General features: G+C 56.4%; 204 protein-coding genes, 5 tRNA genes, 1 other RNA gene, 2 pseudogenes and 1 riboswitch (2 of these 213 only partly in view). Of the genes and pseudogenes, 95 read left to right on the top strand and 117 right to left on the bottom strand.

Going from position 1 to position 230,686, the window contains the following annotated elements; genetic code table 11:
* The 4 genes in view from mukB to cmoM are tightly spaced (at most 3 nt apart) and all read right to left on the bottom strand, a layout consistent with a single transcriptional unit that may run on beyond the window.
* On the bottom strand, positions 1-1,424 hold the 5' end (the start) of the coding sequence (mukB, locus tag AC007G_RS00375; protein WP_142630864.1) for a chromosome partition protein MukB. It extends 3,025 nt beyond the left edge of the window; the window shows 1,424 of its 4,449 coding nt (coding positions 1-1,424); it begins with the start codon at positions 1,422-1,424; its stop codon lies beyond the left edge, outside the window.
* Positions 1,424-2,128, bottom strand: coding sequence for a chromosome partition protein MukE (mukE, locus tag AC007G_RS00380; protein ID WP_004860098.1), 705 nt, complete (start codon positions 2,126-2,128; stop codon positions 1,424-1,426). Before mukE ends, mukB begins: the two co-directional genes overlap by 1 nt.
* Positions 2,109-3,431, bottom strand: a complete 1,323-nt coding sequence (gene mukF / locus AC007G_RS00385; protein WP_032688584.1) for a chromosome partition protein MukF — start codon at positions 3,429-3,431, stop codon at positions 2,109-2,111. Before mukF ends, mukE begins: the two co-directional genes overlap by 20 nt.
* Before the next feature lie 3 nt (positions 3,432-3,434).
* Positions 3,435-4,214 (bottom strand): tRNA uridine 5-oxyacetic acid(34) methyltransferase CmoM, encoded by a 780-nt coding sequence (gene cmoM / locus AC007G_RS00390; RefSeq protein WP_032695666.1) that lies wholly within the window; start codon positions 4,212-4,214, stop codon positions 3,435-3,437.
* 121 nt (positions 4,215-4,335) lie between these two features.
* Here cmoM and elyC point away from each other — a divergent pair, with 121 nt between their 5' ends.
* Positions 4,336-5,115: an envelope biogenesis factor ElyC gene (gene elyC / locus AC007G_RS00395; protein WP_032688586.1), complete on the top strand. Its 780-nt coding sequence runs from the start codon at positions 4,336-4,338 to the stop codon at positions 5,113-5,115.
* On the opposite strand, the gene AC007G_RS00400 is transcribed toward elyC, so the two are convergent.
* The 13 genes from AC007G_RS00400 to AC007G_RS00460 all read right to left on the bottom strand — a co-directional run bounded on the left by AC007G_RS00400 (position 5,092) and on the right by AC007G_RS00460 (position 20,137).
* On the bottom strand, positions 5,092-5,985 hold the full coding sequence (locus AC007G_RS00400; RefSeq protein ID WP_142630865.1) for a YcbJ family phosphotransferase: 894 nt from the start codon (positions 5,983-5,985) through the stop codon (positions 5,092-5,094). The genes elyC and AC007G_RS00400 overlap by 24 nt on opposite strands.
* A 142-nt stretch (positions 5,986-6,127) precedes the next feature.
* Positions 6,128-6,874: a 3-deoxy-manno-octulosonate cytidylyltransferase gene (kdsB, locus tag AC007G_RS00405; RefSeq protein WP_032688588.1), complete on the bottom strand. Its 747-nt coding sequence runs from the start codon at positions 6,872-6,874 to the stop codon at positions 6,128-6,130.
* Positions 6,871-7,053 carry a Trm112 family protein gene (locus AC007G_RS00410; RefSeq protein ID WP_004860086.1) on the bottom strand — a complete coding sequence of 61 codons (183 nt, stop codon included), beginning with the start codon at positions 7,051-7,053 and terminating at the stop codon, positions 6,871-6,873. Before AC007G_RS00410 ends, kdsB begins: the two co-directional genes overlap by 4 nt.
* Before the next feature lie 101 nt (positions 7,054-7,154).
* Positions 7,155-8,384, bottom strand: coding sequence for a winged helix-turn-helix domain-containing protein (locus AC007G_RS00415; RefSeq protein WP_032695664.1), 1,230 nt, complete (start codon positions 8,382-8,384; stop codon positions 7,155-7,157).
* Between the two features lie 55 nt (positions 8,385-8,439).
* On the bottom strand, positions 8,440-9,420 hold the full coding sequence (gene lpxK, locus AC007G_RS00420) for a tetraacyldisaccharide 4'-kinase (RefSeq protein WP_142630866.1): 981 nt from the start codon (positions 9,418-9,420) through the stop codon (positions 8,440-8,442).
* Positions 9,417-11,165, bottom strand: a complete 1,749-nt coding sequence (gene msbA, locus AC007G_RS00425) for a lipid A ABC transporter ATP-binding protein/permease MsbA (RefSeq protein ID WP_032688592.1) — start codon at positions 11,163-11,165, stop codon at positions 9,417-9,419. The genes lpxK and msbA overlap by 4 nt, the downstream gene beginning before the upstream one ends.
* A 36-nt stretch (positions 11,166-11,201) precedes the next feature.
* Positions 11,202-13,466, bottom strand: coding sequence for a ComEC family protein (locus tag AC007G_RS00430; protein ID WP_142630867.1), 2,265 nt, complete (start codon positions 13,464-13,466; stop codon positions 11,202-11,204).
* Between the two features lie 209 nt (positions 13,467-13,675).
* Complete coding sequence (ihfB, locus tag AC007G_RS00435) at positions 13,676-13,963, bottom strand: integration host factor subunit beta (protein WP_004100704.1); 288 nt, start codon at positions 13,961-13,963, stop codon at positions 13,676-13,678.
* Between the two features lie 151 nt (positions 13,964-14,114).
* A complete protein-coding gene (rpsA, locus tag AC007G_RS00440; RefSeq protein WP_004860074.1) occupies positions 14,115-15,788 on the bottom strand; it encodes a 30S ribosomal protein S1 in 1,674 nt (557 codons plus the stop codon).
* A gap of 136 nt (positions 15,789-15,924) precedes the next feature.
* Positions 15,925-16,608: a (d)CMP kinase gene (gene cmk / locus AC007G_RS00445; protein ID WP_032688594.1), complete on the bottom strand. Its 684-nt coding sequence runs from the start codon at positions 16,606-16,608 to the stop codon at positions 15,925-15,927.
* Between the two features lie 204 nt (positions 16,609-16,812).
* Positions 16,813-18,096: a 3-phosphoshikimate 1-carboxyvinyltransferase gene (gene aroA, locus AC007G_RS00450; RefSeq protein WP_046852852.1), complete on the bottom strand. Its 1,284-nt coding sequence runs from the start codon at positions 18,094-18,096 to the stop codon at positions 16,813-16,815.
* Between the two features lie 72 nt (positions 18,097-18,168).
* Positions 18,169-19,257: a 3-phosphoserine/phosphohydroxythreonine transaminase gene (serC, locus tag AC007G_RS00455; protein WP_142630868.1), complete on the bottom strand. Its 1,089-nt coding sequence runs from the start codon at positions 19,255-19,257 to the stop codon at positions 18,169-18,171.
* 187 nt (positions 19,258-19,444) lie between these two features.
* Positions 19,445-20,137: a DUF421 domain-containing protein gene (locus tag AC007G_RS00460; RefSeq protein ID WP_032695659.1), complete on the bottom strand. Its 693-nt coding sequence runs from the start codon at positions 20,135-20,137 to the stop codon at positions 19,445-19,447.
* Between the two features lie 115 nt (positions 20,138-20,252).
* On the opposite strand from AC007G_RS00460, the gene ycaO reads away from it, so the two are divergent.
* The 4 genes from ycaO to pflA all read left to right on the top strand — a co-directional run bounded on the left by ycaO (position 20,253) and on the right by pflA (position 26,531).
* Positions 20,253-22,013: a 30S ribosomal protein S12 methylthiotransferase accessory factor YcaO gene (gene ycaO, locus AC007G_RS00465; RefSeq protein WP_142630869.1), complete on the top strand. Its 1,761-nt coding sequence runs from the start codon at positions 20,253-20,255 to the stop codon at positions 22,011-22,013.
* A 384-nt stretch (positions 22,014-22,397) separates the two neighbouring features.
* Positions 22,398-23,255, top strand: coding sequence for a formate transporter FocA (gene focA / locus AC007G_RS00470; RefSeq protein ID WP_032688598.1), 858 nt, complete (start codon positions 22,398-22,400; stop codon positions 23,253-23,255).
* A gap of 51 nt (positions 23,256-23,306) precedes the next feature.
* Entirely contained in the window at positions 23,307-25,589 is a 2,283-nt protein-coding gene (pflB, locus tag AC007G_RS00475; RefSeq protein ID WP_032688599.1) for a formate C-acetyltransferase, read from the top strand.
* Between the two features lie 201 nt (positions 25,590-25,790).
* Entirely contained in the window at positions 25,791-26,531 is a 741-nt protein-coding gene (pflA, locus tag AC007G_RS00480; RefSeq protein WP_032688600.1) for a pyruvate formate lyase 1-activating protein, read from the top strand.
* A 112-nt stretch (positions 26,532-26,643) separates the two neighbouring features.
* Here the strand turns inward: pflA and AC007G_RS00485 are convergent, their stop codons facing one another.
* The 9 genes and pseudogenes from AC007G_RS00485 to lrp form a co-directional block, all read right to left on the bottom strand.
* Positions 26,644-27,792, bottom strand: a complete 1,149-nt coding sequence (locus AC007G_RS00485; RefSeq protein WP_032688601.1) for an MFS transporter — start codon at positions 27,790-27,792, stop codon at positions 26,644-26,646.
* Between the two features lie 271 nt (positions 27,793-28,063).
* Positions 28,064-28,927 carry a dimethyl sulfoxide reductase anchor subunit family protein gene (locus AC007G_RS00490; protein ID WP_142630870.1) on the bottom strand — a complete coding sequence of 288 codons (864 nt, stop codon included), beginning with the start codon at positions 28,925-28,927 and terminating at the stop codon, positions 28,064-28,066.
* Position 28,928: 1 nt separating this feature from the next.
* Positions 28,929-29,546, bottom strand: a pseudogene (locus AC007G_RS00495) (DMSO/selenate family reductase complex B subunit).
* A 10-nt stretch (positions 29,547-29,556) separates the two neighbouring features.
* The gene (gene dmsA / locus AC007G_RS00500) at positions 29,557-31,995 is read right to left on the bottom strand and encodes a dimethylsulfoxide reductase subunit A (RefSeq protein ID WP_099972851.1); all 2,439 of its coding nucleotides are present in this window, start codon (positions 31,993-31,995) and stop codon (positions 29,557-29,559) included.
* A gap of 201 nt (positions 31,996-32,196) precedes the next feature.
* Positions 32,197-33,489, bottom strand: a complete 1,293-nt coding sequence (serS, locus tag AC007G_RS00505; protein WP_032688604.1) for a serine--tRNA ligase — start codon at positions 33,487-33,489, stop codon at positions 32,197-32,199.
* A gap of 91 nt (positions 33,490-33,580) precedes the next feature.
* Positions 33,581-34,924, bottom strand: a complete 1,344-nt coding sequence (rarA, locus tag AC007G_RS00510; RefSeq protein WP_015584803.1) for a replication-associated recombination protein RarA — start codon at positions 34,922-34,924, stop codon at positions 33,581-33,583.
* Between the two features lie 8 nt (positions 34,925-34,932).
* On the bottom strand, positions 34,933-35,544 hold the full coding sequence (gene lolA, locus AC007G_RS00515; protein ID WP_004860037.1) for an outer membrane lipoprotein periplasmic chaperone LolA: 612 nt from the start codon (positions 35,542-35,544) through the stop codon (positions 34,933-34,935).
* 123 nt (positions 35,545-35,667) lie between these two features.
* Complete coding sequence (gene ftsK, locus AC007G_RS00520; RefSeq protein WP_180888618.1) at positions 35,668-39,882, bottom strand: DNA translocase FtsK; 4,215 nt, start codon at positions 39,880-39,882, stop codon at positions 35,668-35,670.
* A 135-nt stretch (positions 39,883-40,017) separates the two neighbouring features.
* The gene (gene lrp / locus AC007G_RS00525) at positions 40,018-40,512 is read right to left on the bottom strand and encodes a leucine-responsive transcriptional regulator Lrp (RefSeq protein WP_000228469.1); all 495 of its coding nucleotides are present in this window, start codon (positions 40,510-40,512) and stop codon (positions 40,018-40,020) included.
* Between the two features lie 535 nt (positions 40,513-41,047).
* On the opposite strand from lrp, the gene trxB reads away from it, so the two are divergent.
* From trxB to infA, 5 genes are all read left to right on the top strand, one after another.
* On the top strand, positions 41,048-42,016 hold the full coding sequence (gene trxB, locus AC007G_RS00530) for a thioredoxin-disulfide reductase (protein ID WP_004860029.1): 969 nt from the start codon (positions 41,048-41,050) through the stop codon (positions 42,014-42,016).
* A 114-nt stretch (positions 42,017-42,130) separates the two neighbouring features.
* Complete coding sequence (cydD, locus tag AC007G_RS00535) at positions 42,131-43,897, top strand: heme ABC transporter permease/ATP-binding protein CydD (protein ID WP_032700450.1); 1,767 nt, start codon at positions 42,131-42,133, stop codon at positions 43,895-43,897.
* Positions 43,898-45,619 carry a heme ABC transporter ATP-binding protein/permease CydC gene (gene cydC, locus AC007G_RS00540; protein WP_064793838.1) on the top strand — a complete coding sequence of 574 codons (1,722 nt, stop codon included), beginning with the start codon at positions 43,898-43,900 and terminating at the stop codon, positions 45,617-45,619. It abuts the gene before it with no gap.
* A gap of 159 nt (positions 45,620-45,778) precedes the next feature.
* Complete coding sequence (gene aat, locus AC007G_RS00545) at positions 45,779-46,483, top strand: leucyl/phenylalanyl-tRNA--protein transferase (protein ID WP_032700452.1); 705 nt, start codon at positions 45,779-45,781, stop codon at positions 46,481-46,483.
* A 384-nt stretch (positions 46,484-46,867) separates the two neighbouring features.
* Positions 46,868-47,086, top strand: coding sequence for a translation initiation factor IF-1 (gene infA, locus AC007G_RS00550; RefSeq protein WP_002211347.1), 219 nt, complete (start codon positions 46,868-46,870; stop codon positions 47,084-47,086).
* 130 nt (positions 47,087-47,216) lie between these two features.
* On the opposite strand, the gene clpA is transcribed toward infA, so the two are convergent.
* Both clpA and clpS read right to left on the bottom strand, forming a co-directional pair.
* Complete coding sequence (gene clpA / locus AC007G_RS00555) at positions 47,217-49,496, bottom strand: ATP-dependent Clp protease ATP-binding subunit ClpA (protein WP_032688638.1); 2,280 nt, start codon at positions 49,494-49,496, stop codon at positions 47,217-47,219.
* Between the two features lie 30 nt (positions 49,497-49,526).
* Positions 49,527-49,844: an ATP-dependent Clp protease adapter ClpS gene (gene clpS / locus AC007G_RS00560; protein WP_004860017.1), complete on the bottom strand. Its 318-nt coding sequence runs from the start codon at positions 49,842-49,844 to the stop codon at positions 49,527-49,529.
* 325 nt (positions 49,845-50,169) lie between these two features.
* On the opposite strand from clpS, the gene cspD reads away from it, so the two are divergent.
* On the top strand, positions 50,170-50,391 hold the full coding sequence (gene cspD / locus AC007G_RS00565) for a cold shock-like protein CspD (protein WP_004860015.1): 222 nt from the start codon (positions 50,170-50,172) through the stop codon (positions 50,389-50,391).
* Positions 50,392-50,459: 68 nt separating this feature from the next.
* On the opposite strand, the gene macB is transcribed toward cspD, so the two are convergent.
* The 3 genes from macB to AC007G_RS00580 all read right to left on the bottom strand — a co-directional run bounded on the left by macB (position 50,460) and on the right by AC007G_RS00580 (position 55,278).
* Positions 50,460-52,406, bottom strand: a complete 1,947-nt coding sequence (gene macB / locus AC007G_RS00570) for a macrolide ABC transporter ATP-binding protein/permease MacB (protein WP_032700453.1) — start codon at positions 52,404-52,406, stop codon at positions 50,460-50,462.
* Positions 52,403-53,518 carry a macrolide transporter subunit MacA gene (gene macA / locus AC007G_RS00575; RefSeq protein WP_032688640.1) on the bottom strand — a complete coding sequence of 372 codons (1,116 nt, stop codon included), beginning with the start codon at positions 53,516-53,518 and terminating at the stop codon, positions 52,403-52,405. The genes macB and macA overlap by 4 nt, the downstream gene beginning before the upstream one ends.
* Positions 53,519-53,619: 101 nt before the next feature.
* Complete coding sequence (locus AC007G_RS00580; protein WP_032688641.1) at positions 53,620-55,278, bottom strand: ATP-dependent endonuclease; 1,659 nt, start codon at positions 55,276-55,278, stop codon at positions 53,620-53,622.
* 394 nt (positions 55,279-55,672) lie between these two features.
* Here AC007G_RS00580 and aqpZ point away from each other — a divergent pair, with 394 nt between their 5' ends.
* From aqpZ to hcr, 4 genes are all read left to right on the top strand, one after another.
* Positions 55,673-56,368 carry an aquaporin Z gene (aqpZ, locus tag AC007G_RS00585; protein ID WP_047664489.1) on the top strand — a complete coding sequence of 232 codons (696 nt, stop codon included), beginning with the start codon at positions 55,673-55,675 and terminating at the stop codon, positions 56,366-56,368.
* A 127-nt stretch (positions 56,369-56,495) separates the two neighbouring features.
* Positions 56,496-57,395, top strand: a complete 900-nt coding sequence (locus AC007G_RS00590) for a LysO family transporter (protein ID WP_032688644.1) — start codon at positions 56,496-56,498, stop codon at positions 57,393-57,395.
* 222 nt (positions 57,396-57,617) lie between these two features.
* The gene (gene hcp / locus AC007G_RS00595; protein WP_046852925.1) at positions 57,618-59,270 is read left to right on the top strand and encodes a hydroxylamine reductase; all 1,653 of its coding nucleotides are present in this window, start codon (positions 57,618-57,620) and stop codon (positions 59,268-59,270) included.
* Positions 59,271-59,281: 11 nt separating this feature from the next.
* Positions 59,282-60,250 (top strand): NADH oxidoreductase, encoded by a 969-nt coding sequence (gene hcr / locus AC007G_RS00600; protein ID WP_142630873.1) that lies wholly within the window; start codon positions 59,282-59,284, stop codon positions 60,248-60,250.
* 152 nt (positions 60,251-60,402) lie between these two features.
* On the opposite strand, the gene AC007G_RS00605 is transcribed toward hcr, so the two are convergent.
* Positions 60,403-60,837, bottom strand: a complete 435-nt coding sequence (locus tag AC007G_RS00605) for a DoxX family protein (protein ID WP_032695650.1) — start codon at positions 60,835-60,837, stop codon at positions 60,403-60,405.
* 152 nt (positions 60,838-60,989) lie between these two features.
* Here AC007G_RS00605 and poxB point away from each other — a divergent pair, with 152 nt between their 5' ends.
* The 4 genes from poxB (at position 60,990) to AC007G_RS00625 (ending at position 66,413) form a co-directional block, all read left to right on the top strand.
* Positions 60,990-62,708, top strand: a complete 1,719-nt coding sequence (poxB, locus tag AC007G_RS00610; protein WP_032688647.1) for a ubiquinone-dependent pyruvate dehydrogenase — start codon at positions 60,990-60,992, stop codon at positions 62,706-62,708.
* 149 nt (positions 62,709-62,857) lie between these two features.
* Complete coding sequence (gene ltaE, locus AC007G_RS00615) at positions 62,858-63,859, top strand: low-specificity L-threonine aldolase (RefSeq protein WP_032700455.1); 1,002 nt, start codon at positions 62,858-62,860, stop codon at positions 63,857-63,859.
* A gap of 10 nt (positions 63,860-63,869) precedes the next feature.
* Positions 63,870-65,303: an SDR family oxidoreductase gene (locus AC007G_RS00620; protein ID WP_032688649.1), complete on the top strand. Its 1,434-nt coding sequence runs from the start codon at positions 63,870-63,872 to the stop codon at positions 65,301-65,303.
* A gap of 96 nt (positions 65,304-65,399) precedes the next feature.
* On the top strand, positions 65,400-66,413 hold the full coding sequence (locus AC007G_RS00625) for an NAD-dependent epimerase/dehydratase family protein (RefSeq protein WP_032695647.1): 1,014 nt from the start codon (positions 65,400-65,402) through the stop codon (positions 66,411-66,413).
* Positions 66,414-66,420: 7 nt separating this feature from the next.
* On the opposite strand, the gene AC007G_RS00630 is transcribed toward AC007G_RS00625, so the two are convergent.
* A complete protein-coding gene (locus AC007G_RS00630) occupies positions 66,421-67,248 on the bottom strand; it encodes an N-acetylmuramoyl-L-alanine amidase (RefSeq protein ID WP_046852926.1) in 828 nt (275 codons plus the stop codon).
* 404 nt (positions 67,249-67,652) lie between these two features.
* Between AC007G_RS00630 and yahO the strand changes: the two genes are divergently transcribed.
* Complete coding sequence (gene yahO / locus AC007G_RS00635; protein WP_032688756.1) at positions 67,653-67,925, top strand: DUF1471 family periplasmic protein YahO; 273 nt, start codon at positions 67,653-67,655, stop codon at positions 67,923-67,925.
* A gap of 449 nt (positions 67,926-68,374) precedes the next feature.
* On the opposite strand, the gene AC007G_RS00640 is transcribed toward yahO, so the two are convergent.
* Entirely contained in the window at positions 68,375-68,827 is a 453-nt protein-coding gene (locus AC007G_RS00640) for a hypothetical protein (protein WP_185935641.1), read from the bottom strand.
* Positions 68,828-69,340: 513 nt separating this feature from the next.
* Between AC007G_RS00640 and AC007G_RS00645 the strand changes: the two genes are divergently transcribed.
* The 5 genes from AC007G_RS00645 to artM all read left to right on the top strand — a co-directional run bounded on the left by AC007G_RS00645 (position 69,341) and on the right by artM (position 72,953).
* A complete protein-coding gene (locus AC007G_RS00645) occupies positions 69,341-69,859 on the top strand; it encodes a lipoprotein (protein ID WP_064384489.1) in 519 nt (172 codons plus the stop codon).
* A 223-nt stretch (positions 69,860-70,082) separates the two neighbouring features.
* Positions 70,083-70,811, top strand: coding sequence for an arginine ABC transporter ATP-binding protein ArtP (gene artP, locus AC007G_RS00650; RefSeq protein WP_004859977.1), 729 nt, complete (start codon positions 70,083-70,085; stop codon positions 70,809-70,811).
* Between the two features lie 19 nt (positions 70,812-70,830).
* Positions 70,831-71,562, top strand: coding sequence for an arginine ABC transporter substrate-binding protein ArtI (gene artI / locus AC007G_RS00655; protein ID WP_032688653.1), 732 nt, complete (start codon positions 70,831-70,833; stop codon positions 71,560-71,562).
* A 6-nt stretch (positions 71,563-71,568) separates the two neighbouring features.
* Positions 71,569-72,285: an arginine ABC transporter permease ArtQ gene (artQ, locus tag AC007G_RS00660; RefSeq protein ID WP_032688654.1), complete on the top strand. Its 717-nt coding sequence runs from the start codon at positions 71,569-71,571 to the stop codon at positions 72,283-72,285.
* Positions 72,285-72,953: an arginine ABC transporter permease ArtM gene (gene artM / locus AC007G_RS00665; RefSeq protein ID WP_032688655.1), complete on the top strand. Its 669-nt coding sequence runs from the start codon at positions 72,285-72,287 to the stop codon at positions 72,951-72,953. The genes artQ and artM overlap by 1 nt, the downstream gene beginning before the upstream one ends.
* A gap of 39 nt (positions 72,954-72,992) precedes the next feature.
* Here artM and AC007G_RS00670 read toward each other — a convergent pair whose 3' ends face one another.
* Genes AC007G_RS00670 through AC007G_RS00685 form a run of 4 tightly spaced genes read right to left on the bottom strand, consistent with a single transcriptional unit; the run spans position 72,993 to position 77,605 of the window.
* The gene (locus AC007G_RS00670; RefSeq protein WP_077272470.1) at positions 72,993-74,489 is read right to left on the bottom strand and encodes a GntP family permease; all 1,497 of its coding nucleotides are present in this window, start codon (positions 74,487-74,489) and stop codon (positions 72,993-72,995) included.
* A gap of 48 nt (positions 74,490-74,537) precedes the next feature.
* A complete protein-coding gene (gene pdxA, locus AC007G_RS00675) occupies positions 74,538-75,533 on the bottom strand; it encodes a 4-hydroxythreonine-4-phosphate dehydrogenase PdxA (protein WP_046852859.1) in 996 nt (331 codons plus the stop codon).
* 18 nt (positions 75,534-75,551) lie between these two features.
* Positions 75,552-76,856, bottom strand: coding sequence for a four-carbon acid sugar kinase family protein (locus AC007G_RS00680; RefSeq protein ID WP_185935642.1), 1,305 nt, complete (start codon positions 76,854-76,856; stop codon positions 75,552-75,554).
* A 29-nt stretch (positions 76,857-76,885) separates the two neighbouring features.
* Positions 76,886-77,605 carry a DeoR/GlpR family DNA-binding transcription regulator gene (locus tag AC007G_RS00685; protein ID WP_142630875.1) on the bottom strand — a complete coding sequence of 240 codons (720 nt, stop codon included), beginning with the start codon at positions 77,603-77,605 and terminating at the stop codon, positions 76,886-76,888.
* 171 nt (positions 77,606-77,776) lie between these two features.
* Between AC007G_RS00685 and AC007G_RS00690 the strand changes: the two genes are divergently transcribed.
* A complete protein-coding gene (locus AC007G_RS00690; protein ID WP_032688660.1) occupies positions 77,777-78,778 on the top strand; it encodes a KpsF/GutQ family sugar-phosphate isomerase in 1,002 nt (333 codons plus the stop codon).
* A gap of 103 nt (positions 78,779-78,881) precedes the next feature.
* Entirely contained in the window at positions 78,882-79,613 is a 732-nt protein-coding gene (gene artJ / locus AC007G_RS00695; RefSeq protein WP_032688661.1) for an arginine ABC transporter substrate-binding protein ArtJ, read from the top strand.
* Between the two features lie 79 nt (positions 79,614-79,692).
* On the opposite strand, the gene AC007G_RS00700 is transcribed toward artJ, so the two are convergent.
* From AC007G_RS00700 to AC007G_RS00755, 12 genes are all read right to left on the bottom strand, one after another.
* Positions 79,693-81,171 (bottom strand): sensor histidine kinase, encoded by a 1,479-nt coding sequence (locus AC007G_RS00700; protein WP_032700461.1) that lies wholly within the window; start codon positions 81,169-81,171, stop codon positions 79,693-79,695.
* Positions 81,168-81,884, bottom strand: a complete 717-nt coding sequence (locus AC007G_RS00705; protein ID WP_032688664.1) for a response regulator transcription factor — start codon at positions 81,882-81,884, stop codon at positions 81,168-81,170. The genes AC007G_RS00700 and AC007G_RS00705 overlap by 4 nt, the downstream gene beginning before the upstream one ends.
* Positions 81,885-81,962: 78 nt before the next feature.
* The gene (gene rlmC / locus AC007G_RS00710; RefSeq protein WP_032700462.1) at positions 81,963-83,093 is read right to left on the bottom strand and encodes a 23S rRNA (uracil(747)-C(5))-methyltransferase RlmC; all 1,131 of its coding nucleotides are present in this window, start codon (positions 83,091-83,093) and stop codon (positions 81,963-81,965) included.
* A 42-nt stretch (positions 83,094-83,135) separates the two neighbouring features.
* Positions 83,136-83,609, bottom strand: a complete 474-nt coding sequence (locus tag AC007G_RS00715) for a YbjO family protein (RefSeq protein ID WP_032688666.1) — start codon at positions 83,607-83,609, stop codon at positions 83,136-83,138.
* Positions 83,610-83,684: 75 nt separating this feature from the next.
* The gene (gene potI, locus AC007G_RS00720; RefSeq protein WP_004859959.1) at positions 83,685-84,530 is read right to left on the bottom strand and encodes a putrescine ABC transporter permease PotI; all 846 of its coding nucleotides are present in this window, start codon (positions 84,528-84,530) and stop codon (positions 83,685-83,687) included.
* Complete coding sequence (gene potH / locus AC007G_RS00725; RefSeq protein ID WP_032688667.1) at positions 84,527-85,480, bottom strand: putrescine ABC transporter permease PotH; 954 nt, start codon at positions 85,478-85,480, stop codon at positions 84,527-84,529. The genes potI and potH overlap by 4 nt, the downstream gene beginning before the upstream one ends.
* A 10-nt stretch (positions 85,481-85,490) precedes the next feature.
* Complete coding sequence (gene potG / locus AC007G_RS00730; protein ID WP_032688668.1) at positions 85,491-86,624, bottom strand: putrescine ABC transporter ATP-binding subunit PotG; 1,134 nt, start codon at positions 86,622-86,624, stop codon at positions 85,491-85,493.
* Between the two features lie 186 nt (positions 86,625-86,810).
* Positions 86,811-87,923, bottom strand: coding sequence for a spermidine/putrescine ABC transporter substrate-binding protein PotF (potF, locus tag AC007G_RS00735; RefSeq protein ID WP_004859954.1), 1,113 nt, complete (start codon positions 87,921-87,923; stop codon positions 86,811-86,813).
* A gap of 348 nt (positions 87,924-88,271) precedes the next feature.
* Entirely contained in the window at positions 88,272-88,751 is a 480-nt protein-coding gene (locus AC007G_RS00740) for a type III secretion system chaperone family protein (protein WP_004859952.1), read from the bottom strand.
* Positions 88,752-88,839: 88 nt separating this feature from the next.
* Positions 88,840-89,742, bottom strand: coding sequence for a 30S ribosomal protein S6--L-glutamate ligase (gene rimK, locus AC007G_RS00745; RefSeq protein ID WP_004859950.1), 903 nt, complete (start codon positions 89,740-89,742; stop codon positions 88,840-88,842).
* 113 nt (positions 89,743-89,855) lie between these two features.
* Positions 89,856-90,578, bottom strand: coding sequence for an oxygen-insensitive NADPH nitroreductase (gene nfsA / locus AC007G_RS00750; RefSeq protein ID WP_046852864.1), 723 nt, complete (start codon positions 90,576-90,578; stop codon positions 89,856-89,858).
* Positions 90,562-90,849: a YbjC family protein gene (locus AC007G_RS00755; RefSeq protein ID WP_032688670.1), complete on the bottom strand. Its 288-nt coding sequence runs from the start codon at positions 90,847-90,849 to the stop codon at positions 90,562-90,564. Before AC007G_RS00755 ends, nfsA begins: the two co-directional genes overlap by 17 nt.
* Positions 90,850-91,058: 209 nt before the next feature.
* On the opposite strand from AC007G_RS00755, the gene AC007G_RS00760 reads away from it, so the two are divergent.
* Positions 91,059-91,322, top strand: coding sequence for a GrxA family glutaredoxin (locus tag AC007G_RS00760; RefSeq protein WP_004859945.1), 264 nt, complete (start codon positions 91,059-91,061; stop codon positions 91,320-91,322).
* Positions 91,323-91,328: 6 nt separating this feature from the next.
* On the opposite strand, the gene AC007G_RS00765 is transcribed toward AC007G_RS00760, so the two are convergent.
* Positions 91,329-91,712 (bottom strand): inner membrane protein YbjM, encoded by a 384-nt coding sequence (locus tag AC007G_RS00765; RefSeq protein ID WP_032688671.1) that lies wholly within the window; start codon positions 91,710-91,712, stop codon positions 91,329-91,331.
* 268 nt (positions 91,713-91,980) lie between these two features.
* Between AC007G_RS00765 and AC007G_RS00770 the strand changes: the two genes are divergently transcribed.
* The 3 genes from AC007G_RS00770 (at position 91,981) to AC007G_RS00780 (ending at position 95,823) form a co-directional block, all read left to right on the top strand.
* A complete protein-coding gene (locus AC007G_RS00770) occupies positions 91,981-93,666 on the top strand; it encodes an aspartate:alanine antiporter (protein ID WP_004859941.1) in 1,686 nt (561 codons plus the stop codon).
* A gap of 461 nt (positions 93,667-94,127) precedes the next feature.
* Positions 94,128-94,943: a DUF6216 family protein gene (locus tag AC007G_RS00775; protein WP_223849365.1), complete on the top strand. Its 816-nt coding sequence runs from the start codon at positions 94,128-94,130 to the stop codon at positions 94,941-94,943.
* Between the two features lie 79 nt (positions 94,944-95,022).
* The gene (locus AC007G_RS00780; RefSeq protein WP_133959419.1) at positions 95,023-95,823 is read left to right on the top strand and encodes an SDR family NAD(P)-dependent oxidoreductase; all 801 of its coding nucleotides are present in this window, start codon (positions 95,023-95,025) and stop codon (positions 95,821-95,823) included.
* A gap of 43 nt (positions 95,824-95,866) precedes the next feature.
* On the opposite strand, the gene AC007G_RS00785 is transcribed toward AC007G_RS00780, so the two are convergent.
* The gene (locus AC007G_RS00785; protein ID WP_032697664.1) at positions 95,867-96,415 is read right to left on the bottom strand and encodes a TetR/AcrR family transcriptional regulator; all 549 of its coding nucleotides are present in this window, start codon (positions 96,413-96,415) and stop codon (positions 95,867-95,869) included.
* Between the two features lie 158 nt (positions 96,416-96,573).
* On the opposite strand from AC007G_RS00785, the gene AC007G_RS00790 reads away from it, so the two are divergent.
* Positions 96,574-97,776, top strand: a complete 1,203-nt coding sequence (locus tag AC007G_RS00790) for an MFS transporter (protein WP_032688673.1) — start codon at positions 96,574-96,576, stop codon at positions 97,774-97,776.
* Positions 97,776-98,588, top strand: a complete 813-nt coding sequence (locus tag AC007G_RS00795; RefSeq protein WP_032697665.1) for a Cof-type HAD-IIB family hydrolase — start codon at positions 97,776-97,778, stop codon at positions 98,586-98,588. The genes AC007G_RS00790 and AC007G_RS00795 overlap by 1 nt, the downstream gene beginning before the upstream one ends.
* Positions 98,589-98,635: 47 nt before the next feature.
* Here the strand turns inward: AC007G_RS00795 and AC007G_RS00800 are convergent, their stop codons facing one another.
* The gene (locus tag AC007G_RS00800) at positions 98,636-99,874 is read right to left on the bottom strand and encodes an MFS transporter (RefSeq protein WP_032697667.1); all 1,239 of its coding nucleotides are present in this window, start codon (positions 99,872-99,874) and stop codon (positions 98,636-98,638) included.
* Between the two features lie 325 nt (positions 99,875-100,199).
* On the opposite strand from AC007G_RS00800, the gene ybjG reads away from it, so the two are divergent.
* Both ybjG and deoR read left to right on the top strand, forming a co-directional pair.
* Positions 100,200-100,793: an undecaprenyl-diphosphate phosphatase gene (gene ybjG, locus AC007G_RS00805; RefSeq protein ID WP_032688677.1), complete on the top strand. Its 594-nt coding sequence runs from the start codon at positions 100,200-100,202 to the stop codon at positions 100,791-100,793.
* Positions 100,794-100,863: 70 nt separating this feature from the next.
* The gene (gene deoR, locus AC007G_RS00810; RefSeq protein ID WP_032688678.1) at positions 100,864-101,622 is read left to right on the top strand and encodes a DNA-binding transcriptional repressor DeoR; all 759 of its coding nucleotides are present in this window, start codon (positions 100,864-100,866) and stop codon (positions 101,620-101,622) included.
* Positions 101,623-101,650: 28 nt separating this feature from the next.
* Here the strand turns inward: deoR and dacC are convergent, their stop codons facing one another.
* Positions 101,651-102,853, bottom strand: coding sequence for a serine-type D-Ala-D-Ala carboxypeptidase (gene dacC / locus AC007G_RS00815; protein WP_015584824.1), 1,203 nt, complete (start codon positions 102,851-102,853; stop codon positions 101,651-101,653).
* Between the two features lie 256 nt (positions 102,854-103,109).
* Between dacC and AC007G_RS00820 the strand changes: the two genes are divergently transcribed.
* Entirely contained in the window at positions 103,110-103,736 is a 627-nt protein-coding gene (locus AC007G_RS00820; protein WP_032697669.1) for a glutathione S-transferase family protein, read from the top strand.
* Positions 103,737-103,738: 2 nt separating this feature from the next.
* Here AC007G_RS00820 and AC007G_RS00825 read toward each other — a convergent pair whose 3' ends face one another.
* Together AC007G_RS00825 and bssR are read right to left on the bottom strand one after the other, a co-directional pair.
* Positions 103,739-104,827 (bottom strand): PQQ-dependent sugar dehydrogenase, encoded by a 1,089-nt coding sequence (locus AC007G_RS00825; protein WP_260612537.1) that lies wholly within the window; start codon positions 104,825-104,827, stop codon positions 103,739-103,741.
* A 140-nt stretch (positions 104,828-104,967) separates the two neighbouring features.
* Entirely contained in the window at positions 104,968-105,351 is a 384-nt protein-coding gene (gene bssR, locus AC007G_RS00830; RefSeq protein ID WP_032688759.1) for a biofilm formation regulator BssR, read from the bottom strand.
* A 399-nt stretch (positions 105,352-105,750) separates the two neighbouring features.
* On the opposite strand from bssR, the gene AC007G_RS00835 reads away from it, so the two are divergent.
* Together AC007G_RS00835 and rimO are read left to right on the top strand one after the other, a co-directional pair.
* On the top strand, positions 105,751-106,989 hold the full coding sequence (locus AC007G_RS00835) for an oligosaccharide MFS transporter (protein ID WP_162180119.1): 1,239 nt from the start codon (positions 105,751-105,753) through the stop codon (positions 106,987-106,989).
* Positions 106,990-107,117: 128 nt separating this feature from the next.
* Positions 107,118-108,443: a 30S ribosomal protein S12 methylthiotransferase RimO gene (rimO, locus tag AC007G_RS00840; RefSeq protein ID WP_032688683.1), complete on the top strand. Its 1,326-nt coding sequence runs from the start codon at positions 107,118-107,120 to the stop codon at positions 108,441-108,443.
* A gap of 231 nt (positions 108,444-108,674) precedes the next feature.
* Here the strand turns inward: rimO and gsiD are convergent, their stop codons facing one another.
* The 5 genes and pseudogenes from gsiD to iaaA all read right to left on the bottom strand — a co-directional run bounded on the left by gsiD (position 108,675) and on the right by iaaA (position 114,988).
* Positions 108,675-109,586 carry a glutathione ABC transporter permease GsiD gene (gene gsiD / locus AC007G_RS00845; protein WP_032688684.1) on the bottom strand — a complete coding sequence of 304 codons (912 nt, stop codon included), beginning with the start codon at positions 109,584-109,586 and terminating at the stop codon, positions 108,675-108,677.
* A 1-nt stretch (position 109,587) separates the two neighbouring features.
* A complete protein-coding gene (gene gsiC / locus AC007G_RS00850) occupies positions 109,588-110,508 on the bottom strand; it encodes a glutathione ABC transporter permease GsiC (RefSeq protein WP_015584828.1) in 921 nt (306 codons plus the stop codon).
* 91 nt (positions 110,509-110,599) lie between these two features.
* Entirely contained in the window at positions 110,600-112,141 is a 1,542-nt protein-coding gene (gsiB, locus tag AC007G_RS00855; protein ID WP_032688687.1) for a glutathione ABC transporter substrate-binding protein GsiB, read from the bottom strand.
* A 37-nt stretch (positions 112,142-112,178) separates the two neighbouring features.
* A complete protein-coding gene (gsiA, locus tag AC007G_RS00860) occupies positions 112,179-114,035 on the bottom strand; it encodes a glutathione ABC transporter ATP-binding protein GsiA (RefSeq protein ID WP_032688688.1) in 1,857 nt (618 codons plus the stop codon).
* Positions 114,004-114,988 (bottom strand): annotated as a pseudogene (gene iaaA, locus AC007G_RS00865) (beta-aspartyl-peptidase). The gene gsiA and the pseudogene iaaA overlap by 32 nt, the downstream one beginning before the upstream one ends.
* Before the next feature lie 279 nt (positions 114,989-115,267).
* On the opposite strand from iaaA, the gene moeA reads away from it, so the two are divergent.
* The 6 genes from moeA to AC007G_RS00895 all read left to right on the top strand — a co-directional run bounded on the left by moeA (position 115,268) and on the right by AC007G_RS00895 (position 123,584).
* Positions 115,268-116,503: a molybdopterin molybdotransferase MoeA gene (gene moeA / locus AC007G_RS00870; protein WP_032688690.1), complete on the top strand. Its 1,236-nt coding sequence runs from the start codon at positions 115,268-115,270 to the stop codon at positions 116,501-116,503.
* A complete protein-coding gene (moeB, locus tag AC007G_RS00875; RefSeq protein ID WP_032688691.1) occupies positions 116,503-117,258 on the top strand; it encodes a molybdopterin-synthase adenylyltransferase MoeB in 756 nt (251 codons plus the stop codon). Before moeA ends, moeB begins: the two co-directional genes overlap by 1 nt.
* Positions 117,259-117,410: 152 nt before the next feature.
* Positions 117,411-118,310, top strand: a complete 900-nt coding sequence (locus AC007G_RS00880; protein WP_479466526.1) for a glycyl-radical enzyme activating protein — start codon at positions 117,411-117,413, stop codon at positions 118,308-118,310.
* Between the two features lie 4 nt (positions 118,311-118,314).
* Positions 118,315-120,747, top strand: coding sequence for a formate C-acetyltransferase/glycerol dehydratase family glycyl radical enzyme (locus AC007G_RS00885; RefSeq protein ID WP_032688693.1), 2,433 nt, complete (start codon positions 118,315-118,317; stop codon positions 120,745-120,747).
* A 609-nt stretch (positions 120,748-121,356) separates the two neighbouring features.
* A complete protein-coding gene (locus tag AC007G_RS00890; RefSeq protein WP_032688694.1) occupies positions 121,357-122,172 on the top strand; it encodes a Cof-type HAD-IIB family hydrolase in 816 nt (271 codons plus the stop codon).
* 146 nt (positions 122,173-122,318) lie between these two features.
* Entirely contained in the window at positions 122,319-123,584 is a 1,266-nt protein-coding gene (locus tag AC007G_RS00895) for a DUF1479 domain-containing protein (RefSeq protein WP_032688695.1), read from the top strand.
* On the opposite strand, the gene AC007G_RS00900 is transcribed toward AC007G_RS00895, so the two are convergent.
* Positions 123,581-124,654, bottom strand: coding sequence for a LacI family DNA-binding transcriptional regulator (locus AC007G_RS00900; protein WP_046852873.1), 1,074 nt, complete (start codon positions 124,652-124,654; stop codon positions 123,581-123,583). The two genes, AC007G_RS00895 and AC007G_RS00900, sit on opposite strands and share 4 nt — an antisense overlap.
* A 300-nt stretch (positions 124,655-124,954) precedes the next feature.
* Between AC007G_RS00900 and AC007G_RS00905 the strand changes: the two genes are divergently transcribed.
* The 3 genes from AC007G_RS00905 to AC007G_RS00915 all read left to right on the top strand — a co-directional run bounded on the left by AC007G_RS00905 (position 124,955) and on the right by AC007G_RS00915 (position 129,030).
* Positions 124,955-126,256, top strand: coding sequence for an MFS transporter (locus AC007G_RS00905; protein ID WP_032697673.1), 1,302 nt, complete (start codon positions 124,955-124,957; stop codon positions 126,254-126,256).
* Positions 126,257-126,270: 14 nt separating this feature from the next.
* On the top strand, positions 126,271-128,637 hold the full coding sequence (locus tag AC007G_RS00910; protein ID WP_064794134.1) for a glycoside hydrolase family 31 protein: 2,367 nt from the start codon (positions 126,271-126,273) through the stop codon (positions 128,635-128,637).
* A gap of 144 nt (positions 128,638-128,781) precedes the next feature.
* Positions 128,782-129,030: a hypothetical protein gene (locus AC007G_RS00915; protein ID WP_032697677.1), complete on the top strand. Its 249-nt coding sequence runs from the start codon at positions 128,782-128,784 to the stop codon at positions 129,028-129,030.
* Positions 129,031-129,437: 407 nt separating this feature from the next.
* Here AC007G_RS00915 and AC007G_RS00920 read toward each other — a convergent pair whose 3' ends face one another.
* Positions 129,438-131,033, bottom strand: coding sequence for an ABC-F family ATPase (locus AC007G_RS00920; protein WP_479466527.1), 1,596 nt, complete (start codon positions 131,031-131,033; stop codon positions 129,438-129,440).
* A 178-nt stretch (positions 131,034-131,211) separates the two neighbouring features.
* Between AC007G_RS00920 and AC007G_RS00925 the strand changes: the two genes are divergently transcribed.
* Both AC007G_RS00925 and ldtB read left to right on the top strand, forming a co-directional pair.
* Positions 131,212-131,994: a tyrosine-protein phosphatase gene (locus AC007G_RS00925; RefSeq protein WP_142630111.1), complete on the top strand. Its 783-nt coding sequence runs from the start codon at positions 131,212-131,214 to the stop codon at positions 131,992-131,994.
* A 191-nt stretch (positions 131,995-132,185) separates the two neighbouring features.
* A complete protein-coding gene (gene ldtB / locus AC007G_RS00930) occupies positions 132,186-133,109 on the top strand; it encodes a L,D-transpeptidase (RefSeq protein ID WP_160873486.1) in 924 nt (307 codons plus the stop codon).
* A 49-nt stretch (positions 133,110-133,158) separates the two neighbouring features.
* Here ldtB and AC007G_RS00935 read toward each other — a convergent pair whose 3' ends face one another.
* From AC007G_RS00935 to mntR, 5 genes are all read right to left on the bottom strand, one after another.
* Positions 133,159-133,875: a GntR family transcriptional regulator gene (locus AC007G_RS00935; protein WP_032697679.1), complete on the bottom strand. Its 717-nt coding sequence runs from the start codon at positions 133,873-133,875 to the stop codon at positions 133,159-133,161.
* Between the two features lie 95 nt (positions 133,876-133,970).
* Positions 133,971-135,347 carry a glycoside hydrolase family 1 protein gene (locus AC007G_RS00940; protein ID WP_032688701.1) on the bottom strand — a complete coding sequence of 459 codons (1,377 nt, stop codon included), beginning with the start codon at positions 135,345-135,347 and terminating at the stop codon, positions 133,971-133,973.
* A 156-nt stretch (positions 135,348-135,503) separates the two neighbouring features.
* Positions 135,504-136,544 carry an aldo/keto reductase gene (locus tag AC007G_RS00945; RefSeq protein ID WP_032688703.1) on the bottom strand — a complete coding sequence of 347 codons (1,041 nt, stop codon included), beginning with the start codon at positions 136,542-136,544 and terminating at the stop codon, positions 135,504-135,506.
* Between the two features lie 107 nt (positions 136,545-136,651).
* Entirely contained in the window at positions 136,652-137,764 is a 1,113-nt protein-coding gene (locus AC007G_RS00950; protein ID WP_032688704.1) for an anion transporter, read from the bottom strand.
* The gene (mntR, locus tag AC007G_RS00955; protein ID WP_004859834.1) at positions 137,761-138,234 is read right to left on the bottom strand and encodes a manganese-binding transcriptional regulator MntR; all 474 of its coding nucleotides are present in this window, start codon (positions 138,232-138,234) and stop codon (positions 137,761-137,763) included. The genes AC007G_RS00950 and mntR overlap by 4 nt, the downstream gene beginning before the upstream one ends.
* A 181-nt stretch (positions 138,235-138,415) precedes the next feature.
* On the opposite strand from mntR, the gene mntS reads away from it, so the two are divergent.
* Complete coding sequence (gene mntS, locus AC007G_RS00960; RefSeq protein WP_015584839.1) at positions 138,416-138,541, top strand: manganase accumulation protein MntS; 126 nt, start codon at positions 138,416-138,418, stop codon at positions 138,539-138,541.
* A gap of 269 nt (positions 138,542-138,810) precedes the next feature.
* Entirely contained in the window at positions 138,811-140,388 is a 1,578-nt protein-coding gene (locus AC007G_RS00965; RefSeq protein ID WP_046852874.1) for a phosphoethanolamine transferase, read from the top strand.
* Between the two features lie 109 nt (positions 140,389-140,497).
* On the opposite strand, the gene ompX is transcribed toward AC007G_RS00965, so the two are convergent.
* Positions 140,498-141,007: an outer membrane protein OmpX gene (ompX, locus tag AC007G_RS00970; protein WP_032688706.1), complete on the bottom strand. Its 510-nt coding sequence runs from the start codon at positions 141,005-141,007 to the stop codon at positions 140,498-140,500.
* A 353-nt stretch (positions 141,008-141,360) separates the two neighbouring features.
* On the opposite strand from ompX, the gene rhtA reads away from it, so the two are divergent.
* From rhtA to ybiO, 6 genes are all read left to right on the top strand, one after another.
* Positions 141,361-142,248, top strand: coding sequence for a threonine/homoserine exporter RhtA (gene rhtA, locus AC007G_RS00975; protein WP_032697685.1), 888 nt, complete (start codon positions 141,361-141,363; stop codon positions 142,246-142,248).
* 249 nt (positions 142,249-142,497) lie between these two features.
* Entirely contained in the window at positions 142,498-143,001 is a 504-nt protein-coding gene (gene dps / locus AC007G_RS00980; protein WP_032688708.1) for a DNA starvation/stationary phase protection protein Dps, read from the top strand.
* 404 nt (positions 143,002-143,405) lie between these two features.
* Positions 143,406-144,152 (top strand): glutamine ABC transporter substrate-binding protein GlnH, encoded by a 747-nt coding sequence (gene glnH / locus AC007G_RS00985; RefSeq protein ID WP_032688710.1) that lies wholly within the window; start codon positions 143,406-143,408, stop codon positions 144,150-144,152.
* Positions 144,153-144,302: 150 nt separating this feature from the next.
* The gene (gene glnP / locus AC007G_RS00990) at positions 144,303-144,962 is read left to right on the top strand and encodes a glutamine ABC transporter permease GlnP (protein ID WP_004859816.1); all 660 of its coding nucleotides are present in this window, start codon (positions 144,303-144,305) and stop codon (positions 144,960-144,962) included.
* Positions 144,959-145,681, top strand: a complete 723-nt coding sequence (gene glnQ / locus AC007G_RS00995; protein ID WP_004859814.1) for a glutamine ABC transporter ATP-binding protein GlnQ — start codon at positions 144,959-144,961, stop codon at positions 145,679-145,681. Before glnP ends, glnQ begins: the two co-directional genes overlap by 4 nt.
* Positions 145,682-145,799: 118 nt before the next feature.
* Positions 145,800-148,016, top strand: coding sequence for a mechanosensitive channel protein (gene ybiO / locus AC007G_RS01000; protein ID WP_032697687.1), 2,217 nt, complete (start codon positions 145,800-145,802; stop codon positions 148,014-148,016).
* Positions 148,017-148,068: 52 nt separating this feature from the next.
* On the opposite strand, the gene rlmF is transcribed toward ybiO, so the two are convergent.
* On the bottom strand, positions 148,069-148,989 hold the full coding sequence (rlmF, locus tag AC007G_RS01005) for a 23S rRNA (adenine(1618)-N(6))-methyltransferase RlmF (RefSeq protein WP_032688713.1): 921 nt from the start codon (positions 148,987-148,989) through the stop codon (positions 148,069-148,071).
* 95 nt (positions 148,990-149,084) lie between these two features.
* Here rlmF and AC007G_RS01010 point away from each other — a divergent pair, with 95 nt between their 5' ends.
* The 6 genes from AC007G_RS01010 to ybiJ all read left to right on the top strand — a co-directional run bounded on the left by AC007G_RS01010 (position 149,085) and on the right by ybiJ (position 154,484).
* Positions 149,085-149,699, top strand: coding sequence for a flavin reductase family protein (locus AC007G_RS01010; protein WP_032688714.1), 615 nt, complete (start codon positions 149,085-149,087; stop codon positions 149,697-149,699).
* A gap of 155 nt (positions 149,700-149,854) precedes the next feature.
* Entirely contained in the window at positions 149,855-150,121 is a 267-nt protein-coding gene (locus AC007G_RS01015; RefSeq protein ID WP_032688715.1) for a YdgH/BhsA/McbA family protein, read from the top strand.
* Positions 150,122-150,392: 271 nt separating this feature from the next.
* Positions 150,393-152,681, top strand: coding sequence for a catecholate siderophore receptor Fiu (locus tag AC007G_RS01020; protein WP_142630113.1), 2,289 nt, complete (start codon positions 150,393-150,395; stop codon positions 152,679-152,681).
* Positions 152,682-152,726: 45 nt separating this feature from the next.
* Positions 152,727-153,404 (top strand): PKHD-type hydroxylase YbiX, encoded by a 678-nt coding sequence (gene ybiX, locus AC007G_RS01025; protein WP_032700534.1) that lies wholly within the window; start codon positions 152,727-152,729, stop codon positions 153,402-153,404.
* A gap of 267 nt (positions 153,405-153,671) precedes the next feature.
* Positions 153,672-153,938: a DksA/TraR family C4-type zinc finger protein gene (locus tag AC007G_RS01030; RefSeq protein ID WP_004859799.1), complete on the top strand. Its 267-nt coding sequence runs from the start codon at positions 153,672-153,674 to the stop codon at positions 153,936-153,938.
* A 285-nt stretch (positions 153,939-154,223) separates the two neighbouring features.
* Positions 154,224-154,484: a DUF1471 family protein YbiJ gene (gene ybiJ / locus AC007G_RS01035; RefSeq protein ID WP_032688720.1), complete on the top strand. Its 261-nt coding sequence runs from the start codon at positions 154,224-154,226 to the stop codon at positions 154,482-154,484.
* A gap of 128 nt (positions 154,485-154,612) precedes the next feature.
* Here the strand turns inward: ybiJ and ybiB are convergent, their stop codons facing one another.
* From ybiB to rhlE, 3 genes are all read right to left on the bottom strand, one after another.
* A complete protein-coding gene (ybiB, locus tag AC007G_RS01040) occupies positions 154,613-155,581 on the bottom strand; it encodes a DNA-binding protein YbiB (protein ID WP_142630115.1) in 969 nt (322 codons plus the stop codon).
* Positions 155,582-155,623: 42 nt separating this feature from the next.
* Positions 155,624-157,768: an ATP-dependent DNA helicase DinG gene (dinG, locus tag AC007G_RS01045; protein WP_032688723.1), complete on the bottom strand. Its 2,145-nt coding sequence runs from the start codon at positions 157,766-157,768 to the stop codon at positions 155,624-155,626.
* A 233-nt stretch (positions 157,769-158,001) separates the two neighbouring features.
* Positions 158,002-159,402 (bottom strand): ATP-dependent RNA helicase RhlE, encoded by a 1,401-nt coding sequence (gene rhlE / locus AC007G_RS01050; protein ID WP_032688724.1) that lies wholly within the window; start codon positions 159,400-159,402, stop codon positions 158,002-158,004.
* Positions 159,403-159,683: 281 nt separating this feature from the next.
* Between rhlE and cecR the strand changes: the two genes are divergently transcribed.
* The 5 genes from cecR to AC007G_RS01075 all read left to right on the top strand — a co-directional run bounded on the left by cecR (position 159,684) and on the right by AC007G_RS01075 (position 165,434).
* Positions 159,684-160,361 carry a transcriptional regulator CecR gene (cecR, locus tag AC007G_RS01055; protein ID WP_032688725.1) on the top strand — a complete coding sequence of 226 codons (678 nt, stop codon included), beginning with the start codon at positions 159,684-159,686 and terminating at the stop codon, positions 160,359-160,361.
* The gene (hlyD, locus tag AC007G_RS01060; RefSeq protein WP_032688726.1) at positions 160,358-161,353 is read left to right on the top strand and encodes a secretion protein HlyD; all 996 of its coding nucleotides are present in this window, start codon (positions 160,358-160,360) and stop codon (positions 161,351-161,353) included. Before cecR ends, hlyD begins: the two co-directional genes overlap by 4 nt.
* Entirely contained in the window at positions 161,346-163,085 is a 1,740-nt protein-coding gene (locus tag AC007G_RS01065) for an ATP-binding cassette domain-containing protein (protein ID WP_142630119.1), read from the top strand. The genes hlyD and AC007G_RS01065 overlap by 8 nt, the downstream gene beginning before the upstream one ends.
* Positions 163,075-164,208 carry an ABC transporter permease gene (locus AC007G_RS01070; protein WP_162180120.1) on the top strand — a complete coding sequence of 378 codons (1,134 nt, stop codon included), beginning with the start codon at positions 163,075-163,077 and terminating at the stop codon, positions 164,206-164,208. Before AC007G_RS01065 ends, AC007G_RS01070 begins: the two co-directional genes overlap by 11 nt.
* 119 nt (positions 164,209-164,327) lie before the next feature.
* Entirely contained in the window at positions 164,328-165,434 is a 1,107-nt protein-coding gene (locus tag AC007G_RS01075; protein WP_004859781.1) for an ABC transporter permease, read from the top strand.
* Positions 165,435-165,490: 56 nt separating this feature from the next.
* Here the strand turns inward: AC007G_RS01075 and AC007G_RS01080 are convergent, their stop codons facing one another.
* Positions 165,491-165,919 (bottom strand): YbhQ family protein, encoded by a 429-nt coding sequence (locus AC007G_RS01080; RefSeq protein WP_046852882.1) that lies wholly within the window; start codon positions 165,917-165,919, stop codon positions 165,491-165,493.
* A gap of 131 nt (positions 165,920-166,050) precedes the next feature.
* On the opposite strand from AC007G_RS01080, the gene AC007G_RS01085 reads away from it, so the two are divergent.
* Genes AC007G_RS01085 through AC007G_RS01095 form a run of 3 tightly spaced genes read left to right on the top strand, consistent with a single transcriptional unit; the run spans position 166,051 to position 169,015 of the window.
* The gene (locus AC007G_RS01085; protein ID WP_142630120.1) at positions 166,051-166,809 is read left to right on the top strand and encodes an endonuclease/exonuclease/phosphatase family protein; all 759 of its coding nucleotides are present in this window, start codon (positions 166,051-166,053) and stop codon (positions 166,807-166,809) included.
* Complete coding sequence (gene clsB, locus AC007G_RS01090) at positions 166,806-168,050, top strand: cardiolipin synthase ClsB (RefSeq protein ID WP_032688732.1); 1,245 nt, start codon at positions 166,806-166,808, stop codon at positions 168,048-168,050. The genes AC007G_RS01085 and clsB overlap by 4 nt, the downstream gene beginning before the upstream one ends.
* Entirely contained in the window at positions 168,050-169,015 is a 966-nt protein-coding gene (locus tag AC007G_RS01095) for a lysylphosphatidylglycerol synthase domain-containing protein (protein ID WP_032688733.1), read from the top strand. Before clsB ends, AC007G_RS01095 begins: the two co-directional genes overlap by 1 nt.
* Positions 169,016-169,076: 61 nt before the next feature.
* Here AC007G_RS01095 and AC007G_RS01100 read toward each other — a convergent pair whose 3' ends face one another.
* The 6 genes from AC007G_RS01100 to moaA form a co-directional block, all read right to left on the bottom strand.
* The gene (locus AC007G_RS01100) at positions 169,077-169,781 is read right to left on the bottom strand and encodes a Bax inhibitor-1/YccA family protein (protein WP_142630121.1); all 705 of its coding nucleotides are present in this window, start codon (positions 169,779-169,781) and stop codon (positions 169,077-169,079) included.
* Between the two features lie 45 nt (positions 169,782-169,826).
* On the bottom strand, positions 169,827-170,279 hold the full coding sequence (moaE, locus tag AC007G_RS01105) for a molybdopterin synthase catalytic subunit MoaE (RefSeq protein WP_004859775.1): 453 nt from the start codon (positions 170,277-170,279) through the stop codon (positions 169,827-169,829).
* Positions 170,280-170,528, bottom strand: a complete 249-nt coding sequence (gene moaD, locus AC007G_RS01110; protein ID WP_032688734.1) for a molybdopterin synthase sulfur carrier subunit — start codon at positions 170,526-170,528, stop codon at positions 170,280-170,282.
* On the bottom strand, positions 170,521-171,009 hold the full coding sequence (gene moaC, locus AC007G_RS01115; RefSeq protein WP_032688736.1) for a cyclic pyranopterin monophosphate synthase MoaC: 489 nt from the start codon (positions 171,007-171,009) through the stop codon (positions 170,521-170,523). The genes moaD and moaC overlap by 8 nt, the downstream gene beginning before the upstream one ends.
* Positions 171,010-171,012: 3 nt before the next feature.
* On the bottom strand, positions 171,013-171,525 hold the full coding sequence (gene moaB, locus AC007G_RS01120; protein WP_004859772.1) for a molybdenum cofactor biosynthesis protein B: 513 nt from the start codon (positions 171,523-171,525) through the stop codon (positions 171,013-171,015).
* A gap of 22 nt (positions 171,526-171,547) precedes the next feature.
* Positions 171,548-172,537: a GTP 3',8-cyclase MoaA gene (gene moaA / locus AC007G_RS01125; protein WP_049267844.1), complete on the bottom strand. Its 990-nt coding sequence runs from the start codon at positions 172,535-172,537 to the stop codon at positions 171,548-171,550.
* Positions 172,525-172,663: riboswitch (molybdenum cofactor riboswitch) on the bottom strand. Its footprint overlaps the gene before it by 13 nt.
* Before the next feature lie 209 nt (positions 172,664-172,872).
* Between moaA and yvcK the strand changes: the two genes are divergently transcribed.
* The 4 genes from yvcK to pmrB all read left to right on the top strand — a co-directional run bounded on the left by yvcK (position 172,873) and on the right by pmrB (position 177,307).
* On the top strand, positions 172,873-173,778 hold the full coding sequence (yvcK, locus tag AC007G_RS01130) for a uridine diphosphate-N-acetylglucosamine-binding protein YvcK (protein WP_032688739.1): 906 nt from the start codon (positions 172,873-172,875) through the stop codon (positions 173,776-173,778).
* Between the two features lie 118 nt (positions 173,779-173,896).
* Positions 173,897-175,543: a phosphoethanolamine transferase EptA gene (gene eptA / locus AC007G_RS01135; RefSeq protein WP_142630123.1), complete on the top strand. Its 1,647-nt coding sequence runs from the start codon at positions 173,897-173,899 to the stop codon at positions 175,541-175,543.
* Positions 175,540-176,211 (top strand): two-component system response regulator PmrA, encoded by a 672-nt coding sequence (gene pmrA / locus AC007G_RS01140; RefSeq protein ID WP_094898452.1) that lies wholly within the window; start codon positions 175,540-175,542, stop codon positions 176,209-176,211. The genes eptA and pmrA overlap by 4 nt, the downstream gene beginning before the upstream one ends.
* 4 nt (positions 176,212-176,215) lie before the next feature.
* Entirely contained in the window at positions 176,216-177,307 is a 1,092-nt protein-coding gene (pmrB, locus tag AC007G_RS01145; protein ID WP_032700539.1) for a two-component system sensor histidine kinase PmrB, read from the top strand.
* Positions 177,308-177,542: 235 nt separating this feature from the next.
* Here pmrB and uvrB read toward each other — a convergent pair whose 3' ends face one another.
* Positions 177,543-179,564, bottom strand: a complete 2,022-nt coding sequence (gene uvrB / locus AC007G_RS01150) for an excinuclease ABC subunit UvrB (protein WP_032688745.1) — start codon at positions 179,562-179,564, stop codon at positions 177,543-177,545.
* A gap of 737 nt (positions 179,565-180,301) precedes the next feature.
* On the opposite strand from uvrB, the gene AC007G_RS01155 reads away from it, so the two are divergent.
* Positions 180,302-181,024, top strand: coding sequence for an ABC transporter ATP-binding protein (locus AC007G_RS01155; protein ID WP_032688746.1), 723 nt, complete (start codon positions 180,302-180,304; stop codon positions 181,022-181,024).
* Here the strand turns inward: AC007G_RS01155 and bioD are convergent.
* Genes bioD through bioB form a run of 4 tightly spaced genes read right to left on the bottom strand, consistent with a single transcriptional unit; the run spans position 180,966 to position 184,614 of the window.
* The gene (bioD, locus tag AC007G_RS01160) at positions 180,966-181,688 is read right to left on the bottom strand and encodes a dethiobiotin synthase (protein ID WP_142630125.1); all 723 of its coding nucleotides are present in this window, start codon (positions 181,686-181,688) and stop codon (positions 180,966-180,968) included. The two genes, AC007G_RS01155 and bioD, sit on opposite strands and share 59 nt — an antisense overlap.
* A complete protein-coding gene (gene bioC / locus AC007G_RS01165) occupies positions 181,681-182,436 on the bottom strand; it encodes a malonyl-ACP O-methyltransferase BioC (protein WP_099001216.1) in 756 nt (251 codons plus the stop codon). The genes bioD and bioC overlap by 8 nt, the downstream gene beginning before the upstream one ends.
* Positions 182,420-183,577 carry an 8-amino-7-oxononanoate synthase gene (bioF, locus tag AC007G_RS01170; RefSeq protein ID WP_142630127.1) on the bottom strand — a complete coding sequence of 386 codons (1,158 nt, stop codon included), beginning with the start codon at positions 183,575-183,577 and terminating at the stop codon, positions 182,420-182,422. Before bioF ends, bioC begins: the two co-directional genes overlap by 17 nt.
* Complete coding sequence (gene bioB / locus AC007G_RS01175) at positions 183,574-184,614, bottom strand: biotin synthase BioB (protein ID WP_479466528.1); 1,041 nt, start codon at positions 184,612-184,614, stop codon at positions 183,574-183,576. The genes bioF and bioB overlap by 4 nt, the downstream gene beginning before the upstream one ends.
* A gap of 85 nt (positions 184,615-184,699) precedes the next feature.
* Between bioB and bioA the strand changes: the two genes are divergently transcribed.
* Complete coding sequence (bioA, locus tag AC007G_RS01180; protein WP_142630129.1) at positions 184,700-185,989, top strand: adenosylmethionine--8-amino-7-oxononanoate transaminase; 1,290 nt, start codon at positions 184,700-184,702, stop codon at positions 185,987-185,989.
* A 75-nt stretch (positions 185,990-186,064) separates the two neighbouring features.
* On the top strand, positions 186,065-186,541 hold the full coding sequence (locus tag AC007G_RS01185) for a kinase inhibitor (protein ID WP_032688753.1): 477 nt from the start codon (positions 186,065-186,067) through the stop codon (positions 186,539-186,541).
* 177 nt (positions 186,542-186,718) lie between these two features.
* Here the strand turns inward: AC007G_RS01185 and AC007G_RS01190 are convergent, their stop codons facing one another.
* The 6 genes from AC007G_RS01190 to hutI all read right to left on the bottom strand — a co-directional run bounded on the left by AC007G_RS01190 (position 186,719) and on the right by hutI (position 194,657).
* Positions 186,719-188,125, bottom strand: coding sequence for an amino acid permease (locus AC007G_RS01190; protein ID WP_032688760.1), 1,407 nt, complete (start codon positions 188,123-188,125; stop codon positions 186,719-186,721).
* Positions 188,126-188,224: 99 nt separating this feature from the next.
* Positions 188,225-189,757 (bottom strand): histidine ammonia-lyase, encoded by a 1,533-nt coding sequence (gene hutH, locus AC007G_RS01195; RefSeq protein ID WP_032688761.1) that lies wholly within the window; start codon positions 189,755-189,757, stop codon positions 188,225-188,227.
* A 1-nt stretch (position 189,758) separates the two neighbouring features.
* Positions 189,759-191,444 (bottom strand): urocanate hydratase, encoded by a 1,686-nt coding sequence (gene hutU / locus AC007G_RS01200; protein ID WP_142630131.1) that lies wholly within the window; start codon positions 191,442-191,444, stop codon positions 189,759-189,761.
* 143 nt (positions 191,445-191,587) lie between these two features.
* A complete protein-coding gene (locus tag AC007G_RS01205) occupies positions 191,588-192,313 on the bottom strand; it encodes a histidine utilization repressor (protein ID WP_032688992.1) in 726 nt (241 codons plus the stop codon).
* Positions 192,314-192,369: 56 nt separating this feature from the next.
* Complete coding sequence (gene hutG / locus AC007G_RS01210; protein WP_032688763.1) at positions 192,370-193,326, bottom strand: formimidoylglutamase; 957 nt, start codon at positions 193,324-193,326, stop codon at positions 192,370-192,372.
* Entirely contained in the window at positions 193,323-194,657 is a 1,335-nt protein-coding gene (gene hutI / locus AC007G_RS01215) for an imidazolonepropionase (protein ID WP_185935625.1), read from the bottom strand. Before hutI ends, hutG begins: the two co-directional genes overlap by 4 nt.
* Positions 194,658-194,907: 250 nt before the next feature.
* Between hutI and AC007G_RS01220 the strand changes: the two genes are divergently transcribed.
* The 8 genes from AC007G_RS01220 to AC007G_RS01255 all read left to right on the top strand — a co-directional run bounded on the left by AC007G_RS01220 (position 194,908) and on the right by AC007G_RS01255 (position 201,570).
* A complete protein-coding gene (locus AC007G_RS01220) occupies positions 194,908-196,191 on the top strand; it encodes a putative acyl-CoA thioester hydrolase (RefSeq protein WP_142630133.1) in 1,284 nt (427 codons plus the stop codon).
* Positions 196,192-196,482: 291 nt separating this feature from the next.
* Complete coding sequence (locus AC007G_RS01225; protein WP_032688765.1) at positions 196,483-197,034, top strand: tetratricopeptide repeat protein; 552 nt, start codon at positions 196,483-196,485, stop codon at positions 197,032-197,034.
* Complete coding sequence (locus AC007G_RS01230) at positions 197,021-197,572, top strand: sigma-70 family RNA polymerase sigma factor (protein ID WP_072000017.1); 552 nt, start codon at positions 197,021-197,023, stop codon at positions 197,570-197,572. The genes AC007G_RS01225 and AC007G_RS01230 overlap by 14 nt, the downstream gene beginning before the upstream one ends.
* Positions 197,569-198,372 (top strand): anti-sigma factor family protein, encoded by an 804-nt coding sequence (locus AC007G_RS01235; protein ID WP_032697711.1) that lies wholly within the window; start codon positions 197,569-197,571, stop codon positions 198,370-198,372. Before AC007G_RS01230 ends, AC007G_RS01235 begins: the two co-directional genes overlap by 4 nt.
* Positions 198,373-198,552: 180 nt before the next feature.
* On the top strand, positions 198,553-199,125 hold the full coding sequence (locus tag AC007G_RS01240) for a peroxiredoxin (protein ID WP_032688995.1): 573 nt from the start codon (positions 198,553-198,555) through the stop codon (positions 199,123-199,125).
* Positions 199,126-199,140: 15 nt separating this feature from the next.
* Positions 199,141-200,379 (top strand): protein-disulfide reductase DsbD family protein, encoded by a 1,239-nt coding sequence (locus tag AC007G_RS01245; RefSeq protein ID WP_142630135.1) that lies wholly within the window; start codon positions 199,141-199,143, stop codon positions 200,377-200,379.
* 17 nt (positions 200,380-200,396) lie between these two features.
* Complete coding sequence (locus AC007G_RS01250; protein WP_032688769.1) at positions 200,397-200,954, top strand: sigma-70 family RNA polymerase sigma factor; 558 nt, start codon at positions 200,397-200,399, stop codon at positions 200,952-200,954.
* Complete coding sequence (locus AC007G_RS01255) at positions 200,941-201,570, top strand: NrsF family protein (protein WP_032688770.1); 630 nt, start codon at positions 200,941-200,943, stop codon at positions 201,568-201,570. The genes AC007G_RS01250 and AC007G_RS01255 overlap by 14 nt, the downstream gene beginning before the upstream one ends.
* A 127-nt stretch (positions 201,571-201,697) precedes the next feature.
* Here AC007G_RS01255 and pgl read toward each other — a convergent pair whose 3' ends face one another.
* Positions 201,698-202,693 (bottom strand): 6-phosphogluconolactonase, encoded by a 996-nt coding sequence (gene pgl / locus AC007G_RS01260; RefSeq protein WP_032697714.1) that lies wholly within the window; start codon positions 202,691-202,693, stop codon positions 201,698-201,700.
* Positions 202,694-202,866: 173 nt separating this feature from the next.
* Between pgl and AC007G_RS01265 the strand changes: the two genes are divergently transcribed.
* A complete protein-coding gene (locus AC007G_RS01265; RefSeq protein ID WP_032688773.1) occupies positions 202,867-203,685 on the top strand; it encodes a pyridoxal phosphatase in 819 nt (272 codons plus the stop codon).
* Here the strand turns inward: AC007G_RS01265 and modC are convergent, their stop codons facing one another.
* The 4 genes from modC to AC007G_RS01285 form a co-directional block, all read right to left on the bottom strand.
* Positions 203,686-204,744 carry a molybdenum ABC transporter ATP-binding protein ModC gene (gene modC / locus AC007G_RS01270; protein WP_032688774.1) on the bottom strand — a complete coding sequence of 353 codons (1,059 nt, stop codon included), beginning with the start codon at positions 204,742-204,744 and terminating at the stop codon, positions 203,686-203,688. It abuts the gene before it with no gap.
* Positions 204,745-204,746: 2 nt separating this feature from the next.
* Positions 204,747-205,436, bottom strand: coding sequence for a molybdate ABC transporter permease subunit (modB, locus tag AC007G_RS01275; protein ID WP_032688775.1), 690 nt, complete (start codon positions 205,434-205,436; stop codon positions 204,747-204,749).
* A complete protein-coding gene (gene modA, locus AC007G_RS01280) occupies positions 205,436-206,209 on the bottom strand; it encodes a molybdate ABC transporter substrate-binding protein (RefSeq protein WP_032688777.1) in 774 nt (257 codons plus the stop codon). The genes modB and modA overlap by 1 nt, the downstream gene beginning before the upstream one ends.
* 171 nt (positions 206,210-206,380) lie before the next feature.
* Positions 206,381-206,530, bottom strand: a complete 150-nt coding sequence (locus AC007G_RS01285) for an AcrZ family multidrug efflux pump-associated protein (protein WP_032688779.1) — start codon at positions 206,528-206,530, stop codon at positions 206,381-206,383.
* A gap of 153 nt (positions 206,531-206,683) precedes the next feature.
* On the opposite strand from AC007G_RS01285, the gene modE reads away from it, so the two are divergent.
* The 7 genes from modE (at position 206,684) to gpmA (ending at position 214,442) form a co-directional block, all read left to right on the top strand.
* The gene (gene modE, locus AC007G_RS01290; protein WP_032697716.1) at positions 206,684-207,472 is read left to right on the top strand and encodes a molybdenum-dependent transcriptional regulator; all 789 of its coding nucleotides are present in this window, start codon (positions 206,684-206,686) and stop codon (positions 207,470-207,472) included.
* Positions 207,473-207,539: 67 nt separating this feature from the next.
* Entirely contained in the window at positions 207,540-209,015 is a 1,476-nt protein-coding gene (gene modF / locus AC007G_RS01295) for a molybdate ABC transporter ATP-binding protein ModF (protein ID WP_142630137.1), read from the top strand.
* A 206-nt stretch (positions 209,016-209,221) separates the two neighbouring features.
* Positions 209,222-210,238 (top strand): UDP-glucose 4-epimerase GalE, encoded by a 1,017-nt coding sequence (gene galE, locus AC007G_RS01300; protein ID WP_032688781.1) that lies wholly within the window; start codon positions 209,222-209,224, stop codon positions 210,236-210,238.
* A 9-nt stretch (positions 210,239-210,247) separates the two neighbouring features.
* Positions 210,248-211,294, top strand: a complete 1,047-nt coding sequence (gene galT, locus AC007G_RS01305) for a galactose-1-phosphate uridylyltransferase (RefSeq protein ID WP_032688782.1) — start codon at positions 210,248-210,250, stop codon at positions 211,292-211,294.
* A gap of 2 nt (positions 211,295-211,296) precedes the next feature.
* Entirely contained in the window at positions 211,297-212,445 is a 1,149-nt protein-coding gene (galK, locus tag AC007G_RS01310) for a galactokinase (protein WP_032697718.1), read from the top strand.
* Positions 212,439-213,482: a galactose-1-epimerase gene (galM, locus tag AC007G_RS01315; RefSeq protein ID WP_032700549.1), complete on the top strand. Its 1,044-nt coding sequence runs from the start codon at positions 212,439-212,441 to the stop codon at positions 213,480-213,482. Before galK ends, galM begins: the two co-directional genes overlap by 7 nt.
* A 207-nt stretch (positions 213,483-213,689) precedes the next feature.
* Complete coding sequence (gene gpmA, locus AC007G_RS01320; protein WP_004859709.1) at positions 213,690-214,442, top strand: 2,3-diphosphoglycerate-dependent phosphoglycerate mutase; 753 nt, start codon at positions 213,690-213,692, stop codon at positions 214,440-214,442.
* 95 nt (positions 214,443-214,537) lie between these two features.
* Here gpmA and aroG read toward each other — a convergent pair whose 3' ends face one another.
* On the bottom strand, positions 214,538-215,590 hold the full coding sequence (gene aroG, locus AC007G_RS01325; protein WP_004859708.1) for a 3-deoxy-7-phosphoheptulonate synthase AroG: 1,053 nt from the start codon (positions 215,588-215,590) through the stop codon (positions 214,538-214,540).
* Between the two features lie 409 nt (positions 215,591-215,999).
* On the opposite strand from aroG, the gene zitB reads away from it, so the two are divergent.
* Positions 216,000-216,938 carry a CDF family zinc transporter ZitB gene (gene zitB / locus AC007G_RS01330; protein WP_032688786.1) on the top strand — a complete coding sequence of 313 codons (939 nt, stop codon included), beginning with the start codon at positions 216,000-216,002 and terminating at the stop codon, positions 216,936-216,938.
* Here zitB and pnuC read toward each other — a convergent pair.
* From pnuC to sucD, 20 genes are all read right to left on the bottom strand, one after another.
* Positions 216,935-217,654, bottom strand: coding sequence for a nicotinamide riboside transporter PnuC (gene pnuC, locus AC007G_RS01335; protein WP_032688787.1), 720 nt, complete (start codon positions 217,652-217,654; stop codon positions 216,935-216,937). The genes zitB and pnuC overlap by 4 nt on opposite strands.
* Before the next feature lie 36 nt (positions 217,655-217,690).
* Positions 217,691-218,734 carry a quinolinate synthase NadA gene (gene nadA, locus AC007G_RS01340; protein WP_032688788.1) on the bottom strand — a complete coding sequence of 348 codons (1,044 nt, stop codon included), beginning with the start codon at positions 218,732-218,734 and terminating at the stop codon, positions 217,691-217,693.
* A 303-nt stretch (positions 218,735-219,037) separates the two neighbouring features.
* Positions 219,038-219,171, bottom strand: a non-coding RNA gene (locus AC007G_RS01345) — RtT sRNA.
* Between the two features lie 22 nt (positions 219,172-219,193).
* A tRNA-Lys gene (locus AC007G_RS01350) sits at positions 219,194-219,269 on the bottom strand.
* Between the two features lie 128 nt (positions 219,270-219,397).
* Positions 219,398-219,473, bottom strand: a tRNA-Lys gene (locus tag AC007G_RS01355).
* 142 nt (positions 219,474-219,615) lie between these two features.
* Positions 219,616-219,691 (bottom strand) — tRNA-Lys (locus AC007G_RS01360).
* A gap of 3 nt (positions 219,692-219,694) precedes the next feature.
* Positions 219,695-219,770 (bottom strand) — tRNA-Val (locus AC007G_RS01365).
* Positions 219,771-219,907: 137 nt separating this feature from the next.
* A tRNA-Lys gene (locus AC007G_RS01370) sits at positions 219,908-219,983 on the bottom strand.
* A 162-nt stretch (positions 219,984-220,145) separates the two neighbouring features.
* Entirely contained in the window at positions 220,146-220,934 is a 789-nt protein-coding gene (cpoB, locus tag AC007G_RS01375) for a cell division protein CpoB (RefSeq protein WP_046852910.1), read from the bottom strand.
* Positions 220,935-220,943: 9 nt separating this feature from the next.
* On the bottom strand, positions 220,944-221,468 hold the full coding sequence (gene pal / locus AC007G_RS01380) for a peptidoglycan-associated lipoprotein Pal (protein WP_004859700.1): 525 nt from the start codon (positions 221,466-221,468) through the stop codon (positions 220,944-220,946).
* Positions 221,469-221,502: 34 nt separating this feature from the next.
* Positions 221,503-222,795, bottom strand: a complete 1,293-nt coding sequence (gene tolB / locus AC007G_RS01385; RefSeq protein ID WP_004859698.1) for a Tol-Pal system beta propeller repeat protein TolB — start codon at positions 222,793-222,795, stop codon at positions 221,503-221,505.
* A gap of 130 nt (positions 222,796-222,925) precedes the next feature.
* Positions 222,926-224,263, bottom strand: a complete 1,338-nt coding sequence (tolA, locus tag AC007G_RS01390; RefSeq protein ID WP_049264487.1) for a cell envelope integrity protein TolA — start codon at positions 224,261-224,263, stop codon at positions 222,926-222,928.
* Positions 224,264-224,366: 103 nt separating this feature from the next.
* On the bottom strand, positions 224,367-224,795 hold the full coding sequence (tolR, locus tag AC007G_RS01395) for a colicin uptake protein TolR (RefSeq protein WP_032688791.1): 429 nt from the start codon (positions 224,793-224,795) through the stop codon (positions 224,367-224,369).
* A 3-nt stretch (positions 224,796-224,798) separates the two neighbouring features.
* The gene (tolQ, locus tag AC007G_RS01400; protein WP_004859692.1) at positions 224,799-225,491 is read right to left on the bottom strand and encodes a Tol-Pal system protein TolQ; all 693 of its coding nucleotides are present in this window, start codon (positions 225,489-225,491) and stop codon (positions 224,799-224,801) included.
* Positions 225,488-225,892, bottom strand: coding sequence for a tol-pal system-associated acyl-CoA thioesterase (ybgC, locus tag AC007G_RS01405; RefSeq protein ID WP_004859689.1), 405 nt, complete (start codon positions 225,890-225,892; stop codon positions 225,488-225,490). The genes tolQ and ybgC overlap by 4 nt, the downstream gene beginning before the upstream one ends.
* 160 nt (positions 225,893-226,052) lie before the next feature.
* On the bottom strand, positions 226,053-226,346 hold the full coding sequence (gene ybgE / locus AC007G_RS01410; RefSeq protein WP_032697724.1) for a cyd operon protein YbgE: 294 nt from the start codon (positions 226,344-226,346) through the stop codon (positions 226,053-226,055).
* Positions 226,346-226,459, bottom strand: coding sequence for a cytochrome bd-I oxidase subunit CydX (cydX, locus tag AC007G_RS01415; protein WP_004859685.1), 114 nt, complete (start codon positions 226,457-226,459; stop codon positions 226,346-226,348). The genes ybgE and cydX overlap by 1 nt, the downstream gene beginning before the upstream one ends.
* A 15-nt stretch (positions 226,460-226,474) precedes the next feature.
* Entirely contained in the window at positions 226,475-227,614 is a 1,140-nt protein-coding gene (cydB, locus tag AC007G_RS01420) for a cytochrome d ubiquinol oxidase subunit II (RefSeq protein ID WP_032688794.1), read from the bottom strand.
* 15 nt (positions 227,615-227,629) lie between these two features.
* Positions 227,630-229,198, bottom strand: coding sequence for a cytochrome ubiquinol oxidase subunit I (gene cydA / locus AC007G_RS01425; RefSeq protein WP_032688796.1), 1,569 nt, complete (start codon positions 229,196-229,198; stop codon positions 227,630-227,632).
* Positions 229,199-230,039: 841 nt separating this feature from the next.
* Positions 230,040-230,686, bottom strand: partial view of a succinate--CoA ligase subunit alpha gene (gene sucD / locus AC007G_RS01430; protein ID WP_032688797.1) — the 3' portion only. It continues 223 nt past the right edge of the window; the window shows 647 of its 870 coding nt (coding positions 224-870); the start codon falls outside the window, past its right edge; the stop codon is at positions 230,040-230,042.

Below are 230,686 nucleotides of genomic sequence, written 5' to 3' on the forward strand. Positions count from 1 at the left end.
AACTGACCGTGGGCGGTCTGCGCCACGCTCATTTTTTGTTCCAGCGACAGCATTTTTTCCGTCGCTTCTTGCTCTTTGGCCTGGAATGTTTCCAGCCATTCGTCGGCGCTTTCCGGCGTTAAATCCGGTAAATGACACAGCGCCTTCGCACGTTCCAGCGCCTGCAGCGCCTGGTTGTATTGAATGGCACGGGTCTGCTGCACATCCAGCGCCTGCTGGTAGTCGGCGAGCTGGCTTTTCAGCTCATCCACTTCCAGTTCAGCGGCCTCTGCGCGGGCTTCGTTCTCTTCCTGCAAATCGGTCGCTTCGGCGACGACTTCATTCTGCTCTTCAAGACGAATCTGCAGTTCATCGAGATCCGCTTCATAGCGCTCGATTTTTTCCTGCTGGCGCAGCGCGGTTTGAACCAGATTCAGATGGTCGCTGGCCGCCTGATAATCGGCTTCCAGATCGCCTTCAGCGCCGTTATGTTCCTGCAGTTCACGGGCCATATCGACGTGCTTATACTGCTCTGCCGCCAGCTGCGCCCGCGAGGTAAAGAGATCGCGACGATACTCCAGCGCTTTGTCCAGATGCACGCGACGTTCGTTGGCGTGACGCATATAGTCCGCCGCAACATAGTTCGTCGCTTCGCTGATCAGGTGTTTAAACAGGTCGCGATCGGACTGGGTGACGCGAATGGCTTCGAGCGTCATGCGGTTTTCGCGCAGCGCGGCTTCCATATCCTGGAACGCTTTACGCACGCCGCTGTTTTCCGGCAGCAGGTAGTCGCGCAGCGAGCGGGTAATGGTGTTGGAGATCCCGCCGTACAGCGAGGCTTCAATCAGGCGATAGTATTTGCTGCGGTCGGAGGCCGAACGCAGACGACGCGCGACAACGCCCAGATCGAACATCAGCGAGTGATAATCGGTTATCGAGTTGAACTGCTTGAACTGCACCCCTTCCATCTCTTCAAGCTTGTCTTTCAGCTCGTTGAGGCTCAGCACGCGCGCCTGGCGCTCGTTAAGGGTTTCCGTCAACAGCTGGGTCGGCTGAATGGACATCGGCAGTCCCTGGATAGCAAACGGCTTGATATCCACTTTACGATCGCGACCGGCGATCTGCTGCAGGCGCACGCCCACGACCACGCGCTGGTGGTGCGAGTTGACCACGTCCAGTACCGAATAACACACCCCGGCCCGCAGCTTCCCGTGCAGACCTTTATCACGCGAACCGCTGGTGGCGCCCGCTTCGGTGGTGTTACGGAAGTGCAACAGGGTCAGATCCGGAATCAGCGCCGTGACGAAAGCCGCCATGGTGGTCGATTTCCCGGCGCCGTTGCCGCCGGAGAGGGTGGTGACCAGCTCATCCAGATCAAAGGTGCGGGCAAAAAAACCGTTCCAGTTAACCAGCGTCAGCGAGCGAAATTTACCGCGTTCTATCATTACTCTTCCTCCCCGCTATCCGGCTGATTCTCTTCATTCTCGTCATGGAGCCGCAGATGGTTTTCCAGCGCCATCGCTTCGCCGTCGCGAATCATGCGCAGCTGCGCCTCACGCGGATCGTCGCCGACGCGAACGTCAGCACCGAAGCGGAAGACCGACTCGGTGATACGAAATTTGCTGCTGTCATGGCCCATAAACCAGACCATGCCCAGGCGGCGCAGACGGTTGAGCGACGCGCGCATTTTTTCCTGCAGCTTCTGGCGGTCGAGATCGGACCCGGTAGAACGGTTGTTCACCAGCTTCAGCAGTTTAGCCTCGTCCGCCAGGGTCAGAAGCTCGTCGTAAAGCTCCTGCTGGGTAAAGATCCCTTCGTTAGCCAGCCGTTCCGGGCTGAGATAGAGGTAGCAAAGAATTTTGCCGACCATCATATCCAGCTCGGAGAGCACCGAGCGCGGAATCAGCGTCGTGGAGCGCGGGCGCAGATAGAAAAACCCTTCCGGCGCGCGAATCAGCTCAACGTTATAACGCGCGTAAAACTCTTCCAGGTAATCCTGGAAATCCATCAAAAATGCGTGATTATCCAGTTCGTCCAGGCCGATATGACGGCCTGCTCGCAGGGCGCTATCCAGCGCCGGAAATAACGGATTGCCCAACGCCAGCGCCAGTTTAACTGGCATCACTTGTTCAATATTTGTCGATGACATGCGCCTGTACCTTGGCTCCGTAATCATTAATCGGCTGCCATTTTGCCGGCAGTCCGGTGAAATCTGCTTGTGCGACGCCCAGGCGTACCGCCTGATCGACGACGATTCGCGCCACATCAAAATGGCGAGCTCGCGGATACTGCGCCAGATATTCGCGCACCACCAGACCAAGGTCCAGCGGGACGCCTTTGTCTTTGTAAACCACCAGCTGCGCTTCAATCAGCGCGGCGAGCTGCTCGCGAATTTCGTTAAACTCTTCGTATTCCAGATCCGCCGGGAGCTCCCCGGTGACCTCTTCATCACGCAGCGCCATCTCTTCATCGCGCATATCCAACAGACGATCGGCGCTGGCGTGAGTCAACGCCCACGGGGCGTCAAAGTAGGTCTGGATCGACTGACGCAGACGCTGGGCGAAGACACGGTTTTTATCCATATCGATAGCGGTACGGATAAATTTGTGCACATGGCGATCGTAACCGATCCACAGGTCGATAGCCTGCTGCCCCCAGCTGACGATACGGTCCAGTTTACTTTGCAGATCGAAGACTAAGCGGTCGACAAAATGCAGGTCGTCGCGCGCAATTGTCGCATCCTGAATTCTCAGCAGGTTAGCCTGCAGCTTATCGCCTGCGGCATCCAGCGTATCCTGCAGCTCGCGCAGGGTGCCAGAGGTTTCTGACAGCAGCAGCTCACAGCTGGAGATCGCCGCGCGCCAGTCTTTGTTCAGCAGCTGAGCGATATCATCTTTGACCAGCTGCTGCTGCTCATCCATGATGCGCTGTGTCAGATCGATACTGTCGAAAATCTCCGCAACCGAATATTTCAGCGGCGCAAAGACGTTGCGATGCCAGTGAAACTCATCGCCGCCCTCTTCTGCCGAGTCGGCTGCGCGCTTGAGCTCGCCGGCGACGATCGACAGCTGCATCGACAGACGCAGAGTGGAAAATTCGCGTTGCCGAATATAGTAGTCGGTAATACCGATACCCAACGGCGTCAGGCGATAAATCGCGTTGCCTTCCGTGATTTCGCTGGTAAAGCGGTTCAGCAGACGTTGGCGCACCATATCGTTGATCGCATTATTGGCGCGCTGGCTGATGGTTTCGCTGGTCTGCTCAAACGCATCACTGACGTGGCGGAACGCATCCACCAGTTCTCCCTCGGTCATTTCCCCTTCGAGCCGCTCGCCGTTCAGCGTAGCAACCGCCAGCAGAAACGAGAGTCTGTCTACCGGCAGCGAAATAGAAAAATCATTTTTTCTGGCCCAGGCAACCAGTTCGGGGACTGTCTGGGAAAATTCACTCATAGTTTATCCTTGCATCTGCGGCTTAAGCGCTGTGACATGAATGTAGCGACCCAGGCTGATATACGGCTCCTGGCGACAGTAGCGCGTCTCCAGCTCCAGCAGCGCCGCAAAATTGTCGCGCTGTTTGCGTTTTTCACGCAGATAATCATGAAACACCCGCACGCCGGTCTTACCGGTAATGTGCCAGCCCTGCTCTTCCAGCCAGCCATAAACCTGCTGCGGGGAACGCGGATAGTCCGGCGACAGCGTACGTTTTTTCTTTTTCGGCATGCCGAGTTGTACGTAGTCGAAGTTCCCGACGACCATGTTATGCATCAACAGACCGTTAGCATTGTAGAACATTAACGATAACGCACCGCCGGGTCGTAAAACCGACCACAGCGTACGTAGCATCTCCTGCGGCTCGGCCACCCACTCCAGCACCGCATGAAACAGTATCAGATCGACCGGGCTTTCCAAATGCTGCGCAATATCCTGAGCGGCGCATTGTACAAAATGCATGTTGTCGATCACACCTTTATCGGCAGCAGCCTGCCGGGCACGCGCCACCATTTCAGCCGAAAGATCGCATAACGTCACATGGTGGCCCATTTCCGCGACTTTTACCGCCGTTTGCCCTTCGCCGCCGCCCGCGTCAAGAACCCGAAGCGGCCCTGGCCCCAGCTGGCTCAACAGCGGTTGCAGATCCTGCCACAGAATGGCCTGACGCAGTTCGCCCTTGGTGGTGCCGTAAATATTGCGCGAAAACTTTTCAGCCATGTCATCGAAATTACGATCTTTCACGGACGGATCCACCTGCCAACACAAAGCCGCTATTTTGTCATACCCACGCTGAGAATGAAGCGATCTGTTATAAGATCCGGACATAACTTTGGTTATATGGTTAAAAAAGGACCCATCTGGCATGCTTTTTACACTGAAAAAGTATTTAGGCGGCATGATGCTGCCGCTTCCCCTGCTGCTGTTGCTGATGGCGGTCGGCATCGCGTTACTGTGGTTTAGCCGTTTCCAGCGTACCGGCAAGCTCTGCGTCAGCCTCAGCTGGCTGCTGTTGCTGCTGTTGAGCCTGCAACCGGTAGCCGATAGTTTGCTCAAACCAATCGAAGATAAATACCCGACGTGGCGCAATGCAGAGCGCGTGCAGTACGTCGTCGTACTTGGCGGGGGCTACACCTGGAATCCGGAGTGGGCGCCCAGTTCAAATCTCATCAACAACAGCCTGCCGCGGCTGACGGAGGGAATCCGCCTGTGGTATGAGAATCCGGGCGCGAAACTCATCTTTACCGGCGCAGCGGCGAAGACGAATCCCGTCAGCACGGCAGAAGCCGGCGCCAGAGTTGCGGAGAGTCTGGGGATACCGCGCAGCGAAATTATCGTTCTGGATAAACCCAAAGATACCGAAGAGGAAGCCGAGGCGGTGAAACAGGCCATCGGCGATGCGCCGTTCCTGCTGGTAACTTCCGCATCGCATTTACCCCGGGCGATGATTTTCTTCCAACATGTCGGGCTAAACCCGCTGCCGGCGCCCGCCAATCAGCTGGCGATCGCGTCACCTCTCAATCCGTGGGAACAGGCGATCCCTTCTCCCGTCTGGCTGATGCACAGCGATCGCGTCGGCTACGAAACGCTGGGACGCCTCTGGCAATGGTTAAAAGGCAGCTCAGGCGAGCCAGGGGAGGATTGATTTAGCGGCCAGGTCAAACCGGGCGCGGTCAAAGCGCCCGGTATTGACGAGATTATCCACCTCATCCCACAGCAGATAGAGCCAGCGTCGCCACAGGAAAGATTCAGCCACCGGCGCACGGCGCAGATAGTGCCACAGCAGCTGCTCCGCCTGCCCACCGTCGGACAGGCGAAACAGTTCATATTCTCGCGGCGCCCACAACATCATGCCCGGCCCGACCATCGCCAGCAGCTGATCGCTACGCGCATCTTTCAGCATACTGCGCAGCGTGAAGCTGCCGTGGACCAGCACACAGTTATCATTAAAGTCTTTCAATAAATCCGGAAGGCACTGGCGGGCGCGGAACAGAATCCGTTTATCCTGCATCGTCAGGCCGGTATCCTGATACAAATTAAGGGTACTCCACAGCATCTCTACCCGCTGGCGGTACCAGTGCGGCCACAGGTTTTCCTGGGTGCTGTCCACCATACCGACGCAGCCGCCGCTATCGTGCCGGTGCCAGGCCAGAAGAGCTTCCACGATCTGCTCCTGCAGCTGTTCCCAACGCTCAGGCGTACGGGCCGGCGCTTCCGCAGAGACTCCGCGCAGCCGCTCAATCAGCAACACGTCCGGGCCTGGATGCTCTTCATGCGTCAACACCCCGTAGACCACCGGCATGCGCGCGGTACCGCTGCGCGCCAGCATGGAGATTTTCCACGCCAGCTGGCGGGCAACCCCGGGCGTGGTAAAGCTTCTCGCCAACAGCGGCAGCGGGTTTCCCTGCGCGTCATACAGCGACCACAGCGCCGAGCAGGGTTTCTCGCTGATACACTCCACGCGGCTCAGTTTTTCTCCCAGCAGGTGGCTAAGTTCGGTTCGCAGCTGTTCCATCTCTGATTACCCCTGTGAATACTACTGGTTTTATAATGAGCGCCAGCCGCAGGGATGTCATCAGGTGAGATCAAAAAATTTGGGGAAAAAGTATGGAAAAATAGCTTGAGGATATCCCCTCACGACGGAGGGGATGAACGGATTAACGCAGCTCTGCGCGCACGCGCTCCAGATCTTCTGGCGTATCGACACCGGTCCCCGGGACAACTTCGGCCACCGCGACATGGATTTTTTCGCCGTACCACAGCACCCGCAGCTGCTCCAGCATTTCGATCTGTTCCAGTGGACTCGGCGCCCAGCTGACGTAGCGACGGATAAAGCCGGCACGATAACCGTAAATACCGATATGACGCAGCAGAGAATCACCGATAGTCTCGCGTGATTGCGCAAAGCGATCGCGATCCCACGGAATGGTGGCGCGGGAGAAGTAGAGCGCATAGCCCTGCGCATCCATCACCACTTTCACAGCATTCGGATTAAATGCTTCCTCTGCGTCGTGAATCGGAACGGCGAGCGTTGCCATGCCGCAGGTATTGGCCGCCAGATTCTCAGCCACCTGGCGTACGATCGCCGGCGGGATCATCGGCTCATCGCCCTGGATATTAACGATGATCGTGTCATCACTGAAGCCGCACTTTTCAACAACTTCGGCCAGACGCTCGGTCCCGGATTGATGGTCCGCACGGGTCATGCACACTTCGCCGCCGGCAGCTTCGACCGCACGCGCAACATCGTCATGATCCGTCGCGACGATAATACGATCGGCCCCGGATTCGCGCGCGCGCTCCAGAACATGAACGATCATCGGCTTACCGTTGATATCCTGTAGAGGCTTGCCCGGCAGACGCGTGGAGGCAAAACGCGCAGGAATGATGACCACGAAACTCATGAATGGCTCTCTCCCACGGCTAGTGCGCGGGCTTCGGTTTCCAGCAAGACGGGAATGCCTTCACGGAAAGGAAAGGCCAGGCTGTCAATTTTGCAGATCAGCTCTTGCTTATCCTGGCTGTAGTAGAGTTTACCGTTGCAGACAGGACAGGCGATGATTTCTAGTAAACGGTGATCCATGATTCCTCCTGATGGACCGAATAGATTCCGCAGCAGCATATCACATGATGGCAAACTCAGGGATCCGTTTGCGGCAAAGGCTGAGCGGGGTGTGGCCTTGTTCAGGCCGGGGAAATCTCCCAGCCCTGCTGACGGTCAGAGAAAAGCCCCGGCGGCAGACGACCGAAGGTTATACGTTGAGCCGACTGCCAGAGAGCAAACTCTTCAATCGCCCGGTGCAACCCTTTCTCCAGCCCCGAGGTGACCCTGACCCCTTCTTCCAGCCACAGCGAAAAAACCTCCAGAACTCCGGTTTTCCGATGCACCTTGCTGTCCATTCTGCCAACCAGTTTTCCCTGGTGCAGCAGCGGCAGAACAAAGTAGCCATACTGACGCTTCGGCGCCGGCGTGTAGCACTCGAGGCGATAGCTAAAATTGAAGAGTTGCTCAGCGCGTTTACGGTCCCAGACTACCGGGTCAAATGGCGAGAGCACCGCGCTATGGCTGGCGGCAAGTTTGCCGCCGGGCGCCGATTCCAGCTGCCCGAGCGCTTCGTGGTGGAGCCACATGTCGCCCAGTTCCTCGACCTTTACCGGGACCACCATGCCTTCCTCCTGCCAGTTCGCCAGCAGCGTCGATAAAGCGGGCTGGCGGAGCCGATAGTAATCAGCCAGCCACTGGGGGCGAAAAATGCCGAGGCTCCGGGCACTGTTGCGCAGCATTAACGCCTCCGCCTGCGGCTGCGTCAGCGCATCGCGCTCATCGTCCCAGTGCGGCATCACGCGATGCGTCAGGTCATACACCCGCTGAAAGTTACGCCGCTCCACGACCATCACTTTACCTGCGGTAAACAGGCCTTCCAGATGGCGCTTATGCGGTTTCCATTCCCACCAGCCGCTGGCGCCTTTGCGCGGATGTTCAAAGTCAGCCGAACGAACCGGACCATTCTGCGCGATATGCTCCAGCAGCAGCTGAATATCGTCCGCATGTTCCGTCATCCACGCCTTGTGATACTTCCAGCCCATATTATCGGGCGTCAGCATGCGGTGGCGCACCAGGGCAAAGTCGCTACGGGGCAGGAAACAGGCTTCATGAGCCCAGTATTCCATCAGCTCCCCGCTGCGCAGGGCGTCCTCCAGCCAGCTTTGCGGATAGCGACCAAGACGGCTAAAAAGCACAAGATAGGGGCTGCGGGCAACGACGTTGATGGTATCGATTTGCAGCAAGGACATCTGCTGAACAGTTTGCAGAATATCGCTGGCGCGGGCACGTCGCCGGGGCTTCTTCAGCAATCCCTGCGCCGCAAGGTGGAGATGACGGGCTTCTTTAAGCGACAGTTGTAATACCGACATGCAGGTTCTCCGTAAAGGACTCCGGCACAGCGTTATTGAAGCGAGCGTGGCAGAACTAACGTTGCGCCAGCGTCACCAGTTCCGTCAGCAGCTGCTGTGCGCGTTCATCCGTCATTATGGCGTCGACAGGTAAATACCACCAGTTTGATTCGGCAAACCCGCGACATTTCACCGCATCTTTCTCGGTCATCAGCAGCGTTTGCTGTGGGTTCACAAGGGCGGAAACGCTCGCCTGAGTCAATGCCTGGTGATCGGCAAGCGCGACGGTTTTTACCGGCAGGACGCCGCAGCTTTCCAGCGTGGCGAAAAAGCGCGGGGGATGGCCGATCCCGGCCATGGCAACGACATTCTCGAAAGAAGCCACGTCACGCCGTTCGCCGCTGCGTAAATTCACCGCCAGTCCGGGTCGCAGCTGCATGGGGATCTCCCCCGCTTGCGCGACGCCGCCGTTAACAATGATGGCGTCGACGCTACGTAAACGTGACGCGCGTTCACGCATCGGCCCGGCCGGTAGCCACCAGCCATTGCCAAAACGGCGCTCGCCATCAATCACGACAATTTCTTTGTCCCGTGCCAGTTTGTAGTGCTGCAGGCCATCATCGGTGATGATGAGCTGCAAATCATGTGCATGAAGCAGCGCCTGTACCGCCTCACGACGCTCTGGTGAGACCGCAACCGGCGCGCCGGTGCGTTGAAAAATGAGTACCGGTTCATCGCCGGCCTCCCCGGTACTGGTGTCATTGCTGAGTAATAATGGATAGCTCGCTGCTTTCCCGCCATAGCCGCGGGAAACAACGCCAACGCGAATACCGCGCTGCTGGAGCTGTTCCACCAGCCAGATGACCACCGGCGTTTTGCCGTTGCCTCCGGCGGTGAGATTCCCCACCACCGCCACCGGAACCGGTGCTCGCCAGGCTTTCTTCAGCCCCAGCCGATAGCTGAGACGAATCAGCCCGCTCACCAGGCCATAGAGCCAGGAGAGCGGCAGCAAGAGTCGCCATACGGGCGACTCACCGGACCAGATACGCGCAATCATTGGCCAAACTGCATCTTATGTAGCTGAGCATACACGCCGCGATGTTCCAGCAGATCGGCATGGCTACCGCGCTCGACAATGCGGCCATCTTCCACAACCACAATTTCATCGGCTTGTTCAATGGTGGAAAGACGGTGGGCAATGACCAGCGAAGTGCGGTTTTTTTGCAGTTCATCGAGGGCAGCCTGAATCGCGCGTTCAGACTCGGTATCCAGCGCCGATGTCGCTTCGTCCAGAATCAGAATCGGGCTGTTACGCAGCAGCGCACGCGCGATGGCAATACGCTGGCGTTGACCGCCGGAGAGCAGTACGCCGTTCTCCCCGATAACGGTATCGAGGCCATTATCCATTTTGCTGATAAAGTCCATCGCGTAGGCCATACGCGCCGCTTCTTCGATCTGCTCGCGGCTGTACTCTTCCGTGCGCGCATAGGCAATGTTGTTGGCCACGGTATCGTTGAACAGATGCACGTTTTGCGACACCAGCGCCACCTGGTCGCGCAGGGATGCCAGAGTGTATTCACGCAGATCGTGGCCATCCAGCAGAATCTGACCGTTATCGATATCATAAAAACGCGTAATCAGGCTGGCGATGGTCGATTTACCCGACCCCGAACGCCCGACCAGGGCGACCGTTTTACCTTCCTGGATATTGAGGTCGATATTTCGCAGCGCCGGCGTTTCACGGCCCGGATAGGTAAAGGTGACGTCTTTGAATTCCAGGTTGCCCTTCGCACGCTCGATAACCAGCTTGCCTTCGTCTTTTTCCTGTTCGGAATCAAGAATCGCAAACAGCGTCTGGCAGGCGGCCATCCCGCGCTGGAACTGAGCATTGACGTTCGTCAGCGATTTCAGCGGGCGCATCAACGCAATCATTGAGGAGAAGACGACGGTGATGGTACCGGCAGTTAACGTTTCCATGACGCTCGGGAAGCTGGCGGCATAGAGGACAAATGCCAGCGCCAGTGACGCAATCAGCTGAATAACCGGGTCAGAAATAGACGACGCAGAGACCATTTTCATCCCCTGCAAGCGCATTTTGTTGCTGACCTTATCAAAACGTTTGGTTTCTACCGCCTGACCGCCAAACATCAGCACTTCTTTATGCCCTTTCAGCATCTGCTCTGCGCTGGTGGTGACCTGACCCATGGTGTTCTGCATATTCTTGCTGATATTACGAAAACGCTTCGATACCACGCGAATCGCCATGGAGACGATGGGGGCCAGGACGATCAGAATCAGCGACAGCTGCCAGCTGTAGTAGAACATCATCACAAACAGGCCGATGATCGAGGCGCCTTCACGCACGACGGTAATCAAGGCGCTGGAAGAGGATGACGCAACCTGTTCGGAGTCATAGGTGATACGAGACAGCAAGGTACCCGTGGACTGTTTATCAAAGAAGGAGACGGGCATCCCCATCATGTGGCTGAACAGACGGCGGCGCATCGTCATGACGACTTTGCCTGAAACCCACGAGATACAGTAGCTCGAAATATAGCTGGTGACGCCACGCAGTAACATCAGCCCAATCACGACCAGCGGCATCCATAGCAGCACTGAGCGATCCGTTTTACCAAAACCATCATCCAGTAACGGTTTAAGAAGCGATAGCATGAAGGTATCACTAGCGGCGTTAAAGACTAACGCAACTGCCGCGACGATCAGTCCGGTTTTAAATGGCGCAATAAGTGGCCAGAGGCGGCGGAAGGTCTGCCACGTGGAGAGATCTTTATCATTCTGCATTCAATAAACCAGCTTATGTTGAAATAGCCGCATATTCTACCCGTTATCCACGGTCTCGCCAAACCACTGATGATACCAACGCGGTAAAAGTTGATCTCGTAAGCTTTGGATTTGCCAACCTTCTGTAGAAAAAATAACCGTAATTTGTCCCTGATGCGGCGTATCGAGCCAGCGATAGCCCTGCTGACGGTAGCGCTGTACCACTTTGGCCGCAGGCATACGCCAGGTATTATATCGCGAGGCCGACGCCAGCGCCGCCGCACCTCCGGTTCGCTGCAATAGTGCCAGCGAAGAAGAGGTATTGCTGCCATGATGCGGAACCTGGATAAGTGTAGACGCAAGATGCTGCCAGTAGTGGCTCATCATCGCCCGTTCCGCCGGAATTTCAATATCCCCGGTCAGCAGAATGCTCTGCTTTCCGTCATCAATACGGACCACGCAGGAGCGGTTATTGCCCGTCATGTCGGAATCCGGCAGCGGCCACAGCACGCGAAAAGTTAATCCACGCCATCGCCAGCTTTCGCCTCGCCGACAGGGAAGATGTCCCTGCCAGCCCAGCGGACTGCGGATCCAGAGCTCGGGCCAGGCCTTCAGCAGCGAATTGAGACCACCGCGGTGGTCAAGGTGTTCATGGCTCAACAAAACGCCCTCCGGGCGCAGGTTATGCCAACGCAGCCAGGGAATAATAATCTGCTGACCGCTGTCGCCATCGGGCCAGGCCAGTCCGGTATCATACAGGATTGCCGCCCCCTCCCGCTCAATGACCATGGTCAGCCCCTGCCCGACGTCCAGCATCGTAACCCGCCATTCATCTTTCACTCCGTGACGCCAAAAAGGCCAGCTCAGCAGCAGCGTACTGCTAAGACAAAGCGCCGGTAGCGAACGCCAGGCATGAAAACGCCATACCAGCAGCATCAGCCAGGGCAATGCGCTGAGCCCCGCCCAGCGAAAATCCAGACTGAGCCAGCCCTGCGGCAACAGACGCAAAAACCAGAATAATGCTGCCAGCAGTCGGTCAGCCAACCACCACACCGTCATTTCAACCTCGACGGGCCCGCTGAGATGCAGCAGCATCGCCAGCAGAATAGCGGGAACAACCGCAAAGGTGACCAAGGGTACGGCTATCAGATTTGCGGCCCAGGAAGTCAGGCTGATGCCGTGGAAAAGGAGAATCTGAATCGGCAATAGCAGAAACATCAGCCCAAGCTGCAGATGGCCTAAAGCGAGCACTTCGCGCCATGGCCAGCGCCACGCGTGCAGCTGCAGCGGCACCAACTGATACCAGAAAATCAGCGTTGCGACGGCGAAGATGGACAGCCACAAACTATCAGACAACACCGCCAGCGGATCGGCAAATAAGATCGCGCCAATACAACAGAGCCAGATCTGCCAGGACGACCAGCGTTTAGCAGATAGCCGTAGGCCCACCACGCAGCTCAGGGCTACGCAGGTCCGCAGCGCAGGCGGCTGCATACCGGTCAGCCAGGCATAAAATAGCGCGCAGGCCAGACCGACAAGTAGCGGCATTCTCCAGCCAATCCATCGGCACGGGAAAAAGAATTGCAGGCCCCGAACCACCAGTCCGCCGAGTATGGCGCCTAGCGCAATATGCAAACCCGAGATCGCCATCAGGTGCGATGTACCGGTCTCCTGCATCAGACGTTTGATATCCCCCGGTACAACCAGTCTCTCCCCCATGCCGAGCCCGAGTATCACCGACTGCCAGGGAAAAGCGTCCAGAGTGCGTTCCAGCGATGCCAGATAGCGTGCGCGGTAGCTGCACGTCGGATCTGATGCTTCAGCCGACGTAAAGCGCCCGATTAGCGAACGATGTTGCGCCAGGGCAAAACGCTGGCCGTCAAAGCCCCCTTCGTTGAGCTGGCTATGGATGGGGCGAAGACGAACGGTCATCTTCCAGCGCTGCCCGGCACATGGCAGGCCAGGCAGCGCGTTACCATAAAGAGTCACCCCTGGCGCTGGCCATAGCCTCTGCCCGTTGAAACGGAGAATATTTCCCTGGTAGGTGGTCTCCCCTTCGACTGCCGTTAGCTTAATCTCAACCTGCCGGTTGCCACCAGGTAGCACCTGCATCGGCCACAGCACCTGACGTGCGCTCAGCACGCCCCAGGCAAAAAACAGCATGGTCAAAGCCAGGTAACGTGCTGGCCCCCAGCGGTAAAACGCTATCAGGATCGCGCCACCGATAATAACCTGAACGGTGAGCGGTGTGGGCAGTTCTGGCAAGAACAACAGTGGGCAGATCCCGACAACCACGCACCCTGCAAGCTGTGATAAACGCATGTCCCCTCCCTGTTGACGGAGAGTATCGCGTGAAAGCTAAAGGTCGTCAGCGGTCGGCGGGCGGGTATGGATTTCGGCTTCCGAAAAACCTACGGGGTTGCAGCAAAACGAAGATGCTGCCGTGAGGCGGGGCAAACCAGAGACATAAAAAAAGCACCGCAGAGGTGCTTTTTTTATCATCGGAGTACGTTGTCGCGGCTCTGCGAAACTTACTCTTCGTAAATATTGGCGCGGTCGCGTAATTCTTTCCCTGGCTTAAAGTGCGGAACGTACTTACCTTCCAGTTCAACTTTATCGCCGGTCTTCGGGTTACGCCCGGTGCGAGGTGCTCGATAATGCAAAGAGAAACTGCCGAAACCGCGGATTTCAATGCGCTCACCTTGAGCAAGCGTTGAGGCCATATGTTCCAGCATTTCTTTAACAGCATCTTCGACCGCTTTCGCAGGAATGTGAGATTGCTGGCTGGCAAGTCTTTCTATCAATTCTGACTTGGTCATTATTCCTCCGGTTTCCTTCAAGGCAAAATTAGCTAACTGCTTTAAACAAGGGCGGCCGTAGCCGCCCTTTGTGCTTGATTACAGGACGAATCCTGCAATCTGTCAAGTAAACTCGTCGTAATTCAGGTTGTTGTAACCTGAATGACTAAGATTACTCGCCTTTAGCTGCTTTGAAAGCTTCAGCCATTGCGTTGTTAGAGAAGTTTGCATCTTCCTGTTTGTTAACAGTTGCGATGGCATCTTTCTCATCAGCTTCGTCTTTAGCACGAACAGACAGGCTGATTGCACGGTTTTTACGATCAACGCCGGTGAATTTAGCTTCAACGTCGTCGCCAACGCTCAGAACCAGAGTTGCATCTTCAACGCGGTCACGGGAAGCTTCAGAAGCGCGCAGGTAGCCTTCAACGCCGTCAGCCAGTTCTACGGTTGCGCCTTTAGCGTCAACTGCAGTGACTTTACCGTTGACGATTGCGCCTTTCTTGTTCAGTGCAACCCAGTTGTTGAACGGATCTTCTGCGAGCTGTTTAACGCCCAGAGAGATACGCTCACGCTCTGCGTCAACCTGCAGAACAACTGCTGCGATTTCGTCGCCTTTTTTGTATTCACGAACTGCTTCTTCGCCTGCAACGTTCCAGGAGATGTCAGACAGGTGAACCAGGCCGTCGATGCCGCCGTCCAGGCCGATGAAGATACCGAAGTCAGTGATAGACTTGATTTTACCTTCAACACGGTCGCCCTTGTTGTGGGTTTCCGCAAACTGCTGCCACGGGTTGTTTTTGCACTGCTTCAGACCCAGGGAGATACGACGACGTTCTTCGTCGATATCCAGAACCATAACTTCCACTACGTCGCCAACGTTAACAACTTTGGACGGGTGGATGTTTTTGTTGGTCCAATCCATTTCGGAAACGTGAACCAGGCCTTCAACGCCTTCTTCGATTTCAACGAAGCAGCCGTAGTCGGTCAGGTTGGTCACGCGACCGGTCAGTTTGGTACCTTCCGGATAACGCTTAGCGATAGCTACCCACGGATCTTCGCCCAGCTGTTTCAGGCCCAGAGATACACGAGTACGCTCGCGGTCGAACTTCAGCACTTTAACAGTGATTTCGTCGCCAACGTTTACGATTTCGCTCGGGTGCTTAACGCGTTTCCACGCCATGTCGGTGATGTGCAGCAGGCCGTCAACGCCGCCCAGATCAACGAATGCGCCGTAGTCAGTGAGGTTCTTAACGATACCTTTGACTTCCATGCCTTCCTGCAGGTTTTCCAGCAGCTGATCGCGTTCTGCGCTGTTTTCGGATTCGATAACGGCACGACGGGAAACAACAACGTTGTTACGCTTCTGGTCAAGCTTGATGACTTTGAACTCAAGCTCTTTGCCTTCCAGGTGCAGGGTGTCGCGAACCGGACGAACGTCAACCAGGGAACCCGGCAGGAACGCGCGAATACCATTCAGCTCAACAGTGAAGCCACCTTTAACTTTGCCGTTGATAACACCGACTACAGTTTCAGCTTCTTCGTAAGCTTTTTCCAGCGTGATCCAAGCTTCGTGACGTTTAGCTTTCTCACGGGACAGCAGGGTTTCACCGAAGCCGTCTTCTACTGCATCCAGAGCAACGTCAACTTCGTCACCGACCTGGATTTCCAGCTCGCCCTGGGCGTTTTTGAACTGCTCTGCCGGAATGGCAGACTCAGATTTCAGACCGGCGTCAACCAGTACGATATCTTTGTCGATAGCAACAACAACACCACGAACGATGGAACCCGGACGGGTTTCGATTGTTTTTAAGGATTCTTCAAATAGTTGAGCAAAAGATTCAGTCATGTTTAATCTTCAGGTTTCATATTTAACGTCCACCTGGCTCCGTGCCGGATGGGGTTGTTTAACATACCCGCTAACACTCCATTGCCGCGGGGGTACTGCTATAATTCTGAGGCCGTTTCGCTTCACCGCTTAGCGGTCAGGCGACTGCCAGTTTTTCGCGCGCATAGTGTAGCGCTTTTTCAATAACTTGCTCAATGTTTAGTTCAGTAGAATCGAGAACTAAAGCATCAGCGGCCGGGACAAGCGGCGCTACGCTGCGATTACGATCGCGATCGTCGCGCTCTTTTATCTCGGACAAAAGACGTTCAAAGTTAACACTAAAGCCCTTTTCCTGCAACTGCAGCATACGCCGATGGGCGCGCTCTTGTGCGGATGCATCAAGGAAAATTTTCACTGGCGCATCGGGAAACACGACGGTTCCCATATCGCGTCCGTCGGCAATCAGGCCGGGCAGTTCACGAAATGCGCGCTGACGACGAAGCAACGCTTCGCGCACGCGGGGAAAAGCGGCAACTTTCGATGCGGTATTGGCCACTTCCTGAGTACGAATGGCGGCGCTGACGTCTTCGCCTTCAAGAATCACTTCCAGACTGCCGTCGGTGGAGATAAACCGCACATCCAGGTGCGCCGCTAACGGTACCAGCGCCTCTTCAGATTCGACATCAACATGGTGATGCAGCGCCGCGAGGGCCAGAACACGATAGATGGCCCCGGAATCCAGCAGATGCCAGCCCAGCGCTTCCGCCATTGCCTTGCACAATGTGCCTTTACCTGCACCGCCAGGCCCATCAATGGTGATTACCGGAATATTTGCCGTCATCTTTTTCTCCTTCAGCAAGGCGCATAGAATATAAACGCCGCGCATTATACGCATCTCTACGCCGGAAAGTGAGCATTGCTTGCAAATTACGGACTACCAGAAATGAAACGCAGAAGAATTGCGCAATTATAGCGGGCTGACGGAGCGCCAGCCCGGAAGATGACAATATTTTACTTTTTCGTTTTGCTTTTGCGAAGGCGAACGTTACGCCAGCGTGCTGATCCGCGCCAACTGCCCGAAGTAATCCGGGAAGGTTTTCGCCGTGCATTTCGGGTCAAGAATAGTCACCGGCGTATCAGACAACGCCACCAGCGAGAAACACATTGCCATACGGTGATCGTTATAGGTGCCAATCTCGGCAAACTGCAGCGTCAGCGGAGGCGTAATGCGAATGTAATCCTCTCCCTCTTCCACTTCGGCGCCCACTTTACGCAGTTCGGTGGCCATCGCAAACAGACGGTCGGTCTCTTTGACGCGCCAGTTATAGATGTTGCGTAGCGTGGTAGTGCCCCTGGCAAACAGCGCCGCGGTGGCGATAGTCATTGCCGCATCCGGAATATGGTTCATATCCATATCGATAGCATTCAGCTCGCCGCGGGTACAGGCAATATAATCCTCACCCCAGGTGACGGTCGCCCCCATTTTTTCCAGGACATCGGCAAAACGAATATCGCCCTGCACGCTGTTGCGGCCGATACCGGTAACTTTTACCGTTCCACCTTTGATGGCGCCGGCAGCAAGGAAATAAGATGCCGACGAGGCATCCCCTTCCACCAGGTAATCACCCGGCGACTGGTACTGCTGATTGCCGCGGACAATAAAGCGCTGATAGGCCTGATTTTCGACCTCAACGCCGAATGTTTTCATCAGATGCAGCGTGATGTCGATATACGGTCTGGAAACCAGCTCGCCTTTAATCGCGATGACGGTATCCTGCGGCGCCAGTGGCGCAGCCATCAGCAGCGCGGTCAGGAACTGGCTGGATACGCTGCCGTCCACTTCAACTTCGCCGCCGGTAAAGCCGCCGCGCAGGCGCAGAGGCGGATAGTTTTCCTGCTCCAGATAATCAATCTGCGCGCCGCCCTGGCGCAGAGCGTCAACCAGATGGCCAATCGGGCGCTCTTTCATGCGCGGCTCGCCGGTCAATACGATATCGTTGCTGCCCAGACACAGCGCGGCGGCCAGCGGACGCATGGCGGTACCTGCGTTACCGAGGAACAGCTCCAGCGCACTGCCGGCCTGCAGCGGCCCACCGTTGCCGGTCACTTCACAGCGGGTACGGTCAGAAGACAGAACGTAATGAACTCCCAGGGCGCTCAGGGCATTCAGCATATGGCGTACATCGTCGCTGTCCAGCAGGTTGGTCAGCACCGTGGTGCCACGGGCCAAAGCCGCCAGCAGCAAAGCACGGTTAGAGACACTTTTTGACCCGGGCAGGTTCACGGTCCCATCGACTCGCGCAATGGGTTGTAACGTCAGGGATTCCATCAAACTTAACTCTCAAACAAACAGAATAAAAACCCCGCAGACCAGCCGCGGGGATGAAAAACAGGAGGATGATTAGCCGTGGCGGCGTTCAAAATCCTGCATAAAGTCGGTCAGTGCCTTCACGCCCGCCAGCGGCATCGCGTTATAGATAGAGGCACGCATGCCGCCCACTACGCGGTGGCCTTTCAGTGCATGCAGACCTGCGGCAAAGGACTCTTCAAGGAACAGTTTATCCAGCGCACTGTCGGCCAGCTGGAACGGGACGTTCATACGGGAACGGTTAGCCGCTGCCACATCGTTACGATAGAAGCTGCTGCGGTCGATCGTACCATAGAGCAAATCGGCTTTTTGCTGGTTGATTTTGTCCATAGCCGCCACGCCGCCCTGCTCTTTCAGCCACTTGAACACCAGACCGGCCAGGTACCAGGCGAACGTCGGCGGGGTGTTAAACATGGAGTCGTTGGCATCCAGTACGGTGTAGTCGAGGATTGACGGACAGGCGATGCTGGCTTTACCCAGCAGGTCTTCACGTACAATCACCAGCGTCAGGCCCGCCGGGCCGATATTTTTCTGTGCGCCCGCATAGATAACGCCGTAACGGCTGACATCAATCGGGGCAGAGAGAATCGTGGAGGAGAAATCCGCCGCAACCACGACGTCGTCAGCAAAATTCGGCGTTTCATCAATCGCGATGCCGTCGATGGTTTCATTCGGACAGTAGTGCAGATAGGCCGCGCCTGGCGTCAGCTGCCATTCGCTCATCGGCTTAACTCCGCGCAGGCCGTCAACCGTGATTTTCGCGTCAATGGAATTCGGCGAACAATATTTTTTCGCTTCTTTAATCGCGCTTGCCGCCCAGTAACCGGCATCGACATAGTCAGCGGTGGTTTTATCACCCAGCAGGTTCAGCGGAACGCCCGCGAACTGACCGCGACCGCCGCCGTGGCAGAATAATACTTTGTAGTTGGAAGGGATATTGAGCAGATCGCGAAAATCCTGTTCTGCCGCCTCGGCCACCTGGATAAACTCTTTACCACGGTGACTGATTTCCATGACCGACGTACCCAGACCATGCCAGTCACACAGCTCCTGCTGTGCCAGTTTGAGAACTTCCGCCGGCAGCATTGCCGGGCCCGAACTAAAGTTATAGACCTGAGCCATTTCCCCTCACCACGTTGCTATGTTGTCTGTCCGCGAACCATCGCGGGCATAAGTTATTCCTGTGGCTATCGGTTTTATCATTCAGTGACACGCACCGCAACGAGTAAAACTAAGCAGCCACGAAATGTGGCTGCCGTCACACAAAAGAATCTGCCGGCTTGACGTCATAAAACCGACATAATTGCTGTCAGGTGACTCTTTTCGCCCTGCTGGCCCGCGACCATTCTGCATTTGCGCAGCGCGGACATAATTGTTTATCCCCGGCGCGGAGCTTAAGAACTGCGCTACAACGTACGCAGGCATATTCATCGTCGCGCGGAATGGTGGCGAAGCTTGCATTATGGGGCGGAGGTAAAATAGACAGACCGGCTTTGACGTCCCGATCCGCATAGTAGTAGAGACTAATTTGCCCGTTCGTTTCCAGAATAGCCAACCGGACCTGTCCCAGCTGTTCGACGCCGTTGATCCGCAGTTCCATAAAAAACTCGAATTCGGTCATGTTTTCCGCCTGTAAATTCTTCCAGGCCAGTTCCCCCTGTTCGATGACCGGGATCGGTTTACCCTCAAGCAGGTTCTCCAGCGTCTCGCTTTTGCCCATCAGCCACATAATCAGCCGGTAAAGCAGCGCCAGAGTGACAAAAACCACCAGCACCGGCAGCATCGGGACATCGTCATAGAAAGCGACATCCCCCGCCGCGGAACCGAGGGTCAGGATAATGAGGACTTCAAACAGCGACATCTGCCGCACGCCGCGTCGGCCGGTGATTTTGAGAAAGATAAATACCAGGACAAAGGTGTATACGCTCCTGAGCGCCACCTCAGCCAAAAAATCCACTGGCACTTTATCCAACGCCATACGATGCCAATCAAATGCCTTCATGGTTAACGCCTGTACAGTTATCGGGTGTCAGTAAGGATAGCCAGACGATGGAGATAGCGCCGGTCATCTAAAAGCCGTATCATTGCGCGCTTTACGTACGATAAAAGTGATCGCCATGACTCAAACGTTTATTCCCGGCAAAGATGCCGCCCTGGAAGATTCCATCGCTCGCTTCCAGCAGAAATTGCTCGACCTCGGATTTAATATTGAAGAGGCCTCATGGCTGAATCCCGTACCGCACGTGTGGTCAGTACATATCCGTGATAAAGAGTGCTCGCTGTGTTTCACCAACGGCAAAGGGGCGACCAAAAAAGCGGCGCTGGCCTCGGCTCTTGGCGAATATTTCGAGCGTCTGTCCACCAACTACTTTTTTGCTGACTTTTGGCTGGGCGAAACCATCGCTAACGGACCGTTCGTCCACTATCCCAATGAGAAATGGTTCCCGCTGACTGAAGACGATAAAGTGCCGGAAGGTCTGCTGGATCCTCGTCTGCGCGCATTCTACGATCCTGACGATCAGTTGACCGCCAGCATGCTGGTCGACCTGCAGTCGGGCAACGACGAACGCGGCGTTTGCGGCCTGCCGTTCACCCGCCAGTCCGATGGCGAAACCGTCTATATCCCGATGAATATCGTCGGCAACCTGTATGTCTCTAACGGTATGTCAGCGGGCAACACGGCGAACGAAGCGCGCGTTCAGGCGCTGTCGGAAGTCTTCGAGCGTCATATTAAAAACCGCATCATCGCGGAGAGCATCAGCCTGCCAGAAATTCCGGCAGAGGTCATGGCGCGTTATCCTGGTGTGGTGGAGTCCATCAATAAGCTGGAAGCCGAAGGTTTCCCGATTTTTGCTTACGATGGCTCGCTGGGCGGCAAATATCCGGTTATCTGCGTGGTGTTGTTTAACCCGACGAACGGAACCTGCTTCGCCTCTTTCGGCGCACATCCGGACTTCGGCGTCGCCCTGGAACGTACCGTCACCGAGCTGCTGCAAGGCCGTAGCCTGAAAGACCTCGATGTCTTTACCCCCCCTACCTTCGATGACGAAGAAGTGGCCGAACACGCCAATCTTGAAACCCACTTTATTGATTCCAGCGGTCTTATCTCCTGGGATATGTTCAAACAGGATGCCGACTACCCGTTCGTCGACTGGAGCTTCTCCGGCACGACGGAAGAAGAGTTCGCCACCCTGATGGCTATCTTTAAAGAAGAAGATAAAGAAGTTTACATCGCCGATTATGAGCACCTGAGCGTCTACGCCTGCCGCATCATCGTTCCGGGAATGTCAGACATTTATCCAGCGGAAGATCTGTGGCTGGCCAATAACAGCATGGGCAGCCATCTGCGCGAAACCCTGCTCTCCCTGCCGGGCAGTGAATGGGAAAAAGAAGATTATCTGGCGCTGATCGAGCAACTGGACGATGAAGGGAATGATGACTTCACCCGCGTACGCGAGCTGCTGGGCCTGGCGACGGGCAAAGACAACGGTTGGTATACGCTGCGTATTGGCGAACTGAAAGCCATGCTGGCGCTGGCCGGCGGCGATCTGGAGCAGGCGTTGATCTGGACGGAATGGACCATTGAATTCAATGCGTCTATCTTCAGTGCGGAACGCGCAAATTACTACCGCTGCCTGCAGACGCTGCTGCTGCTCAGTCAGGAAGAAGAGCGCCAGCCTCTGCAGTACCTGAATGCCTTTATCCGTATGTACGGCGCTGATGCGGTTGAAGCCGCCAGCGCGGCGATGAGCGGTGAAGCGCCGTTCTATGGCCTGCAGGCGGTAGATAGCGATCTCCAGGCTTTCCCGGCCCATCAGTCTTTACTGAAAGCCTATGAAAAACTGCAGCGGGCAAAAACGGCATTCTGGGCTAAATAAGGCTTCATTTTACTGCCAGCCACATTATTTACGGGGTCGATAAAGACCCCGTTTTTCATCGCTAAGTAGACCCGCGCTAATTTGTGGTTGCAACGTTAATTTACAGTAAACTTTTTTTACGCATCAGCTTGGGATTGTTAATTTTAATAAAAAATACCCCATTTTAATTAACCGTCCGGAGCGGCCCAAAATGAAAAAAATCAACATAAGTTGTAAATTTTAAAATTTATTTTTTTCATCTAAAACAATCATTTATTTCCATAATAAGTCAAAACCACACATATTCAGGGCTTATAGTTCCGGTGGGATATGATCTACATCAATTTCCCTTCTATAATGCTTTGTTAGTATCTCACCGCCAACTTTTATAAAGAGAGAGTTAGTGTGAAAGCTGACAACCCTTTTGATCTTTTACTCCCTGCAGCCATGGCGAAAGTCGCCGAAGAAGCAGGTGTCTACAAAGCGACAAAGCACCCGATGAAGACGTTTTATCTGGCGATTACCGCTGGTGTTTTCATTTCCATTGCTTTTGTCTTCTATATTACGGCGACAACCGGCACTGCCGCGATGCCTTTCGGGATTGCTAAACTGATTGGGGGGATCTGCTTTTCACTCGGCCTGATTCTTTGCGTCATTTGCGGTGCCGACCTGTTTACCTCCACCGTTCTTATCGTCGTGGCGAAAGCCAGCGGACGAATTACCTGGGGTCAACTGGCAAGAAACTGGCTCAACGTCTATGTTGGTAACCTGATAGGCGCACTGCTGTTTGTATTGCTGATGTGGTTATCTGGCGAGTATATGACCGCCAACGGTGCCTGGGGCCTTAACGTCCTGCAAACCGCCGACCACAAAATGCACCATACATTTATTGAAGCCGTGTGTCTGGGGATCCTGGCTAACCTGATGGTCTGTCTGGCGGTGTGGATGAGCTACTCCGGCCGCAGCCTGATGGATAAAGCCATGATAATGGTTTTACCCGTGGCTATGTTTGTTGCCAGCGGCTTTGAGCACAGTATCGCTAACATGTTTATGATCCCGCTGGGTATCGTAATCCGCGACTTTGCAAGCCCGGAATTCTGGACCGCTATTGGTTCTGCTCCGGAAAATTTCTCTCACCTGACCGTGATGAACTTCATTACTGATAACCTGATTCCGGTAACTATCGGGAACATTATCGGCGGTGGTCTGCTGGTTGGGTTGACATACTGGGTCATTTACCTGCGTGGCGACGACCATCACTAAGGGCCGTTTCAGGCAGTAAATAAAAAATCCACTTAAGAAGGTAGGTGTTACATGTCCGAGCTTAATGAAAAGTTAGCCACAGCCTGGGAAGGTTTCGCGAAAGGTGACTGGCAGAAAGAAGTCAACGTACGTGACTTTATCCAGAAAAACTATACCCCGTATGAAGGCGACGAGTCCTTCCTGGCTGGCGCAACTGAAGCGACAACCAAGCTGTGGGACAACGTTATGGAAGGTGTTAAACAGGAAAACCGCACTCACGCGCCTGTTGACTTCGACACTTCCCTCGCATCCACCATCACTTCTCATGACGCGGGCTACATCAACAAAGCTCTTGAGAAAATCGTTGGTCTGCAAACTGAAAAGCCTCTGAAACGTGCGATTATCCCGTTCGGCGGCATCAAAATGGTTGAAGGTTCCTGCAAAGCGTACGATCGCGAACTGGACCCGATGCTGAAAAAAATCTTCACCGAATACCGTAAAACCCATAACCAGGGTGTATTCGATGTCTACACCAAAGACATTCTGAACTGCCGTAAGTCTGGCGTTCTGACTGGTCTGCCGGATGCGTATGGCCGTGGCCGTATCATCGGTGACTACCGTCGCGTTGCGCTGTACGGTATCGACTTCCTGATGAAAGACAAATACGCACAGTTCCTGTCTCTGCAGTCTGACCTGGAAAACGGCGTAAACCTGGAAGCGACTATCCGTCTGCGTGAAGAGATCTCTGAACAGCACCGTGCTCTGGGTCAGATCAAAGAAATGGCAGCGAAATACGGCTGCGATATCTCTGGTCCGGCAACCAACGCACAGGAAGCTATCCAGTGGACCTACTTCGGCTACCTGGCCGCCGTTAAGTCTCAGAACGGTGCAGCAATGTCCTTCGGTCGCGTATCCACCTTCCTGGATGCCTACATCGAACGTGATATCAAAGCAGGCAAAATCACTGAACAAGACGCTCAGGAAATGATTGACCACCTGGTCATGAAACTGCGTATGGTTCGCTTCCTGCGTACTCCGGAATATGATGAACTGTTCTCCGGCGACCCGATTTGGGCAACGGAATCCATCGGTGGTATGGGCGTTGACGGCCGTACTCTGGTCACCAAAAACAGCTTCCGCTTCCTGAACACCCTGTACACCATGGGTCCTTCTCCGGAGCCGAACATCACCGTTCTGTGGTCTGAAAAACTGCCGCTGAACTTCAAGAAATTCGCCGCTAAAGTGTCTATCGATACCTCTTCTCTGCAGTACGAGAACGATGACCTGATGCGTCCGGACTTCAACAACGACGACTATGCTATCGCATGCTGCGTAAGCCCGATGGTTGTTGGTAAGCAAATGCAGTTCTTCGGTGCTCGCGCTAACCTCGCGAAAACCATGCTGTACGCTATCAACGGCGGCGTTGATGAAAAACTGAAAATGCAGGTTGGTCCGAAATCTGAACCAATCAAAGGCGACGTTCTGAACTTCGACGAAGTTATGGAGCGTATGGATCACTTCATGGACTGGCTGGCTAAGCAGTATGTCACCGCCCTGAACATTATCCATTACATGCACGACAAGTACAGCTACGAAGCCTCTCTGATGGCGCTGCACGACCGTGACGTCATTCGTACCATGGCATGCGGTATTGCTGGCCTGTCCGTTGCGGCTGACTCCCTGTCTGCTATCAAATATGCGAAAGTTAAACCGATTCGTGACGAAGACGGCCTGGCCGTTGACTTCGAAATCGAAGGTGAATACCCGCAGTTTGGTAACAACGACTCTCGCGTTGATGACATGGCGGTTGACCTGGTAGAACGTTTCATGAAGAAAATTCAGAAACTCACTACCTATCGTAACGCTATCCCGACTCAGTCCGTTCTGACCATCACCTCTAACGTGGTTTATGGTAAGAAAACCGGTAACACCCCTGACGGTCGTCGTGCTGGCGCGCCGTTCGGACCAGGTGCTAACCCAATGCACGGCCGTGACCAGAAAGGTGCTGTTGCCTCTCTGACCTCCGTTGCTAAACTGCCGTTTGCTTACGCTAAAGATGGTATTTCTTACACCTTCTCTATCGTGCCGAACGCACTGGGTAAAGACGACGAAGTGCGTAAAACCAACCTTGCTGGCCTGATGGATGGTTACTTCCACCACGAAGCGTCAATCGAAGGCGGTCAGCACCTGAACGTCAACGTGATGAACCGCGAAATGCTGCTCGACGCGATGGAAAACCCGGAAAAATATCCGCAGCTGACCATCCGTGTATCTGGCTATGCAGTACGTTTTAACTCCCTGACTAAAGAACAGCAGCAGGACGTTATCACTCGTACCTTCACTCAGACCATGTAATGGTTGTGACTGAAATCGCGATTTAAAAAGCGTACAATAAAGGCTCCACGCAAGTGGGGCCTTTTTAGCACCTCCCGTACTACAGTCTCTTTTGCCCGCTATCTATACTGCATGGATAACAGCCAAAACAGACTTAACACAGCCGGTTTGAGCTGTGCATACACAGGCCCCGGACGGGCCGAATCTGGAGATATCACCGCAATGTCAACTATTGGTCGTATTCACTCCTTTGAATCCTGCGGCACTGTCGATGGCCCAGGGATCCGCTTTATCACCTTTTTCCAGGGCTGCCTGATGCGCTGCCTGTATTGCCACAACCGTGACACCTGGGATACCCATGGCGGCACCGAAGTCACCGTCGAAAGCCTGATGAAAGAGGTTGTGACCTATCGCCACTTTATGAACGCTTCCGGCGGCGGCGTGACGGCATCGGGCGGTGAGGCAATTTTGCAGGCCGAGTTCGTGCGCGACTGGTTCCGCGCCTGCCGCAAAGAAGGCATTCATACTTGCCTTGATACCAACGGCTTTGTCCGGCGCTACGACCCGGTGATTGACGAGCTGCTTGAAGTGACCGATCTGGTCATGCTCGACCTCAAACAGATGAATGATGAGATCCATCAGAATCTGGTTGGCGTGTCTAACCACCGTACGCTGGAGTTTGCCCGCTACTTATCGAATAAAAACATCAAAGTCTGGATTCGTTACGTGGTGGTTCCCGGTTGGTCAGACGATGATGATTCCGCGCACCGCCTCGGCGAGTTTACCCGCGATATGGGCAATGTCGAAAAAATCGAGCTGCTGCCCTATCACGAGTTAGGCAAGCACAAATGGGTGGCGATGGGTGAAGAGTACAAGCTCGATGGCGTACACCCGCCGAAGAAAGAGACGATGGAGCGGGTCAAAGGCATTCTGGAGCAGTATGGCCATAAGGTGATGTACTAATCCACGCCCCTTCCCCTACATTACGGCTGCCGCTTCAGGCAGCCGTTTTGCTTTCTGTCGGAGAAAACAGCGGACGGGAAGCGGTAGACGCTCCCTTTTTATGATCACAATATCAGGCGTGCGCCACCGGCGTCGGATGGTGCCCCGCTTTACGCAGCAGCGTCAGCAGATAAATAAACGACACGCTGGCAATCATGATAAATAGCAGATTGTCGGAGAAATTCTGCATCAGCATGGCGGTGAAGGTTGGCCCGAGCAGACTGCCGACGGTATAGCTCATCAGTAACGCCTGGTTCATGGCGACCAGCTGATGGCGCTCGACTTTCTCACAGGCCCAGGCCATTGCCACCGGGTACAGCGTGAAGCCCGATGCGCCAAGGATAAACAGCGCCGGAGCCATTGCCGCGCCGCTAAGCATAGCCAGGCACCCTAAAATCACCACAAAAACCTGAACGCGCAACACCAGCAAGCGCCCATAGCGGTCGGCCATACGGCCGATCGGCCACTGGCCCAGAATACCTGCGCTGACCATAACCGCCATCCAGAAACCGATGCCGGAGTCACTTACGCCCTGATGGTTCAACCACAGCGGCATCAATCCATACAGCGACCCGAGAACAATTCCGGAGATAATGCAGCCGTTCACGCCATGGCGGGCCTGACGCAGCCTGAGCATTGGCCAGATCCGCGCCGGCTCATGCTGTTCATCACTTTGATTCACTACGCGGGTAAACAGCAGAGGCAGAATCGCTGCCAGCGCCAGCGCAGTCACCCACGGCAGCACGCTCATCAGGTCCGTCGGCAGTTTGCTGACCATCAGTTGACCCAGCACGGTTCCCACATAGTAAACCATCATATAGGCGGCCAGCAGACGACCGCGGCTACGCGACGTTCCGCTGCACACCAGGGCGCTTTCGACCACGACCCAAATCATCGCGCAGCCAACGCCAGCGAGAAAGCGCCAGCTGAACCAGGTCCAGAAACCGAGGGTAATACCCAGTCCGACGCAGCCCACCGCAAAGATCAGCGACGCAAGATAATAGCTGCGGTTAAATCCCAGACGCTTAATCACCCATCCGGCCAGCAGCGTCCCCACCAGGTTACCGGTGAAATAGGACGAGCCCACCATTCCGACCTGCCAGGTTGGCATATTTTCATGGGCGAGCCAAAGCGGGACGAGGGTATTTAAAACCGCAATCGCCAGCGTCAACAGAAGCAGGCCGCAGAGCAACATTTGCACCGGCCGGGTGTAGATGGACATGGATATAACCGTGAGGAAGTTTAGATTTCGTGCGCATCATGCCACCGCTAAAAACATTGTCAATCCACCAGAAATCAGGCGGGACGCGGTTTCACGGGCAACGATAGAAGTTTTTCATCCAGCGGAGCGACAACAGAATTATTCTTTATATTATTCCATTGTTTTTATTAATTTATTGAAAAAAAACGGCGGGAATATCAGTAGAAAAATTTCATGAATCAACAGCACTTTTTTGTTGCGCCAGAACCGGACGTTCTGGCGCAACGGACGATCAGCTGGCGATAGCCATACCGACCGTCATATGCAGACCGTAGAAGATGCCACGCCCTACCATCTCGCCCACCAGTACCAGCACGAATGCCAGACTTAACAGCGGCACGGCGGGCTGATAGCCTTTGAGCAGCGGAACAACCCAGCATGCCAGAGCCAGTACCAGCGCAACCACACGCCAGGCCATCAGTGAGCCATAATCCGGCACCAGCGCGGAAGCTTGCTGAATAGAGCTGTGAATCGTCGGCAGCTCGCTGCCTTGCATCAGGGCCACAATCACGCTGGCCACCAGCGCCAGCAGCGTGACCACCGGCAACAGACGCATCGCCCAACCGTCAACTCCCGCCACGCGCAGCAACAGATAGCCCAGCAGCGGGCCGCCGAGAAACAGGGTCAGGAAGAAGCTCAGCGGCGTCCAGACGGTATACCAGGTCGGTACGGTATCAATGGTGTTATACACCCGCACCATCATCCAGACGAAGATAATACCCAGCGCCATCGTCGCGACCAGCCAGAGGCTGCGCAGCCCGGCCGGCAGTCTCTTCATCACCGCCAGCAGCCAGCCAATTCCGCCGACGGCGAAAAAGAGGGCACCGCTGGCAATTTCGTTACTCAACGACGACGCACCAATCCGGTTAAGCGAGTTAAAAGCCCGCATCGGCGATCCCAGGTGCATCGTGGAGGCGATAAACCCAATCCCCATCAGCACCCACAAGCCAAACATGCTCAGCACCACGCGCTGCTGCTGCTCATTCGACAAACCGCCTTTCATCAGCGCCAGTGCCACGACGATAAAACCGCCCGCCACACATTGTCCAAAGACCGTGAAGATCATCAGCGGCCATTCATGCCATCCACTTCCCATCTCACACCTCCTTCGGGTTGGCCAGATAGCCGGTTGTATCACCGCACGGACGACTATTGGCGTTCGGTTTAATGACAATGCTGGGTTTTGTAAAGTGCGCGGATGGCAGCGGCGCAACCGCAGCCAGTTCGCCATGTTTCTTGCGCAGCTCTTCGATAGGGCCAAAGTCCAGCGCGCGCAGCGGGCAGGATTCGACGCAAATGGGTTTTTTACCCTCGGCAACGCGCTAGTAGCAGCCATCACACTTGGTCATATGCCCTTTCGCGGCATTGTACTGCGGCGCACCGTACGGGCAGGCCATATGACAATAGCGACAGCCGATGCACACATCTTCATCAACCACGACAAAACCGTCATCGCGTTTATGCATAGCGCCGCTCGGGCACACTTTGGTGCAGGCCGGGTCTTCGCAATGGTTACAGGCGATGGATAAGTAATAGGCAAAGACGTTCTGATGCCAGACGCCGTTGTCCTCCTGCCAGTCGCCGCCCGCATATTCATAAATGCGGCGGAAGCTGACGTCCGGCGTTAAGTTTTTGAAGTCTTTACAGGCCAGCTCGCAGGTTTTACAACCGGTGCAACGAGCAGAATCGATAAAAAATCCGTATTGAGTTGTCATCGGTTATTCCTTACAGCTTCTCAACCTGGACCAGGTTGGTGTGCGATGGGTTACCTTTCGCCAAAGGCGACGGGCGTTGGGTGGTGAGCACGTTGATGCTCCCCGCCTGATCCACGCGTCCTGCGTCCGGGTTATACCAGGCGCCCTCACCCAGCGCGACAACGCCAGGCATCATCCGCGGCGTCACTTTGGCTTCGATATGCACTTCGCCGCGATCGTTGTAAATACGGATGCGATCGCCGTTGGCAATGCCGCGTTGTTTCGCGTCGAGCGGGTTAATCCACATCTCCTGACGACAGGCGGCCTTCAGCACATCGACGTTGCCGTAGGTGGAGTGAACGCGCGACTTGTAGTGAAAACCGGTCAGCTGCAGCGGGAATTTCGCCGTCAGCGGATCGTTATAGTTTTCGAAACCTGGCGTATAAATCGGCAGCGGATCGATCACATCGCCATCGGGGAGTTCCCAGGTGGCGGCAATTTTCGCCAGCGCCTGGGAATAGATCTCAATTTTGCCCGACGGGGTCTCCAGCGGATTAGCCTGCGGATTGTCACGGAATGCCTTATAGGCGACATGATGCCCTTCCGGGTCGCGCTGCTTGTAAATCCCCTGCTGACGGAAGGTATCGAAGTCAGGCAAATCGGGAATAGCCTTGCGGGAAAGCTCGTGCAGATAGCGCATCCAGCCTTCCTGAGTGCGGCCTTCGGTAAACTTCTGCTCCACGCCCATGCGTTTTGCCAGTTCCGTGGTCATGTCATAAATCGTTTTGCACTCAAAACGCGGTTTAATCACCTGGTCGGTGAAGATGACGTAGGACATGTTGCCGCAGGAAGCATCCAGCGCGAAGTCCATCTGTTCGGAAGCGGTGCAGTCCGGCAGCAGGATATCGGCATATTTTGCCGACGATGTCATGTGGCAGTCGATCACCACGATCATTTCGCACTTCTTATCATCCTGCAGGATTTCATGGGTGCGGTTGATATCAGAGTGCTGGTTAATCAGACAGTTACCGGCATAGTTCCAGATCATTTTAATCGGGACGTCCAGTTTATCTTTACCGCGCACGCCGTCACGCAGCGCCGTCATCTGTGGACCACGTTCAATCGCGTCGGTCCACATAAACATCGAGATGCTGGTCTCAACGGGGTTCTCCAGCGTCGGCATACGCTCAAAAGGCAGGTCGTACGAACCTTCACGCGCGCCGGTATTACCTCCGTTGATGCCAACGTTACCGGTCAGAATCGACAGCATCGAGATAGCGCGGGTGGCGATTTCCCCATTCGCATGACGCTGCGGCCCCCAGCCCTGGCTGATAAAGGCAGGTTTGGCTGTCGCAATTTCGCGTGCCAGCTGCACAATACGCTCGACCGGAATCCCGGTAATCGTCGATGCCCACTGCGGCGTTTTGGCAGTACCGTCGCTACCCTGACCGAGGATGTAAGCCTTGTAGTGGCCGTTGGCCGGCGCATCGGCAGGCAACGTTTTCTCGTCATAGCCGACGCAGTATTTATCGAGGAACGGCTGATCGACCAGGTTTTCGGTGATCATCACCCAGGCGAGCGCGGAAACCAGCGCGGCGTCGGTGCCTGGTCGAATCGGTATCCACTCATCTTCACGACCGGCGCCGGTATCGGTATAGCGCGGATCGACGATGATCATCCGGGCATTGGATTTTTGTCGCGCTTGCTCCAGGTAGTACGTTACCCCGCCGCCGCTCATCCGCGTTTCGCCGGGGTTGTTGCCGAACAGCACCACCAGTTGGCTGTTTTCGATATCCGATGGGCTGTTACCGTCGGCCCAGCCGCCGTAGGTGTAATTCAGGCCCGCGGCAATTTGCGCCGATGAATAATCGCCATAGTGGTTAAGGTAACCGCCGCAGCAGTTCATCAGACGTGCGATGAGCGTTTTTCCCGGTGGCCAGGAGCGGGTCATGGTGCCGCCAAGAGTACCGGTACCGTAATTCAGATAGATAGATTCGTTACCGTAATCTTTAATCAGGCGCTGCATATTGCTGGCGATAGTATCGAATGCTTCTTCCCAGCTGATGCGCTCAAATTTTCCTTCCCCGCGTTTGCCAACGCGCTTCATGGGATACTTCAGACGATCGGGGTTGTAGACACGGCGACGCATGGAACGCCCGCGCAAACAGGCGCGTACCTGATGCAGGCCGTCATAGTTGTCGTCGCCGGTATTATCCGTTTCAACGTATTTAATTTCGCCATCAACCACATGCATACGCAGCGGACAACGGCTGCCGCAGTTCACGGTACAGGCACTCCAGGTGACCGTTTCCTTCACCGGCGCCAGAGCGTCTGCAGCATGGGCAATGCGTGTAAACGGTAGGGTAAATGCGCTGCTGGCCATCGCCAGACCGCCAATTGCCGTGGTTTTCATTAAACCACGCCGGCTTACTTCGGCAGCCAGTAAAGCATCGGGGGCTTTAATTTTCATGGATACTCGCTTTGGTTGCTCACAATTCACTGACAATCGTTATATAGATATATATATAACGAATTTAATCTTTTATAGTTTTTTATGCTGCGCTAACACCAAGGGAGTATGGGGGGAATCGCCAGAGGGATTATTGCCCGGCATCAATAAGGGGATAAAAAAAAAGCGCCCGAAGGCGCTTTTGAGAAACAGGTAAAAAAATCAGCCGATAAATTCGAGGCCGCGCATATAGGGGCGCAGAATTTCCGGGATTTCGATACGACCATCCGCCTGCTGATAGTTTTCCATTAGCGCGACCAGGGTACGACCTACCGCCAGCCCGGAACCGTTCAGCGTATGCACCAGACGGGTTTTCTTGTCGGACTTGCTGCGGCAGCGTGCCTGCATACGACGCGCCTGGAAGTCCCAGACGTTAGAGCAGGAGGAGATTTCACGATAGGTGTTCTGTGCCGGAACCCAGACTTCCAGATCATACGTTTTGCATGCGCTGAAGCCCATATCGCCGGTGCAGAGCGCCACTTTGCGGTATGGCAGACCCAGCAGCTGCAGAACTTTTTCCGCATGGCCGGTCATCTCTTCCAGCGCCGCCATCGAATCTTCCGGACGCACGATCTGCACCATTTCCACTTTGTCGAACTGATGCATACGGATCAGACCGCGGGTATCACGGCCGTAGGATCCCGCCTCAGAACGGAAACACGGCGTGTGAGCGGTCATTTTGATCGGCAGATCGTCTTCGTCGATGATCTCATCGCGAACGAGGTTGGTCAGCGGTACTTCCGCAGTGGGAATCAGCGCATAGTTGCTGCTATCCGCTTCTTCTTCCAGCGGGCGCGTATGGAACAGATCGCCGGCAAATTTCGGCAGCTGACCGGTACCGTACAGCGTCTCCTGGTTCACCAGGTACGGCACATAGTTTTCACTGTAGCCGTGCTGTTCGGTATGCAGATCCAGCATGAACTGCGCCAGCGCACGATGCAGACGGGCCAGTTGCCCTTTCATCACCACAAAACGGGAGCCGGTCAGCTTAACGGCTGCGGCAAAGTCCAGCCCGCCGTGCATTTCGCCCAGCGTCACGTGATCGCGGACGTCAAAATCGAACTCGCGCGGCGTACCCCAGCGGCTGACTTCAACGTTGTCGTTTTCGTCGCGACCGGCCGGAACGTCGTCGTGCGGAATGTTCGGGATAGTCAGCGCGATATCGCGGATCTCTGCCAGTAACACGTCCAGTTCGGCTTTCGCCGCATCCAGCTGTTCGCCAAGTTTGTTGACTTCCTGGCGTAATGGCTCGATATCTTCCCCGCGCGCTTTCGCCTGGCCAATGGATTTCGATCGGGAGTTACGCTCCGCCTGCAGGTTTTCCGTTTCAACCTGCAGAACTTTACGACGCTCTTCCAGAGCGCGCAGTTTATCTACATCCAGCTTAAAGCCCCGGCGTGCCAGTTTTTCAGCGACTGCGTCTGGCTCGGTACGCAGCAGATTGGGATCGAGCATGCTTATCCTGTGCTTATCGAATAAATAAAAGAAAAGTGGCCGCAGACTACGACCACCGGGATATCTTGATAACCTTACCGCAACGTCTCTGTTAGCGGTAGCGTTTTATGGGGCTATTTTGATCCTGTTCGGTAAGCCAGGCGAGCTTTTCGCCAATTTTCCCTTCGAGCCCCCGATTTGTTGGCCGATAATAACGAGTTTGAGCCATTTCCTGCGGGAAATAGGCTTCCCCGGCAGCATAGGCGTTTGGCTCATCATGGGCATAGCGATACTCCTGCCCATAGCCCATCTCTTTCATCAAGCGGGTTGGCGCGTTGCGCAGATGCACCGGCACATCATAATCCGGACGCTCGCGGGCATCGGCCATGGCGGCTTTAAATGCCGTGTAGACCGCGTTGCTCTTCGGCGCGCAGGCGAGATAAACGATGGCCTGCGCAATAGCGCGCTCGCCCTCCGCGGGCCCGACTCGGGTAAAACAGTCCCAGGCAGAGAGCGCGACCTGCATAGCTCGCGGGTCAGCATTTCCGACATCTTCTGAAGCGATCGCCAGGCAGCGTCGGGCCACATACAGCGGATCGCCGCCGGCGGTGATGATACGTGCGTACCAGTACAGCGCCGCATCCGGCGCGCTGCCGCGCACGGACTTGTGCAGCGCGGAAATCAAATCGTAGAAACGGTCGCCTTTATTATCAAACCGCGCGCTGCGTTCACCGGCAATTTCGGTCAGCAGTTCCGCTTTCAGCACCCGGTTGCCGGAGGCATCCGTCTCTGCCATATCGGCCATCATTTCCAGCGTATTCAGCGCCCGACGCGCATCGCCGTTAACCAGCCCGGCGATAGCCTGCCGAGTATCATCCGGCAGCACGATATTTTGCCCGCCATAGCCACGATCTTTATCGTTCATCGCCTGCGTGAGCACATGCTCAATATCCTCGCTGGACAACGATTTCAGCAGATACACGCGCGCCCGGGATAGCAGCGCGGAATTGAGTTCAAAAGAGGGGTTTTCCGTCGTCGCGCCAATGAAGGTGATGGTGCCGTCTTCAATATGCGGTAAAAACGCATCCTGCTGGCTTTTATTGAAACGATGGACTTCATCAACGAACAGAATGGTGCGGCGTCCGGCATTGCGGTTCTGTCTGGCGCGCTCGATCGCTTCGCGGATCTCTTTTACGCCGGAGGTCACCGCCGAGATCCGTTCAACATCGGCGCTGGCATAGCGAGCAATCACTTCAGCCAGCGTAGTTTTACCGGTGCCAGGCGGCCCCCATAAGATCATCGAATGCAGATGCCCGGCCTCAATCGCCCGCGGCAAAGGTTTCCCCGGCGCCAGCAGATGCTGCTGGCCGATGTACTGCGCTAAATTTTCTGGCCGCATGCGGGCGGCCAGAGGTTGAAACGCATTGTCGGAAAAATCGAGCGACAGATTGCTCACATTCGCCTCTACTTACGTTGATCGTCCACCGTCACCCCTTTCGGCGGTGTAAAGGTGAACTTCGATGCATCGACCGCACCGTTTTGCTGAGACTTCAGCTGGTAGCTGCTGCGCTGGTCATCCTGCTCTACCGCGCTGAACTGATGGATGGTCCCGTCGCGGCCCACGTTAATCGTAAACTGCTTCAGGTTGCCGCCGCCGCTTTTTGGCGTCAGGACAAAATCATCGCCGTTTTGCTTGATGTTGTACTGCTGCCAGTCGTTGGACTGGTTGCGGGCAATCAGCATAAACGGCGTGTTGCTGGTGGCGTCTTTCAGCCAGGTGACGGTTGCCTGCTCCACAAACGGGTTGTAGAACCACAGGGTCTTCCCGTCAGAAACCAGAATGCTTTCATCCGGCTGGGTCATATGCCAGTTAAACAGATTCGGACGTTTAACCCACAGGTCGCCCTGTCCGTCCTGTACGGCGTTACCGCTGCCATCGGTCACTTTTTGGGTGAAGCTGGCATGGAAGCTGCTCACTTTATCGAGGCGGCTTTTCAAATCACTGGCGGCATCCGCCCAAACCTGGCTCACGACAAATCCAGACAGTAATGCACAGGTGATTGCGAGTTTTTTCATTGTTATTCCTTAATGTGCGTCACTCCCGACGCGGGAGCCTCTTCTGCCTCCTAATTTAGGGCCGCCTGGCACGGCGGAACAGCAGAACAGGCTGATTTTGCGCTTATTTACCCAACTTTGCACTTACTCGAAGGGCGGCGGCGCCAGCACTTCACGGTTACCATTATGGCCTTGCTCGCTGACGATACCCTGCGCTTCCATCTGTTCGATAATACGTGCCGCACGGTTATATCCGATGCGGAACTGACGCTGAACGCCGGAAATCGAGGCTTTACGTTTTTCAGTGACGAAGTTCACGGCCTGATCGAACAACGGATCCAGCTCTTCACCACCGTCAAAGCCGCCGCTGCCGCCTTCGCTTTCACTATCTGACGTAATGCCGTCAACATACTGCGGACGCCCGCGCGCTTTCCAGTCCTGAACCACGGCGTGGACTTCCTGGTCGCGAACAAACGCGCCGTGGACACGAACCGGCATGGTCGAGTTCGGTCCGGAATAAAGCATATCCCCCATCCCCAGCAGTGATTCCGCACCGCCCTGATCGAGGATGGTACGCGAGTCAATTTTGCTCGAGACGGTGAAGGCGATACGCGTCGGAATGTTCGCTTTAATAAGACCGGTAATCACGTCAACCGACGGACGCTGGGTTGCCAGCACGAGGTGAATACCCGCCGCACGCGCTTTCTGCGCCAGACGAGCAATCAGCTCTTCGACCTTCTTGCCGACGGTCATCATCAGGTCGGCGAATTCATCCACCAGAACGACGATATACGGCAGTTTTTCCAGCACCGGATGGACGGCGTCCATACTGTCGCCCGGTTTCCAGTACGGATCCGGAATCGGACGGCCCATACGCGCCGCTTCGGCGATTTTCTCGTTGTAACCCGCCAGGTTACGCACACCCAGCGCCGACATCAGCTTGTAGCGACGCTCCATTTCGTTCACGCTCCAGCGCAGTGCGTTAGCGGCGTCTTTCATATCGGTGACGACTTCGGTCAGCAGATGCGGGATCCCTTCATAGACCGACAGTTCAAGCATTTTCGGGTCGATCATAATGAAGCGCACATCTTCCGGCTGCGCTTTATAAAGCATGCTGAGGATCATGGCATTCACCCCAACCGATTTACCGGAACCGGTGGTACCGGCAACCAGCAGGTGCGGCATTTTTGCCAGATCGGCAACGACCGGATCGCCGGCGATGTCTTTACCCAGCACCACGGTGAGCGGCGATGGGTTATCGCGGAATTTGGTGTTATCCAGCACTTCACGCAGATAAACGGTCTGACGTTTTTTATTCGGCAGTTCCAGACCCACGTACGGTTTACCCGGAATCACTTCCACGACGCGCACCGCAATGGTGGACAAGGAGCGGGCCAGGTCACGCGAAAGGTTTGAAATCCGCGCGGCCTTCACGCCCGGCGCCAGATTCAGTTCGAAGCGAGTGATAACCGGGCCTGGCGAGTAGTTCACCACATCGGCTTTAATACGGAAGTCAGCCAGACGGGCCTCAACCAGGCGCGCCATTTGCTCCAGCGCGAAGGTATCCACCGGCTCGACCTCGCTCGGCGGCGGGGTCAGCAGATCCAACGACGGCAGCGGCGTCGTCGGCCGTTGCATCGGCTGGCTGTTGCCGTTACGCATCAGCAGCGGGTGAATCAGGCTATCCTGCGGCGGCACTGCGGCTGCCTGCTGCGGCATGTGGCCCTGATGGGCTTGCTGCGGCTGATAGCTCTGTGCGGCAGGCTGAGGCTGCTGCGCCATCTGCGGAGGTTGAACCGGCTGCACAGGTTGTTGATACGGTTGTTGTACCGGCGACGATTGCGCCGGTTGTTGATACCGTTGGACGGGCTGCTGGTACTGCTGCACCGGCGGCTGAGTCTCCGGCATCGGCGTGAACAGCGGTTCGCTCGGACCGTCATCGACCAGCGCTTTCATCGGCGAGAAATCATAATCCGCAGGAGAGAACGGCGTTGCGCCCTGCGGCTGTTCGCTGCTGTAGCGCTGCTGCTGCGACGCCGCAAACTGACGGGCCAGTTCAGCTTCAGCTGCGGAGTCATCCTCTTCATCCTGCGCGTAGACTTCGCCGTAACGCTGCTGCTGGGTGGCGGCAAACTGGCGCGCCAGTTCGTCCTGTTCCAGCGCGTCCGCTTCTTCATCCGTTAACGGCTCGTCGTCATAGGCCTGATTCAGCTCCGCTTTACGCGCCCGCTCTTCAGCCATACGTTGCGACGGCAGTTTAATACCATACGATGCCAGCTCACGGCGCGTAGGGACGCGGACATGATTAGGACGCGGCAGTTTTGGACCAATCCCCTCTTTCACCTGCGCACGCGGCCCACCGGATGCCGGACTGAATAACGGCGCAGCAGATGATGCGGCGGAAGCAACCGTCGCCGCCGTTGCACCAGCGCTCGTCGCCTGGTGTACACCGGCGGCAAGGGTGGTCACCGCTGCGGCTTCGACCGGAGAGGCTGGCGGTGGTGTAACAGGCCGTGTGGCGACCGGGCTTGCCGGCTCAGGGATCGGCTGATACCAGGCGGCCAGCTGCTCACGTTCGCGCGCACGTTTTTCTTCGACTTCTTCAAAATAATACATCGGCGGACGCTGCGGCTTCACCTCTTCCTGCGGCGCTTCAGGCGCTACGGCAGGGGCCGCTGCCGGCGGCTCCGGCTGGTAAACCGGCTGCTGCACCGGCGCCTGCTCAGGCTGATACGCCTGATGCTGCGGGTAAGACGGCTCCGGTTGGTAAACCGGCTGCTGTACCGGCGCCTGCTCAGGCTGATACGCCTGATGCTGCGGGTAGGACGGCTCCGGTTGGTAAACCGGCTGCTGTACCGGCGCCTGCTCAGGCTGATACGCCTGATGCTGCGGGTAGGACGGCTCCGGCTGGTAAACCGGCTGCTGTACCGGGGCCTGCTCAGGCTGATACGCCTGATGCTGCGGGTAAGACGGCTCCGGCTGGTAAACCGGCTGCTGTACCGGGGCCTGCTCAGGCTGGTACGCCTGATGCTGCGGGTAGGACGGCTCCGGCTGGTAAACCGGCTGCTGTACCGGGGCCTGCTCAGTCTGGTACGCCTGATGCTGCGGGTAAGACGGCTCCGGCTGATAAACCGGCTGCTGTACCGGCGCCTGCTCAGGCTGATACGCCTGATGCTGCGGGTAAGACGGCTCCGGCTGGTAAACCGGCTGCTGTACCGGCGCCTGCTCAGGCTGATACGCCTGATGCTGCGGGTAGGACGGCTCCGGCTGGTAAACCGGCTGCGGCGCGTGCTCAGCTACCGGTTCAGCCCATGCCTGTGGCGCTGCGGTTGCAGCAGCTGCCGCTGCCAGCGGATCGGCAATGCTGTGACCATTTAATAGCGGATCGTAAGGGTCAAAATCCCCCGGCCGCGCGGCGCTGGCGCCAGAGAACAACACATCGTCAGCATCGCCAGGACGTGCGGCGCTGGAGCCCGAAAAGAGTACATCGTCCGCCGCTACGGGCGCGCCGTTGGCGCTGAACTGTACATCCTCTTCGGCATCATCCATACGCTTGCCAGAGAACAGCGCGGCATCGGTTTTACGCCCCATCGGATTGGAGAATTTCTCCGCCAGACGCTGACGGCGAGCGAGCGCGCTGCGTAAAATGCGCGCACGACGAGATTCCTGCGGTTTGACTGCGTCGTCGTAGTCGTCTTCATCGTCTTCGTATTCGTCCTCATCCACCCAGGTATCGTCCCGTCGGGTACGGTTGCTGGCGAAGGTCAGAACAGACAAAATCGCACCGCCGAGTTTTTCGGCAATGCTGACCCATGACCAACCGGTAAACAGCGTTAAACCGGCCGCCCAGATGCAGAGCAACGCAATAGTGCCGCCGCTGCTGTGCAGCAACGGTTGCAGAGTGGTACTCAGTAAACTGCCGATCACGCCGCCGGAGGCAAAATACCAGATATCATCAGCGTTAATCGCGGCCAGGCCGCAGGAGGTCAGAATCAGCGCCAGTGCGCCAATTAAGCGTAGCGAAACAGCGAAGTAGTCGATGTACTCGTCGCTGGCCTGATTACGCCAGGCGAACCAACAACCGCCGATAATAATCACGGGAATGGTGTAAGCCATTACGCCAAAAATGAAAAATAGCGTATCGGCAAGCCAGGCTCCCGGAATGCCACCTATGTTATGAATAGGTTCATGCCAGGCCGTTTGCGACCAGCTAGGATCCGAGGGATTAAAGCTCAGTAATGCCGCCATCAGCCAGATGGCAAACAGGGAGCAAAGGATGAGTAACGCCTCAAGGAGTCGGCGCCCGCTGCTTAACTTGGTCAGTTTGACTTCTTTGTCTTCGGTGTATTCCTGGCTCAAAAAAGGCTCTCCAGGTATCAGGCTGTTTCCTGCCTGCTGCTAAAACGGACAACAGTGCCGGGTCACCCCGGCACTGTTGCTGTATGGATTAACAGGAGTGTAATCAAACTACATCGATTTTGCACCTGTTCCGTGTTAGCGCGTCTTAATTACCAGACGATTACTTTGCTTGACTTCTTCCATTACCACGTAGGTACGGGTGTCGTTCACGCCCGGCAGACGTAGCAGGGTCTCGCCCAGTAATTTGCGATACGCTGACATATCCGGCACGCGGGTTTTCAACAGATAGTCGAAATCACCGGATACCAGATGACACTCTTGAATTTCTTCAAGTTTTTGCACAGCGGCGTTAAATTGCTCAAACACATCCGGCGCGCCACGATTCAGAGTAATCTCAACAAATACCAGAAGTGATGCATCCAGATAGTGCGGGTTGAGCAGCGCCGTATAGCCCTGAATAAAACCCTGTCTTTCCAGTCGACGCACGCGCTCAAGGCAAGGCGTCGGGGAAAGTCCCACCCGTTTAGAAAGTTCGACGTTTGAAATACGCCCGTCTTTTTGCAGCTCATTCAAAATATTACGATCGATGCGGTCGAGATCTTTGCCAGGGCGCTTCTTGCTATCTACCATTATTATTGTCTCTCTGTATTCCTTCCCTACTCCTGTTCCGACTCAGAGCCTTCACTGCCCGAGTCCATCCTGTTCTTACCCGTATACGACATTGAGTAACCCCAGGGGTACGTGAGAAGCCCGTTGCCTGACGGCAGCCACCGACATCACGCATGGCGTCTGTCCACACCATGCGTAGATTTCGCTAACCCGGATAAAAATGGCATTTGCGTGCATGAAAATTCGCCGCACGCGAAACACTGCTTTTTGTCTTCCATGAATGTTTTCGCAAAAGCACAGGGGATTGTCAAAGCAAAACATCGATTTTTAGTACAAGATGCCAGATATTCATTATCCGCCCCCGGTGATTCTCATGTTTTCCTCTTATAATTGTCCCGACGACAGTAGAATTAGTTATATTCTTCGCACGTAAAATCGCCAGTTCATTGGCGGCCTCTATTGCACATATCGTTAACAAAACTGCTGCGCTCTTTTTTTACGTCAACAAATTCCCTACAATCCAGCCCAATGTATGCCAATAAATTATGGGGATCTCATGGGCACGACCAAACACAGTAAACTGCTTATTCTTGGTTCTGGACCTGCGGGATATACCGCTGCAGTCTACGCCGCGCGCGCAAACCTGCAGCCGGTACTGATTACCGGCATGGAAAAAGGCGGTCAGTTGACCACCACCACGGAAGTGGAAAACTGGCCGGGCGATCCCAACGATCTGACCGGGCCGCTGCTGATGGAACGGATGCACGAACATGCGACGAAATTCGATACCGAAATTATTTTCGACCATATCAATAGCGTCGATCTGCAAAACCGTCCTTTCCGCCTGGTCGGCGACAGCGGCGAGTACACCTGTGACGCGCTGATTATCGCCACCGGCGCTTCGGCACGCTATCTGGGGCTCCCGTCAGAAGAAGCCTTCAAAGGACGCGGCGTTTCCGCCTGTGCGACCTGCGACGGATTCTTCTATCGCAACCAGAAAGTGGCCGTCATCGGCGGCGGCAATACCGCGGTGGAAGAAGCCCTGTACCTTTCTAACATCGCCTCCGAAGTCCACCTGATTCACCGCCGTGATACCTTCCGCGCCGAAAAAATCCTGATTAATCGTCTGATGGATAAAGTGGCCAACGGAAATATCGTGCTGCATACCCATCGCACGCTGGAAGAAGTGACGGGCGACCAGATGGGCGTCAGCGGTCTGCGTCTGCGTGATACGCAGAATGCCGACAATGTCGAGTCTCTGGAGGTCGCGGGTCTGTTTGTGGCGATTGGCCACAGCCCCAACACGGCCATTTTCGAAGGCCAGCTGGCGCTGGAAAACGGCTATATCAAAGTGCAGTCCGGGATCCACGGCAATGCCACCCAGACCAGCATTCCGGGCGTATTCGCCGCAGGTGATGTGATGGACCATATCTATCGCCAGGCCATCACCTCTGCCGGGACCGGCTGTATGGCGGCGCTGGATGCTGAACGTTATCTTGATGGTTTAGCTGACGCGTGCAAATAATCTTTACAAGTCAGTAACAAAGGTAAAGAAGGCGACGAAAAGTCGCCTTTATTTTTTCCTCGTTGTAACATTGCGTGGCCTAAAAACCTCATAACTACACCTGCTAAGTGCGCAATGAATAAAACCCGTCAACAAGAGTTAACACGCTGGTTAAAAGAGCAAAGCATTCTCTCCCGTCGCTGGTTGATGATTTCCCGCGCGCTGGGCGTCATTAGCGGCCTGCTGATCGTCGGTCAGGCCTGGCTGCTGGCGCGGATCCTTCATCGCATGATTATGGAGAATATTCCGGCGACGGCGCTGGTATTGCCGTTTATCGTCCTGGTGCTGATTTTTGTTCTGCGGGCCTGGGTGGTATGGCTGCGCGAGCGGGTAGGTTTCTATGCCGGGCAGCATATTCGCTATGAAATACGCCGCCAGGTGCTCGATCGCCTGCAGCAGGCCGGTCCCGCGTGGATTCAGGGGAAACCCGCCGGAAGCTGGGCGACGTTGGTGCTTGAGCAAATTGACGATATGCACGACTACTACGCGCGTTACCTCCCGCAGATGACCCTCGCCGCCAGCGTCCCGCTGCTGATTGTCATCACCATTTTCCCGATAAACTGGGCGGCGGCGCTGATTCTTCTCGGCACCGCCCCGCTGATCCCGCTGTTTATGGCGCTGGTCGGCATGGGCGCGGCGGAGGCTAATCGCCGCAACTTTCTGGCGCTCGCTCGCCTGAGCGGCCACTTTCTCGACCGTCTGCGCGGGATGGAAACGCTGCGTCTCTTTCACCGTGGCGAAGCGGAGACGGACAATATTCGCCATGCTTCCCAGGATTTCCGCCAGCGGACGATGGAAGTGTTACGCCTCGCCTTTCTCTCCTCCGGCGTACTGGAGTTTTTCACCTCGCTTTCCATTGCTCTGGTTGCGGTTTACTTCGGTTTCTCCTATCTCGGAGAGCTCAACTTTGGCCACTATGGCGTAGGCGTCACCCTGATGTCAGGTTTCCTGGCCCTGATCCTGGCGCCGGAGTTTTTCCAGCCGCTGCGTGATTTAGGCACCTTTTACCATGCCAAAGCACAGGCCATCGGTGCCGCGGATAGTCTGAAAACGTTTATGGAAAAGCCGCTGGCGCAGGAAACTCGCGGCGAGAAGCTCCTCAGCGACAACGAACCGATCGGTCTCGAAGCGCGCGATGCGATCGTCAAATCGCCGGAAGGCAAAATCCTGGCGGGGCCGCTGAACTTTACGCTCCCTGCCGGTAAACGCGTCGTGCTGGTCGGTCAGAGCGGCTCCGGCAAAAGTTCGCTTTTGAATGCATTGACCGGTTTTCTCCCTTACGACGGCTCGCTGTTGGTCAACGGCGTTGAACTGCGCGATCTTGACGCCAGCCGCTGGCATCGTCTGCTCAGTTGGGTGGGGCAGAACCCGCAGCTACCCGCCGCCACGCTTCGCGAAAACGTTCTGCTGGCCTGGCCGGAAGCCAGCGAAGCACAGCTTCAGCTTGCGCTGGATAAAGCCTGGGTGAGCGAATTCATCTCGCAACTGCCGCAAGGGATTAATACGCCGGTCGGCGATCAGGCGGGTCGTCTGTCCGTCGGGCAGGCGCAGCGTATCGCCGTGGCGCGGGCGCTGCTGGTACCGTGCCGACTGTTATTGCTGGATGAGCCGGCCGCCAGCCTTGATGCGCATAGCGAACAGCGGGTCATGCAGGCGCTCTTTAATGCCTCTTCGCAGCAAACAACGCTGATGGTGACCCACCAGCTGGAAGGTATCGCCGACTGGGATGCCATCTGGGTGATGCAGGATGGGCAGATAGTCGAACAAGGGACGTATAGCCAGTTGGCGATGGCAAACGGGCCTTTTGCCGCCCTGTTAGCCCACCGTCAGGAGGAGATTTAAATGCGCGCACTATTACCTTATCTGGCGTTGTATAAACGCCATATCTGGCTGCTGACTCTCGGCGTGGTACTGGCTATCGTCACCCTGCTGGCCAGTATCGGCCTGCTGACGCTATCAGGCTGGTTCTTATCCGCTTCTGCCGTCGTTGGCGTCGCCGGTATTTACAGTTTCAACTATATGCTGCCGGCAGCCGGCGTTCGCGGTGCGGCGATTATCCGTACCGCCGGTCGCTATTTCGAACGTCTGGTCAGCCACGATGCCACCTTCCGCGTGTTACAGCATCTGCGGGTGTTTACCTTTAGTAAACTGCTCCCCCTCTCCCCTGCCGGGCTGGCGCGTTTTCGTCAAGGTGAACTCCTCAACCGGGTGGTCGCCGACGTCGACACCCTTGACCATCTCTATCTGCGGGTCATCTCGCCGCTGATCGGCGCACTGGTTGTCATTGTGGTGGTCACCGCAGGCTTAAGCATTCTCGATGTCACGTTAGCGCTGACGCTAGGCGGTATTATGCTGGTGACTTTACTGGTCCTGCCGCCGCTGTTTTATCGCGCCGGGAAACCCGCCGGTGAGAGTATCACGCAAATGCGCGGGCAGTACCGTCAACAGCTAACCGCCTGGCTGCAAGGACAGGCTGAACTGATGCTGTTCAGCGCCAGCGACCGCTACCGCAAGCAGCTGGAGAAAACCGAGCAGCGCTGGCAGGATGCCCAGCGTCGTCAGGCGGAGCTGACGGCGCTGTCGCAGGCGCTGATGCTGCTGATCGGTGGCGTTGCCGTGGTTGCGATGCTGTGGCTCACCTCTGCTGGGGTAGGCGGCAACAGCCAACCCGGCGCGCTGATCGCCCTTTTTGTCTTCTGCGCGCTGGCGGCATTTGAAGCGCTGGCGCCGGTAACCGGCGCCTTTCAGCATCTCGGGCAGGTGATTGCTTCCGCCCGCCGAATTACGCAGATTACCGCGCAACAGCCGGAGGTCACTTTCACCGCCGGCAACGGGCAGGCGTTCGGGCAGGTCTCATTGACGTTGAACCTGGTTACCTTCAGCTATCCACAGCAGCCTTCTCCGGCGCTGGAAAATATCTCATTGCAGGTCGGCGCAGGGGAGCATATTGCCATTCTTGGCCGCACCGGCTGCGGTAAATCTACGCTGCTGCAGCTCCTGACCCGCGCCTGGGATCCGGCTGATGGCGAGATTTTACTCAACGACCAGCCGTTAACCCGGCTTAACGAGGCCACTTTGCGTCAGGCGATGAGCGTGGTTCCACAGCGCGTGCATCTGTTTAGCGCCACGCTGCGCGATAACCTGTTGCTGGCCGCTCCCGGCGCCAGCGATATCCAGCTGATGAAAGCCCTGGAACGTGTCGGACTGGAAAAACTACTGGAAGATAGCGGTCTCAACGCCTGGCTGGGCGAAGGCGGCCGCCAGCTTTCCGGCGGTGAACTGCGCAGACTGGCCATTGCCCGTGCGCTGCTGCACGATGCGCCGCTGATGTTACTCGATGAGCCGACCGAAGGCCTTGATGCGACGACGGAGAGCCAGATTCTGGATTTACTGGCTGAAGTGATGCGTGAAAAAACCGTGCTGATGGTAACTCACCGCCTGCGCGGACTGGCGCGGTTTAATCGGATAATTGTCATGGACAACGGCAAGATTATTGAGCAAGGTAGTCACGCGGAACTGCTGGCTGAACAAGGGCGTTACTACCAGTTTAAGCAGCGTCTGTAGTCCGGCTGTTTCACGCCGTTTTGCGTATATACTCTATGAGTTTCAGGCGTGCTGAAAGAGCGGTCCGCTGCGTCCTGGCGTTGCCGGTATGGCGACGGACCGTCCGCTTGAATCACAGCGAATATATTGAACAATTGCCTGGTGCGTATTGAGGTTAAAATGCGTCTGGTTCAGCTCTCCCGTCAGTCCATTGCCTTCCCTTCCCCGGAGGGAGCGTTACGCGAACCCAATGGCCTGCTGGCGCTCGGCGGCGATCTCAGTCCGTCGCGTCTGCTTATGGCCTATCAGCACGGGATTTTCCCCTGGTTTTCGCCGGGCGACCCGATTTTATGGTGGTCCCCCGATCCGCGGGCGGTGCTGTGGCCCGATCAGTTCCATCTCAGCCGCAGCATGAAGCGTTTTCACCAGCGATCGCCCTATCGCGTGACGCTGAACCACGCGTTTGGTCAGGTGATTGAAGGTTGTGCCGACAATCGCGATGAAGGGACATGGATCACCTCCAGCATCGTCAAAGCCTATCACCAGCTGCATGAGCTTGGCCATGCGCACTCGATTGAAGTGTGGCAAGGCGAGACGCTGGTGGGAGGAATGTACGGCGTAGCGCAAGGCGCGCTGTTTTGCGGCGAGTCAATGTTCAGCCGCGCGGAAAATGCGTCGAAAACGGCCTTGCTGATATTCTGCCAGGCGTTTATCCGCGACGGTGGGAAATTAATCGATTGCCAGGTCCTGAATAAGCACACGGCATCGCTGGGCGCCATCGAAATCCCCCGCCGCGATTATCTTGATGCGCTGTCGGTATTGCGCGCCCGTCGCCTGCCGGAAAGATTCTGGGTGCCCCGGGTGCTATTTACCGGCGATGTGTAAATGTTTTCAGCACATTTTTTACCGTGATGGTATAATTGCGCAGTAGAGTAGCTTCTGCCTGTTGCCCCGCCGCCGTTTGGGAATAATAAGAGTCAGATAACGCCCATCGTTCTGTCGCTCCCCTTTACGTTTGCGCCTGTCATGCGGCTTATCCGTGTGAATTCCGGGCAATGCGCCAAAACTACTTCAATGATTTTACCCTTAATAATTTTGGATGCGTCAGGTGGCACCGCAAAGCGCCTGGCTGCGTCAATAACTATGTAACCGAGTGAGCGAAGGCAGCCTGAAAGATAAAGTGCACAAACGTAAACCTTTACTTACTCGCTGAACTTCGGCATTATCTTGCCGGTTCAAAACTACGGTAGTGATACCCCAGAGGACTAGATGGCCAAAGAAGACAATATTGAAATGCAGGGCACCGTACTTGACACGTTGCCTAACACAATGTTCCGCGTAGAACTGGAAAACGGTCACGTGGTAACTGCGCATATTTCCGGTAAAATGCGTAAAAACTACATCCGCATTCTGACGGGCGACAAAGTGACTGTTGAGCTGACCCCGTACGACCTGAGCAAAGGCCGCATTGTCTTCCGTAGTCGCTGATAGTTTTCCGCCCTCGTGGCGTCAGATGCTGAAGGCCGGGATAATTCCCGGTCTTTTCATATCTGCAGCCGGCTAAAAGCGACATAAAAAAACCGGCCCGCAGGCCGGTTTTTGCTATCACGAAGCGGCATTAATGTGCCGTTTCTGGTTTGTGCTTCTGCGCGCTCTGGAAGTCATAAGTCAACGCGCCCTTCTCTTTATCCAACGCAACGGTGACCTGTCCGCCGTCCACCAGCGAGCCGAACAGCAGTTCGTTAGCCAGCGGTTTCTTCAGGTTATCCTGAATCACGCGCGCCATCGGACGTGCGCCCATTGCCCGGTCGTAGCCTTTTTCTGCCAGCCAGTCACGCGCTTCCTGGCTCACTTCCAGCGAAACGCCTTTCTGATCCAGCTGAACCTGCAGCTCGACGATAAACTTATCCACCACCTGATGGATCACCGTCGTGGACAGATGATCGAACCAGATAATGTTGTCGAGACGGTTGCGGAATTCCGGGGTAAAGATCTTCTTGATCTCATCCATCGCATCCGGACTGTTATCCTGCTGGATAAGACCAATCGATTTACGCTCGGTCTCACGTACGCCGGCGTTGGTCGTCATCACCAGCACCACGTTGCGGAAGTCCGCCTTGCGGCCGTTATTGTCGGTCAGCGTACCGTTATCCATCACCTGCAGCAGCAGGTTAAAGACATCCGGATGCGCTTTTTCGATCTCATCAAGCAGCAGTACCGCATGCGGATGTTTAATCACCGCATCGGTCAGCAGCCCGCCCTGATCGAAACCAACGTAGCCCGGAGGCGCGCCAATTAAGCGGCTGACGGTATGACGTTCCATATATTCAGACATATCAAAACGCAGCAGCTCAATGCCCAGCGCTTTCGCCAGCTGCACGGTAACCTCGGTTTTCCCGACTCCGGTCGGCCCGGCGAAGAGGAAAGAGCCGACGGGCTTGTGCTCGTGACCGAGGCCCGCGCGCGCCATCTTAATCGCTTCGGTTAACGCTTCGATCGCTTTGCCCTGGCCGAAGACCAGCATTTTCAGGCGGTCGCCGAGATTTTTCAGCGTATCGCGATCGCTCTGCGAGACGCTCTTCTCAGGAATACGGGCAATACGCGCCACCACGGACTCGATATCCGCAACGTTGACGGTTTTCTTCCGTTTGCTGGCCGGCATTAACCGCGCCCGCGCACCGGCTTCATCAATGACGTCAATAGCCTTATCCGGCAAATGGCGATCGTTAATGTATTTCACCGCCAGCTCCACCGCCGCACGCACCGCTTTCGCGGTATAGCGCACATCGTGGTGCGCTTCGTACTTCGGCTTCAGGCCGTTGATAATCTGCACCGTCTCTTCCACGGAAGGTTCGGTAATATCTATCTTCTGGAAGCGACGAGCCAGCGCCCGGTCTTTTTCGAAGATGTTGCTGAATTCCTGATAGGTTGTGGAACCCATCACCCGAATCTTGCCGCTGGAGAGCAGCGGTTTAATCAGATTAGCGGCATCGACCTGGCCGCCTGACGCCGCGCCCGCACCGATAATGGTGTGGATTTCATCAATAAACAGAATGCTGTTGGTATCCTGCTCAAGCTGTTTAAGCAGCGCTTTGAAACGTTTTTCAAAATCGCCGCGATATTTCGTGCCCGCCAGCAGGGAGCCTATATCCAGCGAGTAGATGGTGCAATCGGCCATGATTTCCGGCACGTCGCCCTGAACGATCCGCCAGGCCAGACCCTCGGCAATCGCGGTCTTACCCACGCCGGACTCACCCACCAGCAGCGGGTTATTTTTACGGCGGCGGCACAGCACCTGAATCGCGCGCTCCAGCTCTTTGTCGCGACCGATCAGCGGATCAATTCCGCCGACGCGAGCAAGCTGATTAAGATTGGTGGTGAAGTTTTCCATACGTTCCTCCCCGCCTGCTTGCTCTTCATTGCTGGGCTGGCTTCCGCTGTTATCGGAAGACTGGCTCGGCTCGTCTTTGCGTGTACCGTGAGAGATGAAGTTGACGACGTCAAGACGGCTCACTTCGTGTTTACGCAGCAGATAGGCCGCCTGTGATTCCTGCTCGCTGAAAATCGCGACCAGAACGTTAGCGCCGGTCACTTCGCTGCGGCCGGAGGATTGTACGTGGAAGACGGCACGCTGCAGCACGCGCTGAAAACTCAGCGTCGGCTGGGTGTCACGCTCTTCTTCCGTGGCGGGCAGAACGGGTGTGGTCTGTTCGATGAAGGCTTCAAGTTCCTGACGCAGCGCCACCAGGTCCACGGAACACGCTTCAAGCGCCTCGCGGGCCGAGGGGTTGCTGAGCAGCGCCAGCAGCAAGTGCTCGACGGTCATGAACTCATGACGGTGCTCGCGCGCTCTGGCGAAAGCCATGTTTAAACTGAGTTCCAGTTCTTGATTGAGCATAGGCACCTCCCCCAATTTTCACGCCTGTCTTCAGGCTTTCTCTAGCGTACACAGCAATGGATGCTCGTTCTCCTTCGCGTATTCATTCACCATCGCGACTTTGGTCTCCGCCACTTCTGCGGTAAATACACCACAAATCGCTTTACCTTGATAGTGAACCGTCAGCATCAGTTGCGTTGCACGTTCTACATCATAAGAAAAGAATTTTTGTAACACGTCAATAACAAACTCCATTGGAGTGTAGTCATCATTGAGCAATATCACTTTATACATAGATGGTGGTTTAAGCTCATTACGAACTTCGTCTTCTACCAGCTGATCGAAGTCCAGCCAATCTCTCTTACTCATCGTCAGTATTCATCATCGGTTGCTGTTGCCAACAGGCGGCGGCCTGTCGATGACCAGAGGCTATGCACAACGCAAATCTACAATAGATCATAGATAACTATCATCTATTACTTCCATCCGCGATGTCTGTCACATTCCCCGGCAATAGCGTTAACTGCTTCAAATTTTGACGCATTTTTCGCCTCCCACTACCGTCAATTGCTTGACGCATTTCCGTATTTCTCTAAATTGTACTAGCGAGAGTTGGCGAGCATTTGAACAACTCGTCACTCCACCACCGGTTCATTCCATCTTACTTATAAAGATTTACGAAGGATGTCGAAGTATGGAAATGGGTACTGTTAAGTGGTTCAACAATGCCAAAGGGTTCGGCTTTATTTGCCCTGAGGGCGGCGGCGAAGACATTTTCGCCCATTACTCCACCATCCAGATGGATGGTTACAGAACGCTTAAAGCCGGACAAGCCGTTCGGTTTGATGTTCACCAGGGGCCGAAAGGCAATCACGCCAGCGTGATTGTTCCTGTGGAAGCAGAAGCGGCTGCATAACTCTTTTGCTTCATTGTGTACATCCTGCCAGTAAAATGCCAGTCCTTCTGACTGGCATTTTTTTGTTTCTACTCGCGGGCCAGCGCATCTACCGGATCGAGGCGCGCGGCATTTCGCGCCGGCAGCCAACCAAACAGCACGCCGGTTAGCGTCGAGCACAAAAACGCCGTCAGCAGCGCCAGCGGAGAAAAACCGATCTCCCAGCCGGGTAAAAACAGCTGCAGAACCACCGCGATCATCAGCGATAAAGTCACGCCGAGCGCGCCGCCGACCAGACAGACTAAAACAGCCTCAATCAGAAACTGCTGCAGTACGTCGCTGGCCCGCGCCCCGACCGCCATCCGAATCCCAATTTCACGCGTTCGTTCGGTCACCGACACCAGCATGATATTCATAACGCCGATACCGCCCACCACCAGCGCAATCACCGCAACCAGCGTCAGAAACAGCTGTAATGTATGTGTGGTCCGTTCCGCCGTTTTCAAGATGCTGTCCATATTCCAGGTAAAAACATCTTTTTTGCCATGGCGCAACTCAAGCAAACGCAGCAGCTGCTGTTCGGCGGCGGCGCTGTCATACCCTTCCCTCACGCGAACGGTAATCGAATTGAGCCACGATTGCCCCATCACTCTCCCGGCCATGGTGGTGTACGGCAGCCAGACGCGGAGGATTTTACTGCTGCCGAACATCGACTGCTTCTCATCCGCTACCCCGACGATGGTCGCCGGCATATTGCCGACGAGGATTATCTCCCCGACAACTCGCGTTTTGTGCGGAAACAGCTGGCGACGCGTATTGCTATCCAACACCACCACCTGCGCCCGACTGTTGAGCTGCAGCTCGTTAAACGTATTGCCTTCGCTAAAGGTCATGCCGTAGACATTAAAATACTGTGGCCCGACCCCTTCCGCGCTGGCGGCAACATCGATGTTGTCGGCACGCAGACGCAGGCTTTTCGACACCGCGGGCGTCGCCGAACTCACCCACGGCTGCTTCTGAATGGCCAGCAGATCGTCATATTTCAGCGCCTGCTGATAGCGGGGGTCGTCATCGCCAAAATCTTTACCGGGATAAACATCGATCGTGTTGGTGCCAATCGCGCGAATATCCGCCAGCACCATCTGCTTCGCCGCATCGCCGACCACCACGATCGACACCACCGACGCGATGCCAATAATGATGCCGAGCATGGTCAACAGCGTGCGCATTTTATTCGCCGCCATCGCCCGCCAGGCCATCACCAGCGCTTCACGAAAACCGCTGGTAAACTGGCGCCATGCGGAAGGCTCTTCACCGCCCAACGGCCGGGCTACCCCGCCGCTGACCGGACCTTTCGCCGGCGGGTTACGCACAATTTCCCCATCGTGGATCTCAATGATCCGTTCGGCCTGCGCCGCCACCTGCGGATCATGGGTGACGATAATCACCGTATGCCCCTGCGATTTCAGCTGGTGCAGAATCGCCATGACCTCTTCACCCGAGCGGCTGTCCAATGCGCCGGTCGGCTCATCGGCCAGAATCACCTCCCCGCCATTCATCAGCGCGCGGGCGATACTGACCCGCTGCTGCTGGCCGCCGGAGAGCTGCGAAGGCTGATATTCCGCTCTCTCTCCCAGACCAAGCCGCACCAGCAAATCATGCGCCCGGGCCAGACGTTCTCGTCGCTCGGCCCCGGCATACACCGCCGGGACTTCAACATTCTGCGCTGCCGTCAGGTGCGAGAGCAGATGGTAACGCTGGAAAATAAAACCAAAATGTTCCCGTCGCAGGCGGGCCAGCGCATCACCGCTGAGCGAGGAGACATCGGTTCCGGCAACGCGGTAGCTGCCGCTGGTCGGCTTATCGAGACAGCCGAGAATATTCATCAGCGTCGATTTTCCTGAACCCGATGCCCCGACAATCGCCACCATTTCACCAGCGGCAATGCTCAGCGTCACGCCCTTGAGCACGTCAACACTGCCGTCGCCGGAGAGGTAGCTGCGGCGGATATCACGCAGTTCCAGCAACGCCGTCATTTTGCCGTCCCGCTACGACTTTCGCCGACGATCACCTCATCGCCTTCTTCCAGCCCTTTCACCACCGCCACATCGGTATCGTTGCGCGCGCCGATAGTCACTTCGCGCTCTTTCACCTCGCCGGTGCGCAGCAGCCGCACGTGGTAACGGTTATCGCCGATGGCATCGCCCAGCGCGCTGAGCGGGATGGTGATGACATTTTTGACTTCCGCCATCTGGATATGTACCTGGGCCGTCATCTCCAGGCGCAGGATCCCCTGCGGGTTCGGCACTTCAAAGCGAGCGTAATAGAAAATGGCGTCGTTGACTTTTTCCGGGGTAGGTAAAATATCCTTCAGGCTCCCCTCGTAGCGGGTCAGCGGGTCGCCGAGCACGGTAAACCAGGCTTTTTGCCCCGGGCGAAGGTGAATCACGTCCGCCTCAGATACCTGAGCTTTGACCAGCATCGTACTGAGATCGGCCAGGGTCAGAATATTGGGCGCCTGCTGGGCGGCAATCACCGTTTGCCCCTGCAGGGTGGTAATTTGCGTCACTTCACCGGACATCGGCGCCAGAATCCGCGTGTAGTCGAGGTTGGTTTTGGCGGTATCCAACGTCGCCTGATTACGCTTTATCTGCGCTTCAATGGTACCAATCTGCGCCTCTTTCACCGCCAAATCCGTCGCCGCCGTATCCAGCTCCTGGCGGGAAACCAGCTGGCGTTGGGCCAGCTGCTGCTGGCGAGCCAGGGTGACCGCGGCAAGCTTACGTTCGGCGCGCGCCTGATTCAGCTGGGCGCGCAGTTCCATCAACGTCGCGTCGACTTCTTTGATCTGGTTTTGCGCCTGCTCAGGGTCAATCACCCCCAGCAGCTGATCCTTCTGAACCTTGTCGCCGATATTCACGCGCAGCGTTTTTAACTGTCCGCTCACCTGCGCCCCGACATCGACTTTGCGCAGGGCGTCCAGTTTGCCGGTGGCCAGCACGCTCTGCTGTAAATCGCCTTTACGCACCACTAATGTCTGATACTGCGGCAGCGGCGCATTGAGTATCCGCCATCCCCAGAAGGCCAGCGCCAGCACGATAACGACCAGCAGCCACCAGACTTTCCTGCGTTTTCCATTGAGCTTCATAAAAATTCCTGATGTTTTCACTCGCAGAGCCAGGTGGTGATTCTATCCGCAGAGGGTAAAAACATAACGCTAAATTTGAATCATTCTTATTGTCACCACGCTTAGTCTGCCCGACCGCGCGCCAGCCACAGCACGCGGGAGAACATTTTTTTCAGCAGCGTCGGCACCGACTCCACGCCGCGGCGACCGGCCTCCATCGCCACCTCAATGGCCAGATCCGGTTTTGACGAGCGGTGAATCGCCTTGGTAATCACCCGTCGCATATTCATCGGCACATTCGCCGGTAGCTGCGCCACCCGATGATAAACATCGTTAAAGCCCTGGCGATACATAAAGTGCTCCATGTCCAGCGCCGGAAGCGTGGTCAGGTGCTCGCGTTCAAGATCGCGATCATCGTTGAGCAGGCCACGAACCGTCGCCGCATATTTTTTCCCCGCCTCATCGCCGTCGACCAGCACGTGCCATTGAATTCCCATCCGACGGGCAAACTTGATCAGCGGCTTCAGCCCCGACTGAGCAAATTCAATGACCTTGACCCCTTCAGCATCAAAATGATGCCCGCACTGCCGGGCTAGTTCGTTGATAACCCAGGTCTCGGTCTCCCCTTCAACCAGCAGCCAGCAGCGGGCAAACAGTGAGGAGGAGCGGTTAAAGCGAATGTGAAAAGCGATGCGCCGGCTGTCTTCCGCATTCATCCCCCCAGGCCCAAGCCGCCAGGCCGATACGCGCGAGGATTCGCGCACCAGTCGGCAGACGTGTTCCACCGGCGTCAACGACAGGAGTTCGCCGGAGTTGGTGGTCGTGACGCGCTGCAGCGGCAGCAAATTCAGTAAATGCCAGGCTACCGACAGCATAATGGGATGCAGACGCGTTTCCGGATCTTCAATCAACAGCAGAGGCCGCGCGTCGCGGTCGAGCCTTACCGTCCCTTTGGCCTGTAGCAGGGTTGAAAACAGACCAAGCAGGATCACCCGATGGCTACGGCCGCCGGGCTTATCAATCATCCGGTTAATAATATCCAGGTAACGCCAGCTACGCTGTTCGTCATGCGAGTGACGACGCATCAGGCGGTGACGAGATTGCGCGCTACTCTGCTCGGCAAAATAGTGCTCCAGCAGTTGCACCATAGCCGATAGCCCCTGGCGTATCTGACTATCGGTTAAATTTTGCGGGTGATTCACCAGCTCGCGGGAGAGAAAATCCAGCTGGCGAGCGGTTATCTCAATCTGCGGCGAGTGCGGAACGGCATCATTATGAATGCGCCGCATAAAGCGCGCATCGCGCAGACGCAGAACCGGCATCAGCCGCACCAGGTGGCGCACCATTTCGTCAATATCGTCCAGCGCCAGCGCCTCGCCTCTGCTGTTGATAAAGCTGCGCAGCGTCATGACGCTGTTGTCATCGGTCAGCTCGCCTTCCAGGCGATAAAAAATGCGCTGATAGCCATCCTCGCAGGGCACCCAGCAGTCGCTCAGCGGACGAAAACGGCGCACCCGATGGTGGCCTGGCTCATTCTCGCGGAAGGTCAAAATGATATGCAGATGATGTTCACGTCCCTGAACATCGCCCGGCGGAAACCAGAAATCATCGCGGACGAAGTGATAGAGCTCAAATTCCGGCGAAAGCAGTAGCGTCAGCGCATCCAGCAGGCTGGATTTACCCCATGCATTCTCGCCGATCAGAACGTTATTTTGCTCCAGCATCAGCGATAAACGATTGATGCCGCGAAAACCGACGATTTCTACCCGCTCAAGATGCATATCTCCTCCGCTCAGTCACCACTTTCTCCTTCAATAATCAGCAGTATAGCGAGACATGCGTAAACATGACACTACCGGCCCAAACGCGGCCCCGAGCCGACGAGTGACATTGCCCGGGTTATGATTATTAACCGTGCTATTTATTCTGAAAATAATTCATTCACCAAAGTGGTTATCTTTATTATTTTTGTTCTACACTTTTGTGCAATCACCAATGGTGCAAGGATTAAGATCACATTGCCCTAAATCAAATTAAATCTAGTTATTTAGCTAGCCGCAGGATGACGATCGTCCATAAAATAGCGTCGCTTTATTTTTATCGTTATCCTTTATGTCGTTAAATAAAGATCGGCACACAATCCGTGCCCGTTTACATTATTCTTTTGAGGTGGTTATGTTCAGAAAATTAGCAGCGGAATGCTTTGGTACATTCTGGCTTGTGTTTGGTGGGTGCGGTAGCGCCGTGCTCGCCGCAGCCTTCCCGGAGCTGGGAATTGGGTTTGCCGGGGTGGCTTTAGCCTTCGGTTTAACTGTATTAACCATGGCATTTGCCGTCGGTCATATTTCCGGTGGGCACTTCAACCCGGCGGTCACTTTAGGTCTGTGGGCCGGCGGTCGTTTCCCGGCGAAGGACGTGATTGGCTATATTATTGCCCAGGTGGTTGGCGGTATTATTGCCGCTGCCGTTCTGTATGTGGTGGCCAGCGGTAAAGCCGGTTTTGATGCCGCAGCCAGCGGCTTTGCTTCCAACGGCTTCGGAGAACATTCGCCTGGCGGCTACTCCATGCTGTCCGCCATTGTGATTGAAATTGTCCTGACCTGCGGCTTCCTGCTGGTCATTCATGGCGCAACGGATAAAAACGCACCGGCCGGCTTCGCGCCCATCGCGATTGGCCTGGCGCTAACCTTAATCCACCTGATCAGCATCCCGGTCACCAATACCTCGGTTAACCCGGCGCGCAGCACCGCCGTGGCGATTTTCCAGGGGGGTTGGGCGCTGCAGCAGCTGTGGTTATTCTGGGTGATGCCTGTTATCGGCGGTATCCTCGGCGGCGTGTTGTACCGTACTCTGCTGGAAAAACGCAATTAACCCTTTATCTGGTTTCACGCAAGGCCCGGCAATGCCGGGCCTTTCTTTTCAGGCACAGCTTTACTCGGTTCTCTGATTTGGGTAGTGTCAGTGGCGCTCACCTCATTCTGCAAGGACCAGATCGTTCATGTTTTCGGGATTATTAATCATTCTGCTGCCATTGGTTGCCGGCTACCTTATTCCTCTGCGTCACCCTTCAGTACTAAAACTTATTACGCGACTGTTGAGCTGGATTGTCTACGTGATCCTCTTTTTCATGGGGATTAGTCTCGCCTTCCTCGACAATCTCTCCAGCAACCTGCTGTCCATTCTTCATTATGCGGTGGTCAGCGTGGTGGTTATTCTGCTGTGTAATATTGCCGCATTAATGTGGCTCGAGCAGAAAATGCCGTGGCGTCACCAGCACCGGCAGGAGAAATTACCTTCGCGCGTCGCAATGGCCATGGAATCTCTGCAGCTGTGCGGCGTGGTGCTTATTGGTTTCCTGATTGGTCTGAGCGGTTTGTCATTTTTACAGCATGCCACCGAGGCGAGCGAATATACGCTGATCTTCCTGCTGTTCCTGATTGGTATTCAGCTGCGAAATAATGGAATGACTTTACGGCAAATAGTACTTAATCGTCGCGGCATGATTGTGGCGGTGGTCGTCACGGCGAGTTCATTAGCCGGCGGGGTGATTAACGCCTTTATTCTCGACCTGCCGCTGAAGACCGGTCTGGCCATGGCCTCCGGGTTCGGCTGGTATTCGCTCTCCGGGATCCTGATGACTGAATCCTTTGGACCGGTCATCGGCAGCGCCGCATTCTTCAACGACCTTTCCCGCGAGCTGCTGGCCATCATGCTGATCCCGGGCCTGGTTCGCCGCAGTCGCTCCACGGCATTAGGGCTATGCGGCGCCACCTCAATGGACTTTACCCTGCCGGTTTTACAGCGTTCCGGCGGCGTCGAGATTGTCCCTGCCGCCATCGTCCACGGTTTTGTTCTGAGCCTGCTGGTGCCGGTGCTGATCGCCCTCTTCTCGGCCTGAAGCATTCAGCGCCCTCACTCTGCCCCCGGCGATGGTATTCGCCGCGCCCGGGGGCACATCGCCCTGGTCTTGATCTGTACCTCCGTGGCGGTAGCCCACCGCGGCCAAATTTGCGCTAAATCAATCTCCCTTTAAATTGTATCAGAAATACCTTTTCTCCCTTCTTTTACCGGCATAACCTTAAACATGTATCTCAAATATAACTTTAAAAAAGGTGTGACCATGTTTTGTGTGCAATGTGAACAAACCATCCGTACCCCGGCAGGGAACGGCTGCTCTTACGCGCAGGGTATGTGCGGTAAAACGGCAGAAACGTCCGATCTCCAGGATCTGCTGATTGCTTCCCTACAAGGTCTGTCCGCATGGGCGGTAAAGGCCCGTGAATATGGCATCATCAATCATGATGTTGATAATTTTGCCCCGCGCGCATTTTTCTCCACGCTGACCAACGTTAACTTCGATTCCCCGCGTATTGTTGGCTACGCGCGTGAGGCGATTGCCATGCGCGACGCGCTGAAAGCACAATGCCTGAGCGTTGATGCGACCGCCAGCGTCGATAACCCGATGGCCGATCTGCAGCTGGCGAGCGACGATCTCGGCGACCTGCAGCGCCAGGCGGCGGAATTTACCCCCAACAAAGACAAAGCGGCTATTGGCGAGAACATTCTCGGCCTGCGTCTGCTGTGCCTGTACGGCCTGAAAGGCGCAGCGGCCTATATGGAGCACGCGCACGTTCTCGGTCAGTACGACAATGACATTTATGCGCAGTACCACAAAATCATGGCCTGGTTAGGCACCTGGCCCGCCGATCTGAACGCTCTGCTGGAGTGCTCAATGGAAATCGGCCAGATGAACTTCAAAGTAATGAGCATTCTGGATGCCGGTGAAACCACTCAATATGGCCATCCGACCCCGACTCAGGTCAACGTCAAAGCGACCGAAGGCAAGTGCATCCTGATCTCTGGCCACGACCTGAAAGATCTCTACAATCTGCTGCAACAAACCGAAGGCACCGGCGTCAATGTCTATACCCACGGTGAAATGCTGCCGGCGCACGGCTATCCGGAGCTGCGTAAATTCAAACATCTGATCGGTAACTACGGTAGCGGCTGGCAAAATCAGCAGGTAGAATTTGCCCGCTTCCCTGGCCCTATCGTGATGACCTCGAACTGCATTATCGACCCGACCGTTGGCGCCTATGATGACCGTATCTGGACCCGCAGCATTGTCGGCTGGCCGGGCGTCAATCACCTGGAGGGGGATGATTTTGCTCCGGTTATCGCTCAGGCACAGCAGATGGCGGGCTTCCCGTACAGCGAAATTCCACACCTGATCACCGTCGGCTTCGGTCGCCAGACGCTGCTCGGCGCCGCGGATACCCTTATCGACCTGGTGAGCCGTGAAAAACTGCGCCATATCTTCCTGGTCGGCGGCTGCGACGGCGCGCGCGGTGAACGTAACTACTTCACCGATTTCGCCACCAGCGTCCCGGATGACTGCCTGATCCTGACCCTGGCCTGCGGTAAATACCGCTTTAACAAACTGGACTTCGGCGATATCGAAGGTCTGCCGCGTCTGGTCGATGCCGGTCAGTGCAACGACGCCTACTCGGCGATTATTCTGGCGGTCACCCTCGCGGAGAAACTGGGCTGCGGCGTCAACGATCTCCCGCTCTCGCTGGTGCTCTCCTGGTTTGAGCAAAAAGCGATTGTTATTCTGCTGACCCTGCTTTCGCTGGGGGTGAAGAACATCGTGACCGGTCCAACCGCGCCGGGCTTCTTCACGCCGGACCTGCTGGCGATTCTCAATGAGAAGTTTGGCCTGCGTTCAGTGACCACCGTAGAAGAAGACATGCAGCAGCTGCTAAGCGCGTAAGGAGCGAGAGAATGACCATGCCAACCCATCAGTGCCCGTGGCGGATGCAGGTTCATCACATCCATCAGGAGACGCCGGATGTCTGGACGATTTCGTTGCTCTGCCACGACTATTATCCGTACCGTGCCGGGCAGTACGCGCTGGTGAGCGTGCGCAATTCGGCAGAGACGCTGCGCGCTTATACCCTTTCGTCGACGCCGGGGGTCAGCGAATACATTACGCTGACCGTTCGCTGGATTGACGAGGGAGCCGGCTCACAGTGGCTGACCCGTCAGCTCAAACGCGGTGATTATCTCTGGCTGTCCGACGCGATGGGTGAGTTCACCTGTGAAGATAAAGCGGAAGACAAGTTCCTGATGCTGGCCGCCGGCTGCGGCGTGACCCCGATTATGTCGATGCGCCGCTGGTTGGCAAAATATCGTCCACAGGCCGATGTGCAGGTGATTTACAATGTTCGCTCGCCTCAGGATGTGATTTTCGCCGATGAGTGGCGACAGTACCCGGTGACGCTGGTGGCGGAAAATAACGCTACCCACGGTTTTGTCGCCGGGCGTCTGACCACGGAGTTACTGAAAAGCGTGCCGGACCTCGCAACCCGTACGGTAATGACCTGCGGACCTGCGCCCTATATGGATTGGGTCGAGCAGGAAGTGACCGCCCTTGGCGTAACGCGCTTCTTTAAAGAGAAGTTCTTTACGCCGGTTGCACAAGCGGCCACCGCCGGACTGAAGTTCACCAAACTGCAGCCAGCGAAGGCGTTTTATGCACCGGTCGGCACCACGCTGCTGGAGGCGCTGGAAAGCAACCAGGTGCCGGTGACCGTCGCCTGCCGCGCGGGGGTGTGCGGCTGCTGCAAAACCAAAGTGGTTTCTGGTGAATATACCGTCAGCAGTACCATGACGTTAACCGATGCGGAAATCGCTGAGGGTTACGTGCTGGCCTGCTCCTGCCATCCGCAGGGGGATTTGGTTCTCGCCTGATCGTAGAGTTGTCCGACCTACGAGAGCCGTTGTCGTTTTGTCGGTCGGGTCAACACCGCGCCACCCGACACAAATGCCCGGTGGCGCTAACGCTTACCGGGCCTACGAGAGTCGCTGTAGGCCGGATAAGCGCAGCGCCATCCGGCAATTCCTCATCGCCAGACCGAATTTCCCACCACCGAGAAACGCCCCGCCCCAAGACAGGCAATCGCCAGCGCGCCAATAAAGAAATAGACCAGACTCTCAATTGCCCAGGCCCCGGTTTTATCCAGCGATCCGGTTTCGCCCATTCCCACCATCAGCCACGCCACGATCATCGTAAACGCCAGTACCAGCGCCGCCGGACGAGTAAGGATCCCCAGAATCAGCAGACAAGGCGCAACCACCTCCCCCACCAGTACGCCATAGGCGATAAAACCGGGCAATCCTTTGGCCACCAGCATACCGCTAATGCCGTCCACGCCAGCAACAAGCTTATGCAATCCGTGAAACAGCATCAGCCCACCCACTGCAAGTCGTAACAAGAGTTTGCCGACATCATCATGCGAAAACATTTTATTAACAGCATTTAACAGCGATTTAACCATTTGAAATGATTCCTGTTTACCGTCTGGTGTGTCGACACAATATGCGGGATTTGCGAACAATAAAACCAGCGGAAAATGAGGGGGACTGGCGGGCGGAACGGTCAGTTTCATCTAAGCTTGTAAGCGTTATCACAAAAAGGAGATGGAGAACCATGAAGCAAACTGTGGCGGCATACATAGCAAAAACACTTGAACAGGCCGGCGTAAAACGCATATGGGGCGTCACCGGCGACTCCCTCAATGGACTGAGCGATAGCCTGAACCGGATGGGCACCATTGCCTGGATGCCCACCCGACATGAAGAGGTCGCCGCCTTTGCGGCAGGCGCCGAAGCGCAGTTAACCGGTGAGCTGGCGGTTTGCGCAGGTTCGTGCGGCCCGGGTAACCTCCATCTGATTAACGGCCTTTTTGACTGCCATCGCAACCACGTTCCCGTGGTGGCCATCGCCGCCCATATTCCCTCCAGTGAAATCGGCAGCGGCTATTTTCAGGAAACCCATCCGCAGGAGCTGTTCCGCGAATGCAGCCACTATTGCGAGCTGGTCTCCACGCCAGAGCAAATCCCGCAGGTGCTGGCAATAGCGATGCGCAAAGCGGTGATTAACCGTGGCGTATCGGTGGTCGTGCTGCCCGGCGACGTGGCGCTGAAAGCCGCGCCGGAGAACGCCAGCACTCACTGGTACGCTGCGCCGCTGCCGACGGTCACGCCGCCGGAAGAGGAGATCAAAAAGCTGGCGCAGGTACTGCGCTATTCCAGCAATATCGCCCTGCTGTGCGGCAGCGGCTGCGCTGGCGCGCACGCCGAGCTGGTCCAATTTGCCGCGAAATTAAAAGCCCCTGTCGTTCATGCCCTGCGTGGCAAAGAGCACGTTGAGTATGACAACCCCTATGATGTCGGGATGACCGGACTGATTGGCTTCTCCTCAGGTTTCCATACCATGATGAATGCCGATACCCTGGTGCTGCTTGGAACCCAGTTCCCCTACCGGGCCTTCTACCCCACCGACGCCAAAATCATCCAGATTGATATCAACCCCGGCAGCATCGGCGCCCACAGCAAAGTCGATATGGCGCTGGTCGGCGATATTAAATCCACGCTCGGCGCGCTGCTGCCGCATCTGGAAGAGAAAACCGACCGCGCGTTTCTGGATAAAGCCCTTGAGCACTACCGCGAAGCGCGTAAAGGACTCGATGACCTGGCGAAACCAAGCGACAAAGCGATTCACCCGCAGTATCTGGCGCAGCAGATCGGCCATTTTGCCGCCGACGACGCAATTTTCACCTGCGACGTCGGGACGCCAACCGTCTGGGCCGCCCGCTATCTGAAAATGAACGGCAGACGCCGCCTGATCGGGTCGTTTAACCACGGTTCGATGGCTAACGCCATGCCGCAGGCGATTGGCGCCAAGGCGACAGCGCCGGATCGCCAGGTGGTGGCGATGTGCGGCGATGGCGGTTTCAGCATGTTAATGGGCGACTTCCTCTCGCTGGCGCAAATGAAGCTGCCGGTAAAAATTATCATTTTTAACAATAGCGTCCTCGGCTTCGTGGCAATGGAAATGAAAGCCGGAGGCTATCTGACCGACGGCACCGAATTGCACGACACGAATTTCGCCCGCATTGCTGAAGCCTGCGGGATCACAGGGATCCGCGTCGAAAAAGCCAGCGAGGTCGATAGCGCGTTACAGACCGCGTTTAGTACCGATGGTCCGGTACTGGTGGATGTTGTCGTCGCCAAAGAGGAGCTGGCCATTCCGCCACAGATCAAACTGGAGCAGGCCAAAGGGTTTAGTCTGTACATGCTGCGCGCCATTATCAGCGGACGCGGCGATGAGGTAATCGAACTGGCGAAAACCAACTGGCTCAGGTAAAACATTCTTTTAGTTAATACCTGAAATCATGCCCGATGCCGTGATGCGGCGCGCCCGAGAATCCCCGACGACAGCACCACGCCTGTCGCCGGGGTCAGAAAAGGCGCGCCACAGCCGCCTGCGGGATGAGCCACCCAGAAGGAAATGCCGTGATAGATTTACGCAGTGATACCGTAACCCGCCCATCACCCGCCATGCTGGAGGCGATGATGGCCGCCCCGGTCGGAGACGACGTGTATGGTGACGATCCAACGGTAAATGAACTTCAGCGCTACGCCGCCCAGCTGGCCGGTAAAGAAGCCGCGCTGTTCCTGCCCACCGGTACCCAGGCTAATCTGGTCGGCCTGCTGAGCCACTGCCAGCGCGGCGAAGAGTATATCGTCGGCCAGGGCGCACATAACTATCTGTATGAAGCGGGCGGTGCGGCGGTACTGGGTAGCATTCAGCCGCAGCCGATAGACGCCGCCGCAGACGGCACTCTGCCGCTGGATAAAGTCGCCGCGAAGATTAAACCTGACGATATCCACTTTGCCCCAACTCGCCTGCTGAGCCTCGAAAATACCCATAACGGTAAGGTTCTGCCGCGTGACTATCTCAAAGAAGCCTGGCAATTTACCCGCGAGCGCAATCTGGCGCTGCACGTTGACGGCGCGCGTATCTTCAATGCGGTCGTGGAATACGATTGTGAGCTGCGGGATATCGCCCAATATTGCGACTCTTTTACTATCTGTCTTTCTAAAGGATTGGGCACGCCGGTCGGCTCGCTGCTGATCGGTAGCCACGAGTACATTCGCCGCGCCACCCGCTGGCGGAAAATGGTCGGCGGCGGCATGCGCCAGGCCGGTATTCTGGCGGCGGCAGGCCTCTATGCCCTGCAAAACAACGTCCAACGGTTAAAAGAGGACCACGACAATGCGGCGTGGATGGCCGGGCAGCTCAGCGCAATGGGCGCCGACGTGACCCGGCATGATACCAACATGGTGTTTGTCCGCGTAGGAGAGGAACACGCCGAAGCGCTGGGCGCATTTATGCAGCAGCGCGGCGTGCTGATCAATGCCTCGCCGATCGTGCGCCTGGTCACCCATCTGGATGTCAGCCGCCAGCAGCTTGCGGACGTCGTCGGCCACTGGCAGGCATTTTTGCAGCGCTAAGGAGCCCGGCGTGTCGCAACGAATTCTGGTGCTCGGTGCCAGCGGCTATATCGGCCAGCATCTGGTGCAGGCATTAAGCGAGCAGGGTTACCCGGTGCTGGCGGCGGCACGCCATGTCGACAGGCTGCAGAAACTCAATCTTCCGGGCGTAAGCTGCCATCCGCTCGATCTTAACCAGCCGCAGGGGCTTTCCGCCCTGCTGGCGCAGGTGGATACCGTTTATTATCTGGTGCACGGGATGGGCGAAGGCGGCGATTTTATTGCGCACGAACGTCGGGTCGCGGTCAACGTTCGCGATGCCCTGCGCGTCACGCCGGTCCGGCAGCTGATTTTTCTCAGCTCCCTGCAGGCGCCGGAAGCCGAACAATCGGATCATCTGCGCGCCAGGCAAATCACCGCCGACATTCTGCGGGAATCCGCCGTACCGGTCACCGAACTGCGGGCGGGAATTATCATCGGCGCCGGCTCCGCCGCTTTCGAAGTGATGCGCGATATGGTCTACAACCTGCCGATCCTGACGCCACCGCGCTGGGTTCGCTCGCGAACGACGCCTGTCGCTCTGGAAAACCTGCTCTATTATCTGGTGCAGCTGCTACACCATCCGGCCAGCGCTCATCGCGTACTGGAGGCCGCCGGACCAGAAATATTAAGCTACCAACAGCAGTTCACTCGCTTTATGGCAGTGAGCGGCAAACATCGCCTGTTAATCCCGATCCCCTTCCCCACCCGCTGGATTTCGGTGTGGTTTCTCAACGTGATTACGTCGGTCCCTCCGACTATCGCCCGGGCATTGATTCAGGGGTTAAAGCACGATCTGATCGCCGACGATCGCGCCCTGCGCGCGTTGATCCCCCAGACGCTGCTCTCCTTTGATGAAGCGGTGCGCCGCACGCTAAAAGAGGAAGAGCAGCTCGCCAACTCCAGCGACTGGGGCTATGACGCCCAGGCGTTTGCCCGCTGGCGGCCGGAGTATGGCTACTATCCTAAACAGGCCGGTTGTACGGTGAGCACCCACGCCAGCGCGGCGGCGCTGTGGCAGGTGGTCAATCAAATCGGCGGCAAAGAGGGTTACTTCTTTGGCAATATTCTGTGGCGGATCCGCGGGGCGATGGACCTGTTGGTCGGCCACCGGTTGGCGAAAGGTCGTCCCGATCGTGCCAACCTACGGACTGGTGATACGGTGGACAGCTGGAAGGTCATTATCGTCGAACCGCAAAAGCAGCTAACCTTATTATTCGGCATGAAAGCGCCGGGTCTTGGGCGCCTGAGTTTTACGCTGAGCGATAAAGGCGATCGCCGCGAACTGGATGTCCGCGCCTGGTGGCATCCTCACGGCATGCCCGGGCTGTTCTATTGGCTGCTGATGATCCCGGCGCATCTGTTTATCTTTCGCGGTATGGCGCGACGCATTGCCCGGCTGGCCGAACAAATCACAGGCAAATAGGCAGTATGTGTGGCATTCTTTCATCATTCTCATTGCATCATGAGGAGAATCACGGAAAAATGCGCACGAAATTCTTTTCTGGGACAGTAGGTTGATATGAAGGTACTGGTTACCGGTGCGACCAGCGGATTAGGCCGCAACGCGGTGGAATATCTGCGTCATCAAGGCATCAGCGTCAGAGCCACCGGGCGTAATGAAGCGATGGGCAAGCTTCTGAGCAAAATGGGCGCCGAGTTTGTGCCTGCTGATTTAACCGAACTGGTTTCTTCGCAGGCCAAAGTGATGCTCGCCGGTATCGATACCCTGTGGCACTGTTCAAGCTTTACCTCTCCCTGGGGTACACAGCAGGCTTTTGATCTCGCTAACGTGCGGGCTACCCGCCGTCTCGGAGAGTGGGCCGTTGCCTGGGGCGTGCGTAATTTCGTTCATATCTCCTCCCCGTCGCTCTACTTTGATTATCACCATCATCGCGATGTGCAGGAAGATTTCCGTCCGCAGCGTTTCGCCAATGAATTTGCCCGCAGCAAGGCGGCCAGCGAAGAGGTCATTCATCTGCTGGCCCAGGCGAACCCCAACACCCGCTTTACCATTCTGCGTCCGCAAAGCCTGTTCGGCCCCCATGATAAAGTGTTTATTCCTCGCCTGGCGCAAATGATGCAGCACTACGGTAGCGTCCTGCTTCCGCGCGGCGGCAGCGCGCTGGTTGATATGACCTATTATGAAAATGCGGTACATGCGATGTGGCTCGCCAGCCAGCCACAGTGCGATCATTTGCCCTCTGGCCGCGCCTGGAATATCACCAACGGCGAACCGCGCACGCTGCACAGCATCGTGCAGAAGCTGATTGATGAACTGGGCATTAAATGCCGGATCCGCTCAGTGCCCTACCCGATGCTGGATATTATCGCCCGCAGTATGGAGCATTTTGGCAACAAGTCCGCCAGGGAACCCGCCTTTACCCACTACGGCGTCTCCAAGCTGAACTTTGATTTTACCCTCGATATCTCCCGCGCTCAGCAAGAGCTGGGCTATCAACCCGTGGTCACGCTGGATGACGGCATTATTCGCACCGCCGCCTGGCTGAAGGACCACGGGAAATTACACCGCTAGCCTCAGGTTATCCCTGGCCATACTTTTCCAGCAGCGCATCGGCGATGGCCTGGGTTTCAGCATCGGCGACGCCATCCCAGCGCGCCGGGCGGAAGTGCATCTGAAAGGCCATAATGACTCGTTTCTGTTGCGCCGGGGTCATCTCTGGCGTGACCTGATAGCCATAGCGGGAGAGCGTATCCAGCAGTTCAGCGCTATCAACCGGTTGATACGATGGCCGACCGTTGAGATAAAACGCCACCCGACTGGCATCCGGCCATGCGCCAATACCTTGCCCGGCCAGCTGCCGCCATGGGAATAACGGCCCGGGGTCGTCCTTACGCTGCGGGGCAATATCGGCGTGGGCAACCACGTTTTGCGGCGCAATGTGGTAGCGGGAAATAATATCTTTTGCCAACGGAATCAGTGCGTTAATCTGTGCCGGGTTGAACGGTGTAAAGCTTTTCCCCCCCACGCTCTTCTGCCAGCCGCGGTTCTCCAGTTCAATGCCAATAGACGTATCGTTAATGCGCGTACTGCCGCGCCAGAAGCTAATCCCGGCATGCCAGGCCAAATCTTGTTCCGGCACCAGTTGCCAGATCCGCGGTTTGCCCTGATACAGCGGCGGCTGCTCGGGGATCAGATAGTGGGAACTGACCTGATTGTCCGTCAGGGTCGCCAGGGAAACGTCAAAGTCATCGGCGGTATAGTGAATGACTAAGACTTTCACTCTCGGGTAGGCTGCCTGCGCCGGATGGCGGGTATCGAGCTGGTAACCGTCGCGGTCAATAATCCCTTTTTCTGCGCTACAACCGGCCAGCAGCAGTAAGAGCGCGATAAGTCCAGAACGTTTCATCGGGAGGTCATCCCGCAACATACGGTGAGTCGGGCCATCAGTCAGATCCTTATATAAATCACCTTCCGCCAATGTCGATAGCGGCTTGACTCATGATAAACCATGAACTCAACGCTGTCTGCCGGTGCCATTTTGCAAATTTCACAGCCGTAATACATAAGGTAAATTTATACTAACCACTGTTTAAAATGAGATTAAGTAGAGTCTTAACTACTCTTTTGAAAAAAGACGCCACAAATCATAAACCCGGAGTCATCTTTTCCTTATCAGTACACGAGTTAGCGATCATAGTTTTGTAGTATTTAGCTTGAAAAAAAAATTCACTTGATTCAATCTGGAACCGCTCATTGGTTAGTTAAAACAAGGGCATGATGATAGCAAGTTAAACAATGGAGATTAAAAATATGAAATATGCAGCTTTAGTGGCAGGTGCAGCATTGTTTTTAACCGCAAACGCATTCTCAGCGGAAATTTTGTCCAAAGAAGATTTCGCCAAAGTGCAGACCCAGTATCAAAAAGTGGGTACCATTTCCTCTACAGGCCAGACCGCTCCTGGCGATGCGCGTGCAGAGTTGCTGAAAAAAGCTGAAGAAAAAGGTGCTGATGTTGTCGTTCTGTCTTCCGGCAACACCGACAAGAAACTTCATGTTTCTGCCAATATTTATAAGAAAAAATAATTAACTTTTTTTCTGAAGGGGATTATCGCCAAATGGCGATAATCCCCCTTGTGTATTCCTGACAAGGTTTATTTTTAGATAGCATTTAATATTTACAGCCCCTGCATATCATTATCAGATAGCGCCCCGCGCAAGACCAGCATACTCAAATTCAGATCGACACATTTTAAATTCCGCCGAAATGATTGTGGTACCACGCCACGAAATGATGTTTAACAACCGAAGTTCATTCTGGCGCCGGCGAGTTGGCTATACTTTGCGGAGATAAAAGCGAGACTAAAATTTACAACCCTGCAGCTGGCAGGCGGCCAAGGAAAAAAGTCATATCGAGCTTCTCTGGGTTGGTCTGTAGCAGTGGTGCGCACACGAGTGCACTCGGTTTTATGAAATCGGTACGGAAGATGTCGATCTGGCGGGAGTCTGCCAGACGGCGCGGGCGCAAGATGCCTTTACTCTCGCCCCAACGCTGCGGGAATCGCCAGCCTGGCGTAGAGAAGTGCAAGCGCTTCATCCAGCGTGATGCCTGCCACAGGATTTGACGGGCGCCGCCTTACGAACTCATACACAATTAAACGCAATAAGAATACGCGCTCCTGACTGGTGAGTTCACGCGCCTGGAATGGGGAAATATGAGCGCAATTTCCCTTTAAGGGCAAAGTATTGCCATCAATAATATGCAGCGAATCGTTAATGGCGTTAAAGAAATCGATTCTGATATGATCTTGCCATATTTTTATAGTGCACAGTTTGGCTTTCCATCCCGAGCCGGCGGGAAACGAGGAATTTTCCCGTTTGCATATTATCAGACACCGATATGGCCAGACTCTCAACATGGACGTCATGCCCCTTAAATCCGTCGAGCCAATAGCGCTGCCTGCCGGCATCGGAAAAATATACCGCATAATCATCATCCCGGATCACCGTCCGGTCGTTTTTTTCACAAAGCGAGGTAATAATTTCGCCCGCACTGGAGTTTATTATTTGCTATTAAATAATAATACCATTGCAGCGGCGGGCTGTGCTTAGAGCTTATCCCGTCAGGTGTAATTGTTGCCGCCCGTCCGGACACCGACAGGGAGTACGTGAGGAGGGTGAGCACTGCCTGGTTCTGAAATGGCAAATACCATATCCTGAGGAGACAGGAGCTCTATTTTAAATATAAATCCTATCGCGCCTGATTATTGAATATTTAAGCAGATATATAGTTTTCATTTTACGGAAAACAGATTGTATTGGCGAAAATAAATAGCGTGTGATCGCTGATAAAAATAGCGCGATCGCTGACAACGCATGGGCAAAAATACACTTTGGGGAAAAATGTATTGCCTGAGCTCTAAGAGTCAAGCACATTCCGGAGCCAGTACGCTATGCTTGAACAGAAACTAATAACGTAGTGAGCTTATAAGGAAATCATCATGCGCTACAAACTCGTTGCTTTTATTATCCCGTGCGCGCTCGCGCTGAGTGCCTGTACCACCGTCACACCCGCCTATAAAGATAATGGCACCCGCAGCGGGGCCTGCATCGAAGGTGGGCCGGATGAGGTGGCGCAGAAATTCTACGATTATCAGATCCAGCATCGGAACAACGACCTGACGGCCCTGCGTCCTTATCTCAGCGACGATCTGGCCAAACTGTTAAACGATGCCCGCCAGGATCCGTCACGCAGCTCGCTGCTGCAATCGAACCTCTTCTCCAGCTCGACAACCCCGGCCGATAGCGCCAGCGTGGCCAGCGCCTCGACCATTCCAAACCGCGATGCCCGCAATATCCCTCTGCGCGTCGATTTAAAACAGGGCAGTCAAAGCTGGCAGGATGAAGTGCTGATGATTCAGGAAGGCCAGTGCTGGGCCGTCGACGACGTGCGTTATCTTGGCATTAACTCCCATGCCCCGGCCGGTTCCCTGCAACAGAGTCTTGAAAAACGCGGATAAGGGCGTGGAACCCACGCCGCTGAAACGATAACCCCGGTAAAATGTCGGTATTTCTCCAGGTTATGCCGACATTTGTGCCTCCCCACCCCACGAACCCATATTTTGTGCTAAGTTTAGAGGTAAATGTGGTTTACATTTAACTTTTAACGCATAAATATTGCATAACTATTCTGTCAAAGGTAGTATTTGCGGCCTCAATAGCTATTCGTATCAGACAGCCCAGATGAGTATTAAACTAAACGGCATTAACTGCTTCTACGGCGCGCATCAGGCGCTGTTCGACATCACGCTGGATTGCCCGCAGGGGGAAACGCTGGTGCTGCTCGGCCCCAGTGGCGCCGGGAAAAGCTCGCTGCTTCGCGTACTCAACCTGCTGGAAATGCCGCGTTCCGGGACATTACATATCGCCGGTAACCACTTCGACTTTACCAAAGCGCCTTCTGACAAAGCCATTCGTGAGCTGCGCCAGAACGTGGGTATGGTTTTCCAACAGTATAATCTGTGGCCGCACCTGACGGTGCAGCAAAACCTGATTGAAGCCCCCTGCCGCGTGCTGGGGTTAAGTAAAGACATGGCGCTCGCTCGCGCCGAAAAACTGCTGGAACGTCTTCGTCTCAAGCCCTACAGCGATCGCTATCCGCTGCATCTTTCCGGTGGCCAGCAGCAGCGCGTCGCCATTGCGCGGGCGCTGATGATGGAACCTCAGGTTCTGCTGTTTGATGAACCTACCGCCGCACTCGACCCGGAAATCACCGCTCAGATCGTCAGCATTATCCGCGAACTGGCCGGTACCGGCATTACGCAGGTTATCGTCACCCACGAAGTGGAAGTGGCGCGTAAAACGGCAAGCCGGGTGGTGTATATGGAAAATGGTCACATCATTGAACAAGGGGATGCCAGCTGCTTTACGCATCCTCAGACCGACGCGTTTAAAAACTATCTTTCACATTGATGTTTTCGGGGAAATGACGATGAAAAAAGTACTGATTGCCGCGATCCTGGCCAGCATGAGTCTGTCAGCTACTGCCGCCCAGACCATTCGTTTCGCCACTGAGGCCTCCTACCCTCCGTTTGAATCGATTGATGCCAACAATAAAATTGTCGGTTTTGATGTCGATCTGGCCAACGCGCTGTGTAAAGAAATTGATGCCACCTGCACCTTTACCAACCAGGCCTTCGACAGCCTGATCCCCAGCCTCAAATTCCGCCGCGTCGATGCGGTGATGGCCGGGATGGATATCACGCCTGAGCGTGAAAAACAGGTGCTGTTCACGACCCCTTACTACGAAAACTCGGCGCTGTTTGTCGGCCAGCAGGGTAAATACACCAGCCTCGAACAGCTGAAAGGCAAAAAAGTCGGCGTCCAGAACGGGACCACGCACCAGAAATTTATTAACGACAAACACCCTGAAATCACCACCGTGCCATACGACAGCTACCAGAATGCGAAGCTGGATCTGCAAAATGGCCGTATTGATGCCGTGTTTGGCGATAATGCCGTCGTCACCGAGTGGCTGAAAAGCAATCCGAAGCTGGCCGCGGTGGGCGATAAAGTCACCGATAAAGACTACTTCGGTACCGGTCTGGGCATTGCGCTTCGTCAGGGCAATACCGAACTGCAGCAGAAATTTAATGCTGCGCTGGAAAAAGTGAAAAAAGATGGGACTTACCAGACCATCTATAGCAAATGGTTTCAGAAGTAACGCTAAATGAATGAAATTTTTCCATTAGCAAGTGCCGCCGGGATGACCGTCGGCCTTGCCGTTTGCGCGCTCATCATCGGCCTTGTGCTGGCGATGCTGTTTGCCGTGCTGGAGTCAGTGAAATGGCGCCCGCTGGCATGGCTCGCAACCGGCGTGGTCACGGTTCTGCGTGGACTACCGGAGATTCTGGTGGTCCTGTTTATCTATTTCGGCTCCTCACAGCTGCTGCTTACGCTCTCCGACGGTTTTACGATCAATCTTGGCTTTGTGCAGATTCCGGTACAGATGCAGATTGAAAACTTCGACGTCAGTCCGTTCCTGTGCGGCGCCATCGCGTTGTCCCTGCTTTACGCCGCTTACGCCTCGCAAACTCTGCGCGGAGCGCTTAAGGCGGTACCTCAGGGACAGTGGGAGTCCGGCCAGGCGCTGGGGCTATCGAAAGGGGCGATCTTCTTCCGTCTGGTGATGCCGCAGATGTGGCGTCATGCGTTGCCGGGCCTCGGCAACCAGTGGCTGGTTCTGCTGAAAGATACCGCGCTGGTCAGTTTAATCAGCGTCAACGATCTGATGCTGCAAACCAAAAGCATCGCCACGCGCACCCAGGAGCCGTTTAACTGGTACATCATCGCGGCGGCGATCTATCTGGTCATCACCCTGCTCAGTCAGTACATCCTCAAACGTATTGACCAGCGTGCGACGCGCTTCGAACGGAGACCAGGCTGATGCTCGATTATTTACCCGAACTGCTGAAAGGGCTGCATACCAGCCTGACGCTGACGGCGGCTTCGATCGTCGTGGCGCTGATTCTGGCGCTGGTTTTCACCATCGTCCTGACGCTGAAAACGCCGGTACTGGTGTGGATTGTTCGCGCTTACATCACCTTATTTACCGGTACGCCGCTGCTGGTGCAGATCTTCCTGATTTACTATGGTCCAGGTCAGTTCCCCTCTTTGCAGAACTACCCGGTGCTGTGGCATCTGATTTCTGAACCCTGGCTGTGCGCCATGATAGCCCTGTCCCTCAACAGCGCAGCCTACACCACCCAGCTGTTTTATGGTGCGATCCGCGCCATCCCTGACGGCCAGTGGCAATCCTGCAGCGCGCTGGGCATGAGCAAGAAAGACACGCTGGCGATTCTGCTGCCGTACGCCTTTAAACGCGCCCTCTCTTCTTATTCCAACGAGGTGGTGCTGGTGTTCAAAAGTACCTCTCTGGCTTACACCATTACGCTGATGGAAGTCATGGGGCACGGCCAGCTGCTGTACGGACGTACCTACGACGTGATGGTGTTTGGCGCGGCCGGTATTGTCTATCTCATCGTCAACGGTCTTCTGACGCTGCTGATGCGGTTAGTGGAGCGTAAAGCGCTGGCGTTTGAACGACGGAACTAACCCCAAAAGGGATCCCGTTGGGATCCCTTTTTTTATTCCTTAAAAGAACAGCGCGTTAATCAGCAGTAAGGTGACCGACCCGGTCGCCCAGAGGATAGTTGAAGTGATACTCCACACCTTGATCTGTTCCTGAACTTCAGTCACGCCAAGCGAGCGGTTGACGACCCAAAAATAGGCGTCGTTAAAGTAGGAAAACATGAAGGAGCCAACCGTACAGCCCAGGCCAGCAATAACAGGATCCACGCCTAACGTCCCGATCATCGGGGCGGTAATACTTGCAGCGGTAATCATCGCCACCGTACCAGACCCCTGAATTAAGCGCACCAGCGTCGAAATGGTCAGCGGCAGCAAGACGCCCGGCACGCCTGTCTGGATAATGTAATCGGCGATCATATTACCGGCACCAGAATCACGCAGCACCATCCCCAGCGCCCCTCCCCCGCCGATAACCAGAAAAATGATCCCCGCCGAACGAATCGCATTTTCCATGTTTTGGGTCACTTCTTTACGCTCGTAACGGCTGCCCAGCCCAATAATGGCGATCAGTAGCCCGGTACCCACCGCCGTCACCGGATGACCGATTGCGATGACCATCTGCACTAACGACTGCTGCCACGCATGACTCTCGGGCTCAATATAGCCGAACTCCTTGAAGAAGGTGGCCAGCAGAATAAGCACAATCGGCACCATCAGCGGAGCAAACGAAATCACTTTGCCCGGCAGAGATTCCTCCTGCTGCACACTTTCCTTTGCGGAAACGGGGCGTTCACGGGTAAACCCACTGCCGTCTTCCGTCGGGATCAGGAAAATAGCGTTGCCAAGTCGTCGGGTATACAGGAATCCGGCTATCGCTACCGGTACCGCCACGACCATACTCCAGAGCATAAAGCGGCCAATAGGCATATTGAACTGTGATACCACGCCAAACGGACCAACGGCAGGCGGGATCATGCTATGACTGATCACCAGTCCGGCCGCAAGCGTTGCTCCTAACCCTACCACCGATTTCCCCGTTGAACGGGAGATCGCCTTAACCAACGGTACCAGAACGATAAATGCCGAATCACAGAATACGGCCATTGAGACGATTAGACCGATCATCACCAGCGCCAGCTCCTCGCGCCCCTTGCCCAGCAGGTTGATAAACGAAATCGCCATGCGCTTTGAGGCCCCGCTCATCTGCAACAGCGATCCCATCATCACGCCAAAGCCAATCACGATACCGATATTCCCTAGCGTCCCACCAAAGCCCCGGGTAACAGAAGCGATCATCATTTCGCTTTTCATCCCGCCTAACGAACCGGTAATCACCGCGGCAATGATCAAGGCGGGAAATGCCGGAATGCGCGTTTTAAGGATCATAAAGAGCAGTGCCGCTATTGCGACCAGCAGCCCACCAATCACGCGGAAACTGTCGAGCTCCTCCCCGCTGGTACTTCCAGGATTAAAAATGATTAACCCAATGCCAAGAACTAATACCCCCTTCAATGCCGGACTCATTCCCGCCGCGGCGGCTTCCACTGGTTTATCAGACATACTCACCTCGGATTATTGAGCGGCGGGCGTCACGCCCGCCGCAGGTTATTATTTTTTGTAATAGGGCGCGTAGAGTGCAGCCAGCCTGACCGCTTCAATCAGGCTAACCGGATCGGCAATCCCCTTACCCGCAATATCATTTGCCGTACCGTGATCAACGGAGGTTCGCAGGACAGGCATGCCGCTGGTGATAGAAATGGTGCGGTGGAAGTCCACCATTTTGGTGGCGATATGCCCCTGGTCATGGTACGGCGACAGTACGGCATCCCATGCCCCCAGCAGAGCAAAATGGAACACGCTGTCGGCCGGTTTTGGCCCCTCAATCGCGATACCTTGTTCGCGCGCAAGCTCAATACCCGGCAACAGGACTTCATCATCCTCATGGCCAAACAGACCGTGTTCGCCGCCGTGGGGATTAATCGCAGCCACCACTAGTTTGGGCTGCGGCACGCCAAGCTGCTGCAGCGCGCGGGTACAGCGCACCGCGTAATCGCACACTTTCTCCGGCGTCAGGCTGCGGATCGCCTCCACCAGAGAGAGATGACGCGTCAGGAAGAAAACCCGCAGCGTGCGCACCTGAAACAAAGTCAGCGGATCGCGGGTATCCGTGAGATGAGCAAATATCTCGGTGTGGCCAATAAAATCAACGCCTCCGGCCCGCAGTGACTCTTTATTAATCGGGGTCGTCGCCACCGCGTCAACGTCGCCGCGTAGCGTCATCTTTACCGCTTTCTCAATACAGTCATAGGCCGCCCTGCCGCACTGCCCCTGAATCTCACCCGGTTGGAACACATCAATATTAAGATCCCCGCACTCAATGAGATTCATTAATCCCGGCCGATCGAGATACTCATTCACACCAGTAATGACGTTAATAGCTAACGACACGCCGGAAAACTTCAGCGCCTGTTCAAGAATATGTTTATTTCCGACAACGACCATTCTGGCATATTGTTGCGCGTGCTCAGAGGCCAGGGTTTTTACGGTAATCTCCGGGCCGATGCCAGCAGCATCCCCCATTGGAATAACCACCAACGGTCTCATAATTAACTCCTTTTATATTTACACAGTTTCGGTAATGGCGGTATTGCCCGATACTTTAGTCACTAAATAATCAATACAGTGCACCAGGGTGTTATCATTACCGATAAATCCACCTTTGGTAATTAACGGCAGCCCATCAGCCAATCCCCCGACTAACTTTCCATAGACGGCCAGCGGTTCAACTTCGTCTTTTAATACTACGCCGCTACCTTTTAATCGTCTGGTAATACTGACCATCACATCGCCGCCGCTGCCGTAGAGTCCGCTGATCGGCGATTTTTCTTTCTTCAACACCTGAGCGACGACTTCGGCGATACCACTATTAATCATGCAACTGACCTGATGATTGTCGACTGCGAATTTTTTAGCAAGAGTATCCAGCCTGAAAATATGCTCAGGAGCCTCGACAGAATCAATGCCTATAACATCAAAGGTCCGGGTTTTATCAATTAACCGATCAACGACCTGGGCGGCACTTTCCGGGTTAAGGGAAAAATTGATTAACTCCTCTGCCGACAGCGTCTCAATATAGACTTCGCGCTCGTAGCGTAATTTCTTTATTTGCCGCTGGGTTAAATCAGAAACACTGCCAATGGCCAGAAAAACTTTATTGGTCCGTCTGCGCCCGGATGAAAATTTTAACCATGCCAGCTGCGCGGTGAACAGACCGGGGTCGACGCAAAAACAGGGAATTTTTGCTTTCTGTACCGCCTGCGCTATCTGCTGAATATCATCACCGGTTGTCGCATCAATGATGACAATCCGGACGTTGCCACAATACAACTCCTTCAGTTTTTTAGTCAGCGTGATTTCGCCACGCAGCACATCGCGCAGACAAATATAACTGACATTTTTATTGGTCTGCTGGCGGAACAACTCCACCACCGACGATTCCAGCATTGGGTTTTTAGGATCGTTGCGCATTGCGGTATTCTGTAGCGGAATGCCGTCCACCAGCAGCGATCCTCCCACGCAAATACGCCCGCTGGAGGGATAAACGGGGACGACGATAGCCATCAGATGGGGAAAGCTATCGATGACCGCATCAACTTCAGCGCCTAAATTACCGCGCAGCGTTGAATCAATGCGCTTACTGATCAGCGTCTGCTCCGGGTTAATCCGCGCGACGCATTCCGCTACCCGCCTGTAGGCTTCGGCAGAAGAAACAGAGCGGGAATCTGTAGAAAATGAAACCACGTCAAAGCGCTCCGCCTCTTTCGCGTCGTTATCCAGACAGGTCATGGTCGTAAACCCTTTGGTACTTAACAGCGCGGCGGTCGCATTTGCGCCGGTTAAATCGTCCGCAATTATTGCAATTTTCACAGTGCTTCCCTCTCCGTATCGGGTTGATGTCACCTCATCAGCGAATCGCTATTGACGATGACCTGACTGAATTCCGCCAAATCGGTTATTTTGTAATGGCAGAAGACATTGCGTTTACTCTTATCCACCAGCAGAACTGACTGTGCGGCACGGCTCATTGCCATCCACTTACAGTCCGCTTTACTTTGCGTGGTGGTCATTGCGCCATAATTCTCATCAAAACCATCCGCGCCGATAAAAGCGAGGTCGGTATAATGCTCGCTCAGGTAACGCAGCGTCTCAGTACAATAGGCTGAGCGACTTTCTCTGACTAACTCACCTGGGCAAATAAGCAATTTAATGTTGGGGCGGTCATTCAGAATATAGGCAGTAGAAATATCATTAGTGATCACCGTTAGTGGAATATCTATTAGCCAGGCCAGCTGTTTCACCGTGGTGCCACCGTCCATAAAGACGATCTCTCCAGGACGCAAGAGTTTATAGGCCTGGAGCGCTATCTCCTTTTTCCATGCAATATGGTGTTGCGCTTTATCTTTATATTCTGGACTTTCATTAATGAATCCCTTAATAACTTGACCACCGAATATAACCTTGACCTGCCCGTTCTTCTGGAGTTCCTCAATATCACGGCGAATGGTCATATGTGAAACTGTAAAGTATTCAGCTAACTGGTTAATAGTAGTGGAATGATTAACGTCAAGCATCTCAATAATACGACGCACCCTTTGCGTTTTTGAATAGCGTGTCATGACATTATCTCGCTGAGTGTTAGCTTCACTCGATTTTTAAGCTAACCGTTTTTTAAATATGGAGATGTGAATAAAATCACAAATTCACAGCTCATTCACTCAATCACAGAATAAAAAGAGTACTGTGATCGGACCTACCATAATAACGATAAACGCCTAAAGGAACTCGTTATGAATAATAAAACAAGAAATACATCGGAAATAATTAATCGAGGCCGTAACGTATTGCATGAAGAGGCCAAAGCAATTATTAGCGCAACCTCTAATATTAATGATAATTTTGCACAAGCGATAAATATTATATTAAATGCGCCAGGCAAGGTGGTGCTAAGCGCCATGGGCAAACCCGGCTATATCGCGCATAAAATTTCGGCCACCCTCGCCAGCACCGGCACGCCCTCATTTTATCTGCACCCGGCCGAAGCGTTGCATGGCGATCTGGGAAGAGTCAGCCGCGAAGATGTGGTGATCCTCATCTCCAACAGCGGCGAGACGACAGAAGTCATCAATATGCTCCCCGCGCTCAAGCGAACAGGCGTGCCCATTATTGCGATATGTGGCGCCCCTGATTCCCCGCTGGCAAAATACAGTGACGTTGTTATTTCTTCACAGGTTGAGCATGAATGCTGCCCTCTGGATCTTGCCCCGACAACCAGCACCACGCTGGCGTTGGCCATCGGAGACGCCCTTGCCGTAACCCTGATGCAAGAACGAAACTTCAGCAAAGAGGAGTTTGCCCTCTATCATCCCGGCGGTTCACTCGGCAGGAGGCGGCTATTAACGGTCGGGAAAGCGATGCGCAGCGGCGAAAAAGCCTGCCTGATCGGTCGGGAGTCGACGATTCTGGATGCGCTGTTCATCATGACCCGCTATCTTTCGGGGGCAGCGCTGATTGTTAATGGCCGCAATGAACTGGAAGGCATCATTACCGATGGCGATATCCGCCGCTATATCATGTACAACAACCTCTTCTTACAGACTCCGGTGAGGGAACTGATGAACCCTTTCGCGACCTGCATTGGTCAGCATCAGTTGATTGATGAGGCGATCAGAATCATGGAGCAGCACCAGCCGGCCCCCATTACCGTGCTACCGGTGATTAACGACGACAAACAGGTTGTCGGATTACTCCATTTAACCGATCTCCTGCGCATATTTCCGCCGGAAAAATAAATAAAAATACATTTATATTGAATATAAATTCATTTTTTGGCATGGTTATTCCACGTCAGGAAACGACGAACGACCACAATATTGACAGACGGGAGCAACACGCATGAAGAAGTTACTGTTAGCCGCAATGTTCGCCGCTACCGCATTTAACGCGGCCGCGGCAGAGAAAATCAGCTTCGGCGTTTCGGCAACCTACCCCCCTTTTGAATCCATGGATGCTAACAATCAGATCGTTGGTTTCGATCTGGATCTGGCGAAAGCGCTGTGCAAACAGATGCAGGCTGACTGTACCTTTACCAACCACGCTTTCGATAGCCTGATCCCGGCGCTGAAATTTAAAAAATATGACGCGGTGATTTCCGGGATGGACATTACTCCGGAGCGCAGCAAACAGGTCGCATTTACCGATCCGTACTACGCTAACTCGGCGCTGGTTATCGCTAAAAAAGACGCCTTCCACTCCTTTGCCGATCTGAAAGGCAAACGTATTGGTATGGAAAACGGCACCACCCACCAGAAATACCTGCAGGACAAACATCCGGAAGTTAAAACCGTCGCCTATGACAGCTATCAGAATGCGATTATCGACCTGAAAAATGGCCGTATTGACGGGGTGTTTGGCGATACTGCCGTGGTGAATGAGTGGCTGAAGACCAACCCGCAGCTGGGCGTCGCCACTCCGAAAGTGACCGATCCGCAATACTTCGGCACCGGCCTCGGCATCGCGGTACGTCCGGACAACAAGGCGCTGCTGGAAAAACTCAATACCGCGCTGAAGGCGATTAAAGCGGACGGCACGTATCAGAAAATCAGCCACCAGTGGTTCCCGGAATAATCCCCGGCTGACCCGGGTCGCGGCGAAATGCCTTGCCCGGGCGGTTCCCCGGCCAGCACCGCCTGGCCGGGAGCCATCGCTACGAACGCAACGGCAGGGTAAAGCGGAAGCTGGCTCCTGCCGGCACATCCACCAGCTGAATATCACCGCCGTGCAGCTGCAGCATTCGCCGCACAATCATCAGCCCCAACCCGCCTCGCGATTCCGGGCTCTGACCGGGTTCAAGCACCGAAGGCCGCTCAAACAGTGTCGCCCGCAGCTCACCGCTAACCCCAGGGCCGCTATCGGCTACCTCAACCACCATCTCCGTCCCCTGCTGACGGGCCGTCAGGCTGATACTGCCGCCATCCGGCGTATGGCGAATCGCGTTATCCAGTAAATTGGTCAACACCCGCTCCATCATCGATAAATCCGCCACCACCGGCGGCAATCCCCCGGCCAGGGAGAGCTGTAAGCGGATGTGGCGGGTGGCAATCGCCAGGTCGAACTTCTGCGCCACGTCCTGGACCAGCTCCGCCAGCACAAATTTCTCCGGCTGCAGCTTGATCCCGCCATGTTCCAGGCGCGCCAGCTCAAACAGCTGCTGGGAAAGAGAGCGGACCTTATTCCCCTGGCGCAGCGCAATATTGAGATAGCGCTTGCTCTCTTCCGCACTCAGCCGATCGGCTTTCAGCGTCAGCGTCTCCAGATAACCGAGCAGCGAAGTCAGCGGAGTCCGCAGATCGTGAGAAATATTGGCGATAAATTCACGCCGCTGGCGATCGCTATCGGCCAGTCGATCCCACTGCCCGGCGATCTGCCGGGCCAGGTCGATAAACCGGTTATGCAGGATCGCCACTTCATTGCCGGGATGCGGATCCGGCGCTTGCGCCGCCAGCAGTTTAATCGCTCCCATGCTGTCTTCTCCGGGCACCCCCACCTGTGCAGTCAGCTGGCGTACCGGGCGCGTCACCCAATACCAGGCAAGGCCGCCGGCCAGCAGACCAAACAGGGCCACCAGCAGCAGCGTCCAGATAAGCAAGCTTCCCAACGTCTTCTGCCAGGCGCTGGCCGCCAGCTCATTAAAGGTTTCCCCTTGCAGGATAATATAGAGATAGCCGCGCAGCTGGCCGTCGACATTCAACGGCGCCACGCTGAAGACCTTGCGCTGATCCTCGCTACGCGGATCGTCACCGTACACCGGCCAGGTGCCGCCGGAGAGAAACGTCTGTATCGGCACGATGTCAACGCGCTGGCGTTTGATATGGCCCGGCGGCGCAGCATCGGCCAGCAGCTCGCCGTCAGGTGAGATCAAGTAGAGCTCGACGCTGGGGTTGAAGACCATCAGGCGATCGAAAAGCGGTTTCAGCGCCTCGCGATTGACCTGGCCCCGCGCATCGAGCAGCGGTTCACGGGCAACAATCTGCTGTGCCAGCCCGACCGAAAGACGCTGGACCATAGCATTACCGTATTGCGCGCTGCTATACAGCTGAACCACACACACCGCCGCCGCACAAAGCAGTAGCAGCGAAGTGAAGACCAGCGCCAGGCGCTGGCTCAGGCTTAATCGCCGCATCATTGCTCCGCTCCTTTACGCACAGGCGCGAATTTATAGCCCTTGCCCCAGACCGTCAGAATGATTTCCGGCTCCGCCGGGTCGCGTTCAATTTTACTGCGCAGGCGGTTGATATGGGTATTGACCGTGTGCTCATAGCCCTCGTGCTGGTAGCCCCAGACGCGGTCAAGTAAGGCCAGGCGGGAGAAGACCTCGCCGGGATGGCGGGCAAAGTAGTACAGCAGGTCAAATTCGCGCGGCGTTAAATCCACCGGCTCACCGCGCAGTCTGATTTCACGCGCAAGCGGGTCGATGCTCAGGCCGTGGCAATCGATACGCCCGGAATCCATCAGCAAATTGAGCCCCATCGCCTCCTGGCGACGAAAGAGCGCTTTGACTCGCGCCACCAGTTCGATAACCGAAAACGGTTTGGCCAGGTAGTCGTCCGCCCCCATTTCCAGTCCCAGCACGCGGTGCGTCTCGCTGGAACGGGCGCTGATAATAATCACCGGCAGATAGCGGGTCATCTGGCGAATGCGCCGGCAAATCTCCAGCCCATCGACGTTGGGCAGCATCAGGTCGAGAATCGCCGCATCCCAGCCGCCCTTTTCCAGCTGCACCAGCGCCTGCGCGCCGTCCGCTTCATGCACAATCTGATATCCCTCATCCTGCAGATTTAAACGCAGCAATGCGGCAATATCGTCGTCATCTTCGACCAACAGGATTTTCTTTGCCATGGGTATTGCTCCGCTAATTTCACGCTGTTATTAGCCAAGCTTACCCGATTTACGTCGGCAGAAGAGTTCACATTTTGTTTAAACTTCGCGAACCAGCAGCGTCAGCACTTCGTAGTGGGCGGTGTGGGGGAACATATCAAACAGCTGCACCCGCTCAACCCGATAGCCCGGCAGCCGCGCAATATCTTTCGCCATCGTCTGCGCGTTACAGCTGGAGTAGATAATAAAGGGCGGCGCCATACGACTTAAATAGTCGCACAGCTCGCGGCCGATACCGCGGCGTGGCGGGTTGACCAGCACCAGGTCAGGAATCTCTCCCTCAGCGGTGGCAAACTGCGTCGAGTCCAGCGCCTGAAAATGGAGGTTGGTCAGGCCCAGTTCGGCGGCAGACTGCTTCGCGCTGGCGATCGCCTCCGGCGCAATCTCAATCCCGGTCAGGCGCATTTCCGGCGTGGCGCAGTGCAGGCCAAAGCCCCCCACTCCGCAGAACAGGTCCCACATATGATTGACCGGCAGCTGGCGTACCCAATCGCGGGCGGTCGCATACAGCTGGCTGGCAACGGCAGGATTCGTTTGAAAAAAGCTCTGCGGGCGGATCCACAGCGGTACGTCGTTAAAGTTTTCCGCCAGCGCCGCCTGCTCGCTGAGGAGAATCTCCTCTTCGCCTTCCATAATGGCCATATGCACCGGCTGAATATTGGCGGTAATCACCTTCAGCTGCGGCAGCTGCGCCTGCAGCCACGGCAGCGCGGCGCGCAGCTGCGCAAGTTTTGTCGGGGAACGCAGCACAAAACGCAGCATCATGCCGCCGTCGAGCTGGCTTTCCGTCAGCAGCAGATACTTCAGCTCGCCGCGCCTGCGGGCGACGTGATAGGGCGTTAATCCGGCGCGGGCGATAAACGGTTTCAGCACGGCAAAAACCGGCGCAAAACTGGCCGGATAGAGCGGACATTCGGTCAGGTCTTCCGGACTGCCATCGCGGTGCAACATCCCCAGCAGCGGGCGTTCAACGCTGCCGCTGACCACCATTTTAGCTTTGTTGCGAAAACCGGCTTGCGGGCCGGAAACCGGCGCTAACCATGTCGCCACCGGGCTGTCCGCCAACAGCGTTTCGAGATCGGCCATTTTACTGGCGAGCTGTTGTGTTAACGGCCGTTCCAGCCACTGACAAGAGCGACAGCGACCCGCGTCATAGAGTGGGCAGAGCATAAAAAGACCTTCCAGAAATCAGGGGCGGGGATTGTATCACCGTTATTGCAGTCGGAAAAACCGTCGACACGACGCCGGAACAAACAGCAGCGCCAGCACCAGAAAATCGGGCAGTTTTTGCATCACCAGAGAACGCAGAATTTCACGTTTTGACTCGCCGGCAATACTGAACAGCTCCGGATAGCCATACCCCAGCGAGGCCGCCCAGAGATAAGCGGTGACGATAATTTGCGTCAGGAGAAAGATCCAGCGCGCCAGATTACGCCCTTTCACCAGTGAAAATGCGCACCAGATCTCAATAAAGACCAGCAGCAGACTGGAGAGAAACACCAGCGTCAAGGTCCATGTCTGCACGCTACGCTGAATAAACGCCTCTATCCCACCGATACCCAGCTGATTGAGGATCATCAGCAGATCCACGGCACGAATCAAAATAATGGCGAACGCCGCCACCTGCACCAGTGCAGGGACGTTAAGACGCGCATGCGATGAACGAGTTTTTGTAAACAGTCCCAACGGAAACGTCTTCCATGAAAACGGCGTCGCACCATCGCGACGCCGATACCAGTTTTACCGTAGATTTTAGGGGCTTCAGCTCCGTCTTGCACGCTGGATATCGCGCACCCGCTGCTTTTCTGCGCGCGCCATCAAATACCAGGCGATAAAACCAACAATCCCCACGACGCCGAGGATTAAGGTTGCCAGGGCGTTGATTTCCGGGTTCACCCCCATACGCACGCTGGAGAAGACCAGCATCGGCAAGGTGGTGGCTCCCGGGCCGGAAACAAAGCTGGCGATGACCAGATCGTCCAGTGATAAGGTAAACGCCAGCAGCCAGCCGGAGATCACCGCCGGCATGATCATCGGCAGCGTAATGATGAAAAAGACCTTCAGCGGCGGCGCGCCTAAATCCATCGCCGCCTCCTCAATAGAGTGGTCCAGTTCACGCAGTCGCGACGAGATCACCACCGCCACGTAGGCGGTACAGAAAGTCACGTGCGCCAGCCAGATGGTCAACATGCCGCGATCCGACGGCCAGCCGATGGCGTGCCCGAGCGCGACAAACAGCAGCAGCAGCGATAGCCCGGTAATGACATCCGGCATTACCAGCGGCGCCGTAATCATAAAGGCAAAGCCGTTTGATCCCCGAAAGCGACCAAAGCGCACCATCACCACCGCGGCAATCGTCCCCAGAATCGCCGCCGCCGTCGCCGCACAGGTGGCGATGGTCAGACTCAGCCCGACGGCGCTCATCATCGCATCATCATGGAACAACTCGCTGTACCAGCGTGTCGACCATCCCGCCCATACCGTCACCAGCTTCGAGCTGTTGAATGAGTAAATCACCAGCATTAGCATCGGCGCATATAAAAAGGTAAAGCCGAGCACGAGGATTAAAATTCGCCACGGCGAACGGACTACCGGCAAATCGTTCATCCATGATCCCCCATCTGTTTTTGCTGATGTTTATGGAACCACATAATCGGCACGATCAGCAGGAGCAGCATCACGATGGCCACCGCTGAAGCGACCGGCCAGTCGCGGTTATTAAAGAACTCCTGCCACAGGACCCGCCCGATCATAATGCTGTCCGGACCGCCCAGCAGTTCCGGGATCACGAACTCCCCAACCGCCGGGATGAAAACCAGCATTGAACCGGCGATAATCCCGCCTTTGGTCAACGGGACGATCACCTGGAAGAAGGTTTTCAGCGGCCGGGCGCCCAGATCTAAAGAGGCCTCGACCAGCGAGTAGTCGATACGCGTCAGCGCGGTATAGATCGGCAGCACCATAAACGGCAGATAGGCGTACACAATACCGATATAGACCGCCAGATTGGTATGCAGGATCTCCAGCGGCTGATCGATAACCCCGAGCCAGATCAGGAAGTTATTCAGCACGCCATTGCTTTTCAACAGCCCCATCCACGCATAGACGCGGATCAGGAATGAGGTCCACGATGGCAGGATCACCAGCAGCAGCAGGATATTTCGCGTTGACGGTTTACTGTGCGCCACCGCCCATGCCAGCGGATAGCCCAGCAGCAGGCAGCAGAAGGTTGAGATCCCCGCCACCTGCAGCGACTGCAGATAGGCTTCAAAATAGAGCGGATCGTCGGTCAGCTGCAGGAAGTTGCCGAGATTCAAGGTGAGCGTGAGCTGGCCGTCCGCCCACTCCCACAGATCGGTGTAGGGCGGGATCGCCCGCGCCATCTCCGCGAGGCTGATTTTAAACACGATCAGGAACGGCAGCAGAAACAGCAGGATCAGCCACAGATACGGCAGCGCGATTACCAGCTTGCGGCCATGCGCCATCTGCAACCGGGTGAGCCATTGGGCAAAACCGCCGGTTTTTTTCACCCCGGCCGGTGGTTCTAATGCACTCATCGCCCTCTCCTTACACCGTCAGAACAACGCAGCTGTCGGCATCCCAGCACAAACGCACTTCATCACCCCAGGTTGGCGTGCCCTTACGGTGGCGGTGTTCGTTCTGTAGCTGGGCGCTGATCATCTGCCCGCTTTGCAGCCGCACGTGGTAGATAGACAGGTCGCCGAGGTAGGCGATATAGATCACCTCTCCTACCGCAAAGTTGTAGCCATCCGCCGGCGGCTCATCGCAGAGCATAATTTTTTCCGGGCGCAGAGCGACCCACACCGGCACATTGTCAATGACGGAGGCATCAGGATCGACCTTCAGCGGATGCGTCAGCCCCGGTGAACTCAGCACCAGACCATCTTCCAGACGATCTTTTACTACCCCTTCAAACACGTTGACCGAGCCGATAAATTCCGCACTGTAGCGGGTTGTCGGATGCTCGTAGATCTCCTCCGGCTCGCCGATTTGCACGAACTTCCCGCGGTTCATAATGGCGATACGTCCCGCCATGGTCATCGCCTCTTCCTGATCGTGGGTCACCATGACGCAGGTCGCCCCCACGCGCTCGAGGATATCCACCACTTCCAGCTGCATACGATCGCGGAGCTTTTTATCCAGCGCGCCCATCGGCTCATCAAGCAGCAGCAGCTTTGGTCGTTTCGCCAGGCTACGGGCCAGCGCCACGCGCTGCCGCTGACCGCCGGAAAGCTGATGCGGTTTGCGTTTAGCGAACTCCTGCATATGCACCAGCGCCAGCATCTCCTGCACCCGGCTGGCGATTTCGGCTTTCGGCAGCTTGTCCTGCTTCAGACCAAAGGCAATGTTCTGCTCCACCGTCATATGGGGGAACAGGGCGTAGGACTGAAACATCATATTGATCGGCCGCTGGTAGGGCGGCACGCGCGACAGGTCAACGCCATCGAGCATAATTTGCCCGGCCGTCGGCTCCTCAAAGCCGGCCAGCATACGCAGCAGCGTCGATTTTCCACAGCCGGATGCGCCCAGCAGGGCGAAGATTTCACCTTTATAAATCGTGAGGTTGACGTCATCGACGGCGTGCTGCCCGTCGAAAGACTTCGTCAGATTACGGATTTCCAGCAGCGGGGTCAGCGCTTTGGGGGTTTTCGCTTGTGGGCGGGGAATTGCGTCGTTCACTCAGGTGCTCTCCGGCAAAAAACTACCACCGTATGGCCCGGTTGCCATACATTGAACTTTACAGTGCAGGTGCACCATCCTGGTGCATGTATTCGCTGCACTTTAATCCGTTTGTTGCCCGACCACGCGGAGAAACCACCCGGCCGGGTCAGACCTTTCAGGCCCGGTGAACCGGGCCATCAGGTTTTATTTCCCGCTTTTGACTTTCGTCCACGCCCGCGTACGTACGCGGTCGATTTTCGGATCCTGCACCTTCAGGGTGAACAGTTTGGCGAACACATCGGCCGGCGGGTAGATAGCCGGGTTATTACGGATGGTTTCGCTCACCAGCGGCGTAGAGGCTTTGTTGCCGTTAGCGTAGTACACCTGATCGCTGATTTTGGCGATCACTTCCGGGCGCATCAGATAGTTAAGGAACTGATAAGCCTCATCTTTGTTTTTCGCATCCGCCGGCATCGCGAAGACATCAAAGAACGCCAGCGCCCCCTCTTTGGGAATGAAGTAGGAGACGTTTACGCCGTTCTTCGCTTCTTTTGCCCGGTTCGCCGCCTGCCAGACATCGCCAGCCCAGCCGATGGCGACGCAGATATCGCCGTTAGCAAGATCGTTAATATATTGCGAGGAGTGGAAGTAGCGGATATTCGGCCGCAGTTTCAGCAGCAGGTCGGTCGCCGGACCGGTATAATCATCGGCTTTTGTACTGTTCGGATCTTTGCCCAGATAGTTCAGGACGGTGGCAAAAATCTCTTCCGGCGCATCAAGGAAGGAGACGCCGCAGCTTTTCAGTTTTTCAAGGTTCTCCGGCTTAAGCACCAGATCCCAGCTATTCAGCGGCGCATCTTTACCGAGCACGGCTTTCACTTTATCGACGTTATAGCCAATGCCGGTGGTCGCCCACAGGTACGGCATCGCGTACTTGTTATCCGGGTCGTGTTTGGCGACCAGCTTGAGGACTTCCGGGTCAAGATTCTTCCAGTTTGGCAGCTTGCTTTTGTCCAGAGGCTGGAAGACGCCTGCCGCCAGCTGACGTTCGAGGAAGCTGGCGGACGGGACCACCAGGTCAAAGCCGGTGCTGCCCGCCATTAATTTGCCTTCCAGTACTTCGTTGGAGTCAAAAACGTCGTACACCACTTTAATACCGGTCTCTTTTTCAAAATTTGCCACCGTATCCGGCGCAATATAATCAGACCAGTTATAAACATGCAGGGTTTTTTGTTCAGCGGCGAGTGAACCGGCAGAGACGGCCATCAACGCACCCGTAACCAGACCTGTTAACCATTTTTTACCAAAGGCGGTCATATCTCTTTTTCCTTCTCAATGCCCGTTAACAAGCGGGCTTAATATACGCACTTGTCTGCATGCAATAATCATGCATATTTTCTCATTGCCTAAGAAAAGGAGAGAGGACCTCTCCCGGAATGGTTGCCCGCAACTGGAAGCATCGTCAGAATAACTGTAGCCAGAATAAGAGGCTATAGCCCAGGTAAAATAACGCCTTTTATCAATTTTTTATGCAATAACGGTCTACGTGATAAGCCAAAAGCGGCTGAATGGCGGTGAAAAATTCTTGAAGGAAAGGTTAAATGCAGAATAAAAGCACGTAATACGCAGCCGCTATGGCAGTGGCTGCGCTATTCATCGGCAGGTTTAGTGAAGAAAATGGTGCTGAATATCTTCAGCGACGTACTCTTCTTCTTCGGCTTTATAGAGCACCTGGTTGGCTGCAGCTTCGAGGATAACCATAGAAATCTGCTCTTCGCTCTGGCGGAAGAACCAGCCAAACTGTTCGACGGTAATGCCGACGCCGACGGAAAGCGCCTGACACACCACCAGTTTGGGCAGATTGTCATCCTGAATATCGAGGAAGGCTTTGACGGTCAACGAACTGGCGTTAATTGCCGAAAGATCCGCGGAAAGTCCGAGCAGCGCCGAAGGCTTCACTTCAGCCAGGGCGGAAAAGAGCACGACGTTATCCACCAGATCGAGCTTCGCATCAAAAATGCCGTCGAAATTCTGCATATGCGGCAGATGCAAGGCCTGGCAGGAATCACACTCAAAGAAGTTGATACCTAACTCATCGAGCCAGTGACGTAGCGTATCCAGACCCGGAACGACCAGTGAATCCATATGACCTGTGACCTCTTACTATAGAAAAACGACGCCATAGCTTACGCAAAAAACGCCGCGCATACCATGAAAGTGTCGCCCGCGCCGGTTATCCGCCCATTTTCAGACAAAATTCTGGCGTGGCCTGACGCTCAATCCAGGCGATCATGCGCCCGGCAATATCAATTCCGGTGGTCGTTTCAATGCCTTCCAGACCCGGAGAGGCGTTCACCTCCATGACCAGCGGCCCACGGGTCGCGCGAAGGATATCCACCCCGGCGACATCCAGCCCCAGGGTTTGCGCCGCCCTGATGGCCATCTCACGTTCCTGATCGCTGATCGTGGCCACCGTCGCCACACCGCCGCGGTGCAGGTTAGAGCGGAAATCGCCCTCTTTCGCCCGCCGCTCGATCGCCGCCACCACTTCATTACCCACGACCAGGCAGCGTACATCCCGCCCTTTCGCCTCGGCGATATACTCCTGAACCAGAATATGCGCGTTCAGGCCGCGGAAAGCGTCGATCACGCTCTCTGCCGCCTGGCGGGTCTCCGCCAGCACCACGCCGATGCCCTGCGTCCCTTCCACCAGTTTGACCACCAGCGGCGCGCCGCCGACCATGGCAATCAGGTCGCTGGTATCGTCCGGAGAGTGCGCAATACCGGTCAGCGGCAGATCGATCCCCTGCCGCGCCAGCAGCTGCAACGAGCGCAGCTTGTCACGGGCGCGGGTTATCGCCACCGATTCATTGAGCGGATAGCTGCCGAGCAGTTCAAACTGACGAAGGGCGGCGGTCCCGTAATAGGTAATTGCGGAACCAATACGCGGGATCACGGCATCGAAATGCGGGAGCTGGCGTCCCTTATAGTGAATCGATGAGGCCACCGGACTCACGTTCATATAGCAGGAAAGCGGATCGAGAATTTCCACCTGGTGGCCGCGTTTTTGCGCGGCTTCGCGCAGGCGACGACATGAATAAAGCGTTCCATCCCGGGATAATATAGCAATTTTCACCCTGCACCTCTGCAACAAGGCCCGCTCCGGCGGGCCTGCAATATGTTAATTGCGCCACGACCGCCCGGTGCACCAAATGGCGGGGCGGAAAGCAGGCAGCAGTGTACACGCAATCAGCGCGTTGCCCACCCCTGCTTATGCAGATAGTCGAGAATAAACGGGCGACTTTCTTTAATGATAGTGCGCCGAATATGGTCGCTCCAGGTATCACGGCGGGTGTTGCTGCCGCGCGACAGGTAGTACTGCGCCATCTGCTCATCATATTGTGCCAGCACCGCCTCATCCACCGGCTGGTACGCATTTTCATGCACCAGCAGCGCCGCAGGCATGCGCGGCTTCACCCCCGGGTTATCGGCGGGCCATCCCAGGCACAAGCCAAACAGCGGCAGGACGTGCTGCGGCAGCTTCAGCAGTTCGGTCACCCCTTCAATACTATTGCGGATCCCGCCGATATAGACGCCGCCGAGGCCCAGGGATTCGGCGGCAACCAGCGCATTTTGCGCCATCATTGCGGTATCCACCGCCCCCAGCAGCAGCTGTTCGGCCAGCCCCAGCCGGGCGTCCGGACAGATTTGCAGGAGGCGGTTAAAGTCGGCGCAAAATACCCAGAACTCCGCCGCGCGCGCAACGTGCTGCTGGCCGCCGCTCATCGTGACCAGCTGCTCACGAAGCTGAGGATCGGTGACGCGAATAATGGAGCTGCATTGTAAAAAGCTCGAGCTTGAGGCCCCCTGCGCACTGGCGATGATAGCTTCGCGCTGTTCGTCGCCGATCGGCGCATCGGTAAAGTGGCGGATGGAACGGTGGCTACGCAGCAGATCAATGGTCGGCGTCATCTTGTTTTTCTCTGTCTGGTGAAGAAGTTGGTTTTGGAGTGTGAGTCAGCTGTGGCGCGACGATCCTGGCCATTCGCCACATTAATGCTATCGCTGCCGGGAGCATCAGCAGGATCCCGGAAAAAATCATCAGCATCGCCGCCGTCGGGCTGGAAAACGGCGCCGGCAGCTGCAGGTACTGATTGAGCGAGAGCCAGGCGAGGGTCAACAGCACAATCCCGATGATCTCTACCAGCAGAACGCTTTTTGGCAAAACGGCAGGCGATCGCATAGCTCTGCTCTCCTCCAGTCAATATTATTCGCGCGCTCCGCAGGCTAATCGCGCGCGACCGACACAGTATAATGATTTAACCACGAAGACATTTATCAAACATAGCCTTAAACCATCGAAGAAAAAGGCAGAACCTTCTTTTCCTCGCCGGCATAACGCGTCATCATAGCTGCCATTCGCCATCCGGCTGAGATTTAAGGAGAGAAAGTATGTTTACCGTTATTTTTGGTCGCCCTGGTTGCCCGTATTGTGTTCGCGCTAAAGAACTGGCAGAGAAACTGACCAATGAACGCGATGACTTCAACTACCGCTACGTTGATATTCACGCCGAAGGCATCAGCAAGAGCGACCTGGAAAAGACCGTAGGCAAACCGGTTGAGACCGTTCCGCAGATTTTTGTCGATCAAAAACATATCGGCGGCTGCACCGATTTTGAAGCCTGGGCGAAAGAGAATCTCGGTCTGTTTGCCTGAGCCGACTCATTCCTCTGACGAATGATTGCGTCTGGTATCCAGCCAGGCGCAGATAAACAGAAAGCACAGCGCACCCAGCGCACACCAGAATACCGCGCTAAACAGCCACGCCAGCTGTTGCCAGAAGGTACGCTGAGCCGCAAAAAAAATCCGCATGATCAGCAGACAGACGGGAGTCGCCAGAATCGCCCCCACCAGCGGCTGGATGACGCGTCGCCCCGGAGAGAGGCAGCTGGCGGCCGCACCGGGCAGCAAAAAGTAGAGCAGTCCAACCTCAGGATTACCGGTAGCCCGAAAGACGCCTTTCATATGCAGTAACAACAATAAACACACTACGATAAACAGAAAGAACCCACAGGTAATACCCACCCAGGCACGCTCAGATTTCACAATATCCTCCTGATTCTGCTTCTAACCCACTTCACTTCGTCCAGTCAGATAAAGCATTCCGGCAATCCATGCCAATTTAGCTCCCCATCGGCGTAAAAACGATTGTGACTAGCCGCAGCATCCAGGAAGGATTAAACTACCGGCTCTGTTTTTACTGGTTATAACGGGATGCCAGAACAGGGTTCGGGACAACGCGAACACTGGACCAACCTTAGACCAAATAACCATTTCCTTCAACAACTTACTAGTAAATGAGAAGTTGGCTTTCGTGAATATAAACGTCGCAGATTTGTTAAACGGGAATTACATCCTGTTATTATTCGTTGTACTTGCCCTGGGGCTTTGTCTCGGGAAACTTCGTCTCGGGTCAGTACAACTTGGTAATTCTATTGGCGTTTTAGTGGTTTCATTATTATTAGGTCAGCAGCATTTCAGTATTAACACTGATGCGCTAAATCTGGGCTTTATGCTGTTTATTTTTTGCGTTGGCGTGGAAGCGGGTCCCAACTTTTTTTCTATTTTTTTCCGCGACGGAAAAAACTATCTGATGCTCGCCCTGGTGATGGTCGGCAGCGCGATGTTGCTGGCGATGGGACTGGGAAAACTGTTCGGCTGGGACATCGGTCTGACCGCCGGGATGCTCGCAGGTGCGATGACATCAACGCCGGTGCTGGTCGGTGCGGGGGATACGCTACGGCACTTTGGCCTGCCCAGCGATCGGCTGGCGCTCTCCCTCGACCACCTGAGTCTGGGCTACGCCCTGACCTATCTGATTGGTCTCGTCAGTCTGATCGTCGGCGCGCGCTATATGCCGAAGCTGCAGCATCAGGATCTGCAAACCAGCGCCCAGCAGATTGCGCGTGAACGCGGGCTCGATACCGACTCCAAACGTAAAGTCTACCTGCCGGTGATCCGGGCCTATCGCGTCGGCCCGGAGCTGGTCGCCTGGGCTGACGGTAAAAATCTGCGCGAGCTGGGGATTTACCGGCAAACCGGCTGCTACATTGAGCGTATTCGCCGTAACGGTATTCTGGCGAACCCGGATGGCGATGCCGTCCTGCAGATGGGCGATGATATCGCGCTGGTGGGTTACCCGGACGCCCATGCCCGCCTTGATCCCAGCTTCCGTAACGGCAAAGAGGTCTTCGACCGCGATCTGCTGGATATGCGCATCGTCACCGAAGAGATCGTGGTGAAAAACCACAACGCCGTAGGCCGCCGTCTGGCGCAGCTGAAGCTGACCGATCACGGCTGCTTCTTAAACCGCGTCATCCGCAGCCAGATTGAAATGCCGATCGACGATAACGTGGTGCTCAACAAAGGCGACGTGTTACAGGTCAGCGGCGATGCGCGACGCGTCAAAACCGTTGCCGACCGCATCGGCTTTATCTCCATTCACAGCCAGGTGACCGACCTGCTTGCCTTCTGCGCCTTCTTTATCGTCGGGCTGATGATCGGCATGATCACCTTCCAGTTCAGCTCTTTCAGCTTTGGCATCGGTAACGCGGCGGGGCTGCTGTTTGCCGGGATTATGCTCGGTTTCCTGCGCGCCAACCACCCGACCTTCGGCTATATTCCGCAGGGCGCGCTGAATATGGTGAAAGAGTTCGGCCTGATGGTCTTTATGGCCGGGGTCGGTCTGAGCGCCGGCGCCGGGATTGGTCACGGCCTGGGCGCCATCGGCGGCCAGATGCTGGCGGCGGGTCTTATCGTCAGCCTGGTGCCGGTGGTAATTTGCTTCTTGTTTGGCGCCTATGTACTGCGTATGAACCGCGCGATGTTGTTTGGCGCCATGATGGGGGCGCGCACCTGCGCTCCGGCGATGGAAATTATCAGCGACACCGCGCGCAGCAACATTCCGGCGCTGGGCTACGCGGGCACCTATGCGATTGCCAATGTGCTGCTGACCCTGGCGGGGACGCTGATTGTCATCATCTGGCCAGGGCTACAGTAAATATTTAAGAAAAAAATGGATAGAGGCAGAACTTTTCTCTTGGGCATCAGTCATAAGTAGTGCCACTGCTTTTCTTTGATGTCCCCATTTTGTGGAGCCCATCAACCCCGCCATTTTGGTTCAAGGTTGATGGGTTTTTTGTTGCCTGAATTTTATCATCTTTAAAATTATTCAGTGACAACCGCCGGGTGCTGCCATTGGCGATAGCACGGCGACCACCGCCACATCATCCGGGCATCCTCCCGGGACCGTGCTCCTCACCCCACCATTTCTGCTGTGCCAGGCCTCACGAATGCGTTGCCCTCCCCTTAACCGCCAGGTGATGTACACTGGTACGCCGGGTGAAGCGCCAGAGTTGCACGCGTCATCAGCCAGGAACAGGGCGATCCGTTCGCGACTCCTCCCGCTTGCCCCACAGGTCAAATCATACCAATAGGGAATGTTTACCACAGGAGATGTTGATGCCCGCTTTCCCCTCTGACTTTACGATGTTTGTTTCTGAGTTCTCCGGCGCACCGCTGAGCACGACTGTCGCTGCCCTGACCGTTCTCGCCTTTCTGTTCCAGCCATTGCGAAAAGCAGTCAATGGGATTTTCAAATATAAAAAAGGCCACAGCATCGTGTTAAAGAATGCAGGGGTGCCCCCCTTCATTTTGAACTTCTTTGCCATCTCCATCCCATTGAAAAAACTGCCCTCGACAGGCAGGCCCGAGAAATTAATCACCCTCTTGTTCTCAGCTATTTTTGGATGGTCTTTGTGGTATTTTGTCCCACCGCTTATACAAACGATTACCGCCCCGCCAGACACGGCACTGTTGATTTGGAAAAAGTCAGGCGATCGCTTTTATGTTTCTAAAACAACCGCAACGGAGGCCACGGTGCTGGCGGCACCTCGATGGACCATCTCAGCAAACGACTGTCAAGCCAATACAGCCCCGCCGAAAAATACCGCCAGCGTCCTGGACCGCGAATACCGTCATGATCTTTGCCGCTTGCTGACAACAGCCGAAGGCAAGGAGTATTTAGAAGAATCAATAAAAAACTTCAATAAAGAAATAATGATCACTTACTCATTCATTTTTATTATTGAATTTATGCTGCTATGGCTGATGTCGGGATTCTGGTTAATGATTCACTACACCAATAAAGTCAGGCGCTTTATTTTGCTTGAACAACAAAAAGCGATTCATTGCGTCCAGGGCAACTTCGCACCGACAGGTATTTACGCCATCTATCAGGAGCTGGCGGAGAGGGACGCTCGCAGGCCCCGGCGGTAACGGCATTCTCCGTCGCATTGGCATCCTCCCGGTTATTGCGCATACTTTGACGAGTTCAGTCCGGTGAGAGGGAAAGGCGATGCTGGTAAAAGATAAAGTTGCCGCCATCTTCGGCGGCAGCGGTGCGATAGGCTCCGCCGTGGCGCATGCTATGGCGCGCGAGGGGGCGCGAGTCTACCTCGGCGCGCGTGATCGGCAGAAGCTGGATCGGGTGGCAGGTGAAATTCGGGCGGCGGGCGGCAGGGCCGAGACCTTTATCGTTGATCTCCTCGACGAACGATCGACCGCCGAGCGGATAGCGCAGCTGACGCAGCAGAGCGGCGGGCTCGACATCGTCGTCAATGCCACCGGCTTCGTCCATAATCAGGGCAAGGAAATCACGACGCTATCCCTCGCCGAGTTTATGCAGGGCATCACCCCGTTCCTGGCGGCCCAGTTCAACCTGGCGAAAGCCGTTACCCCCTATATGGGCGGCGCTCGCCCGGGCGTCATTATCACCGTCGTAGCTCCGGCGGCAACAATGGCCATTCCGGGCCACCTGGGCCATATCGTCGGCTGTGCGGGTAGCGAAGCTTTTATCAAAGCGCTCGCCAGCGAACTGGGGCCGAAGAACATCCGCGTCCTCGGCGTACGCTCGCACGCCATTACCGGCGCGGTGGAGGCCGGCTCTTACACTGCGGAAGTCTTTGCTGCAAAAGCGCAGGCGATGGGATTAACGGTCGAACAGTGGGTTGGCGGCGCAGCACACAGCACTATGCTCAAACGCTTGCCGACGCTGACGCAGGTGGCCGATGTCATCACCTTTCTGGCATCCGATCGTGCCGACGCCATGACGGCAACGGTGGTTAATATGACGGCCGGCGCCACGACCGGCGGATAATCCTCGGGCAGGGCAATATCTCTGCGCGCAGCGCTTTAGCGGGCTACTCCCCCTCTCCGGCCAGGCGTCCGACCATCAGGCGGATAGCCTGCTTTGAGAGCGGCGCGCTATCGGTGACAAAATGCAGGGTCATTCCCTCGATAAACGCATCCAGCCCGCGAGCCGTAGCCGGCTCAAACCACTGCTCCAGCGTTTGCTGACTGCGCCGCATCCAGTGCTGCATCACCGCCTTCAGCGCCGGCTGGCTGCTGCAAAACGCATACAGCTGATACATCAACTCCATATTTCGCGCGGTCGTCACCTGGGCGCTGAAGATCAGCTCGGCAATCGCATCGCAGGCCTCTTCACGGCTGCTGACCGAGGTAAAAAACTGCTGGTACTGTACGGACATATCGCGGGTAAAAATGCGAAACGCCTCTTCTATCAACGCTTCAATACCGCTGAAATAGTAGGTCAGCGAGCCTAGCGGAACCTCCGCGCAGCTGGCAATTTTACGATGGGTGACCGCGTGAATCCCGTGGGTGGCAATGGTATCCAGCGTGGCCTGTAAAATGCGCTCCCGGCGCTGCGGATCGTTCGGTCGACGGGCCATATCTTTCCTCTTAGTCGCTGTCATGCGCATGCTATCGGCAGCATTGTCGCGCTCCCAGGCGCCCGGTTCTTGTCCGAATACGCATTCTGAAGAATATGTACAAATGTACACAGTCTTGCTACTGTTGTCTCCATCTTCTCATTCACAGGCGTTTACGGATGACAGCGCAAACCTCCCGCCGGGCCTTACAGCTCCGACTCTGGGCCCTCTTCATGTTCTTCTTTATCCCTGGATTGCTGATGGCCTCATGGGCTACCCGTACTCCGGCGATCCGTGACCTGCTGACGCTGTCAACGGCGGAAATGGGCATCGTTTTATTTGGCCTGTCGATTGGTTCGATGAGCGGGATTCTCTGCTCGGCGTGGCTGGTCAAACGGTTTGGCACCCGCAAGGTGATTCGCACCACCATGTCGTGCGCCGTGGTCGGCATGATAGTGCTCAGCGTGGCGCTGTGGCTCACCTCGGCGGTCCTGTTTGCCATCGGGCTGGCCATTTTCGGCGCCAGCTTCGGTTCGGCGGAGGTGGCTATTAACGTCGAAGGCGCCGCCGTCGAGCGCGAAATGAATAAAACCGTCCTGCCGATGATGCATGGATTTTACAGCTTCGGTACGCTGTTCGGCGCCGGCGTGGGGATGGCGGTGACCGGTTTTGGTCTGCCCGCCGCACCGCATATTCTGCTGGCTGCGCTGGTGGCGATTGCCCCGATTGCCATTGCGATTCGCGCCATCCCGGACGGGACCGGAAAAAATGCGGCAGAAAGCGCGCATCATGAAGAAAAAGGTCTGCCGGTATGGCGTGATGTTCAGCTGTTGCTGATTGGCGTCGTGGTGCTGGCGATGGCCTTTGCTGAAGGGTCTGCCAACGACTGGCTGCCGCTGCTGATGGTGGACGGTCACGGCTTCAGCCCCACCTCTGGCTCCTTGATTTACGCCGGCTTCACCCTCGGGATGACAATCGGTCGCTTTACCGGCGGCTGGTTTATCGATCGCTACAGCCGGGTCACGGTAGTACGCGCCAGCGCCCTTATGGGCGCGCTGGGCATCGGCCTGATCATCTTCGTCGACAACCCGTGGGTGGCCGGCGTCTCGGTACTGCTGTGGGGCCTTGGCGCCTCGCTCGGTTTCCCGCTGACCATTTCCGCCGCCAGCGACACCGGCCCCGATGCGCCGAAGCGCGTCAGCGTGGTGGCGATAACCGGCTATCTTGCCTTCCTGGTCGGGCCGCCGCTGCTGGGCTTCCTTGGCGAACACTTCGGCCTGCGCAGCGCCATGATGGTGGTGCTGGGTCTGGTCATGGTAGCGGCGTTGGTCGCCAGAGCGGTGGCAAAACCACACAATGAACCTGTCATGGAGAACAGTTAATGAGCATCAAACTGATTGCGGTAGACATGGATGGCACCTTTTTAAGCGATGCCAAAACCTACAATCGACCGCGTTTCCTGAACCAGTATCAGCGTATGCGCGAACAGAATATTCGCTTTGTCGTCGCCAGCGGCAACCAGTATTACCAGCTGATTTCATTTTTCCCGGACATCGCCCACGAGATAGCCTTTGTTGCTGAAAACGGCGGCTGGGTGGTCAGCGCTGGCGATGACGTTTTTAACTGTCAGTTGCCAAAAGATCATTTCCACACCGTCATCGACTATCTGCAGACGCTGTCCGATATTGAAATTATCGCCTGCGGTAAACGCAGCGCGTATACCCTGAATGGCTATAACGATGAGTTAAAGACGGTCGCCGCGAAATATTACCATCGCCTGCAGTTGGTGGATGACTTCAACCATATCGATGACGTGATCCTGAAATTCGGCCTCAACGTGCCTGACCAGCTGATTCCACAAATCCAGCCGCAGCTACACGCGGCGTTGGGCGATATGGTGACCGCCGTGGCAACCGGCTACGGCAGCATCGATCTGATTATTCCCGGCGTGCACAAAGCCAACGGTCTGCGTATTTTGCAACAGCGCTGGGGCATTGATAATCATGAAGTCGTCGCTTTTGGCGACAGCGGAAACGATATTGAAATGCTGCAACATGCCGGATTTGGCTTTGCGATGGCCAACGCGGCAGCACCGGTGAAAGCCGTCGCCGGCTTCGATGCGCCGCACAACAATGAAGAAGGTGTGCTGCACATCATCGACAAAGTGCTGAATCGCGAAGCGCCGTTCGCCTGATCGTTGTCCGGGTGCGGCAGCCGTGCCCCACCCGGAACGCTTCGCCGCTAAGCCTGCGGGTCGTTGGAATTGCCGACGCTCTTGTCTTTGAGGAAATAGACAATCATCGCCAGCCACATCACGCCGCTGAGCAAGTTAAACAGGCTGAATACCCCGCTACCGCCCAGCTCATAGGCATGCTTACTGACCTCTATGCCGACGGTAAATATCAGCATCTGCAGCATCCCCATCGCGGCCGAAACCGTGCCTTTACTCATGTCACTGGCAAACAGCGTCAGGCGGACTAACCCGGCGTTCGCCAGACCAATCCCGAAGGCGTAGACGCTCAGCCCGGCGGTCATCCACAAATAAGCATGGGTCGATACCACCGTCGCCACCGCAGAGAGCAGCAGCCCGAACATAATCGGCCAGCCGCCGAGAATAATCAGCGAGCGCACCGTCCGTCGCGAGGTCAGTCGCGCCAGCACCAGGTTACCGGCAATCAGCGCGCCGAAAATCGGCACCTGCAGCAGGCCATACTCATAGCTGGTGGCCTTTTCGCCACTGATGATAATCACCGGTGACTGGGCAATCCACGCCAGCAGCGGCAGGCTGACAAAACCGGTCGCCAGCGCGCCGGCGACAAAGCGCAGATTCTTCAGCACCAGGCCATAATCGCGGCCCAGCTCTTTCATCGACAGCTTCTCGCCCATCCGCGTCGCGGTTTCCGGCATCGCGCGCTGCAGGCCCACAAAGGCAATAGCGGCCAGCACGGCAAACAGCACGAACATCATTTCCCACGGCAGGATGTGGACCCAGGCCGCCCCCACCAGCGGCCCCAGCAGCGGAGCAATCAGCGCAACGTTCGCCATCAGGGCGGTGATTTTGATGCACATCGCCTCCTCAAACGACTCCTGAATGGCGGCATATCCCACCGCGCCGATAAAGCACAGACTAATCCCCTGCAAAAAGCGCAGCAGCGTGAACTGCTCAATCGTCTGCGCCAGCAGCGTGGCCAGACAGGTGACGATAAACCACACCACCCCGGTGAGCATCACCGGTCGACGGCCGATACGATCCGACAGCGGCCCCAGCAGCCACTGCAAAAACATACCGCCGGCGAGATAGGCGGTCATCGAGGTCGGTACCCATTCATTACCGACCTGAAACTCTTCCACCACCGAGAGCATTCCCGGCTGGATCATGTCGTTGCCGATATAAGTGGAGAATTCGTATAACACCAGGCAGAGCGGGAAAAGAAGCGCCTGCCGTCCGAGGCGTTTGCCTGAAAGCGAATAGTTCTGCATGCAATCTCTTAGTTAAACAAAAATCGCGCAAAGTTTAATGAAAGTCTTGCGGAGGAGATAGTGAATTGTGAGTGACAATTAAAAATAGCGCAATCCGCCCTCAGCCGGCGGATATCGCCGCCATTTTAATTAAATCTGTCTATATTTCGTTTATATTTCAATTAGGTTACAGGCGATATACTCATCCTCTGCGGCATATTCACCACCACATGCCGCGCTACGGCTTCTTAACAAGCTGATAATTAAGACAATACTGCTTTACCTTATCGCCACCGTTTTTTAAGGTGGGCGGCTGATTGCTATCGGATACCAAGAGCCTGAATCTATGCTGGAAAATATCAACGACGCGCTGTTTGCCTTCATCAACGCCACCCCCGCCTCGCCCTCATGGGTCATCGCACTGGCGACATTCATTGCCAAAGACGTGATTCTGATTGTGCCTCTGCTGGCCGCGGCGCTGTGGCTCTGGGGACCAAACCAGCGGCAGCTGGTGTTTAAAGTACTCCTGGCGCTGGCGATTAGCCTGAGTCTGTCATGGATTTTTGGCCTGCTCTTCCCCCATGAGCGGCCGTTTGCCGCAGGCATCGGCTATCAGTTCCTGCATCACGCGCCGAATAACTCCTTCCCCAGCAATCACGGCACCATCAGCTTTACCTTTGCGCTGGCTTTCTTGTTCTGGCATCGCCTGTGGTCCGGGATCGCGCTGCTGGCAACTGCCGTGGCGATCGCCTGGTCCCGGGTCTATCTTGGCGTTCACTGGCCGCTGGATATGCTGGGCGGCCTGCTTACCGGGATGTGCGGCTGCCTGGCCGCCGGATTACTGTGGCAGGCCGGCGGTCAACCGCTGTATCGATACCTGCAGCAGCTGTATCGGGTTTGCTTTTCCCTGCCGATTCGCAAAGGCTGGGTGCGTGACTAACCCTCTTCCGGCAGGTAAAATTGCCCACTGACGCCCTGCCAATGCAGGGCGATTTCAGCGTAGAGGGAATATGGAAACACGTCGTGATGAACGTATCAGCCAGCTCATTCAGGCGCTCAAGCGCAGCGATAAGCTTCATTTAAAAGAGGCCGCCGCGCTCCTTGGCGTATCAGAAATGACCATTCGTCGCGACCTGAACGGCCATAATGGCCCGGTGGTGTTGTTAGGCGGCTATATCGTTCTCGAACCGCGCAGCGCAACCCATTACCTGCTCAGCGACCAGAAAACCCGTCTGGTGGATGAAAAACGCCGTGCCGCTCGTCACGCTGCCGCGCTGCTTGAAGCCCATCAGATGGCTTTTTTCGACTGTGGGACAACCACGCCCTGGATCATTGACGCGATCGATAACGCCCTGCCCTTTACCGGCGTCTGCTATTCGCTGAACACCTTTCTGGCGCTGCAGGAAAAACCCCAGTGTCGGGCCATTCTCTGCGGCGGCGAGTTCCATGCCAGCAATGCCATTTTTAAACCGCTCAGTCTGCAGGATACGCTCAGCCATCTGTGCCCGGACATCGCCTTTTATTCAGCGGCCGGCATCGACTGTGCGCAGGGCGCCACCTGCTATAACCTCGAGGAGCTGCCGGTTAAACACTGGGCGATGAGCAGCGCGCGCTATCACGTGCTGGTTGTCGATCACAGTAAATTTGGCAAAGTCAGACCGGCGCGGATGGGCGATTTATCGCGTTTTGATGTGATTGCCAGCGATGTCTGTCCGGATGAGGATCTGCTTGCGCTGGCGAAAGAAAAGCAGATTTCACTGCTCTACTGACCGCGCCCCGCAGGGCGCGGCCTGTCGGTTACGAGAACCAGCTACCGAACCAGCCGTGCAGTTTCATCAGCACGAAGTCCATCATCCGGCTAAAGAAACCGCCTTCATTGACCGCTTCCATGACGATAAGCGGGCGCTGCTCGATGGTTTTATCATTGAGCTTAAAGTCGATGGTGCCGACCACCTGTCCTTTGCTAAGCGGCGCGGTCAGCTGCGTATCCGTCAGGGTATAGCTGGCTTTCAGGTTTTTCAGCTGCCCGCGCGGCAGGGTAATCGAACCGGCTTCGCCGGCCCCGAGTTTGGCTTCGTTGCTGTCGCCAAACCAGACGCGCTGGGTGATAAAGGTGGCATCCGGCTTAATCGGCGTCACGGTCTCATAGAAACGGAAGCCCCAGGTCAGCAGCTTTTCGGATTCATTAAAACGAATACGGTCGGTCTTGGTACCGAGCACCACGGCAATCAGACGCATGTCTCCCTGGGTAGCCGAGGAGACCAGGTTGTAGCCAGCGCCGGCGGTGGTCCCTGTTTTGACGCCATCCGCGTTCAGGTTTGAGCTCCACAGCAGGCGGTTACGGTTCGGCTGACGAATCTTATTGAAGGTGAACTCTTTCTCTTTATGAATGGCGTACTCTTCAGGGACGTCATGAATCATCGCTTTGGTCAGCAGCGCCATGTCACGCGCGGTACTAAACTGGCCTGGCGCATCCAGGCCGTGCACGGTCATAAAGGTGGTATTGGTCAGCCCCATTTTTTGCGCATAGCCGTTCATCAGGCTCACGAATGCATCCTGGCTCCCCGCCACGTAGTCGGCGATCGCGATACTGGCATCGTTGCCGGACTGGATAATCACGCCTTTATTCAGGTCTTCGACCGAAACCTGCATCCCCGGTTTAAGGAACATCACCGATGACCCGCGCAGCGCCGGGTTACCGGTAGCCCAGGCATCGCGACCGACGGTGACCATATCGGTGGACTTAATCTTGCCCGCCTTCAGCGCCTGCCCGACGACATAGCTGGTCATGATCTTGGTCAGACTTGCCGGGTCGAGTTTTTCATCGGCATTGCCCTCGCTCAGCACTTTACCGCTGGCGTAATCCATCAGGATCCAGGCTCGGGCATCGATCGATGGGGCATCGGGGAGTTGTTCCGCAGCCTGCACCGCAGGTGCCACAAGAACGAGAAGAGCGCAGCCTGCCACGAGGCCGCGAAGGGAAAAAGCGTCATGCGTCATAAGAGCCACCCAAGTATCCTTTCCAAACAAAATATGCCGCAGCACTCTATCGGCGCAACAGCAGCCGGTGAGTAAAGCGTACAAATGACCTTAAAGAAACAGCGAGTTGGTAAAGTTTTTAAAGTTTACGCAATAACCTCGCCCCCTGCTGAAAACAGAGCAATTTTTTTGATCATGATTGCCTAAATATTATCTTTATTCCAACATGATTGCTCACCATGCTGCAACGGCGGCTCAATAACAGGCAGGAACCAATATGATTACGCTATGGGGCAGAAATAACTCGACGAATGTGAAGAAAGTACGCTGGGTGCTGGCGGAGCTGGGTCTTCCCTATCAGCATATTATGGCAGGGCTGGAGTTTGGCTTAAATCATGACCCGGAGTATCTGGCGATGAACCCGAATGGTCTGGTGCCGCTGTTGAAAGATGATGCCAGTGATCTCGTCCTTTGGGAATCGAATGCCATTATTCGCTATCTGGCCGCCGAGTATGGCCAGGATCGTTTATGGGTCACTTCGCCGCGCAAGCGCGCGCAGAGCGATAAATGGATGGACTGGGCAAACGGTTCGCTGTCTCCCGCCCACCGTCCGGTATTAATGGGGCTGGTCAGAACGCCGGCGGATAAGCGTGACCCGGCGTCCATCGCCGCCGGTATTGCCGCCTGTGAAGCGCTTTTGGCGATTCTTGATGATGAGCTGGCAACCTCTCCCTGGCTATCCGGAGAGGCCTTTGGCCTTGGCGACATCGCCGTAGCACCGTTCGTTTATAACCTGATGACGATTGTTGACAACTGGCAGCCGCGCCCGCACCTGCAGCGTTGGTACCAGCAGCTTAACCAACGCCAGGCGTGGCGCGATGTGGTGATGATTCCGGTCACCTGATGCTAGTCGGCCGGACTGACCTTCAGCAGTTCGCCGTTGGACTCGTCGGTTAACACATACAGATAGCCGTCGGGTCCGACGCGCACATCGCGGATCCGCTTGCCGCGATCGCCCAGAATACGCGCCTCTTCGCTCACTTTATCGCCATCCACCTTCAGAACAATCAGCGACTGGTCCTTCAGCGCCCCGATAAACAGCTTGTGCTGCCACTGCGGGAAGGTCGACGCTGCGTAGAAAGCCATCCCGCTTACCGCCGGAGACCGCTTCCAGACGAAAAGCGGCGCTTCAGTTCCGGCGACCGCCGTGCCCTGCGCTTCGGGAATCGCCAGACCGCTGTAGTTGACGCCGTGCGTCGCCAGCGGCCAGCCGTAGTTCTTGCCCTTCTGCGGAATATTGATCTCGTCGCCGCCGCGCGGCCCGTGTTCGTTGAGCCACAGCGTATCGGTCCACGGATTCATCGCCATTCCCTGCGGATTGCGGATGCCATAAGACCAGATCTCCGGCCTCGCCCCCGCGCGATGAACAAAAGGATTATCGGCAGGCACTTTGCCGTCCTGGGTCAGACGCACCACTTTTCCCTGCAGTTTATCCAGATCCTGCGCCGTGGGACGTTGGTTATTTTCGCCCAGGCCGATGAATAAATATCCTTTGCCATCAAAAACCAGGCGCCCGCCGAAATGGTTGCCGGTGGAGAGCTTCGGCTGTTGGCGGAAGACTACCTGAAAATGTTCCAGCTGCTGAAGGTTGTCGCTCAGGCGGCCATAACCTACGGCGGTACCGGCTTTGCCGTCATCGCCGACTTCAGCAAAACTCAGCCAGACCCGGCGGGAGTGGGCGAAATCCGGCGCCAGCGCCACGTCAAGCAATCCTCCCTGGCCGCTGGCCCAGACCGGCGGGACGCCGGTTATCGCGGCCGAAAGACCTTCCCCCTGCCGCCAGCGCTTCAGTTCGCCCGAACGCAGGGTAATCAGGATTCCCTGGTCATCGGGCAGAAAGGCCAGCGCCCACGGATGGGCAAGCTGATTTTGTAATACCTCAACGCGCACCTTCCCGGCGAGGGTCACGGCGGGAAACAGCAGGGTGGCGAGCATCAGCGAAATGGCAACCTGGCGCATAGCATTCTCCTTTCATCGGCAATAGTTTCGGCAATGCGCTAAGGGTAGCCAGCGGGGAACATCAGGAGGGGATTTTTACATAACATTAAGCAGGGGGAGCTCGCCTCCCCCTGAATTCAGACGTGGGTCACTGACGCCTGTTTATTCAGTTTATGAATATTCATCGTCAGCTCTGCCAGACAGCGTTCTAGCGTCTCTACGTTAACCGCAATATACGACGGGCAATCATGATGCCCGCTCATCAGGCAAACCGCCGCAGACGCGATGGCTCCACCTGCAAGACGGAGAGCGTCCTTTTCTTCCGGTGCAAGAACGTGCTGCAACTGCAGCCCGTACTCACGCATTTCACCACACAGTTCGAACAAGTTATCACGCAGATGCTCATTTTCGCTGACTGACATATAGCCTTTCGCTTTGCGTAACTGCAAATAAGCGTCAAGATCAATATTGGCATTAATCAGCTTATTCAGAAGGTTACGATACAGTCTGTCAACGCTCATCATGGTTCCTCCTCTGTCATCCATTACCATTATTAGAATATGGTTATTTTTCGTACAAAAGGATGCGCGAGGTCAATAATTTCTGGTTAATTAACATCATTTACAATGTTACATTTATGTTCAAACTCGCGACCGCCCCTCTCTTTCATGCCCATGAACAAAACCAAAGAAAATGTTATACGCTCTCACAAAATAATCCGTCAACATGAACGTGTGAATGTCGATAAATAACTCTTTTTTGCCGCTAAGATCACAAATAACCATCATTTCAATTGATCAAAATTTCCAGCGGGTGTCATATCAGCGACATTAATGTAATACGTATAACATTTAATAAAAACACAATCTGCGGCCATTGCCCGCAGCACTAACTCCGATCCGCCTGAAGGAACTGAAATGATTACGCCCGGCAAAAGAAACTACATATTGTTGAGTCTTTTCGATTTCCTCTATCTATTCGCCTGGTCATCCACCATGGCGTTCTTTGTCATCTGGACGACTCAGCATCTCGGCATCAGCGCCACCAAAACCGGTCTGCTGTACTCCGTCAACGCCTTCATTGCGCTGTTGATGCAGCCCTTTTTTGGCTTCATTGCCGATAAATTTGGTCTGAAAAAACGGCTTATCTGGATCCTGCTGGCCATGCTGCTGCCGGTCGGTCCGTTCTTTATTTATCTCTATGCCCCGCTGCTGGTCCACAGCTTCTGGCTGGGGGCCTTGTTGGGCGGTATCTACCTGGGGATGATTTTTAACTCCGGCTGCGGAGTGATCGATTCGTATATCGACAAAATTTCGCGTCGCTATCACTTTGAGTATGGTCGGGTGCGGATGTGGGGCTCGTTAGGTTGGGCCGCCGCCGCGTGGATTGTGGGAAAATACATCGACAGCAACCCCAATCTTGCCTTCTGGCTGGCCAGTATTGCCATTGTGATTGCCGCCTTCTGCTTCATGCTGACTAAAATTGAACTCACCGAAGCCGAGATGGAAAAAACCAGCGCGCTGAAGGTTTCCCATGCGCTGGAGCTGGCAAAAAACGGGCAGTTCTGGATGCTGCTGATCTTTACCTTATTCGTTACGCAGATTTATGACACCTACGATCAGCAGTTTGCGCAGTACTTCTCATTGCAGTTCCCTACTCCGGAAGAAGGCAACCGCTGGTACGGAATTCTGGCCTCCATCCAGGTCTGCGGTGAAACGCTCTTTCTGTGCCTGATGCCGTGGTTTGTTAACCGTACCGGGGCCAAGTGGGCGCTGATTATTGCCGGATTGATTATGTCGGTACGCATCGTGGGTTCCGCCATCCCGCTTGGTCCGGTGTGGATTGGCGCGGTGAAAATGATGCACGCGCTGGAAAAACCACTCATCCTGGTTTCAGTATTTAAATTCATCGCCGCCAACTTCGACCATAAGTTGTCATCAACGGTCTATTTGCTGGTGCTGTTTGTAGCCTCCATCGCCACTGCGATTTACTCGCCGCTGGCCGGCTACCTGTATGACACCATCGGTTTCGCGCATACTTATTATATTCTCGGCGGCATCGCCGGACTCTTCACCCTGATATCGATTTTCACCCTCCGCGATAAGCGAGAACCCACCGCCCCTGGCGCGGCACCGGCAGGAGGCGTCGCGCAGCCATAACGAACCAGCCGCCCGGGAGGATCTCCCGGGCTTTTTCATCATCTGTCACACCGTGGCTATACTCTTTTTCATAAAGATCTGTAAAATTCCTGCCCTGACCATTCCAATAATCGAACACTTTTTAAACTATGAGCAATGTAACGCATCAGCCGAAGATCGGCTTTGTCTCTCTGGGCTGCCCGAAAAACCTCGTGGACTCAGAACGCATCCTGACCGAACTGCGTACCGAAGGTTATGACGTGGTCCCCACCTACGACAATGCCGATATGGTTATCGTCAACACCTGCGGCTTTATCGACAGCGCCGTTCAGGAGTCTCTGGAAGCCATTGGCGAAGCGTTAAAAGAAAATGGCAAAGTAATTGTGACCGGCTGCCTGGGCGCGAAAGAAGACCAGATTCGCGAAGTGCATCCGAAAGTACTGGAGATAACCGGGCCGCACAGCTATGAACAGGTTCTGCAACATGTCCACCACTATACGCCGAAGCCTAAACACAACCCGTTCCTGAGCCTGGTGCCGGAACAGGGCGTGAAGCTCACGCCGCGTCATTACGCCTACCTGAAAATTTCCGAAGGCTGTAACCATCGCTGCACCTTCTGCATTATCCCGTCGATGCGTGGCGATCTCGTCAGCCGTCCAATTGGTGAAGTGCTGTCCGAGGCCAAACGTCTGGCCGATGCCGGCGTCAAAGAGCTGCTGGTCATCTCTCAGGATACCTCCGCCTACGGTGTCGATGTGAAGCACCGTACCGGCTTCCACGACGGCGCGCCGGTTAAAACCAGCATGGTCAGCCTGTGCGAAGAGCTGGCTAAACTAGGTATCTGGGTCCGTCTGCACTACGTCTACCCGTACCCGCACGTCGATGACGTCATTCCACTGATGGCGGAAGGTAAAATTCTGCCGTATCTGGATATCCCGCTGCAGCATGCCAGCCCGCGCATTCTGAAACTGATGAAACGCCCGGGTTCTGCCGACCGTCAGCTGGCGCGCATTAAGCAGTGGCGTGAAATCTGCCCTGACCTGACCCTGCGTTCGACCTTCATCGTTGGCTTCCCGGGCGAAACGGAAGAAGATTTCCAGATGCTGCTCGACTTCCTGAAAGAGGCTCGCCTTGACCGCGTTGGCTGCTTTAAGTACAGCCCGGTCGAAGGGGCGACCGCTAACGAGCTGGCGGATCAGGTGCCTGAAGAGGTGAAAGAAGAGCGCTGGAACCGCTTTATGCAGCTGCAGCAGCAGATCTCCGCCGAACGCCTGCAGGAGAAGGTCGGCCGCGAGATCACGGTGCTGATCGATGAAGTGGACGAAGAAGGCGCCATTGGCCGCAGTATGGCCGATGCTCCGGAAATCGACGGTGCGGTCTACCTGAATGGCGAAACGAAGGTCAAACCTGGCGACGTAGTCCGTGTGAAAGTCGAACACGCCGACGAATACGACCTGTGGGGCAGCCGGGTTTAATTCCACCCTCTGATCGTATCCCGGATGGCGGCGCTAACGCGCCTTAATCCGGGCGACAAAACCGCACTAATCCGTAGCCCCGGTAAGCGACAGCGCTACCGGGAGAATAAGCCGCAGAGGATTAACGTGCGGAGCGGGTTCCCGGATGTGGTGCTAACGCACCAGCCCGGGCGACAAAACCGCACTAATCCGTAGCCCCGGTAAGCGACAGCGCCACCGGGGAATAGCACGTTATCCCTTTAGCTTCGGATCCAGCGCATCACGCAGACCGTCTCCCAACAGGTTAAACGCCAGCACCGTCAGGAAAATCGCAATCGCCGGGAACAGCGCCACGTGCGGCGCCATCACCATATCCGCCCGCGCTTCATTGAGCATTGCTCCCCATTCCGGAGTCGGCGGCTGCGCCCCGAGCCCCAGGAAAGAGAGACTGGCGGCGGAGATAATCGACACCCCGATACGCATGGTGAAATAGACCACGATCGACGATACCGTACCGGGCAAAATATGACTGAACAGGATCGTCATATCGCTGGCGCCGATGCTGCGCGCCGATTCAATAAAGGTCTGCTGCTTGAGTACCAGAGTGTTACCGCGCACCAGGCGGGCAAACGCCGGGATCGAAAAGATCGCCACCGCAATGATCACATTCGACATGCCGCTGCCCATCACCGCCACCACGGCAATCGCCAGCAGGATCCCCGGGAAGGCGAACAGCACATCGCAGATGCGCATAATGATGCGATCCCACCAGCCTTCATAATACCCGGCCAGCAGACCGAGCACGGTACCGATCGCCGCGCCGATCAGCACCGCCAGCACGCCGGCGGCCAGCGAAATCTGCGCTCCCACCAACACCCGGCTAAAAATATCGCGCCCGAGCGAATCCACCCCGAACCAGTGCATCATCGACGGGCCGTCGTTGAGCCGGTCATAATCAAAATAGTTTTCCGCATCGAACGGCGCTATCCACGGTGCCGCGAGAGCAACTGCAATCAGCAGCAGGACAAATACACCGGCGCCCATCGCCACCGGCTGACGACGAAATCGCCGCCAGAACTCACGCCACGGCGTGCGTATTTGTCCGGGCTTAACTCCCGGCATGGCGTTAATAACCGCCTCTCTTCTCCAGTTGAGCAATCGCACCTTACTTGTACCTGATAGCCGGGTTAATGGCGGCGTACAGAACATCCACCACTAAATTGATAAGAATAAATTCCAGCGAAAAGAGGAGGACTTCCGCCTGAATAACCGGATAGTCGCGCATCTCCACCGAATCCACCAGCAGCCGTCCAAGACCTGGCCAGTTAAAGACCTTCTCGACCACGATCGACCCACCGAGCAAAAAACCGAACTGCAGTCCCATCATGGTCACCACCGGGATCATGGCGTTGCGCAGACCGTGTTTCAGCACCACCCGGGTCTCACTGACCCCTTTGGCGCGCGCCGTGCGCATATAATCTTCGTGCAGAACATCAACAAATGAGGCGCGGGTAAAACGAGCCATCACCGCGGCAACGGCGGCCCCCAGCGTCAGGGAGGGCAAAATATAGTGCCGCCAGCTGTCGGCACCCACCGTCGGCAGCCAGCCCAGTTCCACCGAGAAGACCTGCATCAGCAGCATACCGAGCGCGAAAGCCGGAAACGAAATACCGGTCACCGCCAGCGCCATCCCCAGGCGGTCAGGCCAGCGATTGCGCCACACGGCCGCCACAATGCCCGCCGCCATGCCGAAGATCACCGCCCAGCTCATGCTGGCGAGGGTCAGCCACAACGTCGGCATAAAGCGGCTGGCTATTTCGCTGCTGACCGGACGGCGCGACGCCATCGAGGTGCCGAAATCGCCCTGCAATACGCTGGTGATATAGTGCCAGAACTGCACATGCAGCGGCTGGTCGAGCCCCAGCTGCTGGCGTACCATCGCCACCACCTGCGCATCGGCCTCTGGCCCGGCAATCAGCCGCGCCGGATCGCCAGGCAACATATGCACGAACAGGAACACCAGCACGGCCACAATCAGCAGCGTGGGAATCAGCCCCAGCAGACGCTTAATCACATAATTGAGCATCGTCCCCCCTCGCCCGGAGGCGCGAATGAAAAGCGGAGCCGCTCGCGCCATCTTCCTCTCCCGCTGCGGGAGAGGAGCAGAGTATCCTCCATCACTGGGTTAAATCCGCCTGCTCGAAGCTGAACCCGGTATCCGGCTGGATATAGAAACCGGTCAGATTTTTGCTGTGCGCCGAGACCAGTTTTTCCACTACCAGCGGTACCCACGGGGACTCTTTCCAGATAGTCTCCTGCGCCTCTTTATAGAGCCGCGTTTTTTCCTTCACGTCGGTGGTTTTCAGCGCATCCGTCAGATCTTTATCCACCTGCGGATTACCATAAAACGCGGTGTTGAACAGGGTCGGCGGCCAGTTTTGCGAAGCAAACAGCGGTGACAGCGCCCAGTCAGCTTCGCCGGTTGAAGCCGACCAGCCGGTGTAGAACATCCGCACCCCGCTCTCTTTCTGTCCTTTACCCTCGACTTCAGCCGCACGCTGCCCGGCATCCATGGCCGTCAGCTGGGCCTTAATCCCCACCTGCGCCAGCTGCTGCTGGGTGAACTGCAGCACTTTCTGCGCGGTACTGTGGTTATGCGACGACCACAGCGTGGTGCTGAAACCGTTAGGGAAACCGGCCTCTTTCAGCAGCTCGCGGGCTTTCGCCGGGTCATACGGCCACGGTTTAAAGCTTTCGGCATAGGCAATAGACGGCGGTACGACGCCGGTGGCCGGTGTCGCATAGCCGGCGAACGCCACTTTGACCAGCGCCTGGCGGTTGATCGCGTAGTTGATCGCTTCACGTACTTTCGGGTTATCGAACGGTTTTTGCGTCACGTTCATGCTGATGTAACGCTGCATGATAGACGGGCTGGCCACCAGCTCCAGCTTGCTGTTTTTCTCCAGCAGCGGCGCCTGCTCATACGGGATGGGGAAAGCGAACTGCGCTTCTCCGGTTTGCAGCATCGCCGCACGAGTGTTGTTATCCACCACCGGACGCCAGGTGATCGAGTCCAGCTTCGGTAGACCCGGCTGCCAGTAACCGGCAAACTTCGTCACCTTCACGAAATCGGTTTGATTCCAGGTGTCCAGCTTATACGGCCCGGTTCCCACCGGATGGAAGCCGATCTCTTTGCCGTACTTTTTCAGCGCCGCCGGAGAGATCATCGCCGTGGCCGGGTGGGCCAGGATATTGATGAACGCGGAGAACGGCTGCTTCAGAGTAATTTTGACCGTCGTCGGATCGAGCGCTTCGGTACTGGCGATATTTTTATACAGGTTGTAGCGCTTGAGATGATTATCAGGATTGCTGGCGCGGTCGAGGTTGACCTTCACCGCCTCGGCGTTAAAGTCGCTGCCGTCCTGGAACTTCACCCCGGAATGGAGTTTGATGGTGTAAACCAGTCCGTCCGGCGAGATGGTATAGCTCTCCGCCAGCACGTTTTGCAGCTTCATCTCTTTATCCAGGCCAAACAGCCCTTGATAGAACGATTTGGCGACGGCCTGGGACAGAGTGTCATTAGCATCATACGGGTCGAGGGTCGTAAAGTTAGAACCGACCGCCACGACCACATCTTTCGCGGCAAAAGCCGGGCTTGCCGCCAGCGCTGACGTGACGACCAGCGCCAGCAACCCTTTGCGTAATACACGTTGTGTCATGTTGTTCTCCTGAAAGGCTGTATTGTTGGTGTCGTTGTTATCTTCCCAGCACGTCGGCGACGGGTTCCCTGGCGACAAAATGGCCCGGCCCCACCTGTTGTAACGGCATGCTGCTAACCTCGGCGCCCCGCTTATAGATATTGCCCGGCAGTTCGTCAGAGAGCAGTACGCGCTGCGGATGACGATGCGTCGGGTCGGCAACCGGTACGGCGGCCATCAATTTGCGGGTGTAAGGGTGCTGCGGGTTTTCAAACACGGCGCGCCGCGGGCCTATCTCGACAATTCGCCCACGATACATCACCGCCACGCGATGGCTGATGCGTTCAACCACCGCCATATCGTGTGAAATAAACAGGAATGCGATGCCCATTTCGCGCTGTAAATCGAGCAGCAGATTAATAATCTGCGCGCGGATTGAAACATCCAGCGCTGACACGGCCTCGTCGGCAATCACCACTTTCGGATTGAGCGCCAGCGCGCGGGCGATACAAATACGCTGGCGCTGGCCGCCGGAAAACTCATGCGGATAGCGCCAGGCATGCTCCGGTTGCAAACCGACCCTCTCCAGCAGCCAGGCGACGCGCGCGCGGGCGGCATCGCCCTCCGGCATGCCGTGTACGCGCAGCGGCTCCATAATCGAATAGCCCACGGTTTGTCGCGGGTCGAGCGACGCAAACGGATCCTGGAAAATAAACTGAATATCGCGGCGCAGCGCCTGGAGTTTGCTGTTTGCCAGCGTATCAATCCGCTCGCCGTTAAAAACGATGGTTCCGCCCTGCGTCGCCACCAGCCGGAGCAAGGCCCGGCCGGTCGTTGACTTCCCGCAACCGGACTCGCCGACCAAAGAGAGCGTCTCCCCTGGCCACAAATCGAAGCTCACCTTCTCCACCGCATGGACTTCGCGGGTGACGCGATTCAGAATGCCGCTGCGCAGCGGGAAGCGCGCCACCAGGTCACGCACTTTAAGAATCGGCTCGCCGGCGATGACGGTCTTCTGTTCCTCCTCATCGGGGACAGCTTGCTCTGGTAACGGAAAATGGCGCGGCAGATCGCTGCCGCGCATCGACCCGAGCCGCGGAACCGCGGCCAGCAGCGCCCGGGTATAGGGATGCTGCGGCGCACGGAAGATCTCCTCCACCGTGCCGCTTTCCACCGCTTCTCCGCGGTACATCACCAGTACCCGATCGGCGATATCGGCGACCACCCCCATATCGTGAGTAATAAAAATCACCCCCATCGCCATCTCTTTTTGCAGCACGGCAATGAGCTGAAGAATCTGAGCCTGAATCGTCACATCCAGCGCCGTGGTGGGCTCATCGGCAATCAGCACCGCAGGACGGCAGGACAGCGCCATCGCGATCATTACCCGCTGACGCATCCCGCCGGAGAGCTGATGGGGATAGCGCGAAAGCATCGTTTCCGCCTCGGGGATCCTGACCTGATCGAGCATTTTCTTCGCTTCGCGCAGCGCCGCATCATGCCCCAGCCCCTGGTGCAAACGAATAGATTCGGCAATCTGCTCTCCGATGGTAAACACCGGGTTTAGCGAGGTCATCGGCTCCTGGAAAATCATCGCCATGTCCGCCCCGCGTACGCTGCGCATCCCCGCTGCTGACTGTTCGCTCAGGGAGACCACCTGACGGTTGCGGCGGCGCAGCCACAGCGCTTCGCTGCTGACCTCGCTTACCGCCCGATCGAGCAGGCGCATCAGCGCCAGTGCGGTCACGGATTTTCCCGAACCCGATTCACCGACGATGGCTAACGTTTCGCCCCGTCGCAGGGTAAACGACAGCTGCCGCACTGCGGAAAACGTCTCCTGCTCCTGGCGAAACGCCACGTTCAGATCGCGAACCACCAGAACATCATCGGCGTCGATTTCTTGACTCTGCGGCAACCTGCTTCCCCTTATTCCCGATAAATACCAATCGTCGGCGTATCCCCGGCGTAACACCAGGCCCGATACATGCCTTCGCTGTTAAACGGCAGAACCACGTTGCCTTCTCTGTCGATGGCGATCAGGCCGCCGCTGCCGCCGAGCGCCGGCAGTTTTTCCATCACCACCCGCTCACAGGCCTCATACAGGCTGAGATTGCCATACTCCATCAACGCCGCAATATCGTAGGCCGCGAGCGTGCGCATAAACACTTCGCCGGTTCCGGTGCAGGAGACCGCGACGCTGGCGTTATTGGCATAGCAGCCGGCCCCCGGTAACGGGCTGTCGCCGACGCGCCCGGGGAGCTTATTGGTCATGCCGCCGGTCGAGGTCGCCGCCGCCAGATTACCGGCCAAATCCAGCGCCACCGCCCCGACGGTCCCCATCTTATGGCGCTCATCGAGCGGCGCGGCGCGATGATCGAGCACAATCTCATTGTCGGCCTGGGCCTGTTGGAGCTGAAGTAAACGTTCAGTGGTCGAAAACAGATGGTTCTCGACCCGTTCCATGCCATGGGAGACGGCAAACGCTTCGGCCCCCTCGCCGATCAGCAGCACGTGTGGGCTTTGTTCCAGCACCAGGCGCGCGGCCAATACCGGATTACGAACATGTTTGACCCCGGCAACCGCCCCGGCCTGCAGCCGGTTGCCGTCCATGACGCAGGCATCCAGTTCATGGGTTGCATCGCGGGTAAAGACCGATCCGATCCCCGCGTTAAACAGCGGGCACTCCTCGAGCAGTCGCACCGCTTCCGTCACCGTATCCAGCGCGCTGGCGCCTGCCGCCAGCATTTTTTGCCCGCTATCGACGATCGCCGAAAGCGCCGCCACGTACTGTCGTTCACGTTCCGGCGTCAGGGCAGAGCGCGTAATCGCACCCGCCCCGCCATGAATTGCTATCACCGCCTTGCCCATTCAGCGATCCTTTACCGATAAAGTGTCTTGATACATCCTGCAAACCGCTCCTGACTGGCGACGGATAACCCGCTCTTTTCCAGGTGTATTGCCCTGCGGCTTCGATGTATTCAGGATGATTTTATGTATAAATATCATTATCGTGCTGACTGTCCTATACAATTTTTGAATATAGAAAGCGCGGAGTGCGGTGTAAACCCTGTACCGTGGAGGCATATAGCCGTCAGCGCTTTTCTGTCATAATAGGTGTTTTCGATGTTTTGCCCGCAGGAGAACCTCATGGATTTTACCGCCGGACTGATGCCGCTCGACACAGCCCTGACTCAGATGCTCAATCGAATTACACCGCTCAGCGCGGTGGAAACCGTCCCGCTGTTGCAGGCCTTTTCGCGCGTAACCGCCCATGATCTCATTTCACCGCTGGACGTCCCGGGTTTTGATAACTCGGCGATGGACGGTTATGCCGTACGTCTGGCCGACCTCGCCGACGGCGCGGCGCTGCCGGTTGCGGGTAAAGCGTTCGCCGGACAGCCGTTCCACGATGCCTGGCCTGCGGGAAGCTGTATTCGCATCATGACCGGAGCGCCAGTTCCGCCAGGCTGCGACGCGGTGGTGATGCAGGAAGAGACCGAGCAGACCGCAGAGGGCATCCGCTTCGTCGCGCCGGTCAACGCCGGGCAGAACATTCGCCGCCGTGGGGAAGATATCGCCGATGGCGCCGTCGTCTTTCCGGCAGGCACCCCGCTGACCGTCGCCGAACTACCGGTGCTCGCCTCGCTGGGGATTGCCCAGGTGGCAGTGGTGCGCAAAGTGCGCGTCGCGGTCTTCTCGACCGGGGATGAACTGCAGCTGCCGGGCCAGCCGCTGGGCGACGGGCAAATTTACGATACCAACCGCCTCGCCGTTCACCTGATGCTTGAGCAACTGGGCTGCGAGGTGATTAACCTTGGCATTATTCCTGACGATCCGGATCGACTGCGCGAGGCGTTTATCGAGGCCGACCGGCAGGCCGACGTGGTCATCAGCTCCGGCGGCGTCTCCGTCGGGGAAGCGGACTACACCAAAGAGATACTCGAAGAGCTGGGCGAAATCGGCTTCTGGAAGCTGGCCATCAAGCCGGGCAAACCTTTTGCCTTCGGAAAACTGACTAACAGCTGGTTCTGCGGCCTGCCGGGTAATCCGGTTTCCGCCACCCTCACCTTCTATCAGCTGGTGCAGCCGCTGCTGGCAAAACTGGGGGGCAACGGCGGCCAGGCGCAGCCGATGCGCCTGCGCGTTCGCGCCGCGACGCGGCTGAAGAAATCACCGGGCCGTCTCGACTTCCAGCGCGGCGTGCTGCGACGCAATCCGGACGGTGAGCTGGTGGTTGAATCGACCGGTCATCAGGGGTCGCACATCTTCAGTTCGTTCAGTCTCGGCAACTGTTTTATCGTCCTCGAACGTGAACGCGGCGCCGTTGAAGCGGGTGAATGGGTTGAAGTCGAGCCCTTTAACCATCTGTTCGGGGGGCTGTAATGGCGGTTGAACTCAGCGATGAGGAGATGCTGCGCTACAACCGGCAAATCATCCTGCGCGGTTTCGACTTTGATGGTCAGGAGCAGCTGAAAGCCTCGCGGGTGCTGGTGGTTGGCCTGGGTGGGCTCGGCTGCGCGGCTGCGCAGTATCTGGCGGCGGCGGGCGTCGGTCAGCTCACGCTGCTGGATTTTGACACCGTGTCGCTCTCCAATCTGCAGCGTCAGACGCTGCACAGCGATGCGACCCTCGGCCAACCGAAGGTCGACTCCGCGCGCGACGCGCTGGCGCGTATCAACCCGCACGTGCAGCTCGCGACGCTGAATGCTTTGCTGGAAGAGCAGGCCTTGTGGGCGCAGATCGCCGCCCACGATCTGGTGCTCGACTGCACCGATAACGTCGCAATCCGCAACCAGCTTAACGCGGGCTGTTTCCGGCATAAAACGCCACTGGTTTCCGGTGCGGCAATTCGCATGGAAGGCCAGATCAGCGTTTTTACCTGGCAGGAGGGTGAGCCATGCTATCGCTGTCTGAGCCGTCTGTTCGGCGACAACGCCCTCACCTGCGTGGAGGCGGGCGTGATGGCGCCGCTGGTGGGTGTCATCGGCGCGTTACAGGCGATGGAAGCGATTAAAGTGCTCAGCCGCTACGGCGCGCCGGCGGCAGGCAAAATCGTCATGTACGACGCGATGACCTGTCAATTTCGTGAAATGAAGCTGCCGCGTAATCCGCAGTGCGAGGTGTGCGCCAGCCGCTAACCCCCCACCGGCGGCGCCCGTCGCCGGCTAATCTGTGACCCGCTACACCTTTCCCTCCTCTCCCCGAGCGTATCCGTTCTGCTTGTTGATTTGCATCAAGGCAGCTTTCATTCGAAAGTAATTTAATCTTCATATGCAAAAGAGGGCTCAACATGATCTTCAACATTCAGCGCTATTCAACCCACGACGGCCCGGGGATTCGTACCGTCGTATTCCTTAAAGGCTGCTCACTGGGTTGCCGCTGGTGTCAGAATCCGGAAAGTCGCTCCCGCACGGCGGATCTGCTGTATGACGCCCGGCTGTGTCTCGACGGCTGCGATCTGTGTCAGCAGGCGGCGCCGGAGGTGATAACCCGCAAGCTGGATGGCCTGATTATCCATCGTGAAAAGCTCACCGATGACCACTATGCGCGGCTGCGCGAATGCTGCCCGACCACCGCACTCACCGTCTGCGGCGAAGAGCAGCCCGTGGAGGAGATTATGGCGACGGTACTGCGCGATAAACCGTTCTACGAGCGCAGCGGCGGCGGGGTTACCCTCTCAGGCGGTGAGCCGTTTATGAATCCTGAGCTGGCGCAGCAGCTGTTTCAGGCCTGTCATGAAGCCGGTATTCACACCGCCGTCGAAACCTGTCTGCACGTGCCGTGGAAATACGTGGCGCCATCGCTGCCGTGGGTAGATCTGTTTCTCGCCGATCTTAAGCATGTGAACGAAGCGATTTTCAACCAGTGGACGGATGGCAGCGCCCGCCGGGTGCTGGATAACCTGCAACGCGTTGCGCAGGCCGGCAAAAAAATCATCATCCGCGTCCCGCTGATTCAGGGATTTAATGCCGATGAAACCGCCATCACCGCCATCACCGATTTTGCCGCCGACCGTCTGAAGGTCGAGGAGATTCACTTCCTGCCGTACCACACGCTGGGAATGAACAAATATCAGTTACTCAGTCAGCCCTATACCGCTCCGGACAAACCGCTTGCTGCACCCGAGCTGCTCGCCTTCGCGCAGCACTATGCTCAGAGCAAAGGTTTAACGGCTACTTTACGAGGATAAACTCATGACTACCCTGAAACTGGATACGCTGAGCGCTCGCATTCAGGCGCATAAAATGGCGCTGGTACATATCGTTAAGCCGCCGGTATGCACCGAGCGCGCACAGCATTATACCGCAGCTTATCAGCAGCATCTGGATAAGCCGATCCCGGTACGTCGCGCGCTGGCGCTGGCCCATCACCTGGCGGAGCGGACTATCTGGATCAAACACGACGAGCTGATCGTCGGCAACCAGGCAAGCGAAGTCCGCGCCGCGCCGATCTTCCCGGAATATACCGTAAGCTGGATTGAAAAAGAGATCGATGATCTGGCCGATCGTCCGGGGGCCGGTTTCGCCGTCAGCGAAGAGAACAAGCGGGTGCTGCACGAGATCTGCCCGTGGTGGCGTGGACAGACCGTTCAGGATCGCTGCTACGGGATGTTTACCGATGAACAAAAAGCGCTGCTGGCCACCGGCATTATTAAAGCGGAAGGCAATATGACCTCCGGCGACGCCCACCTTGCGGTCAACTATCCGCTGCTGCTGGAAAAAGGGCTCGACGGCATGCGCGCCAAAGTGGCCGAGCGCCGTTCACGCATCAACCTTACGGTGCTGGAAGATTTGCACGGCGAGCAGTTCCTGAAAGCCATTGATATCGTGCTGGAAGCGGTGAGCGCACACTGCCAACGCTTTGCCGAACTGGCCCGTACCATGGCTGCCGCCGAGACACGCGAAACGCGCCGCGACGAGCTGCTGGCCATCGCCGAAAACTGCGACCTCATCGCCCATGAACCGCCAAAAACGTTCTGGCAGGCGCTGCAGCTGTGCTACTTCATCCAGTTGATTTTGCAAATTGAATCCAACGGCCACTCGGTTTCCTTCGGGCGTATGGATCAGTACCTCTATCCGTACTACCGTCGCGACGTCGAGCTGCAGCAATCGCTGGCGCGCGAACAAGCGATTGAGCTGCTGCACAGCTGCTGGCTGAAGCTGCTGGAAGTGAACAAAATCCGCTCCGGCTCGCACTCGAAAGCCTCCGCGGGCAGCCCGCTGTACCAGAACGTGACCATCGGCGGCCAGAACCTGGTCGACGGCCACGCGCAGGATGCGGTGAACCCGCTCTCCTATGCGATTCTCGAATCCTGCGGCCGTCTGCGCTCCACCCAGCCGAACCTCAGCGTGCGCTACCACGCCGGCATGAGTAATGACTTCCTTGACGCCTGCGTACAGGTCATTCGCTGCGGCTTCGGGATGCCGGCGTTCAATAACGACGAAATCGTTATTCCGGAATTCATCAAACTCGGCATCGAACCACAGGATGCCTACGACTACGCGGCCATCGGCTGCATCGAAACCGCCGTCGGCGGCAAGTGGGGCTATCGCTGCACCGGGATGAGCTTTATCAACTTCGCCCGCGTGATGCTCGCCGCCCTGGAAGGCGGTCGCGATGCTACCAGCGGTCAGGTGTTCCTGCCGCAAGAACATGCGCTGTCGAAAGGCAATTTCACCCGCTTCGAGCAGGTGCTGGAAGACTGGGATACCCAGATTCGCTACTACACGCGCAAATCGATAGAGATTGAGTACGTCGTCGATACCATGCTGGAAGAGAACGTCCACGACATTCTGTGCTCGGCGCTGGTGGATGATTGCATCGAGCGGGCGAAGAGCATCAAACAAGGCGGCGCCAAATACGATTGGGTTTCCGGACTGCAGGTCGGTATTGCCAACCTCGGCAACAGCCTGGTCGCCGTGAAAAAGCTGGTGTTTGAGCAAGGGGCAATCGGTCAGCAGCAGCTGGCAAAAGCGCTGGCGGAAGACTTTGCTGGCCTGACCCACGAGCAGCTGCGTCAGCGCTTAATCAACGGCGCACCGAAGTACGGTAATGATGATGACAGCGTGGATACCCTGCTGGCGCGCGCGTACCAGACCTATATCGATGAGCTGAAGCAGTACCACAACCCGCGCTATGGCCGCGGTCCAATCGGCGGCAACTACTACGCCGGCACGTCGTCCATCTCTGCTAACGTGCCGTTTGGCGCCCAGACGATGGCCACGCCGGACGGACGTAAGGCGCACTCGCCGCTGGCGGAAGGTGCCAGCCCGGCTTCCGGGACTGACCATCTGGGGCCGACGGCGGTCATCAGCTCCGTCGGCAAACTGCCGACCGGTTCGATTCTCGGGGGCGTGCTGCTTAACCAGAAGCTCAACCCGGCGACGCTGGAGAACGAGTCCGATAAGCAGAAACTGATGGTGCTACTGCGTACCTTCTTCGAAGTGCATAAAGGCTGGCATATCCAGTACAACATCGTGTCGCGGGAGACGCTGCTGGAAGCGAAAAAGCACCCTGACCAGTATCGTGATTTAGTGGTCCGCGTGGCGGGATACTCGGCGTTCTTTACCGCCCTGTCGCCGGATGCCCAGGACGATATCATCGCCCGTACCGAGCATACGCTGTAAGTAAAACCCCCGGCTGGCGCTGCGCTTAGCCGGGCTACGGGCTCACAGCTCGCTGTGTGACGCTAGCCCGGGTAAGGCGTTTACGCCGCCACCCGGGGACGAGAGCATCGCCCGTACCGGGCATACGCTGTAAGTAAAACCCCCCGGCTGGCGCTGCGCTTAGCCGGGCTACGGGTTCACAGCTCTCTGTGTGACGGTAGCCCGGGTAAGGCGTTTACGCCGCCACCCGGGGACGAGAGCATCGCCCGTACCGGGTATACGCTGTAAGTAAAACCCCCCGGCTGGCGCTGCGCTTAGCCGGGCTACGGATTCACAGCTCGCTGTGTGACGCTAGCCCGGGTAAGGCGTTTACGCCGCCACCCGGGGACGAGAGCATCGCCCGTACCGGGCATACGCTGTAAGTAAAACCCCCGGCTGGCGCTGCGCTTAGCCGGGCTACGGGTTCACAGCTCGCTGTGTGACGGTAGCCCGGGTAAGGCGTTTACGCCGCCACCCGGGGATTTTCTCCTGCACATAAGGGAACGCAAACTTTCATTCGAAATAAATTTGTGCTTCAGGTCACATTGTAATTAGAATGTTACTGGTCGAAGTTAGCCAGGAGCATTTGTTATGACCGTTAAAGTTATCGTCACCGATATGGACGGAACTTTTCTCAATGACGCCAAGCAGTACGATCGCCCGCGTTTTCTCGCGCAGTTCGCGCAACTTCAGCAGCAGGGTATTGAATTTGTTGTCGCCAGCGGCAACCAGTACTATCAGCTGATCTCTTTTTTCCCGGAAATTCGCGAGCAGATCTCTTTTGTCGCCGAGAACGGTGCGCTGGTGTACGAACACGGCCAACAGCTGTTCCACGGCGAGCTGACCCGTCATGAATCCCAGGTGGTGATTGGCGAGCTGCTGAAAGACAGCCAGCTGAACTTCGTCGCCTGTGGCCTGGAGAGCGCCTACGTCAGCGACAACGCGCCCGACGCTTTCGTCGCCCTGATGGCAAAACACTATCATCGCCTGCAGCGAATCAGCGATTATCAGAACATTAACGACACCCTGTTCAAATTCTCGCTAAATCTGCCGGATAGCGATATCCCGCAGCTTATCGATAAACTGCACGTTTCACTCGATGGCATCATGAAGCCGGTGACCAGCGGTTTCGGCTTCGTTGATTTAATCATTCCCGGCCTGCATAAAGCGAACGGCATCAGCCGCCTGCTCAAACGCTGGCAGCTCTCGCCGCAGGAGTGCGTCGCCATCGGCGACAGCGGCAACGATGCGGAAATGCTGAAGCTGGTGAAATACGCCTTCGCCATGGGTAACGCCGCCGAAAGCATCAAAGCTATCGCCGATTACACGACTGACGACAACAACCATCACGGCGCGCTGAAGGTCATTCAGGCCGTTCTCGATAAGACGCCGCCCTTCTCCTGCTGACCGCTGACCGGGGCGCCCTGCCCCGGTTTTTCCATTTTGTGCGCCTCCTCTAAGTTTTAAACTTGCATTAACGCAAATTTAACTTAAATTAACGTTTGTAAGAGTTAATACTTTCGAATGAAAGCTAAAAGCTGAATGAGGTCACCATGGCTGCTATCTACACCCACGAAACATTACCCGCCGACCACAAAGCGGCGATCCGCCAAATGAAACAGCATCTGCGCGCACAAATCGGCGATGTGCAGGCGGTATTCGATCGCCTCACCGCAAAGATTACCGCTCGCCTGGAAGAGATTGAGGCGCTGAAAGCCCGCGGCGAGGATGTCTGGCCGGTGATCCCGTTCAGCGATATCGCGCAAGGGAAAGTCAGCGAGGCCCAGCGCGAGGCCATTAAGCGCCGCGGCTGCGCGGTAATCAAAGGTCACTTCTCGCGCGAACGGGCGCTGGCCTGGGATAACGCGATGCTTGAATATCTCGACCGTAACCATTTCGACGATGTCTACAAAGGCCCTGGCGACACCTTCTTCGGCTCGCTTGACGCTTCGCGCCCGGAGATTTACCCGATTTACTGGTCACAGGCGCAGATGCAGGCGCGTCAGAGCGATGAGATGGCGGCCGTGCAGTCCTTCCTCAACCGCCTGTGGACCTTTAACCATGACGGCAAGCAGTGGTTCGACCCGGACGTGAGCGTTATCTATCCGGATCGCATCCGCCGTCGCCCGCCGGGAACCACCTCGAAAGGGTTGGGAGCGCACACCGATTCCGGCGCGCTGGAGCGCTGGCTGCTGCCGGCCTATCAGCGCGTCTTCGCCAACGTCTTCAACGGCAATATTGATGCCTATGACCCGTGGAATGCGGCGCACCGTACCGAAGTCGAAGAGTACACCGTCGACAACACGACCAAGTGCTCGGTCTTCCGTACTTTCCAGGGCTGGACCGCGCTCTCGGATATGATTCCCGATCAGGGGCTGCTGCACGTGGTGCCGATTCCGGAGGCGATGGCGTATATCCTGCTGCGCCCGCTGCTGGACGATGTGCCGGACGATGAGCTGTGCGGCGTGGCGCCGGGGAAAGTGCTGCCGGTTTCCGAGAAATGGCATCCGCTGCTGATCAAAGCGCTCAGTTCAATCCCGGCGCTCAATGCCGGCGATTCGGTGTGGTGGCACTGCGATGTGATTCATTCGGTGGCGCCGGTGGAAAACCAGCAGGGCTGGGGCAATGTGATGTACATTCCCGCTGCGCCAATGTGCGAGAAAAACCTCGCCTACGCGCAGAAGGTCAAGCTAGCGTTGGAAAACGGCGCTTCGCCGGGGGACTTCCCCCGTGAAGACTATGAGGCCGACTGGCAGGAGCGCTTTACCCTGGACGATCTCAATATTCATGGTAAACGGGCGCTGGGTATCGCCGTCTAGTCGTCGTAGAGCCCTGCCTGCACAACCGTGGTAAGGCGGTTACCGGAACGGATCCGCCTTACCGAATCCCGTACCACCAGCGTGCCGTGCAGCAGCAGCGAGCCGCGCGGCGCATCCGGGCGAATCAACCGCTGCTGAAGCAGATGTACCGCTTCCGTGCCCAGCTCGTCGCGCGGGACGTGAACAGCGGTCAGCGGCACATCCTGAATGGCGGCGAGGTTGAAACCGTCGATACTCATCACCGAAATATCCTGCGGCACCCGCAGCCCGCGCTTTTGCAGCGCGCTCACCGTCCCGGCAACCATAAAATCTCCGCCAACCAAAAATGCCGTTGGCAGCGATTTACCCGCCCGCGCGTCAAGCCATTCGCCCACCCGCTCCTCGCTGTCCCTGGCGCTAAAGCTGGCGACCGTAAGCAGATCACGCCCATCGGTAAAATGCAGGTTGCGCATCCGCCAGGCCTCTTTGATACCGGCCAGCCGCAGGTCCATCGTGTAACGCCGCAGGCACATCACATTCAGCACCGCCCGATGCCCCATATCAAACAGATACTGCGCGGCAAACTGGCCAATCAGCCGGTGATCCGGCGCAATGGAGGAGAGGCGCATCGCTTCGTCGCGGCAGTTGATCAGCACGCAGGGTTTCGCCAGATCTACCGCCAGATCGTGAATATGCGGATCGTCAATTCCCAGCAGGATCGCCGCTTCGGTTTCCGGTTCGTTCATGCGGGCCAGGAACTGATTGGCATCGCTGTCATTCTCTTCCAGCGCGCAGGTTCGCAGGCGTACCTCATGAGCGGCCAGCGCATGGTGGATACTTTGAATAACCCGGTAGTAATAGATATCAGAACGCTCATCAAACGCCCGCTGCGGCGCAAAGACGACCAGGCTGTTGAGCAGCATACGCCCGGCGGCGATGCCCTCCAGCACCCCCATGTCGCGCGCACACGCCAGCACGGCCCGCCGGGCCTTCTCACTGGTGTTCGCTTTTCCTGCCAGCACTCTGGAAACCGTGCTCGCCGACATCCCCGTCCGGCTGGCGATCTCGGCTATTTTGAGCTTTTTGTCCATTTTGTGATCCAGCTCCACCTTCAAAATGAAAGAATTTTCATCACCGACAAAGCCAGATTATCAAGTAAATGTTTGCCTCTTCAGTGAGCATTTCGTCATCTTATGAAAAAACTTTCATAAATAACGCTACTGCCCGCCTTTTTTCTCGCCTAACCTGAATTGGTCCGATAACTTCCATACTAGTTACCCGGATATAAGAACAAATAAAACAATATTATTCAAACCATTACAGGAACCGGTATGACAACTCGTGGTGCGAGCCGGTCATTACCCTACATTAAAAATCTTGTGGAGAGTTCTATGAGTCAAGGCCTCAACAACGATATCGCCGCCAGCAAATCCCGGCGGGTGATAAAGAATTTACGCTGGTGGATGCTGGTCCTTTTTTTACTCGGCGTCACCGTCAACTACATCACACGTAACTCTCTGGGGATTATCGCCCCGGAGCTGAAGGTCTCGCTCGGCATTACCACCGAACAGTATTCGTGGATTGTCGGCGCTTTTCAGTTGGCCTACACCCTTTTCCAGCCGCTGTGCGGCTGGCTTATCGACGTCATCGGCCTGAAGCTCGGCTTTATGATTTGCGCCACGCTGTGGGCCATTGCCTGTATCGCTCACGCCGGTGCCGGTAGCTGGCTGCACCTGGCCATCCTGCGCTTCTTCATGGGCGGTGCGGAAGCCGCCGCCACGCCGGCAAACGCCAAAACCATCGGTGAATGGTTCCCGAAATCGGAACGTCCAATCGCCGCCGGTTGGGCCGGCGTCGGCTTCTCGATTGGCGCGATGCTGGCGCCGCCGATTATCTACTTCGCCCACGCCTCTTTCGGCTGGCAGGGCGCGTTTATGTTCACCGGCGTGCTGGCGTTGCTGTGGGTCGTGCTGTGGTGGGCGCTTTATCACAACCCTGAAAAACACCCGAACCTCGACAAAAGCGAGCTGGCGTTCATTCGCCAGGACAACGAGCCGCCGGCCGTTAAGCTACCGTTCTTCACCGCCTTAAAAACCGTCTCGAAAAACAAGCGCTTTTACGGTATCGCGATTCCGGCGTTCATGGCTGAACCGGCCTGGGCGGTGCTGAGCTTTTGGGTCCCGCTGTACCTCGCTAAAGAGCACGGCATGGATCTGAAACAAATTGCCATGTTCGCCTGGCTGCCGTTTCTTGCCGCCGACCTCGGCAGCGTCGTCAGCGGCTATCTGACCAGACTGTATACCCGCTGGTTCGGCTATACCCGGGTTAACGCCGTCGTCGCCAGTTCGGTGACCGGCGCCTTTTTGATGATTTCGCTGGCCCTCGTTGCCATCACCCGCGACCCCTATATCACCATCGTGCTGATCTCCATCGGCGGCTTCGGCCACCAGATCATCTCCTGCATGCTGAGCGCGCTGGTGGTGGAGTCGTTTGATAAAGGCCAGATGGCAACGGTCAACGGGATGCGCGGTTCCGCAGCCTGGATTGCCAGCTTCCTGTTCTCGCTATTAATCGGGGTGACCGCCGACAAAATTGGCTTCAACCCGCTGTTTATCGCCATGGGGTTCTTTGACCTGATTGGCGCCATCTTCCTGGTGGCATTTATTGCTGAACGTCGCGCCAAACGCGCCTGAGAGTGGATACAAAGATGAAAACGCTGAAACACTGGACATTGCACCAACGCTTGGCTCATCACGTTGAGTTAACTATCGACGGGCAGCACACGCTGTGCCTGTATGTACTGGAAGAGAACCTGTTCCGCGTCCTGCTTAAGCGCAAAGGTCAGCTGGCGCTGGACCGTACCTGGAGCATTGCACCGCAGCAGGACGTGCCGTGGGAAGGCCGCCCTCGTGAGGATCTGAGCGGCTTTAGCCTGCCCGCGTGGACGCTTGAACAACACGCTGATAGCCTGACGGTCGCCACCGGGCAGCTGCGTGTCACCGTCCACCAACCGCTGTGGCTGGAGTGGAGCTATCGTCATGACGACGGCGAATGGCTCCCGCTGGTCAATGACCGCCCCACCAGCGCCTATCTGCTCAACGCCCACGGCGACGGCGCGGCGCACTATCTGAGCCGCCGCAAGGACGAACGATTTTATGGTCTTGGCGAGAAGGCCGGCGATCTTCAGCGCAACGGTAAACGCTATGAAATGCGTAATCTCGACGCGATGGGCTATAACGCCGTCAGTACCGACCCGTTGTACAAGCATATCCCCTTTACCCTCACCCAGCGTAGCGACATCAGCTATGGCCTGTTCTACGATAATCTGAGCAGTTGCTGGCTGGATCTGGGCAATGAAATTGATAACTACCACACCGCCTATCGCCGCTGGCAGGCGGAAGCGGGCGATATCGATTACTACCTGTTCACCGGCCGACGGGCGCTGGATGTCACCAAAGCATTTGTTCGCCTGACCGGTAAAACGCTGTTCGGGCCAAAATGGAGTCTCGGCTACAGCGGCTCCACCATGCATTACACCGACGCGCCGGATGCGCAAAATCAGCTGATGAACTTTATCCGTCTGTGTGAAGCGCATGCGATTCCCTGCGACTCTTTCCAGCTCTCTTCCGGCTATACCTCGATCAACGGTAAGCGCTACGTGTTTAACTGGAACTACGACAAGGTGCCGCAGCCAAAAGTGATGACTCAGCGCTTCCATGACGCCGGCATTAAGCTGGCGGCCAATATTAAACCCTGTCTGTTGCAGGACCATCCGCGCTATAGCGAAGTGGCGGAAAAAGGGTTATTCATTCGCGACTCGGAGACCGACGCGCCGGAACGCTCCAGCTTCTGGGATGACGAAGGGTCGCACCTTGACTTCACAAATCCCCACACCGTCGCCTGGTGGCAGGACGGCGTTACCCACCAACTGCTGGAGATGGGCATCGATTCCACCTGGAATGATAATAACGAATTTGAAGTCTGGGATGGCGAAGCCCGCTGTCACGGCTTTGGCCAGAGCATCGCCATCAAGCATATTCGCCCGGTGATGCCGCTGCTGATGATGCGCGCCTCAATGGAAGCCCAGCAACGTTTCGCGCCACAAAAGCGACCGTATCTGATCTCCCGTTCCGGCTGTGCCGGAATGCAGCGCTATGTCCAGACCTGGAGCGGCGACAACCGCACCAGCTGGGAGACCCTGCGCTATAACACCCGCATGGGGCTGGGGATGAGTTTATCCGGCTTATATAACGTGGGCCACGACGTCGGCGGTTTTTCCGGTGATAAACCGGATGCCGAGCTGTTCGTACGTTGGGTACAGAATGGCGTGATGCACCCGCGCTTTACCATCCATTCATGGAACGATGACCAGACGGTCAACGAGGCGTGGATGTATCCGGGCGTGACTCCGGCGATTCGCAGCGCGATTGAACTGCGCTATCGCCTGCTGCCCTATCTGTATACGCTCCTGTGGCAGGCCCACGCCGACGATGAGCCGATGCTGCGACCAACGTTCCTCGATCATGAACACGATCCGCAAACCTTTGAAGAGTGTGATGATTTCCTGCTGGGGCGCGATCTGCTGGTCGCCAGCGTCGTCGAACCGGACCAGCGTCAGCGCCGGGTGTGGTTGCCGGAAAACGGCTCCGGCTGGTACGATTTTTATAGCGGGGAGTGGTTCTCCGCTGGCCAGTGGATAACGCGAGATGCGCCGCTGGAACATCTGCCGCTGCTGGTCCGCGCCGGAGCCGGCCTGCCGCTCAGCGAACGCATCACCCACGTCAGCGCGACAAAAGACGATCGGCGCGAGCTGAAGCTGTTCCCGCTGAAAGGCGTGGGGTCGTCGCAGGGTCTGCTGTTTGAGGACGATGGCGAAAGCTGGGGCTATAAAGAGGATAATGCGCTGTGGCTGACGTGGGAGATGGTCTGCGACGCCAGCACCATCAGCCTGCAACTGACCCCTCGCGGCCGTTATTGCCCGGCCTGGGATACGCTGAAAGTGACTTTACCCGCCGGTGAAAAGCGCAAGCTGCTGATCAATGGTAAAGAAGCCGGTGAATGGCGTCTGAGGTAGTCCCGGCGCCCTTCCCTGGCGGGAGGGGCAGCGAATTGATGTCCAGCTGTAACTAACTACGCCACAACGGTAAGAACGCGTGGCGTTTTCGATGCGCCGGTTATACCGTAAGAGTGCCCCTTCCCCGGATCCGGACCTCTGACGATGAAAGTACTGAGCGCTCTTATTGTTTGGCTGACGTTATGTTCCACCAGCGCCCTGGCATTTCAGGAAAAACCCTCTCCTGAAATGCCGCTGCCCTCGGCCGCGGCCAAAACCACGGCCATCAGCCGCTTTGCCGCTGATGAAAACGATGCGGCAATCGCCCAGGCCTATAGCCCAGGGACATTTACCAGCGCCGCGCCAACCTACCGCGGTTTCCCGGCCCCTGCCGCCGCCGCGCATCACCACTAAGTTGCCCTGCCTCTTCGGTTCGTGCCGGGCGGCAGCTGTCGCATAGCTGCCCGGCTCATCAGGCCGTGCCGTCGGGCGGCCGCGCTCCCTCAAACCGCAGCGATCAGAAAACCAATCAGCACGCAGTACAGCACCAGGCTCAGTAAAGTCAGAACAATAATCATTGCACGCTACCCCGTTCAGATTCAGAGAAGACGGGGTTCAGCCACGCAATCACTCAGCGAAAACGCGCTCATGGCCCCCTCCTGCAACAGATAATTCAGCGGCTATTTATTCACAGTATTGTGCAGGAAAGATGAGTAAATTAAGGGGTCTGAATGCATGGCGGATGGTAGCAGAGAGCTTCAGAGCAGGGCTGCTCTGAACAAGGTTATCCCGGCACGCAGGCGCGCCGGGATCGCAGGCACTTAGTTATCGATACCTTTGCTACGCAGGTAATCTTCGTAGTTACCGCTGAAGTCGATCACGCGCTCCGGCGTAATTTCGATCACGCGGGTTGCCAGCGAGCTGACGAACTCGCGGTCGTGAGAAACGAAGATCAGGGTCCCCTGATACATCTCCAGCGCCATGTTCAGCGATTCGATCGATTCCATATCCAGGTGGTTAGTCGGTTCGTCCATGACCAGGATGTTCGGCTTTTGCATCATCAGCTTACCGAACAGCATGCGACCTTTTTCACCACCGGACAGCACTTTAGCCGGCTTTTTGATATCGTCCTGGCTGAACAGCAGACGACCGAGGATGCTGCGCACCGGCTGCTCGTCATCACCGTCCTGCTTCCACTGGCTCATCCAGTCGAAGACGGTCAGATCGTTTTCAAACTCGTATTCGTGATCCTGCGCGTAGTAGCCAATCTGCGCGTTTTCAGACCATTTCACGCTGCCGCTGGTCGGTTCCAGTTCACCAACCAGGGTTTTCAGCAACGTGGATTTACCCACGCCGTTGGTCCCGAGCACGGCGAGCTTCTCACCGACTTCCAGCAGAAGATTGACCCCTTTGAACAGCGGACCATTGTCAAAACCTTTCGCCAGCGCTTCCACTTCCAGCGCATTACGGAACAGCTTCTTATCCTGTTCAAAACGGATGAACGGGTTCTGACGGCTGGACGCTTTCACTTCATCCAGCTTAATTTTGTCAATCTGGCGGGCGCGGGAGGTCGCCTGGCGAGATTTTGAGGCGTTGGCGCTAAAGCGGCTGACGAAGGATTGCAGGTCGGCAATTTGCGCCTTTTTCTTGGCGTTGTCGGCCAGCAGGCGTTCGCGAGCCTGGGTCGCGGCGGTCATATACTCGTCGTAGTTGCCGGCATAAACGCGCAGTTCGCCGTAGTCGAGATCGGCCATATGGGTGCAGACCATGTTCAGGAAGTGACGGTCGTGCGAAATGATAATCATGGTGCTGTCACGTTCGTTCAGCACCTGCTCCAGCCAGCGAATGGTGTCGATGTCCAGGTTGTTCGTCGGTTCATCGAGCAGCAGGATATCCGGGTTCGAAAACAGCGCCTGCGCCAGCAGTACACGCAGCTTCCAGCCTGGCGCCACTTCGCTCATCGGGCCGTAATGCTGTTCAACCGGGATCCCGACGCCGAGCAGCAGTTCGCCGGCGCGCGCTTCGGCAGAATAGCCGTCCATTTCACCGTAAGTGACTTCCAGGTCGGCCACTTTGTAGCCGTCTTCTTCGCTCATTTCCGCCAGGGAATAGATGCGATCGCGCTCCTGTTTTACTTCCCACAGCTCGCCGTGGCCCATAATGACCGTATCCAGCACGGTGAATTCTTCAAAGGCGAACTGATCCTGACGCAGTTTACCGATACGTTCGTTCGGATCGAGAGAGACGTTACCCAACGTCGGCTCAAGATCGCCGCCGAGGATCTTCATAAAGGTGGATTTACCGCTACCGTTGGCGCCAATCAGGCCGTAACGGTTGCCGCCGCCAAATTTGACGGAGATGTTTTCGAACAGCGGCTTACTGCCAAACTGCATGGTGACGTTGCTGGATACTAGCACGGGGTTATCCTGAAAAAAGAGAATGAGAAGTGTGATACATCGGGCATTATGCCAGCAAAGCCATCACTTTTCACGGTTTGCAATAAAATCGCAGGCAGCGCCTGTGGTACGGTCTCTCTCATATTGCGCGATTCATTTAACCGATACATGATTTTTTCCCTTAATCTGGAAGGAACCTATGACCACCTACTCCCGCCATCCGGCATTCTTATCGCTTCAGGGCGGCATCAACTTTCGTGACCTCGGCGGCCTGCACACCGCCGACGGCCGCCGCGTGCGCCAGGGGAAACTCCTGCGCTCCGGCTCGTTACACCAGATAACCGACGAGGATCTGAGCCGCCTGGACAATCTGCCGGTGACCCGGGTCATTGATTACCGCGATCCGCATGAGGTCCAGCGCAGCCCCGACAGGTTGAATGGACGGATGCGTTATCTCAATGCGCCCGCCAATCCTCTGACGCCAGAGGTCGATGCCAAAGTCACGGAACTTAACGCCGCGACGCTCAATGCCATGAGCGGCGAGAAATTTATGCTGCAGCTTTATCGTCAGTTACCCTTTAACAACGCCGCCTATCGCCAGCTTGCCGGCTGGTTGATGCAGCCTGCTGACGGTGCGCTGTTGCAGCACTGTGCGGTGGGTAAAGATCGTACCGGCGTGGGCTGCGCGCTGACGCTGTTCGCCCTTGGCTGCGACACGCCGATGGTGATGGAGGAGTATCTCCTCACCCACGGTATGCTGAACCAGGTCGAAAGCGGGCTCCTTGGCCTGCTCGGCGATCAACTGACCCCCCGCGGACGGCAGAATCTGGCAGAAATCCTGACGGTACATGAGTCGTACCTCGCGGCGGCGCTATCGGCAATTCACGAGCGCTATACCAGCGTGGATGGATGGCTGGAACAGGAATATCAGCTGACGCCCGACGCGCGTGAAGCGCTGCGCTCACGCTTTCTCGAGGGGTAAATGCCGTTTTTTCCTGCCACGATTTACCGCAGAAATGAAAAACGGCGAACTACACTTGAAACAACTGGCAAAAAAGTGTGATTTCGTACACATCTGATTTCCCTGTTGGATGGAATGCACATATAATGCGCTCCCATCTATTAGCTGAATCATCTGACAAAGGCCTTTGTGGCTTTGCCACTGCACACGACATGAAGAATATGAAAATATCGACACTCTTAGCGGCAGCCTTCGCCCTCGTCGGCTTTTGCAACACTGCATCCGCTGTCACTTATCCGCTGCCGACCGACGGTAGCCGACTGATTGGTCAGAACCAGGTGATTACGGTTCCTGATAACAACAAGCAACCGCTGGAATATTTCGCAGCTAAATACCAGATGGGGTTGTCCAACATGCTGGAAGCCAACCCGGGCGTGGATACTTATCTGCCGAAGAGCGGCACCGTGCTGAATATCCCGCAGCAGCTGATTCTGCCGGACACCGTGCATGAAGGTATCGTTATCAATAGCGCGGAAATGCGTCTTTACTACTACCCGAAAGGCACCAACACCGTTATCGTGCTGCCAATTGGTATCGGCCAGCTGGGCAAAGATACGCCGATCAAATGGGTCACTAAGGTAGAACGTAAGAAAGCGGGTCCGACCTGGACGCCGACGGCGAAAATGCACGCGGAATATATCGCGGCGGGTAACCCGCTGCCGGCCGTCGTACCGGCGGGTCCTGACAACCCGATGGGTCTGTATGCGCTGTATATTGGTCGTCTGTACGCGATCCACGGCACCAACGCTAACTTCGGTATCGGACTGCGCGTCAGCCACGGCTGCGTCCGTCTGCGTAACGAAGACATCAAATTCCTGTTTGAGAATGTGCCGGTCGGCACCCGCGTCGAGTTTATCGATGAGCCGGTGAAAGCCACCACCGAGCCGGACGGTAGCCGTTATGTCGAAGTACATAACCCGCTGTCCACCACCGAAGCCCAGTTCCAGGGCGGTGAAATCGTGCCGATTACGCTGACCAAAGAAGTCCAGGCGGTCACCAGCCAGTCCGACGTCGATCAGACCGTGGTCGAGCAGGCTGTCCAGAACCGTTCCGGTATGCCGGTTCGTCTGAACTAATCTTCTGACGTAACAGTATGAAAAAGGCGGGCCCGGTGCCCGCCTTTTTTTATCCGTTATTGACCAGGATAATGCCGCCATGATCGTAGCGATAGTGGCAGCGGGCATACTCCAGCGGCGTCCCGTCTTCCAGATAGATAACCTGCTCGACTTCCAGCACCGGGTCACTCTCGCCGCAGTTGAGGTGCAGCTGGTCCAGCGCATCCGGCTTCATCGCCCGCACCACGCGATACGAGCCCATCAGCTTCAGCCCCAGCGTCTCCTGCACGTAGCGAAACACCGAACTTTCCAGATGCGTTTTATTCAGCCCCGGCACCAGCGCCACGGGCATCACCGTCATATCCAGCGAGATCGGTTCGCCATTGAGCACCCGCAGGCGGACAAAATCATAGACTGGGGCATCGGCGTCGATAAGCAGCGAGGTTTGCTCTTTTTCCGTGGCAAAGCGCAGTTCAAAGCGGATAACCTGACTGGTCACTTCTCCCAGATGCTCCCAGGTTTTGGTGGCGCCGAAGTAATCGCTACCCGGCAGTTCCCACTGCGAGAGCTGCAGAAAGTTCTTACGCACGAAGGTACCCTGCCCTTTGCGGGTATAAATAAGCCCCTCGACAATAAGCTGGCGCATCGCCTGCTGGATGGTCATCCTGCTGGTGTTAAATTCCGCCGCCAGCGCAAACTGGTCGGGTAACGGGGCGCTGGCGGGGTACTGCTGGCTGATAATGCGTTTTTTTATTTCCCGCGCGATCGAAAGATACTTCGCCGTCATTCCCCGTCCTTTTTATGATGGTTGTCTCTGGATGTACTCTGTTGCACCAGTGCTGGCGGGCCTAAGAATACACCAAACGCCCGCCGCTCGCTCCGCTACATCTGTGCACCATTGCTGCGAATAGCCTGCTTTAACCAGGCGTAGCTTTTCTTCGGCACGCGCTTAAGGTCTTTCAGATCGTGGTTTTCGCGATTCACATACACCACGCCGTAGCGCTTACGCATATCGCCCTGAGAACTGAGGATATCAATCAGTCCCCAGCCGAGGTAGCCCATCACCTGCGCACCATCTTCAAATATCGCCTCTTTCATGGCGTTGATATGATCGCGATGATAGGCAATACGGTAATCATCGGCCACCGGCGTCTCACCATCCCATGACTCAATGACGCCAATGCCGTTTTCAATCGGGAATACCGGCAAACGCCAGTCGTTGTAGTAGCGCGTGATGATCATGCGGAAACCGAGCGGGTCAATCTGCCAGTTCCATTCCGTCGCTTTCAGCCAGCTATTCGGTTTATCACCGAACAGCATATAGTTGTTCACCGGCGTACCGGGAGGAACGGGATCGCTGTCCAGAGTCCGGCTGGCATAGTAGCTGAAGGCCAGATAGTCGACTTTTACCGTCGCCATCAGCGCCAGATCCTCTTGCCGATAGATCTCGCTAAAACCTTCCCGCGCCACGAAGTGCATGACTTCCGGGCTGTAGCCTTCACCGGCAAAGGCGCGGAGCAGATTCTGGTTAAAGAACTCATCAAGCTGCTGGGCGCAGAGAATATCGCGCGGCTTACAGGTCGCCGGATAGACCAGCGCGTGCGCCAGCATGCCGCCCATCAGGCAGTGCGGTTTCTCCCGATGCAGATAGTCGGTCAGGTGAACATGGGCCATCATCACGTGGTGCTGGATCTGGTACAGCTCGCGCAGGGTTTTCTCACCGCGCAGATAGCCCGTAATGAGGAACGCCTCCGGCATATGGTAGAGATTCTGCTCGTTGAAGGTCAGCCAGTACTTCACCTTATCGCCGTAGCAGGCGATCATCTTCTGGCCGTAACGAATAAAGGCCTCCATCACACGACGGTCGGTGAAACCGTTATAGCGTTCCGCCAGTGAAAGCGGCATATCGAAATGATACAGGCAGATCATCGGCTCAATACCGCGGGCGATCAGTTCATCAATAAACTGGTGGTAGAAGGCGATCCCCTCTTCATTAAATTCGCCGTCGCCCAGCGGACACACCCGACTCCAGGCAATCTGGAAGCGATAGCAGTTCATCCCCAGATCCTGCATCAGATCGAAATCTTCCCGGTAACGATGGTAAGAGTCCGTGGCGACTTTCCAGTCGGAGGCGAATTCCGCAGGCTCGCGAATGTCGTACACCGACATCCCCTTTCCCCCTTCATTCCAGGCCCCTTCCGTTTGCATGCTGGAGACCGAATTACCCCACAAAAAGTCCGCCGGTAGTCTATTGTTCATCTCACGCCCCTATATGACTAGTCATTTAAATTTCATGACTAGTCATATAAACGATATTCATCGCCCAGGCAAAACAAAGGATCGTTTTTTGTGAGCGCTGCAAATAAAAAAAGCCGGATCGGGGGCACCGATCCGGCCAGACAGAGCGACCTGTATTTATTGCTGTGCGAGCTGATCGCGGCGATATTCGCCCTGACGCTCCAGCATCCAGCCGGGGTATTCGCGTGGCAGTGCGCTGACGGCATCCAGCTGGGCCAGCTCCACCTCGCTCAGTTGAATATCGACGGCGGCGAGGTTGTCCGCCAGCTGCTCGGGACGTTTGGCGCCGATAATCACGCTGCTGACCGCAGACTGATGCAGCAGCCAGGCAAGAGCAATCTGCGCGACCGAAACACCTTTGGCCTCCGCAATGACGCGCATGACATCGATGCAGTCGAAAGCGCGATCTTTATTTACCGGCGGGAAATCAAACGCCTGCCGGCGGCCGCCCTCGGCAGTCTGACCCTCACGATCGTATTTCCCGCTCAGCAGACCGCCGGCCAGCGGACTCCAGACCATCAAACCGACCCCTTCACTCTGCATCATCGGAATCAGCTCTCGCTCCAGATCGCGCCCGGCGATCGTGTAGTAAGCCTGTAGGGAAGCGAAGCGCGACAGCCCCAGACGCGCGGAAATCCCCAGCGCTTTCACGATTTGCCAGGCCGCCCAGTTTGACACACCGATGTAGCGAACATGTCCCTGCTGCACCAGATTATCCAGCGCGTAAAGCGTCTCCTCGATGGGCGTTGCCGGATCGAAACCGTGGAGCTGATAAAGATCGATGTGATCGAGCTGCAGCCGTCGCAGACTCTCTTTGACGCTCTCCATGATATGAAAACGCGAACTGCCGCGGGAATTGACGCCGGCCGTACCGGTTTCGCCAAAGACTTTGGTAGCCACCACCACGTTCTCGCGCGGAACCTTCAGGTTTTTTAGCGCCTGGCCGGTTAACATTTCCGAACGGCCTTCAGAATAGACATCTGCGGTGTCGATAAAGTTAATGCCCGCATCCAGCGCACTGCCCACCAGCTGTTCGGCCTCAGCCTGGCGCAACTGACCAATTTTGCCCCACATGCCGCCTTCGCCGCCAAAGGTCATGGTGCCCAGGCACAGTCGGGAGACAAACAGACCGGTGTTTCCGAGTTTTTGATAACGCATTGGACTCTCCTCATCAGGATATTAAACCTCAGCGTTAACGTTATACGCCCGCGACGGAACCGGCGAATGGGGTGATTCTGTCTGTTTCTTGCCCAATCCTCTGAAAATCAGGCGATGAATAGCAGCAAGGCGTAGCCGACCAGCGCCGCCCACAGCAGCAGCGGCAGAGAGTAAAGATGGAAGCGCCACCAGATGCGGCGATCTGATGCCATACGCAGGGCAATTAAATTAGCCAGCGAGCCGGGAAGCAGGCCAAAGCCGCCGACGTTGACCGCCCAGGCCAGCAGCGTCGAAGGAGGAACATAGTTGAGCAGTAGAATGGTGGCCGGTACGTTACTGATGAACTGCGACAGGCCAATCGTCGACAGCCACAAGCCGCCGGCAGAAAGCTGGCCCACCCCGCTTAAAACCTGATGCAGCGCGGGAAGTTGCGTCAACAGATGAACGTCAATAAACATCACCATAAACACCAGCAGCAGCGACCAGTCCACATGGATAATCACCGCCCGCGCCAGCAGCAGAAAGCCGAGAATAATCAGCCCCAGCCCCCACAGTTCAAGCTTCATTTCTAAAGCCGTCAGGAAGATCAGATAAAACGCCAGACAGCCCCACACCAGCTTCGGCTGCCACGATGGCGCCCGGTCCGCGCTTTGAAAGTGCAGGCGGGTGGCGGAGAAACAGCACCAGCACAGTACCAGCAGCGTCAACATCATCGCCGCCGCCAGCGGCAGCATTTGCCCGATAAACCCAAGGAAGCTGAGGCCGGATCGCCCCCACAGCAGGATATTTTGTGGATTACCGATAGGTGTTAACAAGGATCCGGCGTTGACCGCCAGCGCCTCGAAAATAATCAGCCGGTTAACCGGTATCGCGCACCATTTTTTCAACGTCAGCGTGAGCGGTACGACGATAAACAGCGCCACATCATTGGTCAGAAACGTCGAGAGCAGCGCCGCCGCAAGGACCATAAAAATGGCCAGCTGACGCTCGGTGGCAAACCGACGCGCCATTTTGCGGCCAAGCACATCAAAGTAGCCGCTCAGTTCAATCCCTTTCGTCAGCAGCATCAAGCCGCTCAGGGTGATGATCGTGTGCCAGTCGATAGCCTGGGGCCAGCTTTTGGGCGCAAACGGGACAAAGAAACTTAACCCGCAGGCGATGATCAACAGTAAATGCAGAAAACGATCGCGAGCCAGGGAGTGAACAAAGGGAAGATTCATTCTCCTTGCTGCCCGTATTTAAGGGTGAACTGATTAAATGCCGCCAGCGTCTCTTCACTGACGTGATGTTCCATCCCCTCCGCGTCACGACGGGCTATCTCCGGACTCACGCCCAGAACCAGTAAGAAATTCTCGACGATCTGGTGGCGTTCGCGGCTCTCATGCGCCAGCTTCTCGCCTTCCGGAGTTAAAAAGACCCCGCGCCATGGGATCTGCTCAATCAGTCCGACGCTGGCCAGGCGTTTTAACATTTTGGCCACCGTTGGCTGGGAGACCCCCAGACGCGCGGCCATATCAACCTGACGCGCCTCTCCCACTTCGCGAATCAGATCTGAAATCAATTCGACGTAGTCGTCAATCAGCTCCCGGCGGTGGGCTTCGCGTACCTGGCGAAACCCCTCAACGTGTTCTTCAACATTAACAAGCTGCGTCACTTTTTTTGTTATAGGTCTTCCGGCGCGACGGTTCATTGTGCTTCCTCATACGTGTGACGCATCAAGCATCATCTCAAAAGATCCCCATTGTAAATGATTGGGCCCGTAGCACAAAAAATTAACGTTTTAGCCATAGCTATAAAATATAGCCTGTGCTATATCTGTATGTAATACAGACATCCTTCAAGGAGCGAAGGGCGAAATTACAGGAGGTCCCATGAACGAATTCAAGAGGTGCTTACGCGTGTTTACTCATTCTCCTTTTAAAGTCCGCTTAATGCTGATTAACATGCTGTGCGACATGATGAACGGCAAGAATCGCCAGGAAAAACCCCATCACTAAATGCGGCGTCGCGGTACGCCGCTTCATTTTTCCGTCACAATACCCTGTCAAACTGACCCGTTTCGCCACGTTCTCGCCGCTTTTTTCAAGTTTTGTAAGCTTTCTCTCAAAACAATCCGTTATGTCCGGTTGACCTTATCATTTGCAAGCCCTATCTTTTGTCAGCCCTGCCACTACTGCGGCTCGCAGAGACCCTCTTCAGGCACTGTCCAGCAGGTTTTACCCCTTGATGCCAGGGGATGCACATGGCGTCTTTTTGATTAATTACTATGAATGTCACCCTGAAAGAAACGCTGGTCGCTCGCGGATTAGTCCCTAACCCGTGGACAGGATTTTATTTTCTCCAGTCTCTGCTGATTAACCTCGCACTCGGCTATGAATTTAGCCTGCTCTACACCGTCGCATTTACATGCGTGTTACATCTGCTGTGGCGTCATGCCCCGCGGATGCAAAAAGTCGTGGCGGGAGGCTACTCGCTGCTTGCCGCCTTCTATTACCCGTTTGGCCAGGCGTATGGCGCCCCCAACTTCAACACTCTGCTGGCGCTGCATGCCACTAACGTCGAAGAGTCCACGGAAATTCTGACCATCTTTCCCTGGTACAACTACCTGCTGGCGGTCTTTATTTTTGCGCTGGGCGTGATTGCCGTACGTCGTAAAAGGGAACAGCGTAAGCCGTGGAGCAAAATGGAGCTGCTGGGGCTGTTGTTCAGCATCGGCATCTTCTTCCTGCAGCCGGTGCAGAATCTGGCCTGGGGCGGCGTCTTCAAAGTGATTGATACCGGCTATCCCGCCTTCCGTTTCGTGAAAGACGTGGTGGTCAACAATAATGAAGTGCTCGACGAGCAGGCGCGGATGGCTCAGCTGGCCAATATGAAAGACAGCTGGCATGTGCTGGCGGTCAAACCCAAATATCAGCTTTACGTCGTGGTCATCGGAGAGAGCGCGCGCCGCGATGCGCTTGGAGCTTTTGGCGGCCACTGGGACAACACGCCGTTCGCCAGCTCAGTCAACGGCTATCTGTTTAATGACTACATTTCCGCCAGCGGTTCAACGCAAAAATCTCTCGGCTTAACGCTCAACCGGGTGGTGGACGGCAAGCCGCAATACCAGGATAACTTCGTCACGCTGGCGAACCGTGCCGGCTTCCAGACATGGTGGTTTTCCAATCAAGGGCAAATCGGCGAATACGATACGGCGATAGCCAGCATCGCAAAGCGTGCGGATGAGGTGCAGTTTCTCAAAAATGGCGACTTTGAGGCCAACAAAAATACTCAGGATGAGCAGCTGTTGAAGCTAACCGAGCAGGTGCTCTCCGTGCAGCGGACCCAGCCGCAGCTGATCGTCCTGCATCTGATGGGATCTCACCCGCAGGCCTGCGATCGTACCAAGGGAAAATATACTGTCTTTGTACAATCGAAAGAGACGTCCTGCTACCTCTACAGCATGACGCAAACCGATACGCTGCTCGGCAAGCTCTATCATCAGCTGCAGAATTCCGGCGAAAGCTTCTCGATGACCTATTTTTCCGATCACGGTCTGGCCTTTAAAGAGCGCGGTAAAGAGGTGCAGTACCTGGCGCACGACGATAAGTACCAGCAGAATTTCCAGGTGCCGTTTATGGTGCTGTCCAGTGATGATAAAGCGCATAAAGTGATTAAAGCACGGCGTTCTGCCAACGATTTCCTCGGGTTCTTCTCCCAGTGGACCGGGATCCGCGCCGCCGAGATTACGCCTCGCTACCGTTTCATCTCTGAACAAGCCGCCGGGCCGGCCTATATCACCAACTTCCAGCTACAGAAAGTGGACTATACCCATCTGGGTACCGATCTGTTCACCACCCACTAACAGGGCCCGCCGCCGGGAAACCGCGGCGGCTAACCCGGGCGAACGCCGCGCGTTACAGGCAAAAAAAAATCCGCCCCAGTGAGGCGGATTTTTTATATCACCGAAGCGATTAGAAGCTGTAACCAACGCCAGCGATCCAGGTGCCAACGTCAACGTTACGAATACGAGACTGCTCGTAGGAGAAGTCCAGAGCAACGTTTTCGATCGGGTTGAACTGCATACCTGCACCGTAAGAGAAACCGTAGTCGCTCATGTCGTGCTTGTTCGGGTAGCTGTTGTCCTGGAATTTGCCGTGACCGACACCCACTACGCCGTAGATGCTAGCCCAGTCGTTCAGACGGTAAGCCGGACCTGCGGTGATGCCGTAGTACTGGCCTTTCTGGTATACGCCAGATTCAGTACGGTCTTTTTCGGTGTAGGTGAAAGAACCGATAACACCCAGCGGGCTATTGTCTTGCTCGTAACGGTACTTCAGGTTGAAACCGCCAGCTTTGTTAGCTTCACCCTGCATGTCGCTCTGAGCATAACCACCGGTAACGGTAGAAGTTGCAGCGAAAGCGGTACCTACGGATGCAGCCAGAACAACGGCCAGTGCTGAAAAACGTGCAATTTTATTCATAACCACCTCAAATGTGTTTCTAATAAGTCCTAAGTCTTAAATATATCAAAAACTTTCAGGAAACTCTTTTGACTTTACACTGTCTAACATAGCTTTTCATGTAACCAAAAGTTTCCATAATTCTATAACAAACTGGAAAACAACCGTTTTTGGTGAATACCCTACTATTAAGGCCGATAAGGCCCCGCACGTGCATCCAGATTAATCCTAATCAACAGGTTAATTTCTCTTCGCGTCTCGCCCCATTGTACGCCTCCCGAACGCGTTTTTTTCAACAATAGATAAACCGTAGCCAGGTAATTCATTTACACTGGAACCTTTACCGCATTTGACAAACCCTGACAGGAGAAAGGATGCCCGGCTCGTCCCGCAAAATACCGGCATGGCTGCCGATACTGGTCATTTTAATCGCCATGGTCTCTATCCAGAGCGGCGCTTCGCTGGCGAAATCGCTGTTCCCGTTGGTCGGCGCCCCCGGGGTGACCGCGCTGCGCCTGGCGTTAGGCACCTTGATTCTGGTGATCATCTTCAAGCCCTGGCGCCTGCGCTTTACCGCTGAGCAGCGCCTGCCGCTCCTCTTGTATGGTCTGGCGTTGGGGGCAATGAACTATCTCTTTTACTTATCGATTCAGCGCATTCCGCTGGGGATTGCGGTGGCGCTGGAGTTCACCGGGCCGCTGGCGGTGGCGCTGTTTGGTTCGCGGCGTCCGCTCGATTTCGTCTGGGTGATCCTCGCCGTACTCGGGCTGTGGTTTCTGCTGCCGCTGGGGCAAGACGTCGCGCAGGTCGATCTGACCGGTGCGCTGCTGGCGCTGGGCGCCGGGGCCTGCTGGGCCGTCTATATTCTGACCGGCCAGCGTGCCGGAGAAGAACACGGTCCGGCAACGGTGGCAATGGGGTCGCTTATTGCCGCCGTGGTCTTTGTTCCGCTGGGCATGCTGCAGGCAACCGACACGCTGTTCCAGTGGTCGCTGCTGCCGCTGGGACTGGCCATCGCCGTCCTCTCTACGGCGCTACCTTACTCGCTGGAAATGATTGCCCTCACCCGTATGCCCACCCGCACATTCGGCACGCTGATGAGCATGGAGCCGGCGCTCGCCGCGCTATCGGGCATGATATTTCTGGGCGAGACGCTGACCTTTACGCAAACCCTGGCGCTCGGGGCGATTATCCTCGCCTCGATGGGCTCTACGCTGACAATGCGCCGGGAAAGTAAAATCGAAAAAGTGGATATCAGCTAGCCAACGTAACCCGTTCTGCACGAGGCAATCGCATCGTGCAGAACCGCGCTCTCACGCTGACTTTTTACGCAATTTCATGCCCTTTTCAAAATAGCCAACCCCCCCGCACTATCGAACCAATAGGGACAACCGCCCTGCCCATACTGCGATCCGTTGCTATACTTAGTCCCATTAGTTACCGGGGACAAGCGCTCCATTTGATTCAAATTTGATGTATGACGAGTATAAATATCAAGAGGATATGAAACTATGAGTACCGCAAAACTGGTTAAAACGAAAGCATCCGATCTGCTCTATACCCGCAACGATGTTGCAGACAATGAGAAGAAGGCAACCGTCGAGCTGCTGAATCGTCAGGTGATCCAGTTCATTGACCTGTCGCTGATTACCAAGCAGGCTCACTGGAATATGCGCGGTGCCAATTTTATTGCCGTTCATGAAATGCTGGATGGCTTCCGCACCGCCCTGACCGACCATCTCGACACGATGGCTGAACGCGCCGTACAGCTGGGCGGCGTCGCGCTGGGCACCACTCAGGTGATCAACAGCAAAACCCCGCTGAAAAGCTACCCGCTGGATATTCATAGCGTTCAGGATCACCTGAAAGAGCTGGCTGACCGCTACGCGATTGTGGCCAACGATGTGCGTAAAGCGATCGGCGAAGCAAAAGATGAAGACACGGCCGATATCTTTACCGCCGCCTCCCGCGACCTCGATAAATTCCTGTGGTTCATCGAAGCCAACATCGCATAATCCTGCACAATCACCGTCAGCCTGGCTGGCGGTTTTTTTTCAGATTATCCTGACCTCTGCCGCCTGATTTTTTCCCTGATCTTCATCCGCACCATTTCAGTGCGCGACAATGGGCAAAATACGTACAAAAGTAAAACAATTGTAATAATCACCTCACACAATCGTTACAGCAAGATTGTTTTACCATCAGTGTTTGCGTTAAAAATGCACTTGTTATTCGGCGTGTTTATGACGCACCAAAATGACGCCCCATTGCGGTGCATTTGCCGTGACCTATAACCGAAACCGTGCAACAGGATAGACTTCGTTTGTTATAAAACAACAAGTTGTAAAACTGGCACGATTTTTTCATATGGTTACACGTTCTCGCAGGGGATCGTCCCGTGGATAAAAAAGGAAATGCTATGAAGTCTGTATTTAAAGTTTCACTGGCTGCACTGACCCTGGCTTTTGCGGTTTCTTCTCAGGCCGCTGAAAAACAACTGATTGTTGCGACCGATACGGCGTTTGTTCCGTTTGAATTTAAGCAAGGTGATAAGTATGTCGGTTTTGATGTCGACCTGTGGGACGCCATCGCGAAAGAGCTGAAACTGAACTATACCCTGAAGCCGATGGATTTCAGCGGCATCATTCCTGCGCTGCAAACCAAAAACATCGACCTCGCGCTGGCGGGGATTACCATTACTGAAGAACGCAAGAAAGCGATCGAGTTCTCCGATGGCTACTATAAGAGCGGTCTGCTGGTGATGGTGAAAGCCAATAACAACGACATCAAAGATGTGAAGGACCTGAATGGTAAAGTCGTGGCGGTGAAAGGCGGTACCGGCTCAGTTGACTACGCGAAAGCCAATATCAAAACCAAAGACCTGCGTCAGTTCCCGAATATCGATAACGCCTATATGGAGCTGGGTACCGGCCGCGCCGATGCCGTTCTGCACGACACGCCAAACATCCTGTACTTCATCAAAACGGCCGGTCACGGTCAGTTCAAGGCGGTAGGGGAATCGCTGGAAGCGCAAAACTACGGTATCGCCTTCCCGAAAGGCAGCGACGAGCTGCGCGAGAAAGTGAACGGCGCGCTGAAAACGCTGCGTGAAAACGGCACCTACAACGAAATTTATAAAAAATGGTTCGGTACTGAGCCAAAATAATAATCAGCCTTGATCGCTTACAGGTCTGCTGAATGCCGATCGCCCGGACAGGGCCCCTGGCCACTATCCGGGTATCACTTTGCCGCAGACCTGAGTCATTTTTTCTCAGAGGCACGCCTCTGTTTTTCGACACGGTAACAGGAACGAACTATGCAGTTTGACTGGAGTGCCATCTGGCCTGCCATTCCAATTTTGCTGGAAGGCGCCAAAATGACGCTGTGGATTTCCGTCCTCGGCCTGGCTGGCGGCCTGATAATCGGCCTCGTCGCCGGTTTCGCCCGCTGCTTTGGCGGCTGGATTGCTAACCACATTGCGTTAGTCTTTATCGAGATCATTCGCGGAACCCCGATTGTGGTTCAGGTCATGTTTATCTACTTCGCCCTGCCGATGGCGTTCAATGATCTTCGCATTGATCCCTTCTCGGCGGCGGTCGTGACCATCATGATCAACTCCGGCGCCTATATCGCAGAAATTACCCGCGGGGCGGTACTCTCAATTCACAAGGGCTTCCGTGAAGCTGGCCTGGCGCTTGGCCTGTCCCGTCGTGAAACCATCCGCCACGTGATTCTGCCGCTGGCGCTGCGTCGCATGCTGCCGCCGCTGGGTAACCAGTGGATCATTAGCATCAAAGATACCTCACTCTTTATCGTCATCGGCGTCGCCGAGCTGACCCGTCAGGGTCAGGAGATTATTGCCGGTAACTTCCGCGCGCTGGAAATCTGGAGCGCCGTGGCCGTGATTTACCTGATCATCACCCTGGTGTTGAGCTTTGTTCTGCGTCGTCTTGAAAGAAGGATGAAAATCCTGTGATTGAATTTAAAAATGTTTCCAAGCACTTTGGCCCGACCAAGGTGCTGCACGATATCGATCTGAAGATCAATAAAGGCGAAGTGGTGGTGATTATCGGGCCGTCCGGCTCCGGGAAATCGACGCTGCTGCGCTGTATTAACAAACTGGAAGAGATAACCAGCGGCGAGCTGATCGTCGATGGTCTGAAGGTTAATGACCCGAAAGTCGACGAGCGCCTGATCCGTCAGGAAGCCGGGATGGTGTTCCAACAGTTCTATCTGTTCCCGCATCTGACGGCGCTGGAGAACGTCATGTTCGGGCCGCTACGCGTGCGCGGTGCTAAAAAAGAGGCCGCCGAAAAACTGGCGAAAGATCTGCTGGAAAAAGTGGGGCTCGCCGAACGCGCGCACCACTACCCTTCCGAGCTCTCCGGCGGCCAGCAGCAGCGCGTGGCAATCGCTCGCGCCCTGGCGGTAAAACCCAAAATGATGCTGTTTGACGAACCGACTTCAGCGCTGGATCCGGAACTGCGCCACGAAGTGCTGAAAGTGATGCAGGATCTGGCGGAAGAAGGGATGACGATGGTCATCGTTACCCATGAGATCGGCTTTGCTGAGAAAGTGGCATCGCGGCTGATCTTTATCGACAAAGGGCGTATCGCCGAAGATGGCGATCCGCAGGTACTGGTGAAAAATCCACCGAGCCCGCGTCTACGCGAATTCCTGCAGCACGTCGCCTGATATCCCTCCAGGCTCCCCGTATACGGGGAGCCGCTTTCGCTTTCCAGACACATCCCACGCCGCTTCTCTCGCTATCAGCCTCTATACTTAATGGTTTTGGAATGAGATGGAGGCGCCCGTGCCGTGGATCCTGTTACTGCTTGCTACGCTGTTTACCGCCCCGCTTTCGGCCGCCACACTGCCCGGTGTCCCGGCCGCGACCGCTGAACAACCCGCCAGCAGTGAACCAGACCTCGAGAAAAAAAAGGCCGCCTATGCGGCGCTGGCTGACGTGCTGGATAACGAGGCCGCCCGTAAGGAATTAATCGACCAGCTGCGTTCTGCCGCCGCCACGCCGCCGCCGGCCAGCGCGCCAAAGCTGACGCCGCCGGAAGAGAAAGATGAACGGACGGTACTGGAAAACGTCACCCAGGTGAGCCGCGAGTACGGTGAACGCTTTGCTGCGCGTTTTTCTCAGCTGTGGCGCAATATTACCGCCTCTGCGCATAAGCCGTTTCATGCCGAAACCTTTCGCAACGCCGCCGGCCATTTCCTGCTGCTGGCCGTGCTGGTATTCGCCTTCTGGTGGCTGGTCCGCCTCGCCGCGCTGCCGCTGTATCGCAAAATGGGTCAGTGGGGACGGCGCAAAAATCACGATCGCGGTAACTGGCTGCAGCTCCCGGCCACCATCGCCGGCGCGTTTATCTTCGATCTTCTCCTGCTGGCGTTGACGCTGTTTGTTGGCCAGATGCTCAGCGATCGGTTTAATGGCGGAAGCCGGACTATCGCCTTTCAGCAAAGCCTGTTTCTGAATGCCTTCGCCTTGATTGAGTTTTTTAAAGCGATTCTGCGGCTGATTTTCTGTCCGCGGGTAACGGAGCTGAGGCCGTTTAACCTCAGCGATGAGAGCGCGAAGTACTGGAACCTGCGCCTGAGCGCGCTGAGCAGCCTGATTGGCTACGGCCTGATCGTCGCAGTGCCGATTATCTCCAATCAGGTCAACGTTCAGGTCGGCGCACTGGCGAATGTGGTCATTATGCTGTGTATCACCCTCTGGGCGCTGTATCTGATCTTCCGTAATAAAACGCGGATTACTCAGGGACTGCTGCACCTGGCAGACCGTTCGCTGGCCTTCTTCAGTCTGTTTATCCGCGCCTTTGCGCTTATCTGGCACTGGCTGGCCTGCCTCTACTTTATCGTGCTGTTTTTCTTTTCCCTTTTCGACCCCGGCAACAGCCTGAAGTTTATGATGGGGGCCACGGTACGCAGTCTGGCGATTATCGGCGCCGCCGCGCTGCTCTCCGGCATCTTGTCACGCTGGATAGCGAAAACCATTACCCTGTCGCCGCAGACCCAGCGTAACTATCCCGAGCTGCAGAAGCGGCTAAACGGCTGGATCTCCGTCGCGCTCAAAGTGGCGCGAATTTTAGTGGTCTGCGTGGCGATTATGCTGCTGCTAAGCGCCTGGGGACTGTTTGATTTCTGGAACTGGATGCAACACGGCGCCGGGCAAAAAGCGGTGGATGTGCTGATTCGCATCGCGCTGATTCTGTTCTTCTCCGCCATCGGCTGGACGCTGCTCGCCAGCCTGATAGAAAACCGCCTGGCCTCAGACATTCACGGCCGCCCGCTACCGGGCGCTCGTGCCCGTACGCTGCTGACGTTATTCCGTAACGCGCTGGCGGTCATTATCAGCACCATCACGGCGATGATCCTGCTCTCCGAAGTGGGGGTGAACATTGCGCCGCTGCTGGCCGGCGCCGGTGCGCTGGGGCTGGCCATTTCGTTCGGCGCCCAGACGCTGGTAAAAGATATTATCACCGGTATTTTTATCCAGTTTGAGAACGGGATGAATACCGGTGATCTGGTGACCATCGGCCCGTTAACCGGCACGGTGGAACGGATGTCGATCCGTTCCGTGGGCGTGCGCCAGGACACCGGCGCTTACCATATTATCCCGTGGTCCTCGATTACCACCTTCGCCAACTTCGTGCGCGGCATCGGTTCAGTGGTTGCCAATTACGATGTCGACAGACAGGAGGATCTGGATAAAGCCGGTCAGGCGCTGAAAAACGCGGTTGCCGACGTGATGGATCAGGAGGAGATTCGCGGGCTGGTGATTGGCGAGCCGTCATTTGCCGGGCTGGTCGGCCTGAGCAATACGGCATTTACCCTGCGAGTCACCTTCACCACTCTGCCGCTGAAGCAGTGGACGGTACGCTTTGCGCTCGATACGCAGGTGAAGAAACATTTCGATCTCGCCGGAGTACGGGCGCCCGTGCAAACCTACCAGGTTCTGCCGGCTCCTGCGCCCATCGCCGCACCACCAGCGGCGCCCGCAGAACCGACGCTATAGCCACGGCGCAGAGCACATTCCGGGCGGGCCAGACCGCCCGGACGCATCATTCTTAGCGTGCCAGCGGACGGCGGCGTTTAGCCTCATCCATGAAGGTCCAGGCGATAAAGCGACTCTGCTTCTGTCCCTGGGCCATCTCTTTTTTCACCACCTTCACCGCGCCGGCTTCGGTCAGCGCACGATAAAGCGGCGGCAGATTATCGCCGCGCGACACCAGTGAGGTGAACCATTTCACCTGGCGACCAAACTGCTGGCTTTCGCGGATCATCTGCGTAATGAACGCCACTTCACCGCCTTCGCACCACAGCTCCTGCTGTTGGCCGCCGAAGTTCATCACGCTGTCCGCCCCCAGCCCCAGGTTCCGACGCTTACGCTCGCCGCCGGCCTGCGCGCTGGCAGCAGAGTCGTGGAATGGCGGGTTGCATAACGTCGCATCAAAACACTCATTTTTATGAATAATGCCGCTAAAGATAGCCCCACTCTCTTTCTGTCGACGCAGGCGAATCTGGCGGCTGAGTCCCGGGTTAGCGTTGATGATCGCCTGGGCGCTGGCGATCGCTTCCGGGCTAATTTCGCTGCCGGTAAAACGCCAGCCGTACTCATGCGCACCAATCAGCGGATAGATTAAGTTTGCGCCGGTGCCGACATCCAGAATGCTGGCATTTTCAGGAATGGTGCCGGTATCCAGCGCCAGCAGGTCGGCCAGGTGGTGAATATAATCCGCTCTTCCCGGTACCGGCGGGCATAAGAAGCCGTCCGGAATATCCCAGTGTTTCACCGCGTAAAAATGCGCCAGCAGCGCCTTATTCAGCGCCTTCACCGCCAGCGGGTTAGCAAAATCGATGGTCTGCTCGCCCACCGGATTAAGGGTGATAAAGCCTTGCAGCTCAGGGTGAGCCTGGCATAGCGCGGGCAAATCATAACGTTGATGATGACGGTTACGCGGGTGTAACCCCGGTTTCTGGGCTTTCATGGCAATCTCCTTTGAACAGCCGCGTAAGATACCCGTTGACGGCGGCGCGGTAAATAAGGGAGTCTGGATATCTCTCATTCGGTTACGGGTGCTCTATGTATTTCTATCAACCTTCACAGGGACATGGCCTGCCGCACGACCCGCTTAACGCGATTATCGGCCCACGCCCGATCGGCTGGATCGCCTCTCTGGACGCCGCAGGTCATCGCAATCTTGCCCCCTATAGCTTCTTTAACTGTTTTAACTATCGGCCGCCGATTATCGGTTTTGCCAGCAGCGGCTGGAAAGACAGTGTACAGAATATTATCGAAACCAAAGAGTTTGTCTGGAATCTGGCCACCCGCCCTTTGGCTGAAGCGATGAACGAAACCTCCGCCAGCATCCCTCGCGACGAAGATGAATTTGCCCGTGCCGGGCTGACTCCCGCCGCCAGCCGGATGGTCGCCGCCCCGCGGGTCGCGGAAAGCCCGGTGAACTTCGAATGTCGGCTCTCCCAATGTATTCGCCTGACCCGTGCCGATGGTGAGCCTGTCGATAGCTGGCTGGTGCTGGGTGAAGTGGTCGCAGTCCATATCGATGAGTCGTTACTGGAAAATGGCGTCTATCAGACCGCTAAGGCCAGGCCGATTCTCCGCGCCGGTGGGCCGAGCGCCTATTACACTATCGATGAAAATCTGCGTTTCGACCTGATCCGCCCGGACGCTCGCTAAGCCGTTTGTTCTTCTGCCCGGCCCACGGCGCGCGCCTGGTCGGGCCGCCGTTTATTCAAAAAAGATGTTGTTTGTCTTCAGTTTTTTACCCTGTCTATCCTGCCGTAAAGGCCTAAACTTAAAGTATGTCCCATGCAGTTAATGAGGATATGCTCATGAAAAGAACGCTGCTGTTACTCACCGCAATCACGATTGCCGCCACCTCTTTTATTGCCCAGGCCGGGATCTCACCTCCGCCGTCTATCGCCGAGAGCGGTCCGCTACGCCCGGCAGGCACCGTCTCCGCCTCCGGCGCCAGCAATCTGGATGATCTGCAGGCGAAACTGGCGGAAAAAGCCCACCAAAAAGGGGCGATAGCCTGGCGAATCAACTCCGCCAGCAGCGCGAATAAAATGTCCGGTACCGCCATTATCTATAAATAATCCACCGCTCTGCACGGGTCGGAACCCATCAGGGTCCCGCCCCTATGGCCCGACGGCTGCCGTTTATGTAGAAAAAATGCAGTTCACGTAAAGAAATGTATTTATTTTTTTATCAACGAGTGATAAAAATTTGCCGTCATTTGATAATAGTTATCAAAATCATTATCAAACGCATTGCTATTTTAACAAATCACCTGCAGCGGTCGGGGCCCGGCATCGCTGTGCCTGCGGTTGTGATGGCTTTAATTAAAACTATAAGTTGCTTATTGAAATGGACAAAAAACAAAATTTACCGTTCAGCAGTTTTAGCTCGCTGACGATCTTTACCGGCATGTGTCTGAGTCTGTCGCCGACAGGCCTGGCTCTGGCCGCAGACGGCACTGAACAAAATGGCGGTGAAACGCTGGTGGTGGAAGCGCAGGCTCCCTCTCTGTATGCCCCTACGCAATCTGCCGACCCCAAATTTTCCCGCCCGATTGCCGATACCACCCGCACGGTCACCGTGGTCTCCGAGCAGGTGATGGAAGATCAGGGCGTGACTAATTTGACCGATGCGTTGAAAAACGTTCCCGGCGTCGGAGCCTTCTATGCCGGGGAAAACGGCAGCTCGTCGACCGGCGACACCATTTATATGCGTGGAGCCGATACCTCTAACAGCATCTATGTCGATGGTGTCCGCGATATCGGCAGCGTGACCCGCGATACCTTTAACACCGAACAAGTGGAAGTGATTAAAGGCCCGTCGGGTTCTGACTACGGCCGTAGCGCTCCAACCGGCTCAATCAATATGATCAGCAAACAGCCGCGTCTGGACTCCGGTATCGATGCCTCCGTCAGCGCTGGCAGCGCCTGGTTCCGTCGCGGTACGCTCGATATCAATGAAGCCATCGGCGAAACCAGCGCCGTGCGTCTGAACCTGATGGGCGAAAAAACCCATGATGCCGGCCGCGATAACGTCAAAAATGAGCGTTACGGTATCGCGCCATCGGCCGCGTTTGGTCTCGGTACTGAGAACCGTCTGTACCTGAACTATCTGCATGTGACCCAGCACAACACGCCGGACGGAGGTATCCCGACCATTGGTCTGCCGGGGTACTCCGCGCCAACTCCTGGCACCGCGGCGCTCAATCACTCGGGTAAGGTCGCCACCAGCAACTTCTACGGGACGGATTCCGACTACGACGACTCCACCACCGATACGGTGACCATGCGCTTCGAGCACGACCTGAGCGATAACACCACCCTTCGCAACACCACCCGCTGGTCGCGCGTGAAACAGGATTATCTGCTAACCGCAGTGATGGGCGGCGCAACCAACATCACCCAGCCGGACCCGAACGATGTCGGCACCTGGACCTGGTCGCGTCTGGCGAACACCAAAGACGTCAGTAATAAAATTCTGACCAACCAGACCAACCTGACCTCAAAGTTCTATACCGGTTCGATCGGGCATGACATCAGCACCGGTTTCGAGCTGACCCGGGAAACGCAGACCAACTACGGCGTTTATCCCATTACGCCTCCGGCGGTCAATATTTACCATCCCAATAGCAACATCTCTATTGGCGGTCTGGACCGCAGCGGCGCCAACGCCAACGGGCAGACGGATACCTTCGGCGTTTATGCCTTCGATACTCTGCAGATTACCCATGATTTCGAGCTGAACGGCGGCATCCGTCTGGATAACTACCAGACAAAATATGACAGCGCCAGCCTGTGCGGCGGCACCGGCCGCGGTGCGGTTGCCTGCCCGGACGGCGTGGTGAAAAACAGCCCGGTCACCACGGTTGATACCTCCACCAGCGGCAATCTGGTGAACTGGAAAGCCGGGGCGCTGTACCACCTGACCGACAGCGGCAACGTTTACGTCAACTATGCGATCTCCCAGCAGCCTCCGGGCGGCAATAACTTTGCCCTGGCCCAAAGCGGTACCGGGAATAGCGCCAACCGTACCGATTTTAAACCGCAGAAAGCGAAGACCAGCGAAGTCGGTACCAAGTGGGAGCTGATGGATAAACGTCTGCTGCTGACGGCAGCGCTTTTCCGTACCGATATTGAGAACGAAGTCGAGCAAAACGACGACGGCACCTATTCGCAGTACGGTAAAAAACGCGTTGAAGGTTATGAGCTGTCTCTGGCCGGTAATATCACCCCGGACTGGCAGGTCATCGGCGGATATACCCAGCAGCACGCCAGCGTCCGTGAAGGCAGCAACATCGCCCAGGACGGCACCAGCGCGCTGCCGTACACGCCGGAACACGCCTTTACCCTCTGGAGCCAGTACCAGGCAACCGATGCTATCGCCCTTGGCGCAGGCGCTCGCTATATCGGCAGCATGCATCGCGGCAGCGACGGCGCCGTCGGTACGCCGTCCTCCACCGAAGGCTACTGGGTGGCTGATGCGAAAGTGGGCTATCGTATCAACCGTAACGTCGATCTGCAGCTGAACGTCTATAACCTGTTCGATACCCATTATGTCGCCTCAATCAACAAGAGCGGCTACCGTTATCATCCAGGCGAACCGCGTACTTTCCTGCTGACTGCCAACGTGCATTTCTAATCCACAGCGGGGCGGCAACGCCCCGTTTCTTGAGGAGAAACAACGATGATGTACCATATCCCCACCGTTCTCAGCCCGCAGGAAGTTGACGATTTTCGCGCGCAGCTGCAGCAGGCCGACTGGGTTGACGGGCGAGCCACCACCGGCGATCAGGGCGCGCTGGTGAAAAAAAATCAGCAGGTCGATACCCGCAGTCCGCTGTACGGCGAACTGCAGAACAGAGTCCTCGCGGCGCTCAACCGCAGTTCACTGTTCTTCGCCGCCGCACTGCCTAAAACCCTCTCCAGCCCGCTGTTTAACCGCTATCAGCAGAGTGAGACCTACGGTTTTCACGTTGACGGCGCGGTGCGCAGTCAGGCCCAGGGCGGCTGGATGCGTACCGACCTTTCTGCCACCCTGTTCCTCAGCGCGCCTGAGAGTTATGAAGGCGGTGAGCTGGTGGTAAACGACACCTATGGTCAGCATACGGTCAAGCTGCCGGCGGGCGACCTGGTACTCTACCCGTCAAGCAGCCTGCACTGCGTGACGCCGGTGACCCAGGGCGTGCGCGTGGCTTCTTTCCTGTGGGTCCAGTCGATGATCCGCGATGACAAACGCCGCAGCATGCTGTTCGAGCTGGATCGGAATATTCAGACTCTGAAGAGCCGCCACGGCGAGAGTGACGAGGTGCTATCGCTACTTAATCTGTACCATAACTTGCTGCGGGACTGGTCGGAAATCTGAGCCCTTGCCAGACTCATTTTTGCCCCCATCTTCACTCTACCCGTCATACTCAAGTTGCCTGCACGTTGGCTTCGTGACTCGACTCCCCAATAAGCCTCACCCATACGAGCCGCCGCAGAGCAGCGTTCAAATCTGTTCCGGACAGATTGGCCGCTCGCCCCAGCCATTTAGCAAAGTAAGCGCCCGGAGGGCTCGGCGGCGTCGCCTTTCTGCAACTCGCATAAGTCAGGGTATATAATGACAGTAACAACAGTGAGGAGGTGCATCATGGCATCAGGTTGGGCAAATGATGGCGCAGTTCAGGATCAGATCGACAGCACCGTTGACGATGCGGTCGCACGGGCGAGAAACGCCCTCCCCAGCGGAGAGAGCCACAAATTTTGTGATGAATGCGGAGAGCCGATTCCCGAAGCCCGAAGAAAGGCGATCCCGGGGGTCAGATACTGCGTGAAGTGCCAACAGGAGAAAGATTTACATAACAATACATTTTCAGGATATAATCGCCGTGGCTCCAAGGACAGCCAGCTACGCTGACCTTCCTTTACCGTTCATTACCACAGAAAGCATTATCTTTTCGCGCACGTTTTTCGGCCAAAAAAGTGGCAAAATGTGCCCTGAATACGTTCTGCACCCCGCTGGAGTCTCTTCGGCCATCCCACCACGAAATAATTTATTAATATTCAATAAATTAATAATCATTCAAAAAAATCGATGAAGACTGTTAATTTCCTTCGATTTTATCTCTCGCAAAAAAGCGTGATACTTATCACATCGACGGAACATCGTCCTCTTAACAAAATAACCTGCGAGAGATTAACTATGAAAACCATTAAATATGCTGCCGCTGCTATTGCCCTTACTACTCTGTCCTTTGGCGCTTTCGCCGCTCAGCCGGTTAGCCCGTCTCAGGCTGAAAGCATGAACAAAATTGGCGTGGTCTCTGCTGAAGGCGCAACGACTCTGGATGGTCTGGAAGCCAAACTGGCTGAAAAAGCGCAAGCCGCTGGTGCGACTGGTTACAGCATCACCTCCGCCAACACCAACAACAAAATTAGCGGTACCGCGGTTATCTATAAATAACCGCTGCACGACCTGTATTAACCCTGAACGACCCTTTAATACCCTTGTTTTGCCCGTCCGTGCCACCGGACGGGCTTTTTTTTATACGTCACTGTCTGACGTGAGCTTTTTTCAGGGGAAACGGGTGGCTACCAGTGTTCAGCAACCCGGCTTAGCCCCTGCTCCAGGGTCGCAACCTCACCGGTCGCCACCAGGCAGCAGGCCAGCTGAATTCTCAGCGAGGTCGGCAGCGGTTCACTCCCCGCTACGCAGCGCTCAATCCAGCGGGCGGTGACCTGAGGATCTTTTGACTCCGGCAGTACAGCCCCCTCCTCCGGCAACTCGCTCTGGCGTTCATGCACTACCCGCGTCCCTGAAGCGTCAATCAGGCTAATTTGCGGGCATCGCTGCGGATTGGCATACACTTCACCTTCCGTCCCGTGCATTAACAGCGCCCGTCCGCCGATCTCGACAAAGAATTTTGCAACCTTGCCCACATATTCCGGGTGAGAAACGCTCGATAAACGTAGCGCCGCATCTTCAGAAAATGGCGTCGCCAGCTTTGCCAGTGTATGTGCGCTGTTGCGTACGCCCATACGCCAGCGCAGGGCAAGCTGTTTTTCCAACGGCGGACAGAGTACGCCAACCGGAATATACACCGGCTCGTGGCCGTCGAGCCGCGCCTGAGCCTGGCCCGCATGTCGGGTGGCGGGGATCCCCATCAGCTCAAAAATCGTTTCCGTCAGCACCCGGGTCGGATCGTGACTGACACCATGCACCACCACCGGAAAACCGAGCTTATGCAGCAAAACGGCCAGCAGAGGGGTCAAATTAGCCTGCTTACGCGCGCCGTTATAGCTGGGGATCACAATCGGCATTGGTCTGGCGACAGGCGGCGTCAGACGCAGAGTCTTCTGCTGCATGGCTTCATAGAAACCTTTCATTTCCGCTTCGCCTTCGCCCTTAATACGCAGGGCAATTAAAATCCCGCCCAGCTCCAGCTCAGCCACCTCGCCGTCAAGCATCCGCGAGTAAAGCGCGCGGGCCGTATCCACATCCAGGTCACGCGCGTGATTTTTCCCGCGCCCGACTTCTTTAATGATCTTGCTGTAGTCCATCGAAGACTCCTGTTAGCTGCTCACATCGTCGACATTACACCGTTAACGCCGTTTACGACGCGCCTGTTTTGCTTTCGTTTTGACGATAACCTCAGGGACGGCAGGCTGTTCTATTGGAAAAACGGGCAATGCATTCAGTAGACGCTTACCATAATTTTTGGTCAACAAACGCTTATCATAAATCACCACTTCGCCCCAGCAGCTGTGGCTGCGAATCAGGCGTCCGACCTGCTGAATCAGGTTAAAGGAGGCGCTTGGCAGGCTCTGCACTTCAAACGGATAGCGATTCAGGCTCTTGAGCCATTCGCCTTCGGTAATCACCACCGGACTGTCGATTGGCGGGAAGGCGATTTTATGAATATGTACCTGGCTGAGCAGCTCACCTTTGAGATCCAGCCCTTCGGCAAAGGATTGTAGCCCCACCAGTACGCTACGCTCCCCTCCTTCGACGCGCTTGCGGTGCAGTTCCACCAGCCGGTAGCGCGGCTTATCGCCCTGTACCAGCAATAACAGTCGCAGATCGGGAACATGTTCCAGGAAACGCTGCATCGCCCGCCCGCTGGCGAACAGCACCAGCATCCCGAGGTGCTTTTTACTTTCAACCTGCTCGCGGAAATAAGCCGCCATTTCAGCAATATGCTGCTCTTCGTTATCGATTAGCGGTTCATAGTGCATCTGCGGAATAACGATTTTGCCCTGCTCAACATGGTTAAAGGGGGAATCCAGCGCCACGAAACGATCGCCGGCCTTTTCTTTCAACCCGCTCATCTCCTGCAGGCGTGAAAAGCTGTTCAATGATCGCAGGGTGGCGGAGGTGACGACAATATGCGGCACGCTGCGCCACAGCAGCCTTTCCAGCTGGTCGCTGACGCGAATGCCGACGCAGTGAAACCAGATATGCGTTTGACCGTCGCGCATATCGCGCGTCACCCATTTGGTGACCGGCGCGCCGGATGACTGCGCCAGTGATGCCAGCCGCCACAGCTTGCTCTGGCTTTCAAACATCCCCAGCGCACGGTTCATTTGCAGCAGAACCCGATGCAGACGTACCACGTCGTGGCTACCGGTTTTTTCCCCGAGGTCGTTAAGAAAGAGCTCCGCCAGCCCGCGCAGCATCTCGGTCAGTTTCGCCAGACGCTGGCAGATATCCATCACCTCCTGCGGCAACTCGCCCATCGGGAAACGATGCTCGGCTTCCTGGCCGGCCGGCATATAGAGATTAAGGATAGCGTTCAGCGAGGCGATCAGCTCATACAGCTCCTCACAGTGGCCACTCAGGCGCTCGGGATTGGCCAGCGGCGGCGTGGTTTTCGGCCGAAACTGCTCCATACAGGTCGCCACCAGCTTACTGAACAGATCCAGCTGTAGCCGGTACCATGGGGCGGTCATTTCCGCGCTCATTTCCAGCGCATCGCGGGCCACGTCCGGCAGATGATGGCCTTCATCGAGCACCAGCAGCAGGTTTTTCGGCTCGGGCAACACGGCTTCGCTCTCCATCGCCGCCATCACCAGCGCATGGTTCGCCACCACCACTTCCGCCTCCTGAATTTCTCGCCGGGCAACGAAGAACGGACATTCGCGATAGTAGTGGCAGTTGCGGTTGAGGCAGCTGGCTTTGTCGGTGCTCAGGCGGCTCCAGAGCGCATCATCGACAGGTTTATCGGTGTGATCGCGCAGACCGTCCCAGCGGTAGCTGTCGAGGTCGGTTTTCAGCGTCGCGCACAGCTTCTGTTCAGCCTGATTATTCGGCGTGAGATCGTCATCGAGAAACGCCAGCAGATCCTGCTGCGTCGGTTCGGTGCTGGCCAGCGCCGTAAGGTTGCGTGGGCAAACGTAGCGCCCGCGGCCAAACGCGGCGGTAAAACGCAGATCGGGAATAATTTTGCGCAGCAGCGGCAGATCCTTGCTGTAGATCTGATCCTGTAGCGCAACGTTGGCGGTGCTCACCACCAGGGTTTTCTGCTGCTCACGGGCGATGGCGATGCCGGGAATCAGGTATGACAGCGTCTTCCCGACGCCGGTGGGCGCCTCAATGGCCAGGTGTCGGCCTTCTTCCCCGGCAAGCGTTTTTGCCACATCGGCAATCATCTGCCGCTGTGGCGGACGGGGAATGAAATCCGGAATCTGTTCCTGAAGCGCCTTATACCAGGCGGCGATTTGCGCTTTTAGCGCAGCGGTCAAAGCCATGAGAAAACCTGAATACTGTATAAACAGCCACTATTGTGACACTTTTTGCCTGGCAGGAGGAATTACTTTCTGAGCAATGTGGAATGATGCTCGGGATTTATCAATGTACCGGCCGGGAATCACAGGGCACGCGAGGGAAGAAGCCGGAGACAGCATGCTTGCTGCTTCCGGGTATCATTGCGTCATCCGGGCAAAACGTCTTGCCCGGATGACGCATATATGGCGGGAGGCGGTTACTCAGCGGCCGCAGGTTTACGCGGACGACGGCGGCGCTGTTGCTCGCCGGCCGGTTTCGCCTCGCCGATACGGCGTGAAGGCTTTGCCCCGGCTTTCGGCGCTTCGCCGTCGTTACGCCGCGGCGCCGACTGCTGGCTGCGCCCCTGCCCCTGGGCGTTACGTCCTTGTCCCTGACCGCTGCGGCCCTGGCTTTGGCCGCGACCGCCGCCACCGCTACGCTGCTGACGACCGTTTTGAATCGGCTCCGCTCTGATAGACGGATCCGGCGCATAGCCATCGACGGCGATGCGTGGAATCTCTTTTTTCAGCAGACGTTCGATATCATGCAGCAGTTTATGCTCGTCCACGCAGACCAGCGACAGCGCTTCACCGGTGGCGGCTGCGCGACCGGTACGGCCGATCCGGTGAACGTAATCTTCCGGTACGTTAGGCAGCTCGTAGTTGACGACGTGCGGCAGTTCTTCGATATCCAGACCACGCGCGGCGATATCCGTCGCCACCAGCACGCGAATACCGCCGGATTTAAAGTCGGCTAATGCCCGGGTACGCGCCCCCTGGCTCTTGTTGCCATGGATAGCCGCGCTACGGATGCCGTCTTTATTCAGCTGCTCGGCCAGGTGGTTGGCGCCATGTTTGGTGCGGGTAAAGACCAGCACCTGCTGCCAGTTACCTTCACCGATCATCTGCGACAGCAGTTCCCGCTTACGTTTCTTATCAACGAAATGGACGTGTTGCGTCACCTGCTCGGAAGCGGTATTGCGGCGAGCCACTTCGATTTCCAGCGGGTTATGCAGCAGCTTTTCCGCCAGCGCTTTAATGTCGTCGGAGAAGGTCGCGGAGAACAGCAGGTTCTGGCGCTTCGCCGGAAGCTTCGCCAGCACGCGGCGAATATCATGAATAAAGCCCATATCCAGCATGCGGTCGGCTTCATCAAGCACCAGGATTTCAACCTTGTCCAGGCTGACGGCATTCTGATGTTCAAGATCCAGCAGGCGCCCAGGGGTGGCCACCAGAACATCGACGCCGCTGCGCAGCTTCATCATCTGCGGGTTAATGCTCACCCCGCCGAAGACCACCAGCGAGCGAATATTCAGGTATTTGCTGTAATCGCGAACGTTTTCGCCGATTTGTGCCGCCAGTTCACGCGTTGGCGTGAGTATCAGCGCGCGCACCGGACGACGGCCTTTAGCATGCGGCTCTTTCTGAATCAGATGCTGCAGGAGCGGCAGGGTAAAGCCTGCCGTTTTGCCGGTGCCGGTCTGGGCGCTGGCCATCAGATCGCGTCCCTGCAACACCGCAGGGATAGCCTGCTGCTGAATTGGGGTTGGCTCAAGGTAACCCTGCTCGGCGACAGCGCGCAGGATATCAGGGTTCAGGCCAAGGGAATCAAAAGACATAACAACTCCAAACCACCCCGGCCCGTGACAGGCGTAGTTTTCGGGGAGATTATTGCGAATAGAGATGGCAAAAACCACAATGCCATGAAGTGGCGCAGTCTAGCAGATTTTGTGACACAGCGCATAAATATCCCCTCAGGGCCGCTGCGCCGGCTAATCCTCGTCACGCGCCGCTTGCAAAGAGTGATGCGAAATACGCAAAAGAGAGTATCCACTATTCTGGACAGTGACGCGAATTGGTCATACTCTTAATCAATCGATTGATTAATTTTTATCGTGCGATGACGACAACTCCTGTGACAACCAAAGGCGAACAAGCCAAAAGCCAGCTCATTGCCGCAGCCATCGCCCAGTTCGGCGAATACGGCCTGCACGCCACCACCCGCGATATTGCCGCGCAGGCCGGGCAAAATATCGCGGCGATCCCCTACTATTTTGGTTCCAAGGACGATCTCTATCTCGCCTGCGCCCAGTGGATTGCCGATTTTATCAGCCATAATTTTCGTCCGCATGCCGAAGCGGCGGAAACACTGCTGGCGACAGCTTCTCCGGATAAGGCGGCGATTCGGGTTCTGATTCTGCGCGCCTGTCAGAATATGATTTTGCTGCTGACCCAGGATGACACGGTCAATTTGAGCAAATTCATCTCCCGCGAGCAGCTTTCTCCTACCCCGGCCTACCAGCTCATCCACGGGCAGGTGATTGCGCCGCTCCATCGCTACCTGACCCGTTTAATCGGCGCCTTTACCGGCCTCGATGCCGATGACACGGCAATGATTCTGCACACCCACGCGCTGCTGGGAGAGATTCTGGCCTTCCGCCTTGGGCGGGAAACCATTTTGCTGCGCACCGGATGGACGCAGTTCGACGAAGAAAAAACTGAGCAAATTTATCAGGTTATCGCCTGCCATATTGATTTCGTTCTGCAAGGGTTATTGCAAAGGAGCCAGGGATCATGAAAAAACCCGTCATCATCGTTTTGTTCATACTGCTGCTGATTGCCGCATTCGGCGGCGGCTGGTGGTGGTATCAAAGCAGCCAGCAAAGGGAGCTGACTCTGTATGGCAACGTCGATATTCGTACCGTGAACATGAGCTTCCGCGTCGGCGGACGACTGGCATCGCTGAACGTTGATGAGGGCGATAAGATTCAGGCCGGGCAAATACTCGGCCAGCTGGATCGCGCCCCGTATGAGAACGCCTTACAGCAGGCTCAGGCGAATGTCTCCACCGCTCAGGCGCAGTATGATCTGATGATGGCTGGCTACCGGGCAGAAGAGATAGCCCAGGCCGCCGCCGCCGTCAAACAGGCGCAGGCCGCGTACGATTACGCGCAGAACTTTTACCAGCGCCAGCTGGGGCTGCGTCAGAACAGCGCCATCTCGGTGAACGATTTGGAAAACGCGCGCTCCTCCCGCGACCAGGCTCAGGCGACGCTAAAGTCCGCGCAGGACAAGCTGCGCCAGTATCGCGCCGGCAACCGGCCGCAGGAAATCGCCCAGGCCAAAGCCAGCCTTGAACAGGCGCAGGCGGCCCTGGCGCAGGCTAAACTCGACCTGCACGATACCACGCTTATCGCCCCTTCCGACGGCACGCTGATGACCCGCGCCGTCGAACCGGGTAGCATGCTCAGCGCCGGCGGCACGGTCATGACGCTGTCGCTGACTCACCCGGTATGGGTCCGGGCCTACATTGATGAAAAAAATCTCGGCCAGGCGGTGCCCGGACGAGAAGTGCTGCTCTATACCGATAGTCGCCCGAATCAGCCCTGGCACGGCAAGATTGGCTTTGTGTCGCCAGTCGCCGAATTCACGCCGAAGACCGTTGAGACGCCAGATTTACGTACTGACCTCGTCTATCGCCTGCGTATTGTCGTCACCGATGCGGATGATTCGCTGCGCCAGGGGATGCCGGTGACCGTCACCTTCAGCAGCGGGAACGGACATGAGTGAGGACGTTATCACGCTCAGCGGGCTAACCCGCCGCTTCGCCGGCATGGATCGGCCCGCCGTTGCGCCGCTCAACTGCACTATCCGCGCCGGCTATGTTACTGGTCTGGTCGGCCCTGACGGCGCCGGGAAAACCACCTTGATGCGCATGCTCGCCGGGCTTCTGAAGGCCGATGACGGCACCGCCAGGGTGATCGGTTTCGACCCGATTGCCGACGATAGCGCGCTGCACGCGGTGCTCGGCTATATGCCGCAAAAATTCGGCCTGTACGAAGACCTGACGGTCATGGAAAACCTCTCGCTGTATGCCGACCTGCGCAGCGTTACCGGCGAAACGCGCAGGAACACCTTCGCTCGCCTGCTGGAATTTACCTCCCTCGGCCCCTTTACCGATCGCCTGGCGGGGAAACTTTCCGGCGGGATGAAGCAGAAACTGGGGCTCGCCTGCACCCTGGTGGGTGAGCCAAAAGTCCTGCTGCTTGATGAGCCAGGGGTCGGGGTTGATCCTATCTCCCGCCGTGAACTGTGGCAAATGGTGCACGAACTGGCCGGTGACGGGATGCTGATCCTCTGGAGCACCTCCTACCTTGATGAAGCAGAACAGTGCCGCGACGTCCTGCTGATGAATGAAGGCCAGCTGCTTTATCAGGGCGAGCCGAAAGCGTTGACCCAAACCATGGCCGGTCGCAGTTTCCTCGTCTCCAGCCGCCAGGAAAATAACCGTCGCCTCCTGCAACGAGCGCTGAAGCTGCCGCAGATCAGCGATGGCGTCATTCAGGGGAAATCGGTACGCCTGATCCTGAAAAAAGAGGCCACCGTTGAAGAGGTGCAGCGCAACGCTAGCATGCCGACGCTGGAGATTGCCGAAACCGCACCGCGCTTTGAAGATGCATTCATCGATCTGCTGGGCGGCGCCGCGACCGCGGAATCGCCGCTGGGCGAAATTATCCATCGCGTAGAGGGCACGGCCGATGAGACGGTGATTGAAGCGCAGAGCCTGACCAAAAAATTCGGCGACTTCGCCGCCACCGACCACGTAGATTTTCGCGTCAAACGTGGGGAAATTTTCGGCCTGCTTGGCCCCAACGGCGCCGGCAAATCCACGACCTTTAAAATGATGTGCGGCCTGCTGGTGCCGACCTCCGGCAAGGCGCTGGTTCTGGGAATGGATCTGAAAGTCAGTTCCGGGAAAGCGCGCCAGCATCTCGGCTATATGGCGCAGAAGTTTTCGCTGTACGGTAACCTGACCGTTGAGCAAAACCTGCGCTTCTTCTCGGGCGTTTATGGCCTGCGTGGTCGGGTCCAGAACGAGAAAATCTCCCGGATGAGCGACGCTTTTGGTCTGAAAAGCATCGCCAGCCATGCGGCCGATGAGCTGCCGCTGGGGTATAAGCAGCGTCTGGCGCTGGCCTGCTCGCTGATGCATGAACCCGATATTCTGTTTCTCGATGAGCCGACGTCAGGCGTCGACCCCATTACCCGCCGCGAGTTCTGGCTGCATATTAATAGCATGGTGGATAAAGGGGTGACGGTGATGGTGACGACCCACTTTATGGATGAAGCCGAATATTGCGATCGTATTGGTCTGGTGTATCACGGCAAGCTGATCGCCAGCGGCACGCCGGATGCGCTAAAAGCGCTGGCGGCAAATGATCAACAGCCCGATCCCACGATGGAGCAGGCCTTTATCACCCTGATCCACGACTGGGATAAGGAGAATGCCGGTGAGCGCTAAAATCCTCTCATGGCGACGCGTGCGCGCCCTGTGCGTCAAAGAGACGCGGCAGATCGTCCGTGACCCCAGCAGCTGGCTGATTGCGGTGGTCATTCCGCTGCTGCTGCTGTTTATCTTCGGCTACGGGATCAATCTCGACTCCAGCAAGCTCAAAGTCGGCGTACTGCTGGAGCAACAAAGCGAAGAGGCGCTGGATTTCGTCCACGCCATGACCGGCTCACCCTATATTGACGCCACGGTCAGCGACAATCGCCAGCAGCTGATTGAGATGATGCAGGCCGGGCGCATTCGTGGGCTGGTGGTCATCCCGGTAGACTTCGATCAGAAGATGGCGCGCCCCGGCGATAATGCTCCCATCCAGCTGATTACCGACGGCAGCGAACCCAATACCGCCAACTTTGCCCAGGGCTACGTGGAGGGCATCTGGCAAATCTGGCAGCAGCAGCGCGCGGAAGATCGCGGGGAAACCTTCGAACCGCTGATTGATGTACAGATGCGCTACTGGTTTAACCCCGCGGCCATCAGCCAGCACTTTATTATTCCCGGCGCCATTACCATCATTATGACGGTGGTCGGCGCGATTCTGACCTCGCTGGTGGTGGCCCGCGAATGGGAGCGCGGGACCATGGAGGCGCTGCTGTCGACGGAAATCACCCGCGCGGAGCTGCTGCTGTGTAAGCTGATTCCCTACTATTTCCTCGGCATGCTGGCGATGCTGCTGTGCATGCTGGTGGCGGTGTTCATCCTCGGCGTGCCGTTTCGCGGTTCGCTGGTGATTCTGTTCTTGATAACCAGCCTGTTTTTGCTCAGCACCCTCGGGATGGGGCTGCTCATTTCGACCATCACCCGCAATCAGTTTAACGCCGCGCAGGTCGCTCTGAACGCCGCCTTTCTGCCCTCAATTATGCTCTCCGGGTTTATTTTCCAGATTGACAGTATGCCGGCGGTGATCCGTGCGGTGACCTACATCATCCCGGCGCGCTATTTCGTCAGCACGCTGCAAAGCCTGTTTCTCGCCGGTAATATTCCGCTGGTGCTGCTGGTGAACACGCTGTTTTTAATCGCCTCGGCGGTGATGTTTATCGGCCTGACCTGGCTGAAAACCAAACGGCGTCTGGATTAATTCCCCTGCGCGCTTTCCCCGGGTTGCGGCGTGAACGTCTTGCCCGGGCTACCAGGGCGCAGTTTCGGTAATGATGTTGGTCGGGTAAGCGCTGCGCCACCCGACATGAGGAAAGTACTATGTTTCATCGCTTATGGACCTTGATTCGTAAAGAGCTGCAATCGCTGCTGCGCGAACCGCAAACGCGCGCCATTTTGATTATGCCGGTTCTGATTCAGGTGCTGCTGTTTCCCTTCGCCGCAACGCTGGAAGTGACCAACGCCACCATTGCCATCTACAACGAAGACAACGGCCGTCACGCGGTAGAACTGACCCAGCGTTTCGCCCGGGCTAAGGCCTTTACCCATGTGATGCTCCTCAAGAGCCCGCAGGAGATCCGCCCGACGATTGATGAGCAAAAAGCGCTGTTGCTCATCCGCTTCCCGGCGGACTTCTCGCGCAATCTCGACACCAACCAGCCCGCACCGCTCCAGCTCTTACTGGACGGACGCAACTCGAACAGCGCGCAAATCGCCGCCAACTATCTCCAGCAGATCGTCAAAAACTATCAGCAGGAGCTGCTGGAAGGGAAAGCGAAGCCGAACAACAGCGAGCTGATCGTGCGCAACTGGTATAACCCGAATCTCGATTACAAATGGTTTGTGGTCCCGTCGCTGATCGCGATGATCACCACCATCGGGGTGATGATCGTCACGTCTCTCTCGGTGGCCCGCGAGCGGGAGCAAGGCACGCTCGATCAGCTACTGGTTTCGCCGCTGGCCACCTGGCAAATTTTCGTTGGCAAAGCGGTCCCGGCGCTGATTGTCGCCACGCTGCAGGCGAGCATCGTGCTGGCTATCGGCATCTGGGCGTATCAAATCCCCTTCGCCGGTTCGCTGCTGCTGTTTTACTTTACGATGGTCATTTACGGTTTGTCGCTGGTGGGATTCGGTCTGCTGATTTCGTCTTTGTGCTCAACCCAGCAGCAGGCTTTCATCGGCGTTTTCGTCTTTATGATGCCGGCGATCCTGCTCTCCGGCTACGTCTCGCCGGTTGAGAATATGCCGCAGTGGCTGCAGGACGTGACATGGATAAACCCGATTCGTCACTTTACTGACATCACCAAGCAGATTTATTTGAAGGATGCGAGTCTGGAGATTGTTTGGGGAAGTTTGTGGCCGCTACTGGTCATAGCGGCCACGACGGGTTCAGCGGCGTATGCGATGTTCCGCAGAAAGATCGCCTAATCGCCGCTATCGTTCAAATCTGCTGCCGGCGGATTTGAACGGCCCCGTTCGCACAGCTACCTGTGCTTCTGGGGATTGGCAGCGTTACCGCCTTGCTGCAGCCCGAACGCTCGGTGCTTATCTTTCGCCAGCAAGGAGACCACGGCCGGGCCTGCCAGAATCGCCACCCCGGCGACAGCCAGCAGCAGATTATTGTGCAGCACGCGCGACAGCAGCCACAGCACGATAACCGCTACGCCAAAGTACCAGGTGGTGGTGAGTTCCTCAAGGAAGTCACCGACATCGCGCCAGCGTGCTTCGTGGTGACGCTGTAAAAACAGCATCGACAGTAACGTGACGCCGTACAGTACGCACAGCCCTAATCCGACGCGAACCAGCGCGCCACCCATCCAACCCATCACCAGTACTGCCACGACCAGTAGATGCAACATAATCTGCCAGCAACTGAGGCCAGTTGCGACGCGTACACGTTGTTGCCACTTCATGGCTTCTCTCCTGAAGGATCTTTATCTGTAACTCAGAGTACCGCACTTTACGGAAAATTCCGGAACACCGCATCTTTTTGTGACACCTACTACACTATTTCATTCAGGAAAGTGACATTGACCGGGGAAATATGGCTGAGCAAACGTGCAGATTTTCGTTAAACGTGCTGACAATTAACATCCATAAAGGCTTTACGACGTTTAATCGACGCTTCATGTTGCCGGCACTGCGCGACGCCATCCGCAGCGTCAGCGCCGACATCGTCTGTCTGCAGGAGGTTACCGGGGCGCATGAGATTCATTCGCTGCAGATCGAAAACTGGCCCGACAGCAGCCATTATGAGTTTCTTGCCGATACCCTATGGAGCGAATACGCCTACGGACGCAACGCGGTCTACCCCGAAGGCCATCACGGTAATGCCGTGCTCTCCCGCTTTCCTATTGAATATAATGAAAATATTGATATCTCCGTTGGCAACAGCGAAAAGCGCGGTCTGCTCTACTGCCGAATCGTTCCGCCGCAAAGCGCGGCGCTACACCTGATTTGTGTGCACCTCGGCCTGAGTGCGCGGCAACGATCGGCCCAGCTGGCAATGCTCGCCAGGCGGGTCAACGACCTGCCCGCCCGGCAGCCGGTGGTGGTGGCCGGCGATTTTAACGACTGGCGCCAGCAGGCCAACCGGGTGCTAAAGTCGCAGGCCGGGCTGGAGGAGATCTTTACCCGCGCCCATGGCCGCCCGGCGAGAACCTTCCCGGCGCGTCTTCCGCTCCTGCGCCTTGACCGGATCTACGTGAAAAATGCCCATGCCAGCCACCCGACGGCGTTGCCACTTCGGGCCTGGCGTCACCTCTCTGATCATGCCCCGCTGAGCGTGGAGATTCATCTATGAAATGCAGCTGGCAGGAAGGAAACCGCATCCAGCTCCTGGAGAACGGCGATAACTACTATCCGGCACTGTTTGCCGCCATCGCCCGCGCGCAGCGCAAAGTGATCCTCGAAACGTTTATCTGGTTTGAAGATGACGTGGGCTGGCAGCTGCACGCCGTGCTGTTAAAAGCCGCACGCCGCGGGATACGGGTCGAAGTACTGCTCGACGGCTACGGTTCTCCCGACCTGAGTGAGCGTTTCGTCAATGAGCTGAGTGCCGCCGGCGTGATTTTTCGCTACTACGATCCGCGCCCGCGCCTGTTCGGCATGCGCACCAATCTGTTCCGCCGCATGCACCGCAAAATCGTGGTGATCGATGAGACGACGGCCTTCGTCGGGGGCATCAATTACTCCGCCGAGCACATGACCGACTACGGCCCGGAGGCAAAGCAGGATTATGCTGTTCAGGTGGAGGGACCGGTGGTGCAGGATATCCTGCAATTTGAGCTGGAAAATCTCCCGGCCAGCGAAGAGACGCGCCGCTGGTGGCTCCGGCGTCGACACCAGCCGGCGATCAACCGCAGCCCCGGAGAAGCGCAGGCGCTGTTTGTCTGGCGGGATAATCAAGAACATCGCGATGATATTGAACGCCATTATCTCAAGATGCTGGCTAACGCCCGCCGGGAAGTGATCATTGCCAACGCCTACTTTTTCCCCGGCTACCGGCTGCTGCATGCGATGCGTAACGCCGCCCGCCGCGGCGTACGGGTTAAGCTGATCGTGCAGGGCGAGCCGGATATCCCAATCGTTAAAGTCGGCGCCCGCCTGCTGTATCGCTATCTGGTCAACGGGGGCGTACAGATATTTGAGTATCGCCGCCGGCCGCTGCACGGCAAAGTTGCCCTCGCCGACGACCATTGGGCCACCGTCGGCTCGAGCAATCTCGACCCGCTGAGCCTCTCATTAAATCTGGAAGCTAACCTGATTATCCACGATCGTCAGTTTAACCAGACCTTGCGCGATAACCTCAACGGACTGATCGCCGAGGACTGCATGCAAGTGGACAAGTCGATGTTGCCAAAGCGCAGCTGGTGGAATGTGGGTACCAGCGTACTGGCCTTCCACTTTCTGCGCCACTTCCCGGCGTGGATAGGCTGGTTGCCTGCCCACACGCCGCATCTGGCGCGGGTCCGACCGCCGGTGCAGCCAGAAATTGAAACCCAGGATCGGCTGGATGCGACCAATCAGGAGGTAAAACCCTGATGGCAAAATCACACCCTCGCAGGCGGATGGCGAAAAAGATCTTTACCGTCATTTTCTTCCTCGCCGTGACGGCCCTGCTGGTGGTTTATGCGCAAAAAGTAGACTGGCCGGCGGTCTGGAAGGTGATTCGTCACTACGATCGCACCGCTCTGCTCGGCGCGGTGGGGCTGACGATAGCGAGCTACCTGATTTATGGCTGCTACGATCTGCTGGGGCGCGCCTGGTGCGGACATAAACTGGCTAAACGGCAGGTGATGCTGGTGTCGTTTATCTGCTACGCCTTTAATCTGACCCTCAGTACCTGGGTCGGCGGTATCGGTATGCGCTACCGCCTCTATTCGCGTCTCGGTTTGAGCGGCGGGACCATTACGCGCATTTTCTCCTTGAGCATCACCACCAACTGGCTGGGCTTTATTCTGCTGGGCGGCGTGATTTTCAGTGCCAATCTGGTGGCGTTACCGGCGCACTGGTATATCAGCCAGGACACGCTGCGGCTCATCGGGGGCGGACTGCTGGCGATGTCCGCAGTTTATCTGTGGGCCTGCGCCTTCGCCCGTCGGCGCCATCTGACGATTAAAGGCCAACGGCTGGTGCTGCCGTCATGGCGGTTCGCTCTGCTGCAGATGGCGCTTTCGGTGGCAAACTGGATGGTGATGGGCGCGATTATCTGGCTGCTGATGGCGCAGCAGGTCGATTATTTCCTCGTACTGGGCGTGCTGCTGGTCAGCAGTATTGCCGGCGTCATTGTGCATATTCCTGCCGGGATCGGCGTGCTGGAAGCCGTTTTTATCGCCATGCTTTCCGCCGAGTCGATTAGCCGCGGGGCGATTATTGCCGCCCTGCTGGCCTGGCGCGCGCTGTATTACTTTTTGCCGCTGCTTATCGCTACCGTCGGCTATCTGCTGCTGGAGAGTCGGGCGAAAACATTACGCGAAAAGAATCAGCGTAAGCTGGCGGACGGATAAGAGAGAGGGCCGGGGATAATCCGCGCTCCCCGGGCCAGGCGCGGCCCGGGGATCAAAGGCGTTAACGGCGGTTGCCGAAAATACGCAGCAGCATCAGGAACAGGTTGATAAAGTCCAGATACAGCGTCAGCGCGCCGAGAATGGAGTACTTACGCAGCGTGGAGGTGTCTCGCGTATCGATCTGCTCGCCGATGTTTTTCAGTTTCTGCGTGTCATAAGCGGTCAGGCCGACAAACACGATCACCCCGATATAGGTAATCGCCCACATCAGCGCTTCACTCTTCAGCCAGAAGTTGACCAGCGAAGCCAGGACAATACCAATTAAGGCCATAAACAGCATGTTGCCGAAACCGCTGAGATCGCGCTTCGTGGTATAGCCATAGAGGCTCATTATCCCAAACATCCCGCCGCTGACCACAAAGGTGCTGGCAATCGACGAATAGGTATAGACAAGGAAGATACTGGATAGGGTCAGTCCGGTCAGCGCCGAATAGAACATAAACAGCGTGGTCGCCATCCCTGCGCTCAGGCGCTGCACCATCCCGGAAAGCACGAATACCAGCGCCAGCTGGGCGATAATCAAACCAAAAAAGGTTATTTTGCTGGAAAAGACAAACATCATGACCGCCGGCGTATTGGCGGCAAACCATGCAATGAATGCCGTCAACAGCAGCCCGACCGTCATCCAGCCGTAAACCTGGGCCATATAGGTTTGCAGGCCGCTGCGCGCCTGAATAATGGAATCTGAACGAGGGAATCTGTCCATGACTGTCTCCTGATTAACACGTTTTCTCTTAGTAAGCGTACCACACTACCAGCGCTCTGCCGCCTGGCGATCGCTATCGCGTGCATCCACCCAGCGTTCGCCTTCCGGTGTCGCTTCCCGCTTCCAGAACGGCGCGCGGGTTTTCAGGTAATCCATAATGAACTCTCCGGCGGCAAAAGCGCTGCTGCGGTGCGCGCTGGTCACGCCAACGAACACAATCTCTTCGCCTGGCCACATTTCGCCGATGCGGTGAATCACCGTCACCCGGCCGAGCGGCCAACGTTCGCGCGCCAGCTCAACGATTTCCGCCAGCGATTTTTCCGTCATTCCCGGGTAGTGTTCGAGGGTCAGCGCCTTAACGCTGTCCCCGAGATTGTGATTACGTACTTTTCCGGTAAAAGTGACCACCGCGCCGTCTTCATCGCGTTCGGCCAGCCACGGATATTCGTCGCCGACGCAAAAACGATCGTGGCTGACGATAATGCGAGTCTGCGTCATTTAACCTCCCGTAACCGGCGGAAAGAACGCCACTTCGTCGCCGGCCACCAGCGGATGGTCAAAGGGGGCCAGCGTCTGGTTTACCGCCGCCAGCAGTTTGCCCTCTTCCAGCGCCAGCGCCCAACGTTCGCTGCGGCCGGCAAGCTGACGCCGTACGGTTTCGACCGTCGACAGCGCATCGACCTCAAGGGTCAGGGATTCAGTGCCAACCAGTTCACGCACCTGGGCAAAAAACAGAACCTTAATCATGAGTCTCGTCCGCCTTGAAATCCCCGGATTTGCCGCCGCTTTTCGCCAGCAGACGCACCGGGCCAATCACCATATCTTTTTGCACCGCTTTGCACATATCGTAAATCGTCAGCGCCGCCACGGAAGCAGCGGTCAGCGCTTCCATCTCCACGCCGGTTTTGCCGGTCAGACGGCACAGCGATTCGATGCGTACCCGGTTGTGTTCCGGCTGGGCCTGCAAATTGACCTCGACTTTACTCAGCATCAGCGGGTGACACAGCGGGATCAGCTCCCAGGTGCGTTTTGCCGCCTGGATACCGGCAATGCGGGCGGTGGCGAAGACATCGCCTTTATGGTGGCTGCCGTCGATGATCATCGCCAGCGTCTCCGGCCGCATTTCAACATAGGCTTCAGCCCGGGCTTCGCGTACCGTCTCGGCCTTGGCAGAAACATCGACCATGTGCGCCTCGCCGGCGGCGTTAATATGGGTGAGTTGTGACATCGCTTATTTCTTAAGATGAGAGATAAAGTTACATGGGCGCGTACGGGCATCCAGCTGCGGAGCAATGATATTTTCCCACGCGGTGCGACAGGCTTTGGTTGAGCCCGGCATGGCAAAAATCAGCGTGCGATTCGCCATGCCGGCAATGGCCCGGGACTGCAGCGTCGAGGTGCCGATTTCTTCAAAGGAAAGCATGCGGAAAACTTCGCCAAACCCTTCGACTTCACGGTCAAACAGCGGCCGCAGCGCCTCCGGGGCCTGATCCCCGTCGGTAAACCCGGTTCCACCGGTGATCAGCACCACCTGCACATCATCGCTGGCTATCCACGCCGAGACCCGGGCGCGGATGTCATAGCGGTTCTCTTTAACAATCGCCTTATCAACAATACGGTGGCCCGCTTCCTGCGCCGCATCACGCAGCCAGTGGCCTGAGGTATCATCCTCTTCGCCACGCCGGCTGGAGACGGTGAGAATAGCAATACGGGTCGGGTTAAACTCAGCGCTGGCCTGACTCATCTGTTCGCTCCTTTAGAATCAATTATCCGCCAATATACGACAGGTTTTGCGTAATACCGGTGTTGCCCTGATGCAGGAAATGGGTTTGTTTTTTATGGGTTAATGCTTCGGAGATGCGCGCTTCCAGCGCCGCCTGCTGCTGGTCCTCGACAAGCAGGTCGCGCAGATCCACGCCGCCGTCGCCGAACAGACACAGATGCAGTTTGCCCACGGAGGAGACGCGGAGACGGTTGCAGCTGGCGCAGAAATCTTTCTCGTACGGCATGATTAAGCCAATTTCCCCGGCGTAATCCGGGTGACAAAAGACCTGGGCCGGGCCGTCGCTGCGCTGGCTGATCTGGTGGATCCAGCCGCGACGCAGTAGCTCGTCGCGCAGCACCATGCCGGAAATATGGTGACGCCGGAACAGGTCGCTGCCCTCGCCGGTTTCCATCAGCTCGATGAAACGCAGCTGAATGCGTCGGGGTTGGATCCACGCGAGGAAGGTGTCGAGCTGATGATGGTTCACATCGCGCATCAGCACGGTATTGACCTTCACCTTCTCAAAACCGGCGGCAAAGGCGGCATCAATGCCGTCCATGACCTGGTGAAATTTATCCTGCCCGGTAATGGCGTGAAACTGGCGCGCGTCGAGGCTGTCAACGCTGACGTTAATCGCCGTCAGTCCGGCATCACGCCACTGGCTGACGTCGCGGGCCAGACGATAGCCATTGGTGGTGACCGCTATCTGGCGAATCGCGCTGTTTTCACGTACGGCGGCGATGATATCGGCAAAGTCGCGGCGTAAAGAGGGTTCGCCGCCGGTCAGCCGCACCTTCTCGGTGCCGAGGGCAGAGAAAGCGCGCGTGACGCGGCGTACTTCATCAACGCTGAGAAAGCCTTTGTTGGTGACCGCGCCGGGTTTGTAACCATCCGGCAGGCAGTAGGTGCAACGAAAGTTACACACATCGGTAATTGACAGGCGCAAGTAATAAAACTTACGCGCAAATGCATCGGTAAGCTGTGAAGCCATATACACCTTTCCAAGTACGGGAGACGCGGTCATTTCTTCCCACGCCCTGGTGACAAGCGAGGCTGTCACGGCCAAAGCACCATATCTTGCGACACAGGCACAGAGGCTAGAGTGTTAACTGGTTTATGCCGATAGTAGCGCGGAAACGACAGTTTCGCCATTCTCACTTTCGTTATATAATCATGTATATATCGACACAATCGTGCATTTTCGGTACAGAATAGCCAAAAACCAGGCTTTTGCATTGATATCGGTCATTTTGTCAGGATCCGGGCATCGTCTTTTAGGGGTAGATCGGTTACTGTGAGCCCGTTTAATTGAGATAAGGAATGTGTATGCGCACTCGTACGTTCGCCGATCTGGATCGCGTAGTGGCACTTGGCGGAGGACACGGTCTGGGCCGGGTGATGTCGTCACTCTCATCGCTCGGCTCACGTCTTACCGGGATCGTCACGACTACCGATAACGGCGGCTCGACGGGGCGAATTCGCCGTTCCGAAGGCGGCATCGCCTGGGGCGATATGCGCAACTGCCTTAACCAGCTGATCGCCGAACCCAGCATTGCTTCGGCGATGTTTGAGTACCGTTTCTCCGGTAATGGCGAACTTTCCGGGCATAACCTCGGAAATCTGATGTTAAAGGCTCTGGATCACCTGAGCGTACGGCCTTTAGAGGCGATCAATTTAATCAGAAATCTGCTAAAAGTGGACGCATTCCTGATTCCGATGTCGGAACAACCTGTGGATCTGATGGCCATTGACCACGAAGGCCATGAAGTCTACGGCGAAGTCAATATCGACCAGTTGCCCTGCGTCCCGAAGGAGCTGATGCTCTCCCCACCGGTGCCGGCGACCCGCGAAGCGGTAGAGGCTATCGCAGAAGCCGATTTAATCCTGATTGGCCCCGGAAGTTTCTATACCAGCCTGCTGCCGATTCTGCTGCTCGATGAGATGGCGCAGGCGCTGCGCCGAACGCCGGCGACCATGGTCTTTATCGACAATCTCGGCAAAGAACACAGCCCGGCCGCGAATCTGACGCTGGCGGACAGGGTCGGGATTATGGAGCACTATGTTGGCAAGCGAGTGATCGATGCCATCGTTGTTGGGCCGAAAACCGATACTACCGGTCTGGAAAACCGGGCGATTGTGCAAACGCCGCTGGATGCCGCAGATGTTCCCTATCGCCACGACCGGGTGCTGTTACGTAACGCGCTGGAAAAAGCGATCCAGGCTTTAGGTTAGCTCGCGGGAGACGAGAAGGCGCGGGTAACGACGCGCCAGACCTTTATATTAAAATATTAAGGTTGTCTTAAAATAAAAGTGGCACCATGGCAACTATCTTAGTCCCAGGATTGTTGCTATGTCGTTATTCACTTTACGTCGGCCGGTCATGAGCCGTACGGTTTATCTGATAATTTTTGCCCTCTATGTCGGGCTGCTGCTCAATCTCGCGTTCTATCGTCAGGTGTTCACCCTGCTGCCGGTAAACAGCCTGCACAACTGGCTGGTGTTCCTCAGCATGCCGGTGGTTGCCTTCAGCGTAATGAATATTCTCACCACGCTCGCCTCGTTCCTCAAGCTCGACCGCCTCGTTATTAGCCTGTTTATTCTGCTGAGCGCCTCGGCCCAGTATTTTATCTGGAGCTTCGGCGTCGTCATCGACCGCGCCATGATTACCAACATTCTGGATACCACGCCGGCGGAAAGCTTCGCCCTGATGTCCGGTAAGATGGTGCTGACGCTGGGACTGTCCGGTGTTCTGATGGTCGCTTTCGCCTGGTGGATAAAAATCAGTAAAGCCAAAACGGTGTGGCGCAGCATCGCGGTACGTCTGCTGAATATCCTCGTATCGGCCCTGCTGATCGTTCTGGTCGCTGCGCTGTTTTATAAAGATTACGCCTCGGTCTTTCGCAACAATAAAGAGCTGGTGAAATCCCTGAGCCCCTCCAACAGCATCGTCGCCATCAACTCGTGGTATGCGCACAGCAAGATGGACAACCTGCCGCTGGTAAAAATTGGCGAAGATGCCGTGCAAAAACCCGAAATGCACAGCGGTCCGCGCAAAAACCTGACCATTCTGGTGCTGGGAGAGACATCGCGCGCGCAGAATTTCTCGCTGGGCGGCTACCAACGCGAGACCAATCCGCGACTCAAACAAGATGATGTCATCTACTTTGCGAACACCACCTCGTGCGGCACGGCCACTGCGGTGTCGGTACCCTGCATGTTCTCTAACATGCCGCGTGCGCACTATGATGAAGAACTGGCCCACCATCAGGAAGGCGTTCTCGATATCCTGCAACGCGCCGGCATTCGGGTGTTGTGGAACGACAACGACGGAGGGTGTAAGGGCGCTTGCGATCGCGTCCCGCATCAGAACGTGACCGACCTGAACCTGACCGGTCAGTGCATCGAGGGGGAATGTTACGATGAAGTGCTGTTCCATAATCTGGAGAGCTACATCGACAATCTGCAACAGGACGGAATTATCGTGCTGCACACCATCGGCAGCCACGGTCCGACGTATTACAATCGCTACCCTGCTGAATTCAGAAAATTCACCCCAACCTGCGATACCAACGAAATCCAGAGCTGCAGCCAGCAGCAGTTGACCAACACCTACGATAATACAATTCTGTATATCGACTATGTAGTTGATAAGGCGATAAAATTACTGCAGTCAAAGCAGGATAAATTCACCACCAGCCTGGTTTACCTCTCCGATCATGGCGAGTCGCTGGGCGAAGATGGCGTCTATTTACACGGGCTGCCGTGGTCAATCGCCCCGGAAACGCAAAAGCACGTACCGATGCTGCTGTGGTTGTCCCAGGATTACCAGCAGCGCTATGGCGTTTCCAGCCAGTGTCTGCAACAAAGAGCTAAAACAGACCCTTATTCTCAGGATAATCTGTTTTCTACCTTGCTCGGGCTTCTTGGGGTTGATACCCACGAATACCAGGCAACCGATGATATTTTAACGCCGTGCAGAAGCGAGACCGCCAGATGAAAATCTTAGTCATTGAAGACGACGCACTCCTGTTACAAGGCCTGATCCTGGCAATGCAAAGCGAGGGATATGTCTGTGATGGCGTCGCCACTGCTCACGAGGCCGCCCTGTCCCTCGCCAGCAACCATTACAGCCTGATCGTACTCGACCTCGGCCTGCCGGATGAAGATGGTCTGCACTTCCTGACGCGCATGCGCCGGGAAAAATTCAGCCAGCCGGTTCTGATCCTGACCGCCCGCGATACCGTTGAAGATCGCATCAGCGGTCTCGACACCGGCGCGGATGATTATCTGGTGAAACCTTTCGCGCTGGAAGAGCTGAACGCCCGCATCCGCGCGCTGCTCCGCCGTCATAATAACCAGGGCGACAACGAAATGGCCGTGGGCAACCTGCGGCTGAACATTACCCGTCGCCTGGTATGGCTGGGCGGCGAGGCGCTGGACCTGACGCCGAAAGAGTACGCCTTGCTCTCTCGCCTGATGATGAAAGCAGGCAGCCCGGTACACCGTGAAATTCTCTACAACGATATCTACAGCTGGGACAATGAACCCGCCACCAATACGCTGGAGGTTCATATCCATAACCTGCGCGAAAAAGTGGGCAAAGCCCGCATTCGTACCGTCAGGGGGTTTGGCTATATGCTGGTGAATAATTCAGGAACGGAATAACGCCATGGCACTGTTCGCAAGTGAAACCTGGACCATGCGTCACCGCCTGCTGCTGACGATCGGCTCCATTCTGGTGGTCTGTCAGCTGATCAGCGTTTTCTGGTTATGGCATGAAAGCAAAGAGCAGATTCAGCTGCTGGTGGCGAGCGCCATCGAAGGACATAACAACCAAAAGCACGTTGAACACGAAGTGCGCGAGGCGGTCGCCAGTCTGTTAATACCCAGCCTGCTGATCGTCGGCCTGGCGCTGTATATCAGTCTGGTGGCGGTGAGAAAAATCACCCGACCGCTGTCGAATCTGCAAACTGAGCTGGAGAGCCGCACGCCGGATAACCTGCAGCCGATTACGCTGACGGAGTCCGTTCCGGAAGTGACGGCGGTGACGACAGCGATTAATCAGCTGGTTTCTCGCCTTAACTTAACCCTCGATCGCGAACGTCTGTTCACCGCTGACGTCGCGCACGAGCTGCGTACCCCGCTGGCGGGACTGCGCCTGCATCTGGAGCTGATGGCGAAAGTGCACCATGTGGAGGTGGGTCCGCTGATCCAGCGTCTGGATCAGATGACCAACAGCATCTCACAGCTGCTGCAGCTGGCGCGCGTCGGGCAGTCATTTTCCGCCGGGAGCTACCAGCGCGTGCTGCTGCAAGAGGATGTGGTCGAACCGATTCGCGGTGAGCTGGAGAGCATGCTGGAACAGCGCCAGCAGACGCTGGAGCTCGCCCTCCCCGACGGAGATGATGCCAAAGATGTTGTCGTCTCCGGCGATGCCACGCTGCTGCGCGTTGTGCTGCGTAATCTGGTGGAGAATGCGCATCGCTATAGCCCGGCAGGGTCAAAGATAAAAATCGCCATACAGGCCGGTACAACGCCGGTTATGGCCGTGGAAGATGAAGGTCCGGGGATTGATGAAGCGAAAAGCGGCGAACTGAGCAAAGCGTTTGTCCGTATGGACAGCCGCTACGGAGGAATCGGTCTGGGATTAAGTATTGTGACGCGCATCGTTCAGCTGCACGATGCCCAGTTCTTCTTACATAACCGCCAGCCTGGCCCCGGCGTTCGCGGCTGGATTCTGTTTCCTAAGCCTTCGCGTTAGAAAGTCAGCACCCACTGATGGACAAAAGCGACAACCACAACAACAGCGCAGGTAACGGCCAGAGACTCACGGAAGGTTAATTTTTGCATGACACTATCCTCATCAGAATGAAGATAGTGTCGCCTGGCAAGATTAAGCAGACATTAAGCCAAGCGGAAAACGCCGCGGAATAACAAAAAATCGGCGTCCCGTCACACTGCCTGGCTCCACGCGCGGCGCATCGCCTCCTGCGGGATCAGGACGCCGCAATAAACAGCTCGCGCAGCTGATGCAGCTGGTCACGAATTTGCGCGGCTTCTTCAAACTCCAGATTCTGCGCATGCTGCATCATCTGCCCTTCCAGCTCGTGAATTCTCTGCTGCAGCGCTTTTGGCGTCAGCACTACCTCAGGCGTATCCGCCTCAACCGGCGAACGTGATTTTCCGCGGCCCTTGGTTTTCGTCTTCGCCAGATTGCTGCCCAGCTGCAGAATGTCGACCACTTTTTTATTCAGCCCCTGCGGGGTGATGCCGTGCTCTTCGTTATAGCGCTGCTGCTTCTCACGGCGACGCTCGGTCTCGCTGATGGCTTTCGCCATCGAAGCCGTAATTTTATCGCCATACAGAATCGCTTTACCGTTGATATTACGCGCGGCGCGGCCGATGGTCTGAATCAGCGAGCGTTCGGAACGCAGGAAGCCCTCTTTATCGGCATCCAGAATTGCCACCAGCGACACTTCCGGCATATCCAGCCCTTCACGCAGCAGGTTGATACCGACCAGAACATCGAACTCGCCCAGCCGCAGGTCGCGGATGATCTCCATGCGCTCCACGGTATCGATATCGGAGTGCAGGTAGCGCACGCGTTCGCCGTGCTCTTCCAGATACTCAGTTAAATCTTCCGCCATGCGTTTGGTCAGAGTGGTGACCAGCACCCGCTCGTTGATGGCGACGCGGATGCGAATTTCCGACAGCAGGTCATCGACCTGAGTCGCCACCGGACGCACTTCGATCAGCGGGTCAAGCAGCCCGGTCGGACGTACCACCTGATCGACCACCTCATCGCCGGATTTATCCAGCTCATAAGGACCCGGCGTCGCTGAGACGTAAATGGTCTGCGGCGCCAGCGCCTCAAACTCTTCGAACTTCAGCGGGCGGTTATCCAGCGCCGACGGCAGACGGAAGCCGTACTCCACCAGCGTCTCTTTACGCGCCCGGTCGCCGCGGTACATGCCGCCGATTTGCGGAATGGTGACGTGGGATTCGTCGATCACCAGCAGTCCATCCGCCGGCAGGTAGTCAAACAGCGTCGGCGGCGGCTCGCCCGGCCCGCGCCCGGAAAGATAGCGCGAGTAGTTTTCGATACCGGAGCAGTAGCCGAGCTCGTTCATCATTTCGAGGTCGAACTGAGTACGCTGGCTCAGACGCTGCTCTTCCAGCAGCTTGTTGTTCTCCAGCAGCACCTTCCGCCTGTCGGCGAGCTCGACTTTAATCTCTTCCATCGCCTGCACGATGCGCTCGCGTGGCGTCACGTAGTGCGTTTTCGGGTAGATGGTATAGCGCGGAATCGTCGATTCAACCTGACCGGTAAGCGGATCGAACAGCGACAGCCGCTCAACCTCTTCATCGAACAGCTCGATACGCAGCGCAATATCGTCGGATTCCGCCGGGAAGACGTCGATCACTTCACCGCGCACGCGGAAGGTGCCGCGCTGGAAGGCCTGATCGTTACGGGTATACTGCAGCTCCGCCAGGCGGCGCAAAATCGCCCGCTGGTCGATCAGCATGCCGGTGGTCAGATGCAGCATCATCTTCAGGTAGAGATCCGGGTCGCCCAGACCGTAGATAGCCGATACTGAAGCCACCACCACCACATCGCGCCGCTCAAGCAGCGCTTTGGTCGCCGACAGACGCATCTGCTCGATATGCTCGTTCACCGACGCATCCTTCTCGATGAAGGTGTCTGAGCTCGGCACGTAGGCTTCAGGCTGATAGTAATCGTAGTAGGAGACGAAATATTCCACCGCATTGTCCGGGAAGAACTCTTTCATTTCGCCGTACAGCTGCGCCGCCAGGGTCTTATTGGGCGCCAACACCATCGTCGGACGCTGGAGATCGGCGATAACGTTAGCAATGGTGAACGTCTTACCCGACCCGGTCACCCCCAGCAGCGTTTGGTGCGCCAGACCATCTTCCAGCCCCTCTTCCAGGCGTCGGATAGCTTCCGGCTGGTCGCCAGAAGGACGGAATGCGGAATGCAGCGTGAACGTTTTACTCATATGTCTGGCCCTGAAGAAGGATGAAGCGCCTGGTGATATGCGGCAGGTGTTTAATTCTACCCTTCACGCTCATTTTTGCCAATAAATAATACTGGATATAAAAACAGTATTCGATTATCGTTTGTTCCTGAAATCGTCGGCATGCGCGTCGTTTTGGGGTAAAAAAAGACCATCCTGCAGAATAATCCGCCAGACAGTAGGGTTATCCCCAAAAAAATTTATCATTTAACATTTGTCAAGCAAGGTGGTGAATCTTTTATGGCATCAGGTGACACTTTCCTTACAGCCATTGCTTTTATTCAACTAATTGATATTTAATGATATTAAACAAAAGATGGGTTTCGCGCCAATTCAGCCGCAGGCCGCGTAATCTCTAGCTTACCGCAAGTTCTCTAACTCTAATACACAAGGTTATCCACAGGAATAGTGGATAAGTGTCTGCAGGCCATGGCTTCTGCCACCCCGCAGAAATCGACCGGCGGTGAAAATCGACCGCCTAAAAAAAATTATCGAATTATTTTTGATATTTATCAGCTAAGGGTGCCTGCCTTTTTGTTGCTTTCTGCACCATTTTTCATACCCGTTAGCACCGGGAGAGTGCAACCGCCTCGCTGGCCCGCCTTCACCCCGCCCCGCCGCAGCTGCCCATACGGGAAAAAACCGAAACTTCTTTTTCCTGGCAAGAGATTTGCAGAATCTTCATGTCGCCCGCTATCCCCAAACAGGAGAAAACGTCTATGTTGAGTCTACGCGCAGTCAATCAGTACTACGGAAATCAGCACACGCTATGGAATGTCGACCTTGAACTTCAGCCGGGGGAGTGCACCTGTGTGATGGGACTCCAGGGGATGGGCAAAACCACGCTGGTGAACTGCATTACCGGGCATCTTCCGGTCGCCAGCGGCAGTATGACCTGGCATGACGTCGGTTCGCCGCCCTGCGATATCACGCCGCTCTCCGCCCATTCCCGTTCGATTATTGGCATCGGCTATGTCCCGCAGGACAGGCGGATCTTTTCTCAACTGAGCGTCGAGGAGAATCTGCATATTGCGCTGGCCGCCGGAGGAAACCCGGGCGTCGCCGTCAAGGGGGAGATTTACGATTTTTTTCCGGATCTCTACGGACGACGTCAGCATAAAGCCGCCATGTTGTCAGAAGATGACCAGTACCAGCTGGCGCTGGCGAGAGCGCTGGTTGTCCGGCCGCGTCTGCTGATTCTTGATGAGCCTTCGCGCGGCAGCGGACAGCACTTCGTGCATAAGCTGGGTGACCTGCTGGTGCGCCTGAACCGCGACATCGGCTTAACGGTGCTGCTTGCCGAACAGCACCTGCCGTTTATTCGCCGGGTAGCGGACCGTTTTTGCCTGCTGCATCGCGGGCGTAACGTGGCGCAAGGCCGCGTTATCCAGCTGGATGAACCGCTGCTGGCACAGTGGATGACGCCCGATCCAGCGCGCTGAGATCCAGGTACTGGCCGAGATCCTCACGCCGCGACGCGTCCGCCAGCCATGGGATCTCACCCAGCAACGGAGCCGCAAGTCGATCGTTGAGGGTCGCCAGATATTCTGCATGGCGTTTACCCGGCGGCTGGATGTCGTTTGCAATCCAGCCCACCAGCGGCAGCCCGGCCTGACGTACCGCCTGGGCCGTCAGCAGCGCGTGGTTGATGCAGCCGAGTTTAATGCCGACCACCAGAATGACCGGCAGCTGTTCGTCGCGAACCCAGTCGGCAAAACTCAGCGTCGCGGAAAGCGGCGTAAACCAGCCCCCCGCCCCCTCCACCAGCACCCATTCCGCCAGCGTCTCCAGTTCACGAAGCCCGGCAGAAAGCGCATCGCCCGTAATCGGCCGCCCCTCCTCCGCGCTCACGATATGCGGTGAGGTCGGTTCGGCGAAGGTAAAGGGGTTAACCTGCGCATAGCTCAGCGCCACCCCGCTATTACGCTGGAGTGCCAGCGCATCATCGTTACGCAGCCCGAGCGCCGTCAACTCACTTCCGGAAGCGACCGGTTTATAGCCCGCGCACTTCAGGCCTGACAGCCTTGCCGCCTGCAACAGGGCGCAGCTAGTGACCGTCTTACCGACTTCAGTGTCGGTTCCGGTGACGAAAAAACGTTTAGTCACGTGCAATGACTCCTGTAAAAAGATGGTACGTCAGCGGGCACTGGCCCTGCTGTTTTGGCCAGGCCAGCTGCAGCTGACGCAGTTTTCCCCGGCTCAACGGCGCCGCGCTGCGCCCCTGATGCAAGTGTGTTGCCCCAATCCCTTTGAGCGAACGCATCGCGCTCAGGGCATCGGCAAAGGGCAGGCTGACGGCGTGAACCTCGCCAACGGATCGCCGCCCGGCCAGCGCCTCGCGCACCGCCTGTTCGCTGAGAAAACGGTTGGCGTGGGGATGTCTGTCGATGGCGCACCAGGCCTGATTCAGCTCGGGAAGCGAATCGGCCAGCAAGGTGCTGAACGCCACCCGACCGCCGGGGCGCACCACCCGGCACAGCTCGTCGAGCGCGCCGGCCAGACTCTCGCACCACTGCACCGCCAGATTGCTCCACGCCAGATCGACGCAGGCATCGGCCAGCGGCAGCGACTCAATATCCCCTGCAAGATAACGATGCGCGCACTCGTCGCGCTGGGCCTGCGCCAGCATCTCAACCGAGAGATCGAGCGCCGTCACATGACTGCCGGCCTCACGCCAGTAGCGACTCATGCTGCCGGGTCCGCAGCCGGCGTCGAGCACCGCTGAAAAGGCGCGGCCATGGAGCTGACGCAGCAGCAGTTCGGCGCTGTAACGCTGCAGCGCATCGTGTTGCGAATAGTGGCTGGCCGCCCGGCCAAAGGCCGCAGCCACCGCCCGTTTATTCACCGCCGCCATGCAGCACCTCCAGCAGACGGGTAATATCAGTCGACTCATGGGCTGCGGTCAGCGTCAGGCGCAGCCGCGCGCTGCCTGCCGGCACCGTCGGCGGACGAATGGCCGTTGCCCAGCAGCCCTGCTCACGCAGGCGCGCCGCCAGCTGCAATGCCCGCGTATTGTCGCCAACGATCAGCGGCTGAATCGCGCTGGTCGAGGCGCTCAGTTCCCCCGGAAAACCGGCCATACCGGCGCGAAATTGCGCCACGCGGCTGGCCAGTTTTTCCCGCCGCTGCTGGCCGTCGTCGCTGCGGATCACCGCCAGTGCGGCGCTCAGCGCTACCGCCTGGGCCGGCGGCATGGCGGTGCTGTAAATCAGATGGCGGGCAAACTGCAGCAGATAGTCCGCCAGCGCCTCGTCGCACAGGACTGCCGCGCCGCTGACGCCAAAGGCTTTACCAAAGGTCACCACCAGCAGCTCAGGACGGACATGCTGCGCGTAGCAGCTGCCGCGCCCCTCTTCGCCCACCACGCCAATGCCGTGCGCATCATCCACCAGCAGCCAGCCGCCGGCAGCCCGGGTGGTTCGGGAGATGGCGCCGAGCGGGGCGCTGTCGCCATCCATGCTGAAGACCCCTTCCGTCACCACCAGTTGCTGACCCACCAGCGGTTTGCCCAGCAGGGCGTCCAACTGCTGCACATCATTGTGCGCAAAGCGTCTGAGCTGCGCCGGACTCAGGCTGGCCGCCTCGAGCAGCGAAGCGTGGCTCAGGCGATCCGCGACGATGCGATCGTCCCCGGCGAGCAGCGCGGCAATCAGCGCCTGGTTGGCAGCGAACCCGGAAATAAACAGCAGCGCGCTCGGATACCCCAACCAGTCCGCCAGGCTCTCTTCCAGTTCACGATGCGCCTCGCTGTAACCGCTGACGTGACCGGAGCCGCCGGAGCCCACGCCATAACGCGCCGCCCCCTGCTGCCAGGCGGCGATAATCCGCGGATGCTGGCTCAGCCCGAGATAATCATTGCTGGAGAAATTCAGCCAGCGCCGATCTTCACGGATAAGCCAACGCCCGGCCCCCTGCGCCACCGGCTGACGGCGGCGGAATGCATCCGCCTCCCGCCGCTCGTTCAGCGCCTGGTCGATGCGTTGCGACCAGCTCATAGCGCCGCCGCGTTGTAATATTCCTCGGTATCCGGGTTGAGCAGCGCCTGTTCCAGACGCTGCTGCTGTTCGTTATCCCCTTCCAGCACCGCCGTCTGCTGCGGGTTAAGGCCCAGCTTGCGGAACAGCTGCAGGTCTTTGTCCTCTTCCGGGTTCGGCGTGGTCAGCAGCTTGCAGCCGTAGAAAATCGAGTTCGCCCCGGCCATAAAGCACATCGCCTGGGTCTGTTCGTTCATCTGCTCGCGGCCGGCGGAAAGACGCACGTACGAGGTCGGCATCATGATGCGCGCCACGGCAATGGTGCGGATAAAATCGAAAGCATCGACATCGTCGTTATCGGCCAGCGGCGTGCCTTTCACTTTGACCAGCATGTTGATAGGCACGCTCTCCGGCGGCGTCGGCAGGTTAGCCAACTGTAGCAGCAGGCCGGCGCGATCTTTCTCGGTTTCGCCTAAGCCGACTATCCCGCCGGAACAGACCTTAATCCCGGCGTCACGCACTTTGTCGAGGGTATCCAGCCGCTCCTGGTAGGTGCGGGTGGTGATGATATTGCCGTAGAATTCCGGCGAGGTGTCCAGGTTATGGTTGTAGTAGTCCAGCCCGGCTCCCGCGAGACGCTGCGCCTGGCTGTCGGTCAAGGTACCGAGCGTCATGCAGGATTCGAGCCCCAACGCTTTGACGCCTTTGACCATTTGCTCCAGATACGGCATATCGCGATCGTTGGGGTTCTTCCAGGCGGCCCCCATGCAGAAGCGCGTTGATCCGGCATTTTTTGCCTGCCGCGCGGACTCCAGCACCTGTTCCACTTCCATCAGGCGCTCCGATTCCAGACCGGTTTTATAGCGCGCGCTTTGCGGGCAGTATTTACAGTCTTCCGGGCAGGCGCCGGTTTTAATCGACAGCAGCGTGCTGACCTGGACCTGGCGCGGATCAAAGTGCTGGCGGTGGGTCTGCTGCGCTTCAAACAGCAGATCTAACAATGGTTTATTAAACAACTCAGTAAATTGCGACATTGTCCAGCGTGCGTGGTGAGCCATTGGCCTCTCCAAAGGGTTTTGTTAATTGTCGGTTCGGTTTATACTCGTAAACCTAAATGTTTTCAAAATGGTTTACAAGTCACTTATGACAACGGACGATCTCGCCTTCGATCGGCGCCACATTTGGCACCCCTACACCTCCATGACCTCCCCTCTGCCGGTCTATCCGGTGGTTGCCGCCCACGGCTGCGAGCTGTCCCTCGCCAGCGGCGAGCAGTTGATTGACGGGATGTCTTCATGGTGGGCGGCAATCCACGGTTACAATCACCCTCGCCTGAACGCCGCGATGAAAGCGCAGATTGACCAGATGTCGCACGTGATGTTTGGCGGTATCACCCACCCTTCGGCGGTGGCGTTGTGCCGCCAGCTGGTGGCGATGACCCCGGCGTCGCTGGAGTGCGTATTCCTCGCCGACTCCGGTTCGGTCGCGGTGGAAGTGGCCATGAAGATGGCCCTGCAGTACTGGCAGGCAAAAAGCGAACCGCGGCGGCGTTTTCTCACCTTCCGCAATGGCTACCACGGAGATACCTTTGGCGCGATGTCGGTCTGCGATCCGGATAACTCCATGCACAGCCTGTGGCAAGGCTATTTGCCGGATAATCTGTTCGCCCCGGCGCCGCAAAGCCGCTTTGGCGGCGAGTGGGATGAACGGGATATGGTGCCGTTTGCCCGCCTGATGGCAGCCCATCGGGATGAGATCGCAGCGGTCATTCTCGAGCCCGTCGTGCAGGGCGCCGGCGGCATGAGGATGTATCATCCTGAATGGCTGAAGCGCATCCGCAAGATGTGCGACCGGGAAGGCATTCTGCTGATTGCCGATGAGATTGCCACCGGATTTGGCCGGACCGGCAAGCTGTTTGCCTGCGAACACGCGGATATCGCCCCGGATATTTTGTGTCTCGGTAAAGCGCTGACCGGCGGAACGATGACGCTGTCGGCCACCCTCACCACCCGGCCGGTGGCAGAGACCATCAGCAACGGCGAAGCCGGCTGCTTTATGCACGGTCCGACCTTTATGGGCAACCCGCTGGCCTGCGCGGTGGCGACAGAAAGCCTGCGGCTGCTGGAAAGCGGCGAATGGCAAGGCCAGGTCGCCGCGATTGAAGCGCAGCTTAATGTGGAGCTGGCTCCGGCACGGGAATCCCCGCTGGTCGCCGATGTCCGCGTGCTGGGCGCCATCGGCGTGGTGGAAACTTGCCGCCCGGTCAATATGGCCGCGCTGCAGCGCTTCTTCGTCGAACAAGGCGTATGGATTCGCCCGTTCGGCCGCCTGATTTACCTGATGCCACCGTATGTGATTACCCCGCAGCAGCTGACGCGCCTGACCCAGGCGGTTAACGCGGCGGTGCTGAACGAAACATTTTTTCGCCAATAAGCAGCGGAAACCGATCGTCAACAGGACTATACTTCTTTGTTAATCAGTCGATTATCCCAGAGGAGACGAGACGGCATGAACGTAATCAGTCACGATCTGCAGGATGGCGGGAAATTGCCCCACCGCCATGTATTTAACGGCATGGGCTACGATGGCGACAATATCTCGCCGCATCTGGCGTGGGACGAGGTGCCCGAGGGGACTAAAAGCTTTGTGGTGACCTGTTACGATCCCGACGCGCCCACGGGCTCCGGCTGGTGGCACTGGCTGGTCGCCAATCTGCCGGCGGAAACGCGCGAACTGCCGCAGGGAGCCGGGTCCGGTCTGGCCCCGCTGCCGGCCAGCGCAGTCCAGACCCGCACCGATTTCGGCCTGCCCGGCTACGGCGGCGCGGCGCCGCCAAAAGGGGAAAGCCATCGCTACATCTTTACGGTGCATGCGCTGGATGTCGAGAAGATCGAGGTCGATGAAGGGGCAAGCGGTGCGATGGTAGGCTTTAACGTCCATTTTCATTCGTTGGGCAGCGCATCCATCACCGCCCTGTTTATCTGACTTTCTCTCGTCAGTCCCTCTCCGGGTCGCGGCTTACCCAAGCGACCCGACAGCACCTTTGTAGCCCCGGTAAGCGCAGCGCCACCGGGGAACATCCCGGGTCGCGGCTTACGTCTTACCCAGGCGACCCGACAGCACCTCTGTAGCCCCGGTAAGCGCAGCGCCACCGGGGATTCATTAGCTCGAAGATGACTGCTCAGCCACCGGCATCCGCACGGTTTTTTTGACTTTCGCATACCAGATAATCGTCAGCAGCCCGAGCCAGACCAGACCGGCAATCAGCGCAATTCGCGTCTCTTCTACCATCCCGAGCACCGCAATCACCAGTCCCATAAACAGCAGGGTCAACAGCGGCGCAACCGGCCAGAACGGCACCGGGAACGCAATCTGGCGACGCTCTTCCGCCGACAAACCGCGACGCATGGCGAAATGGGCCAGCAGGATCATCAGCCACACCCACACCGTGGCAAATGCCGCCAGGGAGGCAATCAGCACAAAGACCTGTTCCGGCATCAGATAGTTCAGCACCACCGCCACCAGCAGCGCCACGCCCATCACCACGACCGTCATCCACGGCACGCCGTTGCTGGCAATGCGCTGGAAGCTTTTAGGCGCCATCCCCTCTTTTGCCATGCCGTACATCATGCGACCGGCGCCAAAAATATCGCTATTGATGGCCGAAATACTGGCGCTGATCACGATAATATTGAGGATTGTCGCCGCCGCCGGAATCCCCAGACCGCTAAAAATAAGGACGAACGGACTGCCCTGCTCGCCAAAACTGTTCCACGGGAAAATGGCCATCAGGATCGCCAGCGTGCAGACATAGAACAGCACGATGCGCAGCGGGATGGTATTAATCGCCTGCGGAATCACTTTCTTCGGATTCTGCGCTTCCGCTGCGGTAACGCCGATAATTTCGACCCCGCCAAAGGCAAACATCACAATACCCAGCGACGCAATAATTCCCTGCCAGCCGTTCGGCGCGAATCCGCCGTGGCTCCACAGGTTTTCCAGCCCCGTCGCCGGGAAGGCATGACCAAAGCCGAAGAAAATAATGCTGCCGCCGGCGACGATCATCGCAATAATCGCCACCACTTTAATCAGCGACAGCCAGAACTCCATTTCGCCGAAAATGCGCACGTGGCACAGGTTCATCGCGCCGATGAAGAAGATAATACTCAGTACCCAAATCCAGCGCGGTACATCGGGGTACCAGAGCCCCATATAGATACCAAACGCGGTGACATCCGCCAGGGCGACAATCACCATCTCAAAGGTGTAGGTCCAGCCGGTGATAAACCCGGCCAGCGGCCCGAGATACTGGCGGGCATAGCTGCCGAAGGAGCCGGAAACCGGGTTGCGTACCGCCATTTCGCCCAGCGCGCGCATGACGATAAATACCGCCGCGCCGCCGATCAGATAGGCCAGCAGAACCGCCGGTCCCGCGGCCTTAATGGCGGCGGCAGAACCATAAAACAGCCCGGTACCGATGGCGGAACCGAGCGCGATGAAGCGAATATGTCGGGCATTCAGCCCGCGCAGCAGGTGGGGCTTTTGTGGCGATTGTGGTTGTTGTTGCATATGCAAGTGTCCTGATAATTTTTGTATGACGACAAATATGCGTGTAGGACGGCCGGGGGGAGGTTATCCCCCCGACACGGGTACAGAAAACAACGAGGGTCAGATCTGACCAGGCAAGACGGCAGGGAGCAGTCGCGTCAGATGGCGCGCTGCCAGAAGCTCAATAGCGTTATCGATATCCGGGGCAAAGAAGCGATCCTGGGTGTAATGCGAAACCCGCTCGCGCAGCAGATGACGCGCCTCTTCCAGCAGCGGACTGCTGGCCAGCCCTTCGCGCATATCCAGCCCCTGGACGGCGGCCAGCCACTCCACGGCCAGTACGCCGCGGGTGTTTTCCGCCATCGCCCACAGACGACGACCGGCAGCCGGCGCCATTGAGACGTGATCCTCCTGGTTTGCCGACGTCGGCAGGCTGTCAACGCTGTGCGGGTGCGCCAGCGCTTTGTTCTCGCTGGCTAACGCCGCCGCGGTCACCTGCGCAATCATGAAGCCGGAGTTGACGCCGCCGTTTTTCACGAGGAAAGGCGGCAGCTGCGACATATGACTGTCCATCATCAGCGCAATACGACGCTCGGACAGCGAACCGATTTCGGCAATCGCCAGCGCAATATTATCCGCCGCCATCGCCACCGGTTCGGCGTGGAAGTTACCACCGGAAATCACCTCGTTCTCGGCGGCGAAGACCAGCGGGTTATCCGACACCGCATTGGCCTCAATCAGCAGGACCTCAGCGGCCTGGCGAATCTGGGTCAGACAGGCGCCCATCACCTGCGGCTGACAGCGCAGAGAGTACGGGTCCTGCACTTTGCTACAGTTGTGATGCGACTGCGAAATCTCGCTGCTGTCGGTCAGCACATGACGGTACAGCGCCGCAGCGTCAATCTGCCCGCGCTGGCCGCGCGCTTCGTGAATACGCGAATCAAACGGACGACGCGATCCCAGCGCGGCTTCAGTGGTAAGCGCGCCGCATACCACCGCGGAAGCAAACAGATCTTCCGCGTCAAACAGGCCGCGCAGCGCAAACGCCGTCGATGCCTGCGTGCCGTTCAGCAGCGCCAGCCCCTCTTTCGCCGCCAGGGTAATCGGCTCGAGGCCGACTTTTTTCAACGCCTGCAGCGCCGGCATCCATTCGCCGTCAACGCGGGCTTTGCCCTCACCCAGCAACGTCAGGGACATGTGCGCCAGCGGCGCCAGATCACCGGATGCGCCGACGGAACCTTTGGCCGGGATCCACGGCGTGACGCCTTTATTCACCAGTTGAATCAGCGCCTGAATGACGCTCAGACGAATCCCGGAGAAGCCGCGGGAAAGGCTGTTAATCTTCAGCACCATGATCAGACGCGCCATGGCATCATCCAGCGGCTCACCAATACCCGCCGCATGAGACAGCACCAGAGAACGCTGCAGGTTTTCCAGATCGTCCGTAGAGATGCGCGTTGACGCCAGCAGGCCAAAACCGGTGTTAATGCCGTAGGCGGTGCGTCCTTCGGCCAGAATGGCGTTAACGCAGGCGACGCTCTCGTTAATGGCGGCAAAAGCCTGCTCGTCGAGAGTGATGGTCAGCGGCTGTTGGAACACCTCGCGTAGCTGCGCCAGACTCAGCTGACCTGGAATCAGAGTTAAGTTTTTCATCTCAGCGTTGCCCCTGCGTTGCTGCCACCATAGGAAGATTCAGTCCTTGTTCCGCCGCGCACTCAATCGCGATGTCGTAACCCGCATCGGCGTGACGCATCACCCCGGTCGCCGGATCGTTATGCAGCACGCGGGCTATACGCGCGGCCGCTTCGTCGGTACCGTCACAGACGATAACCATCCCGGAGTGCTGCGAGAAGCCCATCCCGACGCCGCCGCCGTGATGCAGCGACACCCAGGTCGCGCCGCTGGCGGTATTCAGCAAGGCGTTCAGCAGCGGCCAGTCGGACACCGCATCGGAGCCGTCACGCATGGATTCCGTTTCGCGATTCGGGCTGGCGACCGAGCCAGAATCAAGGTGGTCACGACCAATGACGATCGGCGCAGACACTTCACCGCTGCGGACCATTTCGTTAAAGGCCAGCCCCAGCTTCTGGCGCCACTCCAGCCCTACCCAGCAAATACGCGCCGGCAGCCCCTGGAAGCTAATGCGCTCACGCGCCATATCCAGCCAGTGGTGCAGGTGCTTATCATCTTTGATGATCTCTTTCACTTTGGCGTCGGTTTTGTAGATATCCTGCGGATCGCCGGAGAGGGCCACCCAGCGGAACGGACCGATGCCGCGGCAGAACAGCGGACGAATATAGGCCGGGACAAAACCCGGGAAGTCGAATGCGTTGTCGACGCCCATCTCCTGCGCCATCTGGCGGATATTGTTGCCGTAGTCGAAGGTCGGTACGCCCATTTCGTTGAAGGCCAGCATCGCCTGAACATGGTCGGCCATCGAACGCTTGGCCGCCAGAATCGTCCCCTGCGGGTCAGATTCGGCTTTCGCCTGGTACTCTTCCCAGCTCCAGCCTTTCGGCAGATAGCCATGCAGCGGATCGTGGGCGCTGGTCTGGTCGGTGACCATATCCGGGCGCACGCCGCGTTTCACCATCTCCGGCACGATATCGGCGGCATTGCCGCACAGAGCGATAGAGATAGCCCGGCCTTCCGCAGTGTATTTCTTGATCCGCGCCAGCGCGTCGTCCAGCGAGGTGGCCTGCTCGTCAACGTAGCGGGTACGCAGACGAAAATCGATCCGGCTCTGCTGACATTCGATATTCAGCGAGCAGGCGCCTGCCAGCGTCGCCGCCAGCGGCTGTGCGCCGCCCATACCGCCCAGACCGGCGGTTAACACCCAGCGCCCCTTCAGGCTGCCCTGATAGTGCTGACGTCCGGCTTCGACGAACGTTTCGTAGGTACCCTGCACGATGCCCTGGCTACCGATATAGATCCAGCTGCCCGCGGTCATCTGGCCGTACATCGCCAGACCTTTTGCGTCCAGCTCGTTGAAATGTTCCCAGGTCGCCCAGTGCGGGACCAGGTTGGAGTTGGCAATCAGTACGCGCGGTGAATTTTCGTGGGTTTTAAATACGCCGACCGGTTTACCGGACTGCACCAGCAGCGTCTCGTCGCTTTCCAGGTTTTTCAGCGCCTTCACGATAGCGTCATAGCATTCCCAGGTACGCGCCGCGCGTCCAATCCCGCCGTAGACCACCAGCTCATGTGGGTTCTCGGCAACATCGGGATCGAGGTTGTTCATTAACATACGCAGCGGGGCTTCGGTCAACCAGCTCTTGGCATTCAACGTCGTGCCTCGCGGTGCACGTACGTCTTGCTGGCGATATTTGCTTTGCGACATCGGGGTTTCTCCTGACAATTAACGTTGTTTACGTAGATACATATACTTGTCTATACAACTCTACGCAAGCCAGGATTTAACAGAAATGATACAATTTTGTTATATTGCGTCAGCAATCACGCTTTTGCCGACGCAAGCGATCGTCAGGAAGTGAAGTGGCCCTGCAGCCGGTAGCGGCTACCCGGGAACAGAAGACGGGCGTGGGAAACAATATGCGTGGTAGACCAGGTACGGCGCCGGATTAGCAGGCAAGGATCGTGGGCATAGATATGCAGCAGTTCGCACTCTTTGGCGCTGGCCTGTACCGCTTCGACGATATGCTCGCCTTCGGTTAACGGCGCAATCAGCGACAGATAATCATGCGGCGTGGTGACGGTATAGTCCTGATGTAAATACGCCGGCACCACCGCCGCATTGACGCAGCGGTCTTCGATCTGTACCGGAATGTCGTTTTCAAAATGCACCATCAGAGAGTGAAAAATCCGCGTCCCTTCAGCGACATTCAGCGCCGCCGACTGAATAAGATCGGCTTCGGTCTCTTCCAGCAGCAGCACCTCGCAGCGGTGCTGATGGCGACGGGAGATAATCTCGTCGGCGATGCTACGCACTTCGAACAGCGCCGACTGCCCTTTCGGCTCCGCCACAAAGGTACCGACGCCCTGCAAACGTACCAGTAAACCTTCATCCGTGAGTTCACGCAGCGCCCGATTGATGGTCATGCGACTGAAACCAAACTGGGCTACTAGTTCCGCCTCGGAAGGAATGCGGTCGTGGGGACGCCAGACGCCGCGCTGAATCTTTTCGCTGATCGCCTGCTTCACCTTTTCATAAAACGGGGCAGGCGCGGTTCGAGGTTGCTGTGAAAACATAGCCTGTCTTTCCTTATACGCAATGGGCGGCGAAACGGTCAGAATATACTGAATCGTCAGCGCCACCAATGGGCGATTTGCCATGCCAGTCGGGCCGCCGCACGGGCCCCCTGACTGTCAATGTCAAACCGCGGATTAAACTCCACCAGATCCACCGCCTGCAGTTTTCCGCTGCGGCATAATGGTTCAACGATGCGCAACAGGGTCGCCAGCGTAATGCCCAGCGCGGCAGGCGCCGAGACCGCCGGCATTTCGCGCGCCGGCAGCACATCCAGGTCGATGGTCAAATAGAGCCTGTCGTAGAGGGCAATATGACGCGCGATTTCCGGCGCAACGCGTAATTCAAAGGCGTCCAGCACCTCCAGATCTTCGATAACCCGCACCTGACGACGCGCGGCCTCATCCCACAGCGCCAGGGTGTTCGCCGCACGGCTGGCGCCGATACAGGTATAGTGAAAGCCGCGCTGCTGCGCGTCGCACTCCAGCGCCAGCTGGCGGAACGGCGTACCGGAGCTGGCCTGGTCAGCTATCCGCAAATCCAGGTGCGCATCGAGGTTAATGATCCCGACCTTTTCACCGGGGAAAGCATCGAGCACACCCGCGCCATGACCGAATGCCGTCTCATGCCCGCCGCCGAGAACCAGCGTGCGTTTGCCTGCGCGCTGGCAGGCTGCCACCGCTTCGCGCAGCGCCTGCTGGGCTGCCTCCAGCCCTTCACCGGCGACGCTGATGGTGCCCATATCGACACAGCGCTCGTGACCGCTGTGGCTGGCCATGTTCGCCAGCGCCCGACGTAGGGTTTCCGGCCCCTTTTCGGCCCCGGTGCGTCCGCGGTTGCGGCGAACGCCTTCATCGCAGGCGAACCCCAGCAGGGCAATATCCCCAGGCAGCGCCTGTGGCGCAAAGCGTTCGGCCCGCACGATAGTCTGAAACAGGCGCAGCGCATTGGCGGCTTCCGCGCTGTCGTCACGCCCTTGCCAGATGTCGGCGGGGGTCGGTTGCCACAATGTCATTGCATTTCTCCTCGCACCACGCGATGCCAGAGCGGACTACGCCCCGGTTCATAGACCATTTCAACCGGATGTTCAGCATCCCAGATAGCAAAATCGGCAACAAACCCCGCCGCCAGCTGGCCGTGGCTATTCTGGCGTCCCAGCGCCTGCGCGGCATGACGCGTTACGCCCGCCCACGCCTCCTCCGGGGTCAAGCCAAACTTGACGCAGGCCATGTTCATCGCCAGATGCAGGCTGGCAAAGGGGCTGGTGCCCGGATTGTAATCCGTCGCCACCGCCATCGGCACCTGATACTGACGCAGCAGCCCGACCGGCGGTTTGCGGGTTTCATTGAGGAAATAGAACGCGCCGGGCAGCAGCACCGCCACCGTCGCGCTGCGGCTCATCGCCGCAACCCCCTCTTCCGTTAAATATTCGATATGATCGGCCGAGAGCCCCTGATAACGGCTCACCAGCTGCGCGCCTCCCAGCGAAGAGAGCTGTTCAACGTGCCCTCTGACCGGAATACCGCGGGCCTGCGCGGCCTGGAATACGCGTTCAGTCTGCTGCGGGCTGAAGCCGACGTTTTCGCAGAAAACATCGACGCTTTCAAACAGCCCCTCTTCCCACAGCGTCGGCAGCAGGGTTTCACACACCAGCGTAATATAGGCATCCGGGCGGTCTTTATATTCCGGCGGCGTGGCGTGAGCGGAGAGCAGCGTCGGCGACAGCTCGACCGCATTGTTCTGCGCAAGCTGGCGCGCCACGCGCAGCATTTTGCGTTCGTTTTCCAGATCCAGCCCGTAGCCGGATTTAATTTCCAGCGTAGTCACTCCCTCGCGAAGCAGACGGTCCAGTCGCTGCTGGGCCAGCGCTAACAACTGCGCTTCGCTGCTTTCACGGGTGGCGCGCACCGTGGAGTTGATGCCGCCGCCGTTGGCGCTGATCGTCTGGTAGGAGACGCCGTTCAGACGCTGCTCCCACTCCTGCGCCCGGCTGCCGCCGAAGACCAGATGGGTGTGGCAATCAATCAGTCCCGGCGTCAGCAGCCTGCCGCCAAGGTCAATGCTCCGCCCGGCAGGGGCATCGTTTTCAGGCACAATGGCTTCAATCCGGCCATTGCGCACCAGCAGCGCATGACCCTCCCGCAGGCCATAAGGTTGCGAATCATCAGGGTTCAGAGTGGCGAGGCGGGCATTTCGCCAGATAACGCGATCGGAGGTGGCTTCAGTCATACCAGTCAACTTGTCATGGGTTGTATAGACATTTATTTTCATTCCACGCGGAATGTCAATAAAAGCAGAGGTAATTGTTATTTTTTTGTGACCGGACGCGACCGACGCTACGGCCATCTGACCTGTTCAGGCGAACTTTTTCGCGCAGCGTCTTCCCGTTTCGCTCAACTTAGTATAAAAAGCAGGTTTTAAAGGACGTTATACGCGTAATTCATACCTTGCCGGCCTGACGCCGCTTGCATGTTTTTTGTATAATGCCCTGCCCAAATCATTCGGGTTGCTTTGCGGCGGAAATCAACAAATACGCCAACAGAGAGGCAGCCTGAAGAATGACAGGTCTTGTTAATTGATTCTTGCCCGGAGCAACATGAACACATTCTCAGTTTCCCGCCTGACGCTGGCACTGGCTTTTGGCGTGACGTTATCCGCCTGTAGCTCAACCCCTGCCGATCAACAGCCCTCGACGCAGATTGCGCCGGGCACCGCCTCTCGCCCTGTGTTAACCGCTGATGAAGCGAAAAACTTCACTCCGGCAAGCTATTTCCAGTCCCTGGATCCAAACGCCGCGGCGTGGACCCCGGCGGCCATCAGCATACCGTCTCAGCCTGACTTCGTCGTCGGCCCGGCGGGCGCTCAGGGCGTAACCCATACCACTATTCAGGCTGCGGTTGATGCGGCTATCGCCCGCCACTCCGATCGTCGTCAGTTTATTGCGATTATGCCGGGTGAATATACAGGTACCGTTTATGTCCCTGCGGCACCCGGTGCGCTGACGCTGTACGGTACCGGCGAGAAGCCGCTGGATGTGAAAATCAGCCAGGCCATTGACTCGGAGATGGACGTGAACACCTGGCGCCACCTGGTCAACCCGGCCGGCAAATATATGCCAGGTAAACCGGCGTGGTATATGTTTGACAGCTGCCAGAGCAAACGCGCCGCCACCGTCGGGGTGATGTGTTCAGCGGTATTCTGGTCGCAGAACAATGGCCTGCAGCTGCAAAACCTGACCATCGCCAACAACCTCGGCGACAGCGTGGATGCCGGGACTCACCAGGCCGTTGCGCTGCGCAGCGATGGCGACCAGGTCCAGATTAACAACGTCAACATTCTGGGTCGCCAGAACACCTTCTTCGTCACCAACAGCGGCGTGCAGAACCGTCTGCAAAACGATCGCCAGACCCGTACTCTGGTGAGCAACAGCTACATTGAAGGCGATGTTGATATCGTTTCCGGCCGCGGTGCCGTGGTGTTTGATAACACCGATTTCCGCGTCGTGAATTCACGCACTCAGAAAGAAGCCTACGTCTTTGCACCGGCAACGCTGAAAAGCGTCACCTACGGCTTCCTGGCCGTGAACAGCCGCTTTACCGCCTCCGGCGACGGCGTGGCGCAACTGGGACGCTCTCTTGATGTCGACAGCGCCACCAGTGGCCAGGTGGTGATCCGCGACAGCGCCATCAATGAAGGCTTCAACGTGGCGAAACCGTGGGCCGACGCGGCAATTTCCAACCGCGCGTTCAGCGGCAACACCGGCGCCGCGGATGCGAAAGGCGTGCCGCAGCGTAATCTCAACGACAGCAGCTTCAACCGCATGTGGGAATACAATAACCGCGGCGTGGGCAGCGTGGTTGTCGCAGAGCCGAAGCAGTAAATCTTCGCGAGGGGGAGCGCGTCTCCCCCTTTTTCCTCTCTTTTCCCCCTCTTTTTCTTAGCGCCGTGCTCTTTCGCGACTTTCTCTTCTGCTTTTTTCCTCCGCTGCGCCCCCTCAATTGATCGCTACCGCAGCCGCTTCTCTTGCGCGTGCAAAAAATAGCGTTTTCTGGCGAATAAATATCTGCGCTGATGCGTTTACTCTCTGTAACAACACAACGGCCTTCCGGCACGCTTCCCCGCGAAAGGGATACCGCCGGGTTACCCGCATCGTTGCCCCTGGAGACGAAAAATGAACACTCTTATCTCATCGATTGTGCCGGCTTCACGCCGCTTAATGGTTCCGGCACTGCTATGTTTGTTATATGCATCGCCGTCATTCGCCATGGGCGATAACAGCACCCAGAGCAAAACGCCGGACTGCCCCAGCGGACAGGTGTATGACAGCGTCAGCAAACGGTGCGTCCCGGATAAAACCAGCAGTCTTAGCGACCAGGATAAAACCAACTACGCCTATCATCTGGCGAAAAAAGGGGAATATCAGGCGGCACTGAACCTGCTGGATTCGCTGAAAAACGGTAATACCGCCGAAGCCTGGAACTATCGCGGCTATGCCACCCGTAAGCTCGGACGTACGGATGAAGGGATTGGCTATTATCAGCGCGCGCTGGCGCTTGAGCCCAACTACGCCAAAGCGCGTGAGTATCTTGGCGAAGCGTGGATGGTAAAAGGCCGCCGGGATTTGGCGCAGGAACAGCTCAAAGTGATTTCCGGGATTTGCGGTCAAAGCTGCGAGGAGTATCGCGATTTGCAGGCCGCCATTAACGGACATCCGGAATCCTGAAGCTCATCGCGAGGGTAAAAAAATTACTACCAGCGACGTTCGCTCACAGCTTGCCGCACATCTGGCCCGTCTTTGGCGCTACGGGCTAATTCTGTCGCACAATCGCGATATTGCCGAAGAGCTGGTTCAGTCAACCTGTGTTCGCGCGCTCGAACGGAGCGCGCAGTTTACGCCGGGCACCCGTATCGACCGGTGGCTGTTCACTATTCTCCACTCCATCTGGATTTCCGAGCTGCGGGCTCGTCACGTCCGAAGGGGGCAAGGCTTCGTCGAAAACGACCCGCAGCTCGCCACAGACGATCGCGAAATGAATGAAGATCATCGCCAGTATCAGCAACTTATGCGTCAGGTCAGCGCCCTGCCGGAAGCCCAGCGCAACGCGGTGTTTTTAGTGTATGTTGAAGGTTTTACCTATCAAGAGGCGGCAGACACGCTATCGGTCCCCATCGGTACGGTGATGAGCCGGCTGGCGGCAGCGCGATCGACGCTGGCAAAAGCCCCCGCTACCGCCGCTGCAGCCAGGGAGAAACGCTTGTGAAATCATCCTTTTTTACTCCCCCCTATGGCGATGAGGCCATTATTGCCTGGCTGGATGGCGAAATGAGCGCTCCCGACGCCCTCCGCTTTGAAGCCGCCTTCAGAGAGGATCGGCAGCTGGCCGCACGCACCGCCGAACTGAAGAGCATCGCGCAGAATTATCAGCAGGCGTTTGCCCCGCTGCTGGAGCAGGCTCCCGTCGCGCGCATGCGGAGCCGGCTTGATGCCCATCTGGCAGCAATGCCCGCGCCGAAGAGCTCTGCACCTCTCCCGGCCTTTAGTCGCCGCGCCATGATTGCCGCCTCGCTCACTTTTTTACTCATCGGCAGCGGCTTAGGCTATCTGGCCCGTCCCGATGCCGGTGAACCTGATGAGAGCGAAAACATTCGCGATCTTGAAGCCCGTTACATGTCGCTCTACAGCGCGGAAACCCTGCTCGATATGGACAGTTCACCGGCGATATTACAGCGCGGCCTGGCGCGTACCGCCGAGGATATCGGTTTAGCGCTCAAGCCGCAGCAGCTCGCGCTACCGGGCGCCGAGCTAAAAATGGTGCGTATTCTGCGCTATGAGCGCACCACCATTGCGCAGATCGCCTGGATTCACGCGGCGTATGGGCCGATGGCGCTGTGCATCTCTCCGGACAGCCCGCAAAACGATACCAGGATAGCCGCGGAACGGCGACACGGCATGAATCTCGCCTGGTGGCGCGCTAACGGGTATCAGTTTGTGCTGATTGGTCGCAATCCTGGCGCGCAATTGCACGATAACGCCCGCCAGTTGCAGGACTTACTGTCATAGCCAACGTCGCCGTTCGGGGCGATGACCAGCGATCGCCGGCGATGTTTCGCTGAGAATTGCCGCCGGCCATCGCATCCGGCCGCTAAATATTTTTCACCCGGCGAAACTTTCTTTCTCACTCCGGCGAACTGTATAGCAGAGTCACCTGACCAGAACGCCCTGACATCGCTGGAGCTAATAATGAAACTGATGAAAAACCTTGCTCGTTCTTTGACCCTGACCGTCGCGCTTGGCCTGTCCGCCACCGCGTTTAACGCCGGCGCGGCGCTGCCCGTCGGCGCGAAAGCCCCTGCTTTCGAACTGCAGGGCGCCTTAGCCGGTAAACCGATCGCCTTCTCCCTGCAGCAGGCTTTGCAAAAGGGGCCGGTGGTGCTCTATTTCTTCCCGGCGGCATTTACCGCTGGCTGCACCATTGAGGCCCACGACTTCGCCGAAGCCAGCGATGAATTTAACAAAATGGGTGCCACCGTCATCGGCGTCACCGCCGGTAACACCGATCAGGTTAGCGATTTCTCTAAACTGGAGTGCCGCGATAAGTTCGCCGTCGCCGCGGATCCGGGGGCCAAAGTGGCCGCGCAGTATCAAACGCTGATGGAGATGAAGGGCAAGACCGTTTCCGACCGGACTTCATTTGTCATTGCGCCGGACAACACGATTCTGCTCAGCTACACCGATCGAAATCCGGATGCCCATATTGAGAAAACCCTGGCCGCCGTCAAGCAGTACGACGCCGCCCACCCGCAAACCCACTAAACAAAGAGGCCAGCGATGCTCACCGCCATGCTGGCCGCCTTTATTGGCGGCATCATACTCAACTTTATGCCCTGCGTTTTTCCGGTTATCTCCCTGAAAGCGCTCGGGCTTCTGCGCCATGCGGATAACGCCGTGGGCGCTCGTCGCGAAGGGCTGGCTTTTTTACTTGGTGTGATGGTCACCATGATGCTGCTGGCCGCCGTTCTGCTGGCCGCCCGCGCCGGCGGCGTCGCTGTCGGCTGGGGGTTCCAGCTGCAATCGCCGCTGGTGATTGCCCTGCTTTCGCTGGTGATGCTCGCCGCCGCGCTGAACCTGCTGGGGGTGTTTGAGGTCGGGCTATCGGCGCAGCGCGTCGGCGCTCTGGATATTGGTCGCGGCGCCTTTGTACGCTCGGCGATGACCGGGGCGCTGGCGATCGTCGTTGCAACCCCGTGCGCGGCGCCGTTTATGGCCAGTGCGATTGGCTATGCGCTGGTGCAGCCGCCGGCCAGCGCGCTGGCCGTGTTTTTTGCCCTCGCGCTCGGTTTTTCCGCGCCATTCACCCTCGTTTCGCTGTTTCCGGCGCTGGCTTCTCTCCTCCCCCGGCCTGGCAGGTGGATGGATATGCTTAAACGTGCGCTGGCCTTTCCGATGTTCGGCGCTTACGCCTGGCTGGTATGGGTACTGGCGCAGCAGGCCGGTAGCAGCGCGCTGGCGACGCTACTGGCGGTCTCGGTGGTGCTGGGCTTTGCTGCCTGGCTCTATGGTATAGCCCAGCAGCGCCGCTTTCAGGGCAAAGGGCACAGGAGCCTGTTCGCCGTCACCGGGGTGCTCGCCGTCGCGGTTATTGCTCCGCTGGCCGGTCTGATTCAGGCCGATTCCGTGCCGCCCGGCGCACAGACTGTCGCGACCGCCGGGAGCGCTGCGGAAAAATGGACACCGCAGGCCGTCGAGGCGCAGCGCGGCCACGGCAAAGCGATCTTTGTTAACTTCACCGCCTCCTGGTGTATCACTTGCCAGGTTAACGAAAAGACATCGCTTTCAACCCAGGCCGTAAAAGACGCGCTGGCAAAAACCGGGACGCTGTATATGGTGGCAGACTCGACTAAATTTAATCCGGATGTCGATGATGCGCTGAATCAGTTTGGCCAGGGCGGTCTGCCGCTGTACGTGGTCTATCCTGCCGATGGCGGGCCGCCAAAAGTACTGCCGCAGCTCCTGACGCCGGGCATCGTCGTGAACGCGCTGAACCAGGCCACCGGCAAAAAAGCATAAACGCAACAAGGCGGATTATGGAAATAAACGATAGCGCGCGCGAAAGCTGGCCCGCGCTAATGGCGCAGGCGCAGGCGGGCGATCGGCTCGCCTACACCCGGCTGTTAAAAGCGCTGGTCCCGGTCATTCGTTCGCAGATACGTAAGCGAATCGCCGACGACGCGTTAGTCGAAGATGTCATTCAGGATGTGCTGCTGACGGTGCATCGGGTACGCCATACCTACGATCCGACCTACCCTTTTTTGCCCTGGCTGATGGCGATTATCTCGGCGCGGGCCGTTGATGCGTTGCGCCGTCGCGGTCGCTATCAGCAGTGGGAGATCCCCGAAGAGACGTTGCCGGAAGCGGCAACGTTAGCGGATCCGCAAAAACGGGATAGCCGGGAGGAGCTGGCAGGCTATTTGCGCCAGCTCCCCTCCCGCCAACGAGCCATTGTGGAGCATGTCCATCTACGCGAAATGAGCCTGACGGAAGCCGCTGCACATAATAATCTGAGTGTCGCCGCAGTGAAATCGCTGCTGCATCGGGCGCTGAAAAACCTGCGCCGTTTTGGAGCTCATCATGACGAATCATGACCTGTTAATAGACAAGCTGGGGCGCGACATGCGGCCGGTGAAACGCCTGCCATCGACCGGCAGGCGGGTTCTGAGCTGGCTGGCAGCGGCTCTGCCGTGCGCGGCGGCCGCCAGTTTCCTTGTGCAACGCAGCCCGACCGACTGGTCACAGCCTGGCGCCTCTCTGGCGGTGGTGCAGCTGCTGCTGGCTTTTGTGCTCGGCGCGCTGGCGATTCGTAGCGCCTTCACGATGAGTATTGCCGGTCGGCGTTCTCTCAGCTGGAAAGCCCTGCTGCCGATTGGCCTGATGTGGCTGGGGCTGAGTATCAGCAGCATTCCCTATCCGGCGCTGCGGGTGCCGGAGAGCGACAGCACGCCCTGCTTTACCTTTTTGCTGGTGGTCAGCACGCCAATGATGGTACTGATGATTGCCAGCCTGCGCCGCACCCGAACGCTGCATCCGGTGCGCAGCCTGGGGATGGCAGGACTGGGCATTGCCAGCATGGCGGTCAGTCTGCTGGCGTTTTGCCATCCGGTACATCTGCACGCGATAGATTTTGTCATGCATCTGGCGGCGATAGTCACGATCGTGGCGCTGACGGTGTTGGTTGGCAGACGCTGGGTGGCGCTGGATTAACGGGCGTTCTCCGCTACCGATCGGGACGGGGCATCCGTCAGGTTGATGGCTCTTTGTTTGCCAGCGCCTCAGGCTGCGCTAACCGATAAAAAAAACCTCGCCGCAGCGAGGTTTTTTTCTCAGCAACTTAGTAAGCGTTAACCACCACCCACATTGGCCCCTGACCGACGGCGTAGCGCCCTTTCTCGGTCAGCAGCCCCTGCTCACCGGCGATCTCATAGACCGCAATATGGTGTGATTTCTGCCCCGCAGCGATCAGATATTTACCGCTGTGATCGAGATTGAAACCGCGCGGCTGCGCCTCCGTCGGCTGATACCCTTCAATCGACAGCACGCTGCCATCTTCGGATACGCTGAAAATGGTGATAAGGCTGGCGGTGCGGTCACAGGCGTACAGATGACGGCCATCCGGCGTCAGATGAATATCCGCCGCCCAACGTACGCCGGTAAAATCGGCAGGCATCATATCCAGCGTCTGGACGCACTCAATTTTGCCATGCGGATCTTTCAGCGCCCAGACGTCAACGGAGCTGTTCAGTTCATTCACGCAGTAGCCGTATTGTTGATTCGGATGGAACACCATGTGACGCGGACCGGCCCCTTCAACGGTGGTCACTTCCGCCGGTTCTTGCGCGGCGAGGAATCCATCATCGCTGAGGGTAAACAGGCAAATACGATCCTGTTTCAGCGCCGGGACCCACAGGGTGCGGTTGTCGGGAGAAATATTGGCCGAGTGGCACCCTTCCAGTCCTTCCACAACGGCCACCGTTTCACCCGGCAGGCCATCGATCAACGGAGTCACGCTCACGCAGCCGGCGTTATAGGACGCGCTGAAGACAAAACGGCCCTGATGGTCGGTCGAAATATGCGTCGGGCTGCCCGGCAGCGCCGCTTCGCCGGCGAAAGTCAGCGCGCCGTTATCGGGCGCAATGCGGTAAGCCAGGACGCGAAACTCCGGACGTACGCCAACGTAGAGATACTCTTTATTCGGGCTCACCACCATCGGCTGAACCTGACCCGGGGCATCCACAACCTGAACAAGCTTCAGGTTACCCTCAAGATCGAGACTCCAGACATGAATCTGCTGGCTTTCCGGGCTGGCGGTATAAACGGTTTGTTTCATGACTGCTCCTTTCCTCACTGCACAGGGAAAACGTATACATTTCATTCATCAAGCTGCTGAGCTGATGCAATGTATAGACTCTTTTAACGGTAGATGCTGAAAAATTTGCCCCGCTGGCATAGCGGTGTACCATCATGTCAGGCAATTTTTTCATCATTAACCGGAAACAACACATGACATCACGCGTGATTGCACTGGATTTAGACGGCACCCTGCTCACCTCCAACAAAACTATCCTGCCCGCCTCGCTGGAAGCCCTGGCCCGCGCCAGAGCGGCTGGGTTCCAGGTGATCGTCGTCACTGGCCGACATCACGTCGCTATCCATCCTTTTTATCAGGCACTGGCTCTGGATACACCTGCAATTTGTTGTAATGGCACTTATTTGTATGATTATCAGGCAAAAAAGGTTCTGCAGTCCGATCCGATGCCGGTTGATAAAGCGTTGAGCCTGACCGATATGCTCGCCGCGCACGATATTCACGGTCTGATGTATGTTGACGACGCCATGCTCTATGAACGCCCGACCGGGCACGTTATCCGTACTAGCCGCTGGGCACAGTCGCTGCCCGTCGAGCAGCGTCCGGTGTTCACCCAGGTCGATTCGCTGGCGCAGGCCGCCCGCGACGTCCAGTCGGTGTGGAAGTTTGCCCTCACCGATGAAGATATTCCTAAGCTGCAGCAGTTTGCCCTTGATGTGGGCCAGACGCTGGGACTGGAGTGCGAATGGTCGTGGCACGATCAGGTCGATATTGCCCGCGCGGGCAACAGCAAAGGCAAGCGCCTGACGCAGTGGGTGGAAGCACAGGGCCTGTCCATGCAGGACGTGGTGGCCTTTGGCGATAACTATAATGACCTCAGCATGCTGGAAGCCGCCGGAACCGGCGTGGCGATGGGCAATGCGGTTGAGGAAGTCAAAGCGCGCGCCAACGTGGTCATTGGCGAAAACGAAAGCAACAGTATTGCCGACTTCATCAACCGCAACCTGCTGTAATCAGGCGGCAATCGATACGCTTTTAATCTGCGCATACAGCCATTGACCTGGCGTGATCCCCAGGTCATCTCTGGCCCACGGGCTGATGCGCGCCCACAGCGTGCGGCCGCTGACGTTCAGCTGCACTTCAATCTGTCCGTGTGTTTCAAGACACTGCACCACCTGGGCCGGCAAAACATTGCGAATACTGGTCTGCTGCGGCGGCTCAAGCACCAGCGATACGTCGGAGGCCTGGATGCGAATTCGCGTCGCCTCGCCGACTGGCCGGTCGAGATAGTTCACCCAGATCTGCTGCTCGCCCAGCGCCAGCGCGGTCATGGCATAACGGGGATGCTGTGCGGCGACCGACACGTTGAGTATTGTGCTCTGCTGATCCGGCGGCAGCCACGGATGCATCACGCTGCTGCTCCATACCTCCTCCAGGCAGCCAAAGGCTTTGACGCTCCCCTCCTCCAGCACCAGCACCTTATCCGCCAGATGTTGAATCTCATCAAGCGAGTGGCTGACGTAGAGCATCGGAATATGTATTTCGCGCGCCAGCCGCTGCAGGTACGGCAGAAGCTCACGTTTACGAGGAATATCCAGCGAGGCCAGCGGTTCATCAAGCAGCAAAAGTTCAGGCGCGGTGAGCAGCGCTCTGCCAATCGCCACACGCTGCTTTTCTCCACCGGACAGGCCGCCCGGCAGGCGATCCAGCAGCGGTTCAATACCGAGCAACGCCACCAGCTTATCAAACTGCCCCGCCATACTTTTCGCCATGCCGTACTTCAGATTGCCGCGTACCTTATAGTGCGGAAACAGGCGCGCGTCCTGAAATACATAGCCCACCCGCCGCTTTTCCGGGGCCAGGCAGATGCGTTTTTCCGTGTCATTTAAGACCCTGCCGTTGAGCACAATGCGCCCTTTCTGCGGCCGGGTCAGGCCGCTGATCGCATTAATCAGGGAGGTTTTTCCCGCGCCGGAGACGCCAAAAACGGCGGTGATGCCGCTGGCAGGCAGCGTTTCATTGATACTCAGGCAGTGGTTGCCCAGCGTCTGGGTAAAATGGAGTTCAAGCATTGTTATTTCCCTGTCCGCACGCGGCTAAGGCGCGCCAGCCATTCAGAAATCAGCAGCGAAACCAGCGCCAGCACGATGGAAATCAAACATAAGCGCGCGGCAGCCCCTTCGCCGCCAGGGGTTTGAATCAGGGTATACATCGCCGAAGGAATAGTGCGCGTCTCCCCCGGGATATTGGAGACAAAGGTAATGGTGGCGCCAAACTCCCCTAGTGAACGGGCGAAGGCCAGAACGGTACCGACGATAATGCCCGGCAGCGTCAGCGGCAGCGTTATCGTAAAAAACACCCGCCAACGGCCAGCCCCCAGGGTTCGCGCCGCCTGTTCCAGCTTCACGTCCACCCCTTCCAGCGCCAGACGAATGGCCCGCACCATCAGCGGAAAGGACATGACCGCCGCCGCCAGCACCGCCCCGCGCCAACTGAAGGCAAAGGTCAAACCGAACCAGTCATATAGCCAGCTGCCGATAAAACCACGCCGCCCCATGGCAATCAACAGCAGGTACCCCACCACCACCGGCGGCAGTACCAGCGGCAGGTGAATAATACTGTCGAGCAGCGCCTTTCCGGGGAAATTGCGCCGCACCAGCAGCCATGAGATAAAAATCCCAAAAGGTAAGCTTAACACCACCGCCAGGGATGAGACTTTCAGGCTCAGCAGTACCGCCTGCCATTCGGGATCGCTTAAAATCATTAGCGGGTGGTAAATCCGTATTGTTTGAAGATGGCGGCCGCCTGCGGTCCTTTCAGGTAGTCGTAAAATCCGGTGACGGTGGCATTTTTATGCCCGTCGACGATAGCCAGCGGGTATTCAACTTTCTTGTGCGAATCTTCCGGGAACGTCCCGACCACCTTCACACCTTTGCTCGCCACCGCGTCGGAACCGTAGACGATACCCAGCGGGGCTTCGTTACGTTCGACCAGCGCCAGCGCTCCGCGCACGTCTTCAGCCGGCGCCAGTTTCGGCGCCAGCGTCTCCCAGGCCCCCAGTTTTTGCAGCGCTTCTTTCGCGTAGATCCCTGCCGGTACGTGCTCCGGGTCGCCAACGGCCAGGCGGCCGCCTTTCAGCAGGCTGGTCCAGTCGGTTTTGTTGTTAATCGCAATGTCGCCCTGCGCGCTGGCTTTAGGCGCGACAACGACCAGGCTGTTGCCAAGCAGCGTTGCGCGCGAGGCGGTATCAATCGCTTTTTTCTCGACCGCGTAATCCATCCATTTCTGGTCGGCAGAGATAAACAGGTCCGCAGGCGCGCCCGCTTCGATTTGCCGTGCCAGCGTTGATGAAGAGGCAAACGAGGAGACCACATCGACGTTTTTCTCTTTCTTATAGGCCTTCGCAATATCCTGCATCGCATTCGTTAACGACGCCGCGGCAAACACCGTAATCTTCCCTTCTTCTGCCAGCGCGTGACCCGCGACGGAAAGTGTTAGCGTCGCTCCGGCAAACAAGCGTAACCATTGACGTGCCATCTGAAACTCCTGTAGTTGCGTTATGTAGATGACAATATAACGATAAGGTCAGGGTTTTCCCAGCGCGAATTGGTGGTAGGTAGAGGAGGATCAAAAGAGAGAGGAAAAGAGGATGGAAAAGTGAAAAAGAAAGAGGAAATGAAAACGCCCGGAAAGCCGGGCGTTGAGAAATCAGTTGTTCTGCTGGCCGCGATCTTTGTGACCTACGCCGGAGAAGATGTTAAACACTTCGCCCAGACCGTAAATCAGACCGAGGATGATGGCCATCACCACCGGGACCATGACAACGGCAAAAACCAGACTTTTCAATAGCTCTAACATGGTTGGCTCCAGAAAGTACGAATGCTTTATTGTAACCGCTTCAGCTGGAAAAACACGCCCCATTTGTGCGGTGGCTGGCCGATAACGGCGACAGATGCATCTTGCAAGATGACCGCTATCGGTCACAATACTCTTTTTTGCCAGGATATCATTATGCAGGCTGAAATTCTTCTGACCCTCAAGCTACAGCAGCGCCTGTTCGCCGATCCTCGTCGTATTGCCCTGTTAAAACAGATCGATTCCACCGGTTCGATTAGCCAGGGGGCAAAAAACGCGGGTATTAGCTATAAAAGCGCATGGGACGCCATCAATGAGATGAACCAGCTCAGCGAACAGACGCTGGTGGACAGGGCTACCGGCGGTAAAGGCGGCGGCGGCGCCGTACTGACCCGCTACGGTCAGCGGCTGATCCAGCTGTACGATCTGCTGGCGCAAATTCAGCAAAAAGCCTTCGATGTGCTGAGCGACGACGATGCCCTGCCTCTCGACAGCCTGCTGGCCGCTATTTCGCGTTTCTCGCTGCAGACCAGCGCACGTAACCAGTGGTTTGGCACCATCACCGGTCGCGACCACCAGCAGGTACAGCAGCATGTCGAGGTGTTGCTTGCCGATCGCCAGACCCGCTTAAAAGTCGCTATCACCGCGCAGAGCGCAGAGCGCCTTGGCCTGGATGAGGGCCAGGAAGTGCTGGTACTACTGAAGGCCCCCTGGGTGGGGATGACTCAGGATCCGGCGGTTGCCAAAGAGGCCGATAACCAACTCGCCGGGCGAATCAGCCATATCGAATACGGCCCGGAGCAGTGTGAAGTGCTGATGGCGCTGCCTGACGGCCAGAGTTTGTGCGCGACCCTCCCGCTGGAACAGACCCGAAAACTGGCAGAAGGTGCTGAGGCGATAGCATATTTTAATGCTGATCGAATCATTCTCGCCACGTTATGCTGACGGCATTGACATTGCGCGCGTGACGTCGTATCCCTGTGGCAAATCGCTGCAAAAAGTGGGATACACAATGTCATCATTGCAAATTTCGCAAGGCATGTTTCGCCTGAGCGACACAAAAACGTTAAAAATCGAGCACCTCACCGTTGGCGCTGGCGAAAGCTGGGCCTTCGTCGGCAGCAACGGCAGCGGGAAGTCGGCGCTGGCTCGCGCGCTGTCCGGTGAGCTTACCCTGCTGTCCGGCCAGTATGAAAATCGCTTTTCCCGGGTAACCCGCCTCTCCTTCGAACAGCTGCAGAAGCTGGTCAGCGATGAATGGCAACGAAACAATACGGACCTACTTAGCCCAGGCGAAGAGGACACCGGCCGCACGACGGAAGAGATTATCCAGGAAGAGTCCAAAGATGCCGCTCGCTGTGCGCGCCTGGCAGAATTGTTCGGTATTACTTCTCTGCTCCAGCGCCGCTTTAAATATCTCTCTACCGGAGAAACGCGTAAAACGCTGCTCTGTCAGGCGCTGATGACGCAGCCGGATCTGTTGATTCTTGACGAGCCTTTTGATGGCCTGGACGTCGCTTCCCGTCAGCAGCTTGCCGGGCTGCTGGAGAGACTGCACCTCGAAGGGCTCACGCTGGTACTGGTACTCAACCGCTTCGACGAAATCCCGTCGTTTGTCCAGTTTGCCGGCGTGCTGGCCGACTGTACTCTGAGCGAAACCGGAGAAAAGCAGGCGCTGCTGCAACAGGCGCTGATTGCTCAACTGGCGCACAGCGAAAAACTGGCTGGCATGAGCTTACCGGAACCGGATGCCCCCGCCGCCCGCCATGCTCTCGACGCCGGGGCCCCGCGCATCATCCTGCGTGAGGGCGTGGTGTCATACAACGACCGGCCGATCATCGAGCACCTGAGCTGGACCGTTAACCCCGGTGAACACTGGCAGATAGTCGGTCCCAACGGCGCCGGAAAATCGACCCTGCTTAGCCTGGTCACCGGCGATCATCCGCAGGGTTATAGTAACGATCTTACCCTGTTTGGCCGCCGTCGCGGCAGCGGTGAAACCATCTGGGATATCAAAAAGCATATTGGCTACGTCAGCAGTAGCCTGCACCTTGAATACCGCGTCAGCACCACGGTACGCAACGTGATTCTGTCGGGCTATTTCGACTCTATCGGCATTTATCAGGCCGTTTCTGATAAGCAACGCCATCTGGTGCAGAACTGGCTGGATATTCTGGGAATCGACAAGCGTACCGCCGATGCGCCGTTCCACAGTCTCTCCTGGGGACAACAACGGCTGGCGCTGATCGTTCGGGCGCTGGTGAAGCATCCGACGCTGCTGATTCTTGACGAGCCCCTGCAGGGACTGGATCCGCTTAACCGTCAGCTGGTGCGGCGCTTCGTGGATGTTTTGATTAGCGAAGGCGCCACTCAGCTGCTGTTTGTCTCCCATCACGCCGAAGATGCGCCGGACTGCATTACCCATCGTCTGGAGTTTGTGCGCAGTGGAGACGGTTACACTTATCAGGTCGGTCCACTCACGGACTGAGCCAAAACAGGGGGCCACGCCCCCCTGTTTTTTTTCAGAGAAATAACCAGAAAGACCATCAACAATCTGTTTTTAAACATAAAAATGGAAAAATATCGCATTATGTCTTTTAGTGTAAGCGATTCCACCAATTTGGCCTGTGTCACACTTTACACTTCTTTGATATGCTATCTTCATCACACACGATAAGCCTATTGGAGCGAATCATGAAAGTACTGGTTACAGGTGGTAGCGGTTACATTGGAAGTCATACCTGCGTTCAACTGCTGCTGCAGGGACATGAAGTGATTATTCTCGACAATCTCTGCAACAGTAAGCGCAGCGTATTGCCGGTCATTGAACGTCTCGGCGGGAAAACGGCCACCTTTGTTGAAGGCGATATTCGTAATGAAGCGCTGATGACGGAAATTCTGCACGATCACGCTATTGAGGCGGTGATCCACTTTGCCGGCCTGAAAGCCGTCGGCGAATCCGTCGCCAGGCCGCTGGAATACTACGACAATAACGTCACCGGTACACTTAAATTAGTTTCCGCCATGCGCGCCGCTGGCGTGAAGAACTTTATTTTTAGCTCCTCCGCGACCGTCTACGGCGATCAGCCGAAGATCCCTTATGTCGAAAGCTTCCCGACCGGCACGCCGCAGAGCCCGTATGGCAAAAGCAAGCTGATGGTCGAGCAAATCCTGACTGACCTGCAAAAAGCCCAGCCGGACTGGAGCATTGCGCTGCTGCGTTACTTCAACCCGGTCGGCGCGCATCCATCAGGCGACATGGGCGAAGATCCGCAGGGTATCCCGAACAACCTGATGCCTTATATCGCGCAGGTGGCCGTGGGTCGTCGCGAATCGCTGGCCGTTTTCGGCAATGATTATCCGACCCCTGACGGTACCGGCGTACGCGACTATATCCACGTCATGGACCTCGCCGATGGCCACGTTGCGGCGATGGAAAAACTGGCGGGCCGCGAAGGCGTACACATTTATAACCTCGGCGCAGGCGTCGGCAGCAGCGTCCTCGACGTGATCAATGCCTTCAGTAAAGCCTGCGGCAAACCTGTTAATTACCACTTCGCGCCGCGCCGCGATGGCGACCTCCCGGCCTACTGGGCGGATGCCGAAAAGGCCGACCGCGAGCTGAACTGGCGCGTTACGCGCGACCTTGACGAGATGGCGCAGGACACCTGGCACTGGCAGTCCCGTCATCCGCAGGGTTACCCAGACTAAGGAACCGTCATGACCGTATTTAACCCCGTCGACCATCCGCATCGTCGTTATAACCCGTTAACCGGGCAGTGGATTCTGGTATCACCGCATCGCGCCAAGCGCCCCTGGCAGGGGGCGCAGGAAACGCCGGCAAAATCAACCTTGCCGGCGCACGATGCGGATTGTTTTCTGTGTCCGGGTAACACCCGCGTCACCGGCGACACGAACCCGAATTACACCGGTACCTACGTGTTTACCAATGACTTTGCGGCATTGATGACCGACACCCCCGATGCCCCGAATAGCGACGATCCGCTGATGCGCTGTCAAAGCGCGCGCGGCACCAGCCGGGTCATCTGCTTCTCGCCGGATCACAGCAAAACGCTGCCTGAGCTGAGCGTTGAAGCGCTGGAAGGCGTGGTTAATACGTGGCAGGAACAGACGGCGGAGCTGGGCCAAACGTATCCGTGGGTGCAGGTGTTTGAGAATAAAGGCGCGGCGATGGGCTGCTCCAACCCGCACCCGCACGGCCAGGTCTGGGCCAACAGCTTCCTGCCGAATGAGGCGGAACGCGAAGATCGTTTGCAAAAAGAGTATTTCGCCGCTGAGGGTTCGCCGATGCTGGTGGATTACGTTCAGCGCGAATTAGCCGACGGTAGCCGGACGGTCGTCGAGACTGAACATTGGCTGGCCGTCGTACCTTACTGGGCGGCCTGGCCTTTTGAGACGCTGCTGCTGCCGAAAGCACACATTCAGCGCCTTACCGATTTAACCGCAGCCCAGCGTAGCGACCTTGCGCTGGCGCTGAAAAAGCTGACCAGCCGTTACGACAACCTGTTCCAGTGCTCATTCCCTTATTCCATGGGCTGGCACGGGGCACCGTTTAATAACCACGAGAATAATCACTGGCAGCTACACGCTCACTTTTATCCGCCGCTGCTGCGCTCGGCGACGGTGCGTAAATTTATGGTCGGCTACGAAATGCTGGCTGAAACTCAGCGCGATTTGACGGCCGAACAAGCCGCCGAACGCCTGCGGGCAGTGAGCGACGTCCATTTTCGCGAATCCGGAGAATAACAATGAGTCTGAAAGAGAAAACCCAAACCCTGTTTGCTGAAAAGTTCGGCTACCCTGCCACCCACGTTATTCAGGCACCGGGCCGCGTCAATCTGATCGGCGAACACACCGACTATAACGACGGCTTCGTGCTGCCCTGCGCAATTGATTATCAAACGGTGATCAGCTGCGCGCCGCGCACGGACCGTATTGTCCGGGTGATTGCCGCCGATTATGACAATCAGAGCGACGAGTTCTCCCTTGATAAGCCGATTGTCAGCCACGAGACCCAGCAGTGGTCAAACTACGTTCGCGGCGTGGTGAAACACCTGCAGAAGCGCAATAACCATTTTGGCGGCGCCGATCTGGTGATCAGCGGTAACGTACCGCAGGGGGCGGGTTTAAGCTCTTCCGCTTCGCTGGAAGTGGCCGTCGGAACCGTGTTCCAGCAGCTGTACCATCTGCCGCTGGACGGGGCGCAAATTGCCCTTAATGGCCAGGAAGCGGAGAACCAGTTCGTCGGCTGTAACTGCGGAATCATGGACCAGCTTATCTCAGCGCTGGGTAAGAAAGATCACGCGCTGCTGCTTGACTGCCGCACATTAGGAACCAAGGCCGTCTCCATGCCAAAAGGCGTCGCGGTGGTGATCATCAACAGTAATTTTAAACGTACTCTGGTCGGCAGCGAATACAACACCCGTCGCGAACAGTGCGAGACCGGCGCACGTTTCTTCCAGCAGCCTGCGCTGCGCGATGTCAAAATCGCCGAGTTCAATGCCGTTGCCCATGAGCTGGATCCGGTGGTTGCGAAACGCGTCCGCCATGTCCTGACCGAAAATGCGCGTACCCTCGAAGCCGCCACCGCGCTGGAAAAAGGCGACCTGAAGCGTATGGGTGAACTGATGGCGGAATCCCATGCCTCGATGCGCGATGATTTTGAAATTACCGTTCCGCAAATTGACACGCTGGTGGAGATCGTCAAAGCCACCATCGGCGATAAAGGCGGCGTACGCATGACCGGCGGCGGATTTGGCGGCTGCGTCGTGGCGCTGGTGCCGGAAGAGTGCGTAGATCCCGTTAAGCAAGCCGTCGCGCAGCAGTATGAAGCGAAAACCGGCATTAAAGAGACCTTCTACGTTTGCAAACCGTCACAGGGGGCCGGCCAGTGCTAAACCAAACGACAGACCTGGCGCCGGACGGCCAGCCGTGGAACCTGATCACCCTGCGGAATAATGCCGGGATGGTGGTTACACTGATGGACTGGGGCGCGACGTTATTATCTGCTCAGGTCCCGCTGGCTAACGGCGAAGTACGCGAAGCGCTGCTCGGTTGCGCGGCGCCGGAAAACTATACCCGTCAGGCGGCCTATCTCGGCGCCTCCGTAGGCCGCTATGCCAACCGTATCGCCAACAGCCGGTTTACTCTGGATGGCCAGACGGTCCAACTGACCCCTTCTAACGAAGCCGGTCATCAGCTGCACGGCGGGCCAGACGGTTTCGACAAACGTCGCTGGCAGATAGTTAGCGCCGACGAACATCAGGCGCTGTTTGCCCTCGCTTCCGATGACGGCGACCAGGGGTTTCCCGGCAACCTGAAAGCCACGGCGCACTACCGTCTTACTGAAGATAACCGCATCGCTATCGAGTATCGTGCGACGGTTGACAGGCCCTGTCCGGTCAACCTGACCAACCACGTCTACTTCAACCTGGACGGTGGGCAGACGGACGTCCGCAACCACCAGCTGCAAATTTTCGCCGACAGCTACCTGCCGGTGGAGAGCGACGGTATTCCGGGCGGCGAATTACAGGACGTCACCCGGACCAGCTTCGATTTCCGCACGCCGAAAACCGTAGCGGTCGATTTTCTTCGCGATGCCGATCAGCAGAAAGTAAAAGGGTATGATCATGCTTTCCTGCTACAGGCAAAAGGCGATGCCCGCAAGGCGGCGGCCCATGTCTGGTCTCAGGATGGTCAACTGCAGATGGCGGTGTATACCTCCGCCCCTGCCCTGCAGTTTTATTCTGGTAACTACCTGGGCGGTACACCGTCGCGTACGGAACAGCCGTACGCCGACTGGCAGGGTCTGGCGCTGGAGAGTGAATTTCTGCCGGACTCACCAAATCACCCGGAATGGCCCCAGCCCGACTGCATATTGCGCCCGGGCGAGGAGTACGTCAGTCTGACGGAATATCAGTTTATTGCCCGATAAGCCCCCGGCCCTCCTGACGGAGGGCTTTTTTTCGTCATTTTGCTGCAAATTACGCCACTTACAGACAAAAATATAACCGCCGATTTACAAGCATCTTACACTGAGCCACTATTTTCGCTATGGTTAGGGATAAGCGTTGCCGTGACTCAAATTGCGGCAATATAATGAGAATTGTTATCATTCAAACAAAGCTTGAGGAGTAAGTGTATGGCTGTAACTAAGCTGGTACTGGTCCGTCATGGCGAAAGCCAATGGAACAATGAAAACCGTTTCACCGGTTGGTACGACGTCGATCTGTCCGAGAAAGGCGTAGGTGAAGCAAAAGCGGCAGGCAAACTGCTGAAAGACGAAGGCTTCAGCTTCGATTTTGCTTATACCTCTGTGCTGAAACGTGCCATCCATACTCTGTGGAACGTCCTGGATGAACTGGACCAGGCCTGGCTGCCGGTTGAGAAATCCTGGAAACTGAACGAGCGTCACTACGGGGCATTGCAGGGTCTGAACAAAGCTGAAACCGCTGAGAAGTACGGCGATGAGCAGGTTAAACAGTGGCGCCGTGGCTTTGCCATTACTCCGCCGGAGCTGACCAAAGACGACGAGCGCTACCCGGGCCACGATCCGCGTTATGCAAAACTGACCGATAAAGAGCTGCCGGTTACCGAAAGCCTGGCGCTGACCATCGAGCGCGTTGTGCCTTACTGGAACGAAACCATTCTGCCGCGTCTGAAAAGCGGTGAGCGCGTGATTATTGCCGCTCACGGTAACTCCCTGCGTGCACTGGTGAAGTACCTGGACAATATGGGCGAAGACGAAATCCTTGAACTGAACATCCCGACCGGCGTACCGCTGGTTTATGAGTTCGACGAAAACTTCAAACCGATCAAACACTACTATCTGGGCAATGCGGATGAAATCGCCGCAAAAGCCGCCGCGGTAGCAAACCAGGGTAAAGCGAAATAATTTTCGCCAGCCATAAAAAAAGCGTGGATTCGTCCACGCTTTTTTATTGGCTCTGAATCCCGGCGTCGCGACGCTCTGCCGGGCCAGGCTGCGGATTAACCGCGACGGGCTTTTACCGCATCCGCCAGCTGGCGCAGGATGGTATCGGTATCTTCCCAGCCGATACAGGCATCGGTGATGCTTTTGCCATAGGCCAGCGGCACGCCGCTCTCCAGACTCTGGCTACCCTCCACCAGATGGCTTTCAATCATCACGCCCATAATCGCCTGCTCGCCGCTGGCAATCTGCCGGCAAACATCGGCACCCACTTCCATCTGTTTTTTAAACTGCTTGCTGGAATTTGCGTGGCTGAAATCAATCATGATCTGCGCCGGCAGGCCCGCTTTCGCCAGCCCAACCTTCACTTCAGCAACGTGCTTCGCACTGTAGTTCGGCTCTTTGCCACCGCGCAAAATGATATGACAGTCGCTGTTGCCGCTGGTATTCACAATCGCCGAATGGCCCCATTTGGTCACTGACAGGAAGCAGTGCGGTGCGCCAGCGGCGTTGATCGCGTCAATAGCCACTTTTATTGTCCCGTCGGTCCCGTTTTTAAAACCTACCGGACAAGAAAGGCCAGATGAAAGCTCGCGATGCACCTGGGATTCGGTGGTGCGCGCGCCGATGGCGCCCCAGCTCATCAGGTCAGCAACGTACTGCGGGGTGATCATATCAAGGAATTCACCCGCCGCAGGCAGCCCGCTGTCGTTAATCTCCAGCAGCAGCTTACGCGCAATGCGCAGGCCGTCGTTGATGCGGAAGCTGTTATCCATATGCGGGTCATTGATTAACCCCTTCCAGCCAACGGTGGTACGCGGTTTTTCAAAGTAAACGCGCATCACCACTTCCAGCTCGCCCTTCAGCTCTTCACGAAGCGTCAGCAGGCGCTCAGCATACTCTTTCGCTGCGGCAGGATCGTGGATAGAACATGGGCCAATCACCACCAGCAGACGATCGTCGTTGCCTTTAAGGATCTGATGGATCGCTTTACGAGCGTGCGCCACGGTGTTAGCAGCATTTTCGGTCGCGGGGAACTTTTCCAGGAGTGCAACGGGAGGTAATAATTCGTTGATCTCTTTAATACGTAAATCGTCGTTCTGATAATTCATTTTCTTTCCAGCGTTGCCATACTTAATCAATTGTGTGCAATGCTTTCAATCTAACTCGCCGCCAGAAAAGTGTAAACAGACTTTTACAGTCGCAAGGGTAATTCACTGATTAAATAGATAAAAACAATACAAACCATAAGAACAGTAAAAAATAAAGCCCCAATAATAGTCATAAAACCTACAAATCAATCATATATAAATATTATGTATCACCATAAAAGGGAAATAGCTCGACATTACTCCACCTCCCCCGCGTTTTCACCCTATTGTTGCCTCATTTGCGGCTTGTTGAAGATAAATGCCGCGGCACCTTGCCCTATCGACATTGGCTAATGGAACAGACGCCCGATTGTGGTTAATCTGTAATAAGGTCAGAGACTAATTGATAAAATAATGACAGGATTCTGTAATGGCCCATGCTCACACTCCGTCAGAAACCACCGATCGCGGTAACGAAAAGCGCCTGTTGCAGGCTTTTATCGTCACCGCCGGCTTTATGCTTGTTGAAGCCATCGGCGGCGTCGTTTCAGGCTCGCTGGCCCTGCTGGCTGATGCCGGTCACATGCTCACCGATTCAGCCGCTCTGTTATTCGCTCTACTCGCGGTCCGCTTCGCCAGCCGTCCTCCCAACACCCGCCACACGTTCGGCTGGCTGCGCCTGACCACCCTGGCGGCCTTCGTCAACGCCATTGCGCTGGTTGTCATCACGATTCTGATTGTCTGGGAAGCGATTCAACGCTTTAACCATCCTCAGCCCGTTGCCGGTACCACAATGATGGTGATTGCCGTTGCCGGGCTACTGGCGAACATACTGGCATTCTGGATCCTGCACCGCGGCAGTGAAGCAAGCAATCTTAACGTCCGCGCGGCCGCCTTACACGTTCTGGGCGACCTGCTGGGTTCGGTCGGGGCGATCATTGCCGCTATCGTGATTCTCACCACCGGCTGGACGCCAATTGACCCGATTTTGTCGGTGCTGGTTTCATGTCTGGTACTGCGTAGCGCCTGGCGGCTGTTGCAGGAAAGTTTGAACGAACTGTTGGAAGGAGCGCCGCGGTCGTTAGATGTCGAGGGGCTAAAGCGCGATTTACGCCGTTCGGTGGCGGAAGTCCGCGACGTGCATCACGTCCACGTCTGGCTGGTTGGCGAAAAAACGGTCATGACGCTGCATGTTCAGGTTGTCCCGCCGCACGATCACGATGCCTTGCTGAATCGCATCCAGGCCTTTTTACAGCATAAATATAATATCGGGCATGTGACCGTGCAGATGGAGTACCAGCCCTGTAACGGCCCGGAATGCCGTCTCAACATGACGCACGCCGGGCACGACCATCATCACCACCATTAGCGAGAAAACGCGTGAGAACCTCGCTCACGCGCGCTGTTGATCCACATCCGACTGCCGTTAAGAGCAATAAAGGTCAAAAGCAGATATTCCAGCGACATCGCATAGACTCCCTGAAGGGCAAAAATCACCACGCTGATGACGTTGATGATCACCCAAAGCAGCCAGTTTTCGACATATTTGCGGGTCATCAGAATCATGGCGGCGATCGACAGCACCATCATGCAGGAGTCCCAGAACGGGAAGGCATCCGGCTGCAGTTCCGGCATCGTCACCCGCAGTCCCAGGCTCTGCATCAGCGTGACCGCGATCCGCGTCAGGAAGGCGAAGACCGGATTAATGAAGACCGTCATCAGCGCAATTGCCACAATACAAGCCGTCAGCCAGCCCAGCGCCTTCGGCAATGGCAACCACCGAATACGCAGTTCGGCTTCATGGCTGCTGGTTTGCCGGGACCAGGCGTACCAGCCATAAACGTTGGCGGCAAAGAAAAAGACCTGCAGCAGCAGGCTGGCATAGAGCTGAATCTGAAAGAAAATAATGGCAAACAAGGTGACGTTGACCAGCCCAAACGCATAGTTGCTGATCTTTTCCAGACTCGCCAGCCAGATACACAGCAGCCCGGCAAGCGTGCCGACCGCCTCGATCCATGATAAGTCGTATCCGCCGGCACCGATGGGTATATGCACCAGGATATTCTGCGTACTAAAAAAATCCATATTTTCCCCGCACTGTATTGATTGCGTAATTAACCACTATCCCCGAAGTGTAGCCGCAAAATCCAGCATTCTGTTCAGCGGGACTAATGCGCCGGTACGCAGCTGCGCATCGACCTTAATTTCGTGTTCGGGTCCACCGTTTTCCAGTCCCTCTGCAATCGCTTGCAGGCCGTTCATCGCCATCCACGGGCAGTGGGCACAGCTACGACAGGTTGCCCCCTCTCCCGCCGTCGGTGCTTCCAGCAGCTCTTTTTCCGGTACCGCCTGCTGCATTTTGTAGAAGATCCCGCGATCGGTGGCGACAATGAGCTGACGCGCCGGGAGCGTTTTAGCCGCAGCAATCAGCTGGCTGGTAGACCCTACCGCATCCGCCATATCTACAATGGACTGCGGTGATTCAGGATGCACCAGAATGGCGGCATCGGGATAGAGGGCTTTCATCCGCGTTAACGCCTGGGTTTTAAACTCATCGTGGACAATACAGGCGCCCTGCCAGCACAAAACATCTGCGCCGGTTTGCCGCTGTACGTACCGGCCTAAGTGACGGTCGGGTGCCCAGAGAATTTTTTCCCCGAGGCTGTCGAGATGCTCAATAAGCTCAACGGCAATACTGGAGGTCACAACCCAATCGGCGCGCGCTTTGACCGCCGCTGAGGTGTTGGCATAAACGACGACGGTACGATCCGGGTGGGCATCGCAAAACGCATTAAACTCCTCAATCGGGCAGCCCAGATCCAGAGAGCACTCGGCATTCAGCGTTGGCATCAGGATGGTCTTCTCCGGACTGAGAATTTTTGCCGTTTCACCCATGAAGCGTACTCCGGCCACCAGTAACGTCGAAGCGGAATGGCGGGCGCCGAAACGAGCCATTTCCAGAGAATCAGCGATACAGCCGCCGGTCTCTTCGGCCAGTTGCTGAATTTCAGGGTCGGTATAGTAATGAGCCACCATCACCGCATCGCGCTCGCGCAGCAGACGTTTAATCTTTTCACGGTAAAAGTGCTTTTCATCGCGACTTAATGGCAATGGTTTCGGCGGGAAAGGATAAATCGCCGTTTCAGGGTCAAACATTACGCTCATCTTGCAATCTCGTTTTACTGGCTTAACTCAAATACCGTTAATATGCCTTCAGATGGCATAGCGGCGGTCATGATGTTTTATATGCTAAACAAGATAGCGGATTGTACAGAAAATGTCGTGTGGAATTTATTGTCGTCTGAAGGCAAAAAAAGGGGATTAATATTTATGGAGGAAAAACAACAGATAGCAAAAAGGCGCCCTTTTACATTGGTGGGTCGTGCAGGATGACTCGCCTTCGCTCGCCCTGTGGGGCATTGCTACGCAACGTTATCCTCACGTTTAACATTAACTTCAATGGTAAAGTGGTGGGTCGTGCAGGATAACTCGCTTTGCTCGCTCTTCGGGCCGTCGCCGCGAGCGGCTCCGTTGTCTCGCTTTGCTCGACTCGAACCTGCCGCAGGTTTGAATCGTTACATTCTGCGCATAGCAAAAAGGCGCCTTTAGGGCGCCTTTTTACATTGGTGGGTCGTGCAGGATTCGAACCTGCGACCAATTGATTAAAAGTCAACTGCTCTACCAACTGAGCTAACGACCCCTTGCGGGACTTCATACTTTCAATATTCAGAATACCGGATTGTGCAGGATCACTCGCTTTCGCTTGCCCTGTGGGCCGTTGCTACGCAACGTTATCCTTCACGTTTAACATTAACTTTAATGTTAAAGTGGTGGGTCGTGCAGGATTCGAACCTGCGACCAATTGATTAAAAGTCAACTGCTCTACCAACTGAGCTAACGACCCGCTCGGGTACTACCTGAATTTTTTCACTCTTCACCAACGTTAAGCCGGTGGGTCGTGCAGGATGACTCGCTTTCGCTCGCCCTGTGGGCCGTTGCTACGCAACGTTATCCTTCACGTTCAACATCTGAGTTCGATGTTAAATTGGTGGGTCGTGCAGGATTCGAACCTGCGACCAATTGATTAAAAGTCAACTGCTCTACCAACTGAGCTAACGACCCGAGTGGTGGGTGATGACGGGATCGAACCGCCGACCCCCTCCTTGTAAGGGAGGTGCTCTCCCAGCTGAGCTAATCACCCGATACTACGCTGGATACTACATCTGACTAAAGTCAGTGGTGGGTCGTGGAGGATGACTCGCTTTCGCTTGCCCTATGGGCCGTTGCTGACGCAACGCTATCCTTCACGTTTTACTACCGTTCCACCCTGGTAGTTAGTGGTGGGTCGTGCAGGATTCGAACCTGCGACCAATTGATTAAAAGTCAACTGCTCTACCAACTGAGCTAACGACCCACTTTTTTCGTCGCTTCAGGCTTGTTCGATATCCCGTGGCAACGGCGGCATATATTACTGATTTAAGAATTCAGCGCAACAAGTATTTCGATAAAAAACATCTGACTGCTTAGGATTCACGCGACAAGACCAGAAATAATGCGATTTCTGGTCATGCCATAATCACCCAAGGGCATTAAGACGTTTCTGAGCCTGTTTCGCGCCATCGGTGCCAGGAAATTTACTGACCACCTGTTGGTAAACAGCCTTCGCCTTCGCGGTATCACCTTTATCCTGCATAATCACGCCGACCTTAAACATGGCATCTGGCGCTTTCGGGGATTTCGGGTAATTCTTCACCACGGAAGCAAAATAGTAAGCGGCATCATCTTTTTTCCCCTTATTGTAATTCAACTGACCGAGCCAGTAGTTCGCGTTCGGCTGATAGGTTGAATCCGGGTACTTTTTGACGAAATTCTGAAATGCTGCCAGCGCGTCATCCTGGCGGGAGGGATCCTTCACCAGCGCAATAGCCGCATTGTAGTCAGTATTGGCATCTCCGGTCGAGGCAGGAGCGCCAGAAGAGGCCGCTGGCGCCGCGGTAGCCGCCGCACCCTGATCGCCTGCCGAAGGCGATGGCTGTGCACCTGCCGCCGCCCCACCGCTGCTCAGACCGTCGATCTGTAACAGAATTTGCTTCTGGCGTTCAACAACCTGATTGAGCTGATACTGGCTTTCCTGAATCTGGCCGCGCAGGGAATCAATATCATTCTGGTTATCGGAGAGCTGTTGCTGAAGTTGGGTTAAAAGCTGACTGTGAGCGTTAGAAATACGCTCGAGTTGAGTGACGCGGTCTTCGACCGAGCCTGAGCCGACACTACTGATTGGCGCCTGAGCAAAAGCGGCCCAGGGGGCCGCTATGCCAACCAGTAACGACAGACTCAACAGATGATGTCTGAAGTTACTGCTCATGCAATTCTCTTAGTAAACCAGTACGGCGCGACGGTTTTTAGCGTAAGCCGCTTCGTCGTGACCCAGTACTGCAGGTTTTTCTTTACCGTAAGAAACGATGGAGATCTGGTCAGCAGAAACACCTTTGCCCTGCAGATACATCTTAACGGCGTTAGCACGACGCTCACCCAGAGCGATGTTGTATTCCGGAGTACCGCGCTCATCCGCGTGACCTTCAACAGTCACTTTATAGGATGGGTTGCTACGCAGGAAGTTAGCGTGCGCATCCAGCATTGCAGCGAAGTCAGAACGGATATCGTACTTGTCGAGATCGAAGTACACGATGTTGTTCTGCTGCAGCTGCTGCATTTGCAGACGAGCTTGCTCTTCGGAAGACATGTTGCCGCCGTTAGCGTTAGCATCCATACCAGTGCCGGCACCCAGCATGCCTTCACCGCTCTGGTCGTTGCTGGCGTTCTTGTTAGAAGAACACGCCGCGATTGCCATAACCGGCAGAGCGATCATCAGCCCTTTCAGCACTTTGTTCAGTTGCATTTCTTTGATTCCTTTAATAATCAATTATTTATTATCACAGATACGGAGACCAGGCAGGGAATTTTACCTGTCCATCAGTCGCCGGAAGACGCGCTTTGAAACGCCCATCTGTAGAAACCAGATTCAGCACGGATCCCATCCCCTGAGAAGAGCTGTAGATTACCATAGTGCCGTTAGGTGCCAGACTTGGCGTTTCATCCAGGAACGTTGACGACAGAACTTGTACGCCACCCGCTACCAGATCTTGTTTGGCAATGTGCTGCTGACCGTTGGCCGAGCTGACCATTACCATAAATTTACCGTCACTGCTGACATCCGCATCCTGGTTCTGAGAACCTTCCCAGGAGATACGCTGCGGAGTACCGCCGCCGACGCTGACTTTATACACCTGCGGACGACCGGCCTGGTCAGAAGTAAAGGCCAGATTCTGACTATCCGGGAACCAGCTTGGTTCGGTGTTGTTGCTGCGACCATTGGTCACCTGACGAATCTGACCCGAGCCCAGATCCATCACATACAGGTTCAGGCTACCGGTTTTCGACAATGCGAACGCCAGTTTACTGCCATCCGGCGAGAAGGCCGGAGCCCCGTTATGCTGCGGGAAGGAAGCAATCTGACGCACCGCGCCATTTGCCAGAGTCTGAACCACCAGCGCAGAACGGCCGCTTTCGAAGGTCACGTAAGCCAGTTTAGAACCATCCGGAGACCATGCCGGAGACATCAGCGGCTGTGGTGAACGGTGGACCACAAACTGGTTATAACCATCGTAGTCGGAGACGCGCAGTTCATACGGGAACTGGCCGCCGTTAGTCTGCACAACGTAGGCAATACGGGTACGGAAGGCGCCCTTAATAGAGGTCAGCTTCTCGAATACCGCATCGCTGGCGGTGTGAGCCGCATAGCGCAGATACTGTTTAGTCACCTTATAAGAGTTCTGCGCCAGAATCGTCCCCGGAGCACCGCCGGTATCAACCAGCTGGTAAGCCACGTTGTACGATCCGTCAGGGTTCCCGGTCACCTGACCGACAACCACCGCATCAATACCCAGCGCAGACCATGCCGCAGGTTGAACCTCTTGTGCCGTCCCCGGTTGCTGAGGCAGACGCGAGCGATCCAGTGGGTTGAACTTACCGCTGTTACGCAAGTCAGCCGCTACGACACCGCCAATATCTTCAGGCGCAGCACCCGGCCCTGCCCACTGGAACGGTACAACACCGATCGGGCGCGCCGAGTCCACCCCCTGGGTGATCTCGATACGTACTTCTGCGTGCAGCACCGCCGCCCACAGCATTAAAAAACCAAACGCTACTCGTAATGCCTGCTTCATCATATCTCCCTTATCCGGACGGAAAGCCCACGATAATTTAGCAGAATGTTAACAAACTCAAATACACAAAACTACCAAAACCCGGCCTCAGCCCTGGATTGTGTTTCCCCCGCTCGCGCGGGGAAACACATCACTGCGGTTTGAAGTCCAGTGGCGCATTTTTGAACGTCTCATACACAGCCTGAGAAGGCGGTTTCGGGAACTTGCTCATCCGGCTGGTTGCCGCCAGCATCTGCTGACAGAAAGCAGGATCGCCCCCCTCCGACTTCACGCTCAATAACGTCCCGTCCTGAGCCAGGTTCACGCGTAACGTACATGTTTTACCTTTGTACGTGTCCCAGTCATAGAGATGCCCTTTAATCGCCGCCTGAACCTGCGAAATATAACTGGCAATCTCAGCCTGAGACGCGCCCCCCTGCCCCGGTTTACTTCCTTTAGCAGGAGATGAGCCTCCATTGCTACCGCTGGTGTTACCTTTAGGCGCATTCTTACCTGAACTCAGATCGCCGAGCAGGTCGTCAACGCCATCCGCATCTTTCGCTGCCGCGGCTTTTTTCGCGGCGGCGGCTTTGGCTGCGGCGGCCTTAGCGGCAGCAGCCTTGGCGGCTTTATCGGCTGCGGCTTTTTCCGCTGCAGCGGCTTTCGCTGCGGCAGCTTTTTCCGCTTTCTCCGCGGCGGCTTTCTCTGCTGCGGCGGCCTTTTCTGCTGCCGCTTTTTCAGAGGCTGCTTTTTGCGCCGCTGCTTTTTCTGCTGCTTTCTCAGCGGCTTTTTCCGCAGCAGCTTTCTCAGCCGCTGCCTGCTTCGCGGCTTCCTGCTGGGCTTTCTTCTCAGCCTGCTGCTGCGCTTTCTTCGCTGCCTCGGCTTCGGCTTTCTTCTGGGCATCCGCTGCGGCTTTCGCCGCTTCGGCTTCCGCCTGTTTCTTCGCATCGGCTGCGGCTTTCGCTGCCGCAGCTTCCGCCGCTTTAGCCTGCGCATCTGCCTTCGCTTTCGCGTCAGCAGCGGCTTTTGCTGCCGCTTCCTGTGCTTCTTTCGCCTGAGAATCCGCTTTGGCTTTCGCCGCTGCCGCCGCTTTCGCCGCCGCTTCTTCAGCCTGCTTCTGCTCTTCCTTCGCTTGCTTAGCCGCTTCCTGCGCCTGCAGACGATCCTGCTCAAGCTGCTTCAGACGCTCCTGCTCGGCGGCCTGCTTTTCACGCAGTTCTTCAGCCTGCTGCTGAGCCTGCTTTTCGCGCTGCTCGGCGGCGCGGCGCGAGCTGGCCTGCTGCTGCTGTTGGCGGTTGTAATTATTCACCACCGCCCCAGGATCAACCATCACCGCATCAATGGAAGAACCTCCGCCGCCACCGGCTGAGGCATCCAGATGCTCATCGAACGAACTCCAGATCAGCAGCGCGATCAGAATGATGTGCAGCGCGACTGAAACTATGATCGCTCGTTTAAGCTTGTCGTTTTGTTCGGTTGCCTTTGACACTATCGGTTCCCAAAAACTGTTCGCCTGTCCCCGCTACTCTCGCCGGCCACGAGTCTGTTATTCTCGCAGCCAGCGGTCCGGCGGGCGCACATATCCGAAGCGATTAAATAGGCTTGGTCATTAAGCCAACCGATTTAACCCCTGCGCTATGCAACAGGTTAAGCGCTTTAATAATTTCATCGTAAGGTACGTCTTTCGCACCGCCGATCAGGAACACCGTTTTCTCGTTCGCTTCGAGGCGGCGTTTCGCTTCGGCAACAACCTGCTCTGGCGGCAGCTGCGACAGCGTCTCCGGACCCACTTTTACGCTGTACTGCCCGACTCCGGAAACTTCAACAATCACCGGCGGCTCATCATTACTTTTGACCGCTTGTGATTCCGTCGCATCCGGCAGGTCGACCTCTACGCTCTGCGTAATGATCGGCGCGGTCGCCATAAAGATCAGCAACAGCACCAACAAGACATCCAGCAGCGGAACGATGTTGATCTCGGACTTCAGTTCGCGACGTCCGCGTCCACGTGCTCTGGCCATGGCTTACCCCTTATTGCTTTCGCTGCTGGTAAACGCCTGACGGTGCAGAATCGCGGTGAACTCTTCCATAAAGTTGTCATAGTTCAGTTCAAGTTTGTTCACACGCTGGTTCAAACGGTTGTAGGCCATAACCGCCGGAATTGCCGCAAACAGACCGATTGCCGTGGCGATCAGCGCTTCTGCGATACCCGGAGCAACCATCTGCAGAGTAGCCTGTTTCACCGCACCGAGTGCGATAAAAGCGTGCATGATCCCCCAGACGGTACCGAACAGACCGATATACGGGCTGATGGAACCCACGGTTCCAAGGAACGGAATGTGCGTTTCCAGCGTCTCGATCTCACGGTTCATCGAGATGCGCATGGCGCGCGACGCCCCTTCAACCACCGCTTCTGGCGCATGGCTGTTTGCGCGATGCAGACGAGCAAACTCTTTGAAACCGCTGTAGAAAATTTGTTCCGACCCCACCAGGTTATCGCGACGCCCCTGGCTCTCCTGATACAGGCGAGAAAGCTCAATGCCCGACCAGAACTTGTCTTCAAAGGCTTCCGCCTCGCGGCTTGCCGTGTTGAGGATGCGCGTTCTCTGAATAATAATGGCCCAGGAAGCGATAGAAAAACCAATCAAAATCAACATGATAAGTTTAACCAGAAGGCTCGCCTTCAGGAACAAATCAAGGATATTCATGTCAGTCACTGCTTAAACTCCGCGACAATAGACTTGGGAAGCGCACGAGGCTTCATTAAGAGTGGATCAACGCACACAATGAGAACCTCAGCTTCGTTCAAAACTGTATTCTCTGCGTTGACGATTCGCTGCGTGAAAACCAAAGAGGTACCTCTCATCGAGGTGATTTCCGTCTGGATTTCGAGCATGTCGTCGAGTCTGGCGGGCGCAAAATATTCCAGCGTCATTTTGCGAACCACGAAGGCAACTCGCTCAGCCAGCAAAACCTGCTGACTGAAGTGGTGGTGGCGCAGCATCTCTGTGCGTGCTCTTTCATAAAAAGCGACGTAACTGGCGTGGTAAACCACACCACCGGCATCGGTATCTTCATAGTAGACACGAACCGGCCATCGAAACAGCGTTGTATTCACTTTACATCCCGGTAATGCAAAAAAAGATTAGTGCTTTCAAACTTCGCTACTATACGCGCGGGGAACGTGGTTTGGAATGGGGGAAAGTAAACAGCGAGTAAATTTTTATGGGCTTATGCAAGCCCATGAGGTTAACAGAGTTCTCTTATTCTCTTCTCTTTCAAAAGAAGAAAAAAAACAGCCCCGTGATGAGTACAATATCAGCGATAAGTGGACAAAAAATCCCTTGCCAGTGAATGGCCTGCGGGCGAAAGCCCACGCCGTGGATAACCCCGGCGCACACGGCCCACATCAGCAGGAAGCCGTGCCAGATCTCCAGCTCGCTGGTCTTTGCCGCAAAGCGCGACGGATCCCAGAAAATGCAGCCGGCCAGCAGCAGTGCCATCAATAAGGAAAGCGCCCTTAACGGGCGCTTATCCATTATCGCATACAGCGTTGCGATAATTTTACTCATCAGTGTTCTTCTTTACCTGCTTTGGTGCTTTCCACGTGCTCAAGCGCTAACGCGGTGATAACCCCAAAGGCACAGGCAAGAAGCGTTCCCAAAATCCATGCGAAATACCACATATCTAGCTCCTTACCTTAATACAACGAGTGGGTGTTCTTTTCGATGTCTTCGCGGGTAATGCGACCGAACATCTTCCAGTAACACCAGGTGGTGTAGCCCAGAATAATCGGCACGAAGACAATCGCCACGTAGGTCATCAGGTTCAGCGTTCTTTGGCTGGAGGTTGAATCCCACATGGTCAGGCTAACGTTCATCATCGTGCTGGACGGCATGATGAACGGGAACATCGCAATCCCGGCGGTCAGAATGATGCAGGCCAGCGTCAGAGAAGAGAAGATAAACGCCAGAGCGCCCTTCTCCATCCGCGAAGTCAGGATAGTCAGCAGCGGCAATACTACGCCCAGTGCCGGGATAGCCCACAGCGAAGGCATATTATTGAAGTTCACCAACCATGCACCAGCCTGACGAGTCACTTCTTTAGTCAGCGGGTTAGATGGCGCAGAGTGGTCGATAGCCGAGGTGACCACATAACCGTCGATCCCGTATACCACCCAGACACCGGCCAGCAGGAAGCAAACCAGCGTCACCAGTGCCGCAACCTGAGAGGTCGCGCGAGCACGCAGGTGCAGCTCACCCACGGTACGCATCTGCAGGTAGGTAGCCCCCTGCGTCAGAATCATCGCCACGCTAACAATACCGGCCAGCAGACCAAACGGGTTCAGCAGCTGGAAGAAATTGCCGGTGTAGTACAGACGCATATATTCATCCATATGGAACGGTACGCCCTGCAGCAGGTTACCGAACGCGACGCCAATCACCAGCGGCGGTACGAAGCTACCGATGAAGATGCCCCAGTCCCACATGTTGCGCCAGCGGGTGTCTTCAATCTTCGAGCGGTAGTCAAAACCAACCGGACGGAAGAACAAAGAGGCCAGCACCAGAATCATCGCCACATAGAAGCCGGAGAACGCGGCGGCATAGACCGTCGGCCAGGCAGCAAACAGCGCGCCGCCGGCGGTGATCAGCCACACCTGGTTTCCGTCCCAGTGCGGAGCGATGGAGTTAATCATGATTCGACGCTCGGTGTCATTACGACCGAGGAAACGGGTGAGCATGCCCACCCCCATGTCGAAGCCATCGGTGACGGCGAAACCAATCAGCAGAACACCGATCAGTAGCCACCAGATAAAACGCAATACTTCATAATCGATCATTTGACGACTCCTGTCTTAGCGTGCCGGCTGAGTAGTCGTGGAAGACTGCTCGTAGTGGTAGCGACCGGTTTTCAGGCTGCTTGGGCCACGGCGTGCGAATTTGAACATCAGATACAGCTCCGCGACCAGGAACAGGGTGTACAGACCGCAAATCAGCAGCATCGAGAAGATCAGGTCGCCCGCGGTCAGGGACGAGTTCGCTACCGCAGTAGGCAGTACCTCACCTATCGCCCACGGCTGACGACCATATTCCGCTACGAACCAACCGGACTCGATAGCGATCCACGGCAGAGGAATCGCGTACAGCGCAATGCGCAGCAGCCATTTCTTCTCGCCAATCTGGTTACGAATAACGGTCCAGAACGATGCCGCGATGATACCGAGCATCAGGATGCCGCAGGCCACCATGATACGGAACGCGAAGTACAGCGGCGCAACGCGAGGAATAGAGTCTTTCGTCGCCATAGCAATCTGCGCTTCCGTCGCGTCAGAGACGTTCGGGGTATAGCGTTTCAGCAGCAGGCCGTAGCCCAGATCTTTCTTCACGTTGTTGAATTCATCACGTACAGCCTGATCGGTTGAGCCTGCGCGCAGCTCTTCCAGCAGGGTGTAAGCTTTCATCCCGTTACGAATACGCGCTTCGTGCTGTGCCAGCAGGTCTTTCAGACCAATAACCGGCGTGTCCACGGAACGAGTGGCAATAATACCCAACGCATAAGGAATCTGGATGGCGAAGTGGTTGGTTTGCGCATCCTGGTCCGGAATACCAAACAGGGTAAAGGCAGCCGGTGCTGGCTGTGTTTCCCATTCGGCTTCGATGGCCGCAAGTTTAGTTTTCTGCACGTCACCCATTTCGTAACCGGATTCATCACCGAGTACGATAACGGAGAGAATCGCCGCCATACCGAAGCTGGCAGCAATGGCAAAGGAGCGTTTAGCGAAAGCGAAGTCGCGACCGCGCAGCATATAGTAGGAGCTGATACCCAGGACGAACATCGCGCCGCAGACGTAGCCGGATGCGACGGTATGGACAAATTTCACCTGAGCAACCGGGTTCAGAACCAGTTCGGAGAAACTGACCATCTCCATACGCATGGTTTCAAAGTTGAAATCCGAGGCGATCGGGTTTTGCATCCAGCCGTTGGCCACGAGGATCCACAATGCAGACAAGTTGGAACCCAGTGCCACCAGCCAGGTCACCGCCATGTGCTGAACTTTGCCCAGACGATCCCAACCGAAGAAGAACAGACCTACAAAGGTAGATTCGAGGAAGAAGGCCATCAGACCTTCAATGGCCAGAGGCGCACCGAAGATATCGCCCACGTAGTGAGAGTAATAAGACCAGTTTGTCCCGAACTGGAACTCCATGGTCAACCCGGTTGCTACACCCAGCGCAAAGTTGATACCAAACAACTTGCCCCAGAATTTGGTCATATCTTTATAAATCTGTTTGCCGGAAAGGACGTAAACCGTTTCCATGATGGCCAGCAGGAACGCCATACCGAGCGTCAGTGGCACAAAAAGGAAGTGGTACATCGCGGTCAAGGCAAACTGTAAGCGCGACAGTTCGACTATATCTAACATCATGACTCCTTGCTCATCGCATGAAGACTCCGAGAATGAACCCTGCACACCGGGTTCATACGCATGCCCCAATACAAAATAACTTGCTTCCCGCTTCGTTACCGTTTCGTCGCCTGATGAAACAGCTCCTCGCAAAGGTTACAAATACGTTAACGAAAAACCCAATTGATTCCCCAATATATTACGCCGCAATAACCTTACAATAAACAGGATTTTATTGAATCCGTTTTACATTTACGACGGTGATCAATATATAGCGAAAATGCCTGAATTAGGCCAATTTGATTGGCGACAATTTAACGTTTTTTTGTGGTTTTTTCCAAGCTTTAAGTATTGATATAAATCAATTTTTCTCACCCATGTTAATTATGTATCCCAACAAAGAATAATGGTGAAAGTAATGTTAAATATATGTTTAAAGCATGCCGATAATGGTTACTAAAAAGAGAGATATGAGAAGTATAGGTAATATGATTTAACTTTAAGGCGTATCGTGTGAAAAAAAATAGCGATCTGATTAATGTTAGACGCTTCACAGTATTTTTTCCTGATAGACAGCATCAATTAAATCATCATTTTTATCTTTTCATTTTCTGGCAAAAAATAGCAGTGAGAATCATTCCCTCCCCTGCCGAAAATAGCTTGTTATTATTTATGAAAAAAAGGTGTTAAATCAATACAATAGAAATGGTTTTTCTCAATAACTGCGGTCTGCCACGGCAAAACCAGGTCGCGGCCCCTCTTGAAACGATGGCAAAAACAGGCATAAAAAAGGCCACCTGACGGTGGCCAACCATGTCGAAATCGGACATTTAACTGCTCAGCTTGAGCAGTAGAGGGTTTACTTAATGATTGATTTCAGCGCTTCGCCGATATCCGCGAGGCTACGAACGGTTTTCACGCCCGCCGCTTCCAGCGCAGCAAATTTCTCATCAGCCGTGCCTTTACCGCCTGCGATAATGGCGCCCGCGTGGCCCATACGCTTGCCTTTCGGCGCGGTCACACCGGCGATGTAACCGACAACCGGCTTGGTGACGTGATCTTTGATGTAGGCAGCCGCTTCTTCTTCCGCGCTACCGCCGATCTCACCGATCATTACGATCGCTTCGGTCTGCGGATCTTCCTCGAACAGTTTCAGGATGTCGATGAAGTTAGAGCCCGGGATCGGGTCGCCGCCGATACCGACACAGGTAGACTGGCCGAAACCGTAATCGGTGGTCTGCTTAACCGCTTCATAGGTCAGCGTACCGGAGCGGGAAACGATACCCACTTTACCCGGCTGATGAATGTGGCCCGGCATGATGCCGATTTTGCAAGCGCCTGGGGTGATAACGCCCGGGCAGTTCGGGCCGATCATCCGCACGCCGGCTTCATCCAGCTTCACTTTCACCGTCAGCATATCCAGCGTCGGAATACCTTCGGTGATGGTAATGATAAGCTTAATGCCCGCATCGATAGCTTCCAGAATGGAGTCTTTGCAGAACGGCG

This window comes from Klebsiella sp. CSG-1 (genome assembly GCF_056521145.1).

Coding starts and splice junctions, on each gene's coding strand:
- AC007G_RS01285 (WP_032688779.1), bottom strand. CDS start 206,530: ATGTTAGAGCTATTGAAAAGTCTGGTTTTTGCCGTTGTCATGGTCCCG.
- modB (WP_032688775.1), bottom strand. CDS start 205,436: ATGATTTTAAGCGATCCCGAATGGCAGGCGGTACTGCTGAGCCTGAAA.
- AC007G_RS00645 (WP_064384489.1), top strand. CDS start 69,341: ATGCGCTACAAACTCGTTGCTTTTATTATCCCGTGCGCGCTCGCGCTG.
- AC007G_RS00485 (WP_032688601.1), bottom strand. CDS start 27,792: ATGTCCATCTACACCCGGCCGGTGCAAATGTTGCTCTGCGGCCTGCTT.
- pnuC (WP_032688787.1), bottom strand. CDS start 217,654: ATGGATTTTTTTAGTACGCAGAATATCCTGGTGCATATACCCATCGGT.
- AC007G_RS00625 (WP_032695647.1), top strand. CDS start 65,400: ATGAAGGTACTGGTTACCGGTGCGACCAGCGGATTAGGCCGCAACGCG.
- clpS (WP_004860017.1), bottom strand. CDS start 49,844: ATGAGTAAGAGAGATTGGCTGGACTTCGATCAGCTGGTAGAAGACGAA.
- uvrB (WP_032688745.1), bottom strand. CDS start 179,564: ATGAGTAAAACGTTCACGCTGCATTCCGCATTCCGTCCTTCTGGCGAC.
- galT (WP_032688782.1), top strand. CDS start 210,248: ATGACCGTATTTAACCCCGTCGACCATCCGCATCGTCGTTATAACCCG.
- ybiX (WP_032700534.1), top strand. CDS start 152,727: ATGATGTACCATATCCCCACCGTTCTCAGCCCGCAGGAAGTTGACGAT.
- rimO (WP_032688683.1), top strand. CDS start 107,118: ATGAGCAATGTAACGCATCAGCCGAAGATCGGCTTTGTCTCTCTGGGC.
- AC007G_RS00605 (WP_032695650.1), bottom strand. CDS start 60,837: ATGGTTAAATCGCTGTTAAATGCTGTTAATAAAATGTTTTCGCATGAT.
- AC007G_RS00785 (WP_032697664.1), bottom strand. CDS start 96,415: ATGGCCCGTCGACCGAACGATCCGCAGCGCCGGGAGCGCATTTTACAG.
- AC007G_RS00890 (WP_032688694.1), top strand. CDS start 121,357: ATGACCGTTAAAGTTATCGTCACCGATATGGACGGAACTTTTCTCAAT.
- rhlE (WP_032688724.1), bottom strand. CDS start 159,402: ATGTCTTTTGATTCCCTTGGCCTGAACCCTGATATCCTGCGCGCTGTC.
- AC007G_RS00690 (WP_032688660.1), top strand. CDS start 77,777: ATGAATAATAAAACAAGAAATACATCGGAAATAATTAATCGAGGCCGT.
- AC007G_RS01245 (WP_142630135.1), top strand. CDS start 199,141: ATGCTCACCGCCATGCTGGCCGCCTTTATTGGCGGCATCATACTCAAC.
- poxB (WP_032688647.1), top strand. CDS start 60,990: ATGAAGCAAACTGTGGCGGCATACATAGCAAAAACACTTGAACAGGCC.
- AC007G_RS00945 (WP_032688703.1), bottom strand. CDS start 136,544: ATGCGTTATCAAAAACTCGGAAACACCGGTCTGTTTGTCTCCCGACTG.
- AC007G_RS01020 (WP_142630113.1), top strand. CDS start 150,393: ATGGACAAAAAACAAAATTTACCGTTCAGCAGTTTTAGCTCGCTGACG.
- rpsA (WP_004860074.1), bottom strand. CDS start 15,788: ATGACTGAATCTTTTGCTCAACTATTTGAAGAATCCTTAAAAACAATC.
- pgl (WP_032697714.1), bottom strand. CDS start 202,693: ATGAAACAAACCGTTTATACCGCCAGCCCGGAAAGCCAGCAGATTCAT.
- elyC (WP_032688586.1), top strand. CDS start 4,336: ATGCTTTTTACACTGAAAAAGTATTTAGGCGGCATGATGCTGCCGCTT.
- AC007G_RS01100 (WP_142630121.1), bottom strand. CDS start 169,781: ATGGACAGATTCCCTCGTTCAGATTCCATTATTCAGGCGCGCAGCGGC.
- AC007G_RS00760 (WP_004859945.1), top strand. CDS start 91,059: ATGTTTACCGTTATTTTTGGTCGCCCTGGTTGCCCGTATTGTGTTCGC.
- bioF (WP_142630127.1), bottom strand. CDS start 183,577: ATGAGCTGGTCGCAACGCATCGACCAGGCGCTGAACGAGCGGCGGGAG.
- AC007G_RS00915 (WP_032697677.1), top strand. CDS start 128,782: ATGAAAGTACTGAGCGCTCTTATTGTTTGGCTGACGTTATGTTCCACC.
- modC (WP_032688774.1), bottom strand. CDS start 204,744: ATGCTTGAACTCCATTTTACCCAGACGCTGGGCAACCACTGCCTGAGT.
- ompX (WP_032688706.1), bottom strand. CDS start 141,007: ATGAATAAAATTGCACGTTTTTCAGCACTGGCCGTTGTTCTGGCTGCA.
- cydB (WP_032688794.1), bottom strand. CDS start 227,614: ATGATCGATTATGAAGTATTGCGTTTTATCTGGTGGCTACTGATCGGT.
- AC007G_RS01030 (WP_004859799.1), top strand. CDS start 153,672: ATGGCATCAGGTTGGGCAAATGATGGCGCAGTTCAGGATCAGATCGAC.
- AC007G_RS00590 (WP_032688644.1), top strand. CDS start 56,496: ATGTTTTCGGGATTATTAATCATTCTGCTGCCATTGGTTGCCGGCTAC.
- pflB (WP_032688599.1), top strand. CDS start 23,307: ATGTCCGAGCTTAATGAAAAGTTAGCCACAGCCTGGGAAGGTTTCGCG.
- AC007G_RS01220 (WP_142630133.1), top strand. CDS start 194,908: ATGAACACATTCTCAGTTTCCCGCCTGACGCTGGCACTGGCTTTTGGC.
- AC007G_RS01190 (WP_032688760.1), bottom strand. CDS start 188,125: ATGCAACAACAACCACAATCGCCACAAAAGCCCCACCTGCTGCGCGGG.
- cydD (WP_032700450.1), top strand. CDS start 42,131: ATGAATAAAACCCGTCAACAAGAGTTAACACGCTGGTTAAAAGAGCAA.
- cydA (WP_032688796.1), bottom strand. CDS start 229,198: ATGTTAGATATAGTCGAACTGTCGCGCTTACAGTTTGCCTTGACCGCG.
- hutG (WP_032688763.1), bottom strand. CDS start 193,326: ATGACATTGTGGCAACCGACCCCCGCCGACATCTGGCAAGGGCGTGAC.
- macB (WP_032700453.1), bottom strand. CDS start 52,406: ATGACGGCGTTGCTGGAACTGCGTGATATCCGCCGCAGCTACCTCTCC.
- kdsB (WP_032688588.1), bottom strand. CDS start 6,874: ATGAGTTTCGTGGTCATCATTCCTGCGCGTTTTGCCTCCACGCGTCTG.
- glnP (WP_004859816.1), top strand. CDS start 144,303: ATGCAGTTTGACTGGAGTGCCATCTGGCCTGCCATTCCAATTTTGCTG.
- AC007G_RS00925 (WP_142630111.1), top strand. CDS start 131,212: ATGACCACCTACTCCCGCCATCCGGCATTCTTATCGCTTCAGGGCGGC.
- cpoB (WP_046852910.1), bottom strand. CDS start 220,934: ATGAGCAGTAACTTCAGACATCATCTGTTGAGTCTGTCGTTACTGGTT.
- AC007G_RS00460 (WP_032695659.1), bottom strand. CDS start 20,137: ATGAAGGCATTTGATTGGCATCGTATGGCGTTGGATAAAGTGCCAGTG.
- moaD (WP_032688734.1), bottom strand. CDS start 170,528: ATGATTAAGGTTCTGTTTTTTGCCCAGGTGCGTGAACTGGTTGGCACT.
- ybiB (WP_142630115.1), bottom strand. CDS start 155,581: ATGGACTACAGCAAGATCATTAAAGAAGTCGGGCGCGGGAAAAATCAC.
- modF (WP_142630137.1), top strand. CDS start 207,540: ATGTCATCATTGCAAATTTCGCAAGGCATGTTTCGCCTGAGCGACACA.
- macA (WP_032688640.1), bottom strand. CDS start 53,518: ATGAAGCTCAATGGAAAACGCAGGAAAGTCTGGTGGCTGCTGGTCGTT.
- eptA (WP_142630123.1), top strand. CDS start 173,897: ATGTCGTTATTCACTTTACGTCGGCCGGTCATGAGCCGTACGGTTTAT.
- mukF (WP_032688584.1), bottom strand. CDS start 3,431: ATGAGTGAATTTTCCCAGACAGTCCCCGAACTGGTTGCCTGGGCCAGA.
- AC007G_RS01240 (WP_032688995.1), top strand. CDS start 198,553: ATGAAACTGATGAAAAACCTTGCTCGTTCTTTGACCCTGACCGTCGCG.
- potI (WP_004859959.1), bottom strand. CDS start 84,530: ATGAACGATTTGCCGGTAGTCCGTTCGCCGTGGCGAATTTTAATCCTC.
- modE (WP_032697716.1), top strand. CDS start 206,684: ATGCAGGCTGAAATTCTTCTGACCCTCAAGCTACAGCAGCGCCTGTTC.
- dinG (WP_032688723.1), bottom strand. CDS start 157,768: ATGGCTTTGACCGCTGCGCTAAAAGCGCAAATCGCCGCCTGGTATAAG.
- AC007G_RS00795 (WP_032697665.1), top strand. CDS start 97,776: ATGAGCATCAAACTGATTGCGGTAGACATGGATGGCACCTTTTTAAGC.
- glnH (WP_032688710.1), top strand. CDS start 143,406: ATGAAGTCTGTATTTAAAGTTTCACTGGCTGCACTGACCCTGGCTTTT.
- tolB (WP_004859698.1), bottom strand. CDS start 222,795: ATGAAGCAGGCATTACGAGTAGCGTTTGGTTTTTTAATGCTGTGGGCG.
- serC (WP_142630868.1), bottom strand. CDS start 19,257: ATGGCTCAGGTCTATAACTTTAGTTCGGGCCCGGCAATGCTGCCGGCG.
- pflA (WP_032688600.1), top strand. CDS start 25,791: ATGTCAACTATTGGTCGTATTCACTCCTTTGAATCCTGCGGCACTGTC.
- potH (WP_032688667.1), bottom strand. CDS start 85,480: ATGAGTGCATTAGAACCACCGGCCGGGGTGAAAAAAACCGGCGGTTTT.
- ybjG (WP_032688677.1), top strand. CDS start 100,200: ATGCTGGAAAATATCAACGACGCGCTGTTTGCCTTCATCAACGCCACC.
- AC007G_RS00790 (WP_032688673.1), top strand. CDS start 96,574: ATGACAGCGCAAACCTCCCGCCGGGCCTTACAGCTCCGACTCTGGGCC.
- hutI (WP_185935625.1), bottom strand. CDS start 194,657: ATGGCCGTAGCGTCGGTCGCGTCCGGTCACAAAAAAATAACAATTACC.
- AC007G_RS00640 (WP_185935641.1), bottom strand. CDS start 68,827: ATGCGGTATATTTTTCCGATGCCGGCAGGCAGCGCTATTGGCTCGACG.
- lolA (WP_004860037.1), bottom strand. CDS start 35,544: ATGAAAAAACTCGCAATCACCTGTGCATTACTGTCTGGATTTGTCGTG.
- AC007G_RS00415 (WP_032695664.1), bottom strand. CDS start 8,384: ATGTCGGTATTACAACTGTCGCTTAAAGAAGCCCGTCATCTCCACCTT.
- hutH (WP_032688761.1), bottom strand. CDS start 189,757: ATGAAAAACTTAACTCTGATTCCAGGTCAGCTGAGTCTGGCGCAGCTA.
- AC007G_RS00780 (WP_133959419.1), top strand. CDS start 95,023: ATGCTGGTAAAAGATAAAGTTGCCGCCATCTTCGGCGGCAGCGGTGCG.
- AC007G_RS00800 (WP_032697667.1), bottom strand. CDS start 99,874: ATGCAGAACTATTCGCTTTCAGGCAAACGCCTCGGACGGCAGGCGCTT.
- mntS (WP_015584839.1), top strand. CDS start 138,416: ATGAACGAATTCAAGAGGTGCTTACGCGTGTTTACTCATTCTCCTTTT.
- gsiB (WP_032688687.1), bottom strand. CDS start 112,141: ATGACACAACGTGTATTACGCAAAGGGTTGCTGGCGCTGGTCGTCACG.
- AC007G_RS01095 (WP_032688733.1), top strand. CDS start 168,050: ATGGCAAAATCACACCCTCGCAGGCGGATGGCGAAAAAGATCTTTACC.
- artI (WP_032688653.1), top strand. CDS start 70,831: ATGAAAAAAGTACTGATTGCCGCGATCCTGGCCAGCATGAGTCTGTCA.
- mntR (WP_004859834.1), bottom strand. CDS start 138,234: ATGAACCGTCGCGCCGGAAGACCTATAACAAAAAAAGTGACGCAGCTT.
- bssR (WP_032688759.1), bottom strand. CDS start 105,351: ATGAGCGTTGACAGACTGTATCGTAACCTTCTGAATAAGCTGATTAAT.
- infA (WP_002211347.1), top strand. CDS start 46,868: ATGGCCAAAGAAGACAATATTGAAATGCAGGGCACCGTACTTGACACG.
- AC007G_RS01155 (WP_032688746.1), top strand. CDS start 180,302: ATGTTGAGTCTACGCGCAGTCAATCAGTACTACGGAAATCAGCACACG.
- msbA (WP_032688592.1), bottom strand. CDS start 11,165: ATGCAGAATGATAAAGATCTCTCCACGTGGCAGACCTTCCGCCGCCTC.
- galE (WP_032688781.1), top strand. CDS start 209,222: ATGAAAGTACTGGTTACAGGTGGTAGCGGTTACATTGGAAGTCATACC.
- AC007G_RS00935 (WP_032697679.1), bottom strand. CDS start 133,875: ATGACGGCGAAGTATCTTTCGATCGCGCGGGAAATAAAAAAACGCATT.
- dps (WP_032688708.1), top strand. CDS start 142,498: ATGAGTACCGCAAAACTGGTTAAAACGAAAGCATCCGATCTGCTCTAT.
- AC007G_RS01205 (WP_032688992.1), bottom strand. CDS start 192,313: ATGTTTTCACAGCAACCTCGAACCGCGCCTGCCCCGTTTTATGAAAAG.
- bioA (WP_142630129.1), top strand. CDS start 184,700: ATGACAACGGACGATCTCGCCTTCGATCGGCGCCACATTTGGCACCCC.
- pal (WP_004859700.1), bottom strand. CDS start 221,468: ATGCAACTGAACAAAGTGCTGAAAGGGCTGATGATCGCTCTGCCGGTT.
- nadA (WP_032688788.1), bottom strand. CDS start 218,734: ATGAGCGTAATGTTTGACCCTGAAACGGCGATTTATCCTTTCCCGCCG.
- AC007G_RS00755 (WP_032688670.1), bottom strand. CDS start 90,849: ATGCGATCGCCTGCCGTTTTGCCAAAAAGCGTTCTGCTGGTAGAGATC.
- AC007G_RS00965 (WP_046852874.1), top strand. CDS start 138,811: ATGAATGTCACCCTGAAAGAAACGCTGGTCGCTCGCGGATTAGTCCCT.
- AC007G_RS01080 (WP_046852882.1), bottom strand. CDS start 165,919: ATGAAGTGGCAACAACGTGTACGCGTCGCAACTGGCCTCAGTTGCTGG.
- AC007G_RS00950 (WP_032688704.1), bottom strand. CDS start 137,764: ATGAATCTTCCCTTTGTTCACTCCCTGGCTCGCGATCGTTTTCTGCAT.
- AC007G_RS01015 (WP_032688715.1), top strand. CDS start 149,855: ATGAAAAGAACGCTGCTGTTACTCACCGCAATCACGATTGCCGCCACC.
- deoR (WP_032688678.1), top strand. CDS start 100,864: ATGGAAACACGTCGTGATGAACGTATCAGCCAGCTCATTCAGGCGCTC.
- tolR (WP_032688791.1), bottom strand. CDS start 224,795: ATGGCCAGAGCACGTGGACGCGGACGTCGCGAACTGAAGTCCGAGATC.
- aqpZ (WP_047664489.1), top strand. CDS start 55,673: ATGTTCAGAAAATTAGCAGCGGAATGCTTTGGTACATTCTGGCTTGTG.
- yahO (WP_032688756.1), top strand. CDS start 67,653: ATGAAATATGCAGCTTTAGTGGCAGGTGCAGCATTGTTTTTAACCGCA.
- ihfB (WP_004100704.1), bottom strand. CDS start 13,963: ATGACCAAGTCAGAATTGATAGAAAGACTTGCCAGCCAGCAATCTCAC.
- pmrA (WP_094898452.1), top strand. CDS start 175,540: ATGAAAATCTTAGTCATTGAAGACGACGCACTCCTGTTACAAGGCCTG.
- AC007G_RS00825 (WP_260612537.1), bottom strand. CDS start 104,827: ATGCTCGCCACCCTGCTGTTTCCCGCCGTGACCCTCGCCGGGAAGGTG.
- AC007G_RS00670 (WP_077272470.1), bottom strand. CDS start 74,489: ATGTCTGATAAACCAGTGGAAGCCGCCGCGGCGGGAATGAGTCCGGCA.
- AC007G_RS00400 (WP_142630865.1), bottom strand. CDS start 5,985: ATGGAACAGCTGCGAACCGAACTTAGCCACCTGCTGGGAGAAAAACTG.
- moaC (WP_032688736.1), bottom strand. CDS start 171,009: ATGTCACAACTCACCCATATTAACGCCGCCGGCGAGGCGCACATGGTC.
- pdxA (WP_046852859.1), bottom strand. CDS start 75,533: ATGAGACCGTTGGTGGTTATTCCAATGGGGGATGCTGCTGGCATCGGC.
- zitB (WP_032688786.1), top strand. CDS start 216,000: ATGGCCCATGCTCACACTCCGTCAGAAACCACCGATCGCGGTAACGAA.
- AC007G_RS00940 (WP_032688701.1), bottom strand. CDS start 135,347: ATGAACAATAGACTACCGGCGGACTTTTTGTGGGGTAATTCGGTCTCC.
- AC007G_RS00705 (WP_032688664.1), bottom strand. CDS start 81,884: ATGGCAAAGAAAATCCTGTTGGTCGAAGATGACGACGATATTGCCGCA.
- AC007G_RS00740 (WP_004859952.1), bottom strand. CDS start 88,751: ATGGATTCACTGGTCGTTCCGGGTCTGGATACGCTACGTCACTGGCTC.
- AC007G_RS01250 (WP_032688769.1), top strand. CDS start 200,397: ATGGAAATAAACGATAGCGCGCGCGAAAGCTGGCCCGCGCTAATGGCG.
- rhtA (WP_032697685.1), top strand. CDS start 141,361: ATGCCCGGCTCGTCCCGCAAAATACCGGCATGGCTGCCGATACTGGTC.
- lrp (WP_000228469.1), bottom strand. CDS start 40,512: ATGGTAGATAGCAAGAAGCGCCCTGGCAAAGATCTCGACCGCATCGAT.
- ldtB (WP_160873486.1), top strand. CDS start 132,186: ATGAAGAATATGAAAATATCGACACTCTTAGCGGCAGCCTTCGCCCTC.
- AC007G_RS00775 (WP_223849365.1), top strand. CDS start 94,128: ATGCCCGCTTTCCCCTCTGACTTTACGATGTTTGTTTCTGAGTTCTCC.
- AC007G_RS00910 (WP_064794134.1), top strand. CDS start 126,271: ATGAAAACGCTGAAACACTGGACATTGCACCAACGCTTGGCTCATCAC.
- aroA (WP_046852852.1), bottom strand. CDS start 18,096: ATGGAATCCCTGACGTTACAACCCATTGCGCGAGTCGATGGGACCGTG.
- cmk (WP_032688594.1), bottom strand. CDS start 16,608: ATGACGGCAAATATTCCGGTAATCACCATTGATGGGCCTGGCGGTGCA.
- artM (WP_032688655.1), top strand. CDS start 72,285: ATGCTCGATTATTTACCCGAACTGCTGAAAGGGCTGCATACCAGCCTG.
- galK (WP_032697718.1), top strand. CDS start 211,297: ATGAGTCTGAAAGAGAAAACCCAAACCCTGTTTGCTGAAAAGTTCGGC.
- AC007G_RS01185 (WP_032688753.1), top strand. CDS start 186,065: ATGAACGTAATCAGTCACGATCTGCAGGATGGCGGGAAATTGCCCCAC.
- AC007G_RS00490 (WP_142630870.1), bottom strand. CDS start 28,927: ATGGGAAGTGGATGGCATGAATGGCCGCTGATGATCTTCACGGTCTTT.
- gsiC (WP_015584828.1), bottom strand. CDS start 110,508: ATGCTCAATTATGTGATTAAGCGTCTGCTGGGGCTGATTCCCACGCTG.
- AC007G_RS00880 (WP_479466526.1), top strand. CDS start 117,411: ATGATCTTCAACATTCAGCGCTATTCAACCCACGACGGCCCGGGGATT.
- AC007G_RS00430 (WP_142630867.1), bottom strand. CDS start 13,466: ATGCGTTTATCACAGCTTGCAGGGTGCGTGGTTGTCGGGATCTGCCCA.
- moaA (WP_049267844.1), bottom strand. CDS start 172,537: ATGGCTTCACAGCTTACCGATGCATTTGCGCGTAAGTTTTATTACTTG.
- mukE (WP_004860098.1), bottom strand. CDS start 2,128: ATGTCATCGACAAATATTGAACAAGTGATGCCAGTTAAACTGGCGCTG.
- cydC (WP_064793838.1), top strand. CDS start 43,898: ATGCGCGCACTATTACCTTATCTGGCGTTGTATAAACGCCATATCTGG.
- AC007G_RS01225 (WP_032688765.1), top strand. CDS start 196,483: ATGAACACTCTTATCTCATCGATTGTGCCGGCTTCACGCCGCTTAATG.
- AC007G_RS00630 (WP_046852926.1), bottom strand. CDS start 67,248: ATGAAACGTTCTGGACTTATCGCGCTCTTACTGCTGCTGGCCGGTTGT.
- AC007G_RS00700 (WP_032700461.1), bottom strand. CDS start 81,171: ATGATGCGGCGATTAAGCCTGAGCCAGCGCCTGGCGCTGGTCTTCACT.
- moaB (WP_004859772.1), bottom strand. CDS start 171,525: ATGAGTCAGGCCAGCGCTGAGTTTAACCCGACCCGTATTGCTATTCTC.
- lpxK (WP_142630866.1), bottom strand. CDS start 9,420: ATGATTGCGCGTATCTGGTCCGGTGAGTCGCCCGTATGGCGACTCTTG.
- AC007G_RS00410 (WP_004860086.1), bottom strand. CDS start 7,053: ATGGATCACCGTTTACTAGAAATCATCGCCTGTCCTGTCTGCAACGGT.
- rlmC (WP_032700462.1), bottom strand. CDS start 83,093: ATGCTCTGCCCACTCTATGACGCGGGTCGCTGTCGCTCTTGTCAGTGG.
- dmsA (WP_099972851.1), bottom strand. CDS start 31,995: ATGAAAATTAAAGCCCCCGATGCTTTACTGGCTGCCGAAGTAAGCCGG.
- moeB (WP_032688691.1), top strand. CDS start 116,503: ATGGCGGTTGAACTCAGCGATGAGGAGATGCTGCGCTACAACCGGCAA.
- AC007G_RS01265 (WP_032688773.1), top strand. CDS start 202,867: ATGACATCACGCGTGATTGCACTGGATTTAGACGGCACCCTGCTCACC.
- moeA (WP_032688690.1), top strand. CDS start 115,268: ATGGATTTTACCGCCGGACTGATGCCGCTCGACACAGCCCTGACTCAG.
- nfsA (WP_046852864.1), bottom strand. CDS start 90,578: ATGACGCCGACCATTGATCTGCTGCGTAGCCACCGTTCCATCCGCCAC.
- AC007G_RS00820 (WP_032697669.1), top strand. CDS start 103,110: ATGATTACGCTATGGGGCAGAAATAACTCGACGAATGTGAAGAAAGTA.
- AC007G_RS01085 (WP_142630120.1), top strand. CDS start 166,051: ATGGCTGAGCAAACGTGCAGATTTTCGTTAAACGTGCTGACAATTAAC.
- moaE (WP_004859775.1), bottom strand. CDS start 170,279: ATGACGCAGACTCGCATTATCGTCAGCCACGATCGTTTTTGCGTCGGC.
- aat (WP_032700452.1), top strand. CDS start 45,779: ATGCGTCTGGTTCAGCTCTCCCGTCAGTCCATTGCCTTCCCTTCCCCG.
- AC007G_RS01065 (WP_142630119.1), top strand. CDS start 161,346: ATGAGTGAGGACGTTATCACGCTCAGCGGGCTAACCCGCCGCTTCGCC.
- bioB (WP_479466528.1), bottom strand. CDS start 184,614: ATGGCTCACCACGCACGCTGGACAATGTCGCAATTTACTGAGTTGTTT.
- dacC (WP_015584824.1), bottom strand. CDS start 102,853: ATGACGCATGACGCTTTTTCCCTTCGCGGCCTCGTGGCAGGCTGCGCT.
- gpmA (WP_004859709.1), top strand. CDS start 213,690: ATGGCTGTAACTAAGCTGGTACTGGTCCGTCATGGCGAAAGCCAATGG.
- ybiJ (WP_032688720.1), top strand. CDS start 154,224: ATGAAAACCATTAAATATGCTGCCGCTGCTATTGCCCTTACTACTCTG.
- artP (WP_004859977.1), top strand. CDS start 70,083: ATGAGTATTAAACTAAACGGCATTAACTGCTTCTACGGCGCGCATCAG.
- pmrB (WP_032700539.1), top strand. CDS start 176,216: ATGGCACTGTTCGCAAGTGAAACCTGGACCATGCGTCACCGCCTGCTG.
- artQ (WP_032688654.1), top strand. CDS start 71,569: ATGAATGAAATTTTTCCATTAGCAAGTGCCGCCGGGATGACCGTCGGC.
- AC007G_RS00580 (WP_032688641.1), bottom strand. CDS start 55,278: ATGCATCTTGAGCGGGTAGAAATCGTCGGTTTTCGCGGCATCAATCGT.
- artJ (WP_032688661.1), top strand. CDS start 78,882: ATGAAGAAGTTACTGTTAGCCGCAATGTTCGCCGCTACCGCATTTAAC.
- ycaO (WP_142630869.1), top strand. CDS start 20,253: ATGACTCAAACGTTTATTCCCGGCAAAGATGCCGCCCTGGAAGATTCC.
- bioC (WP_099001216.1), bottom strand. CDS start 182,436: ATGGCGGCGGTGAATAAACGGGCGGTGGCTGCGGCCTTTGGCCGGGCG.
- AC007G_RS00685 (WP_142630875.1), bottom strand. CDS start 77,605: ATGACACGCTATTCAAAAACGCAAAGGGTGCGTCGTATTATTGAGATG.
- cecR (WP_032688725.1), top strand. CDS start 159,684: ATGACGACAACTCCTGTGACAACCAAAGGCGAACAAGCCAAAAGCCAG.
- AC007G_RS00900 (WP_046852873.1), bottom strand. CDS start 124,654: ATGGACAAAAAGCTCAAAATAGCCGAGATCGCCAGCCGGACGGGGATG.
- yvcK (WP_032688739.1), top strand. CDS start 172,873: ATGCGCACTCGTACGTTCGCCGATCTGGATCGCGTAGTGGCACTTGGC.
- clpA (WP_032688638.1), bottom strand. CDS start 49,496: ATGCTCAATCAAGAACTGGAACTCAGTTTAAACATGGCTTTCGCCAGA.
- modA (WP_032688777.1), bottom strand. CDS start 206,209: ATGGCACGTCAATGGTTACGCTTGTTTGCCGGAGCGACGCTAACACTT.
- potF (WP_004859954.1), bottom strand. CDS start 87,923: ATGACCGCCTTTGGTAAAAAATGGTTAACAGGTCTGGTTACGGGTGCG.
- AC007G_RS00895 (WP_032688695.1), top strand. CDS start 122,319: ATGGCTGCTATCTACACCCACGAAACATTACCCGCCGACCACAAAGCG.
- cspD (WP_004860015.1), top strand. CDS start 50,170: ATGGAAATGGGTACTGTTAAGTGGTTCAACAATGCCAAAGGGTTCGGC.
- cydX (WP_004859685.1), bottom strand. CDS start 226,459: ATGTGGTATTTCGCATGGATTTTGGGAACGCTTCTTGCCTGTGCCTTT.
- aroG (WP_004859708.1), bottom strand. CDS start 215,590: ATGAATTATCAGAACGACGATTTACGTATTAAAGAGATCAACGAATTA.
- hlyD (WP_032688726.1), top strand. CDS start 160,358: ATGAAAAAACCCGTCATCATCGTTTTGTTCATACTGCTGCTGATTGCC.
- serS (WP_032688604.1), bottom strand. CDS start 33,489: ATGCTCGATCCCAATCTGCTGCGTACCGAGCCAGACGCAGTCGCTGAA.
- AC007G_RS01255 (WP_032688770.1), top strand. CDS start 200,941: ATGACGAATCATGACCTGTTAATAGACAAGCTGGGGCGCGACATGCGG.
- AC007G_RS01075 (WP_004859781.1), top strand. CDS start 164,328: ATGTTTCATCGCTTATGGACCTTGATTCGTAAAGAGCTGCAATCGCTG.
- AC007G_RS00905 (WP_032697673.1), top strand. CDS start 124,955: ATGAGTCAAGGCCTCAACAACGATATCGCCGCCAGCAAATCCCGGCGG.
- AC007G_RS00885 (WP_032688693.1), top strand. CDS start 118,315: ATGACTACCCTGAAACTGGATACGCTGAGCGCTCGCATTCAGGCGCAT.
- hcp (WP_046852925.1), top strand. CDS start 57,618: ATGTTTTGTGTGCAATGTGAACAAACCATCCGTACCCCGGCAGGGAAC.
- hutU (WP_142630131.1), bottom strand. CDS start 191,444: ATGTCGCAAAGCAAATATCGCCAGCAAGACGTACGTGCACCGCGAGGC.
- trxB (WP_004860029.1), top strand. CDS start 41,048: ATGGGCACGACCAAACACAGTAAACTGCTTATTCTTGGTTCTGGACCT.
- ybgE (WP_032697724.1), bottom strand. CDS start 226,346: ATGAGTAAAATTATCGCAACGCTGTATGCGATAATGGATAAGCGCCCG.
- clsB (WP_032688732.1), top strand. CDS start 166,806: ATGAAATGCAGCTGGCAGGAAGGAAACCGCATCCAGCTCCTGGAGAAC.
- hcr (WP_142630873.1), top strand. CDS start 59,282: ATGACCATGCCAACCCATCAGTGCCCGTGGCGGATGCAGGTTCATCAC.
- rlmF (WP_032688713.1), bottom strand. CDS start 148,989: ATGAAAGCCCAGAAACCGGGGTTACACCCGCGTAACCGTCATCATCAA.
- AC007G_RS01010 (WP_032688714.1), top strand. CDS start 149,085: ATGTATTTCTATCAACCTTCACAGGGACATGGCCTGCCGCACGACCCG.